Below are 230,686 nucleotides of genomic sequence, written 5' to 3'. Positions count from 1 at the left end.
GGCACTACCCGCATCGACCTGCGTGAGCGCGGCAACAACCAGGGCCAGCTCCTGAGCGGCGGCACGCTGACGCTCAATGCGCCAGGGTTTACCAACGGCGGCTGGGTTCAGGGCTTTGCACTTTGGCTGAATGCTGGCTCGCTGAGCAACAGCGGAACGGTGCTGGCGCAGCAGCAGGGGACGATCGGCGGCAGCTATATCCTGAATAACGGCATGCTGCAGGGGGGCAATTTAACCGTTAACCCAGGGCAGCTGGACAACAACGGCACCGTGTATGCGACGCAGAACCTCGGCATCACGGCCAGCCAGGTTAACAGCGCTGCCGGGGCGCGGCTGCTTAGCCAGGGCAATATGGGGATCAACGCCGGGAATACCAGCCTGCAGGGGCAGGTGGCGGCGCTGGGCAACCTGTCGCTTAACAGCCAGGGCCGCTACAACCAGCTGACCACGCTGGCGGCTGGCAATACGCTGGCGGTCAGCAGCCAGGGCGATATTAACGTCAATGGCCTGATGCAGGGCCAGGGCGTGCAGCTCTCTGCCGCAGGCACGTTAAATAATAACGGGCAGGTGCGTGCGGGCTACGGCGAAAGCCACCTCAGTGCCGGGCAGCTTAATCTGAACGGCGCGGGCAGCGTGCAGGCGGGCGGGACGCTGCGCCTGACCAGCCAGAACGGCATCAACAACGCGGGCTTCGTCGGCACCGCCGGTGATTTGATTGCCAGCGCGGGCGGCACGCTGCTCAACAGCGCCCTGCTGTATGCGGGCAATAATATGAGCCTGTTTGCCAACAGCATCCGCAACTACCGCGGCGATATTCTGGCGGGCAACAGCCTGTGGATGCAGCGTGATGCGGCGGGCAACGCCAACGCGGAAGTGGTGAATACCTCCGGAAGTATTGAGACGCAGAATGGCGATATTTCTATTCGCACCGGACATTTATTTAACGGCTATATAAATTTTGTAGTGAATAAAACATCAACAAACTCTGAGAACAATCGTGATGTTTTTCCTTCGGGGGCAAGTTATGGCACTGACAATAAAGGGCCGTATGTAAAGTTTGGCGTTTTCTTTGATATTCTCCAGGATGAAATTTACCCAGGCGGGAATTTTACAGAATCTTTGACTGTTGATGCCACCGGTGTTGCTGCGAGGATTTCTTCAGGAGCAAATATAGCTTTAATTTCAGGTCAGTTAACAAATCAGGCCAGTAATATTATAGCTAAAAAGAATATCAGATTAAGCGGAACGAGTCTGGATAATCTGAGTTATCAAACGGGGATGTCAAGCCGGGAGGTGATTTATGTGCTTGACAGCTACAGAAGTACATCAGGTGATACGGTTGAAGCGACTTACAGACCTAAAATATCTGAAGCTTCATCAACTAATGGTCAAATTTATCGGGCTAGTATACTAGCAGGTGGAGATATTAATGCCAGTTTTAGTAACCAGTTTGATAATTCATATATCACCTCAAATTCAGCCGGCTACACGCCGGGCCGCAGCGCGCCAGGGCTTAATTTAGCCGGTGGTCCTGGTGTAAGTGGCGGTTCGCAGGCCACCGATCTAAAAACGGGCACAAATAATACGGTGACCGCGCCGCAGGCAACGATCAATTTGCCTGGCAGCGGGATTGGTAACATTGAAAACCCAACCGGAAGCGGTGGATTAGCCGCCGTGGATAACCGGCCGCAGAATAGTGCGGACTATGGTCAGGCCGGCGGTAAGATCGCGGATATAAATCTAAGCCAACAGGGCGGGCCCGGTATTGATTTAGCGGGCAACGCGACGGGCCTGGTGGATTCGAAGGCGAATGGCGGTAATCTCACCCCTGTTAACGGTGAGAGCGTTGAGCTGACCAAACAGCCATCGGGTGAGCAATCTCGCCATAAAAATGATGATATTGCCGCCGCTGCCGCTCAGGTTATAGCGCAATCCAGCGGAGGTAAAACGCTACCGCCGCCGGGATATGATTATCGGCCTATTGAGCTGACGGATATTTCGGCGATTACCTCGAAGCTGACGGCTAGCGGGTCGCCAATTAAGCTCAGCGATTATCCGCTGCCTGCCGGCAATAACGGCTATTTTGTGGTCAATAAAGATCCAAAAAGCCCGTATCTGATCGTCACCAACCCCAAGCTGGATGGCCTTGGAAAGCTGGACAACAGCCTGTTCAACGATATCTACAAGCTTGCCGGGATGGCCGGGCCAAACGCGCCGCAGGAAACGCGTACCACTTATACCGATACCAATAAATTCCTGGGCTCGGATTATTTCCTCGCTCGCCTGAACCTGCGCCCGGAATATGATTACCGTTTCCTCGGGGATGCGGCCTTTGATACCCGCTATGTCAGCAATCAGATCCTGAATCAGACCGGCAACCGCTACGTGAACGGCGTCGGCTCCGATCTGGAACAGATGCAGTACCTGATCGACCATGCCGCTCAGGCTCGGGACAAACTGGGGCTTAAGCTGGGCGTCAGCCTTTCCGCTGACCAGGTCGCCGCGCTGGATTCCAGCATCCTGTGGTGGGAAAACGCGGTAATCGACGGGCAAAATGTCCTCGTGCCTAAACTGTATATCTCTCCGAAGGACGTTGCGGTGAATAACGGCAGCGTAATCGCCGGGAATCTGACGATCCTCAACGCGGGGAATATCACCAACGATGGCAGCACGCTGCAGGGCAAGACTCTGCTGAGCGCCAGCAGCCAGAACGCCATCAGTAATATTAACGGCGGGGCAATTAATTCAGGCGGCAGCCTGCAGCTCAGCGCGCTGGGCGATATTAATAATGTCAGCTCCACTATTTCAGGACAAAAAGTTGCCCTGGAAAGTGTGTCCGGGCAGATTGTTAACAAGACATCGGCAAATATTTGGGATGCCGCAAATGTTGGAAAAGGCTGGGATCGGCGAGGGTTAGAGTTCGTACAAACAGATTTAGGTGCTTTGGCTTCTATTAACGCCACTGATTCTCTCATTCTTAATGCAGGGACGGATATTCTTGTTACCGGTGCTTCTCTTGGCGCTGGCAGCAATATGGCACTTAAAGCGCAAAATAATATAGTCATTGAAAGCAATCAGCTTGTTGAACGAGAAAGGCGTGGTAGTAATCTCAACGAAAATATTACTCAACAGGGAAGTTCAATCACCAGCGGGGGAACGCTTAATCTGCAAGCTGGCCGCGATATCTCTGTTAAAGCCAGCAACCTGTTCGCGCAAGACAGCGTAGGGCTACAGGCCGGACGGGACGTTAACTTAGAGGCAGCGGAATCTACCCACAGCGACAAGTACACCGCGAAGAAAAAAGTTGATATCAACGAATCCGTGCGTCAGCAAGGCACAGAAATCGCCAGCGGCGGGAACACCACAATTATTGCCGGGCGCGATGTTAACACGCAGGCCGCGCAGGTGACGGCTCACGGGGATATCGGGGTAGGTGCAGGGCGGGATATCAACCTTGCCACGGCGACCGACAGTGACTACCACTACGACGAAGAAACCAAAACCAATAAAGGGTTCCTGAGCAGCAAAACAACCCACACCATCAACGAAACCAGCTCGACCCGCGAAGCCGGAACGCTGCTGAGTGGCGATAACGTGACGCTGAAAGCGGACAACGATCTGCTGGTGAAAGGCTCGTCCGTGGTAGGGGACGGCAATGTGGCGCTGAACGCGGGTAATAACGTCGATATCGTGGCCGCGACGGACATGGACACCGCCTGGCACTTTAAGGAGACCAAAAAGAGCGGCCTGATGGGCACCGGCGGCATCGGCTTTACCATCGGCAGCAGCAAAAGTACCCACGATCTGCGTGAGCAAGGCACCACCCAGAGCCAGAGCATTAGCACCGTGGGATCTACAGGCGGAAACGTCAGCGTGAATGCCGGGGGAATGGCGCACATCGGCGGCGCCGATCTGGTCGCAGGCAAGGATCTGTCGGTCACTGGCGATAGCGTTCTCATTGAGCCGGGGCACGACAAGCGTACCCGCGATGAGAAATTTGAGCAGAAGAGCACCGGACTGACCGTGGCGCTTTCCGGGGCGGTGGGCGACGCGGTGAACAGCGCGGTGACCACTGCGCAAGCGACGAAAAATGAAAGCGACGGCAGGCTGGCCGCGTTACAGGCTACCAAAACGGCGCTGGCCGGTGGGCAGGCGTACCTGAACTCTCAGAAAGCAGGGGCAGAGAAAGATCCTGATGACGGTATTCGGGTAAGCGTCTCCCTAACGACACAAAAATCGAAATCAGAGCAGCACGCCGAGTCGGACGCAGTGAAAGGCTCGAGCCTCACGGCCGGGAATAACCTGAGTGTCACCGCGACCGGGAAAGGAAACGGTGCTGAAAGCGGCAATATCCTGATTGGCGGCAGCCAGCTCAAGGCGGGAGGAGATACTTCTCTGGCGGCGAGCAACGACATTGTGCTGAGCGGGGCGGCCAATACGCAGCTGACCACCGGCAAAAACAGCAGCAGCGGCGGAGGCATAGGCATCGGTTTCGGCGTGAACAGCGGTTCGGCGGGGCTCAGCGTCTTTGCCAACGTCAACGCCGCCAACGGTAAGGACAAAGGGAACGGCACCAGCTGGACGGAAACCACGCTCGACAGCGGCGGCACGGTGTCCCTCACCAGCGGCCGCGATGCCATCCTGAACGGCGCCCAGGTCAACGGCGATAAAGTCATCGCCGACATTGGCCGGGACCTGCTGATCGGCAGCCAGCAGGACTCGAATAACTACGACAGCAAGCAAACCAGTGTGGCCGCAGGCGGGAGCTACACCTTCGGAGGCGGGGGTGGTTCTGGCTATATCAGCCTTAGCCAGGACAAGATGAAGAGCACCTACGATTCGGTGCTGGAACAAAGCGGTATTTTTGCCGGCAACGGCGGCTTTGACATTACCGTGGGCAACCACACTCAGTTGAATGGGGCAGCGATCGCCAGCCGGGCTGAAGCGGATAAAAACAGTCTCGATACCGGGACGCTGGGCTTCGCTGATATCGGCAACAAAGCCGACTATAAGGTCAGCCACAGCGGCATCAGCCTGTCCGGTGGCACGAATATATCTGCCGGATCAATGCTGGCCGCTAACGGCCTAGGGAACGTCGGCACGCTGCTGGCCGGGATGAACGGTCAAGGCCACGCCGAAGGTACCACGCAATCCGCTGTGGCGGATGGTAATATCACAATTCGTGACAGGGCGAATCAGCAGCAGGACGTTGCGACGCTGAGCCGCGACACCGTGCATGCCAACGGCAGTATCGGGCAGATCTTTAACAAAGAGGAAGAGCAAAAACGCCTGCAGACGGCGCAGCTTATCTCGGAAATCGGGAACCAGGCGGCGGATATAGCGCGGACGCAGGGTGAGATTGCGGGCCTGAAGGCGAAAAAAGACCCGGCGGCACTGGAGGCGGCGAGAGCGGAACTGATTGCCAAAGGGAATAAAAAGCCCACGGCCGAACAGATAGCGGATAAAGCCTACAACACCGCGATGGCGCCTTACGGCACCGGGAGCGCTATTCAGCAGGGTATCCAGGCGGCGACGGCGGCGGTTCAGGGGCTGGCGGGTGGCGACCTGTCGAAGGCGATAGCCGGCGGCGCGGCGCCGTATCTGGCGGAAATAATCCATAAAAAGACCACTGACCCGATAACGGGCGAGGTGAACACCGAAGCAAACCTGATGGCCCATGCGGTGCTGGGCGCCGTGGTGGCGAAGATACAGGGTAATAATGCGCTGTCAGGCGCGGCGGGGGCGACCACCGCAGAGTTTATCGCGCAGCAGATGTACCCGGGGATAAAGCGGGATGACCTGAGCGAAGAGCAGAAGCAGAACATCAGCGCGCTGAGCACGCTGGCGGGGGGGCTGGTAGGGGGCCTGACTGGCAACAGCACGGCGGACGTGGTGGCAGGTGCGCAGGCCGGGAAGAATGCGGTTGAGAATAATGCGCTGGGTGATGGCTGGAACAATATCCTGCCAGCCGGCGCAATAGATTATGGTCAGTCAGTGACTTCCTATGTGAAGTACGCGCAGGACAATAATCTGCCCCCTGAACAGGTACAGGCGGGGCTGGTGCAGATGGTGAAAGGTGACCTGCCGGAAAGTGCTGATATCATTAAAGCTATTCTGAGCAATAACCCCGGCTCAGACACTGTAATGGCTGTACTTGATGCTAAAGACGCAAAGGATTACGCGCTGGCGTTGCTGACCTCGCTTCCGGCAGAGAAAGTGTTATCGCTGCTGGGCAAAGGCCTTAAGGTTATTGATAACAAAATTCTGATCAGAGCGGCGGAGAAAATATCTACGGCGAAGCCGGGAAAACAATTTATTTCGCCAAGAGATCTGAATGAGCAGGTATTGTGGAATCAGGTGAAAGAAAATCCGTCTAATGGAAAGAAATTTTCTGACATGGGTATGAATTTTAATACAGACCTTCGTTTTCCTTATTCCGCAGGGTTTGAAAAAATGACGGCCTCACATAAGCTACCAAATGGATCTAATATTGAAATTCATTACCAGTATAATTCCATTACTGGGAAGGCCTATGATATGAAAATTGTTACGCCTCAGCGGGTTACGGCTGATCCATCTGATGTAATTGATTCAATTAAAGGAAAAGTCAAATGAAGATTAAAGATGAATGGGGAAATGCTGTTGACATTTTTGGCGTATATTGGGTTTTTTCTATTGATAAAACCTGTACGGAAACAATGTTACTTGGGATGCCAAGGGGGAATGGTGGATTAGGCACTTACAGGATTACAGGTAAACTTGTAGATAATGTTGAAATTATAGATCCAAGCATTCCTGAAGGTTTTGTTTATTATCGTTCAGGTATTTATCACAAGGCATTAATTGAAGAGGGTTTATTAGATGGCCTTCGGGAATACGACGAAATTGCTTATAACCGATTTCTTGAAATCCTGAAAGCAGAAGGTCATATAAAACCGGATTTTTATTGACCATTAAAAATCTCGGCCATTGTACCAGGATTTTACTGTCAATCTTGGACCACCTCCTGGGGAGATAGTGATTGATCCCGTAAGGTTATAGCCTGAAGAATGCCCATGTCGGAATATCTCTATTTACTTACTACAAGTGTTGGCGTGGTGGGTTTTGCTGAATTACAGGCGTGAGCCTCAGCTACGGCAGCCAGTCGTCATTCTCCGAGTGCAAACTTCAGCAGCAGACAGCCTCAAGCGGCAAGCATGAACGTCAGCCGGGACAAAATGCACAGTAACTACGACTCGGTGAAAGAGCAGACCGGGCTGTTTGCGGGCAAGGGCGGGTTTGACGTGACGGTGGGGGAGCACACCCAGCTTAACGGGGCGGTGATTGGCTCCACGGCATCGGCAGACAACAACCGTCTGGATACCGGCACGCAGGGGTGGGGGGATATCCACAACCAGGCCGATTACAAGGTGGAACACCAGAGCGCAGGGTTCAGCACCGGCGGTAACATTGGTGGCCAGTTCGTGGGGAACCTGGCGAACACGCTGCTGACCGGGGTCAACAAAGAGGGGCACGACAGCTCCACGACCCGGTCGGCGGTGTCGGCGGGCACCATCACGGTACGTGATACAGACAAGCAGCAGCAGGATGTGGCTAATCTCAGCCGCGATGCGGAGCACGCGAACCAGACGCTGAGTCCTGTCTTCGACAAAGAGAAAGAGCAGAAGCGGCTGCAGGCAGCGCAGCTTATCTCGGAGATTGGGAACCAGGCGGCGGATATCGCGCGGACGCAGGGTGAGATTGCGGGCCTGAAGGCGAAAAAAGACCTGGCGGCACTGGAGGCGGCGAGAGCGGAACTGATTGCCAAAGGGAATAAAGAGCCAACAGCCAAACAGATAGCCGATAAAGCCTACCACACGGCAATGGCCCCTTACGGCACCGGGAGCGCCATACAGCAGGGCATCCAGGCGGCAACGGCGGCGGTGCAGGGGCTGGCGGGTGGAGACCTGTCGAAGGCGATAGCCGGCGGCGCGGCGCCGTATCTGGCAGAAATTATCCACAAAAAGACCACTGACCCGATAACGGGCGAAGTAAACACAGAAGCGAACCTGATGGCCCATGCGGTGCTGGGCGCAGTGGTGGCGAAGATACAGGGCAATAATGCGCTGTCAGGCGCAGCGGGTGCGACCACTGCGGAATTCATCGCGCAGCAGATGTACCCGGGGATAAAGCGGGATGACCTGAGCGAAGAGCAGAAGCAGAACATCAGCGCGCTGAGCACGCTGGCGGCAGGGCTGGCGGGTGGCCTGGCAGGAACAGCCCGGCGGAGGTGGTAGCGGCTCCTGGGTGGTAAGAACCAGGCAACCGGGCATCACCCGCACCCTGAGCCAGTTGCCCTTCGTGTGAAGGTATGGTGGGTTTTACTGGAGCACAGGCGTGAGCCTCCGCTATGGCAGCCCGTTACAGGCCGGGCACGATACGACGCTGAGTGCCTCGCGTGATGTTCTGCTGTCTTCGGCGTCGAACACCGAAACGGTCAGTGGCAGCAACAGCAGCCAGGGCGGTAGCGTGGGCGTTGGGACAGGCGTTGGCTCTGGTGGATAGGGTATCAATGTATCGGCCAGCGTGAACGCCAGGAAAGGCAAAGAGAACGGCAGCACGGTCGCGCACAGCGAAACCACGGTGGAAAGCGGGAACCGCGTGACCCTGACCAGCGGGCTGGACACTAGCTGCAGGGCGCTCTGGCTGCGCAGCTTTCTGGCGGCAATGCGGCGGCAGGCACGGCGGCGCATTCAGCGGCGAACTGGCGGCGAGGCATATCGCCGCCGAGATGTTCCCCGGTAAAGATCCGGGTAATTTAACCCAGGACCAGAAACAGCTGGTTAGCCTGCTCGGCACCATGGCGGCAGGGATCGCCGGCGGCGTGGTGGGGAATAGCACCGCAGCGGCGACCACGGGCGCACAGGCCGGGAAAAATGCGGTTGAGAATAACTTCCTTGGAGGCACTTCAACCGATAGACTTGACAAAGCTATTGAGAAAATAAAGAACGGAGATAAGACATTAGCTACAGCGAGTGAGCTGATTAAGCTTGAAAATGCAGATAAAATTAGTGATGAACTGGTAGATAAATTTACCCGAGATCCTTCACAAATGAGTAGTACCGAACGGGCTGAATTAGCCGCTTATGTGCGTTTTTATGCCAGTGAAATGGAGAAAGAATACGGCTCAGCGGTTGCACAGGAACTTGTTAAAAGCCTTCTGTCCGGACAAAAGTATCAAAAACGAGACCCTGATTCAGAAGCTATGTCTAAAGCTCAGACGATAATGAATACTTGGGGTTACCACAAATCGAATGCCAGTATCGGTGATGCTCCTGTTATGCTCGGAGGCAGTGTGCTGGGGCTTACTATAAAAGGAATGGCGGCTAACGCGACAATTGGTGTGGGAGTCAACTCTGCCGTCCAGCTTAGCGGAAACGACCCATATAGCTATGTTGATGCCATTATGGCTGGGCTGACTGCAGTAGCGACAAATGGGAAAGGCACCATAGTGTCAATTCCAATTAATATGGCTGGGGCGGCTATTGGGAGCAGTATTAAAGGTGAAGATCCGACTAATTCAGTAATAAGCGCTGGTTTGGCTAGTGGCATGGGGAGCCTTGGGTCGAAAGCTGTTGACAAGTTATCCCCAATCGCCGACCAAACGAAAAAAGATATTATTGGTGCAATTACTGGCTCTACTGCTTCTGAACTTACAGGGAAGGTTGCAAAAGATGAGTTAGATAAGATGGATAAAAAATAATGAAGCGTTTCAGTAAGGTTGGTATGTCTTGGTTTTTTTTCTTAGTGGCTTATTGTGCAGTTTTAATCTCTGCTGTACTTTTTATTTGCCAACTTGCTATGTCAATGATTTCATACATCAATAATGACGTATTTATTTTTTCATGGAGAGAGTCATTATATATTGCCTTGAGAAAAGGAAGTGTTGCGGGAGCTACTTTAGGTGCAGGATTGTGGTTAAAAGATAAGTTGTATGACCTCCGTAAAAGATCATAGTGGTTTAACATTCGAGTAACTCCATACATGATAGTAAGATGGCATCTCTGTTTGGCCCTAATGAAAACCCGGCGCGGCCGGGTTTCTTTTAAGCGTCAATCTATCTGAGGTATCGCGCTAGGCTTGCCTTCTTTGTTTACGGCGATATAGATAAATATTGACGCTGATAAATAATATTTTCCAGGCAGCAACTTAAGGCGTGTGGCCCGCTAGCCGCGGCTGCCTGAGGTATGAGTTCGGCAGTGATGGGCGACAGCCTGGCGATGGCGTTTTACGGCAAAAAAGCCGAAGCGCTGGAGGGCAAAGAGAGGGACTTCATCAGCAACCTTGCTACCGCTATAGGCGCAGTGGCAGGCGGTAGCGTGGGTGGCGATACGTTCTCAGCCGCTAGCGGTGCAAATGCTGCCCGGGTTGAGATTGAGAATAACTCACTGAGCGGTGACAAGACTCGTGAATCTGTTAAGAAAAGTGCAAAAGTCTGGAAAGATCTCGTCAGAGATAAACTAGGTGAAGGCCCGTTGTCAGCAATGGTTAACAGTGTGATTAATGCAGCTGCAGATACTGGTGACACAGCATTGGCGACTACTGACTATGGTCCTGATGCTGCTATGGCGCTTACAGCCTGTGCTGTGAGGGACAACTACTGTGATAAAGCTCTAAGCGATCAGCGAAGAAAATTGATAACCTTGCATCTCAATTTAATAATCCGGCCATACATCCAAAAGATTTTCAGTTAAACATTAATGGGAAAACGATGGTTACGGATCCAGAGCTAAGTTTAGGTGCGCCTGTATTTAAGGGGGCCACTGATGCTGATGTCATGACTTACTTTAAACAGCTTACAGGATCAGAAAATATGCCTTCGGTTAAGGTTGTTCCCGGAAAAGGTAATCTGTACTCAGTAAAAATTACAGAAGGACCTTCTGCTGGTAGTACTGTAACATTGAGAGATTTTTCAACATCAGCGCAACAGACAGGTGCTAAATGGACTATAGATTTGATGACCCCATCGATAAATGGCAGAAGAAGGGTGGAGGTTAAATTTAAATAATGAAAGATATTAATGAAATATGTTCATTGGTTATTAAAAGTTCTTATGGCCTGTCAATGGGAACTATATGGCAGCATATCAGTGTTGAATGTGCTGAGATTTCTGATAATTACGCCTTCAGAAAGAAAGTGTTTTTTTGTATATTGACCAGACTATTAACTGAGAAAAAAATAAAATTAGCGGTGAATGGTGTTTTTTTATCGGGCTCTGTTGAGCAACAAGTATTGATGATACAAGCAGCTTGGCCACCATACCCATGCGAAGAGGAAGATGATGATTTAGATGAGTATGGTATGTGGTTTTTGGTTAAAGCTCCTGCCGGAGTGGTATGGTTATCATCCGATGGTAAAGAGTTATGGACCTAAAATAATGTCTATCCCGCCCACAGCTGGCGGGATTTTTTTTGCCTGTCAGATTACCTACGGAGTTATTGCAATCATTGCCTCGGCAGCTAGTCGTCAATCTCCGAGCGCAAACTTGAACAGCAGACAGCCTCTGTAGCATAGTGATAAAAAAACCGGCATTGCCGTGTTTCTCTTAAGCGCTAGTCCGTCTGAGGTATCGTGCGAGGCTGCCTTCTTTATCCATGGCAACATAGATAAATATCGCCTCGGTGGCTTTATTGCGCTGGCCGATCGGCCCGGAAAAAGCCAACACCTTCTGAGATTGAACGTTTTTTTGATAGGGGGCGTGGTTATGTTCATCAAACTTGAACTTGTCCTAATAGTCTCGGTGATGACCTCATACGCGGTGGTGGTATGGGCGGTGGCACCGCAGGCGGTGCGGCAGATGCGGGCCTTGGGGTTATTATTGGTGAAATGCTTGGTGGTGGTGACAATAAGCAAAGCCAACCAAATGTAGGCAAGGACCTGTCGGATGATGACAAAGCCGAATACGGTGGCGCGGGTTCAGGAACGCCAGGTGGCTGGGGGCCAGAAGATGAGGGGAATGCGCGGAGCCAGCAATCAGCTGAAATAGCGAAGAAAGATGTTGAGAAGTTGGGATATGATACCAAAAAAGTATCCCATATATTTGCAGATAAGCATCAAGTCAGTAGCCTTATAAAAGAGTTTGGTTCTCAGGAAGCAGCTTTAAAAGAAATGCATAATGCAGCTCAACCTTTGGCTAGAAATTCGGGTTCTTATCAAACAGGGAGTTGGGTAACAGTACGTGTTGGTAACAGCAATGTAAGTGTCAAGGACATTGCTGTTAATGGTGAATTCAGAATATCAACAGCGCCTTTGAGGCCGTTCTAATGCAGTTATTGGATGAAGAATATTTCGCGTTGACCTTTGCACTCGGTGAAGAATTGGTTTTTCAATTGGATAGTGCTGAGGTTTTAGAAAGGAATAGAACGGGTGTTGGATTTTTTACCACGGTACAGCTCAACCAGCCTTTCTCTAAAATAAATAAAGAAAAACGCTATTGGGAACGTAATTTTGAGCATAAAAAACTACCATATGGTGGTTGTTTTATGGTTAGTCTGGTTACATCAAATCAGTTGGAAATTGAAGCAGTTGCATTTGAAGGCTCCTGGCCAGAACCTTATGAAAGAGATGAATTTATTGGTTAGATGATAATCCCAACTTCATGCGGTTGGGATATTCACGTTAAGTCTTAGTTCTTACCCCGCTTCAGGCAATCATAGCGGGGCGATTCCCGCCTGATAACCGGGATATCGCCGGTGTCGTTCAACGCCCCAGGGAAGCTTTTTATCCACTGCTGCATCTTCTTCTTGTTGAAATGTGTGACGCTTAACCCCTCAGCACAGCCCCAAAGTTCGCGGCTGTTCTGGGCGGTTATCACAATGCAGTCCGGCATTACCCGGATTTTTATCGGCATCCCCGGCGTAAACCCGGCCAGTGAAATCCACGCACCCTGAAGCGGCAGATAGTCGTACCGCACCCGGTCGTAAAACTCAATGCGGGAAGGTGGGGCCGCTGGCAAGCACTTATCTGGTTTATTGCGTAACGAATCGCAGTATTTAGCCTAACCCTAAGTACTGGCTCCTCTGCAGTCAGTAGCATGCAACTTAACGTTACGCGCGACATAGAGCCAGTTTCCCTTCTGCGTGAAAGCGTGGTGGGTTTCGCTGGATCATAGGCATTAGCCTCAGCTACGGTAGCCTGTCGTCAACCTCTGAGTGTAAAATTGGGCATTAGACTGTCTCAGGCAGTAAGCTGAACGCGGGCGTGATATCCATATCAAATCCACTGGCGGAGATAGTTACAGGCACTCCTGATGCTGATGGTGTATCAATGGGTTATATTTCTGTAAAAGATCCTGCGACAGGACAGTGGATACCAAAAAAGGCTGTAACGACCTTCTTCCTTGAGCAATGGTCAAAACGTCAAGCCGCTCAGGAAATTGAAAGGGCGTTTAAAAACTCGTCGCCATACTCTTTTAACGCAGATAAATGGCAAGGTATCTCTTCTTCTGGCATTAAGATAGAAGGTTACTATGGGAAACCAGATGGAACCGGAGCAACCGCTTGGCCTGTTTACGCTAAAGGGAAGTAGAATGTACAGTAAAAAGCTATATTTAAGATGGAGTGACTTCCATAATCATTTTGTTCCTACTGCACTGGAGGATGATGAAAACATTAGGCATACACCGAGACAAGGATACGGAGTATGTGCAATTGCAGGATGGCTATCCTCAGATCTATCTTGGGGGGTAAATTCACTAGATATATGGGTAAAAAATCTAACTGATCTTGCTTCAGGTAAAGAAAATGATGGTAATTTTGGGATAGGGAATGCCTATTGTGTAATGGTTACTCAAGATAAGGTATTTATTGGATGTGAATATTCTGAACACCTACAGATTCTTTTAACGATTGAACAAACATTATACATGCTGGAACAGTATCGTGCTTTTTTAGAAGGTATTTATACCAAAGAATATCCTCCGGAACCGATAGATGTAGAATATCTATCCGAAGGTAAGTATGCAGTCTTACAATATGAATCTTTAGAAGGTGCTTATTGTTTACCATATTAGCCTCGTTATCCCGAAAACCATCGCTGGGTGGACATGAACTGCTCTAGGATCTCGGGGGCGACGTTAGATTCCTCGTCGGTATTGATGTTGTGAACCCAAGTGACACGATCAATCAAGATACATTTTTGGGACACCATCATAATTGAGAAAAATATCAAATCTATAAACCAAGGGAATGTTTGCTGGGGACTTCCAGGAGTCAGTTGAAGGGGGATAATATTCTGGAGATTCCTTCTTAAGCTAAACCTATATCTCAATGAGTACTTAGTTCAGCTAAAAAAGCTAATGTAATGACCCGTAATACTAACGGGGAAGTATATAAATGAATAAGAATGTTTTTACTATAAATCATGGTTTAGAGCAAAGAAAAAACCAATCGACTTATGGGATGAAAAGAAAGCCCTCAAAAAACACAAGGTAGGTGAGCCTTACACTGTGCTGATTGGTTCTGATACGAATCCATCATGTTTTATTAATGTAACGCAGAATGCTGGATGGGTCAGTGTGAGCTTTCTGGATAAAGAGCTCAGAGAGTATCTTTTGTATAGCTTCAACATATTGAATGATAATGATATTTTCTTATCAACCCTGTCTGATTTACATGGCGGTAGTGCCTGGACGTCGCTGGATAAAAATAGGAACATGTCAAGAAAGTGAGTAAGTTACAAAAAATATTAAATGATATAGATTTTGATGACCAGGGTTCGATGATTGAACTGTTTTTTGAAATTAGTGTCTCTCACTTCACTCATTATTTGTCTGGAGATGAGTATCTTGCGGAAGAAATAGTCAGCTTTGCTGATGTAGGAGACGATCCTGTGAAAGTAAGGCAGTTCATAAATATAGAAAAGAAGTTTTTAGCTTTATACTCTAATTTGTATGAGGAATCTTGTGGTCATGTTTCTTTAATATCAGATGGTGTTGTTCATGAAGAGGTTGAATTTCCAATTTATTCTATGGCAATATCATCAGCCATGAGAGAAAATCCTCTGTGTAATTTTTATTTTCATGACATAGGTTTATATGCCATGGTCGGTTATGATTTAACTCATTCACTTTATTTATTTAAAAGTGAATTTACGCATCTCACTTCAATAAAATCCATGATAAAAAAGTCAGGATTACATATTCTTTAATGGCGATGGTGCGATATCGTTCGTAAATTTTTTTCAGGGTTAATTTTTATATAAATAATAAGCGATGCTCTTCTTTTTTATCTGTATATATCTATGAGTTTTAATTATAGTGTTCATTTATAGATGATTTTTAAGTTTCCTTGTTATATTGATAATGCTCTGAATAATGGAGTTGCTAGGTTTCTCTTAAGTGAAAATCTATCTGAGGTATGGCACGAGCTCTGTATTCTTTGCTCACGGGTACGTAGATAAAAATGGCCTTAGTGGTTTTTTGCAGTTCTGCAAATTATGTCGAATTTTGGTGTAAAAAAATAACAGAACTTTATCCTGAAAGGAGGTTAATTCCTTTTGCTAATTGGCGATACTCAGGTGATATCGTTTGTTTTGATGGTGCGGATACATCTGGAGAACCAACAGTTTATTATGTTCACGCATTTGCCTCAGTTGGCTGGGAAGGCAGAGGATACGCAGATACGTTTGATGAATGGTTGAAAGTGGCTTATTATGAGTCTGCCCTTTATAAAGATGAAGGCAGAGGGCAAGGAGTAATTATTTAATGCTCAAGTTTTATCGCGAGAGTAGAATAGACAAAAAACGAATGAATAAGATTATAAAAAAATGACAAAATCACAATGGAAATTCAGCGATTTGCCAAATACGGCTGTTATTGTTAATAGAAAAATTGTTTATGAGAAAGAGTGGATCGCATATGTATCGCATGATAACGATGATGGAGCATGGCAGTTTCATACTAACCAACCAGGAGTTGCGTTCGAAAAAGATGCTATTTTAGTCAGCCTGAAGGCTATTGTCTGTCTTGACCCAACAATTACTCTCCTTGCAGACCTTCCACTCGGATGGCATGCATGGCGTCATTCTAAAAATGAACCCTGGATAAAGGAAATGATAGCTAAATGATATTTATCACTGACTTATTGTGTAATCAAATAATATAATGAAGTGTCTTCAGTGAATAATGCTGTGGGAAGTAATCTTGCATTACAGATGACAATTATGGTGGTTTTACGCTATGTGCAGCCGGGTAATAAAAAATGAAACAAATTGAACGAGTAAAAGAGTGGCTTAAAAACAGGTGTTCAATTTACTTTTTCTTACCCAATGGCTCTTATGGACGTCCATTCGATAACCAATATTATGTTGACGAAATTAAAGAACTTGAAGACGGGTTTATCATCCAGTTTACGGATGGTTTAGCACTCAGATTCAAAGGTGAGGTGACGGTATTTGAGGTTGAAGATAAATTAATTCTTGAGGATTTTATAACATGCGAATTGGAGTGTGGGGGGGTAATCCAGTCCAGATTCGGTTATGGTCATGTCTCGCTTTGCTAGGTAAGATTTTCACTCTCTGGCTTATGATGTATTACAAGGTTATATAAGAGATATTCCTGGTGGACGAGTTGGAAAACTATCTCCTGGCAGGGCCGTAATTGTGTATAAAAGCAGTGCAGATGGAATACTACTAACGAAAATTCAATTAGTTAGGAACGGAATTAAATTTATACCCGATGGGTAATCTATATGATTGAGAAATTGATGAGGATTGACGGTGGTTTTACACTAAAAAAAGCCGGTTAGAGAACATCAGATATGCATCGGGGGCGCTTGAGATAATTTTTACACTGGAAGGAGCGAGTAAGATTAAAGTTGAGTTTGATTGGATTCACTCATTCAGGCTTCCTGATGAAAGTGACCTATTAAAAATGCAGGTAGAGCATAATGGGGAAATGTTGACGGGTATTTATACCGTAAATGCATCCATGTATTTAAAATGGTTTACAGAACAAAGTGTTGGTGTACATGAGGGTGAGTCAATAACTCACTGCTTAATTGTGACCTCAGGGGATGTTATTGATATTTTGTCCTCTGTCAGTCCTTTGATATCAGATTGTGAGTGAAGCGGGCCCCGGTCAAGTTGTTTTGATTTTTAGCAGACACTCAGCCAGGACGCGGGTCTATTTACAATGGCGCTTCTCGAGTCTGCCCGTTATAAAGCTGAGAAGGCTGAGGTCCATGAATAACTATTCCTGAATAAATTGATATGGGACCGATTCAGTAAGCCAGACGCCATTGTCCGCCTGAAAAAATGTAAAGCCTAGTGCATGCATGCTCAAGGATTTCACTTGAAGAACCACAGGTCTACCATGGCGTTGTCCCACCTGAATTGCAGTTTCTTCATCAGGGGAAAGATGTACATACTGGCGTGACATGGGGGCTAACCCATGTTCTCGTATCTCTGGCATAAAGCGTGTCGCCGTACCATGGTATAACAGGGATGGCGGTATTTTTTCTTTATAATTGATATTTACCTGTGGGGTAGAATGTCCCTGGGCGGCCCGAATGCACAGTCCATTATCTGAAATTGTAAAGCGTTTTTTTTCACTGGTATCTACAATATTTTGAATGATTTCATGATCCAGAAAGAAACCTTCTTTGGCTGAACAAGAAATAATATCGTCTATAGCAGCCCAACCTTCGGTATTCAGCGTTAAGCCAACTGACTCGGGTTTATGACGCAATATATAACTTAAAAATTTACTGATATCTGTGTTTTTAGCGCTCATTATTTTTCTCTTCAACCACCTTCTCTGGTGGAATGTTTGCAGTTCTTCAGAACAAGAATCGTTCCTAAGTTCAACCTCGAGTGATGATGCCTGACTGAGGAATAATAGGGAATAAAAAACCCGGCATTGCCGGGCTTCTCTTAAGCATTAATCTATCTGAGGTATCGCGCGAGGCTTGCCTTCTTTGTCCACGGCGACATAGATAAATATCGCCTCGGTGGCTTTGTAGCGCTGGCCGATAGGCTCGGAAGAGACCTTTTTCACCCAGACTTCCACATTGATGGTGATGGACGTTGTCCCGCGCTTAACGCAGCGGGCGTAGCAGCACACCACGTCGCCTACCGCCACCGGCTTCAGGAAGGTCATGCCGTCCACGCGCACGGTCACGACGCGGCCATGGGCGATTTCTTTGGCCTGAATGGCGCCGCCCATGTCCATCTGCGACATCAGCCAGCCGCCAAAAATATCGCCGTTGGCGTTGGTGTCCGCTGGCATAGCCAGGGTGCGCAGCACTAATTCACCTTGCGGTAATTCGTTCGGCATTACTGCTCTTCCTTTGGCATATGACGGTAGATGTAGACGCCGCTCAGCAGGGTAAAGACCAGCGTGATGGCGGTCAGCCCGAAGACTTTAAAGTTAATCCAGATGCTTTCCGGTAGCCAGAACGCCACGTAAATATTCAATAAACCACAGGCGATAAAGAACAGCGCCCAGGCGATATTCAGGCGGAACCACACTTCGGTTGGCAAGGTGATTTCTTTACCCAGCATGCTTTGAATCAGCAGCTTGTTCATGCCGAACTGCATCACCAGCAGCGCCGCGGCGAACAGGCCGTAAATCAGCGTGACTTTCCACTTAATGAATTCGGCATTGTGGAAGTAAATCGTCAGCCCGCCAAACACGGCAACCATCACGAAGGTCACCAGCGTGGTTTTTTCCAGCTTGCGGTATTTAACCCAGCTGTAAACCAGCGCGAGGGCGGTGGCGATGATCAGCGCCCAGGTGCCGACAAAAATGTCGTACATCTTGTAGAAGGCAAAGAAGACAATCAGGGGCAGGAAGTCGAGAAACTGCTTCATAATCTGTTCCGTAAAGAGGTGACTCCTGACTATAACGCGCGGTCAGGAGTCGGGGAAGGTTATTGACGTATCAACATGTACAGGCGGAATAAGTAGATAAGCAGCACGGCAGAAATCAGGTTGCTTATGGTATTCGCAATCACGGCTCCTGCTTCCGGCGATAGCGCGGCAAAGCTTGAGGCCAGCAGTAGTAACGCCGTTTTGGCCGCCAGCCAGGCGACGACCGCAGGGGCGACAAGGCGCATGTTCGCCCACACCAGGCGCAGGCTGCTGCGCATAGAGCGGAAAATCCCGATTTTATCCTGCACCAGCATCACCGGGGCAAGCGACAGCAGGATAGCCAGCAGCACGCCAGGCACAACCACAAGCATGATGCCGATTTGCACCAACAATGTGGTCAGGAAGATCAGAATGAACATTTTTGGCAGCACCGGCGCGGAGGCACCAATCGCCCGCAGGGCGCTAACGCGCTGACCTGCAGAAACGATTTGCATCAGCACCATCATGCTAGCCGCCAGAATGGCGTTGCCAATCAGGCCCGAAAACGTGGAAGCCGCAGACGCTTTCAGTAACACTTGCTGTTGTTCCAGCGACATATTCTGCACTAAATCAAACAGCCCGACGCTGCCCGCCAGGTTATCTCCCTCACTCAGAATCGCCATTTGTTCTTCGCTGGGCGAGAACGCACGGCCAATAATCACAGAAATTAAGGCGCAAAGTAACGCAATCAGCAATATAGTAACAAACTGATTACGCAAAAAATTCCCCGTGTCACGGTATACGGAACCTGCCGTGATAGACATGCACTCTCCTTGATGTTGCTAGCGGTTATCAATCTGGGGGTAATTGTACCCTGGATGAGCCTGCCGTGGCACCACAAACACTTTCTATAAGCGGTTGAATAGCGTCAGTTCCGTGCAGTGGCACCAGGCCATAGTGGGCGCGCGCCCGGCTGCAGGCATCGTTGGTGATGCCGTCTTCCCCGGACATAGCAAACTCCCTACACGGGGAAGGGCGATTCTCATAAATGCTACAGCTGACCCGCTGGCCAGGCTCACCCTCCAGCGCAACGCAGCGGCTATTACGCTGGTTTGTGCCGCTCATGCAGCGCAGAAAAGGGGTAACCGGTTCGGTTAAGTGCGAAGGAACCAGGCCGCCGGCGTCGTCGGCTTCAGCCCAGTAGAAAGAGACACGAAAGTAAGCACAACAGGCACCACAAGTCATACAAGGGTTATCGCTCATCTTGCACCTGCCACTTCTGATTTCACATTCCAACGGTTGAGAAGAACATCCAAATTAGCCGGGACAGGGCCTTTTGCAAGCGGCGGATGGGGAAGAATTTTCAGGATGTGATTATTCACAAATTTGATCTGGTTTCGGTTTGTTGTTTTTCACAGCGCCACCAAAAATTAATCCAGATCATTGAATGTTAAATTAGAGGGCAAAGTGTGATCGGTGTTAGATCACTTTGTACTTCTTTCTGAGTATATTCAGCCCGCAGTTAAAAACCATAACAAGGGAAGGGCTATGAAAAAACTCACTCTGGCATTACTGGCGATGGGGTGTCTGTCCGGTGCGGCGTCGGCGCATCAGGCGGGTGAATTCTTTATGCGCGCGGGTACCGCGACGGTTCGACCCACCGCGGGTTCGGATGACGTGCTCAAAATGGGTGGCTTTAAAGTTGATAACAATACGCAACTGGGGCTGACCTTCGACTACATGGTCACCGATAACATCGGGATTGAGCTGCTGGCGGCCACGCCGTTCCGTCACAAAGTAGGGCTTGGGCCAACCGGTGACCTGGCAACCGTGCATCAATTACCGCCCACGCTGATGGCGCAGTGGTACTTTGGCGATGCGGGCAGCAAAGTGCGGCCATATGTTGGCGTCGGGGTGAACTACACCACCTTCTTTGACGCAAGTTTCAATGACACCGGCAAAAGCGCGGGCCTGAGCGATCTGAAAGTGAAAGATTCCTGGGGCGCGGCGGGTCAGGTCGGGCTGGACTATCTGGTTAACGACGACTGGCTGCTGAACATGTCCGTCTGGTATATGGACATCGACACCACGGTGAAATTTAAATCCGGGGAAGACCAGCAGAGTATTAAGACGCGTATCGATCCGTGGGTGTTTATGTTCTCCGCAGGTTACCGCTTCTAATATGAAGGGAAAACTGGCCTTTACGGCCAGTTTTCTTGCGTGACTTAAAGAACGTCAGTTATCAAGGAAGTTAACAATGGCATCATTAAACTCTTTAGGCGCCTGAATAAAGGCAAAGTGGCTGCTGTTTGGCAGAATGAGCAGACCAGCCCCCGGAATGGTTTTGGCAATATATTCAAGGTGCTCACGGGCAATCGCTTCGTCATGGTCTCCGTCAACTATCAGGACCGGCGTGTTAATTTTCTGCAGGTCAGCATCACTCCAGTTTGGCTGTGAGGCCCACATGTGGCTTATCTGCTCGACGAAAGCGTCATACTCTGTTGGTGTTTTAGACAATTTTTTATATTCATCTCCCGCCCGTTTGATATAAGCCCCGAAGACAGGATCGTTCTCAACGCCAGGCTTTACACCGCTGGTTTTGGTGTTAGGCGCGAAGGAGAAGACTTTGTTGACGCGGTCCGGATGGCGTATTGCCATGTCAATGCCGATGATCCCGCCGTCGCTCCAGCCGACGATATCCGCTTTTTTCAACTTTAAATGATCCATCAGCGCAACGATGTCATCGGTCATTAAATCGTAGCCGTATTCCTGACTGTTGCGGGTACTGCGTCCGTGTCCCCGGCTGTCGACGATAATAACCTGGTGGTTCCTTGCTAATACGGGGATTTGTTTCCCCCAATAGTCAGAGTTAGCGAGGCCGCCGTGAACAAAAATAACCGGTGAGCCATGGCCAAGGATTCCGTAATAGAGCTTAATGCCATTGACCTCGGCATAGCCCGATTTTATGCCGGCGACAGGCGCAGGTGTCTCAGGTAAGTGCTGCCAGCGCGATTCCCAGCTGATGTGATTTGGTGTTTGTGACGCCTGAACATCTGGCAAGAGGCCACCAGTGAAGGAGAGCAGTCCAGCGAGTAATACGCTTGTTTTCTTCATCTTTTCTACCATCTTAGGTTCTGAGTTGTGGGAGTGACTTCAGTTGCCCCGCGTCTGAGCGCGAATTGCATTTCCGAAGCGGTGAGAGAGTAGAGGTAAATTACTCCATAAATCTTCATCAAAAATTCACATTTTTGTGATTTGCAAAGGCGGGAAATGGCAAAAGGGCCCAGGGATACGCGAAGAGATATAGCGGAATGTTGATGAAACGAAGGGGAAAAGAATGAGGCCGGGTTTCCCCGGCCTTTTACCGATCAACCGCGCGTGGCGGCTTTCATGTTCTGCACGAACTGTTTCAGCTCGCTGAGCATCACCTCAGGCTGCGCCAGGTTCTTTTCGATGATTTTAACCACCGCGGAACCTGATATTGCGCCAGCCGCACCGGCGGCAATTGCATCGCGTACCTGAGACGGTTCGGAGATGCCGAAGCCTTGCAGAGGCGGCGCGGCCTGGTATTCACCCAGTTTCTCAATCAAATGGTGCAGCGGAAGCTGAGCGCGTGTTTCAGTGCCGGTGACACCAGCCCGGGACAGCAGGTAGGTGTAACCCCGGCCATGGGCCGAAATTTCGCGCAGCAGCGTTTCGTCGGCATTTGGCGGGCAGATGAAAATAGGCGCGACGTTGTGGCGCATTGCGGCGTGGCGGAATTCAGCGGACTCTTCCACCGGTACGTCTGCCACCAGTACGGAGTCCACGCCCACCTTGGCGCACAGGGCATAAAACTCGTCGATGCCGCGGTTAAACACCAGGTTGGCATACATCAGCAGGCCAATCGGGATCTCCGGGTACTTTTGGCGGATCGTCGCCAGCATTTCAAAGCACTGGGTTGGCGTCACGTCTGAGGCAAAAGCCCGCAGCGCCGCACCCTGAATGGTTGGCCCGTCCGCCAGCGGATCGGAGAACGGAATACCCAACTCGAGCGCATCCGCGCCGCCTTCAACCAGCGCATCGATAATTTTCAGCGAAAGCTCAGGGTTCGGGTCGCCCAGCGTCACAAAGGGAACGAATGCGCCTTCCTTGCGGGCCTGCAGCTGTTCAAACAGATGATGATAACGTTCCATTACATTTCCCCTCGTGCTTTCAGAATATCGTGGACGGTGAAGATGTCTTTGTCGCCGCGGCCAGAGAGGTTCACTACCAACAGCTGCTCTTTTTCAGGGTTCTCGCGCATCATTTTTAAGGCATGGGCGAGGGCGTGGGAGGACTCCAGGGCAGGAATAATCCCTTCGCTGCGGCACAGCGCCTTAAAGGCATCCAGCGCTTCGTCATCGGTAATGGAGACGTAATCGGCGCGGCCGGTGCTGTTCAGGTAGGCGTGCTGTGGCCCTACGGACGGGAAGTCCAGCCCGGCAGAAATAGAGTAAGACTCTTCAATTTGCCCTTCGTCGGTTTGCATCATCGGGGACTTCATGCCGAAGTAGATGCCCACGCGGCCGTGTTTCAACGGTGCGCCATGCTCACCTGTTTCGATGCCGTGCCCGGCGGGCTCAACGCCAATCAGGCCCACGCTGGTTTCGTCGATAAAGTCGGCAAACATGCCGATGGCGTTGGAGCCGCCACCCACGCAGGCGATCACCGCATCAGGCAGGCGACCTTCTTTCTCCAGAATCTGCGCTTTGGTTTCTTCGCCGATCATGCGCTGGAATTCACGCACAATGGTCGGGAACGGGTGTGGACCCGCGGCGGTGCCGAGCATGTAGTGCGCGGTTTCATAGCTTGCAGACCAGTCGCGCAGCGCCTCGTTACAGGCATCTTTCAGGGTGGATGAGCCGCTATGCACCGGAATGACTTCGGCCCCCATCAGGCGCATACGGAAGACGTTTGGCGACTGGCGCTCAACGTCTTTGGCACCCATATAAATGCGGCATTTCAGGCCGAGCAGGGCGCTGGCGAGGGCAGAGGCTACGCCGTGCTGACCCGCGCCGGTTTCGGCGATGATCTCAGTTTTGCCCATACGCTTGGCGAGCAGCGCCTGGCCCAGTACCTGGTTAGTTTTGTGCGCGCCACCGTGGAGCAGATCTTCACGCTTGAGGTACAGCGTGGTGTTGGTGCCTGCGGTCAGATTTTTGCATTTGGTCAGGGCCGTTGGGCGACCCGCGTAGTTTTTCAGCAGATCGGTAAACTCCGCCTGAAACTCAGCATCGCTTTGCGCTGCCACAAACGCCTCTTCGAGCTGGCGTAAAGCCGGCATCAGGATCTGCGGCACGTACATGCCGCCAAATTCACCAAAATAAGGGTTCAGTAAAGTCATGGTATCTCTTCCTTAGTAAGCCCGCAGAGTCTGAAAGACCGCAGCCAGCTTGTTAGCATCTTTTATTCCCGGCGTGCTTTCCACGCCAGAGTTGAAATCCAGTCCCGCGCAGCCGGCTTTGGCCGCTTCCACGCAGTTATCCGCTCCGAGGCCGCCCGCCAGAATCACGTTTTCCAGCTTTTGTCCGGCTAACAGTCGCCAGTCAAAACTTTGCCCGGTGCCGCCCTGGCCGTTATCGAGCACGTATTTATCGACGTGCTGCAGATTACGCTCCGGCAGCGAGTCAGCCACGCTCAACGCTTTCCAGATTTGCGTGTTCTCCGGCAGCAGCGCTCGCAGCTCGGTAATGTATGCCTGGGTCTCAGCGCCGTGAAGCTGAACTGCGCTCAGTGAGAACGTCTCTACTTTTGCCACAACTTCTGTTACCGGCGTATTTCTGAACACGCCAACGTAGCGAAGCGGGGCGGCGGCAATGACTGCGGCAGCTTTATCATCGGTGACAAAACGCGGTGAAGTCGGCACGAAAATCAGTCCACCATAAATGGCACCGGCTTCCTGAGCCGCGCGAGCATCTTCCCCCCGCGTCAGGCCGCAAACTTTGTTCTCCCCGAGCAGCACGCGGCGTACCGCAGCGTTCAGGTCATCCTCACTCATCAGCGCAGAGCCAATCAGGAACCCGTTGGCGTAGTGGCTAAGCTCGCGAACCTGGGCGTAATTATTAATGCCCGATTCGCTGATAACCGTCACGCCGTGGGTCAGGCGCGGCGCTAACTGACGAGTGCGGTCCAGATCGATAGACAGGTCGCGCAGATCGCGGTTGTTGATGCCGACCACTTTGGCGCCGAGCTCGATGGCACGCTCCAGCTCTTCTTCGTTACTCACCTCGGTCAGCACGCCCATGTTCAGGCTGTGGGCCACGGCGGCCAACTGGCGATACTGTTCATCGTCCAGCACAGAGAGCATCAGCAGGCAGGCATCCGCCTGGTAAAAACGCGCCAGATGAATCTGGTAGGCGTCGATAATAAAGTCTTTGCACAGCACCGGCTGGCTGACAATCCCGCTAACGATTGGCAGAAAATCGAAGCTGCCCTGGAAGTACTTCTCGTCGGTCAGCACCGACACAGCAGAAGCATAATGCTTATAAACACCGGCAATACGTGCCGGATCGAAATCATCGCGGATAACCCCTTTAGACGGGGACGCTTTTTTGCACTCAAGAATGAAGACGGTGCGGGCACCCTGCAGCGCGTGATAGAAGTTCCGCGTGGCTGGCACTATCTCATTCTGGAAGCTCGCCAGCGGCTGTTGCTGTTTGCGGGCTTCAACCCACAGCGCTTTGTCAGCCACGATGCGGTTTAATACGGTCTCCTGCATTGCCTTATCCTCTCCCCGCGAGCGCGGTCACGCGGTCGTATGCTGCCCCGCTGCGTAATACATCCAGCACTTTCTGTGCGTTAGCTTTCAGGTCCTCATGGCCGTGCAGTCGCATCAGCATGGCCACGTTTGCCGCAACGGCAGACTCGTGCGCGGTCTCACCTTTACCTTGTAGCAGGCGGGTCAGAATGTCACGGTTTTCTTCCGGCGTACCGCCCGCCAGCGCTTCCTGGTGGTAGGCAGGCAGGTCAAAATCGGCGGCGGTCAGCTGATAGCTTTTGATTTCGCCGTGGTTCAGTTCGGCAACCAGCGTTGGCGCGTGAAGAGATACTTCATCCATGCCGCCGCTGTGAACTACCGCCGCACGCTTGTAACCGAGGACGCGCAGGGTTTCTGCAATCGGCAGCACCAGTTCCGGGCTGTAAACGCCGATCAGCGCCAGCGGCGGATGAGCCGGGTTAATCAGCGGCCCCAAAACGTTGAACAGGGTGCGCGTTTTCAACTGCTGGCGAACCGGCATCGCGTGACGGAATCCGGTGTGGTACTTAGGCGCAAACAGGAAGCAGACGCCCAGCTCGTCCAGCGCTTTACGGGAAGCGTCGGCGTTCATTTCCAGGTTGATGCCAAACGCCGCCAGCAGATCGGAGGAACCCGAACGGCTGGAAACGCTACGGTTGCCGTGCTTGGCGACCTTTAGCCCGACCGCCGCGGCAACAAAGGCGCTGGCGGTAGAGATGTTAATGCTGTTGCTGCCGTCACCGCCGGTGCCGACGATATCGGCGAACTCGTAGCTTGGGCTTGGGAACGGCGCCGCGTGCTCAAGCAGGGCGGATGCGGCCCCGGCGATTTCGTTCGGGTGTTCACCGCGTACCTTCATGCTCACCAGCGCGGCCGCCAGCTGTTCAGGCTTCAGCTCCCCGCGAACGATGGCGGAAAACAGCTGATGACTCTCTTCGCGGCTCAGGGTTTGCGCCTGATAAAGCTTGTCGAGGATCGGCTGCAGCGTATTGGCCTGCTTCAGCTTCTGCAGCGCCCAGTCCAGGGTCTGCTCCAGCAGGCGAGCGCCGTGGCTGGTGAGGATGGATTCCGGGTGGAACTGGAAGCCCACAACCCGGTCAGCCTCGTGGCGAACGGCCATCACCATGCCGTCGAAATGCGCATTGATGGTCAGCCCGGCAGGAATGTTACTGCCCACCAGGGAGTGATAGCGCGCCACCGGCAGCGGGTTTGGCAGCCCGGCAAACATCGCTTCGCCGTCGTGGGAAATTGAGGAGGCTTTACCGTGCAGGATTTCGCCCGCCTGGCCGACGTAGCCGCCGTAAGCTTCCACAATGGCCTGGTGGCCGAGGCAAATGCCGATAATCGGCAGTTTACCGCGCATCCGCGTCAGTAACTCCGGCATACAGCCCGCTTCGCTAGGTGCGCCCGGCCCCGGAGACAGCATCAGAACCGGGTTGTCCATGGTGGCCAGGCGTTCGATCAGGGTTTGCGCCGGAACGTGGTTACGGTAAATCACCACGTTGTGGCCGTTTGCGCGGAGCTGATCCGCCAGGTTATAGGTGAATGAGTCGATATTATCGAGCAGCAGAATGTCAGCCATTAGAAAATCTCCTGGGCGTGATGCGCGGTAGCAATGGCGCGCAAAACAGCGCGGGCTTTGTTGCGGGTTTCGTCGGCTTCGGACTGCGGGTCTGAATCAAGCACAACGCCAGCGCCAGCCTGGACGGTGGCAATGCCGTCTTCAACGTAGGCCGAGCGGATGACGATGCAGGTATCGAGGTCGCCGTGGGCGGTGAAGTAGCCCACCGCACCGCCGTAGCTGCCGCGCCGGACGCCTTCGGCCCCGGCAATCAACTGCATCGCACGTACTTTCGGTGCGCCGCTCAGGGTGCCCATATTCATACAGGCGCGGTAGGCGTGCAGCACGTCCAGGTCATGGCGCAGTTCGCCAACAACGCGGGATACCAGGTGCATCACAAAGGAGTAACGGTCGACTTTGGTTAAATCAGCCACGTAGCGGCTGCCCGGCGTACAGATACGGGCGAGATCGTTCCGCGCCAGGTCAACCAGCATCAGGTGTTCAGACAGTTCTTTATGGTCGGTGCGCATTTCCAGTTCGATGCGGCTGTCCAGATCGCGATCCAGCGACCCGTCGGCACGGCGACCACGAGGGCGCGTGCCGGCAATCGGGTAGATCTCAATCTGGCGGTTCGTTGCATCGTATTTCAGGGAACTTTCCGGGGAAGCCCCGAACAGCGTGAAATCGTTGTCCTGCATAAAGAACATGTACGGGCTTGGGTTGCTCTTCTTCAGCGTCTGATAAGCCGCCAGCGGTGACGGGCAAGGCAGCGAGAAGCGGCGGGACGGTACAACCTGGAAAATTTCGCCGATGCGAATGGCTTTTTGCATCTGGCGCACAACCGCCCCGAACTCTTCATCGCTCTGGTTCACTTCACAGCTCATGTGCTCAACTTTCTGCACCGGCAGCGCCGCAGGCTCTTCGCTGATTTGCTGGCGCAGTTGTTCGGTGCGTTTCAGCAGACGCTGTTTTTCGCTGTCTGACGGCGTAAAGAGGCTCGCCTGAACGCGGGTTTGCTTTTTCTGGTGATCGATGGTCAATAAGGTTTCGGCCAGATAGAAGCAATAATCGGGGCAGCGGTTGTCCTGTTTCAGCTGCGGCAAATCTTCAAAGCCGGCCACCAGGTCGTAGGCAAACAGGCCACCGAAGAACATCGCATTACGTCCTTCGGCAGGGACGTTCACCAGTTCCTGCATGATGCGAAATGCGTCAAAGACCGACAGCGAGCACAGGCGAGCATCTTCATCTAATAACGTGCTGACCGTCGGGAAGCGCAGGGTGCGGCCATCGGGGAAGTGTTGGTTTTCCACGCCAGCAGGCAGGGCGGCATCCAGAAGCGGCAGCAGGGACGCGCCGTTAGCAGACAACGCCTGCAAGGTGACGGTGTCACCTAATGCCGTGATGCGCATCGCGCTATCCACCAGCAGCAAGCTTTTTAAGTCGTCTTTACTGTCGATGTCAGCGGACTCAAGCAGCAGGGTCGCAGGGCGCGCGCCGCACAGCTGGTGGAAAAGGGCCGTTGGGTTTTCACGGTAGGCAGCTTCGCTGCTCAGGAGTTCAAGTGCCGGTTTTTGTGTTTGCATTTTAGTTCTCAAATTTTGTTCAAAAAAAAGCCCGCATCGTTGGCGGGCCTGGTATCTGCGCTGTTAAACAGCGTACGCGATCGCACCGCCCGAGTTCAGGGAGTACGCCACCAACCGTGCAGGGAATTCATCGCTTTCATTTCAGATACCTCGTTATGTGAACTTGCGTACTAGTAAACTGGTTCGCGGCTATATTGTCAATACTGATTTTTTAAAATAGCCGAATATCGCTATCATGGGCCGCTAAATTTCTGTTTATCCATTCTGGAGCCATTTTGAGCGAGCCCACCCTGGCCACGATCCACGACCTGCACAGCCACACTACCGCCTCGGATGGCCTGTTGTCTCCTGAAGCTTTGGTTAATCGCGCGGTAGATATGCGCGTCACGGTACTGGCTATTACCGACCATGACACCGTTGCGGGTCTGCCTGCCGCAAGGGCTGAAATCCAGCGCCTGAATTTACCGCTACAGTTAATCAGCGGCGTTGAAATTTCCACCGTCTGGGAAAACCATGAAATCCATATTGTCGGCCTGGGCATTGATGAGCAGCACCCGGCGCTGAAGCTTTTCCTTGAACAACAAAGTGAACGCCGCAGTCAACGTGCGGTAATGATTGCCGAACGTCTGGATAAGGCTCGCATTCCCGGGGCGCTAGAAGGGGCGATGCGCCATGCCGGCAGTGGGGCTATTACCCGCGGGCATTTTGCTCGTTTTCTGGTTGAGCAGGGCAAAGCCAGCAATATGGGGGACGTCTTCAAAAAGTACCTGGCGAAAGGGAAAACCGGATACGTTCCGCCTCAGTGGTGTACAATAGAACAAGCTATTGATGTGATTCATCATTCTGGCGGGCAGGCGGTGCTGGCACATCCAGGGCGCTACGGCCTGACCGCAAAATGGCTAAAACGACTGCTGGCGCAGTTTGCCGAACACGGTGGCGATGCCATGGAAGTTGCGCAGTGCCAGCAGGCTCCTAACGAACGTACCCAGCTTGCGAGCTACGCTAAGCAGTTTAATCTGCTGGCGTCGCAGGGCTCAGATTTTCATCTGCCCTGCGCGTGGATTGAGCTGGGCCGTAAGCTGTGGCTACCGGCGGGCGTTGAGCCCGTCTGGCTGCACTGGGAGCAGAGCCACATCGCTAAAGAGAGGGCAGTATGAGTCAGTTTTTTTATATCCACCCGGATAACCCGCAGCCGCGCCTGATTAACCAGGCGGTGGACATTATTCGTAAAGGCGGGGTGATTGTTTACCCGACAGATTCCGGCTATGCGCTGGGCTGCAAAATTGAAGACAAGGGCGCCATGGAGCGCATTTGCCGCATCCGCCAGCTTCCAGATGGCCACAACTTTACCCTGATGTGCCGGGACCTGTCGGAGCTGTCGACCTACGCATTCGTCGACAACGTGGCGTTCCGCCTGATTAAAAACAATACGCCGGGGAATTACACTTTTATCCTGAAAGGCACCAAAGAAGTTCCCCGTCGCCTGCTGCAGGAAAAACGGAAAACCATCGGGCTGCGCGTGCCGTCGAACCCGATTGCGCTGGCGCTGCTGGAAGTGCTGAATGAGCCGATGCTGTCGACCTCGCTGATGCTGCCCGGCAACGAATTTACCGAGTCCGATCCCGAAGAGATCAAAGACCGCCTCGAAAAAGTGGTGGATCTGGTTATTCACGGCGGTTATCTCGGGCAGCAACCCACTACGGTTATCGATCTGACGGAAGACGCTCCGGTGGTAATGCGTGAGGGTGTCGGGGACGTTAAACCTTTCCTGTAAGGAAATCGCTATGGCCCGATTTAACATTGATGTACTGGCTTCTCAATGCGGCGTGACGCCGGCCAATATTCGCAGCTGGCAGCGTTACGGTTTAATTAAACCGCAGGTGGATGAGAACGGGCACCGTTTCTTCAATTTTACTCACTGCGCCCGCGTCGCCGCGATTGTCGGCTGGCTGGAAAAGGGCGCCGCGTTACCGGATATGCTGGCGCTGCTGAACGGGGAGGAAAGCAGTAACCCTCCCGGCTGGCTTGAGGTTCAGGAAGCCCTGCTGGCGCAATGCGAAGCAATGCAGCCCACGAAGCTGCGGGGGCTTATCTGGCGCTACGGCCGCGAAGTTCCTCCGGCAATTTTTATTGATGAAGTTATCCGCCCGCTCAGGCTGTGGCTCAATGCCGATGTGCAGCAGGAAATGGTCATGAGCCGTGCCATGCTGGATACGGCACTGATTGAATATGCCACGTTCGTGCTGGCCAGCGGGCGTAAGCGCCCCGGCGGCAGCCTGTTTATTCTGGCGCTCTCGCTGAAAGATCCCGTTGAGCTGTGGCTGGAGGGCATACGTTTTGCCAGTGACGGCTTCTGCGTGGAGGTGCTGGATCGTGAAATTCCGTTCCCGGATCTCAGCTGCATTAACGCCGAACACATCATGATTTGGGCAGATAAAGCCCTCGATGAGGGGCAGCAGGCTATGTACCAGCGCTGGCTCAGCAGTGGGCTCCCCGTCTTTCTTGCAGGCGGTGAGGCAGCCCGGGCACAAAGAGAGGTGGCAATAAATGATGTCTGTTCATCCGCTGACCGTGCCTCGCTGCAAGACAGCCTGAGTCATTAATATCAGGAAAATCCAGTCGATGGGTTTTAACTCCATTTGAGCTAAAATTCGTGTACTATGTGCGGCCACGAAGCTGCCCGCGTTATTTGACAACGGCTGTGCAGCGGTCCGAATCCGTATTTATACTTCATCAGGCCCATGCCTTTTGATTTCAAAGTATCTGAGACGCCTGTGAAGGCGACACCCGAGGAAGCTCAATGAGCGAAAAGTTACAAAAAGTGCTGGCTCGCGCTGGCCATGGTTCCCGTCGTGAGATTGAAACCATTATCTCTGCTGGTCGCGTAAGCGTTGATGGCAAAATCGCCACGCTGGGCGATCGTGTCGAAGTAAATCAGTCGCTTAAAATTCGCATCGATGGTCACTTGATCTCGATTCGTGAATCTGCGGAACAAATCTGTCGCGTGCTGGCCTATTACAAGCCGGAAGGTGAGCTGTGTACTCGCAGTGACCCGGAAGGGCGCCCAACAGTCTTTGATCGCCTGCCAAAACTGCGCGGTGCGCGCTGGATTGCCGTTGGGCGTCTGGACGTTAACACCTGTGGTTTACTGCTGTTCACCACCGACGGTGAACTGGCTAACCGCCTGATGCACCCAAGTCGTGAAGTGGAGCGTGAATACTCCGTGCGCGTGTTTGGCCAGGTGGATGACGACAAGGTGAGACAATTGTCCCGTGGTGTGCAGCTTGAAGATGGCCCGGCGGCCTTCAAAACTATCAAGTTCACCGGCGGCGAAGGCATTAACCAGTGGTACAACGTGACCCTGACCGAAGGCCGTAACCGTGAGGTTCGTCGCCTGTGGGAAGCGGTCGGGGTACAGGTGAGCCGCCTGATTCGCGTGCGCTACGGCGACATTAAATTGCCGAAAGGCCTGCCGCGCGGAGGCTATACCGAACTTGACCTGGCGCAGACCAACTATCTGCGTACCCTGGTTGAGCTGCCGGAAGAAACCAGCAGCAAAGTGGCGGTGGAAAAAGATCGCCGCCGCATGAAGGCGAACCAGATTCGCCGTGCCGTTAAGCGTCATACTCAGACCACCGGCGGCAACCGTCGTTCCGGCAGCCGCAGCAACGGTTAATCCCTTCATTCCCGGTGAGTTCTCGCCGGGAATGTCTCCCCTGATATTCCCGTTTGAGACAAGTCTCACACTTCCGCATAAAGACAAAAAACAGGAAATAGCTCGACAAATAACGCAAAGTAATGGGTTTTCATCCTCCTTATACTGGCTGAACTTTGTGCAAGTCCGGGGGTTGAGATGAATTCAGTTAAGAAGCTATCGGCAAGTTATGTGGCGATCGGCGTAAAAGAAAAAATAGGTTATGGGTTTGGCGATTTTGCCTCTAATTTATCATTTGGTTTTGTATCGCTATTCTTACTTTTCTTTTATACCAATATATATGGCATTAGCGCCGCACAGGCCAGTGTGATATTTGTTGTGGCACGAATCATTGATGCCATTTTTAATGTGATCATTGGGTTTGCCATTGATAAAACGCACAGCCGCTACGGGAAGCTAAGGCCCTGGATATGCTATGGCGCGATTCCCTTAGGTTTTCTGACCGTACTGTGTTTTTTCCCCTTTGGCGGCGACGCTAAATTTTATTATGCCTTGCTTTCTTACACGCTTTACTGCCTCGCATATACGGCGGTAAATACCCCTTATTCGGCGTTAACGAACCGCATCACGCAGCATGAAGCCTCGCGAGCCTCCCTGTCGGTTTATCGGTTTGTGTTGGCTATCCTGGGTTACCTGATTGTTTCAACCACCGCGGACTGGATTATATCGCCGTTTACCGATAAGCAGTCTGGCTATGTCTTTGCCGTGTCATGCTTTGCGCTGCTGGCCACCTTTATGTTTATGATGTGTTTTGGCATGACGAAGGAGAGGGTCACCGAAGAGAACACACGTTCACCAGGGCTGCGCGAAATGCTCAGGGCCGTCACCGGGAATACACCGCTCATCCACCTGTCACTGTTCACCGTTTTTTTCTACATTGCCTATACGGTGTGGATGGCGATTGCTATCTATTTCATAAAATACATTATTGGTAACGAAGGGTTTACCGCGACTTTCTTCATTATTCAGTCGGCGGCTTATATTGCGGGCACGGTATTGTGCGAAAAGCTGATCGTCTTAATGGGGAAAAAGAAAATGACACTGGCAGCATTGCTGCTGGGGGTGTTGGGTGTGCTCATGCAATATTTTGTTGCCGGAGACAATATTTGGTTAATTATGACCGGCGTCTGCCTCTACAGTATTACGCTGGGTGTCGGCTTTGTTGCCATGTGGTCGATGATAGCCGACACGGTTGAATATGCGGAATGGCATCACGGGGTTCGTACCGAAGGTGCTATATACGGCTTCTATAATTTTATCACGAAAATTGCGATGGCCATCGGCGGCGGTTGTGCTGGCTGGATGCTCGATTATTACCACTATGATGCCGGGAATATAAGTGCCAGGGCTATCAACGGTATTAATATTATGATGACGTTATTTCCGGGGGCGATGTTTGCACTCAGCGCGATATTTGTCGCCTGTTATTCTCTCGATGAAAATAAATACCGCGATATCGTTCATAAACTTAGTCTGCGCAAGCAGGAAACGCTTTAATTTCTGGAGATTAGCAAAATGAATGCTGACTTTCACGCCATGCTTGCGGCAATGACGACCAATGAAAAAGTGACCTTATTGAGCGGCAGCGGTCTGTGGCGAACAGCCGCTCTGCCGCAGCACGGTATCCCTGACATCGTCATGACGGATGGCACCTATGGCGTACGCTACAGCAGCGCTCAAATCGATGGCCAGGAGAAGTGGAGCATGGATGATTTTATCTCCGTGATCACCCAAACGGCCGACCGGGCAGGAGCGGTAGAGGGGGAACAGAAAGGCGGGAGTGAGGGTTTATTCAGCACTTCTTTGCCGGCTACCTGCTTCCCTAACGGCTCAAGCCTGGCCTGCAGCTGGGATATTGAGCTGGTGCAAAAAATGGGGCAGGCGTTAGGACTTGAGTGTCAGCAAATGGGTGTGGGGATTTTGTTGGGGCCGGGTATTAATATTCGGCGTACTCCCCTCGCGGGGCGGGGATATGAGTATTACTCGGAGGATCCGGTTGTCAGCGGCGATATCGCCGCAGCCCTGATTAATGGTCTACAGGCAGAAGGTGTCGGGGCCAGCCTCAAACATTTCGCCGCCAATAATTCAGAGTTTCGCCGTACCGAAATGGACTCGGTAATAGACGAGCGCGCTCTGCGTGAGATTTATCTCGCAGGGTTCCAGCGGGCGATTGCCAAATCGAATCCGTGGACCGTGATGTCCTCCTACAATCGGCTGAATGGGGTTCAAACCTCCCAGGATCCTTTCTTGCTCACTCAAGTCCTTCGCGATGAGTGGGGCTATAGCGGCCTGGTGATGTCGGACTGGTACGGAATTAAAGACCGCCCGGCCTCGCTGATGGCAGGCAATGATTTAGCCATGCCGGAAACGGTACGAGATAAGAAAACATTGCTGGCGGCTATCGAGGCCGGTGAAGTGCCGCTCAGTGTGATTGATAGCGCCTGTCTGAGAATGCTCGAACTCATTGATAAAGTAGAACGCCATCGCCGCAGAGATACCGTTGCAGATTTCCCGGCGCACCACGTCCTGTCGCAGCAGCTGGCGGCAGAGTCGATTGTATTATTGAAAAACGAAGACTGTCTGCTTCCGCTCCGGCCCGATAAAACGCCTCGTATAGCGGTGTTGGGTAAACCCGCGCAGCAGCCTGTTATTCAGGGGTCCGGCTGTGCCACTACGGTGCCTTATTTCCTCGACCGTCCCCTCGATGAGATTTTCGCTTTGGCGGGAGAGGCGTTTACGGTTTCCTGGGCCGAAGGTACGCCGGACGATATACACGCTGATGCTCAGGCGCTTCAGGAGGCGATAACCGTCGCACAAAACGCCGATGTCGCGGTCATCTTTGTCAGTACCGCCGTCGGCGAAGATGGTGAAAACGGCGACCGTCAGGATCTCAATATTCTGGCGGTTCATGAGCAGCTGATTCGGGAGGTTGCGGCGGTTCAGCCTAATGTCGTGGTCGTACTGGCCAATAGCGATGCGGTGGTGATGCCGTGGCTGAGCGAATGCAAAGCATTGTTGGAGACCTTTTTTGCCGGACAGGGAATGGGGGGCGCGGTGGCGGAAATTTTGTTTGGCAAGCGTAATCCCTGCGGCAAGCTCACGGTCACCGTTCCAAACACGGTAGAAGAGACGCCAGCCTGGCTGCATTACCCGGGAGAAAATCTGCAACACCATTATAGTGAGGGATTATTTGTCGGCTATCGCTATTATGACAAACGCCGTCTGACGCCGCTGTTTCCTTTCGGCTTCGGCCTGAGCTACACGCGTTTTGCGTATCACAGGATTAAGCTTTCTGCAGAACGATTAGGTGATAATGAGACCTTAACGGTCAGCGTGGATGTGACAAACTGCGGCAAGTACGCCGGTAAAGAAATTGTGCAGCTATACGTCCGCGCGCCAAAAGGGGAACTGATTCGCGAGGAACAGGCGCTGAAGGCCTTTAGTAAAATCTCGCTGGAACCCGGAGAAACGCGGCGGGTTAGCCTCCAGCTGCCGATTGCCGAGCTGAGTTGCTACCATCCGGGCCTGGCAAAATGGCTCATAACTCCCGGCCGCTGGCAGGTTTATGTTGGCGGGTCGTCACGCGATTTACCGCTCAGCGCCGGGTTTGATGTTGACTGCGAGGAGCAATACATGACGCTCCGCGATGATAACTCGCTGCAGCAGTTGATTCAGCAGCCGGAAGTCTTCGCTCGCGTGGTAGCGTTGGTTGCCGGGAAAAGCGGTGTGCCGCCTGAGATTGTGCGGGAGAAGCTGACCCGGATTGCGCCGGATCTCTTTTGCGGATTATTAATCGCCCTTACCGAATTTCTTGGGCTGGACATTGAGCGAGACGAGTTGAACGCCGTGCTCGCCGGGGAGCAATAATTAATAGCCACAGGGGGCGCCGTGTTTTCTTTTTCAGCCATTCATGCCGGGAAGGCAATTACAGAGGGACGGCAACTGAACGCGAGCGGCTATGAGCTGATTGCTTTCGATGCCGATAAGCTGAATGTTTTTGCCGCAGAGGTGCGTTACTGCGAGCCTCACTGGCACCCGGCGCCTGAACTTGTGACCGTCCTTACGGGGCGGTTTACCCTGTCCGTAGGTATGCAGTCGATTGAACTGACGCGGGGTGGAATGCTCTATATTAATGCCCAGGACGTTCACTCGCTGTGTGCGGAGGAAGAGGGCAGCACGCTGGTCACGGTGCAGTTTTCCTCCGGCCTGTTCGACGAATTACACCCGGCGCCAGACATTGACTGGTGTCGTCCGGGCGGCGTGACGGACAGTGCGGACAGGCTGGTGCATCAACGGCTGAAAACGCTGCTTGAACACCTGATAGACGACCGCGCACCCTTCCAGCGTATTGCCGCAATTTATTTGCTGCTGGATGCGCTTGTCACCGCAGGTAAGCCGGGGGGCCGGGTCGACAGTACGGAGCGTGAAGTGGCGATGATCAAAAAAGGGATTGAGTTTATTAATCAGCGATTCGATCGGCCGCTCAGTCTCACCGAGGTCGCCAGCTACATCGGGGTCAGTTACTCATGGTTTTCGCGGCAGTTTAAGAAAGTGAGCCGCCATAACTTTAAAGAATACCTGACCCTGGTAAGGCTAAATAAAGCCCGCATGCTGCTCAGAGATACGCGGTCACCTATCACCACCATTAGTCACGCCTGCGGTTTTCAGGAGCATAAATACCTGATTGCCGCGTTTAATAAGTATTGCGGTCTGACGCCAACGGAATACCGAAAACGCTTTGTTTCCCGCCTGGCAGCCACCGACAGCAAGCTGGCGCTGGGGGAAGATTGCCTCTGCCTGCCGCTAAATGCGGAGCTGCTTAAGCGCCTGGAATTTCAGTAATCAATGCCGATTTGCGCCTTTACTCCGGCGTCAAATGCATGCTTCACCGGACGGAGTTCGCTGACCGTATCGGCGGCATCCAGAATCTCGCGATGGCACCCGCGTCCGGTGATAATCACCGTCTGGTTCGCAGGGCGGTTGGTGAGCGCGTTTAATACTGCATCTAATGGCAGATAATCATAGGCCACCATATAGGTGAGCTCGTCGAGGATAACCATATCCAGTGTGGCATCCGCCAGCATCCGCTTGCCGTGCTCCCACACCGCAAGGCAGGCGGCGGTATCCGTCTCCCGGTTCTGCGTCTCCCAGGTAAAACCTGTCGCCATCACCTGAAATTCAACCCCGAGTGGCTCCAGCAGATTACGTTCGCCATTCGGCCACTGGCCTTTGATGAATTGAATCACGCCGACTTTTTTGCCGTGGCCTACGGCCCGGGTGGCGGTGCCGAATGCGGCGGTTGTCTTGCCTTTGCCGTTACCGGTGAAGACGATCAAAATCCCGCGTTCCTGCTGGGCTTCTGCAATCCGGGCATCAACCTTTTCTTTCTGGCGCTGCTGCCGCTGCTGATAACGCTCCTCGCTCATTCTGAAATCCCGGGTTTACGGTTGGGCTGGGCATCAAAACTCATGCCGGTTTTACGGCGGCTGTCGTCGCCCATCAGCCAGAGATAAAGCGGCATCAAATCCCGCGGCGTTTTCAGCTTGGCCGGATCTTCGGTAGGGAAGGCGCTGGCGCGCATCGCCGTGCGCGTACCGCCAGGGTTAATACAGTTTACGCGTAGGTTGTGCGGCTTATATTCCTCTGCCAGGACCTGCATCATGCCTTCAGTGGCAAACTTTGATGCGGCGTAAGCGCCCCAGCCGGCACGCCCCTGGCGACCAACGCTTGAGGTGGTGAACACCAGAGAGCCGGATTCGGATTTGAGTAATAAAGGAAGCAGCGCCTGAGTCAGGAAAAAAGTCGCATTGACGTTGACCTGCATAACGGCCTGCCAGGTATCCGGATCCTGCTTATCCATAGGCACGACATCGCCAAGAATACCGGCATTATGCAGCACGCCATCCAGGCGAGGAACCAACGTGGCGAGCTTGTTTGCCAGCGCATGGCACTCTGCCGAGGTGGCGGTAGCCAGATCGAGCGTGAACCAGTGCGCGGGCAACAAACCGTGAGACTGAATTTCGCCGGCAACGGCGCGGAGCTTTTGCTCATTGCGGCCCAGCAAAATCACCGAGGCGCCAAAGCGCGCGTAGGTAAGGGCGGCGACACGGCCGATGCCATCGCTGGCGCCGGTCACTAAAATAATGCGATTTTTCAATAAATTATCTTGCGGCTGATAATGCATGGCTTTGTTCCTCGCGTGATGCAATCTGCTCACGTCTTATTTCTCATTGGGTTACCCGGCTTTATGCCTTAAAGACGGGCGTATTTCAATCAGTCAGCCGGAGACAATGCTGAGGATTAACATTTTGCAAAAATTTCCCGGCACCAATTCTTTTAAGGAAGCGCTCTTGCAGCCTTTATAGTTACTTACAGACGAACGTGTGCCTGCTCGGGTACACTGACAGACATTAACAATGCTTAGTGATAAAGGCGGTAAATGTGGATCTAATTGCTGACTATGGACTTTTTTTAGCTAAAGCGGTAACCATCGTGGTGGCAATTGGTGCCGTTGCCCTCATTCTGGTAAACGTTGCGCAACGCAAGAAACAGGGGCGCGGTGAGCTCAGGCTGACGAATCTGAGCGAGCAGTATCAGGATGTGCAGCAGGAGATGCAGGTCGCTATGCTTGACCCGCATCAGCAGAAGCTGTGGCTTAAAGAAGAAAAGAAAAAACTTAAGCTGGAGGCTAAGCAGGCCAAAGCGCGAGCCAAACGCGGGGAGAAAGCGAGCTCGGGCAAGCCGACGCTGTATGTGCTCGATTTTAAAGGCAGTATGGATGCCCACGAAGTGAGCTCCCTGCGTGAAGAAATTACCGCCGTGTTGTCCGTGGTTAAGCCAAAGGATGAAGTTCTGCTGCGCCTGGAAAGTCCCGGCGGCGTGGTGCATGGCTACGGGCTGGCCGCATCGCAGCTCCAGCGCTTACGGGAAAAAGAAGTACCGTTAACCATTGCGGTAGATAAAGTGGCCGCTAGCGGCGGGTATATGATGGCCTGTGTTGGCCAACGCATTGTGGCTGCACCATTCTCGATTATTGGCTCGATTGGCGTTGTCGCCCAAATCCCGAACTTCCATCGCCTGCTTAAGCGCAATGACATTGACGTTGAGCTGCATACCGCCGGGCAGTACAAACGTACGCTGACCCTGCTGGGCGAAAATACCGAGCAGGGGCGTGAGAAGTTCAGGGAAGACCTGAACGAAACGCACCATCTGTTCAAGCAGTTTGTCAGCAGTATGCGGCCGGCCCTTGATATTGAAGCGGTGGCGACAGGCGAACACTGGTACGGCACTCAGGCGAAGGAAAAAGGGCTGGTGGATGACGTGGCAACCAGCGACGACCTGCTGCTGGGGATGATGAAAGACTTTGACGCGATTAACGTGCGTTATCTGCAGCGTAAAAAAGTGATGGATCGCTTTACCGGTAGCGCGGCAAACAGCCTTGACCGCCTGCTGTTGCGCTGGTGGCAGCGTGGCGAAAAACCGCTGGTTTAAAGCAACTAAAGCGAGGCTGTTTAGCCTCGCTTTTCGTTTAGTCCCGCAGAGAATATTTTTCCGACAAGACGTGAGCCAGGTGTTTAAACATATTGAACACCGCCGTGCTCTTCGCGGTCGGCAAACCTTGTTCGTCCAGGAAGTATTCCCCACTAAAGACCAGCACGCCGTTTTTCTGTTCCACGCCGGTGGCTTCCATCCCGTGCAGGAAATCCTCATGTTCACGAATGATTTTGTTCGCCTCTGCGAGGAGGGATTCGCGGTCAATAGGCTGAGTCGTCTCTTGCATGATGTTCTCCTTAAAAAACTGGCGCTAGTTTACGTCCGCTTTGCGCCAAAGGGCAAATTTTCCCTGTAAACACTGTGGCCTTAAAAAAGTTAACCGTGCTGGCGGGATCGGGTATTGCATGCTAATAAAGTTGCGTAACATATTTTATCAGGTAGAGTGTGACGCTTTCGCAAATCTGGCAACAGAATTGCTTGACATTCGACCAAACTTCCGTCGTGCTATGCCACTTGCTTGAGATTTTGACCCTTCAATACCCGATGAGTGAGCTGAGGGTGTTGCAGGTTATTGAAAAAAAGAGTTGATCTCCTTCTACACTGCCGCAATATAAAAAAGCGCGTCGCCAGTGGAAGGTGAAAATTTGCGACGTATTCCTGGAAGAATTAAATAGGTAAAGGTGAAAATGGGTAAAGCTCTCGTCATCGTTGAGTCCCCGGCAAAAGCCAAAACGATCAACAAATATCTCGGAAATGACTACGTGGTGAAGTCCAGCGTCGGTCATATCCGTGATTTGCCGACCAGTGGATCAACCACCAAGAAGAGCGCTGACTCTGCCGCCGCCAAAGGGACCAAAAAGGTCAAAAAGGATGAACGCGGAGCGCTCGTCAACCGTATGGGTGTCGATCCCTGGCATAACTGGGATGCTCATTACGAAGTGCTGCCGGGCAAGGAGAAAGTGGTCTCCGAGCTGAAATCACTGGCAGAAAAAGCAGACCACATCTATCTCGCAACCGACCTTGACCGCGAAGGGGAAGCCATTGCCTGGCACCTGCGGGAAGTTATCGGTGGCGACGACACTCGCTACAGCCGCGTAGTGTTTAACGAAATTACTAAGAATGCGATTCGCCAGGCGTTTGAAAAGCCGGGTGAACTGAACATTGATCGTGTGAACGCCCAGCAGGCGCGCCGCTTTATGGACCGCGTTGTGGGCTACATGGTGTCTCCGCTGCTGTGGAAAAAGATTGCGCGTGGCCTGTCTGCCGGGCGCGTTCAGTCCGTGGCGGTTCGCCTTGTGGTTGAGCGTGAACGCGAAATTAAAGCTTTTGTCCCGGAAGAGTACTGGGAAATCGACGCCAATCTGTCGACGCCGAAGGGCGATGCGCTGCCGGTGCAGGTGAGTCATCATAAAGACAAGCCTTTCCGTCCGGTTAACCGCGAGCAGACCATGGCGGCCGTTAGCCTGCTTGAAAAAGCACGCTATACCGTTCTGGATCGCGAAGACAAGCCAACCAGCAGCAAGCCTGGCGCGCCGTTCATTACGTCCACGCTGCAGCAAGCCGCCAGTACTCGCCTTGGCTTCGGCGTGAAGAAAACCATGATGATGGCACAGCGTCTGTACGAAGCGGGCTACATTACCTACATGCGTACCGACTCTACTAACCTGAGTCAGGATGCGGTGAGCATGGTTCGCGGCTATATCGAAGAGAACTTCGGTAAGAAATATCTGCCGGCGGACGCTAATCAATACGCCAGTAAGGATAACTCTCAGGAAGCGCACGAAGCGATTCGTCCTTCTGATGTGACCGTGTTGGCGGAAGCGTTAAAAGACATGGAAGCGGATGCCCAGAAGCTTTATCAGCTGATCTGGCGCCAGTTTGTTGCCTGTCAGATGACACCCGCGAAATACGATTCCACCACGCTGACGGTAGAAGCCGGTGAGTACCGCCTGAAGGCGCGAGGCCGCACGCTGCGTTTTGATGGCTGGACGAAAGTGATGCCTGCGCTGCGCAAGGGCGACGAAGATCGTACCTTACCGGCGGTGGATCCAGGCGAGTCTCTGACGCTGGTTGAATTGCTTCCGGCCCAGCACTTTACCAAGCCACCTGCGCGTTTCAGCGAAGCGTCGCTGGTGAAGGAACTGGAAAAACGCGGTATCGGCCGCCCATCCACCTATGCTTCTATCATTTCGACCATTCAGGATCGTGGCTACGTGCGCGTTGAGAACCGCCGTTTCTACGCTGAAAAAATGGGTGAAATTGTTACCGATCGTCTGGAAGAAAACTTCCGCGAACTGATGAATTATGACTTCACGGCGCAGATGGAAGACAGCCTGGACCGGGTGGCAAATAATCAGGCCGAGTGGAAAGGGGTGCTGGACAACTTCTTCACTGATTTTAGCGGCCAGCTTGAGAAAGCTGAGCAGGAGCCGGAAGAAGGCGGCATGCGCCCGAACCAGATGGTTCTGACCAGCATCGACTGCCCAACCTGCGGCCGTAAAATGGGGATTCGTACCGCGAGTACCGGCGTATTCCTCGGCTGTTCTGGCTATGCGTTACCGCCGAAAGAGCGCTGCAAAACCACCATCAACCTGGTGCCTGAGAACGAAGTTCTTAACGTGCTGGAAGGTGATGATGCGGAAACCAACGCTCTGCGCGCCAAGCGCCGCTGCCAGAAGTGCGGCACGGCGATGGACAGCTACCTCATCGATCCGAAGCGTAAGCTGCACGTCTGCGGTAACAACCCGACCTGTGACGGCTACGAAATCGAAGAGGGCGAATTCCGGATCAAGGGTTATGACGGCCCAATCGTTGAGTGCGAGAAGTGTGGCTCAGAAATGCACCTGAGAATGGGGCGTTTTGGCAAGTACATGGCCTGTACCAACGATGAGTGTAAAAACACCCGTAAGATCCTGCGTAACGGCGAAGTCGCGCCACCGAAGGAAGATCCGGTGCCTCTGCCGGAGCTGCCGTGTGAGAAATCGGACGCCTATTTCGTGCTGCGTGATGGTGCCGCCGGCGTCTTCCTGGCCGCGAACACGTTCCCGAAATCTCGTGAAACGCGTGCCCCGCTGGTGGAAGAACTGCACCGCTTCCGCGATCGTCTGCCGGAGAAGCTGCGTTACCTGGCCGACGCCCCTCAGGAAGATCCTGACGGTAACAAAGCGTTTGTCCGCTTTAGTCGTAAAACGAAGCAACAGTATGTTGCTTCCGATAAAGACGGCAAAGCGACCGGCTGGTCAGCCTTCTTCGTTGACGGCAAGTGGGTCGTGGGCAAGAAATAATACGGCCTGAACCTGAGAAAACCGGAGCTTGTCTCCGGTTTTTTTATGGCGCTTTATATAACTCGTTTATTATCTTTTTATCCCATCTATACAAAGTAGCTATAACTGATATAGTGAGTAAAGCAATGTCAATTTTCGTTTTTTCTGCGTCTTAACCCCGCCCATTGCGCCGGGGCCTTTGACCCTGGACGGTAAGCTATGAAATTACAGCAGCTGCGTTATATCGTTGAAGTCGTGAACCACAATCTCAATGTCTCCTCTACGGCAGAAGGGCTTTATACCTCTCAGCCGGGGATCAGTAAGCAAGTTCGTATGCTGGAAGACGAACTCGGGATCCAGATCTTCGCCCGAAGCGGGAAACACCTGACCCAGGTGACGCCCGCCGGACAGGAAATCATCCGCATCGCCCGTGAAGTGCTGTCGAAAGTCGACGCCATTAAATCCGTCGCCGGAGAGCACACCTGGCCTGACAAAGGTTCGCTCTATGTGGCAACCACGCATACCCAGGCCCGCTATGCGCTGCCAGGCGTGATTAAAGGCTTTATTGAGCGTTATCCGCGGGTTTCTTTGCATATGCATCAGGGTTCGCCGACACAGATTGCAGAGGCGGTTTCCAAAGGCAATGCGGACTTTGCTATCGCCACCGAAGCGCTTCATCTCTATGACGACCTGGTGATGCTGCCTTGCTATCACTGGAACCGTTCCATTGTGGTCACGCCGGACCATCCGCTGGCTTCGAAAGAGTCGGTTAGCATCGAAGAGCTGGCGCAGTATCCGCTGGTGACCTACACCTTTGGCTTTACCGGTCGCTCAGAGCTGAATACCGCCTTCAATCGTGCAGGGTTAACGCCGCGGATCGTCTTCACCGCGACCGACGCCGATGTGATTAAAACCTACGTTCGTTTAGGGCTCGGGGTAGGGGTAATTGCGAGCATGGCGGTGGATCCGATTTCAGACCCGGATTTAGTCCGCATCGAAGCCCAGGGCGTATTTAGCCACAGCACCACGAAAATAGGTTTCCGCCGCAGTACTTTCCTGCGCAGTTATATGTATGATTTTATTCAGCGTTTTGCGCCACATTTAACCCGTGACGTGGTCGATACCGCCGTAGCATTGCGCTCGAACGACGATATTGAAGCGATGTTTAAAGATATCAAATTACCGGCCAAATAATTTCCCAGGGTATCTTCGGTGAATCCGGAGATACCCGAGCCATTATTAAACAAGAATTAAACGCATTTCTTTGCCTATTCCCATCCCCGCAAATAAGCCACATCCTGTTAATGGTTATTGTGTCGCAATTAAGAGACACAGCTAGTAAATAATTCGTAGTTGCGCAAATCTGGTGTTTCGATTATTTATTTCAGGTCAAAAGATTAAATCTTTTCTCCTGGTTATTGCGCAATTTTTCTGGCTTTTGAGCTAGAGTTTCTTTAGGATTAATCCCAACTGGCGATTAGTTATACCAATTGTTTGGAATGTTACGATAAGTGGTGTCGATTGTATGAGGCTAGCAATGTCATCAGGAAGTGAGGAACCGCAGCAGGATCCGGCTCTGAAACGCAAAGCATGGATTGCGGTGTTTTTGGTTTCAGCCTTGTTCTGGCTGGTTGTGGCGCTGGTTGCCTGGCATTTTTGGGGGTAGCTATGTCTACTCGGGATAGGGTTCCTGCACCCAAGGTCGTGGTCCGCAATAGCGGTAAACCGCGAAAAGAAGAAAAAAAAGAGGAAAACACACCACCTGAAGGTTGGACGCTGACGAAACAGCAGCAGGCCTTTATTGATTTGTTTTCCGAAGACGACAGTAAAAAACAATAAATTCGTTATTGAATCGTTTATTTTCTCCGCGGCCGAAAAATGCATTTTATTTACCGCAGAGCAACATGTTATTCACTGATAATTACACACAGCAATACATTCTGGTGACTGCTTAATTAAGCAGTCTGTTTGCATACAGTAACATTGAGCTAACCTTATGAATAATCATAGCGCCGTGAAATACTGGTCCTGGCTGGGCGCTTTTACGCTGTCTGCCTTGTTCTGGGTCGAAATACTCCGCGCCTTCGCTAATTAACCTTTTTTGTGCGGTACTCGCTGTTACCGCCTGACTGCGTTAAATAATTTGCCTGGCTTTGCCTCTCGCCCCGACCTCATTGTTGGGGCGTTTGTTTTATTACCTCTTCTCCCATAGCGCCATTTATCAATTTGGGTTGTTATCAAATCGTTACGGCAGGTTTGTGTTATCTTTAATAGCGACCCTGCAGATAATCAGGGCAATCGCTATCCCTGTCATAAAGGAGGAGCTATGTCGTTAACCCTACGCGAAGCCAGTAAGGATACTCTACGGGCGCTAAATAAAACCTGGCACTATTACAGCCTGCCGCTGGCCTCAAAAGAGCTTGGGGATATCAGCCGTTTACCTAAGTCGCTAAAAGTCTTACTGGAGAACCTGCTGCGCTGGCAGGATGAAGACTCCGTCACCCGCGAAGATATTCATGCCCTTGCCGGCTGGCTCAAACAGGCCCATGCCGACCGCGAAATCGCCTACCGACCTGCCCGGGTACTGATGCAGGACTTCACCGGCGTACCGGCAGTGGTTGACCTTGCCGCCATGCGTGAAGCGGTGAAACGTCTCGGCGGAGATGTGGCCAAAGTTAACCCGCTTTCCCCGGTCGATCTGGTGATTGACCACTCGGTGACCGTCGATCATTTTGGCGACAATGATGCCTTCGAGGAAAACGTTCGCCTTGAGATGGAGCGTAACCACGAGCGCTATGTTTTTTTACGCTGGGGGCAGCAGGCGTTCAGCCGCTTCAGCGTCGTCCCGCCGGGGACCGGCATTTGCCACCAGGTAAACCTTGAGTATCTGGGCAAAGCCGTCTGGAGTGAAGAACAGAACGGCGAACTGGTCGCTTACCCTGACACGCTGGTGGGTACCGATTCACATACCACGATGATTAATGGCCTGGGTGTGCTGGGCTGGGGCGTGGGTGGGATCGAAGCGGAAGCGGCGATGCTTGGCCAGCCGGTCTCTATGCTGATTCCGGATGTTGTCGGCTTTAAGCTTGAGGGCAAACTGCGCGAAGGGATCACCGCCACGGACCTGGTACTGACCGTCACCCAAATGCTCCGTAAGCATGGCGTGGTCGGTAAATTCGTGGAATTTTACGGTGACGGTCTTGATTCACTGCCGCTTGCCGACCGGGCAACTATCGCCAACATGTCTCCTGAGTACGGTGCGACCTGTGGTTTCTTCCCGATTGACGGCGTAACCCTGGAATATATGCGTCTTAGCGGCCGTAGCGAAGAGCAGGTGGCTTTGGTTGAAGCCTACGCTAAGGCACAGGGTATGTGGCGCAACACGGGTGATGAACCTGTGTTTACCAGCACGCTCTCTTTAAACATGAACGATGTTGAGGCCAGTCTGGCCGGCCCAAAACGCCCGCAGGACCGCGTCCCGCTGGGCGGAGTGCCAAAAGCATTCGCCGCCAGCAACGAGCTGGAAGTTAACGCTTCCCACAAAGATCGTACCCCTGTCAGCTATACCCTTGCAGGGCAAGAGCATGAACTGCCGGATGGCGCCGTTGTCATCGCCGCGATCACCTCCTGTACCAACACCTCAAACCCTAGCGTGCTGATGGCGGCTGGGCTGCTGGCTAAAAAAGCCGTTAGTCTGGGGCTGAAACCGCAGCCGTGGGTGAAGGCTTCGCTTGCGCCGGGGTCTAAGGTGGTGTCTGATTATCTGGCCAAAGCCAAATTAACCCCATACCTTGATGAACTGGGCTTTAACCTGGTGGGCTACGGCTGTACTACCTGTATCGGTAACTCCGGCCCGCTGCCGGATCCTATCGAGCAGGCGATTAAAAAAGGCGATCTTACGGTGGGGGCAGTGCTTTCCGGCAACCGTAACTTTGAAGGTCGTATCCACCCGCTGGTAAAGACTAACTGGCTGGCTTCGCCTCCGCTGGTTGTCGCCTACGCCCTGGCCGGCAACATGAACATCGACCTGACTAAAGAGCCATTGGGGCAGGATAAGAATGGCGCGCCTGTCTACCTGAAAGACATCTGGCCGGGCAGCCAGGAAATTGCTGCGGCTGTCGCGCAGGTGACTACCGAGATGTTCCGCAAAGAATACGCCGAGGTGTTTGAAGGCACCGAAGAGTGGCGCAGCATTGAAGTGGAGCGGTCGGCAACCTACGGCTGGCAGGCTGACTCAACCTACATCCGGCTGTCGCCGTTCTTTGATGATATGGGCGCTGAGCCAAAACCGGTGGAAGACATTCACGGGGCCAATGTGCTGGCTATGCTGGGGGATTCTGTAACTACCGACCATATTTCCCCGGCGGGGAGCATTAAACCTGACAGCCCGGCGGGACGTTACCTGCAGGGACATGGCGTCGAGCGTAGAGACTTTAACTCCTACGGGTCGCGTCGTGGTAACCATGAAGTGATGATGCGCGGGACGTTTGCCAACATTCGTATTCGTAATGAAATGGTGCCGGGCGTTGAAGGCGGTATGACGCGACTACTGCCAGGCGAAGAAGTCCTGTCTATTTATGATGCCGCAATGCGTTACAAAGAGCGGGGCATACCGCTGGCGGTTATCGCCGGGAAAGAGTATGGATCTGGTTCAAGCCGTGACTGGGCAGCCAAAGGGCCTCGCTTGCTGGGTGTCCGGGTGGTCATCGCCGAATCGTTCGAACGAATTCACCGCTCTAACCTTATCGGCATGGGGATTTTACCGCTGGAGTTTCCGCAGGGTGTTACGCGGAAAACGCTGGGCCTGATGGGGGAGGAAACGCTGGATATCAGTGGATTAAACCAGCTTAAGCCGGGCGCTAACGTCCCTGTCACGCTGACATTTGCGGACGGACGTAAACAGGTGATTGACTGCCGCTGCCGCATTGATACCGGCAACGAGCTGACCTACTTCCGCCACGACGGTATCCTGCATTATGTGATCAGGAATATGCTGAAGTAAGAAACGAAAAAGCCCCGAAAGGGGCTTTTTTTTTACCATATGAGCGTTTGATTACTCAGAAAGCAGATGGCCCATTTTGGCCGCTTTCGTATCCAGGTAGTGCGCGTTTTTCGGGTTACGGCCAACGATCAACGGTACCCGTTCAACAATGTTAATCCCTGCCTCAGTCAAAATTTCGACTTTCTTCGGGTTGTTGGTGAGCAGGCGCACGGCGTCCACGCCCAGCAGTTTGAACATGTCCGCACACAGCGTAAAGTCACGCTCGTCGGCGGCAAAGCCGAGCTGGTGGTTCGCTTCTACCGTATCGTAGCCCTTGTCCTGCAGCGCATAGGCACGGATTTTATTCAGCAGCCCGATATTACGGCCTTCCTGACGATGATAGAGCAGCACGCCGCGGCCTTGTTCGGCAATGTGGGTAAGCGCCGCTTCAAGCTGGAAACCACAGTCGCAGCGCAAGCTGAACAGCGCATCACCGGTTAAACATTCGGAATGAACACGCGCAAGCACAGGTTCTTCACCGCTAATATCACCAAAAACCAGGGCAACATGATCCTGCCCCGTGGCCACTTCTTCAAAACCCACCATCAGGAAATCGCCCCATGGGGTTGGCAGTTTGGCTTCTGCCACACGTTTAAGCTGCATGTGATTCTCCAGGTACTTATTTTGACACCTTGGTGTCTGCCAGAAGTCTGGCCTGTACGTTAATGTCAGATATTTTGCCATAACGCGCGTTCGTTCGCTTCATTGACAGAGTAAAAAGCCATTTTTGCCAATGACCACCGCGCGGTTTAACCTTCTCAGGCATTTTCGGTTATTCTTAAAAGGCTTTCATTATCATGAGGTTTTCATGCAGGCAATAGTAAAACGCATCACCGCAGGAACAATTCTTTTGTTAATCATGCCGTTAATCGTCTGGTTCAGCGGCTGGCAGTGGGCTCCTGGCGGCAATGAAAGCCTGTTAAAAGTACTTTATTGGGTCACTGAAACCGTGACGCAACCCTGGGGAGTCATTACGCATGTTATTCTCTGTGCCTGGTTTCTGTGGTGTCTGCGTTATCGCCTTAAACCTGCACTGATGTTATTTGCTATCCTCGCGGCGGCTATCCTTATAGGTCAGGGTATTAAGTCCGTTATCAAGAATAAAGTGCAGGAACCCCGGCCTTTCGTCGTATGGCTTGAAAAAACTCACCATATCCCTACTGACGAGTTCTACAATTTAAAGCGGACTCAGCGCGCGGAACTGGTTAAAGCACAGCTAGAAGGGCAGGATGATGTTCCCGGCTGGCTTCGCAGCCATTGGCAGTTCGAAACCGGCTTCGCTTTTCCTTCAGGGCATACAATGTTTGCTGCCAGTTGGGCGCTGTTGGGGGTAGGATTGCTTTGGCCACGTAGGCGGACGTTTACGCTGGTGATTTTGTTAGTATGGGCAACCGGCGTAATGGGGAGTCGCTTGCTGCTGGGCATGCATTGGCCTCGCGACCTGGCTGTCGCCACGATTATCTCTGGCGTGTTGGTCATTCTGGCAACCTGGCTGGCGCAGCGCTGGTGTGGGCCGCTCACCCCGCCGGCTGAAGAAGACCAGGAAATAACCGAACGAAGCGAAAAAGGTTGATAATAGTGTTTTAACCCCCATTTCTTATGGATTGATGGGGGTTAATGGATTCCCCGGTTTCGCCTGAAATGGTAGTTTATACCTCCGGGATTCATTTTTGGCATAGCTGAACCAGCTGTGACCACATAACGGGATGTCATGTGAAATATTTATTCATTTTCTTGCTGGTCCTCGCCATCTTTGTGATTTCTATTACGCTGGGGGCGCAAAACGATCAGGTAGTGAACTTTAACTATCTGTTGGCGCAGGGGGAATATCGGGTATCCACTTTGCTGGCGACGCTGTTTGCCGCAGGATTTGTTATTGGATGGCTGATTTGCGGTCTGTTCTGGCTGCGCGTCCGCGTGTCTCTGGCCCGTGCTGAGCGAAAAATTAAACGTCTTGAGCAGCAGGTTACCCCCACCGCTGATGTTCCGGCACCCGCTGTGCCGGCCGTGAAGGAATAATCTTTTATGTTGGAACTGCTGTTTCTGCTATTACCCGTTGCGGCCGCTTATGGCTGGTATATGGGGCGCAGAAGTGCGCTGCAAGACAAACAGCAGGAGGCCAGCCGCCTTTCTCGTGACTACGTGGCGGGGGTTAACTTCCTGCTGGCTAACCAGCAGGACAAAGCGGTGGATTTGTTCCTCGATATGCTGAAAGAGGACACCGGCACCGTTGAGGCCCACCTCACGCTAGGAAACCTCTTCCGCCAGCGCGGCGAAGTTGATCGGGCTATTCGTATCCACCAGTCGCTTATGGAAAGTGCGTCGCTGAACTACGACCAGCGCCTGCTTGCCGTACAACAACTTGGCAAAGACTATATGGCCGCAGGGCTGTATGACCGGGCCGAAGACATGTTCAGCCAGCTCATCGACGAGACCGATTTCCGCATCAGCGCGCTGCAGCAACTGCTGCAAATTTACCAGGCAACAAGCGACTGGCAGAAGGCCATCGACGTGGCTGAGCGGCTGGTCAAACTTGGCAAAGACAAACAGCGGGTGGAAATCGCGCACTTCTACTGTGAGCTTGCGCTGCAAAATATCGGCAATGACGACACGGACAAGGCGATGTCATTGCTGAAAAAAGGGGCGGCAGCAGATAAAAATTGTGCCCGGGTCTCCATCATGATGGGGCGTATTTTCATGGAAAAAGGCGAGTATGCCAAAGCGGTAGACTCGTTAAAGCGCGTGATTGAGCAAGACAGCGAGTTGGTCAGCGAAACGCTGGAGATGCTGCAGGTTTGCTACCAGCAGCTCGGTAAGCCTGAAGAGTGGGAAGCCTTCCTCAGGCGCTGTGTGGAAGAGAACAGCGGGGCGGTGGCTGAGCTTATGCTGGCGAGCATTCTTGAACAGCAAGAGGGCGCCGAAACGGCTCAGCTGTATATCAACCGCCAGCTCCAGCGCCATCCGACTATGCGCGTATTCCACCGACTGATGGATTACCACCTGCATGAGGCAGAGGAAGGGCGCGCGAAAGAGAGCCTGATGGTGCTGAGGGACATGGTTGGCGAACAAATTCGCACCAAACCGCGCTATCGCTGCCAAAAATGCGGCTTTACCGCTTACACCATGTACTGGCATTGCCCGTCTTGCCGCGCGTGGTCCACGGTAAAACCAATTCGTGGGCTGGACGGGCAATAAGCCCTCAACTTTTTTAAAACCCCATGCTTTAGTTACAACATACTCTTTAATATTTCAGTGTTGCCCACTTCAGCATCGTGCAACTTTCGCGTAGCAGGGGGCAATCGCGGCTGTAAATTTACCTGGCTGGCGAGTAGAATGCTGCCGTTTAACTTTTTTGCGCCGCGCTGGTGCCCAACAGTCAGAAGGTTTTGCCATGAACTCAACTGCGTCATCCTCCTCCCGTGTTGTCACTGAATCGCCGATAGTCGTTGCTCTTGATTATGATAATCGCGATAGCGCCCTGGCCTTTGTGGACCGTATCGACCCCCGTGACTGCCGCCTTAAAGTAGGGAAGGAGATGTTCACCCTGTTTGGCCCGCAACTGGTGGGGGATTTGCACCAGCGTGGTTTTGATGTCTTCCTGGATTTGAAATTTCACGATATTCCTAACACCACCGCCCGGGCGGTAGCCGCGGCCGCAGAAATGGGCGTGTGGATGGTAAACGTTCATGCCACGGGTGGGGCACGTATGATGAGTGCCGCCAGAGAAGCGCTGCTCCCGTTTGGCAAAGATGCCCCGCTGCTGATTGCCGTAACCGTTCTGACAAGTATGGAAGCCAGCGATCTGGTTGATTTAGGCATTACCGCCAGCCCGGCAGAGCATGCCGAGCGTCTGGCTACGTTAACCAAAGCGTGTGGCCTGGACGGCGTGGTGTGCTCTGCGCAGGAGGCCGTGCGCTTTAAGGCTGCCTTAGGACGCGAATTCAAGCTTATTACACCGGGGATTCGTCCGGTTGGTAGCGATGCGGGCGATCAACGCCGAATTATGACGCCGCAGCAGGCTCAACAGGCCGGGGTAGACTTTATGGTAATTGGGCGTCCGATCACCCAATCCGCTGACCCGGCGCAGACTCTGCGTGATATCCGCGCCTCTCTGGTGCAGGGGGCGTGATGAAAGACAATAACAGCCGCCTGGTGTATTCCACGGAAACCGGGCGTATAGAAGAACCGAAAGCCGAAGTTCAGCGTCCCAAAGGCGATGGTATTGTGCGCATTCAGAAGCAGACCAGCGGGCGCAAGGGCAAGGGCGTGTGCCTGATCGTCGGTATTGATGCAGATGACGCGACGCTGGCGAGCATAGCCGCCGAGTTGAAAAAGAAATGCGGTTGCGGTGGCGCGGTCAAAGACGGTGTAATTGAAATTCAGGGTGATAAGCGTGATTTGATAAAATCGCTGCTGGAAGCGAAAGGAATGAAAGTAAAACTCGCGGGCGGGTAATCCGCTAAAAATATTAATTATTGGGCCACGGCTAATGCCGTGGCCTTTTATTTTTACTGCTGTAAGTCAGACCTGAAAATTAACACGTAATGAATTCGTCAAAGCGGGTTAGCTTTTGCTGGCGTCCTGCCTTATTTACCCACCTGGTGACCGATAATACCACCTACTGCCGCACCGCCAAGCGTCCCCAGCGTACTACCGTCTGTCAGCACTGCACCACCCAGGGCACCGGCACCTGCACCGATTGCCGTGTTGCGGTCACGCTTAGACCAGTTAGAGCATGCACTCAGGGACATTGCGAGGGTAATAGCCAGCATCGCAGCGGCCACTTTTTTGTTATTTAAGGTCATCATACTTTCTCCAGAATAATTGATTCACCGAAGCCAGTCTCAGGTAAGTATAGTAACAATTCACCACTTTACCGGGCGGTTCGTGAAACGATGTCACGATATAAGCTTAAAAAACAGCAGGTGTGTTTATTACTCCCTGTTATATCGCTAAATTCTATTCTAATTTTCCCGCATGATTAACACAGGTAAAAACTCTTAATTACAGCGTGGGAATATTCTGAGAGAGGGGAAGCCCGTGCAATGCACGGGCGGCAAAACCTTAGACTGCGGCGTAAGGGTCTACAATATCAACCTGCAGCTGGGCGGCTTTCAGGTGCTCCAGCGTCTCCTGGCTAAGTGCTGCGTCGGTGATAACGCGGTTGAAGCGTGAAATTGGGCCCAGAGTATACGGATGCACGTTGCCAAATTTGCTACTGTCCGTGAGTACAATAGCCTCGCTGCCTTTCTCCAGCACAGAATTCACCACGTCGGTACGGAGCATATCCCGCCCGGTAAAGCCGGTTTCAGGCAAGAACCCGTCGATGCCAATAAAAGCCTTACTGAAATGCAGCTGCTGGATAAACTGACGGGTAAGCGGGCCGACCATGCTTTCACTTTTCTTCTGATAGATCCCGCCGACCAGAATCACTTCACAATCGGTGTCTTTCAGCAAATGGGCGATGTAGCTGCTGACGGTTATCAGCGTGACTTTTTTCTGCTCTGCCAGAGTGCGGGCGAGAAGGGCGTTACTGCTGCCGTTTTCGATAAACACGGTTTCACCATCGTTCACCAGCGAGGCGGCATATTGCGCAAGCTGCAGCTTGAGGGTGTAATTGTTCATCATGCGCGTTTCAACGTCATCGCTATCCAGCGGGACGGCAAAGCCATGCGTGCGTCGCAGATAATTATTTTTTTCCAGCAGGTTTAAATCCTGGCGAATGGTCACTTCTGAAACGCCGGTTGTTTTCGCCAGAGCGGCGACGCTTACCCGGCCCTGATCGATGACCATTTGCAGAATAATTTGTTGTCTTGAGTTCATGTCAGCCAGTAGTCAGGCGGTGGGACTAACCACCGCCTGCTCGTCAAAGAGTATGTTCCGTGCGGGCTATAATATCATCCTGCGCGTCAGGAGATAAGGCGGTAAAGAAGGCCGAGTATCCTGCCACCCTAACCACTAAATCACGATATTTATCAGGATTTTGTTTGGCTTCCAGCAGTGTTTCTCGGGAGACAATGTTGTACTGAACGTGCCAGCCCTTATGCGCTTCGAAGAAGGTACGCAGCATAAACATTAATTTTTCACGATCGCGTGGATTATCCAGCGCTGAAGGATTCAATTTTTGGTTCAATAAAACACCGCCGAGGATTTTATTGGTTGGCAGCTTTCCTACGGAACTGATGACCGCCGTTGGGCCAAGATGATCGGTTCCGGACGCGGGGCTGGCTCCCTCCGCCAGAGGGGTATGCGCTTTACGGCCGTCGGGGGTTGCCATCGTGGCCGCGCCAAACGGAACGTTGGCTGAAATAGAAGAGGTTCCCGCATAGTACGTGCCGCCCATTGGGCCGCGGCCAAAGCGCGTGTTGTGGTAGCGCTTTAATTCGTCGATGTAGGTTTGATAGGCGCGAGAGAGCAGCATATCCACTTCATCATCGTCATTGCCGTATTTTGGCGCACCGTTAACTAATCGCTGACGAAGCTGTTCGCCACTTAGCCCGGCAAAGTCGTTGGTCAGGGCTGCCGCTAACTGCTGCTGACCAATAATGCCCTGTTCAAAGACCAGTTTTCGCACGGCGGAAAGGCTGTTCCCGAGGTTAGCAATCCCGACCTGGAGCCCTGAAACCCAGTCATATTTGGCACCACCTTGCTTAATGCTTTTGCCGCGTTCAATGCAGTCATCCACCAGTGCGGAACAGAGAATGTCGTGCGCATTTTCTTCCAGAACCGTGTCGACAACGCATTCGATCTCGATAGACTTTTGCGTGTAGTAGCGAATTTGCCGGTCCCACGCATCCAGCACTTCGTCAAACGAAGTGAAATTGCCTTCGGACAGCGCTTTTTGCTGAGGAAGAAACACTTTACCGCTGGTGGCGTCGCGGCCATGTTCAAGGCTTGCCAGCATGACGCGGGCAAAGTTAATGAAGCTCATACCGGTACAGCGGTAGCCCCATTTCCCGCCCACGGCCGTTTCAATACAGCCGATAGCCGCGTAGTCATAAGCATCTTCCCGGCTGACGCCAATCTTAATGAATTCCTCGATGACAATTTCATCATTATTAAATGCCGGCATCCCGAACCCGCAGCGAATGACCTGGACACAGGCGTCGAGGAAATCGTTGCTCATTCCCGCGTGATAACGAACGCTGAGGTTAGGCTGAGTGGAGCGCAGGCGGCCACAGGACTCAAGGATGGTGTAAGAGAGTGGGTTAACGGCATCCACGGCGACGCCATGCACCAGCGTTTGTCCCCCGATGGTGACGTTCTGGTAAAGCGGGCTGCCTGCCGAGGCTTTTGAATGCGAGCCGGAGCGAATTTTGTTCACCTCAAGCAGTTTCAGCCAGCAGCTTTGTAGAAGCTCAATGGCCTGTTCCCGGCTGGTTGTTTGCTGCAGTTCAACGTCCCGGCGATACCATGGATAAAGGTACTGATCCAGCCGGCCAAAGGAGACGGAGTGCCCGTTAGATTCAATCTGCAGCACAAGCTGAACGAAATAGCTGAGTTGCAAAGCCTGCCAGAAGGTGACCGGCGGGTTGGTGGCAATATGTTTGCAGTTATCGGCTATCGCCAGCAGCTCATCCCGCCGCTCTTCTCGTTTTTCTTCTGAGGCCATTTTCTTCGCCAGCTCTGCGTAACGCAGAATATGGCCACTCAGGGCGACAAAGGTCATATCAATCGCTTTGAGGAATTGTTCTTTATGCAGATCGTCCCAGTCGGTGAGAAGCAGGCGTCCGCGTCGCTCGGCGACTTTCTCACGTAATCCTTGAATACCCAGCTCGAGTAAAAGCGGGAAGTTAACCGCCAGGTGAGCATCGCCGGAAGTCATATTGCCTTCAGCTTTTATGATCCCGGTCGCAAGCAGCGCCTTTTGCTCATCGGTAAACATGCCATAGCAGCGATCCTGCACCGTTTGCCCGCGCCACCAGGGGCAGATTTCATGCATGACGGCTTTGTCCGCGTCTGAAACTGAAAATCCTGCTCCCGGGCGGTCGCCAAGCTCGTCGATTTCGCTCTCAATCCAGCCGACGGTATATTCCGGGAAGAACGGCGCCCCGCGCACATGGCTTGCCTGATTGCCGACGATAAGTTCGTCATGTTTGATCCAAATGGTTCGCTCCGCCAGATGATGAGCCAGCGCCATCGCGCGGCGAACAGGCAGCGGTTTATCCTGATTCTGTTGATAAATGGTTGTGTAGTGGCGGGCACGTTCGGTGCAGACCGGCGGCTTAACGATATGTATCAGCGCCTCTTTGTGTGCTTCTATACGTGGGCTTAGAAAGTTCAGGTTCAGTTCGGTCATGATAATTATCCTCTAATCCAGGCTGTCATGCCTTTTTGGCTGGCGTACTGTTCGGCAAAGTGCAGAAGTTCTGGGGCATCAAGCGGTCTGCTGGCGGCCAGATAGGGCTGACCCAACAGGTGATATTTGTTAATCCCTAAGGTGTGATACGGCAGAAAATGAATGGATTTCGCGCCAATTTCGTCGGCGGCAAAATCACTGATGGCGCGAATGGAACGTTCATCAGCGTTAAAATCAGGAATTAACGGCACGCGGATGGTCATCTCTACGCCTCGAGCGGCCAACTGGCGAAAGTTATCCATCACGCGTTCGGCGTTGCCGTCGGTCCACTGCTGAAAGCGCGCTTTGTCTACGTGCTTAAGATCTGCCAGCAGCAAATCCAAAAAAGGCAATGAGGGTGCAATGTATTTCCATGGCACATGCAGACAGGATTCCACGGCGGTGTGCAGGCCGGCCTCTTTGCTGCGCTGCAGCAGTTCACGCGCCAGTTCTGGCTGCATAAAAGGCTCCCCGCCGGAAAGCGTTATTCCGCCGCCACTCCGGGCATAAAAAGGTTTGTCACGAAGGACTGTCGCCATGATGGCCTCTGCCGTTTTCACTTCGCCGCAGACGGTTAATGCCTGGGTAGGGCAGCACTCTTTCAGCGCATTGATTGTCTCCGCATTCAGTTTGCCTCGAGCGATAACCAGCGCATTGTCAATGCGGGAAACCGCCTCTGGCGCGGCCCGCTGGCAAAGATCGCACCCTGCAAGACACAGCCGGCGATCCAGCAGAACATCATATTCCCGGGCGCGGCTTTCAGGATTCTGACACCAGCGACAGCCGAGGGAGCATCCTTTCAGGAACACAACCGTGCGAATACCTGGGCCATCGTGGGTGGAGTAACGCTGAATATTGAATAGCATGAGATCTTCTCTTTTTGCTTTCTTTCGTAAATTAAATTACTTTCGAATGAAAGTTATATTGATATTGATCAGCTAAACAATCGACAGGCAGGTTATGATGCCGCCAATGAGAGATGACTCTAATTCTGGAGAGCGTAATGGAACTGTATTTAGATACCGCAGATGTTGCCGCCGTTAAGCGTCTGGCCCGTGTTCTGCCGCTGCAGGGCGTAACCACCAACCCTTCCATCGTTGCCAAAGCGGGAATTTCCCTGTGGGAAGTGCTTCCTGCCTTGCAGGATGCGCTGGGCGGTGAAGGCAAGCTGTTTGCCCAGGTAATTGCCGGCCAGGCCGATGACATGGTGAAAGAGGCACAGCTGCTAACCAGTCGCGTACCGGGGCTGGTTGTGAAAGTTCCCACTACGCCTGAAGGCCTGGCGGCACTGAAGCAGCTACAAGTACTGGGTATCCCGACGCTCGGCACGGCGGTTTATGGCGCTGCGCAGGGGTTACTGGCCGCGCTGGCGGGGGCTGAATACGTTGCGCCTTATGTGAACAGGCTGGATGCCCAGGGCGGGGACGGCATTCAAATGGTGCAGGATCTTCAGCAGCTTTTAACGCTGCATGCGCCTGACTCGAAGGTACTGGCAGCCAGCTTCCGTACGCCGCATCAGGCAATGTCGTGCCTTCTGGCCGGCTGTGAAGCTATCACGCTGCCGATTGATGTGGTCGAACAGATGCTGGTCACGCCCGCGGTGACGGCGGCGATCGGCGGGTTTGAAAAAGACTGGCAGGGAGCTTTCGGCTCATTAACGCTCTAGTCATTCACGGCCACCGTTCGCGGTGGCTTTCACGTAAGGCTTATTTAATATAAGAATCCAGCACTTTCAGGATCACATCCAGATCCTCTTCACGCTTCACTTCGTCCGCCTCATGCACGATATGCTCCGTCAGATGTCCTTTAATCACCTCGCGCATTAGTCCGTTCACCGCCCCGCGAATGGCGGCAATTTGCTGCAGGACTGCGGCGCACTCATGCGGTTCATCAAGCATCTTTTTAAGCGCAATCACTTGCCCCTGGATCTTACTGGTCCGGGCTTTAAGCTTTTGTCTGTCGCGAATGGTATGTGACATGTGGGTTACCCTCTGAGAAGAACTTCATAATGATACTATTACAAATCTACTGGGGGGTAGTATTTTGTACTGGGGGGGAGTAGAATTTAGATCCCGCATCTCAGCAAGAGTGATCCAAATGACCGAATTCACTACGCTTCTCCAGCAAGGCAATGCCTGGCTGTTTATCCCCAGCGCGATTCTGCTTGGCGCCCTGCATGGACTTGAGCCCGGGCATTCCAAGACGATGATGGCGGCGTTTATCATCGCCATTAAAGGCACGGCCAGGCAGGCTGCCATGCTTGGCCTTGCGGCGACGTTATCCCACACGGCTATCGTCTGGCTCATTGCGTTTGGCGGAATGTATATCAGCCAGCGTTTTACCGCTGAGTCTGCCGAGCCCTGGCTACAGCTGATTTCTGCCGTCATTGTGTTGGGCACCGCAGTCTGGATGTTCTGGCGCACCTGGAAAGGAGAACAAAACTGGCTGACAGAGTCGCAGGCAAACGATCATCATCACCAGGATGAAACCAAACGGATAGATACTGGCCACGGCCTGGTTGAGCTTTCTATCTTTGAGCAGGGGCAGCCCCCGCGCTGGCGTTTACGCAATCTCAGCCGCAGAAAATGGGGGGCGGGGGAGGTCTCGTTGGTGACGAGGCGCGAGGAGGGGCAGTTTTCCCAGGTCTTCCAGTTTGTGGATTGCGGCGACTACATGGAGTCGACGGCCGTCATCCCGGAGCCTCATAACTTCAACGTCCGTGTTTCGTTTGGCCATCGCGGGCACAGCCATGATTACGATCTGGCATTTCATGAACACGATCATGACCATACGCATGCGGGAGTCGAGGGGCTTGAAGTGGGTTCCCGGGAGTATCAGGATGCGCATGAGCTGGCGCACGCCAATGACATTAAGCGTCGCTTTACCAACAAAGATGTCACCAACGGGCAAATTTTGTTGTTTGGCCTGACGGGAGGGCTGATCCCGTGCCCGGCTGCCATAACGGTGCTGCTGATTTGCCTGCAGCTTAAGGCGCTGGTGCTGGGGGCAACGCTGGTTATCGGTTTCAGCCTGGGTCTGGCATTGACGCTAGTGACCGTTGGCGTAAGCGCGGCGGTTGGGGTTCGTCAGGTGGCCAAACGCTGGAGTGGTTTTAGTACGGTGGCCAGAAGAGCACCTTACTTTTCCAGTGTCCTGATTGCGGCGATGGGAATATATATGGCCATTCAGGGATGGGCCGGCCTGGTTCACTAATCGCTTTCAGTATGATTGTATAAAAGAAAAGCAGCCTTTATTTTGGGCTGCTTTTTCTGACAGAACAGTTAAATTTCCCAGGGCGATTTCTTTTGCTCGCCGTCGTGTTTATTCCCGTTGTTATTTACGCTCAGCAACTCAGCTTTGAGGATCTCCAGGTTGTTTATCGCGGAGGCATAATCTTTGGCAACCAGAATATCCAGCACGGTATCAATACGTTTGGCAAGCTGCTGCGGATCCAGTGTTGGCATGTGTAATCCTGTCTGTATTGGCGAATGAATCATGCGTCCATAATGCAAAAAATAGCCGATAAAGAGAAGGGCAGCCGGCGAATTCTTAGTCTTATTCTTCAATAAATTATCGCACAACATATAAGCATTAATTATTAATCTTGGCTCTGCATTCATCAAACTACGGCAGTGGATTAGTCTGATCCTGCGATTACCGCACATTCATTTAATGAGGATCTGGCTATGACAGTTATCAATCAACCAACCTGCAAACTCTTTACCGATACTGCACGTTTTACTCAACTGTCTGGATATTACGAAGAAGAACGCCGTACCGTCTGGATGATGCTTCGTGCCCGCCCGCGTCCCTGCTTCAATCACGGACTTATCGAGGAAATTATGAACCTGGGATATATCGTCCAGAAAGCCGGATTTAAAGTCGATTTCTGGGTTACCGGCTCGCTGGTCCCCGGGATGTACAATACCGGCGGCGACTTAGGCTTTTTTGTGGAAACTATTCGTAGCGGGCGTCGCGAAGCGTTGCGCGCCTACGCACGGGCCTGCGTTGACTGCGTTCACGCTGCGTCCCGGGGGTTTGATACCGGAGCCATCAGTCTGGCTATGGTTGAGGGCAGTGCGCTTGGCGGTGGATTTGAGGCCGCGTTAGCACACCATTTCCTGCTGGCACAGCGCGATGCCAGACTGGGCTTCCCGGAAATTGCTTTCAACCTGTTTCCCGGTATGGGCGCCTACTCTTTGGTTGCCCGCCGCTCGGGCATGAAGCTTGCAGAAGAGCTGATTTATAAAGGTGAGTCACACACGGCGGAGTGGTATCAGCCGCACGGTCTGGTGGATCAACTGTTTGAGCCGGGACTGGGATACATGGCCACCCGCACTTTCATCGACACCCTGCAGCCTAAGCTTAACGGCGTGAAGGCAATGCTGCGCGCGCGCCAGCGTGTGTTACAACTGCCGCGCTCGGAGCTGATGGACATCACCGAAGATTGGGTGGATGCCGCATTTTGCCTGGAGGCAAAAGATATTGCTTATATGGAACGGCTGGTACAGTTGCAAAACCGCCATACCTCAACGGCGTTGCGTAAAGCGAGCTAACGCTTTGTTCTGGCCTGATAGCGCTTAAACCACCGCTCGAATACGGCTGCGGGCATTGGTTTTGCAAATAAAAATCCCTGCCGTTCGTTGACGCCGTTCTTGGTCAGAAAGGCGTCTTCTTTTTGGTTTTCAACTCCCTCCGCAATCACCTGCAGATTCAGCGCCTGAGCCACGGCCACAATGGCTCTCACCAGCGATTGAGACACCGAATGTTTGTGCACGTCGCGTACGAAAGACTGATCCAACTTGATGGCATCGATAGGGAAGCGGGCCAGCTGCGATAGCGACGAATAGCCGGTACCGAAGTCATCCAGGTGAACCTGTGCTCCCAGCTGGCTGAACTGCTTGATCACCGACAGCGCCAGATCTTCGTTCTCGATAAGACAACTTTCGGTCAGATCAACGTCAATCGGGCAGTATTCAAAATTCAAATCTTTCAGCGCCTGCCTGAGATCGCTAAAAATAGTCTGGTCAGCAAGCTGACGGGCAGAAACGTTGACCGCCACACGCAAATTAATACCTTTGTCCCGCCATTTTGCTACCTGCTGAACAACGCTAACCATTACCCAGCGCCCAAGAGGCACAATCAGGCCGGACTCTTCCGCGTAAGAAATAAACCCCTGGGGAGGAATAAGGCCACGCTCCGGTGACTGCCAGCGCACCAGTGCCTCCAGGCTACGGACTTCACCGCGCCAGGTCATCTTTGGCTGGTAATGAATCACCAATTGATCGTTATCCAGCGCTTTACGTAAATTGGTATCCAGCCAGAGATATTCAAACACCCGCTGGTTCATCTCGGGCGAGAACACGCAAAACTTCCCGCGGCCGCTCTCTTTGGCGGTGTACATTGCCGTGTCGGCATTGCGAATCAGATTCTCTCGCTCATCCCCGTGCTGGGGCGCAAGGGATATGCCTAGAGAACAGCCGCTGTAGACCTCAATAAGGCCAATTCTGAAGGGCTGCTTCAGGCGGGTCAAAATGCGGGAAGACATCGCTTCCAGCGAGCCCTGAGAGGTGTTTGTCGCCAGCACGATGAATTCATCGCCTCCGAGACGCGCCAACACCTGGCCTTCCTCAAGGCAGCTTAAAATCGCCAGTGATACGGCCTGCAGCAGCTGATCGCCGAACATATGACCGTAGGCATCGTTCACTTTTTTAAAGTTATCGAGATCCAGATAAACGATGCCAACCTGTGTGTCGCCACGTTTGGCGATAGCATCGGCGATCAGATCGTAAATAGCGTTGCGGTTAGGCAAGCCGGTGATGGTATCGGTATTGGCCAGCACCCGCAGGCGCTCCTGCGCGCGGCGCTCTTCGGTAATGTCGGTGCCGGAGCAAATCAGGTAGATTTCGTTTTTACCGCTGCCGCTGTGCACAAACTTGTTGCGGAACAAAAATAGCCGCTGGCCTTTACGAGTTTTGACCCAACGCTCAACCTCGTAGGAGCTACCGTTGCGGAAAAATCCGCTGATATTGCGCTTTGAGGCGGCGGCTTCGCTGCGGCTCATAAACAGCCTGAAGACGTTCTGGCCGATGACTTCATGCTCTTTCATCCCGGTGTATTCTTCACTTAGCCGGTTGAAGCGCTGAATATTTCCCTGTTTATCAAGAATGACTATCACCGAATTGGCTTCAGAAACAACCTGTTCGGCAAACGAGAGGCCCTGCACCAGGTCCCGCGCCACCGAATGGGTATCATGCCAGGCCGAAGCGGTGCCTGCCCATTCGCGTTTAGACACTTTTCGGCCCACCATATGTACCGGAACGTCTATGCCGAACAGCGACAGCGTCATGGTCAGGCTGGAGGTGATCACCGTCATTTGGCGAATTTCGTCGGCCTGTTTTGCGTCCAGCGCCACAACCTGGCCGGTGTCTGAATCTTCACTGGCTGCCAGTTGAAGGGCGTTGCTGTCCGCCGGTAAACGCCAGTAGGGGCTGGTCGTACCCAGATAACGATAAAGCAGGTTCTGCTCCAAATCGTCTTTCATTCTTGCTCCTGAGCCTCAGGGGAAAAATATCACCTAAATCTATTATTTATAGTAGCAACAGACGGCCGATGTTAAAGCCCCGGGAAAGAGGAAAAGATCTTGTTTTTGCAGAGGATGTGCAATATATCGGCACATTGAGAGGGCTGAAATAAAAAAGCCGGGCAGAGCGCCCGGCTTAAGAGGGATAAAATCAGGTTCAGGCCGCAGGACGAGCGATAACGCTGCGCGTTTCCATGCGGACTTCCGCGATAGTCACATCGATAACGTCGGTTACTTTATAAACCGGCTCACCCTTGATCTGCACGGTGCCGTTCTCCTGGCTGCAAACCAGTTCATCACGCACCGCGTGGATGAATGGTGCCGGGATAAACGCCACGGCCCCGTTTTCAACCAGGCGAACGCGCATCCCGCCGCGGCTGACATCGATAATTTCTGCTGCAAAGCGAGTATCGGTGCCTGCTTTCGGGCTCAGGAAGCGGGCATACAGCCAGTCGCCCACATCACGTTCGGCCATTCGATTCAGGCGGCGGCGTTCTGCCATCTGGACGGTGGTTTCTTCCGCCGGACGAGCCGCAGTTTCGCCTTTAATGATAGCTTTCAGCAAACGGTGGTTAACCATATCGCCGAATTTACGGATCGGGGAAGTCCAGGTGGCATAGGCTTCCAGGCCAAGACCGAAGTGCGGACCTGGTTCGGTGCCGATCTCGGCAAAGGACTGGTAACGACGGATGCGGCTGTCGAGGAAACCGGTTGGCTGAGCATCCAGTTCGCGGCGCAGCTTGCAGAAGCCCTCCAGCGTCAGCACTTCCTGTGCGTCCACCGCGATGCCGTGGGTTTGCAGCATGGCTGCCAGCTGTTCGGTATTGGCGGGATCAAAGCCGGTATGAACGTTATAAATCCCGAAGCCGAGCTTCTCGCGCAGCACGATGGCCGCACAAACGTTAGCCGCAATCATCGACTCTTCCACGATGCGGTTTGCGATCCGACGCGGCTCGGCTACGATATCCAGCACTTCGCCTTTCTCGCCCAAAATAAAGCGGTAGTCCGGGCGATCTTTAAAGACCAGCGCATGGGTCTGGCGCCATTCGCTCCGGGCCAGGCACACGCGATGCAGCAGCCGAATTTGGCTGGCAATGGCTTCGCTCTGTGGCTGCCAGCCACCTTTCTCTTCCAGCCAGTCAGACACTTCGTCATAAACCAGCTTGGCTTTAGACTCGATATTCGCGGCAAAGAAATGAATGTCGCTGGCGATTGCGCCGTCCTGCTCAATGGTCATACGGCAGGCGAGGACAGGGCGGACAACGTTGGCGCGCAGGGAGCAGAGGTCGTCGGACAGCTCGCGCGGCAGCATTGGAATGTTGAAGCCAGGCAGATAGTTGGTAAAGGCACGAACTTTGGCGATGCCGTCGAGCTTGCTGCCTTCAGCGATCCACGCCGTCGGATCGGCGATAGCTACGGTAAGCTGCAGTTTGCCGTCGGCAAGTTCTTCAACGTACAGCGCATCGTCCATGTCTTCGGTGCTGGCGCTGTCAATGGTAACAAAATCCAGCGCCGTTAAGTCTTCACGCACCAGCCCATCGTCGAGCATCTCGGTGGCCACGCCGTCCGGCGCTTCACGTTCAAGATTGTGACGTGACAGTGTCACCCACCACGGCGCGAGATGATCGTCGCCGAAGGTGATGAATTGAGTTAATTCAGCGTAAAAACCGCGGTCGCCCTTCAGGGGATGACGGCGCATTTCAGCCACCGCCCAGTCACCGTTCTGGAAGTCATGGGTCACGCCACGCGCCGCGCGGCACTGAATCGCGTCTCTCAGCAGCGGGTGATCCGGCACAATCGACAGGCGGTCGTCTTTTTTCTGAACGCGGCCAACAAAACGCGTCAGGAAAGGTTCGATAAGCGTTTCCGGCTCGGCGGACTCACGGTCTTTATCGGTGTGAATGACGGCGCTGATACGGTCGCCGTGCATCACTTTTTTCATCTGCGGCGGCGGAATAAAGTAACTTTTATTCGCGTCGACTTCGAGGAAGCCGAACCCTTTTTCCGTGCCTTTCACCACACCTTCAGCGCGTGGAGTCTGGGAATGCAGTTGCTGTTTTAGCTGCGCGAGCAGCGGGTTATCCTGAAGCATATCGTTTCGTTTTCGTGGCCAAAAGAGCGGCTGACAGTTTTACGCGAAACCGTACCTTGCGGCAAGCGCTGATTGCCGTGAAGGCTTATGGATTCAGCGCTTGAGCGGTATTTCCGAGGGCAATTTTCAGGCGATTTATCCACCCCGCCAGCCCGGCGCCAATCAATAATTTCAGCACCTGATGCTCGCTAAAACCTTGCTCGTACAATGGTTGTAGCTGGGCGGCGCTAAATCTGTCCGGGGCGCGGGTCAACAGCTGCACGGCCTGAATAATCGCTTTTTCACGAGGGTGGTTGTGGCTCCAGGCGTTAAGCGCACGTTCACCGTTGCGCATCGCATCCGGCAACCCCGCATCTCCCTGCCACGCCGCTACGGCATCGCTAAAGCAGGCCGCGCTGCCGTTAATTCGCGACGTCAGCATCACCACCAGCAATGCATCGTCTGGTTGCTGTGGCGTGGTCTGCCAGAACAGGCGTGTGAGCTGGCTGAGGTAAGAAAGCGCCCGCTCATCGTGGGCCAGCAGCCAGGCAATATCACGCAGGGTGCGCAGCGGCTGGCTGATGCTCAGTACTTCCAGCTGTTCCGGGCGGGCATAGCGCATTTCAACGGGCGCCAGCCCCGGAAGCCAGTTGACCGGATACGGCGTAAACAGCGCCGGCTCCGCATCCTGCTGTCCGCTAAGTCCCGGCAGCCAGCGGACGGGCAGGCCCTGCAGAGCTTGCCAGACGGCAATGGCGCGCGCCTGGAAGCCAACGAAACCGATTATCTGGGTGAAGGAGACAATATCGTCCCCAGAGAGGCCACATTCATCCAACTGCGCCAAGGCCGCATCATCGATAAGCGTGGGGTGGCTGGCAAGCTGGCGGGCAAACTGGGTTATCTGGGTCAGGCGGCGATTACTTTCCCGGGATGAGTCGGGGCCGGGTTGCGGCGCCAGACGAGCGGCATAGTGGTTACAAAGGCGCTGGACGCCGTAGACCTGCGCGACGGTCAGCGCCGTGCTCAGGCGATCGTAGCTGCTCAGGGTATGTAAGCGAGTCACGCTAATACTTTCCGGCAGCAGCACCTCGGCAGCGGCTCGGGCGGCATCAAGCCACGGGGCTTCAACAATTAATTGCGCTTCAGAAGGGACTACATCAAGCAAAAAGCGGTCTTCAACCCGCGCCGCTTCGGGAACTAAAGGCAGCACATCCGCCGGGCACAGACTGGACTGGGTTTCATGATACCAGTGGCTTTTACCAGAAAAGCGGCGTTGTTCCATGGTCGTTCCTTGGTCAAAAAGTTTGCAGACCCGGATACAACGTGGATGCCGGGCCTGGTTCGCTGTTTTATCCTGGCGCAAGCACGGGAGGTGACAAAAGAATGATCGGTGATAATAAATATCGGAAAGGTATAACTAATTCGGAGTAAAGCGGGAAATACAGGCTAAAAAAGCGAAACGGGCCGTAGCCCGTTTCACTCTGAAACTGAAATTAGTCTTTCAGTTCCAGCTCGTTCATTGCGGCGATGCTGAAGCCGCCGTCAACGTGAACCACTTCCCCGGAGATACCGGCAGACAGGTCGGAACACAGGAAGGCCGCGGAGTTACCCACGTCTTCGATGGTCACGGTACGGCGAATTGGGGTAACCGCTTCGCAGTGGGCCAGCATTTTACGGAAGTCTTTAATGCCGGAAGCCGCCAGAGTACGGATTGGACCCGCGGAGATGGCGTTAACGCGGACGCCTTCCGGGCCCATAGCGTTAGCCATGTAGCGAACGTTAGCTTCCAGAGATGCTTTTGCCAGGCCCATAACGTTGTAGTTAGGGATAGCACGCTCTGCGCCCAGGTAGGACAGGGTCAGCAGGGCGGAACCTGGGTTCAGCATTTCACGGCAAACTTTAGCCATCGCAACGAAGCTGTATGCGCTGATATCGTGGGCAATTTTAAAGCCTTCGCGGGTAACGGCGTTCACATAGTCGCCATCCAGCTGGTCGCCAGGGGCGAAGCCGATGGAGTGAACGAAACCGTCAAATTTCGGCCAGCTTTTAGCCAGTTCGGTAAACAGCGCTTCGATGCTCTCATCTTCAGCCACATCGCAAGGCAGCACGAGGCTTGAACCCAGCTCGGCAGCAAAACCTTCCACGCGGCCTTTCAGCTTCTCGTTCTGGTAGGTGAATGCCAGCTCGGCGCCTTCGCGGTGCATCGCCTGTGCAATGCCGTAGGCAATGGAGAGTTTACTGGCGACGCCAGTGATCAGAATGCGTTTACCGGTAAGAAAACCCATAGCTTTAATCCTTAATAGTCATTGTTGTTGCGGCCAGCAGGTGAAAAAACAGGCAAGCCGACGTTAAGACCGGGCGATTCTAACATGACTCCCGCGCAAGCGTTAATCCGACCACTTTTCCACGTCATTATTTGAGCCGCAGGGGTATTGCTGCACCCTCATTTCTCAGGCACTTACTTCAGTAAACGCCTGAGAACTGCTCCCTTGCCGCCTGGCTGCAACTCAAGTTATTTAGTGGCAGCCGGGGCAAAATGATCGCGGTGAAGTATTCTAAATTAACGATCCCTACGCCAGGCGTCAGCGGTTAAAGCTTCGCCGAAGTGGCTGTTAATCAGCCGCTTAGTCAATTCATGAAGCGGGGAGGCCAGCACGTCAGCCGTACTGCCGCGTTCCACCACTTCGCCTTCGTGCATCACCATCACCTGGTCGCTGATGTGCTTCATCATGCCAATGTGCTGGGTTACATAAATATATGAAATACCTTGTTTTTCCTGCAACTCAAGCATCAGGTTGATCAGCTGTGAGCGCATGGACATATCCAGCGAGGCCAGCGCTTCGTCGGCAATAATCACCTTCGGCCTGAGGATCAGCGCGCGGGCCAGGCCAAGACGCTGTTTTTGCCCCGGGGCCAGCATATGCGGATAGTAGCTGGCGTGATCCGGCAGCAGCCCAACCATGCGCAGTGTCTCCAGAATGCGTTTTTGACGCAGTTCAGATTCAAGCCCGGTATTGAGCCGCAGCGGGAAATCCAGAATCTGCGAGATACGCTGGCGCGGATTCAGGGACGTACTCGGATCCTGAAATATCATACGGATCCGCTGGCTGCGCCAGGAATAATCCCCGAAGTGGAGAGGGTGATCGTCAATCACCAATTCGCCGGTGGTTGGCTCAATCATCCCCGCCAGCATTTTTGCCAGCGTAGATTTGCCCGAGCCGTTTTCCCCGATAATCGCGAGCGTCTGTTTCTCACGCAGCGTAAAGTTAAGCGGCTTGACCGCTTCGACGTGCTGGCGGTGGAACAAACCGGTACGGTAGCGAAACGTCTTACTTAAATTGCGGACTTCCAGCAGCGTTTCGACCATTACTGACTCTCCATATTCAGCGGGAAGTGACAGGCATACAGGTGGTTTTTGGCCCCTTCAAGCCTCGGGGCTTCAATGCATTTTCGCTGCGCATACGGGCAGCGAGGCCCAAGACGGCAGCCCATCGGTAATTGCTCCAGCAGCGGAATCGCGCCCGGCATGGTGTTTAACCGGCTCTTGTGCGGCATCGGGCTACCAAAATCAGGGATAGCGCGGATCAGCGCCTGGGTATACGGGTGGTGCGGCGTGGCGACCAGCTCCTCGCTCGTTGCGCTCTCCACTGTCTGCCCGCAGTACATGACGTTAATTTTATCTGCCCATTGGCTCAGCATTTGCAGGTCGTGGCTAATCAGTAGAATGGTGGTGTTGTTGTTCTGATTAAGCCGCGTTAACAAACGGAAGATTTGCGACTGGGTGGTCGGCTCCATGGCGTTGGTCGGTTCGTCCGCAATCAGCAGGCGCGGCTGGTTTGCCAGCGCGATGGCAATCATCACTTTCTGGCATTCGCCTTCCGTCAGTTCGTACGGATAGCTGTTCATGGCGTCTTTGTGATCTTTAATTCCCACCCGATGCAGCAGTTCGATGGCCCGGCGTTTGCGCCAGCCAAAGCGTTGCCACCAGCGGCCCTTATACGTCCAGCCCGGAATGTTCTGGGTCAGCTGGCGGCCAATTCTTTCCGACGGGTCAAGACAGGATTGTGGCTCCTGGAAAATCATCGACACGTTGTGACCGACCAGGCGGCGGCGTTCTCGCGGCGAAAGTCTCAGCAGGTCAATATCGTCAAAGCGCATACGGTCGGCTGTAACGCGCCAGTTATCTTTGGTGACGCCACAGATGGCCTTGGCTATCAGGCTCTTCCCCGAGCCGGACTCGCCGACCAGGCCGCGAATTTCCCCTTCGCCAAGCGTCATACTCACGCGATCGACGGCTTTGACCCAGCCTTCGGACGTCATAAATTCGATGGTCAGGTTGCGGATATCAAGTAGCGGCATTATTGCACCCCCGCGTTAATCGCGCGTCGCAGGCCGTCGCCGAGCAAGTTCACCAGCAGGACGCTTATCATGATGGCGGCTCCGGGCAGCATGACCGTCCAGGGCGCAACGTAAATCAGCTCCAGCGCATCGCCAAGCATCGCGCCCCATTCCGGGGAAGGGAGCTGCGCGCCAAGATCGAGAAAACCGAGCGCGGCAATGTCCAGAATAGCCATAGACAGCGCCCGGGTGATTTCTGTTACCAGCGTGGCGGTGATATTTGGCATGACGGCAAACCACAGAATATTCAGCGTGGAAGCGCCGTCCAGACGGGCGGCGACCACATACTCTTTCTCCAGTTCATCGTGCACCGCGCTGTAGACAGAGCGTACCATTCGCGGCAGCAGCGCAAGCCAGACCGCAAACATCGCGTGGCTGAGATGCGGGCCAGCAAAGGCGACCACGATAATCGCCAGCAGCAGAGAAGGAATCGACAGCAGCGTATCCAGAATGTGGTTCAGTACCGCGGAGCGCAGCCCGTGTGTCGACCCGGCAATCACCCCGAGCACGATGCCACAGATTGTCGCTGCAAGCGTGACGACAAACGCCCCGCCCACCGTCGGGGCTGCGCCACTCAACAGGCGGCTCAGCACGTCACGGCCGAGATCGTCGGTTCCGAGGAAGAACGAAACCTCCCCATAGCGCGACCAGGAGGGCGGTAAAAGCTGATAGCCCAGAAACTGCTGGTCAATTTGATAAGGGGCGAAAAGGCCACCGAACAGGCACAGGATAGCCAGGCCGCCGCAGCCATAGAGACCTATCATCGCGGTGGTGTCGCCATAGAATTTTCGCCACGTCAGGCGCAGCGTACTTGGCGGTCGCTTCTCGCGGTAGACGCTATCGTAAGGCATACCATTCCTTATGCTTCAGTGGGTTGGCCATAGCGCCCAAAATATCGGAAATCACATTAACAATAATCACCAGTGAGCCAATCACCATCACCCCGGCGGAAATCGCCATGTAGTCCTGCTGGCGAATGGCGTTAATCAGCCAGCGACCCAGGCCCGGCCAGCTAAAGACCACTTCGGTTATCATCGCCAGGGTTAGCATGGTTGAAAACTGCAGGCCCAGACGAGGGATCACCGGCGGCAGCGCGTTGTGCAGCACATGGCGATGCAAAATAGTGAAACGGGAAAGCCCGCGCGTGGCGGCCGCTTTGACATAATTCTGGTCGAACACTTCAATGGTGCTGATACGCATCAGGCGAATGACTTCGGTGGTCGGGGCGACGGCCAGGGCGGCGACTGGCAGCACCATATGGCGCAGGGCGCTGACGATCATTTCGCTACGGTAAGGGGAGTCAGAGAGCCACGCATCTACCAGCGCAAAGCCGGTGACGGACTTCACTTCATACAGCAGGTCAAAGCGCCCGGACACCGGGAACCAGCCCAGGGTCAGCGAGAAGAACAGCGTCAGCAGCAGCGCCAGCCAGAAGACCGGAATAGAAAAACCTACCAGCGCCAGGGCGCTGATCAGCTTATCCTGCCACTTATTGCGCATGATACCTGCCAGCATCCCGACCGGAATGCCTATCAGCAGCGCCAGGCCAAAGGCCAGAATGCACAGCTCCATGGTCGCCGGGAATACATCGCGTAATTGCTCATTAATCGACTGACCGTTAATGCTGGAAACGCCAAAATCCCAGTGCAGCAGGCTTTCAAACCAGAACACCCAGGCGTTCCACAGCGAGGCGCCCTGCAGCGGGGCATGGGGCGTAAAGTAGTTGAGGCTAAAGCCGACCACCGCCAGGAACAACAGGGTGATCAACAGCAGCAATAATCGCCGTAAAGTGAAGATGATCATTATTTTTTGGCCTCTTCGTTTTCCCTGGACACGCCGGCAAACGAGGCGTTGCCGAATGGGCTGAGCACCAGGCCTTTCATGTCATAGCGGTAGGCCTGCAGCCTTAATGAAGAGGCCAGCGGCAGCACCGGTAGCTCGGCAGATAGAATATCCTGCGCTTCGTTATAGGCTTCAATACGGGCGGAAAGCTGCTGAGAAGAGAGCGCTTTTTGCAGCACGCTGTCAAACTGCGGGTTACACCAGCGGGCATAGTTAGTTTGCGAGCCAATCGCCGCGCAGCTCAGCATCGGGCGGAAGAAGCTGTCCGGATCGTTACTGTCCGTTGCCCAGCCGGCAAGCGTCAGATCGTGGTTCATGTCCATCAGCCTGGCTTCCTGGAAACGTCCCTCCATCGGCACGATTATCACCTTCACGCCAATCTGCGCCATATCCGCCTGAATCAGCTCGGCGGTTTTCAGCGGGCTTGGGTTCCACGCCTGAGAACTTGTGGGAACCCACAGGCGAAGCTCCAGGTTGTCCACGCCTAAGGCCTGCAACTGTTCCCGAGCTTTCGCCGGGTTGTACTCGGTAATTTTCGCGTCGTTATCGTAGGCCCAGGAGGCGCGAGGCAAAATTGATGCGGCGGTTTCTGCCGTCCCGTAATAAATAGACTGCATCAGGCGCTGGTTATTGATGGCAAGCGCCAGCGCATGGCGAACGGCCGGGTTATTCAGCGGCGGCTTGTTGGTGTTAAACGCCAGATACGCGATGTTCATGCCTGGGCGAAGTGTCAGGCGCAGACGCGGGTCATCACGCAGAATAGTTAACTGGCTTGCCGCAGGCCAGGCCAGCACGTCGCATTCCCCGGTGAGCAGTTTGGAAAGACGCCCCGTGCCGCCGGAGCCGAGATCGACCACCACCTGTGGCATCAGCGGTACGCCGCGCCAGAAGCGCTGGTTGCGCGCCAGGCGAATGTACTGCCCGGCGCGGTATTCGCTCAGCAGGAAGGGGCCGGTACCGACCGGCTGCCTGTCCATCAATTCCTGATGATCGGCTTTGGTCAACTGCGCGGCGTATTCGGCGGACATCACTGACGCGTAATGGGTGGCCAGATGCCAAAGGAAAGAGGCATCCGGCTTGTTGAGCCGGAATTCAACGGTATTGTCATCCAGCTTGCGAACGCTTTTCACCGTTTCCGGGAACTGGAGACTGTCGAAATAGGGGTAACTGCCGCCGTTAACGTTATGCCACGGATGGTTGCGGTCGAAAATACGTTCAAAAGTGAAGACCACGTCATCGGCATTTAGCGCCCGGGTGGGCTTAAACCACGCGGTAGTCTGGAACTGGACATTGTGGCGCAGGTGGAAGCGATAGGTGGCGCCGTTATCCAGCACTTCCCAGCTTTCTGCCAGCTCAGGCACCAGGCGATAGGTATAAGGATCGACGTCCAGCAGGCGGTCATACAGCTGCGCCGCCAGCGTGTCGACGGTCAACCCACCGCTGGTCATCTGCGGGTTAAAGGTGTTGACCTGCCCGTTGACGCAATAAACAAAGCCACTGCGGCGAATATCTGCCGGCTTTTCAGCGGGCGTAGCGGCACGCGCCGCGCCGCTCAGGCAGCATAAACCCAGTAACAGGGAGGAGAGCATTCCGCGCATAAGTTTTTGAGTTATCTCAAGTGATAGGCAAAGTGTATCGCACTCTTGCCTTCTCCCCAAAATTACTGGTGACGATCGGCAATTTTCTGCGCAGGACGATGAAAAAAACGCCGCTTAGTCCGACGCCGGGCTGGTTAACTGATGCTTTTTCAGCATCGCCCGCAGCTGATGATAACTCACGCCCAGCAGTTCTGCAGCCCGGCGCTGGTTAAAAGCTGCCTGCCTCAGGCTCTGTTCCAGCAGGCTTTTCTCCTGCTCGTTTTGCCAGCTTCGCAGATCGAGCGGCAGGGGGGGCGCACTCGTCGCAGCCTCTTTTCTGGCCTGAAAGAGCGGGGCGGGTTTATGGGTGAAAGGGTTAAGGATAATGTTATCCAGCGCTTCATCGCTTGAGCCGTGGCGGTACACCGAGCGCTCAACCACGTTTTTTAGCTCGCGAATATTGCCCGGCCAGCCATAGTTAAGCAGCGTCTCGCAGGCCCTCCCGGTAAAGCCTGGAAACAGCGGCAGATTAAGTTCCCGGCACATTTGAATCGCAAAGTGATCGGCCAGCAGCAGAATATCCGAGCGCCGCTCACGCAGGGGCGGGAGCATGACTACGTCAAACGCCAGCCTGTCAAGCAGGTCGGCACGGAATTTTCCTTGTTCGGCCAACTCAGGTAAGTCAGCATTGGTGGCGCAGACCAGACGGGTATTAACCTGCAGCGGCTGGCTACCGCCAACGCGCTCAAGCTCGCCGTATTCCACCACCCGCAACAGTTTCTCCTGTACCAGCATCGGGGCCGTGGCGAGTTCATCGAGAAACAACGTGCCGCCTTCCGCGCGCTCAAAACGCCCCTGATGGCGCTTCTGCGCGCCGGTAAACGCGCCGGCTTCATGGCCAAACAGTTCACTGTCGAGCAGGTTTTCGTTCAGCGCCGCGCAGTTGAGGGAGATAAAAGGCCCCTGCCAGCGCTGCGAGAGGAAATGCAGACGGTTGGCAATCAGCTCTTTACCGGTGCCACGCTCGCCGATGACCAGCACTGGCTTATTCAGCGGTGCCAGGCGGGAAACCTGTTCCATGACCTCCAGGAAGCTATTAGCCTCTCCGATGAGGCTATCCTTATTTTCAGACATGGTTAAATTACCCAACAGTTAGTTAATTTAACCACTATAGCGGCTTTTGTTCGATCGTCAAATTTTCATTAATCCTTATTAATCAATGGAATAAAAAGTTGGCACGGATGCTGCAATATCATATCCGAGCAGAGTGCCTGGCACCTGAGATAATGACTAAGAGGATTGAATTATGGGTATTTTTTCTCGTTTTGCCGACATCGTGAATGCGAACATCAACTCCCTGCTGGAGAAAGCGGAAGATCCGCAGAAGCTGGTGCGCCTGATGATTCAGGAAATGGAAGACACGCTGGTGGAAGTGCGTTCCACTTCAGCCCGCGCGCTGGCCGAGAAGAAGCAGCTGAGCCGTCGCGTTGAACAGGCGACCGCGCAGCAGGCCGAATGGCAGGAAAAAGCCGAACTGGCGCTGCGTAAAGAGAAAGAAGATCTGGCCCGTGCCGCGCTGATTGAAAAACAGAAGCTGACTGACCTGATTGGGACGCTGGAAAATGAAGTCGTTCATGTGGACGAAACCCTGGCGCGAATGAAGAAAGAAATCGGCGAGCTGGAAAACAAGCTGAGCGAAACCCGCGCTCGCCAGCAGGCGCTAACCCTGCGTCACCAGGCGGCATCTTCTTCACGCGACGTTCGCCGTCAGCTGGACAGCGGTAAACTGGATGAGGCGATGGCCCGTTTCGAATCTTTCGAACGCCGCATCGACCAGATGGAGTCCGAGGCGGAAAGCCACGGGTTTGGCAAACAGAAGTCGCTGGACACTCAGTTTGCCGAGCTGAAAGCGGATGATGAAATCAGCGCTCAGATAGCTGCGCTTAAAGCAAAAATGAACCAGGATCGTCAATAATAATCCAGGCCGCGGTGCGCAGGGCGTACCGCGATTCAAGCCTGACCTGTAAGGAGTAGACATGACCGCGCTTTTTCTTGCCATCCCGCTGACCATCTTTGTGCTGTTTGTGGCGCCGATTTGGCTGTGGCTTCACTACAGCAACCGTTCTAACGGGGAGCAGCTTTCACAGAGTGAGCAGCAGCGCCTTGCCCAGTTGACCGATGAAGCGCGACAGATGCGGGAGCGTATTCAGTCTCTGGAACAGATCCTTGATGCCGAACACCCGAACTGGAGAAACAACTAATGGTGAATTCATTTTCCGGTCGTAAGCTGTGGCGCATCCCGGAAAAAGGGATGCTGAAAGGGGTTTGCGCGGGTATTGCGCAATACCTTGATGTGCCGGTCAAGCTGGTCCGCGCCATTGCTATTTTATCGATATTCTTTGGCCTGTCGTTCTTTGTGCTGGTGGCCTACATCGTGATGACCTTTGTTCTGGATCCGATGCCCTACGGTGCAGATGAAAAAAACGCGCAACCGACCAGCCGCGACTTGCTAAACACGGTGGACGCTGAGCTGGCCGCAGGTGAGCAACGTTTACGCTCGATGGAGCGCTACATCACCTCTGACACTTTCACGCTGCGCAGCCGTTTCCGTCAGCTTTAAAAATAACCCTCACCCGACCCCTCTCCTTGAGGGCGAGGGGACAAACAGCTTTTCTCCCTCTCCTGGGGGGGAGAGCCGGGGTGAGGGCGCTCAGGCTCAATGCCAATCACACACCGCCATTAACCGCTTTTGGAGAGACAATGACTACATTCCAATCCGTCAGCCAGAAAGCTAAACCGGGACTGAAACTTGCCGGGAAGCTTGCTTTGCTTGTCGCGCTGCGATTCGGCCCGGCGGGTTTTGCGGCGTGGGCGATAAAATCCGTAGCACGCCGCCCGCTGAAAATGGTGCTGGCCGTGGTGCTGGAGCCGTTACTGACCCGCATCCTGCGTAACGTCTCCGACCGTTACGACCGCCGCATGGCAAAATAACCTCCTTCTAACGGCGGGTTTTCTCGCTGTACGCCAAATAATTCGAGTTGCAGGCAGACGGCAAGGCCGGGAGTTCTCAGGAGCATAGCTAAGGGGCGAGCGGATGCAGCCAACGCACATGCAACTTGAAGTCTGACGGGCATATAACGCTTTGATTCCTGGCAATCACCCCCATTTGATATTATCAATGAAGGTATTTTCTGCAGCGGAAGGCAATCAGGACGCTTATGAACCGAATCAAAAACGAACTTAACGCCCTGGTGAACCGGGGCGTCGATCGTCATTTACGCCTGGCGGTAAATAGCTAAGGGGCGAGCGGATGCAGCCAACGCACATGCAACTTGAAGTCTGACGGGCATATAACGCTTTGATTCCTGGCAATCACCCCCATTTGATATTATCAATGAAGGTATTTTCTGCAGCGGAAGGCAATCAGGACGCTTATGAACCGAATCAAAAACGAACTTAACGCCCTGGTGAACCGGGGCGTCGATCGTCATTTACGCCTGGCGGTAACCGGGCTGAGCCGTAGCGGTAAAACCGCATTTATTACCGCGATGGTTAACCAGCTGCTGGGTATTCATACCGGGGCACGCCTGCCGATGCTGAGTGCCGCCCGTGAAGAGCGTTTGCTTGGGGTTAAGCGCGTGCCGCAGCGGGATCTGGGTATTCAGCGTTTTACCTATGATGAAGGCATGGCGCAGCTTTACGGCACGCCACCGGCCTGGCCGACGCCTACCCGCGGCGTAAGCGAAATGCGTCTGGCGCTGCGTTATCGCTCCAGCGACTCTCTGCTGCGCCACTTCAAAGACACGTCAACGCTTTACCTGGAAATCGTGGATTATCCAGGGGAGTGGCTGCTCGACCTGCCCATGCTGGCTCAGGATTACCTGAGCTGGTCTCGCCAAATGACCGGCCTGCTGCAGGGCCAGCGCGCCGAGTGGTCAGCACAGTGGCGGCGCCTTTGTGAAGGGTTAGATCCCCTTGCGCCCGCCGATGAAAACCGCCTGGCGGCGATTTCCGAGGCGTGGACCGACTATCTAATGCGCTGCAAAAAAGAAGGGCTGCATTTTATTCAGCCGGGGCGTTTTGTGCTGCCCGGAGACATGGCGGGAGCGCCCGCGCTGCAGTTCTTCCCGTGGCCGGATGTGGACGGCTTTGGCGAGTCTAAGCTTGCCCAGGCGGATAAGAGCAGCAACATCGGTATGCTGCGCGCGCGTTTTGACTACTACTGTGAAAAAGTGGTGAAAGGGTTCTATAAGAATCATTTCCTGCGCTTTGACCGGCAGATTGTGCTGGTGGACTGCCTGCAGCCGCTCAACAGCGGCCCCCAGGCGTTCAACGACATGCGGCTGGCGTTAACCCAGCTCATGCAAAGCTTCCATTACGGGCAGCGCACGCTGTTCCGCCGCCTTTTTTCTCCGGTGATCGATAAGCTGCTGTTTGCTGCTACCAAAGCCGATCATGTTACGGTTGACCAGCATGCCAACATGGTTTCTTTGCTGCAACAGCTTGTGCAGGACGCCTGGCAAAATGCGGCCTTCGAAGGCATCAGTATGGACTGCATGGGGCTGGCTTCCGTGCAGGCGACGCAAAGCGGCATCGTGGAAGTACAGGGGGAGCAAATCCCGGCGCTGCGCGGCAACCGTCTGAGCGACGGTGAACCGCTGACGGTTTATCCAGGGGAAGTCCCTTCGCGCCTGCCCGGCAACGCTTTCTGGCAGAACCAGGGCTTTCAGTTTGAACAATTTCGCCCGCAGGTAATGGACGTCGACCGTCCGCTGCCGCACATCAGACTGGACGCGGCGCTGGAATTCTTGATTGGAGATAAATTGCGATGAGCGATCCTATTAAACCGCGCATCGATTTTGCGCAGCCGCTGGAGGCGGAAAAAGAGCAGGACTGGAAAGCGGCCCATGCGTTCAGTGAACCCGACGCGCAAAAGTTTACCCCGGTCACCGCCAGCGTTGAAACGCTGGCCGACGAAGAAGGTCAGGCTGAGGCGGTTATTGAGGCTGCTTTAAGGCCGAAGCGTAGCCTGTGGCGCAAAATGGTTACGGCCGGGCTGGCGCTGTTTGGCGTCAGCGTGGTGGCCCAGGGCGTGCAGTGGACCCACAGCGCTTTTGTGAACCAGGACTGGATCGCGCTCGGCGGCGGCGTTGCCGGGGGGCTTATCGTTGCGGCCGGCGTGGGCTCGATTGCCAGCGAATGGCGGCGACTGTGGCGTTTGCGCCAGCGTGCCGAAGAGCGCGATGAGGCCCGGGAACTGCTTGCCAGTCACGGCACGGGCAGAGGGCGGGCGTTCTGTGAAAAACTTGCCGGCCAGGCCGGGCTGGATAAAGGCCATCCGGCGCTGCAGCGCTGGTATGCCTCCATTCACGAAACCCACAACGACCGGGAAGTCGTGGCGCTTTATGCTCAGTTGGTTCAGCCGGTGCTGGACGCCCAGGCCAGGCGGGAAATCAGCCGCTCGGCCGCGGAATCCACGCTGATGATTGCCGTCAGCCCGCTGGCGCTGGTGGATATGGCCTTTATTGCCTGGCGCAACCTGCGCCTGATTAACCGGATCGCCACGCTATATGGCATCGAACTGGGCTATTTCAGCCGCATTCGCCTGTTCCGTCTGGTGCTGCTGAATATTGCTTTCGCCGGCGCGAGCGAGCTGGTGCGTGAAGTTGGCATGGACTGGATGTCGCAGGATATTGCCGCGAGGCTTTCTGCTCGAGCGGCACAGGGCATAGGGGCCGGGCTGCTGACTGCTCGTCTGGGTATCAAGGCGATGGAACTCTGCCGCCCGCTGCCGTGGCTGGAGGATGACAAGCCCCGGCTGGGCGATTTCCGCAAACAGCTTCTGGTTCAGCTGAAAGAGACGCTGGCCTCAGGGAAAAACAAACCGGCCAACTGACGTTGTTAGCTTGCGCCAAGGGCAGCTTCGGCTGCCCTTGGTTGTTTACAGCACGCGTATAAATATGGCGCTTGTTGACCAGTGGTTTGTCTTTTAGTGTCAACATTTCATGACAGGCATCTTCTTGCCAACGACTAACTGCGTTATCATCCCTGCAACTCTATGAGGTCCTTCAGCCCGGCTGAAGGTCGTATAGGCCGTTTACCGTAACATAAGGTCACCTGCATGCGTCTGGAAGTCTTTTGTCAGGACCGCCTTGGTCTCACTCGTGAACTACTCGATCTGTTAGTGCTGCGCGGTATTGATTTGCGCGGTATCGAAATTGACCCAATTGGGCGTATTTACCTTAATTTTTCCTCCCTTGATTTTGAATCCTTCAGCAGCCTGATGGCTGAAATCCGCCGTATCCCTGACGTTACCGACGTGCGTAAAGTGCCGTGGATGCCTTCCGAGCGTGAGCATCGCGCCCTGAGCGCGCTGCTTGAGGCGCTGCCGGAACCGGTACTGTCGCTGGATATGCGCAGCAAAGTTGAGCTGGCCAACCCGGCAAGCTGTGCGCTGTTCGGGCAGAGCGAAGATCGCCTGCGTAATCACAATGCGGGCACGTTGATTAACGGATTTAACTTCACCCGCTGGCTGGAGAGCGAACCGCACGACTCCCATACCGAACATGTCGTGATCCATGGGCAAAACTTCCTGCTGGAGATCACGCCGGTTCATCTGGATGGCGAAGATAATCAGCCGCTGCTGGTTGGCGCAGTTGTTATGCTGCGCTCTACCGTGCGCATGGGACGCCAGCTGCAAAATCTCTCCAGCAGCGACTTCAGCGCCTTTGATCAGATTGTCGCCGTCAGCCAGAAAATGCGTCATGTGGTTGAGCAGGCCCGCAAACTGTCGCTGCTGAATGCGCCGCTGTTGATTGTGGGCGATACCGGCACCGGGAAAGATCTTCTGGCCAACGCCTGCCACCTGAGCAGCCCGCGAGCGCAAAAACCTTACCTGGCGCTGAACTGCGGCTCCATTCCCGATGATGTGATTGAAAGCGAACTGTTTGGTCACGCGGCCGGAGCCTATGCAAACGCCGTCGAAGGCAAAAAAGGCTTCTTTGAACAGGCCAACGGTGGGTCAGTGCTGCTGGACGAAATCGGTGAAATGTCGCCGCGTATGCAGACCAAGCTGCTGCGCTTCCTGAACGACGGCACTTTCCGTCGCGTAGGCGAAGAGCATGAGGTGCATGTTGATGTCCGTGTGATTTGCGCGACGCAAAAAAACCTGGTGGAACTGGTGCAGAAAGGTGAGTTCCGCGAGGATCTCTATTATCGCCTCAACGTCCTGACCCTGAATCTGCCGCCGCTGCGCGATCGCCCGCAGGACATCATGCCGCTGACGGAGCTGTTCGTGGCGCGCTTTGCCGACGAACAGGGCGTGCCGCGGCCTAAGCTGTCTCACGATTTAAGCAGCGTGCTGACCCGCTACGGCTGGCCGGGCAACGTGCGCCAGCTGAAAAACGCCATCTACCGTGCGTTAACCCAGCTGGAAGGCTACGAGCTGCGTCCGCAGGACATCCTGCTGCCGGACTTTGACTCGGCCAGCCTCGCCGTGGGGGAAGAGGCGATGGAAGGCTCGCTGGACGATATTACCAGCCGCTTTGAACGCTCGGTATTAACGCAGCTTTACCGCAGTTATCCAAGTACGCGTAAGCTGGCTAAACGGTTAGGTGTTTCCCATACCGCGATTGCCAACAAGCTGCGCGAGTACGGGCTGAGCCAGAAGAAGGGCGAAGAGTAAAACAAAAACCCCGGGAGACCGGGGTTTTCTTTTCATACAGGCCTGAGGTTTAAGCCTTCAGCACTTCCAGTGCCGCAGCGTAATCCGGCTCGTTGGTGATTTCATTCACCAGCTCGCTGAACACCACTTCATCATTTTCATTGATAACCACTACCGCACGAGCGGTCAGGCCTTTCAGCGCGCCTTCGGCAATGCTGACGCCGTAAGTCTGCTGGAACTCAGGGTTACGCAGGGTGGACAGGGTGACAACGTTGTTCAGGCCTTCCGCGCCGCAGAAACGGGACTGAGCGAACGGCAGGTCGGCAGAAATACACAGCACAACGGTGTTATCCAGCTCGGTAGCCAGCTGGTTGAATTTGCGCACGGACGCGGCACACACGCCGGTGTCGATGCTTGGGAAAATATTCAGCACTTTACGTTTGCCGGCAAACTGGCTCAGCGCAACGTCAGAAAGATCTTTCGCGACCAGAGAGAAGGCGGCGGCTTTGCTGCCCGTCTGTGGGATCTGACCTGCAACCTTGACCGGGTTGCCCTGGAAATGAACGGTTTGTGACATGTTTAATCTTCCTTTTACATAAAATTAACGCCGGGAACAGTGTATTCCAGGAAATCCGTGATGAACATAAAAAACTGAAAGTACATGCAAAAGCGTGGGCTCGCTATACTCAGGCGATAACCCCAAGGGAGACTGATGATGAGAACAGTGAAAGTTTACCAGGAAGCCTGGCCGCTCCATACGCCATTTGTGATATCGCGTGGAACCCGCAGCGAGGCGGTTGTGGTGGTGGTGGAAATAGAACAGGACGGCATAAAAGGCGTCGGTGAATGCACCCCGTACCCGCGCTATGGCGAAAGCGATGCTTCGGTGCTGGCCCAAATCACCACGGTACTTTCACGGCTTGAGCGCGGTATGACGCGCGCTGAATTACAGGAAGCTCTTCCGCCTGGGGCGGCGCGGAACGCCATTGACAGCGCGCTTTGGGACCTGGAAGCCCGACTGAAACACACGACAATATCCGCCCTGAACGCGGTCGAATTACCTGAAATGTTGACCACGGCGCAAACGGTCACGATTGCCCCCCCGGAACAAATGGCCGCCTCTGCGGCTTTGCTTTGGCAGAAGGGCGCCCGCCTGCTTAAGGTGAAACTGGACGATCGCCTTATCACCGAACGGATGGTGGCCATCAGGGCGGCGGTGCCGGAAGCCATTTTGATTGTAGACGCCAACGAGTCCTGGCGGAGCGATGGCCTGGCCGCCCGCTGCCAGCTACTGGCCGATCTCAACGTGGCGATGCTGGAACAGCCGCTCCCGGCGGGGGATGACGATGCGCTGGCGAATTTTATTCACCCGCTGCCGATTTGTGCCGATGAAAGTTGCCACACCCGCAGCAGCCTGCCGGCGCTGACCGGGCGCTATGACATGGTGAACGTTAAGCTCGATAAAACCGGTGGTTTGACCGAGGCATTATTGCTGGCTCAGGCCGCGCGGGGGCAGGGGTTTGATGTCATGCTCGGCTGTATGCTCTGCACCTCGCGAGCGATTGCCGCCGCGTTGCCGCTGGCGGCTAAGGTACGCTTTGCCGACCTCGATGGCCCCACCTGGCTTGCCGTAGACGTGGAGCCATCGCTGCATTTTGAGACGGGAAAACTTTACCCTTAATGTTTACCTGTGCCAGTGCAAAAGGTCAGTCATCGCACGCAGGTAGCGCTCGCTGGCCTCATCTGCGGAAATCGGCGGGAATTCCGCCGTAATGCAGGGCAGGCCTAAATCAGCGCACCAACTGCCGAACGAACCCGGCGTTTCGTAGCCAACGCTCGTCACCAGCGGCAGCGCGAAGGCTTCTGCCAGCCAGTGTCCCAGCGCGGAGCTGTGCGGATCTTCAATGCAGCCCAGCGGATCGTGAAAAGAGACTATCCATGCGGGCTGAAGTTGGTGAATAAGCTGGCACAGGGCGGTGGTTTCTGGTTCGGAACCCGGCGTTTGCCCGGTGGAGAGCACTACGTCGCGCTTATCCGCGCTGCTGTTCCAGCGGTAAACAGTATCGCCAGCTTTCCAGTTGGCCGCCGGGAAGTTGCGGTTCAGGTCGACGCCGTGCGCATTAGCGCGCAGGCCAAGCTGGCAGCCATCCGGGTTTACCGCCAGTACCACATGGTGCCGCCGAAACTGCGGTTCAAGCGTTCTTAAGGCGCAGGAAAGCGCTACCATCGCGGCGTTTTCATCGCCGTGAGTACCGGCAATGATGAGCCCGCTGTGTTCTTCCGTTTGCGTGGCGGGGAAATAGAGCAGCGGCGCACCTAATACCGATTTGCCGTAACGTTCACAGCCCGGCGGCAGATGGCCACGCTGGGCGCGAGGGCGGGTCGTGGGCATGATATTCCTCTCACTGAATAGCGGCTGTTAACGTCATTAATAGCAATGTTTCAGGGAAAACTCACCTTAATCCGCAGATGTGAGCTTTTTCGTGGAATCAAAAGAATAAATTACGCTACAGTAACTTACACAAATCTCCTGAATGCAAATACACGGAAGGATAGCGATGAAAAAAAGCCTCAGTTTTAGCTGTTGTGCGTTGGCCGTTGCCGCCATGCTGCAAAGCGCCTGGGCGGCGGATGTTCCTGCGGGAACAACGCTGGCGAGCAGTCAGGAGTTGGTCAGACATATTAAAGATGAACCCGCGAGCCTTGATCCTATCAAAGCGGTCGGTCTGCCGGAAATTCAGGTAATTCGCGACCTGTTTGAAGGCCTGGTTAACCAAAACGAAAAGGGTGAACTGGTGCAGGGTGTCGCCACCAAATGGCAAAGCAACGATAACCGCGTCTGGACGTTTACGCTCCGCGACAATGCCCGCTGGTCCGATGGTTCCCCGGTCACCGCGCAGGACTTTGTCTATAGCTGGCAGCGCCTGGTTGACCCCAAAAACACCTCCTCCTTTGCCTGGTTTGCCGCCTTAGCGGGCATTACCAATGCACAGGCTATTATCGACGGGAAACTGCCTGCCGATCGGCTGGGCGTGACGGCCGTGGATGCTAAAACGCTGCGGGTGCAGCTTGATAAACCTGTACCGTTTTTCCCAAGCCTGACGGCGAACTTCTCTTTCTATCCCACGCCTAAAGCCACCGTTGAAAAATTTGGTGGGGAATGGACGAAGCCGGGCAACCTCGTGGGCAACGGCGCATTTACGCTGCAGGACAGGGTGGTGAACGAGAAGCTGGTTGTGGTGCCGAATAAAAACTACTGGGACAACGGAAAAACGGTGCTGACCAAAGTGACCTTTATTCCTATTAACCAGGAGTCTGCGGCAACCAAACGTTACCTGGCCGGGGATATCGACATCACCGAGTCTTTCCCTAAAAACCTTTACCAGAAACTGCTGAAAGACATTCCGGGGCAGGTTTACACGCCGCCGCAGCTTGGCACCTATTATTACGCGTTTAACACGCAAAAAGGGCCCACCGCGGATGCGCGAGTTCGCCTCGCCTTGAGTATGACCATCGACCGTCGCCTTATGGCTGAGAAGGTGCTGGGCACGGGGGAGAAACCAGCCTGGCGCTTTACGCCTGACGTCACCGCGGGCTTTAAGCCAGACAGGTCTCCTTTCGAAGATATGAGCCAGCAGGAGCTTAACGCCCAGGCGAAAATGCTGCTGCGTGCCGCCGGCTATGGCGACGCCAAACCGCTTAAACTGACGTTGCTGTATAACACCTCCGAAAACCACCAGAAGATAGCGATTGCCGTGGCATCAATGTGGAAGAAAAATCTGGGCGTTGACGTGAAGCTGCAAAATCAGGAGTGGAAAACCTACATTGACAGCCGCAACACCGGCAATTTCGACGTTATTCGTGCGTCATGGGTAGGGGATTACAATGAACCATCGACCTTCCTGTCGCTGTTAACCTCCACCCACAGCGGTAATATTTCACGCTTCAATACCCCGGCATACGACAAACTGTTGTCCCAGGCCGCACAGGAAACCACCGACAAAGCGCGGAATGCAGATTACAACGCTGCGGAAAAAATCATTCAGGAAAAAGCGCCCATCGCGCCAATCTACCAGTACACCAACGGCCGCCTGATCAAACCGTGGCTGAAAGGTTACCCGATCAATAACCCGGAAGACGTGGCCTACAGCCGTACCATGTATATTATTCAACACTAAGCATGGCTAAAAATTGGTCAGCAAAAGTGCTATTATGGTCACCTCATGCATAGCGATTGCGGAGGTGACGAGATGGCATCAGGTTGGGCCAGTGACGGCGCCGTTCAGGAGCAAATCGACAGTACCGTGGACGACGCCGTGGCCAGAGCGCGCAGCGAGCTACCGAAGGGCGAAAGTCTCGAATTCTGCGAAGAGTGCGGGGAACGCATTCCAGATGCGAGGCGCCAGGCGATTCAGGGCGTGCGGTTATGTATTCGCTGCCAGCAGGCGGAAGATACACACCGGGCAACATTCTCAGGCTATAACCGACGTGGCTCGAAAGACAGCCAGTTACGCTAGTAAAAACCGGGCCATCGCCCGGTTTTTTTATGTCTGCGGTTAAGCTTTATTTACTCTTTTCTCTGCAAATTCAGCGCGTTTGATAACCTCAGGTGGTTGCCTTCGTATCAGAGATGGCTAGACTGACAGAAAGAACTGACTCAGCTTGAGGATTGCGCAGTGGATGTAATTAAAGGCAGCGAACTGCACGTGCCGGACGCGGTATTTGCCTGGCAACTGGACGGCAAGGGCGGTGTTAAGCCTCTCGACAGCAACGAAATTATCGACAGCGAGCATCCCTGCTGGCTACACCTGAATTATACCAATGCCGACAGCGCGGACTGGCTGGCCAACACGCCGCTGCTGCCGAACTATGTCAGAGAGGCGCTAGCCGGGGAGAGTATGCGCCCCCGCGTTTCTCGCGTAGGAGACGGGACCCTCATCACCCTGCGCTGCATCAACGGCAGCACCGACGAACGGCCGGACCAGCTGGTAGCCGTGCGGCTTTACATTGATGAGCGACTGATTGTATCAACCCGCAGGCGGCAGGTGCTGGCGCTCGATGATGTGGTGAACGATCTTAATGAAGGCACCGGCCCAACCGACTGCGGCAGCTGGCTGGTGGATGCCTGCGATGCGCTCACCGACCACGCCAGCGAATTTATCGAACAAATGCACGATAAAATCATCGACCTCGAGGATAACCTGCTCGATCAACAGGTGCCGCCTCGGGGAGCTTTGGCGCTACTGCGTAAACAGTTGATTGTCATGCGCCGCTATATGTCTCCGCAGCGTGATGTCTACGCGCGCCTTGCCAGCGAGCGGCTTAGCTGGATGAACGACGATCAGCGTCGCCGGATGCAGGACATTGCCGACAGGCTGGGCAGGGGGCTGGACGAAATCGACGCCTGCATCGCCCGCACGGGCGTGATGACCGACGAGATCTCCCAGGTCATGCAGGAATCCTTAAACCGTAGAACCTACACTATGTCTTTGATGGCAATGGTGTTTTTACCCAGCACGTTTTTAACCGGGCTGTTTGGCGTTAACCTCGGGGGCATTCCCGGCGGCGGCTGGGCGTTCGGCTTTGCGCTGTTCTGCATAATGTTGGTGGTTCTGATAGGCGGTGTTGCCTGGTGGTTACATCGCAGTAAATGGCTGTAAAATTGCGTAATTCCGATGGGGTTTACTGGCGAAAACGGCGTTGTTATTGAGCAAAATCAAGAAATCAAAAGCCGCATAGGGGCAAACTCTCTCTCGCAGGTGAATGCAACGTCAAGCGATGGGCGTTGCGCTCCATATTGTCTTACTTCCTTTTTTAGAATTACTGCATAGCACAATTGATTCATACAATGCCGGCTTCGATAGTCGGCTTTTTTTTGCCTGCAATTTGTGGGCTATGCTTTAAAGGGCGATTCACCCACACAGGAGATGACGATGCTGTATCGCAACAGCCTGATGATGAGCGACCCGGCTTTTCCCACCGAACCCGTGCCGGTACCAGACCCGATCCCCAGACCACAGCCCATACCCGATCCGCCGACAGACCCGGATCCGAGGCCGATAATCGACCCACCAGCACACCATTGAGGTTTTCCCTCTCCGGGCGGAGAGGGAATGGAGATTATTTAATTTCTAGAATATCCAGACGCTGAAGCGCGGCATCCGCGCCGTCTTCTTCCGGCTGCCAGCCGACTGGCTGCATAGGGATCTCTTCGCGATCGAACGCCAGGTCGCCCCCGTTCACGACTTCTGAACCGTGGGTAATACCTGCGAAATCAAACAACTCGGTATCACACAGGTGCGACGGCACCACGTTCTGCATAGCGCTGAACATAGTCTCAATGCGGCCCGGGTAGCGTTTGTCCCAGTCGCGCAGCATGTCGGCAATCACCTGGCGCTGCAGGTTTGGCTGCGAGCCGCACAGGTTACACGGAATAATTGGGTATTCGCGGGCGATAGCAAAGCGCTCAATGTCTTTCTCGCGGCAGTAGGCCAGCGGGCGAATAACGATATGCTTGCCGTCGTCGCTCATCAGCTTCGGTGGCATACCCTTCATCTTGCCGCCGTAGAACATGTTCAGGAACAGCGTTTGCAGAATATCGTCGCGGTGGTGGCCCAGCGCAATTTTGGTACAGCCCAGTTCGGTGGCGGTGCGGTAAAGAATGCCGCGACGCAGGCGAGAGCACAGAGAACAGGTGGTTTTACCTTCCGGGATCTTCTCTTTCACGATGCCGTAGGTGTTCTCTTCTACAATCTTGTACTCAACGCCGATGCTGTCCAGGTAGGCCGGCAGCACATGCTCAGGGAAGCCCGGCTGTTTCTGATCGAGGTTTACCGCCACGAGGCTAAAGTTGATTGGCGCGCTTTGCTGCAGGTTACGCAGGATTTCCAGCATGGTGTAGCTGTCTTTGCCGCCGGAAAGGCAAACCATAATGCGGTCGCCGTCTTCAATCATGTTGTAGTCGGCAATCGCTTCACCTACGTTGCGGCGCAGGCGTTTCTGTAACTTGTTCAGGTTGTACTGTTCTTTCTTTGTAGCTTCTTGATTCGATTGCATTATTTACTGTCTCTGAAACCAAAAGGGGCATATAAGGGGCAAACTTTTCAAAGCGCCAGCTTACTGTGAAGCATATTCACCTGGTCGCCGCTCTGTTCTTCAATTCATGCAGCATAGGCTTCATAAACCATTTGCGCGTTTTCATGCCCCATCTGACTTGCAATAAAAGAGGGGTTCGCACCGGCTGGTAACAGCCAACATGCGTAAGTGTGGCGTGTATGGTACGGATTCCGGCGGCGAATTCCAGCACGTTTTACAGCTGCGCCCCAACGGTCACCATGCTTGATACGTTGTAATACGGTTTTTGTTCGCCCTTACACATGCGGGGCATCAAACCGAAGCGTATGCGCTGGGTTTCAGTGCGGCCGTATTCCCGGTGATGAAACGTGACGGTAGTTCTGGGCTGCAGGAGTACATCCAAACGCAGTGTCCCAGGTGAGTTAACGCGTTAAAATGCGTCCCGGAATACTGAGTAAATGGAAATTAAGGATGTTGGATTATTTTCGTACGTTAAAAGACGCCTTCTACTGGCAGAAAAAATTAGGGCTAAAGGCGTGGCTGATGTTTGGCCTAAAGAGCGTTCTCGCTTACATATTTCTGGTCGGCTTGTATCTTGTTGGGTTCAGGATCCTAATGTATACGCCGGTCATAGACTATATGACCGGAGACATTATCTACGGGATCACCGCTAACGTGCTCCTTGCCTTGAGAATCATTTTGTCGATTCCAGTCATTCTGCATGGTATCAAAACGGCGGTCCGAGGCATTACCGCAGGCATTCACTGAGTGCCAGTAATCATTTTTTAATTCAATTGCTTACTCTTCTCCAGCAAAACAAGGGGAATTGAGTGGGCATGAAAGTCTCGGACTCTGAATCCAACACGCACAGCGTGCCATGCTGGCGTGTAGAGGACGGATTGCGGCGGCGAATGCCGGCAGGATTTACGGCCATGCCTCACTCATCGACTATGCTTTACCAGGTTAAACGTAATTCATAGCAGCAAGGAGTGAGGTGTATGACATTCGTAAAGACGAAAGATGGCGTCAATATCTTTTATAAAGACTGGGGGCCGAAAACGGCTCAGCCGATTGTTTTTCATCATGGCTGGCCGCTAAGCGCCGATGACTGGGATAACCAGATGCTGTTTTTCTTAGGCGAAGGCTTCCGGGTTATCGCCTTCGACAGGCGCGGGCATGGCCGCTCTGACCAGGTCAGCGACGGGCACGATATGGATCATTATGCGGCGGATGCCTCGGCGGTGGTGGAGCATCTGGATCTGAAAAATGCGGTGCATGTCGGCCACTCAACCGGCGGCGGGCAGGTGGCTCGCTATGTAGCCAAATACGGTCAGCCTCAGGGGCGCGTTGCGAAAGCCGTTTTAGTCAGTGCCGTTCCGCCGCTGATGGTGAAAACGGCGAGTAACCCGGGCGGGACGCCGCTCGAAGTGTTTGACGGCTTCCGTAAGGCGCTGGCGGCAAATCGCGCGCAGTTTTACCTTGATGTTGCCTCGGGCCCATTCTATGGCTTTAACCGCCAGGGCGCAGATGTTTCAGAGGGGAGTATTCGGAACTGGTGGCGGCAGGGCATGGCCGGTAGCGCGAAAGCGCACTATGAAGGGATTAAAGCGTTTTCAGAAACCGACCAGACTGACGATCTGAAAGCCATCACCGTGCCGATTTTGGTGCTGCAGGGTGATGACGATCAGGTTGTGCCATACAAAAATGCGGCTATCCTGCAGGATAAACTGCTCAGCAACAGTACGCTGCACATTTATCCCGGCTATCCTCACGGGATGCACACCACGCATGCCGATACCATCAATGCGGATATCCTGAAGTTTATCCGGGGCTGAGCCGGCTGTTATCAGGGGAGGCAGAAAGCTTCCCCTGCTTATGTGATTTTCCTCGTTTATGCCTCTGATGCTAAAGATGACAAGGCCGACAGGGCTGACTCAGTATCTTTATGCGCCACAAAAATATGGTCGTGGTAATAGCCCGCGACCACGTTACAGCTGATACCTTTCTTCGCCAGCGCGCGTGAAAACGCGGCGGTAAGGCCGACGGCGGCAAGGGATGAGTGAATCTTCAGGGTGATCCAACTGGCGACGTAGTCATAGTTAACGGCATGTTTATCCGCCAGATCCTGCGGAAGAACCAGCGTGAGGCCTTCAGACTCGCGGACGGTCACAATGGCGGCGTCTTTTAATTCCGCAGAAGGTGCGGGTAAAGTGCAAAAAACATATTTTCCCGGATTTAACTCCGGGGCTGCATTGCTCAGCAGTATTGCAAGGTTATTTTCGCCAGCCATTTATCGGTCTCCTTTAATTGATTGAGGACGAATTAAATAGCGTTTGAGCGATAAATAAAAATTAAAAAATATGCTATTGCATTAGATGTGTTAATGGTGAGGCGGTGTGCCTTTTTACACACCGCCCACGTTTATTTCCCGGTCAGCATTTGCCAGAGAAACTCTTCGATCATTGCCTGATGGGCCGCAATCTGGCTATTCTCCGGCGCGCTGCCGTGGCCGGCCTCCGTTTCCTCATACAGCCAGACGTTCTCGTGTCCTTGTTGCTGCATACGCGCCACCATTCGTCGAGCGTGGGCCGGGCTAACCCTGTCATCCTGGGTACCGGTGGTGAACAACGTGGGTGGATAACCCACGTCGGCGGATACTTTGTCGAAAGGAGAATAGCGCCGCAGCCATTCTCGCTCTTCGGCAATATCCGGATCGCCATACTCGGCAATCCAGGACGCGCCGGCGAGCCAGCGGTGGTAATTGAGCATATCCAGTAGCGGGACTTCACACACCAGCGCGCCAAATAATCCGGGGTAGTCGGTGAGCATATTGCCAATCAGCAGGCCGCCGTTGCTGCCGCCCTGGGCGGCGAGTCTTGTGGCACAGGTAACTTTACGCGCAGCCAGGTCTGTTGCCACAGCGGTAAAATCCTCCCAGGCACGATGACGATGCTGTTTGAGCGCAGCCTGGTGCCAGGCCGGGCCATATTCACCGCCGCCGCGAATATTCGCAACGATGTAAACCCCGCCTTTTTGCAGCCACGTCGCGCCTTTTGAGCCGAGGTAGTGAGGTGTTAAAGAGACCTCAAATCCACCGTAACCGTACAGCAGCGTCGGGTTATCACCGGACAGTGCCAGCGCTTTGGCGGCAACCTGGAAGTAGGGGACGCGGGTACCGTCCAGCGAAAGGGCAAAGTGCTGCGTCACGTTAAATGCCGCCGCGTCAAAGCAGGCAGGATCCTGTTTGATGAGGTTGAGCGTATCGCTGTCCAGATCGCCATAGCTGAGGCTGTTGGGCTGCAGAAACCCGTGGCTGACCAGCCGATAGCGGTTGCTTTCATCGTCGATACCGCTGGCGGAAACGTTGGTGAAGTCGGGCAGCTCAAGCGTTTTTATGCAGTGACGCTGGCCGTGGTCTATTTTCACAAACTCGACTTTCTCGACAGCATCCTGGCTCAGGTTAAGCAGGAGGTAATCGCGGGTTGAGCTGTAACCTTGCAGCGTCGTGCGCGAGTTTGGCGTGAAGAGCGGAATGAAATTGCGCTCGCCCCGCTGGAAAGCAGCTAAATCAATAGCCAGTAAGGCACCTGCGGGCCAGACCGTCTCGGCTATTGGCCAGTCGGAGGTTAGCGTGACCAGCAGCCAGTCTTTGAAAAATCCACATGAAGCGTCTGTCGGGACGTCGATAAGCGTTAGCGTGTTCTGGCCAGTTAAAAGCCAGGTTTGCCCGTGGTAAAAATCTTTGCTGCAGTGCACCACATCTCGCTCGAAACCGGGCGTGTCATCATGCCAGGCTGAAACGGCCATATCCGTTGCTTCACCGGCATAAATCAGCGGCGCATCCTGGGGCGATGTGCCTCGAGCCCAGCGATAGACGCTGCGTGGATAGCCGGAAGTGGTGAGCGTATCGTCCCCCGCGTCCAGCGCCAGCAGCAGGGTGTTTTCATCCAGCCAACTGACTGAGCTTTTGCTTTCAGGCAGGAAGAAGCCCCCGGAGATAAACGTTTTACTCACCAGATCGAATTCACGAATTTCACAGGCATCGCCGCCGCTGGATAAAAAGATCAGCGCCCGCGAATAGTCCGGGTGCAGGAGATCCGCGCCGTGATAGCTCCAGTTTGCGCCTTCTTCTTCGTTCAGGCGATCTACATCCAGCACCGTTTCCCATTCTGGATCGGCGGTAAAATAAGAGCTTTCAGAAGTCCGGCGCCAGATGCCGCGAGGGTGCTCGTCATCCTGTCGGAAGTTATACACCGTGTTGCGGTAGTGGCTCCCCCAGGGAATGTTGGTTTTATCGTCAAGCGACTGCAGGATAGAGCCCCGCATCTGCTGGAAACGTTCTCCCGTGGCAAACCTGTCCGTGGTGCGTTTATTTTGGTTTTCCACCCACCTTAGCGCCGCGGCATCTTCCGGGGTTTCGAGCTGGTTAAGCAAATCCTGAATCACTGGCTGTGTCATCACGCATCCTTTTGTTGGGTAACGGCCTGCTACTGACCATATCACTATGCTCTTTTTCATTACACCTTAAGGCTTTTATGGATTCTGCCAGCGCGATCGAATTTTTTCGCTTGCAAAACAAATGGCTTAGCAAAAGTACGTGTTTTCTGACTTGAAGTGTCTTTTTTACCTGATACTGTATATATAAACAGTATTTGTATTGGCGGTAGCATGAATCTTCTCAAACCAGCGGCATATTGCCCTGACTCTTCCTTGCCTCTCTTTGGTGACCTGGTGCAGTGCGGGTTTCCGTCACCTGCCCAGGACTACGTCGAGCAGCGTATCGATCTCAATAAACTGCTGGTGCGGAACCCCGGCGCGACCTATTTCGTGAAGGCGGCGGGGGATTCGATGGTAGAGGGGGGGATCGGCGAAGGAGACTTACTGATTGTTGACAGCTCAAGAACGGCGTCACAGGGCGATATCGTGATTGCGGCGATTGACGGGGGGTTCACCGTGAAACGCCTGCAGCTTCGCCCAACGGTGATGCTACTGCCGATGAATAGCGCCTGGGCACCGATTCCCGTCACCGATGAGGCGCCACTCGATATCTTCGGCGTTGTCACTTTTATCATCAAAGCGGCGAGCTAAACATGTTTGCGCTGGTGGATGTGAACAGCTTCTATGCCTCGTGTGAAACGGCTTTCCGCCCGGATTTAGCCGGAAAGCCGGTGGTGGTTTTATCCAATAACGACGGCTGCATCATCGCACGCTCTGCGGAAGCCCGGCCCTTTGTCAAAATGGGAGAACCTTTCTTTAAACAGAAAGAGGCGCTCAGGCGGCATGGCGTGCTGACGTTTAGCAGCAACTACGAGCTGTATGCCGATATGAGCCAGCGGGTGATGGGCGTGCTTGAAGAGTTACTGCCCAGGGTCGAGATTTACTCCATTGACGAGGCATTTTGCGACTTAACGGGCGTTAGCAATTGCTACAACCTGAAGGATTTTGGCCAGACGATCCGTTCGACAATCCGCCAGCGCACCCGTCTGACGGTGGGTGTCGGCATTGCGCCGACCAAAACGCTGGCAAAGCTTGCAAACCATGCGGCAAAAACGTGGCAGGATCGAACCGGCGGCGTGGTCGATTTATCGCGCCCGGCGCACCAGCGCTGGCTTATGGCACAGCTGCCCGTGGGCGACGTCTGGGGCGTAGGGCGGAGAATGTCTAAAAAGCTCGACGGTATGGGCATCAAAACGGCTTTACAGCTTGCCGACGCGGACATCCGTTTTATTCGCAGGCATTTCAGCGTAGTGTTGGAAAGAACGGTGCGGGAGCTGCGCGGCGAATCATGCCTTGAAATGGATGAGTTCTCCGCCGCCAAACAGGAGATCATCTGCAGCCGCTCGTTTGGGGAACGCATTACCGAATTTGAGGATATGCGCCAGGCGATCAGCAGCTACGCAAGTCGTGCGGCGGAAAAACTGCGGGCTGAGCATCAATATTGCCGCGTGATATCTGCCTTTGTGAAAAGCAGCCCGTTTGCCGTGAACGAACCTTATTACGGCAACAGTGCCTCGGTTTCATTGCTCATTCCCACGCAGGACAGCCGGGATATTATCCAGGCCGCGATGCAGAGTCTGAACGCTATCTGGCAGCCGGGGCACCGCTACCAGAAAGCCGGCGTTATGCTGGGGGACTTTTTTAGTCAGGGAGTGGCACAATTCGATTTGTTTGACAGCAATGTTCCACGGCCTAACGGCGAAAAGCTGATGACCGTGCTGGACTTTCTGAATAAAAAGCAGGGTAAGGGCACGCTCTATTTTGCCGGGCAGGGAATACAGCAGCCGTGGGCGATGAAGCGTGAAATGCTGTCACCGCGCTATACCACGCGCTATGCCGACCTGCCGCAGGCGCGGGTTTGCTGAGTGTGCTGTCGTTATAAATCCACTTTTTCAGGAAGCGGAACAGAGATAGGCTCCCCACACACCGTGACTTGTGGCCCGCCAAGATCGTTCCAGCGGAATAAATTCAGGTGCCAGCCGTCGGGAATGCTTCGGGAGCGGTCAATAATGCCATCGGCGTTGGATAAGCGAGCCTGGTCGGCATTTTGCCACGAGGGCGGTTCAATATTTTGCTGCAGGGCGCTAAGCCAGCAGTGATTCGACAGCTCGCGGTTGATGCCTAAAGCCTGGCATGAATATTCATCCCGCTGATCCAGCACCAGTGCGCCTTCGACATGCAGTGGGACGAGCATCCGGGATTTGCCGTCCTTTCGCATATGGGCGGCGACCGCGAGCATCGCCCACTCACGCACCGGGCTCATATAAAGAATTGTTTGTCCTGGCCGATGATAGCGTCCTGGGGAATCGGGCCGGCTGCGCGACAGCACGCTGCTGAGGAATTCCGTCGGGACGGCGCGGAAAAAGAAACCGGTGACGTTTTTGAAATGAAGGGGGTTATCGGACACAATGGCACCTGGTTTGCTCAGAAAATTGGCAACCTTAGTTAACCAGAGCGTTGTGACAGAATTGCCATCGCAACGGCCCGAAGCGTCGATGATTACCGGGAGAGGGCCAGAATAGTTGCGCTGCTGAACTTTTTTTCATCGAGCCTGTCAATATCACAGCAAGAGTCATGGGAGAGTATTTCAGAGTGAAAGGATTTTTGACGGCATTAATACTCATTGCCAGTTTTCTGATTGGCTGCGCGATGTACTACAAAGTGGGCTGCTGGTTTGAGGATGACATCATCAATTTTTATGCCGGAGACGAAGGGTGAGGCCGGGGGTAACTGCACGAGGCATAATTACCCGTCAGTTTAACCTTTAAAGACTGAAAACTTCTTGGTCAGCGGTTTGAGTTTTTCAGTTTCGCCATAAAGCGCAATGCCAACAAAATCGAGCTCAGCGAAAGGGGTTTCGCGCGTGTCTTTAATCTGTTGTTCAGATGAGTGCGACAGCATGGTGGTGGTAAAAAAGTTATATAGCACGCCTTCTGCCCCGCATTTCTCCAGCGTTGTCGCCAGCTGGCTGCTGTTTTTAGACTGAAGCACCACCACCGGGTAATGATTCATCCAGGCGCTTAAGCCGCTATCCTGGTTGGGATAGTCATGAAATTCAGGCTTATCCACTTTAAGCATAATACCGCCGCACAGGTGGCCCACGGCGTTCATTTGCACGCTGAGGTCGGCGTTGCGGTTCACGATGACATAAAGCTTGTAGTCATTATCTTCGAACATTCTGGCTCCTTGTCTGTCATTAAGCGTTTTCTACTGATTTAGCTTAGGGCGAAAAGCTCAAGCATAGTAATCATTTTTTTATTCACCTTCCTGTTTACGATCAATCTTTAAGACACATGAAAGTCATTCAAACATCAATCGTTATGTATTATTTTATATAGCGATTGATGAGGAGAACGAATGGAACTTTACGTTTTTTATGTGGGCGGCAATGCCGGCCAATCTAATATTGAAGTGCATGATGTCCAGTTTGTGGCTGCAGAAAAGCCAGAGGATGCCTGGCCTGCGCTGAGAGCCGCCTGGTTTGGGGACAAAGATAAAATTCATATCGACGGTTACGGTAAACTGCGCTGGGCCGACGGCTACCGCATTAGCCTTTCAGATAAACCCGTTGAACAAACGCCAAAACTCTTTTTTGTGAACGTCGGCGGCTACAGTACGAAAACGCTGGCGGAGCTGCATGAGTTTGATTTCTTCGTGGCTGAAAATCCGGGGCAGGCGAAAGAGAAGGCGATTGCCAGCCTGCTGGTCGAAAGCTATCAGCAGCATAAAGACAACCTGAAAGATGTCGACGACTGCCTGCTGTTGGACAGCGTAGGGGGGTATTTTATCCGCCTGGAAAAAGTGGAGCAGGGCGAACGCTTCAGGCCAGAATGGCAGGGTTATTTACCGATTGGCGAATAACGCTATTATTCTCGATGGAAAAACGGGGCCTTAACTAAAGGCGTCGTTTTTACTGTTTCACCCGCTAACGCAGCAAAATTGATAAACTCACGCCTGAACCACGCGAATCTGCTAGCATACGCGCCTGCCCGTTATTATTAAGAGATGACCATTGTGACCGCTTTTTCCGCACTGAACGCTTTACCTGAAGCACAACTCGCCAACCTTAGCGAACTGGGGTATCACGAAATGACGCCCGTTCAGGAAGCGGCCTTGCCCGCCATTCTGGCCGGAAAAGACGTCCGTGCACAGGCAAAAACCGGCAGCGGCAAAACCGCAGCTTTTGGCCTGGGCCTGCTGCAGCACATTGATGCCAGCCAGTTTCTAACCCAGTCGCTGGTGCTGTGCCCAACGCGCGAGCTGGCCGATCAGGTCGCCAAAGAGCTGCGTCGCCTGGCACGCTACATGCCAAATATTAAAATTTTAACCCTGTGCGGCGGCCAGCCGTTTGGCGTGCAGCGCGACTCGCTGCAGCATGCGCCGCACATTATCGTTGCCACGCCAGGCCGCCTGCTGGATCACCTGAAAAAAGAAACGGTGAAGCTGGATGCGCTGCAAACGCTGGTGCTGGACGAAGCCGACCGCATGCTGGACATGGGCTTTGCCGATGCCATCGATGAGGTTATTGCCCATGCACCAGCCAAACGTCAGACGCTGCTTTTCTCCGCCACCTGGCCTGCCGCCATTGCCGCCATCAGCGGGCGAATTCAGCGCGAGCCGCAAACTATCGAGATTGATACCGTTGATGAATTGCCGTCGGTGGAACAGCAGTTCTATGAAGTTTCCCGCGGCGGCAAAATCGGCCTGTTGCTGTCCGTGCTGAGCAAACATCAGCCTGCGTCCTGCGTCGTTTTCTGTAACACCAAAAAAGATTGTCAGGCCGTTTGCGATGCGCTGAACGAACGTAATCAAAGCGCGCTAGCGCTGCACGGTGATATGGAACAGCGTGACCGCGATCAGACGCTGGTGCGCTTCGCCAACGGCAGCAGCCGCGTGCTGGTGGCAACGGATGTTGCCGCTCGTGGGCTGGATATCAAGGCGCTGGAAATGGTCATTAACTACGAGCTGTCGTGGGATCCGGAAGTGCATGTTCACCGCATTGGTCGTACCGCCCGAGCCGGGCAAAGCGGGCTGGCTATCAGTTTCTGCGCCCCGGAAGAGGCGCAGCGCGCCAGCGTGCTGGCAGAAATGCTGAATCTGTCTCTGAAATGGCAGCCGGTGCCGTCCGGTGGGGCCGTGAAGCCGCTGGAAGCGGAAATGGCGACGCTGTGCATTGACGGCGGCAAGAAAGCCAAAATGCGTCCGGGTGATATTCTGGGGGCGTTAACCGGGGATATGGGGCTGGAAGGCGCGGACATCGGCAAAATCGACGTCCACCCAATCCATGTTTATGTTGCGGTACGCCAGTCCGTGGCGCGTCACGCATGGAAACAGCTGCAGCAAGGGAAGATTAAGGGCAAGTCGGTTAAGGTTCGCCTGCTGAAGTAAACGAGCTTTCCCCTGAGCTGACCTTCTCCCAGCGGGGGAGAAGGATGCTAACAACGGGATGTCTGTGTTTTCCCCTCACCCTAACCCTCTCCCCGTGGGGGAGAGGGTATGAAAGAACGCCAATCTACGATTTCCCTCTCTTTCTTCAAGGGAGAGGGGGTAAAAGAACGCCAATCTACGATTTCCACTCTTTCTTCAAGATAGAGGGGATAAAACAACGCCAATCTATGTTTCCCCCTCTCCCTGGCAGGGAGAGGGTCGGGGTGAGGGTAAATCCCCCCGATTACTCGCTAACCTTCTCCGCTTTACCCGCCAACTGCGCCAGGAAGTCATACCGCTTCTGCAAATCTGCCGCGGCGTCTTTCCACAGCTGCTCGGCGACTTCCGGCTGCTGGGCGTTCAGGCGGCGGAAACGCTGCTCCTTCATTAGCGTATCGGCCAGCGCATCGGACGGTGGACGGGAATCCAGCGCCAGCGGCACCTTGCCTTCGTCCGCGCGGCGCGGGTCGAAGCGATAGAGCGGCCAGAAGCCGGTGGCGGTCAACTGGCGCATCTGGTCATGACTCAGCGCCAGATCGTAGCCGTGCTCTTCGCAAGGGCTGTAGGCGATGATCAACGACGGGCCAGGATAAGCCTCGGCTTCCTGAATCGCCTTCATCGTCTGGTTTAGCTGCGCTCCCAGCGAGATTTGAGCGACATACACATGGCCGTACATCATCATGCTAACGCCCAGGTCTTTACGTGCTTTGCGCTTGCCGTGCTCGCCAAACTTAGTGACGGCGCCCAGCGGCGTGGCTTTAGACGCCTGACCGCCGGTGTTGGAATAACACTGCGTATCCAGCACCAGAATGTTGACGTTTTCGGTCAGACTGAGCACATGATCCAGGCCACCAAAGCCGATGTCATAGGCCCAGCCGTCGCCGCCAATCAGCCAGATAGATTTCTCCACCAGCGCGTCGGCATCGGTAACCAACTGACGGGCATCGGCATCGTCAATGCCCGCCAGATGCTTACGCAGCTCGGCAACCTGTTCACGGCGAACTTCCGGGGTGGCCTCGGCGTGAAGCTGCTCATTAAGCTCTGCCGGAAGTTTATCGCCAAACTGGCCCAGTAAACGCATGACGCGGGCGCGGTGCTGATCCACCGTCAGGCGGAAGCCCAGCCCGAACTCGGCGTTATCTTCAAACAGCGAGTTGGCCCATGCCGGCCCGCGGCCGTTGGCGTCGGTGGTGTACGGCGTGGATGGCAGGTTACCGCCGTAAATAGACGAGCAGCCGGTGGCGTTAGCGATCAGCATGCGGTCGCCGAATAGCTGGGTCAGAATTTTAATGTACGGCGTTTCGCCGCAGCCGGAACAGGCACCGGAGTATTCAAACAGCGGCGTTAACAGCTGCGAGGTGCGAATGTCGATACGCTCCAGGCTGGCGCGATCGATTTCCGGCAGGTTGAGGAAGAAGTCATAGTTCTCTTTCTCTTCTGCAACGTGTTCAAGGCGGGACAACATATTAATTGCCTTGATTTCCGGGTTCTGGCGATCTTTTGCCGGGCAGACTTCTACGCAGAGGTTACACCCGGTGCAATCCTCTGGCGCCACCTGCAGCACATATTTCTGACCGCGCATATCCCGGGACTTCACGTCCAGCGACTGCAGGGCTTCCGGCGCGCCTTCCATTGCCTCAGGCTGAACCACTTTGGCACGAATAGCCGAATGTGGGCAGGCCGCGACGCAGTGGTTGCACTGGGTACAGATATCCGGCTTCCAGATAGGAATTTCTTCGGCAATGTTGCGTTTTTCCCAGCGGGTAGTACCCATCGGCCAGGTGCCGTCAGGCGGCAGGGCGGAAACCGGCAGGGCATCGCCAAGCCCGGCGAGCATAGCGGCGGTAACTGTTTTCACAAAATCAGGGGCGGCGTCGGACACCACCGGAGGTCGCATTGCGCTTGTCGGGTTAACTGCCTGCAGCGGTACTTCGGCGAGAGAATCCCGCGCCAGCGCCAGCGCCTGCCAGTTTCGCTCGACGATTTCAGTCCCTTTGCTGCTGTAGCTTTTGGCAATCGCGCCCTGGAGTTCAGCCAGCGCGGTGTCGCCAGGGAGGATCTGCGTCAGGTGGAAGAACGCCATTTGCATCACGGTGTTGATGCGGGCGCCAAGATGGCACTCCCGGGCGATCTTCGCCGCATTAATAACATACAGGCGAGCCTGTTTCTGGTTGAGCACGGCCTGAACTTCCTGCGGCAGGCGGCTCCACACCTCATCGGCGTCGTAAGGCGTATTCAGCAGGAAAATACCGCCGGGCTTCAGGCGCTCGGCCATCTGGTATTTGTCGATAAACTGCAGCTGGTGGCAGCCAACAAAATCGGCTTTCTCAATCAGTTACGTGGAGTTGATCGGCCGCTCGCTCACGCGCAGGTGAGAAACCGTCAGCCCCCCGGCCTTTTTGGAGTCATAAACAAAATAGCCCTGGGTAAACCACGGCGTAGAGTTACCGATGATCTTGATATTGTTTTTGGTCGCAGAAACGCTGCCGTCGCTGCCCAGGCCATAAAACAGCGCCTCGAGCCTGGCCCGGTTCGGCAGGGTGTTTTCCGGCAGCGGCAGCGACAGGTTGGTCACATCGTCGTAAATACCCACGGTGAAGCGTGGGCGGGGTTTGGCTTCGTTAAGCTCGTTAAAGATAGCCAGCACGCATTCCGGGCCAAACTCTTTGGATGACAGCCCATAGCGGCCCCCAATAACGCGAGGCAGCGTTTCGCGGTCGCCCCGGCTCACGGCCTCGGCAAGCGCGGTCATCACGTCGAGATACAGCGGTTCGGCAAGGGCGCCCGGCTCTTTGGTACGGTCAAGCACCGCTACCTGGCGCGCGGTTTGCGGCAAAACTTCCAGCAAATGTTCGGCGGAGAAGGGACGGTAAAGGCGAACTTTCAGGACCCCCACTTTTTCACCGCGGGTCAGAAGTTCATCGACGACTTCTTCGCAGGTGCCGACGGCGGAGCCCATCACGATAATCACGCGTTCAGCTTCAGGGTGGCCGTAATATTCAAACGGCCGGTAGCTGCGACCGGTGGTGGCGGCAAAGTCGTTCATCGCCTGTTCAACGTGAGCGTAAACCGCGTTGTACCAGGGGTTGGTGGCTTCACGGGACTGGAAGTAAGTGTCCGGGTTAGCCGACGTTCCGCGGATCACCGGATGTTCCGGATTCAGGGCGCGGGCGCGGTGCTCATCGATCTCTTTTTGCGGTAGCAGGCTGCGAAGGGTATCGTCCGCCAGTGGCACAATTTTGTTAATTTCGTGCGAGGTGCGGAAGCCGTCAAAGAAATGAATAAACGGTACGCGGCTTTTCAGGGTCGCAATATGCGAAATCAGCGCGAAGTCTTGTGCTTCCTGGACGCTGCTGGCGCACAGCATGGCGCAGCCGGTCTGGCGCACGGCCATCACGTCTGAATGGTCGCCAAAAATAGAGAGCGCGTGGGTGGCCACGGTGCGGGCGGCAACGTGGAGAACAAATGGCGTCAGCTGGCCCGCAAGCTTGTACAGCGTCGGGATCATCAGCAGTAAGCCCTGTGATGACGTAAACGATGTGGAGAGCGCGCCGGTTTGCAGAGCGCCATGCACCGCGCCAATGGCACCTGCTTCAGACTGCATCTCGACTACGCGAGGCACATCTCCCCAGACGTTCTTTCTGCCATCGCCGGACCAGGCATCCGCCTGTTCTGCCATCGTTGAACTGGGAGTAATGGGATAGATGGCAATTACTTCACTGGCACGAAACGCCACGGAGGCGACTGCGCCATTGCCGTCGATAGTGATCATAAGACACCCTTACATTGCGCAAAATAAAGGGACCCGCCTGCCTGCCTTGAGTCCCGTAATAACCCCCAATTATAGTACGTCCATCTATCTGCTTGAAGTTGCTGAGTCTCCGAGTGCACAAATTGATCCAGGCCCGGCGTGAACCGTGGGTGAAATGTGTTACCTGAATATCTTATGGTGATTAAGAATTTGTAACGCAGGACAGATGCGGTATGGATAACGCTTTCTCAGAAGAGGGCGACATGATGTCTACGGGATCGTTAACGGCACTGGCAGGGACTTTATCGGACCCGTGGCGCTCGCGGCTGCTTGGGCAGGTTGGGCGGGCCAATATCAAGCTGATCAAAATGGGCGGCGAGGGGATCCCCAATGAATCCCATGCCGGGTTTGAAGAACTACTGGTGGTGATTGAAGGACAAATGACGCTGGTGGTGAACGAGACGACCTTCTTGCTGGAGGCCGGGGATTATTATCTGGTGCCCAAAGAGGCGGTGCACCGCGTGCTGCCCGGCAGCCACGGTACGCTGTTACTCATTGATGCAGAGCAGCATTGAACGCGGAGGCGACTCAGAAAACTCTGATGTTTTGGTTTAAAAAGTGATCTAAGCCACATAAAGCAACACACTTTATTGCTTTGTGCTCTCGACGCAGCGGGAGCCATGCGCCATTATGCAAAGGTTTTGCATATTCAGACGGGAGAAAGAAGCCATGCGCGCTGCGTTTTTAGCCGGTTGTGCCGCACTGTTATTATCAGCATGCAGTAATGAACCCCCTCAACAGGCCACTGCGGCCCACGTCCCTCCGGGCCTCAGGGCGGCGATGTCCAGCCAGGGCGAAGCGAACTGTGCGATGATCGGCGGAACGATGAGCGTTGCGCGTCAATTGGACGGCAGCGCGATTGGCATGTGTGCCATGCCGAACGGCAAGCGCTGTAACGAAAACTCGCTTGCCGCTGGCACCTGTGGAAGCTACTGATTAATTAACGAGATCGGCCAGTTTGTACGTCAGCGTATGCTGGCCGCTCTTCAGTACCAGCTGCTGGTTAGCCAGAGAAACGTTAGCCCCGCTGGTCAGCATGTCATTGATACGGTGATCCAGGTCGTTCAGCTGCGGCTCGGTGCAAAGCATCATCGTCATGCCCAGGCCTTTCACCTTCAGCGTATTGTTCTCAAGGGTTGCCTGGCCCATAAAGCGGTTACACATCGCGCCAGAAATATGCATATTCTCACCGAAGCTCAGCTCAGGTGCACGCTTGCTGTTTTTAACGTCCAGAGGCTTGCCGTCAACGCTTTCCAGCACAAAACGGTGGTGCTGCAAGTCTTGTGCAGTCACGGAACCTTTATCCGACGGTTGGGCACAGCCCGCCAGCACAACGCTCGCCAGCATCAGTGAAGCAAACTTTTTCATCTCTTCTCCCTAAGGTTTATGTGTCATCAATGAAAGCGCGCCACTTTCGCAGGATGTGGCGCATGAATCAGTAAGGATATTCTTAAAATCAGCCCACAGCCTGCGAGAGGCGCGCGGAAAATCAGTTCAGCTGGTTCGGGCAAGGCTCGCCTTTTTCGAGCTGACGCAGATTTTCAAGCGTCGTTTCGGAAATGCTGATCAGCGCTTCTGCCGTCAAAAATGCCTGGTGGCCGGTAAACAGCACGTTATGGCAGGCGGAGAGGCGGCGGAACACGTCGTCCTGAATCACGTCGTTGGACTTATCCTCGAAGAACAGATCGCGTTCGTTCTCGTACACATCCATGCCCAGCGCGCCAATTTTCTGGTGCTTCAGGGCATCAATGGCGGCCTGGGAATCAATCAGCCCACCGCGACTGGTGTTAATCACCATCACGCCGTCTTTCATTTGATCAAAGGCGGTCTGGTTCAGCAGGTGATAGTTTTCCGGGGTTAGCGGGCAGTGCAGGGAAATAATGTCGGACTGCGCAAACAGCGTTTCAAGATCGACATATTCCACGCCTAAATCCAGCGCCGCTGCGCTCGGATACGGATCAAACGCCAGCAGGCGCAGGCCAAACCCTTTCAAAATACGCAGCGCGGCAACGCCGATTTTACCGGTGCCGATCACACCTGCCGTTTTGCCGTGCATGGTAAAGCCGGTTAAGCCTTCAAGCGAGAAGTTGGCGTCACGGGTGCGCTGATAGGCGCGATGAATGCGGCGATTAAGGCACATCATCATCCCGACCGCGTGTTCAGCCACGGCTTCCGGTGAGTAGGCGGGAACGCGAACCACCGGCATACCAAGCTCTTTCGCCGCGTCTAAATCAACGTTGTTAAAGCCGGCACAGCGCAGCGCGATAAACTTAACGCCATGTTTTTTTAGCTCTTCCAGCACAGGGCGACTACCATCATCATTAACGAAAATACACACGCCGTCGCAGCCGTTGGCGTTCTTGGCCGTTTTTTCGCTTAACAGGAAGTCAAAAAATTCAAGATCAAAGCCATATTCCTGGTTAACCTGCTCCAGATACTTTTTGTCGTACTGTTTTGTGCTATAAACCGCAAGTTTCATAAGACTTATCTCCAGAAAGGGTTGGTTCCAAAACTATCATGCTTAAAATAATCATACAATTTATAAACTGAAATTTTAACGGCAGGTGACTATTTCACTTTCCGGGCCGACTATGATTAATACAGCCGCCGCCTTCACGCCCGGCCTGAATCGTGCCAGAATAATGACATATTTCGGCTTAAATTGTCGCTGAATCAGGATATTAACCACCCATGAAGGGTAAATATAAAGCCGCACTTGCGCTGTTACTTGCGTTGATTCTGCTGCCGCTGTCGCTGCTATTAACGGTGGCCCACTGGCTGCCGACGCTCGCCGGTATCTGGCTCCCGCAGGGCACCCACATCGCGATGGAGGCCAGTCCGCGTCTGCGCAACGGCGCGATTATTATCCCCGATCTTCGCTATTTCGCCGGGGAGTGTGAACTCGCCAGCTTAAAGGATGCGACCCTCAGCCATCCGAGCCGCTGGCGGCTTCACCTCGCCGGGCTGAATCTCAATCCTGACTGTATCAGCAAGATCCCCGCAGATGATGTGGCCCCCGCCGCGCCGCGCACCCTTGAAGAATGGCAGAAAATGCTGCCAAACACATGGCTGACTATCGACCAGCTAAATATCACCCCGTGGCTGCAGTACGCGGGCGCGCTACATCTCTCCCTAACCCCGCAGCAGCAGCAGCTGGATTATCGGGGCAAATTACTCACGCTATCCGCCACGCTTAAAGGACAAAACCTGAGGGTCAGCGAACTGAAAGTGGGGGCATTTGAAGGGCTTCCGCCGCTTGAGCTGGTGGGCGACCTGACGCTCCCGCTGGTGCCGGATGGGCTGCCTACGGACGGGCAGGTTGCCACACAGCTGCAAATCCCGCAGGAGCCGGACATGCTGCAGGTGGCCCTCAACTGGCACACTAACGCCGGCACGCTGACGGTGAAAAAATCGTCAGGGGACGAGGCGCCGCTGCTGAGCATTCCCTGGCGCCTGAGCGAAAACGCCCTTGAAATCAACGCCGGGCAGTGGCGCTGGCCTTATGAAGGCTTCCCGCTGGGCGGCGGGCTGTCGCTGAAAGTGGATAACTGGCAGGCCGGGCTGGATAACGCCGTATTTACCGGGCGGCTGAACGTGTTGACCCAGGGCGAAGCCGGGAAAGGCAACGCCGTGCTTAACATCGGGCCCGGCAAACTCAGCCTGACAGACAGCGCTTTACCGCTGCAGCTCACCGGCGAGGCGAAGCAGGACCAGCTGATTTTCTATGCGGTACTGCCGGGCGAACTGACGGGCGCGGTGACTGACCCGAGGCTGTTGTTCCAACCCGGGGCGTTATTGCGGTCGCGTGGCCGCCTTATCGAAACGCTGAATATCGATGATGTGCGCTGGCCGCTGGCCGGCGTGCGCGTCTCTAGTAAAGGTATAGACGGCAGGCTACAGGCCATCTTGCGTGCCCACGACAATGAAATGGGGGCCGTTGAACTACATCTGGACGGTAAGGCCAATGATTTCCTGCCGGACGCAGGCCTGTGGCAATGGCGCTACTGGGGGAAGGGCAGCTTCACGCCGATGCAGGCGAAATGGGATGTTCGCGGCGTTGGTGAATGGCGTGACAGCGCCATTGAACTGAACTCTCTTTCCACCGGTTTCGACAAGCTTCAGTACGGCTCTATGCTGATGTCGAAGCCTCGCCTGAGCCTGGACAATCCGCTGCGCTGGGAGCGGAACGAACAAAAAGAGATCTTCACCGGCGATTTCTCGCTGGACGCCGGGGCGACGACCTTTAGCGGGGGGAGCACCTTGCCGCCATCGACGCTTAAATTCAGCGTTGACGGGCAAAATCCAACTTCTTTCCTGTTCAAAGGCAATCTACATGCAGGGAAGATTGGCCCGGTGCGCGTGGTAGGCCGTTGGGACGGAGAACGCTTGAGGGGGAACGCGTGGTGGCCGAAACAAACGCTCACCGTGTTCCAGCCGCTTCTGCCCGTCGACTGGAAAATGGATCTCAAAGGAGGGGACCTCTACGCCCAGGTCGCCTTCTCCGCGGCGGCCGGGCAGGGCTTTGAAGCCGGGGGGCACGGCGTGGTCAAAAGCGGTAGCGTGTGGATGCCGGACAACCAGATTAACGGCGTGGATTTTGTGCTGCCGTTCCGCTTTAGCGATTCGACCTGGCGCCTTGGCAGGCGCGGGCCGGTAACGCTGCGCATTGCGGAGATACGAAATCAGATAGCGGCGCAAAACATCACGGCCGATCTGGAAGGCTGGTACCCGTGGAGTGAGCAACAGCCGCTGCTGCTGAGCAACGTCAATGCGGATGTGCTGGGCGGAAAAATTTCTATGCAGCAGTTGCGTATGCCGCAGCATGACGCGGCGCTCTTACGCCTGCAGGGGCTGTCTGCCAGCCAGTTGGTTACCGCTATTAACCCTAAGCAGTTCAGTATGTCCGGGCGCTTCAACGGTGCGCTGCCGCTGTGGCTCAACCACCCGCAGTGGATAATCAAAGACGGCTGGCTGACTAACCCTGGCCCAATGACGTTCCGCATGGATAAAGACATGGCCGATGCCATTGTTGATAACAATATGGCAGCTGGCGCGGCAATCAACTGGCTGCGCTACATGGAGATCTCGCGTTCCTGGACTCAAATCGACCTCGACAACCTCGGGGTGGTCAGGATGCGCTCAAGCGTGACCGGTATTAGCCACGTCGAGGGCAAAACCAACACCGTCAATCTCAACTATACCCATCAGGAAAACCTGTTTACTCTGTGGCGCAGTTTGCGCTTTGGCGATAATTTACAAACCTGGCTGGAAGAGAACGCCGCGCTGCCAACGGCTCGCTGCACCCAAGCCGGCGAAGCCTGTGAGGAATCCAAATGAACTATTTTACCGCTGTGCTGCTGGTATCTACGGCACTGTTGCTGACAGGCTGTACGCCACGCATTGAGGTGGCCGCCCCTAAAGAGCCCATCACCATCAATATGAACGTCAAAATTGAGCATGAAATCCACATCAAAGTGGATAAAGACGTCGAAAGCCTGCTTAAAAACCGTAGCGATCTGTTCTGAGAAGGGGAACGGCGATGAATTCTGTGATTAAAGGCATACTGCTGGCCGGCCTGTTCTTCAGCACATCGGTGATGGCATTAACCCTAAGCGAAGCGCGCGAGCAGGGGCGCGTGGGTGAAACATTAAGCGGCTACATTGCCCCCATCAAGCAGGATCCGGAGACGCTGGCGCTGGTGAAAAGCATCAACGAAGGCCGCGCCCAACACTATCAGCAGCTGGCGGACACGAATAATGTCTCGCTCAATGAAGTTGCTCGTCTGGCAGGCCAGAAGCTGGTGGAGAGAGCGCCCGCCGGGGAATACGTGCGCGGGCTGAACGGGCAATGGATGAAAAAATAGCTATGCGTTTATTCCCCGTCAGTCGTTTTCTCCCTCTCCCTCAGGGAGAGGGCCGGCGGGAGGGTTGAATTATGGATAATAGCCAGAGGATTGGCGTTTCAGGCAGACTGAAAGCGTTTGCGATACTCCCGCGGCGACACGCCAAACCTGCCCTTAAACGCCGTTGAAAAATGGCTGTGATCGGCAAACCCCCAACTGTAGCCAATGCCCGCCAGCTTTTCGCTGTCATTGGCGGTGCGCAGCGCCTGAGCGCAGAGATCCAGCCGGCGGTTCTTAATGTATTGCGCGACAACCAGCCCTTTATCGGCAAACAGTCGGTAAAGGCTTCTCACCGACATGCCTGACTCTGCGGCTATCCACTCCGGGCGCAGCGTTTCGGACTGAATATGCTCATCAATCAGCGACATGACCTTCTGCAGGTGACGGTCGCGCTTTGAGTTCGGCAGGCTGTGTTGAATCAGCGCCGGCGCAAGCAGGCAGGCAATCGCCTCCAGCGTGGCTTCACTTTCTCCGCCGCTGAGGCCGTCGCTACCCATGCTTTCGCGCAGTAAACCGTGGCTGAGGCGCACAACGGGCATCTCTGCAGGAAGGCGTTGCGCGCAGGGCACCTCGCCCTGGCGCAGGTGCTGCTCCAGCAGATGGCGCGGCAGCAAGAGCGAAACCTGCTTCGCCCCGTCGGTATAGGTAAAACAGCTGGGGCGGGCGGCGTCAATCAGCGTGATATCGCCCCGGGCAAGCACGGCCTGGCGATCGCCTTGCTCCATCACCGCTTCCCCCTCCAGTTGAAAAACGGTATAGAACCAGGCGTCATTGCTTTGGCTGACTTCACGCTTTGTACGCAGCAAACACGCCTGGTTAATTTCCACCACGCTAAGCTTGATGGCATGGGCCAGATGCTCGCTCAGACTGCCGTGAAACCCGCTCTCCAGCGCTGCACCCGAAAAACGACCACATGCGCGATTCACCTGGTCAAGCCATTTTTCGAATCGCTCGTTGTACTGCTTTTCTGCCATACATCCTCACTTTTCGCCGCCAGAAGCCAATAACTATAGGTAAACGTGATTCGAAAAAAGAGTCATTATCTACATTTGTGTAGCGTGTCACAGGCAGCAAAGCGAATGTCAGCCACAGAAAACCCTAACCTCAACATAGCGCCTAGAATGAAGGTGAGCTACACGATAATGACCTTAATAAGGAGATGCTATGACCGAGCCAGAAACGGTAAGCGTGCTGGGCAGTGTGCGCCAGTTTCTTCAGCGTTCACACGGGCTGTACATTGATGGCCGCTGGCAGACGTCAGACAGCGAAACGCGCCTGCCGGTGTTTAACCCGGCGGACGGGCAGCAAATTTCCAGCAGCGCCGATGCCAGCGCTTCGGATGTTGACCGGGCGGTAACGTCCGCATGGCGTGCATTTAGCAGCGGCGTATGGGCAAACATGCTGCCTGCCGGTCGGGAGCGCATTCTGCTGCGGTTTGCCGACTTGCTTGAGCAGAATACGGAAGAGCTGGCGCAGCTTGAGACGCTGGAGCAGGGCAAGTCCATCAACATCTCCCGCGCGTTTGAAGTGGGCTGCACGCTGAACTGGATGCGCTATACCGCAGGCCTGACGACAAAAATCAGCGGCCAGACCCTCGACGTGTCGATCCCGATGCCGGAAGGCGCGCGCTATCAGGCGTGGACGCGTAAAGAGCCGGTTGGCGTCGTCGCCGGGATAGTACCGTGGAACTTCCCGCTGCTGATTGGCATGTGGAAAGTGATGCCGGCCCTGGCCGCAGGCTGTTCTATTGTCGTTAAGCCTTCGGAAACCACGCCGCTGACGCTGCTGCGCGTGGCGGAACTGGCAACCGAGGCTGGCGTACCGGATGGCGTATTCAACGTGGTTACCGGCAGCGGTGCGGGCTGTGGCAAAGCCCTGACCGAGCATCCGCTGATTGCCAAAGTCAGCTTCACCGGTTCGACGGCGACAGGAAAGGGCATAGCCAGAGCGGCGGCGGACAGGTTAACGCGCGTGACGCTGGAGCTGGGGGGGAAAAACCCGGCTATCGTGCTGAAAGATGCCGACCCGGCGATGGTCATTGAAGGCTTAATGGCGGGCAGCTTCCTCAACCAGGGGCAGGTGTGTGCCGCCAGTTCACGAGTCTATATCGAAGCGCCGCTGTTCGACACGCTGGTGAGCGGTTTTGAGCAGGCGGTGAAATCCCTGCAGGTGGGGGCGGGCATGGATCCGGCGGCCCATATCAACCCGTTAGTCTCGAAGGTTCAGCAGCAAAAGGTCGCCGGTTATCTGGCCCAGGCAGAAGAGCAGCGGGCTGAACTTATCTCCGGCAATCAGGGCCCGCAGGGCAGCGGCTACTATATTGCACCGACGCTGGTGGTGAACCCTTCCGCCTCGCTGCGTCTCGCCAGAGAAGAAGTCTTTGGCCCGGTGGTTAACCTCGTGCGGGTGGCGGATGCGGAAGAAGCCTTGCGGCAGGCCAATGACAGCGACTACGGTCTGACGGCAAGCCTGTGGACCAACAACTTACAGGCGGCAATGCAGTACACCGGGCGCATAGAGGCAGGGACGGTTTGGGTGAATAGCCATACGCTGATCGATGCCAACATGCCGTTTGGCGGGATGAAACAGTCGGGGACTGGGCGTGATTTTGGCCCGGACTGGCTGGATGCTTTTACCGAAACCAAAACGGTCTGCGTGCGTTACTGAATGTGGGCACATTTCGGCGCTTATCACGGCCCGGAATTATCTGCCGCTGGTACTCTGGTGGTCCCCTCCCGCGAGGGGAGATCGTTTGTCCGATCTTGACCATTAAGCTTGATAATAAATGTTGCTACCTTCAGACCGGGTTTTCCCGGTCTTTTTTTTTGCATTTTTTTGTCAAGAACACGCTATTTTAGTCATGAAACGCTTACGTTAAGTGACTATTCCATGAGGAAAATATCCGTCTATACGGCCTTATTTTGCGCAAAACTTACGGCAATGTAACATTTATGGAAAAGCAACCAAAAATGAGCAGCCCATATTTATCGGCATATTTACCCGAAATGTAAAATTGATTTACATCAAAATCCATTCTATAACCTTATGAATTATAACTGTTAGCTATTTGTGTATATGTATTCATTCTTGGGGGTTATTGATTGCCATACCCCATTTCTTTTCTTTTGAGCAACATATCATTAACAACAAATGATTGGTGAGGTTAAATTTTCTTTGGTAGGATTTTTCTTACAAACATTTCGGGAAAAGGATGTGACTGGTTTGATCCCCCGGTTTAAATAAGTCATATTGCGTGTCGCCTTTATATTAAGAGGTGGCGGAATTATGACTTTCATTTTTAAGAAGAAACGAAAGCGACGGATAGTTTTCTATCTCTTTTTAGTCAGAACGCATTGTTCCATGAAATTAATGGAAATCCATGCTGTGGGTATTTTAATTTAAATATTACAGCCATTTAAAAGAAATAACTTACCGCGCCGTGCCTGTTTATTTCCAATACAGGACGGCACAACATCATCCGGATTATTACCCTGGCTAAGGATATCGTTGTTTATGCTTGAGTCTTATTTCCTGCCAGCCATGATACTTGCCGTTATTTGCCTCGGCAGCGGCATGCAGGTGAAGGCCGCACCGGCGCCGGGCTGGGCCGCGGCACCCGGTATCGCGCAGACGTCAACCCTGACGCTGGGTGAAAGTATTCTGTTCGCGCTCGACCGCGACCCGTCCGTCTCTCAGCAGGCGGCACAGTTCGGCATTGGTCAGGCGCAGATTGATCAAGCCCGAAGTGCCTGGATGCCGCAAATTTCCCTCAACGGGAGTACCGGTCATTCACGTACCACGGACTCCAGCGGCTCGCTCAAGAACTCGGCGGCCTACGGGCTGAGTTTGACTCAACTGGTGTACGACTTTGGTAAAACCAACAGCAACATCAGTCAGCAGCAAAGCCAGCGCGAAAGTTACCGCTATCAGCTGATGGCGACGCTAACCGGCGTGGCGGAAAAAACCGCCCAGGCGTATGTCGACCTGAAGCGTAATGAAGCGCTGGTCGAGGCGACGGAGGAGAGCATTGCGGCGCTGCAAAACGTTAACGCCATGGCAAAGCTGCGCGCTGATGCCGGGTTGAATTCAAGTTCTGACGTGCTGCAAACCCAGACGCGCATCGCCGGGATGCGATCGACGCTGGAGCAGTACCGGGCCGCGCGGCAGAGTGCAAAGGCCAGGCTGGCGGTGTTAACCGGCGTAAGCGCCGCGAACTATCAGGCTATGCCCGTCCGCCTGGCGCTAGAGCAGGAGCCGCTCGACAACATTGACTACTCGCTGATCCCCAGCGTGCTGGCTGCTGAAGCTATGCGTGAATCCTCGGGGTATGCCGTAGACAAAGCAAAATCAGGCCACTGGCCGACGCTAAGCCTGCGGGGCGGGCGTACGCGCTACCAGTCCAACAACAGCGCGTACTGGGACGACCAGATTCAGCTTAACGTGGACGCGCCTATCTATCAGGGCGGCGCGGTTTCCGCCCAGGTCGAGCAGGCTCAGGGCGCAAGGCGTATTGCGGCCTCTCAGGTTGAACAGGCCAAATTCGACGTGCTACAGAAGGCATCGGTGGCGATGGCCGACTGGAACGGGGCCAGGGGGCGTGAAACGGCAGGGGCGCTGCAGCTAGAGAATGCCCGGCGCGCGCGCGAAGTTTATAAAAATGAATATAAGCTCAGCAAGCGTAGCCTGAATGATTTATTAAGCATAGAGCAGGATGTTTTTCAGGCCGCCTATGCACAAATTAATGCTGATTTTGACGGCTGGCAGGCCGCGGTAATTTACGCTGCTGCCGTGGATAATTTATTACCCCTGACAGGAGTAGAAAAAAATGCCGCGTCGAAATTACCCGATCTGAAATAAAGAGAGCCAGGGCAGTGGGTTAACCACATTCGCCTGAAAATAAGCTGATGTGAAATGAGAACTGGATTTCTCAGGGATGTCCACATCAAAAGAATTAAGAACATATGCCTCGTTCCGGCATATTTAAGGAGAAGTGCTATGAATAAGATTCTGGAAGTTATTTCCCGTAAAGATGCAGAGAAAACCCTGGTAACCGGCGACGGGAATCTCTCTGTGGCGCTCTCTTCCCCTTCCGTTATTCAGATTCACGGCAGCGCCAAAGACGTGGCGCATTACGTGCGTCAGGGCAACGATCTGCTGGTGTACATGAAAGACGGCAGCGTTATTCGCTGCAACGGTTATTTCATGGAGGAAGAAGGGCGGCCGGGACACCACTCTGAGCTGGTGTTTGATGACGGTAAAGCACTTACTCATATCACTTTTGACGAAGCGGGCGCGGCCGTCGGGACACAGGGCACTGAATTAACCGCTATCGCGGTGCCGATTGAGTCCATTGAACCGTTCATGGATGGCTCCCTGCTCGGCGACATGCCGTGGGGCTGGGTTGCCGGTGCCGTAGCGGGCGGGGTGGGCATTGGCGCGCTGCTGGCACACGGCGGCGACAAGTCACACACTGAAGTCATCGACAACACCAAACCGGTGGAAAGCGCCCGCCCGACCTTTATGGTCACCGACAACAAAGGTGACAGCCAAGGTCTGCTGAGCAGCAACGCGGTTACCGATGATTCAACGCCAACCTTCAGCGGCTCCGGGCAGCCGGGCGCCACTATCCAGGTTAAAGACGCCAACGGCAATACCATTGCCAGCACGATGGTCGACAGCAACGGCAACTGGAAGGTTCTGCTGAGCGAGCAGCCGGACGGGACGCACACCTACAGCGTGGTGCAAATTGACGGCAATAAAATCACCTCTGCCGGGGAGATAACCCTCAATGTCGTCACCGCTCAGGCTTCACTGACCGCCGCGACGACGGCGGGCGACAATACGCTCAACGCGGCGGAGCAGGCGAATGATTTTGTCATCAGCGGCAGCGCCACGGAGCTGGCGAGCGGCACCGCGCTGACCGTTACCCTGAACGGCAAAACCTATGCGACTACCGTGGGCAGCGACGGTAGCTGGAGCGTAACCGTGCCGGCGGCCGATGCTAAAAGCCTGGCCGACGGCAGCTGGACGGTAACCGTCAGCGGGAAAGACGCGGCGGGCAACAATATTTCTGCCAGTGAAACGCTGGTGGTGGACACCCAGGCCCCGAGTCTGACCCTGGATATCCTCGCCGGGGACAACATTATTAACGCCGCGGAACATAACGCGGCGGTCACCGTCAGCGGCAAAACCGATGCTGAAGCCGGGCAGGTGGTGACCCTCAAGCTGAACGGCAAAACCTATACCGCGACCGTCGGTGCCGACGGGGGCTGGAGCATGGAGGTGCCGGCGGCCGACGTGCAGGCGATGGCGGACAACAGCTATACGTTGAACCTCAGCGTCAGCGACAAGGCGGGCAATACTACGACGACAAACGCTTCCCTGCTGGTGGACACCACGCCGCCGGAAGCCAGCGTCAACACCGTGGCCGGGGATGATATTCTCAGCGTCAGTGAGCAGGGGCAGGCGCAGATTATTTCCGGCACCAGCCAGGGTGCTGCTCCGGGCGACAAAGTCACCGTTTCTATTGGCAGCGAAACCTACCAAACCACCGTGCAGGCGGACGGGAGCTGGAGCGTCGGCGTGCCTAAAGAGGTTATCTCTTCGCTGCCTGAAGGCCCGAACACCATTACCGTGGCCATTACCGATGTGGCCGGAAACACGGGCACCACCACGCACGACATTACCGTTAGCTCCACGCCGCCGAACGTGGCATTCAACGCCATTAGCCAGGACAACGTGCTGAACGCTATTGAAGCGACTCAGCCCTTAATCCTGAGCGGCACCAGTAATTTGCCGGACGGCAGCCACGTCACAGTAACGCTGAATAACGTAAATTATACCGCGCAAGTTCAGGGCGGCGTCTGGCAGGTGCAGGTCCCGGTCAGCGACGTGGTTAAGTTAGGCGACACGACCTACACGCTTAGCGTGAGCGGTACGGATACCACGGGCAACACGGGGACGGCCACGGCCACTCTGCAGGTAGACACGGCGCTGCCCACCGTCATTGTGTCCACTTTTGCGGGCGATAACCGCGTTAATAACAGTGAAATTGCCAACGATCAGATGCTGAGCGGGCGCGTCACCGGGGCGCATCAGGGCGATACTGTCACCATTAACATTGGCGGTAAAAACTATACCGCCACCGTACAAAGCGATTTGACCTGGAGCACCACGGTGCCTGCGGCTGACCTGCGGGCGCTGGGCGATGGCGATGTCTCAATCGTCGCCTCCGTGACCAACGCCCACGGCAATACCGGCTCCGGCAGTCGCGACATAAACATCAACGCTCAGCTTCCAGGGCTACGCATCAATACCGTCTCCGGGGATGACGTGATTAACGCCATCGAGCAGCATCAGGATCTAACCGTGACGGGGACCAGCACGCACCTCAGCGCCGGGACGATTATCACCGTGCGCATTAATGGCGTGGACTATCAGGCGGCAGTGAGCGCCACGGGAAGCTGGCAAATAGGTATTCCGGCGGCCGATGTGGCGGGCTGGCCGAACGGCAAGCTGGAGATGGTTGCCAGCTCCGCCGACGAGTCGGGGAACCCGGTTGCGGCCACCCGCCCGGTGGACGTTGACCTGAACGCCGTCGCTATTTCAATCAACAGCGTGACCAGCGACGGCGTGCTGAATGCGGTCGAGAAGGCCGCAGATCTGACCCTGAGCGGGAAGACCCTTGGCGTGGAAGCCGGGCAAACGGTAGTCATTAAGTTTGCCGGACACACCTACACCACAACCGTTAACCAGAGCGGGGACTGGACTTTTACCGTGCCGGCGGCGGATATGCGCGACATGATTGACGGCCGCGCCGACGTCTCCGTCAGCGTCACCAACGTCAGCGGTAATGGCGCCAGCGGCGCGCGTGAAGTGCTGGTCGATACCCAGCCCCCGTCAATCACGCTGAACAGCATCACGGCCGACAATATTCTTAACCATGCCGAAGCGGCACAGGAACTGGTGATAACCGGGACCAGCACCGCCCAGCCAGGGCAAACGGTCACCGTTAGCCTCAACAATCAAAGCTATACCGGACTGGTACTGGCCGACGGTACCTGGAGCGTTACCGTGCCGGTTGCCGATCTGGCTAACCTGACTGACGGTAGCTGGTCGGTTAGCGCCAGCGTGAGCGATGTAGCGGGCAACCCGGCCAGCACAAGCCACGGGATGCTGGTCGATACCACCGCGCCGGTGGTGACCATCAATACCTTCGCCGGCGACAACATCGTGAACCGCTCCGAACACGCTCAGGCGCAGGTATTGTCCGGGAAAGCCACCGGCGCCGCCGTGGGCGACAGCGTGAAAATCACCGTCAACGGAGTGGAATACTCTACGGTGCTGGACGCCAGCGGGAACTGGAGCCTTGGCCTGCCCGCAGAGGTGATAAGCGGCCTGGCGGATGGCAAATACACCGCAACGGTCGTGGTGACAGACAAAGCGGGCAACGTCGGCGGCAGCTCGCTGGCATTTGACGTTGCCACCGGGCTGCCGCAAATCACCATCAATGCCATCGCGCAGGATGACGTGATTAACGCGGCAGAAAAGAGCGCGGAAGTCACCGTGAGCGGCACCAGCAATCAGCCAGACGGGACGCAAATCACCGTCAATCTGAACGGCGTGGACTACGCGGCCGTCGTCAACGGCAATGCGTGGAGCGTGAAGATCCCGGCGCCGGACGTCGCCAAACTGGGTGAAGCCAGCTATACCGTGAGCGCTTCGGTCACGGACGCCAGCGGCAACGCCAACTCTGCCAGCCACAGCGTGCTGGTGGACAGCTCTCTGCCGATCATCACCATTAACGCCGTCGCGGGCGATAACATCATCAACCTCGCGGAGGTTAACGCCGGGCAAGTGCTTACCGGGAGCGTGATCAACGCGGCGGCTGGCGATGAAGTTACGGTCATTCTTGGCGGTAAAAGCTATACGGTTATCGTTCAGAGCGACCTGAGCTGGAATTTGCCGTTGAGCAAAGAGATGCTCACCGCGCTGGGGGATGGCGACCTTACCGTCCATGCCTCCGTCACCAACGGGCGGGGCAACACCGGCAGCACGGACCATGACATCACCATTGATGCCCAACTGCCGGGCCTGCGCCTCGATACCATCTCGGGCGATGACATTATCAACCTGGCGGAGCATAACCAGGATCTGGTCGTCAGCGGAACCTGCAGCGGCCTGAACGCAGGCAGCGTGGTTACCGTGACGTTGAACGGCAAAGACTACCTGGCAACGGTTAACGCCGATGGAAGCTGGAGCGCAGCCGTGCCGGCGGCCGACGTAAGCACCTGGCCTGATGGCGTGCTGACGGTAACCGCCAAAGCACAAGATGGGGCCCAAAACCCGATCGGCATCGACGGTATTGTAGACGTCGATTTAGCGCCGGTGTCTATCAGCGTGAACAGCGTGACGGCCGATAACGTGCTGAACGCGGCAGAAAAAGGCGTCGACCTGGTGCTTTCCGGCCTGACCACCAACGTTGAGCCGGGCCAGACCGTTACCATTACGTTTGCGGGGCATCGCTATACCACTTCCGTCAATAATGACGGGAGCTGGAGCTACACCGTGCCTGCCGCCGATATGGCCAGGCTGAAGGACGGTGATGCCCAGGTGACCGTCAGCGTCAGCAATGCCAACGGCAATCCGGCGACGTCCACTCAGGAATACAGCGTGGACGCCAGCGCGCCTACGTTAATTATCGATCCGCTGAGCGGGGATAACCTGCTTAACGCCGCAGAGGCGAAACAGCCTTTGATTGTCAGCGGCAGCAGCAGCGCGGAGCCGGGGCAGGAAGTGACGGTGACGCTGAATAACGTCAACTATACCGCGACGGTCGGCGCTGACGGCCGCTGGAGCGTCAGCGTGCCGGCTAGCGATCTGGCCGCACTCAAGGACGGCACGCTCACCGTTAGCGCCTCTGTCGCGGACAAAGCCGGTAACCCGGCAAACGCTGACCGGGGCATGCGGGTGGATATCACCGAGCCGAAACTGAGCATCGACCCCGTCGCCGGGGATGACATCATCAACGCCAGCGAACATAGCCAGGCTCATACCGTGGGCGGCACCAGCACCGGGGCTGCCGCAGGGGATGTGGTTACCGTCGTGGTGACCAACGGGCAGGGAACGTCGTTCACCTTCACCACTACGCTGGACGGTAACGGCAACTGGAATGTCGGTATTCCGGCGTCGGTCATTAACGGCCTGGCGGACGGCAGCTACACCATCACCGCCAGCGTCACCGATGCGGCAGGCAACAGCGGCAGCGCCGATCGCGCTCTGACCGTCAACACCGCGCTGCCGGTTATCTCGCTTGCCACTATCGCGGGTGATGATGTCATTAACGCGACGGAAAAGGGCCAGGACCTGGTGCTCTCGGGCACCAGCAACCAGCCAGCGGGCACCCTCATCACCGTCACCCTGAACGGGATTAATTATCAGGCCGTGGCCGGCACAGACGGCAGCTGGAGCACAACGGTTCCGGCTTCCGCCGTCAGCAAGCTGGGAGAAGCTAACTATACGGTGACCGCGGCGGTGACCGACGCCCACGGTAATAGCAGTAGCGACAGCCACAATGTGCAGGTCGACAGCGCCTTGCCGACCGTCATCGTCAATAGCGTGACCAGCGACAATATCCTCAACATCACGGAAATTGCCGGCGGCCAGACGCTCAGCGGCACCGTCACCGGGGCAGTTAAAGGTGACGTTGTCACGATTAATCTCGGCGGCAAGCTGTATCAGGCGACCGTCCAGGATGATTTGAGCTGGAGCCTGCCGGTTTCCAAAGAAATCCTCACCGCGCTGGGTAACGGCGAACTGACCATCACGGCCTCCGTGACCAACGGCCACGGCAACACCGGGAGCGGCAGTCGGGATATCGTTATCGACGCGAATCTGCCGGGTCTGCGCGTGGACACCGTCGCGGGCGATGACGTGATTAACGCCATCGAACATACCCAGAACCTGATTATCAACGGGACCAGCAGCGGGCTCGGCGCGGGCAGCGCGGTGACCGTGACGATTAACGGTAAAGACTATGCGGCAACCGTCCGCGCGGACGGCAGCTGGCAGGCCGCTGTACCGGGGGAAGATGTCGCTCGTTGGGCAGAAGGTGCCGTCACCATTGAGGTGAAAGGCAGCAGCGGCGCGGGGAACGATGTGGCTATCCAGCACCAGGTTACCGTCGACCTTACCGAAGTGGTCATCAGCATTAATGCGGTTACCGGCGATAACGTGCTGAACGCCGCCGAAAAGGGCGCCAACCTCGAACTCTCCGGCATGACGCAAAACGTAGAGCCGGGCCAGACCGTCAACATTACCTTTGCCGGGCATACCTACACCGCCACTGTTCAGGCGGACGGTAGCTGGAAATACACCGTTCCGGCGGCGGATATGGTGAACCTGAAAGAGGGTGATACCGCCGTTCAGGTGAGCGTCACCAACAAAAATGGCAACAGCACCGATGCGGCACAAAACGTCAGCGTCGACACTCTTGCCCCGGCGTTAACCGTCGATCCGGTCAGCCAGGATAACCTGCTGAATGCCGCAGAGGCGAAGCAGGATCTGGTCATCAGCGGGACCAGTACCGCTGAGGCGGGACAGACCGTGACCGTGCGTCTGAACGGTGAAAGCTATCAGGCAACGGTAAAAGCAGACGGCAGCTGGAGCCTGACCGTACCTGCCGCGGACGTCGGCAAGCTGACCGACGGCAACATCACCGTTACCGCAAGCGTAGAAGACCAGGCGGGTAACCCCGGCAGCGCCAGTCGCGACGTGCTGGTGGACGTTACCGTGCCTAAAGTGACCATCGGGACGATGGCAACCGACGATGTGATTAACCAGACCGAACACGGTCAGGCGTTAGTGATTTCCGGCACCAGCACCGGCGCCCAGGCCGGTGATATCGTGACCGTCACGCTGGGTAATAAGCAGTATACCGGCGTGGTGGATACGAACGGCAACTGGAGCGTGGGCGTACCGCGAGCGGATGTTAGCGCGCTGGGGGACAACACCTACACGGTGACCGCCTCCATCACCGACAAAGCGGGAAATACCGGCGATACCTCGCATACCGTGACGGTAGATACCGTCGCGCCAACCCTGAGCATCGACACCATTGCGGGGGACAACATTCTCAACGCCGATGAGAAAACGGGTGATGTAGTCATTAGCGGCACGTCTACCGGCCTTGCGGCGGGGACTTCGGTGACCGTGAATCTGAACGGTAAAAATTATGCGGCCACCGTTGGGGCTGACGGGAAATGGACCACCACCGTACCAGCAGGTGATGTCGGCAAGCTTGGCGAGGCCTTCTATGAAGTTTCCGTCAGCGCCAGCAACGGCGTGGGCAACGCTGGCAGCCAGAGCAGCACCCTGGAGGTCGCCTCTACGCTGCCGGGGGTTATCATCAATGCCGTGGCGATCGACGACATTATCAATGCCGCAGAGCTGGCAACCGGCCAGACGATCTCCGGGCGTGTGACCGGCGTGCAGGCCGGGGCGGACGTGACCATTAACATCGGCGGGGTGAACTATACCGCGAAGGTGCAGAGCGATCTTACCTGGAGCCTGACCCTTGGCCAGGATGTGCTGACCGCACTCGGCGACGGCTCGCTTAAAATTAACGCCTCCGTGACGGACGGGGCGGGTAACACCGGCACAGGTTCGCGCGATGTCACCATCGACGCGGCACTGCCGGGCATCAGGGTTAATACCATTGCGGGCGATGATGTTATCAACGCCATTGAGCATGGCCTGAACCTGGTAATCAACGGTACCAGCAGCGGGCTGAGCGAAGGCAGCACGGTAACCGTGACCATCAACGGTAAAGACTATGCCGCAACGGTGCGTGCCGACGGTAGCTGGCAGACCGTGGTGCCAGGAAACGAAGTCAGCCAGTGGCAGGCCGGAGATATTACCGTGTCGGCGGGGGGGACCAGCAGCTCAGGTAACCCGGTCACCATCGATCACACCGTCAATGTGGATCTCAGTGCGGTGGCGATAACCATCGGCCAGATTGCCGGGGACGACGTGTTGAACGCCGCCGAGAAAGGCGCTGATTTATTGCTCTCCGGGATGACGCAGAATGTGGAAGCCGGGCAGACCATCAGCATTACCTTTGCCGGGCACACCTACACCACTCAGGTAGCAAGCGACGGCAGCTGGAAATTCACCGTCCCGGCTAATGATATGAAAGGCCTGAAAGACGGTGATACTTCCGTGGAAGTCAGCGTCGTTAACGTGACCGGCAACGGGGCTTCGGCCGGGCGTGAAATCAGCGTGGATACCGCAGCCCCGACTCTGCAAATCAACACCATCGCCGGGGATGACGTGCTCAATGCCGCCGAGGCCGGGCAGCCGCTGGTCATTACCGGCACCAGCAATGCGGAGCCGGGGCAGACCGTGACCGTCACGCTGAACAATGAAACTTATACCGGTATCGTGCAGGCCAACGGCACCTGGAGCATAACTGTCCCTGCTGACAAAGCCTCAGCGCTGGGTGACGGCGTGTATACCGTTGACGCCAGCGTCAGCGATGCCGCGGGCAACGGATCCTCCGCGAGCCATAACCTCAGCGTGGACGTCACCGTGCCGTCCATCTCGTTTGGTGTGGTGGCGGGCGATGACGTAATTAACCTTGCCGAACACGGCCAGGCGCAGATTATCTCCGGCTCCAGCAGCGGCGCTGCGGCAGGGGATAAAATCACCGTGACTATCGGCGCAAACAGCTGGACCACCACCGTGGATGCGGCGGGCAACTGGAGCATCGGCGTCCCGGCCAGCGTGGTTAGTCAACTGGCGGACGGCAAGGTCACCATCAACGCCAGCCTGACGGACAGCGCGGGCAATACCGGCAGCGGCAGCCATGAAGTGACGGTCAATACCGGGTTGCCGTCAGTGAACTTTAATGCCATCAGCGGCGATAATGTGCTGAACGCCATTGAAAAGGGCGAAGTGCTGACGCTGAGCGGCACCAGCGCTAATCTGGCGCCGGGCACCGCCGTTATCGTGACGCTGAACGGCAAAAACTATACCGCCACCACCGATGCCAGCGGCAACTGGCGCGTGGACGTTCAGCCGGGCGACCTGGCCGGACTGGGGGAAGCCAACTACACGCTGACCGCGACCGCAACCAGTTCCATCGGCAACAGTGCCGGCGCCAGCGCCAGTCTGCTGGTGGACACCGCCGCACCGGGCATCACGATTAACCCGGTTACCGCAGACAACGTTCTCAATGCTGCCGAAATTGCGGCAGGTCAGACCCTTAGCGGTAAAGTCAGCAATGCCGCCGCAGGTGACGCTGTCACTATTAATCTGGGCGGAAAAACCTATACCGCGACGGTGCAGAGTGATTTGAGCTGGAGCCTCGACCTGCCAGCCGACGTGCTGACCGCCCTGGGTAACGGCAAATTAACCGTCACGGCTTCGGTCACCAACGGCCACGGCAACAGCGGCACGGCAGATCGCGAGTTTACGGTTGACGCCAGCCTGCCGGGTATCCGCATCAACACCGTGGCGGGCGACGACGTCGTCAACGCCATCGAACACAATCAGAATCTGATTATCAGCGGCAGCGCCAGCGGCATGAGCGAAGGCAGCACCGTCACCGTCACCATTAACGGCAAGAGCTATCTGGCTACCGTTAGCGCCAGCGGAACCTGGTCGGCAGCCGTTCCGGCGGGAGATGTCAGCCTGTGGGCGGCAGGTAATCTCACCGTGACGGCCGCGGGCAGCAGCAGCGCGGGCAACCCTATCTCTATCGATCGCTCGGTGAATGTTGATCTGAGCCCGGTCGCGGTCAGCGTTGAAAATATCACGGCGGATAACGTGCTTAACGCCGCCGAGAAAGGGGCGGACCTGGTGCTGTCAGGTAAAACCCAGAACGTTGAGGCAGGGCAAACCGTCACTATTACCTTCGGCGGCCGCACCTACACGGCTCAGGTTGAGTCCGACGGTAGCTGGCACTATACCGTGCCAGCGAGTGACATCGCCGGGCTGAAGGACGGCGATGCGTCGGTAAAAGTTAGCGTCACTAACGTGAACGGGAACGGCGCCAGCGCGGAGCGTGAGTTCAGCGTTGACGCCACGGCACCTGGGCTGACTATCAACCCGATTGCCACGGACAACGTGATTAACGCCGCGGAAGCAGGCGCGGGCGTGACCGTCACCGGGACGTCAAATGCGCAAGCCGGGCAGACGGTCACGCTCACCCTGGACGGAAAAACCTACACCGGCGTGGTGAAAGCGGACGGTACCTGGAGTATTACGCTTGATTCAACCGCCCTGGGGGCGCTGGCGGATAACCAGTATGTGATAAAAGTTGACGTCAGCGACGCGGCAGGTAACAAAACCACCGGCAGCCAGAACATGACGCTGGATACCACCGCGCCAACCGTTAGCTTTAACGCCGTGGCGGGTGACGACATCATCAACCTTGAAGAGCACGCTCAGGCGCAGATTATCTCTGGCTCAAGCACGGGCGCGGCGGCCGGGAACAAAATCATCATCACCCTCGACGGGGTTCAGTACGTTACTCAGGTGGATGCCAAAGGCAACTGGAGCGTCGGCGTGCCGGCCTCGGCGGTATCAGCGCTGAAAAACGGCACGGCGACGATTACCGCCACGCTGACCGACAGTGCCGGAAACGAGGGAGCGAACTCCCACACGGTTGAGGTTAACGCCGCCCGCATTGGGCTGACTATCGACACCATCAGCCATGATGACGTCATTAACGCCGCGGAAGCCCGGCAGGATCTGACGATCGGCGGCAGCAGCACCGAACTGGCCGTAGGCACTCAGGTGACGGTCACCCTGAACGGCATTCAGTACACCACCACTATTCAGCCGGGCGGCGGCTGGAGCGTAACCGTCCCGGCAAACCAGGTACAGAATCTGGCGCACGGCAGCGGCTACACGGTAATGGCGTCGGCGACCGACAGCGCGAACAACGCGACGTCGGCGACCCATAACATCAGCGTCGATACCGTGGCGCCGATAGTCACCATCGCCGACATCTCCGGCGACAACGCGATCAACGCGGCCGAACAGCAGCAGCCCTTAACCATTCGCGGCACCAGCAGCGCAGAAGCCGGGCAGAAAGTGACCGTGAAGCTGGGCAGCGAGAGCTATGAAGCCACGGTTCAGGCCGATGGTAGCTGGAGCATTACCGTGGCGGCCGAAGATTTGGCGAAGCTCGCTGACGGCGAGTTCAGCGTCCATGCCGCAGTGAATGACAAAGCCGGGAACCCGGGCAGCGCGGATCGTACTTTGACGGTGGACACCACCGCGCCGACCATCACCTTCGACAAGGTGGCCGGGGACGACATCATCAACAGCGCCGAACAGCAGGCAGGCCAGGCTATCAGCGGGACAACCAACGCCCAGCCTGGGCAGACGATTACCGTGACCTTCAATAATCACACTTACCAGGCGGTGGTGAGCGATACCGGCACCTGGTCGGTGACCGTTCCCGCTCAGGATTTCCTGGGCGCGGCGGACGGCAGCTATCAAATCTCTGCCAGCGTAAGCGATAAAGCGGGCAACAGCAGCAGCGCGGACAAGCAGGTCACCCTGAGCGGCGAAGTGCCAACTATCAGCATCAACACCTTTGCCGGGGACGATATCGTCAGCGCGGCGGAGCACGGCACGCCGCTGGTGCTAAGCGGAGTCACCAATGCGCCTGCGGGGCAAACCGTGACCATTACGCTGAACGGGCAAAAATACACCACTACGGTGAACGGCGACGGGACCTGGAGCTACACCCTGGGCAGCAGCGCGGTATCCGCCCTGGCGGACGGCGACGCCTATGTTATTCACGCCAGCGTCAGCAACAGCATCGGCAACAGTGCGGGTGTCGACCGTACCATCACGGTGGATACCACGCCCCCGCAGATGACCATTACCATTGACTCGCTGCAAAACGATACCGGGCTGAGCGCCAGCGACTTTATTACCGCCGACAACAAGGTCGTCGTAAAAGGCTCCCTGAGCGGAGCGCTGGGCAATAATGAGAAAGCGCAAATCAGCCTCGACGGCGGTAAAACCTGGACGGATCTGGTGGTCACGGGGACGTCATGGGCCTACGCGGACGGCCCGCTGCCGGACGGCACGGTCACCTACCACGTTCGCGTGGTGGACAACGCAGGTAACGTCGGCTCGACGGCAACGAAAAATGTCACCGTCGACACCGTGGCACCGGATGCGGGGACAACGATAACCGTCGAGGCTATCTCCCGCGACACGGGGCTGGACGCACACGATTTTATTACCAGCGACAATACCCTGACCCTCAGCGGCAAGCTCGGTGCCCCGCTGGCGGCGGGTGAGCACGCCCAAATCAGCATTGACGGCGGTAAAACATGGGTTGATGTCAGCGTTAGCGGCACCAGCTGGAGCTACGTTGACGGGCGTCAGCTTGCGGATGGCGACCACCTCTATCAGCTACGCGTTGTCGACGACGCGGGCAATATCGGTTCGACGGCCAGCCAACTGGTAACGGTAGATACCGTGGCGCCGGACGCGAGTAAAACCGTCACGATTGACAGCATCAGCACCGATACGGGTCTGAGTAACACTGACTTCGTTACCAGCGATACCTCGCTGACTGTTCACGGTTCGCTGGGCGCCCCGCTGCTGGCGGGGGAATACGTTCAGATAAGCCTGGACGGGGGCACGGTCTGGCAGACGGTAGTAACGATTGGCTCAACCTGGTACTTCAACGACGGACGAACCCTCAGCGATGGCACTTATCAGTACCTGGTTCGGGTGGTTGACGATGCCGGTAACGTTGGGCAGAGCGCATCTAAGAACGTAACGGTAGATACCACGCCGCCGGACGCGTCTGTCACCGTGACCGTCGACAGCATCACCACCGACAGCGGCTTCAGCAACAGTGATTTTATCACCAACGATAATACGCTGACGTTGAACGGTTCTCTGGGCGCGCCGCTGGGCAGCAACGAATTCGTTCAAATCAGCATCGACGGCGGAGCCAGCTGGTTTTACGCCACCTCGGTGAACGGCACCCGCTGGAGCTATACCGACGGACGCCAGCTTGCGGACGGGGACCATACCTGGCAGGTTCGCGTCGTCGACCTGGCCGGAAACGTGGGGGCAACCACCAGCCAGACCGTCACGGTAGACACCGTCGCGCCTGCCTATGGCATCACCATCGACGGTATTTCTGATGATACCGGCCAGAGCGCCAGCGACTTTATCACCATGGATACCACGCTGACGCTGAACGGCACGCTGGGCCATGCCCTGGCGAGCGATGAGCGCGTGCAAATCAGCCTCGACGGCGGGCGGAACTGGGTCGATGCGGTGGTGAACGGAACCGCCTGGCACTACGTTGATGGCCGTACCCTGGCCGATGGCGACTATGTTTACCAGGTTCGCATCATCGATCAGGCCGGAAACGTCGGGTCAACCGCCAACCAGGTGGTAACCGTTGATACCGTGGCCCCGGATACCGTGGGGAGTATCGTCAGCTATACCGATAACAACGGCGAACGTACCGGTAATTTCGACAGCAGCTATTCCACCGACGACACCTCGCCGGTGCTGAACGGCACGCTGAACCAGGCGCTGGCGGACGGCGAAATCGCGCAGATCTTCCGGGACGGCGTGCTGGTGGGCAACGTAACCATCACCGGCGGCACCCGGTGGACGTTCGCTGACTCAGGCCTGCTGGACGGAAGCTACCATTACGTCCTGCGCGTCACGGACAAAGCGGGGAACTACACCGAATCGAACGACTTTGGCCTGACGGTCGACACCTCGGTGCCAACCACCAAAGCGCTGGTCAATGGGCTGAACACCACGGATACCACACCAATTATCACCGGGAGCGTGGATGCAAACCTGGTGCACGGCGAGTTCGTGGTAGTGACGGTGAATGGCAAGACCTACACCTCCGATCGCGGCGGCGCGGTGGTGGTCGATCCTGCCTCTAACACCTGGTACCTGCAGATCCCGGACGCCGATGTGCTTTCGTTAAAGAGCTATGACGTTACGGCGCAGGTGAAAAGCAGCGCGGGCAACGGCAACAGCGTCGATGTCACCCATGGCACGGTAGTGGTGGGCGCGGAGGCGTCCATGACGCCAGCCTGGGCCTTTACCAGCGCGACCAACGCCATTGCCGCCAGCTTTATGCTGGACGCCAACGGGATGTGGACTTTTGCCAGCAACCAGCAGTTTGCTACCGCCAACGATCGCAACAGCTACAGCGTGAGCGGGAACTTCTCAATGACCGGGAGCTACACTACCGGCGCCTATGCGGACATCAACCGTGATGGTCACGCCGATATGCTGGTGGAAAGCACCAACTACAGCTACATCACCCAACTGATGAACAATGGGGATGGAACCTACACCTCAACCAGCCCCGGTAGCAGCGCCACGGTCGGCGCGCTGCTGTGGTACGGCGCGGTCGTATCCATTGACTTCCAGGGGGACGGCTACGTTGACTTTGTGATGGGAGACGCCGGCGGGCCGGACTCCAGCACCTTTGTGAACAACAACGCAGGCAAGCTGACAGGAACATCCGGGGGCGGGACCTATACCAACTTTGTCTCAGGCTCAAAAGTCGGCAACTACAACAGCGTGATTGAAACGTCCGGGGTGGATTTGAACAACGACGGCATGGTGGATATTGCCCAGCACACGACCAACGGCGGCAACATCTATGCGCTGTCCACGATGTTTAACAAAGGGGACGGCACCTTTACCTGGAGCCAGAACTTCATCAACACCATGTACAGCGCGACGGGGTCTGCCGCGGCGAACAATGCGGTGAGCATGACCTGGGCCGACTTTGACGGCGACGGCTACATGGATCTCTATATGGGGATGTCGCGCGCCGGTACGGGCGGCCTGCTGATGATGAACGACGGTAAAGGCAATCTGCTTACCGGCACGGCGGTTGGCAGCGAGAAATATAACGGCACGGTCAGCGTGGCGGTGGACTGGAATATGGACGGCCGGATGGACATCATCAAGCTGGCCAACACCGGACAGTCGTATATGTACACCAACGACGGGCTGAAGGGCGTGGCGAGCTTCACCTCGTCGAAGTTCGGCTCGGCGACCACCAGCCAGGTCTCCGGCGCGGCGCTGGTCGACTACGACTGGGACGGCGCGCAGGACCTGCTGATTTTCCGCCAAAACGGCAGCGTAACGCTGGAGCGGAACACCAACGCCGTGGCGCCGGGCACGGCGATTCACCTGAAAATTGTCGACAGCCAGGGCATTAACGTGTTCTTCGGCAATACGGTGAAGCTCTATAACGCAGCGGGCGAGCTGGTGGCAAGCCAGGTGATTAACGCCCAGTCGGGGATCGGCATCAATGACGCTTCGGCGCTGGTGAGTTTCTACGGCCTCAACCCGAACGAAACCTATCATGCCGAGCTGGTAAGGGCGATCAACGGCGTCTCCAGCAACACGACGTGGAACGGGCTCACCGCAGGCGATGGCAGAGAAAGCTATGCCCTGACCGCAGATGCCGCGACCGGCGTTCACGCGGGCACGCTTACCGGGACCGGCTACAACGATACGTTTATCGCCGAGCAGGGAACCTATGTCTACAACGGCGGCGGTGGGTGGGAAACCTCTTCCGATCACCAGACCTGGAGCGCGACGGGCGGTATGGATGTGGTTGATTTCCGTAACTCGACCGTTGGCGTCACCGTCGATCTGGGCAAAACCGGGGCGCAGAATACCGGGTTTAATACCGCCACCTTCAGCAATATCGAAGGGATCGTTGGCTCCAGCCATGACGATGTGATCACCGGCAATAGCGGGAATAACACCTTCGAAGGCGGCGGCGGCAACGACACCTTCAACATCGGCAGCGGCGGGCACGATACGCTGCTCTACAAGCTGCTGAACGGGTCTGATGCCACCGGCGGAAACGGCCATGACGTGGTCAATGGCTTCAGCGTCGGGACCTGGGAAGGCACCGCAGACAGCGACCGCATAGACCTGCGCGAGCTATTGCAGGGCAGCGGTTACGCCGGAGATGCTTCCGCACACTACGTCAATGGCGTAGCGCAGCTGGGGGCCGGGGCTGGCAACATCGGGGACTACATCAAAGTGGTGCAAAACGGCAGCAGCACCGAGATTCAGATTGACCGTGACGGTAAAGGCGGAGCCTTCGACCCAACGACCGTGATAACGCTGAACGGGGTGCAGACCGACCTCGCCACGCTGCTGGCGAACCACCAACTGGTGGTGATTTAACGTTAGTGCCGCCGGGCTTTAAGTCCGGCGGCATTCCAGCCGCTTATTTTTATTACCCGGTATAAAACATGTTTATGAAACAAGCCGCGGAAAGGACGACACAGGCGCTTTATGCCACTTTCGCAGGATGTGAAACACGATGACTTCAACCCATACCCGCTATGAACCCTGGCTGCAGGCCATGCTGGCCGTAGCCCGCCACTACCGGCTGGACTTCTCGGAAGAACACGTACGGGTGGTGATTAACCAGGAAAGCCAAAGCCCCCATCATCTGGTGCTGGAAGACATGGCTCGTCAGCTTGGATTAGCCCTGCGCAGCGTCCCGGCGGATGTCTCGCTTATCGATCCGTGGCGTTTGCCGCTGGTGGTGGAGCTTAATGACGGCCAGATGGCGGTGTTGACCCATATGGACAAGCACGGGCAGCTCAGCATACAGCTTAGCGGCGACAGCGGACTGGAAACCGTGGTCAGCCGTGAGGCACTGTCGCAAAGGCTGAAAGGCCTGTTTCTGCTGCGCCCGTTGAATTCTATCCCCGACGCGCGGGTGGATGACTACGTTAAGCCGTATCAAAAAAACTGGTTCTGGACGCTGGCGCTGAAAGACTGGAAACGCTACGGCGATATCATGCTGGTGGCGATGGCGGCAAACGTGCTGGCGCTTGCCGGGATGATCTTCTCCATGCAGGTGTACGACCGGGTGGTACCTTCACAGTCGGTCCCCACGCTGTGGGTACTGTTTGGCGGCGTGATGCTGGCGATTCTCTTTGAATTCACCATGCGTATGCTGCGCGTCCACATAGCCGACGTTGTCGGGAAGCGGGCCGATTTACGCATTTCTGACCGGGTGTTTGCCCGGGCATTGCGCATTAAAAACAGCGCCCGACCTAAATCTACCGGCTCGTTTATCTCACAGATTCGTGAACTGGAGTCGGTGCGGGAGCTTATCACCTCTACCACCATTGGCACGGTGTCGGACATTCCGTTCTTCCTGCTGTTTGTCTTTATTCTCTGGCTGATTGGCGGCCCGCTGGTGTTTGTGGTGCTGCTGGCGATTCCTCTGCTGCTGATCCCAGGCCTGCTGGTGCAGCGTCCGTTGGCGCACCTCTCGAACGAGGGCATGCGCGAGTCGGCTATCCGCAATGCCACGCTGGTGGAGGCCGTTCAGTCCATCGAAGACATCAAACTGCTGCGCGCAGAGCAGCGGTTCCAGAACCAGTGGAATAACACCAACGACGTAGCGGCCGGGGTGGGCATGAAGCAGCGCTGGCTGACCAGCCTGCTGATGACCTGGACGCAGGAAGTGCAGTCTATTGTCTACGCCGTAGTGCTGCTGGTCGGTTGCTACCTGGTGATTAACGGTGATATGACCACCGGCGCGCTGGTCGGAACTTCCATTCTGGCTTCCCGCACCATTGCTCCGCTGGCGCAGATATCCGGGGTGCTGTCGCGCTGGCAGCAGGCGAAGGTGGCGCGTAAAGGGCTGGATGACTTAATGCAACGTCCGCTGGACGACCCCGAGGAGGGCAAAAAAGTGCACAAAGCCCATTTGCAGGGAAACTACCAGCTTAACTACGCGGCGTTTTACTACGACGAAGAAGAGAAGGTCAACGACCTGGACATTGCGCGGTTGACCATTACTGCCGGGGAAAAAATCGCGGTACTTGGGCGGAACGGCTCCGGAAAAAGCACGCTCTTACAGCTGCTGGCGGGGATGCAAACGCCGCAGCACGGGCAGATCCTGCTGGATGGTATCAGTCTCGGCCAGCTCGACACCGCCGATCTTCGCCGTGATATGACCCTGCTTAGCCAGCAGGCTCGCCTGTTCTTCGGCTCAATCCGCGATAACCTGACCATGGGCCGCCCGCTGGCAAGCGACGAAGAGATCCACCGCGCCCTGGCGCTTAGCGGCGCGCTGGGCTTTGTTCAGAAGCAAAAAAATGGCCTCAACTACCTGATTACCGAAGGTGGCGCAGGCCTTTCCGGGGGGCAGCGACAGGCGTTGCTGCTGGCGCGAACCCTCATCCTGCAGCCGCAGATCCTGCTGTTGGATGAACCCACGGCCTGGCTGGATGAAATCAGCGAGCAGCAGCTCGTCGCCAACCTTGCTTCGTGGCTGGGCAACCGCACGCTGGTGGTCGCCACGCACCGGATACCCATCCTGCAGCTGGTAGACCGCATCATCGTGCTGGATAACGGCCGTATCGTCATGGATGGCCCACGAGACAAAATCCTGCAGCAGCACGGGATGATGGAAAATAAAGCCGCCCCGCGGCGGACTGCGACGCTCAAGCCAAATATCACGTCGGAGGTGCAGGTATGAACGACATCACTCGCTACAATAGCCGCCTGAAAGAGCCGGCGCTGCCGCGATCGAGCCTGGTCGCCTGGGCGTTGGGGCTGATGCTGCTGGCTTTTGTGCTCTGGGCGAATTTTTTCAGCCTGGATGAGGTCACGACCGGCTCAGGAAAAGTTGTCCCGTCGTCGCGCGAGCAGGTTATTCAGTCCCTGGAGGGCGGGCTTCTCTACAAGCTGTGCGTCCACGAGGGGGACATTGTTGAGCAGGGCCAGGTGCTGGCACAGCTTGACCGAACAAAAACCGAGTCCGGGGTACAGGAAAGTGAATCTCACCTCCACGCGGCGATGGCGAAAGCTGCCCGCCTGAAGGCCGAAGTTGGCGCCACACCGCTTGTCTTCCCGGACATACTGGCCAGCGATAGCGAGCTGGTACGCCAGGAGACAGCGCTCTACGAATCACGCCGCAGCAGCCTTGAAAAAGGGGTTTCCGGGCTGCGTGAGGCCATCTCGCTGGTGCAGCGCGAGCTGGCGATGACCGAGCCGCTGGTCAAGCAGGGCGCGGCCAGCAGCGTCGAGGTTCTGCGCCTGCAGCGGCAAAAAAACGAGCTGGAAAATAAAATCACCGAAATGCAAAACCAGTACTACGTCCGCGCTCGTGAAGAGCTGGCCGAAGCCAATGAGGAAATTAAAACTCAGCGCTCGGTGATGCGAGGCAGGGAAGACTCGTTGACGCGCCTGACATTTACCTCACCGGTGCGGGCGATTGTGAAAGGCATTGAGGTGACGACCGTGGGCGGCGTTATTCCCCCTAACGGCAAGCTGATGACGCTGGTACCGCTTGACGACCAAATGCTGATTGAGGCGAAAATCTCGCCGCGGGACGTCGCCTTCATTCACCCGGGGCAAAATGCGCTGGTGAAAATTACCGCCTACGACTACTCCATCTATGGCGGGCTGAAAGGGGTGGTCACCACCATTTCGCCGGATACGCTGCAGGATGAGGTGAAGCGTGACCTTTACTACTATCGGGTCTACATCCGCACCGATGCCAGCCAGCTGGAGAATCGGGAAGGAAAATCGTTCCCCATCTTCCCCGGCATGATTGCCACCGTAGACATTAAAACCGGCGGTAAGTCAGTTCTCGATTACCTGCTCAAACCGTTGAATAAAGCCAGCGAGGCGCTGCGAGAAAGATAAAAAAAGCCGGCGAAAGCCGGCATTTTTATACGTTAGTTGGATCGATATTAAGGCCGTACAGAATGAAAGAGAAATAAAAGCCAAAGTAGGACTCAGCCATTTCAATAAAACCGTTGTGTACTTCTAATACGCCGTCACTATCTTCGCTAAATAATCCCGCCATGATCCCGCAGTTAACGATGCGTCTCAGGTGCATTCTCGACACTGAAAGGTCTTTCGCTGTTTTATTGTAATTGGGGCGCAGCCACCATTTGCCATCTTCACTCTGTTCAGCCATCAGGTATATTCTGAGGATGATAATATGCCCGGCGTCTTTATCCACAAACATCGCGCTATTAGGCACCAGTCGGCTCAATATGACTTCATCAAATAACAGGTTGGCACTGCGGCGAAAAAATTGTTCAAAGATCCTGTTATCATCAAGGATATGAATCGAAAAAGAACTCTCCGGGAGCAGCATTTTCAGTGAGGGAGTAGAAATCTGCATATAGCTGCGGGTTTCATTGAGGCCTTTTACGCTGGGGTTATACAGCAGCACCCGGCGGTCATCTTCACTTTTTTCCAGCGTCATTCTGCCGGTAATGCGCAGCAGAGTGACCAGAGAATTCACCGTGTTGAGGCTGGTTAGCTCCATTTTTACGCAAAACTCTTTGATATCCGCCAGCACGGCCTTGCGCTCGCTGTAGTGAAAACATAGCAGTGCAAGGACCACATGAAAGCGTGAGCTTTGCAGAATCGTTTTATAAAAGAGAGGCTGTTTTTTATAGGTTACCAGCAGGGAGTCATAATGATGCCGGATGGCTTCCCGAAAGCAGGGATGCTTTTTTAATTGCTGACTGTAGCGGGCGATAGTGTCCTGGAGTTGGTGTTGCGTCATATTATTTTTCTCGGTGTTCAGCTACGGGGTTATTTCCCGTGAAATGAGTGCCTGAGGTTAGTGATAAGAGGCACATGTTACGTTGTTTTATTTATTTAAATTCAGAGTAAGTCCGCGGCGATTATATCATTGTTCAGTTATAATGAAACGGGATCCTCGTGACTTTATCGATCTTTACCTTTTTCTTAACCAAAGATGCTTGTTGTTACCCGCTGTCATATTCTGTTTCATTTATGGGAAGTAAAGCTTCCTTTATTGGAAACATTATTTCCTGTATATCCTTTCGAGTAAAAATATCACCTACAAAACAATTCAAGATTACTTATAAATAAAATTCGAATTAACAAGCGCGAAGCGTACAAAAAGAAAACAATTTTTAAAGCCTCATATCATGTGCTATCGTAAGTTACATGAGTTTATTGGGTGTTTATTACCCTGTTTTACGCCGAAAATCCATCAGAGGCGATGTGATGAACGATACGAACGACATTTTTAATACAGAATTTTCGCGCCAGTACGATGCCAGCGGCGAACGGTTGAAAGACATTTCAAACAACCTGCACGCATTGATATCCCTGTTGTTCCGAAACCTTGCTGCAGAGGCGCAGGTTCTCTGCGTTGGCGTCGGTACCGGGACAGAAATTGTTCGGCTGGCCAATCTGCACCCGGGGTGGCGTTTTACCGGGGTAGATCCTTCCCCGGATATGCTTGCTGTCTGTGCGGAAAAGCTTGCCCGGGAAGGGCTGAGTGGTCGCTGCACGCTGATTGAAGGCCACGTCATTGACGTTCCTGCACGGGAAAAATACGACGCCGCTTTGTGTTTGCTGGTGGCCCATTTTATCCAACATCCACAGCGGGGCGGTATTTACCAACACATTGCCGACAGGTTAAAACCCGCCGGGCAGCTTATCGCCGCGGAAATTGCGGGAGACATGGCGAGTCCCGATTTTGACGGGCAATTAAGAAATTGGGTTGCGCTGCAGCAGGCTTATACCCAACGCGAGCGGGACATTTCTGAGGTGAAGGCCGAGCTCAGCCGACGTTTACTTTTGTTGCCGCCGCGTCAAACTGAAGCATTGCTTCTTGCCGGGGGATTTGCCAGCGCGCAGTCGTTCTTCCAGTCGCTGCTTATTCACGGCTGGCAGGCTATCAAGCCCTGAATTAAAGATGCGGCGCGCTGTTCAGGCGCGCCGCAAACCCCACTATTGACTCTCTTTATCGTCTGACTTCACAAGCGTTGGCGTTTCATTAAAGAAGTTCCACGGCTTCAACAGGGCATGCACCCACTCGGTCGGCATGATTGGCCACTCTTCGGCACGGGCAATATGCGTGGTGCCGGTGGTTAACCAGACGACGTTGTCCGTGTTTTCCAGCGACTGATTGTCTTTACTGTAAGCGCCTAAACCGGTGTCGTGCGCGGAGCGGTTAGGGTATTTCCCTTCGGAATAGCGTTCATCCGGGTTATAGCGAGTCACCCACAGCTGCTTATCCATAAAGCTCAGGCGATGATAAATCCACTCGTCCGGCGCAAATTTCGCGCCGGTAGCTACCGGGTGAGTCCCCCCGGCGTAAGGAATTAACTGGTAGGAAACCGGGTTGCCCATACGGTTTTCTTTATTCGGATTGCTCAACAGGCGGACAGTGCCTGGGTCAAATTTCTGCGCCGCATCCTGTTCGTTTTTAATCGCATATTCATTGGTTTGCATCGTACTCGTGCGCGGGCCGCCGCTGGTGTTCGGCTTCACAACCGGATCGATAGCGGTCAGGCTGTTATTTTCGCCGTCGACGTCCAAATCCAGGCGGAAGTTATAAATATGCTGATGCGTTGTGCCGACAATATTGTGGTCTATCAGCGTGCCGTAGCGGGTATCTTCTTTCGCGGTGGCGTCATGCATAGTTTTAGCCTTCACGCCTTTCACCGCCTCGATCCCGGTCGCCCCGGCATCAATGCCGATGGTGCCGTTCTGGTGGAAGACCCAGTCAAAGATATAGTCGTAGTTACCCACGGTGCTTATCCAGCGGATCACCAGCTCGCGACGTTCGCTGCTGACGTTCGGCTGGCCCATTTCCTGGTGCTTATACTCCGGCCCGGCATAACGTTCGAAAACCGCAATAGCGCGTGGAATAGTGGTTGGCTTCCCGGTGTAATCGGCCAGGGTCTCGTCCAGCAGAACTGCATTACCCGGCGCATCTTTGCCGCGCACGATAGGGGAAGTCAGCGTGCCCATGCCGTAGTCACCGGCATCCAGATAGGCCTTAAAATACCAGCCGATATCCGGGTCACCATACGGCACAATCATCCCGCCAAGGGATCCTTCATACATAATCTTTCGTTTGGTGCCGTTGTCGTTGTAGGTCACGGTAGAGATTATCGGGCCTACGCGTGAGTTCAGGCGCAGATGCAAATCCCAGTTTTGCCAGCGAATCGTATCCCCGGTAATGGTGTAATTTTTCCCTTCAGGCTCAATGATATTCAGCGGCTTCAGGTTCGCAGCTTCGCGATCGCGGCCATCATAGGGACGGGGCGTCATCGGCACAGGAATGACCGGGCCCGTCTCAATCTTGATGATTTTTTTCTGTTCAAGATCCACCACCGCCACCAGGTTTTCAATCGGGTGCGCCCAGTAGTTGCCGTCGCCAACGTCAAGATAGCTCACCACTTTCAGCAGGCGCTGATCCTGCTTCAGGCCGTCCTTGCCGTCGAAATAGCCGACGGTAAGCGGGGTGGTGACCACTTTTGAAGGATCGCTGATGCCACGCTTTTTCACCGCGTCGGCAAATTCTTTGCTGTTATTGATTATCGACTGCACGCTGGCGAAATCGTCCAGCAGCACCATGCCCTGAGCGCCTTCAATCGGTTTCCAGCTGTTGACCTTTCCGGCGGCTAAATCCACCGTGGCTTCAATAATATGGCGGCCGTCCAGCATGATGACGTCCGCCTCACGCGGCTGGCTGACGCTGGTGCCGTCCATCACAAACTTCCAGACTTGCTCCTTGGGCGGCTCGCGCAGAGAAATCTCGGTAAAGCGAATATTCGGCTTGTAGTCCGCCGCGGCTTTGATTATCTCCACCGTCTTATTAATTTCGTCGGCGCTCAGGGAGTTGAGCGGGTGTGGCTTTTTCTCGACGGCAAAGGTTTGATCCAGCCCGGACTGAAACACTTCATTGATAAACCCTTCGGAGATAAACGCCGTTTTGTCTTTAAAGATAACCGGCACTTCGAGCTTGAGCGTTTTGCCGTTCACGATGGCGGAGGTGGCATTGGGCTTCACCTTCACGTAGGCACCGTCTTTGACGAGGGTAAACATCTGTGCGTAATCGTCCCACTGGACGTCGGCGCCAAAATCCGCGAGCGTTTTTTGCATTGGCACCATATGTGCCTCGCCGCCGTGGGCAAAAGCCGGGGCGTGAATCCCCGCCGAGGTCAGGAGCGCAATAGCCAGCGCCAGCGCTTTTTTTCCAGTTTTCATTGTCATCGCTTTCTCACCTTAAAAGTGTGTTGTGTTGTTATGTGCGTGCTGGATAAAGACTGTCGGATTCAACATAACAACTTTCGCCGGGGGGTCCCTTGTATTCCCTGCCAAGCGTTTTGCTGTGGTTGCCAGAATGTGGAATGGGAGAGATTTGTTACTTCGGGCCGATGAGCGTCGGGTTAAATTCAGCCCTCTCCCGGAAGGGAAAACCGGCAATGGGAAAGTGGTTTGTTCCCTCTCCCTGGAAGGGAGAGGGTTAGGGTGAGGGTAAAAAACCAGAAGCGATATCAAGGGTGAAAGACTTGCCGAACCATCAAGAGGCAAAATCGCCGTTCAGGCGGGCAACGAGGGTGAGGATCGAGTAGCGGGCAACGGTCTGTTGATGCTGATTGGTGATATCCACCGCCCATTCGACGACGCCAACCGGCTTATCTTCCGCCGTTTTCTGCGGCTTGGCGGTTTTACGTTTGCAGGTCAGGCGCACCTGAATCGTATCGTCGATTTTTACCGGCTCAATAAAGCGCAGGTTTTCCATGCCGTAGTTGGCAATCACCGGCCCGACGCCCGGATCGACAAACAGCCCGGCGGCGGCTGAAACCACAAAGTAGCCGTGCGCCACGCGCTCGCCAAAGAACGACTCCGCCGCCCCAATTTTATCGGTATGGGCATAGAAACGGTCGCCGCTCAGGTTGGCGAAGTTGGCGATGTCGGCTTCGGTCACGGTACGGCGGGCGGTCAGAATGCTTTCCCCGATGCGCAATTCCTCAAAATGTTTGCGGAACGGATGAACGGTATCTTCCTGAATCCGCGCGCCGTAGTTCCACTGTCCGCTGACGGCGGCAAGCATCGTCGGGCTGCCCTGAATGGCGGTGCGCTGCATATAGTGTTTCACCGCACGCAGACCGCCCAGTTCTTCACCGCCGCCCGCGCGGCCCGGGCCGCCGTGCACCAGCATCGGAAGCGGTGAGCCGTGCCCGGTCGACTCCACCGAGGACTCCTCGTTCAACACCTGAATACGGCCGTGAGCCCGGGCGGCACCCAGAATAAACTCACGGGCAATTTGCTCATCGGCGGTGACTAAGGTTCCGGCCAGACTGCCCTGACCGGCGCGCGCCAGTTCCATCGCGTGGTCAGCATCCCGATAAGGCATCACGGTTGCTACCGGGCCGAAGGCCTCAAGCTCGTGCACCGCAGGCGTTTCGTCCGGCTGCTGGCAAAGCAAAAGAGTAGGCGGGAAGAACGCGCCCGGCTGAGTGAAATCGGCTTTGCCGCCAAGCACGGCTTCACATCCGGCGGCAATCAGTTGGTCAACCTTACGCTGCACGTCATCCCGTTGCTCAAGGCTGACCAGCGCCCCCATACGCACGCCTTCTGTCGCCGGGTCGCCTGGCCGTATTTTTTCAAGTTTTGCCTTCAGCGCTTCAAGCACCGCCCCCAGCCGGTTTTGCGGCACGATAATGCGGCGAATCGCGGTACATTTCTGCCCGGCTTTGGCGGTCATTTCGCGCACCACTTCACGGACGAACAGCGTGAATTCTGGTTGCTCAGGAGAGACGTCTGCCGCCAGCACGCAGCAGTTAAGCGAGTCAGCTTCCATGGTGAACGGAATAGCGCGGGCGATAATATTTGAGTGACAACGTAACTTTTGGCCGGTGCTGGCCGAGCCGGTAAATGTCACCACATCCTGCTCATCCAGGTGATCGAACAGATCGCCCACGCCGCCGCAGATCAGGCTTATCGCGCCGTCCGGCACCAGGCCTGACTCAACAATCGCTTTGACCATTGCCTGGGTTAACTGAGCGCTGGCCGTGCCGGGTTTGATAATCGCCGGCATACCGGCCAGCCAGGTCGGCGCCAGCTTCTCCAGCATTCCCCAGCAGGGGAAGTTAAAGGCGTTGATGTGCAGCGCCACGCCGGACTTAGAGGTGAGTACGTGGCGAGCCGCGAATCCTCCCTGTTTTGACAGCGGCATCAATTCATCTTCCGGCCACAGCGTATCGTCCGGGAGCTCGCGGTTACCCATCCCGGCGTAGGCAAACAGCGTGCTGATCCCGCCCTCAATGTCTACCCAGCTGTCGGCGCGGGTGGCCCCGGTCTGGGAAGAAATTTCATAAAACGCTTCTTTCTGCGCCAGCAGATGCTTTGCCACCGCTTTTAACATCGCGGCGCGCTGAATAAAGGTCATGGCCTGCAGCGCCTTGCCGCCTTGTGCGAGGGCAAAACGTTTTGCCGCCGCCATATCCGCCCCTTCGCTGGTCACCTGCCACAGTGGTTCGCCGCTAACGGCATGAAAAATAGTTCTTTCTTTCCCCTGGCCGCTAAACCACGTCCCGGACAGATAGCTGGTTAACTGTTGCATCTCACTCTCCATTACATGCTGCATTCATTGTTTATAGTGTTTGTTTTATGAATCATAAAAATCAAGGTGTAATTTAATAAATTGTTAACATAGTTCTGAGGCGTGTTTTTTGTTATTGATTTATCTCAATGATAAGTCAGGTATTTGAGATATTTTACGTGATAAGCCTCACAAACATACGGTGTAATCTTTGCGATCTTCGTTAACTTATCTGTAACTTTTAATCATGATGTGATTCGCAATATCGCAATGTGTTGGTTTAAATTGAATCATAAGGTGATGCCGTGACAGAACAAGAACGCTTCGATGAGCGCATCCAGCAGGAGACCGCCATAGAGCCACAGGACTGGATGCCGGAGGCTTACCGCAAAACGCTGATCCGCCAGATAGGCCAGCATGCGCACTCGGAAATTGTCGGCATGCTGCCGGAAGGTAACTGGATAACGCGCGCCCCCAGCCTGCGCCGCAAAGCCATTTTGCTGGCCAAAGTGCAGGATGAAGCCGGGCACGGTCTGTATCTCTACAGCGCGGCGGAGACTCTGGGCTGTGCCCGGGAAGATATCTACCAGAAGATGCTCGACGGCAAGATGAAGTACTCCTCCATCTTTAACTACCCGACGCTCAACTGGGCCGACATCGGCGTGATTGGCTGGCTGGTGGACGGCGCCGCCATCGTCAACCAGGTGGCGCTGTGCCGCACGTCTTACGGGCCATACGCTCGGGCGATGGTGAAAATCTGCAAGGAAGAAAGTTTCCATCAGCGGCAGGGGTTCGAAGCCTGCGCGGTGCTGGCAAACGGCAGCCCGGCGCAGCGGCAGATGCTGCAGGATGCCATTAATCGCTTCTGGTGGCCGGCGCTGATGATGTTCGGGCCTAACGACGACAACTCGCCTAACAGCGCCCAAAGTCTCGCCTGGAAAATTAAACGCTTCGGTAATGACGAGCTTCGTCAGCGCTTTGTGGACAACACGGTGCCGCAGGTTGAGCTGCTGGGTATGACCGTGCCGGACCCCGATCTGCATCTGGATGAGGCCACGGGCCATTACCGCTTTGGCGAAATTGACTGGCAGGAATTTAACGACGTGGTTGCCGGGCGCGGGTTATGCAACGAAGAGCGCCTCGCCGCCAAGCGTAAAGCCTGGGAAGAGGGGGCATGGGTGCGCGAAGCCGCCCTTGCGTATGCCGAAAAACAACAGGCCCGCACCGCCGCCTGAAGGAGTAAAAGATGAGCAAAATTTACTGGCCGCTGTACGAAGTATTTATCCGCACTAAAAAAGGGCTGTCCCATCGCCATGTTGGCAGCCTCCACGCGGCCGACGACCAGATGGCGTTGGAAAACGCCCGTGACGCCTACACCCGCCGTAGCGAAGGCTGCTCTATTTGGGTGGTGAGAGCGAGTGAAATCGTGGCCTCGCAGCCGGAGGAGCGCCCGGAATTCTTCGACCCGGCAGACAGCAAGGTCTACCGCCACCCGACGTTTTACACGCTGCCTGACGGCATCGAGCACATGTGAGGCCGCCGATGACACTCGATCCTGTAGCGACCTACAGCCTGCGCCTCGGCGATACCTGCCTTGTGCTGGCCCAGCGCCTGAGCGCCTGGTGCGGTCACGCCCCGGAGCTGGAGATTGACCTGGCGCTGGCCAATATTGGCCTCGACCTGCTCGGCCAGGCCCGCAACTTCCTGACCTATGCCGCCGAGCGTGAAGGTGAACACCTCGACGAAGACAAACTGGCCTTTGGCCGGGACGAACGTGAATACCGCAATCTGTTGCTGGCGGAACAGCCCAACGGCGACTTTGCCGAAACGCTGGTGCGTCAATACCTGCTGGACGCCTGGCACGTCTCGTTGTTCAGCCGCCTGGTGGCAAGCAAAGACCCGCAGCTGGCGGCCATTGCGGCCAAAGCGATTAAAGAAGTGCGCTACCACCTGCGGTTTAGCCGCGGCTGGCTGGTTCGCCTGGGCAACGGCACCGAACTTTCGCAGGCAAAAACGCAAAGCGCGCTGAACAAACTGTGGCGCTTTAGCGGGGAAATGTTTGTTGCCGACGAGCTGGAAACGACGCTGGCAGAGCAGGGGATCGCGGTCGACCCGCGCGGCCTCAGGGAAGAATGGCTGCTTGAGATCGCCGCCGGAATAAACGATGCCTCATTACAGGTACCGGAAGAAGCGCCTTACCGCACCGGCGGTAAACAGGGGCTACATACCGAACATCTTGGCCCGCTGCTGGCTGAAATGCAGTACCTGCAGCGCGCTTACCCAAACCAGCAGTGGTAAGGAGAAGAGGATGCAAACCGCCACGCTTCAGCCCGCTGCCGTTCGCGACGTCTGGCAACTGCTCGGTAAGATCAGCGACCCGGAAATTCCGGTCCTGACCATTACCGACCTCGGCATGGTACGCAGTGTAGAACATCGGGAGGATGGCTGGCATATCGGCTTCACGCCGACGTATTCAGGCTGCCCTGCCACCGAGTTCTTGCTAACCGCCATCCGGGAAACGCTTGAAGACGCCGGGCTAACCCCGGTGCATCTCAAGCTGGTTTTGCATCCTGCCTGGACGACGGACTGGATGTCACCGGAGGCCAAAACCCGGCTGCGGGAATACGGTATCAGCCCGCCGCAGGGACATGCCTGTCACGCGACGGTCGCCGCCCAGGTGACATGCCCGCGCTGCGGGAGTGAACACACCTCGCTCATCAGTGAATTCGGCTCCACGGCCTGTAAAGCGCTTTATCGCTGCAACAGCTGCCGGGAACCCTTTGATTACTTTAAATGTATTTGAGGATGTTATGCCTTCATTTCATTCCCTGAAAGTGGCCCGTATCGAGCCCGAAACCGCCGAGGCGGTGGCAATCACGTTTGCGGTGCCGGACGCGCTGCAGGGGCAATATCGCTTTCGCCCTGGGCAGCATCTCACGCTGAAAGCCAGACTGGGCGGGGAAGAGCTGCGCCGCTGCTATTCCATTTGCCGATCGGAAAATCCGGGCGAGATTTGCGTCGCGGTCAAAGCTATCGACGGGGGCCGCTTCTCGCAGTATGCGATCAGCGACTTAGCCGCCGGCATGTCGCTGGAAGTTATGGTCCCGCAGGGAAACTTTGGCTACCAGCCGGAGGCGGAGACTCGCGGGAATTATCTGGCGCTGGCGGTTGGCTCAGGCATAACGCCGATGCTGGCCATTATCGGCGCAACGCTTGCTACCGAGCCACAAAGCAGCGTGACCCTGGTTTACGGCAACCGCAGCAGCGCCAGCATGATGTTCCGTCAGGCGTTAGCTGACCTGAAAGACCGCTACCCGCAGCGCCTGCAGCTTATTTATCTGTTCAGCCAGGAGAAATCGGACAGCGAATTGCTCAGCGGCCGGCTCGACGGCGCGAAGCTAAAACAGCTCGGCGACCATCTGCTGGACGTCAAAGGTTTTGACCGCACCTTTATCTGCGGCCCGCAAAGCATGATGCAGACGGCCGAAGCCACGCTGAAAGAGATGGGTGTGGCGCCGCAGGATATCTACCTCGAACATTTCAACACGCCGGGCGTTACGCCCAGCGCGCGTTCTCGCGCTCAGGCGGCGGGTAAAACCGTCACCCTGCGCCAGGACGGGGTCGATCGCCAGATTACCCTGACCGCCGGAGACGAAAGCATTCTCGACGCGGCGCTGCGCCAGGGGGCGGATCTGCCGTATGCCTGTAAAGGCGGCGTCTGCGCCACCTGCCGCTGCAAGGTACTTCAAGGCGAAGTGGAAATGGGCGTCAACTACAGCCTGGAGCCGGATCAGCTGGCGGCAGGTTACGTACTCAGTTGCCAGGCGCTGCCGAAGGGCGACGACGTGGTGCTCGATTTCGATGCGCAGGGGCTGTGATGAGCGAACTTCTAAGCCAACAGTGCGGCCGGGTGCTGACCCTGACCCTAAACCGCCCGCAGGCGCGTAACGCACTCAACAACGAACAGCTGACGCTGATTGCCGGGGCACTGGAAAGGGCGCAGCAGGACGAAACCATCGGTGCCGTGGTGATTGCCGGCAACGAGCGTTTTTTTGCCGCCGGAGCGGACTTAAAAGAGATGGCGAGCCGGGACATGCCCGCCACGCTAAACGATCCTCGTCCCCAGCTATGGGCGCGCATTGAACGCTTTCCCAAACCGCTGATTACCGCCGTTAACGGCTATGCGCTCGGCGCAGGCTGTGAGCTGGCGCTGTTGAGCGACATTATCGTTGCCGGGGACAACGCCCGCTTTGGCCTGCCGGAAATCACGCTGGGGATTATGCCCGGCGCGGGCGGCACACAGCGGCTTATCCGCAGCGTTGGCAAAGCGCTGGCTTACCGCATGGTGCTGAGCGGCGAGGCTATTGACGCGCAGCAGGCCTTACGTGCCGGGCTGGTGGCCGAAGTGCATCCCGCCGCGCTAGCGCTCGAATACGCGCAGAAGCTGGCGGCCAGTATCGCCCGCCATGCACCGCTTGCGCTACAGGCCGCGAAAAGCGCGCTTCAACAGGCGCAGAACACGGGCCTGAGCCAGGGGCTGCTGCAGGAGCGCCAGTTGTTTACGCTGCTCGCCGGCACCGAAGATCGCCAGGAAGGCATCGCCGCCTTTCTGGAAAAACGACCTGCCGACTTTAAAGGACGTTAATCATGAGTTTTATTGTTAGCGATGTGCAAAGCGGGGTGATGACCCTGACCCTGAACCGCCCGGAGCGGCTGAACAGCTTTAACGATGAGATGCATCATCAACTTGCGGAAGTTCTCACCCAGGCTGAGCGGGATGAAACCATACGCTGCCTGCTGATCACCGGTGCCGGACGTGGTTTCTGTGCGGGACAGGATCTGAATGACCGCAATGTTGACCCAAGCGGTGACGCGCCGGATCTCGGATATTCGGTTGAAACATTTTACAACCCGCTCTTGCGCCGCCTGGCGAAGCTCCCTAAGCCGGTAATTGCTGCGGTTAACGGCGTTGCGGCAGGAGCCGGTGCCACGCTGGCGCTGGGCTGCGACATGGTTATTGCCGCACGCTCGGCAAAATTTATTATTTCTTTCAGTAAGTTGGGTTTGGTGCCCGACTGTGGCGGGACCTGGTTCTTGCTCCGCCTGACCGGACGCGCTCGTGCCATGGGGCTGGCGCTGCTGGGCGACACGCTAAGCGCCGAGCAGGCACACGACTGGGGCATGATCTGGCAGGTAGTGGACGACGAACAGCTAAGCGATACCGCCCGCAAGCTGGCTCAACACTTGGCTACCCAGCCGACTTTTGGTCTGGGGCTTATCAAGCAGGCGCTTTACGCTTCCGAAACCAACACCCTGGACGCCCAGCTGGACCTGGAGCGGGACTATCAGCGCCTGGCCGGCCGCAGCGAAGATTACCGCGAAGGCGTGTCGGCCTTCCTGGCGAAGCGCCCGGCCACCTTTAAGGGGAAATAAGATGTTAACTCCTGAAGCTGTTATCGCGGTGATTGGCAGCGGCACTATGGGCGCCGGAATTGCGCAGGTGGCCGCCAGCGCGGGCCATACCGTCTGGCTGTATGACATACAGCCGGGAGCGGCAAAGCGTGCGATCGACGGGATTGATTCCACCCTCAGCGCCCGCGTGGCCAAAGGCAAGCTGGATGATGCCCACCGCCAGTCAACGCTTGGCCGACTGCATCCGGCACAGACGCTGGCTGATTTGGCTCAGGCCGCGCTGGTGATTGAGGCCGCCGCCGAGCAAATTGATGTCAAGCAGGCTATCTTCCGCGATTTAGCGGCGGTTTGCGCCGCTGATACCGTCTTTGCCAGCAATACCTCATCCATTTCCATCACGGCTATCGCCAGCGGCATCAGCCACCCGGCGCGCATCGTCGGGCTGCATTTCTTTAACCCTGCGCCGGTGATGAAACTGGTCGAAGTGGTCAGCGGCCTGGAAACGTCCCCGGAGATTGCCGAGCGGCTTTGTGAGCTGGCGCTGCGCTGGGGGAAACAGCCGGTGCGCTGCCATTCCACGCCCGGCTTTATCGTCAACCGCGTGGCGCGGCCTTTTTACGCCGAAGCCTGGCGCGCGCTGGAGGAGCAGGTGGCTCCTGCGGCGGCTATCGATGCCGCATTGCGCGACGGCGCGGGCTTCCCGATGGGGCCGCTGGCGTTAACCGACCTGATAGGCCAGGACGTCAACTTCGCCGTCACCTGCTCGGTGTTTAACGCCTTCTGGCAGGAGCGCCGTTTCCTGCCGTCTCTGGCGCAGCAGGAACTGGTGCTGGGCAAACGCCTGGGCAAGAAAACCGGGCAGGGCGTTTATCGCTGGCCGCTTGAGGCGAAGCCGGAATATCAGCCTCAGGTCTCTGCCGAACTCGCGGCCAACCAGGTGACGCAGTCCGGCAAGGCACTTGAAATTGACGGCATCGTTGTCGCCGTGACCAGCGGCCTCACCGCCGCTGCCATGTCGGCCGAGCTAAAGCGCCCCGTGGTGCTGCGGGACAAGCTCGTCGAGTCTTCTCTGGAAGTGTTAGCGCCTTCGGCTTCGGTGACGCCACAGCAGTTGGCGAAGGTTACCCATTACTTCCAGCAGCAGGGCAAACAGGTGTTGGTGATTAACGACTACCCCGGCATGTTGGCCTGGCGCACCGTGGCGATGCTCGCCAACGAAGCGCTGGACGCGCTGCAGAAAGGGGTGGCTGTCGAAGCAGATATCGATACCGCGATGCAGCTCGGCGTTAATTACCCGCACGGGCCGCTGGCCTGGGGAGCCCGGCTGGGCTGGCAAAACATCCTGACGCTGCTGGAAAACCTTCAGCGCCACTACGGCGAAGAGCGCTACCGCCCAACATCTTTGCTGCGCCAGCGCGCGCTGCTGGAGAACCAACATGAGCACTAACGCCTGGGACAACGCCCGCCTGATGTACGCGAGGGACAACTGCGCCAAACAGATGGGAATCGAAGTGATTGAGATGGGGGACGGCTTTGCGCTGCTTACCATGACCATCACCGAGGCCATGCTCAACGGCCACCAGACCTGCCACGGCGGGCAGCTGTTCACGCTCGCCGACACCGCCTTTGCCTACGCCTGCAACAGTCAGGGACTGGCGGCAGTGGCTTCCGGCTGCAGCATTGAATTTTTACGTCCCGGTAAGGCCGGAGATCGGCTTAAGGCGATGGCCCGGGTGCGTCAGCAGGGGCGACAGACCGGGGTCTACGACATCGAAATAATCAACCAGGACGAGAAGACGCTGGCGCTGTTTCGCGGCCGCGCCCATCGCATCGGGACGACGGTTTCAGGAGAAAAATTATGAGTCAGGCTTTTATTTGCGATGGCGTGCGCACCCCGATTGGCCGCTACGGCGGCGCGCTTTCGAGCGTGCGGGCGGATGATCTTGCCGCACTGCCGTTAAAGGCGCTGCTGGCACGCTACCCGAATCTCGACTGGAGTGCGGTGGATGATGTGATTTTTGGCTGCGCAAATCAGGCCGGGGAGGACAACCGTGACGTGGCGCGTATGGCGACGCTGCTGGCCGGTTTACCGCAGAGCGTGCCCGGCACCACGATCAACCGCCTGTGTGGTTCGGGGCTGGATGCAGTGGGTTTCGCCGCCCGTGCCATAAAAGCAGGTGATGCCCAACTGATGCTGGCGGGCGGCGTGGAATCCATGTCCCGTGCGCCGTTTGTAATGGGCAAAGCCAGCTCGCCGTTTCAGCGTCAGGCGGAGATGTTTGATACCACCATCGGCTGGCGTTTTGTGAACCCGCTCATGGCGGCGCAATTTGGTACTGACAGCATGCCGGAAACGGCAGAGAATGTAGCGGAATTGTTAAAAATAAGCCGCGAAGACCAGGACCAGTTTGCGCTTCGCAGCCAGCAGCGCACCGCCCGGGCACAGCAGAAGGGCATTCTGGCCGAAGAGATAGTGCCGGTCATGCTCAGCGGCCGCAAAGGCACGGGGACGGAAGTCCGGGAAGACGAGCATCCGCGCGCAGAAACCACGCTTGAGCAACTGGCGGCGCTAAAAACGCCGTTCCGCGCCAACGGCGTCGTGACGGCGGGCAATGCCTCCGGCGTGAACGACGGCGCAGCGGCGCTGATTATCGCCAGCGAAGCCGCCGCGCTGGGGCACGGCCTGACGCCAAAGGCGCGCATTGTCGCTATGGCGACGGCGGGCGTTGAGCCGCGTCTGATGGGACTGGGGCCGGTGCCCGCAGTACGTAAAGTGCTGGAAATTGCCGGGCTAAGCATCCACGACATGGACTTAATTGAACTAAACGAAGCCTTCGCCGCGCAGGCGCTCGGCGTGCTTCGCCAACTGGGGCTCCCGGATGATGCCCCGCATGTGAATCCTAACGGCGGCGCGATTGCCTTAGGACACCCGCTGGGGATGAGCGGAGCCAGACTGGCGTTAACGGCCAGCCTGGAGCTGCACCGGCGCGGCGGGCGGTATGCCCTTTGCACCATGTGTATCGGTGTGGGTCAGGGCATTGCCCTGATCCTTGAGCGTGTGAGCTAGTCAAACCTGCGAGTACCCTAATAATGATAACCTCTGCCACTAAGCTGGAAACGATTGAAACCGCATCGCGGGATGAGCTTCAGGCCCTGCAAACCCAGCGCCTGAAATGGACGCTGAACCATGCCTATAACAACGTCCCGATGTATAAGCGTAAATTTGACGCCGTGGGCGTACACCCTGATGATTTTAAAGAGCTGAAAGATATTCGCCTGTTCCCTTGCACCACTAAGCAGGATCTGCGCGATAACTATCCTTTTGACACGTTCGCCGTGCCGATGGAGCAGGTTGTTCGTATTCACGCTTCTTCTGGTACGACGGGCAAACCTACTGTCGTGGGCTACACCCAAAACGACATTGATAACTGGGCGAACCTGGTGGCGCGTTCTCTGCGTGCGGCGGGGGGAACGCCAAAAGACAAAATTCACGTCTCCTACGGCTATGGCCTGTTTACCGGCGGGCTGGGGGCGCACTACGGCGCGGAGCGCCTCGGGGCGACAGTTATCCCGATGTCCGGCGGCCAGACGGAAAAACAGGCGCAGCTGATACGCGATTTTCAGCCGGACATGATCATGGTCACGCCGTCCTGGTGCCTGAACCTGATTGAAGAGCTGGAACGCCAGATGGGCGGCGACGCCAGCGGATGTTCGCTCCGCGTCGGCGTCTTTGGCGCGGAGCCGTGGACTAAAGCCATGCGGGGAGAGATTGAACGCCGCTTAGGTATTACCGCGCTCGACATTTACGGGCTGTCAGAAGTGATGGGGCCGGGCGTGGCGATGGAGTGTCTGGAGTCGCGCGATGGCCCGACGATTTGGGAAGACCATTTCTACCCGGAAATCGTTGATCCCCAGAGTGGCGTCCCGCTGGACGACGGGGAACACGGCGAACTGCTGTTCACCACGCTGACCAAAGAGGCACTGCCGGTGATCCGCTACCGCACCCGCGATTTAACGCGCCTGCTGCCGGGCAGCGCTCGTACCATGCGCCGCATGGACCAGATTACCGGCCGTTCAGACGACATGCTGATTATCCGCGGGGTGAATGTGTTCCCGTCCCAGCTGGAAGAGGAGATCCTGAAGTTCCCGCATCTGGCGCCGCATTATCAGCTGGAGGTGCATCGTCGTGGCCATCTGGATACCCTGGCCATCAAGGTGGAGCTGAAGGAAAGTAGCCTGTATCTGAGCCACGAACAGCGCTGTGCGGTTTGCCACGAACTGCGCCACCGTATTAAGTCGATGGTGGGGATTTCAACGGATATTACCATCGTGAACTGCGGCAGCCTGCCGCGCTCAGAAGGGAAGGCTATCCGGGTGTGTGACCTACGCCAGGCGGCAAATCACTAGTTATTTGTGACGTTGTCACTAAAGGCGGGCCGGAGGATCATTCCCTCGAGGCCCGCCGTGACTCACCTGTTCACGGTCAGTTAAACGGCTCGCCCAGGGTCAGCATCAGACGGTTTGCCCAGGCGAAAAAGGCCGTGGACTGCACCAAATCCAGCAATTCAAGCTCGCTTAATCCCAGATCCCTCAGCGCCTGTATTTGCTGAACGTTGGCGCTCGCCGGCGTGGCGGATAGCGCGGCAGAAAAGTTAATTTCCGCCTGCCAGCGAGGTGACTGCCCATCGCTCAGCGTTTCGCCCGGTTCTATGGCAAGCAAACGCTCGACGGCTTCGTTATGTTTTGAAAGCTGGCTGGCCTTGCGGGCGTGAACGGAGGCGCAGTAAATGCAGCCGTTTACCTTGCTGGCAACCGTGGCGGCAAGTTCGCGCTCGGCGCGGGGCAACCCCCCCGGCGTGTAGAAAATACCCTTATCGGTGAGCGTGCGCTGTTCCAGCACCGGCAGATTGCGGCCCAGCAGGCGGAAATAATCCGAGTCCTGATGCCCGAAGCGCTTCAGGGTTTCCTGCTGAGCCGGATCGTATTCCGCATAAGGCAGGGCGGCAATCCAGGGTTCCCAGTTAAGCTCGGCCTGGGTAAATGCCACCGGGGCAGACTGGCCGCTGGCGGTTAACGGCTGGCGGTGCCACTCTCCGGCGGCCGGAATGCGCACCTGCTCACCGTCTACCGGCTGGCCTCCAATCAGGCGCAGGCCGCGCAGCAGGCGGCTCTGGAAGGCCACGAATCCGATAATTTGTGATGATGTCACCACTTCTTCTTCGCTAAAGCCCGCCAGAATCAGGGCCTTGACGTCCTGCGGGCCAGCCTGAACCGGCTGGAAACTCAGCCTCTCGGCATGATCCAGCCAGCGGCTAAAGCGTTCGCTGGCGGATTTGCCTGCCAGACGGCGGGTGTAGTGCTCTGTGAGCTGCGCATCGTCGTGCCACTCCGCTACTCGCCTGGCGAGATGCAGTCTGTCCTCTAACGTCAGGCCACTTGAGCCTGCCTCGCCGAAAAGCGCCTCATAGCTGCCCTGGGCGTGAACAGTGGCGGCCTCGCGGATTTCCCGCGCTTCTGCAAGCGCCGTTCCGGGGATGATATCTGCCAGGTGATGGAGCAGATCCGAATGACTCATAATGACTCCTTAGACAATGACGATGTAGACGTTGGGCGGGCGCTGCTGCGAACCCAGCCGAGCGCCGGGGCAACCTGCTGGGCCAGAAGTTCGATAGAACGCAAAATGTAAGCGTGCGGCGGATCGATGGAATGCACCTGGAATGAAAGATCAGTCACCCGCTGGAGCGTACTGTCCCGTGCCAGCGAGGCAATGACCTGCTGCGGCGTGCCGAGGTGAACGTCAAACGAGGCAATATGGTTTTCCAGCGTGTCGCCCAACACCGGGTGCCCCTGCGCCCGGTGCTGTTCTGCCTGTTGACGCAGCCCTTTGGCCGCGAGCTGCCTTGCCAGTTCGCCGTCGTCGGTAACAAAGCCAGTTCTGGATCCCAGGATGCGAGGCTCCACGCCTTCGGGCAAGGCATCCAGATAGGCATCGATGATCGGGTTTTGTATCTCATCCAGCGGCGTATCCAGCGCATCAACGGGACGAGGTTGAGTGCGGGAAAGCATCAACCCGTCGCCCGCTTTTCCTGCCCGCGCGCCGCCGTCAACGGAAAATGTCGCCTGCCAGATACGGTTTTTTAGCTGTGGTGAAGCCGGGTAAAGGTGGTTATCCGTGCCGGCAAGCGGCTCATCGCTCAGGGCCGATCGCAGCCGCGTGAGGTTATCAGCGTATATTTTGCCTCTGTCCGCGCTTTGCAGGCCAAAAGCTGGAAAAGAACCCGGGGTGCCGCCTGAGCCGACGCCAAGCTCAAAGCGTCCGCCGCTCAGCAGATCCAATACAACCGCGTCCTCAGCAACGCGAAGCGCAGACTCCATTGGCAGAGTAATAATCCCTGTGCCAAGGCGTATGCGTCGGGTATGCGCCGCGACATGGCTCAGAAAGACCAGCGGGGCGGGCAGGCCACCTTCTGCCTCGTGGAAATGGTGCTGTGCCACCCAGGCGGCGTCAAAACCGTGCCATTCGGCATGAATAATTTGCTCCGTTGCCAGCCGGTAGCGCTCGGCGGGCGGGGCGTGGTCAAGAAGGCGGGTAAAAAAGCCCAGTCGTTTGATAGTCATGCAACGTCCTTATGGCCGGAGCCAATGTCGGGAATAGCGTTCAGCAACTGCCAGGTGTAATCGCTGGCCGGGGCGTTAAATACGTCGGCAATCGGGCCGGTATCCACCAACTCACCGGCGCGCAGTACTGAAACGCTGTGCGCCAGCCGGCGGACTGTTGCCAGGTCGTGGGAGATAAACAGGTAAGTCAGGCTGAGTTGCCGCTGTAAGTCGTCAAGCAGGCGCAGAATTTGTGCCTGCACGGTGACATCCAGCGCAGAGGTGGCTTCATCCAGCACCAGAATTTGCGGTTCCAGAATCAGCGCCCGGGCAATAGCCACGCGCTGCCTCTGCCCGCCGGAAAGCTCCCGGGGCTTACGGGTTAATGTTTCGAGCGGGAGCGCCACGCGTTCGGCAATGGCTTCTACCCTGGCACGTCGTTCGGCTTTTGGCAGCCTGTGGAAGTTAAGCAGTGGCTCTTCAATGATGCGGAACAGCGTCTGGCTCGGGTCAAGCGACGCGAATGGGTTCTGGTACACCAGCTGAATTTTTTGCCTAAGCTGACGCCGGGCTTGTGGACTGAGATCGGTGGTGTCGATACCGTCGATCAGCACCTGCCCGCTATCCGGCTTCTGGAAGCCAAGCAAAATGCGGGCAAGCGTGGATTTACCCGATCCGGACTCGCCCACCAGCGCGTGGGTTGTGCCTTTGGCCACGGTAAATGACACCTTGTCCAGCGCCCGGAGCGTCTGGTCACTGCCTTTCCCAAGGGAAAAGTGCTGACTAAGGTTGCGGATTTCGATGGCCGCCGTTTGTGGTGCCCGTACAGGCCAGGCTCGCAGCGTGCGTGACAGCCCCGGCGCATCGGCAAACAGCTGGCGGGTATAGGGGTTTTTAGGCTGCTTAACGACCTCAGCCGTTGGGCCAGCCTCCTGAATTCGCCCGTCGCGAAACACCAGAATACGGTCGGAACGCTGGGCGGCCAGCGCCAGGTCGTGTGTCACAAACAGCACCGCCGTGCCGGACTCACGGCGCAGGGTATCCAGCAAATCGAGAATGCGTTTCTGCACCGTGACGTCCAGCGCGCTGGTCGGCTCATCGGCGATAATTAACGCCGGTTTAAGGGCGATAGCCATGGCGATCAGCACCCGCTGCTTCATCCCGCCGGAAAGCTGATGCGGATATTGCCCTGCGCGCTGCAGGGGATGGCTCAGGCCCACTTTTTCAAGCAGGGCTACAACCTGGCTCTCCCGCTCGGCTTTTGGCAAACGGGTATGGAGTTTCAGCACTTCGGCCACCTGCTGGCCGATGGTCTTCACTGGGTTAAGCGAACTGCCTGGGTCCTGGGGGATCAGGCTGATACTGGCCCCGCGCAGGGCGTCGAGCTGACGGTCTGACCAGCGGCTAATAGCTTCCCCGTTGAGCAGTATTTCACCGGATTCAATAACTCCGTTTTCCCCCAGGAGCCCAATTATCGACTGGGCGAGGGTGGTTTTCCCTGAGCCAGACTCGCCGACTATCGCCAGCACCTCTCCGGCGTTAAGACTAAAGGATGCGTTATGCACCACGCGTTTGTTAGCGCCGCGCTGGCGCCAGGCGATACTCAGATCGGTGATTTTTAGCAGTGGCGTATTCATGACGTGCTCCGGGCAAAATGGTGGCTAATGCGGTTGACGGCCAACACGACGGCCACGACAACAACGCCCGGAAACGTAGAAAGCCACCAGGCCGTTGCCAGGTAGTTCCGGCCTTCAGCAATCAGCAGGCCCCATTCCGGCGTCGGGGGCGGCGTGCCGTAACCCAGAAAACTCAGCGTAGACAACGCCAGAATGGCGGAGCCGAACTGCAGCGCGGCAAACGCGAGGACGGTAGTCAAAGCGTTCGGCAAAATATGACGCCACAGCACCTGCAGAAAGGTGCCACCGCTGCCGACGGCCGCCTCGACATAATCGCTGTGGCGAATACGGACCACTTCTGCCCGAGCCAGACGGGTAAAGTTAGCGATGGACGTCACGCCCACCGCGATGGCCGCGTTTACCGTGCCGAAACCAAGCAGAATAATGACGCTGAGCGACAGCAGTAGACCGGGGATCGCCAGCAGGACATCCACGCCGCGCATCAGCGCGTGTTCCGTTTTACCGCCGGTGGCTCCCGCCAGGATGCCCAGCGCGGTGCCGACCCCCAGACCGAGTGCCACGGCCACCAACGCGCCTGAAAGCGAGTGAGATGCTCCCCAAACGATGCGGGCGTAGAGATCGCGGCCAAGCTGGTCGGTGCCTAGCCAGTGCCCGGCCTGGGGCGCAAGACGCTGAGCACCCGGCACGCCTTCGGTTGGACTCCAGTGTGTGAATAGCGTCGGAAAGAGCGCCCAGAGCGCAATAATAATCAGCGTTAACCAGGCCAGCCAAAGGCCAGGCTGAAGGTTAGCGCGCAGGCCGGAAAAGCGACGTACTGCACGGCGCGGCAGCTGAGTATTGATATCAACGGTCGTCATGCGGTTACTCCCCGAATAGATTTAAGGCGCGGATCGAGCAGGGGATAAATCACATCCACCAGCAGATTAATGACCACGAAGCTCAGCGCGGAGATCATGACCACCGCCTGCAGCACGGCGACGTCCTGATTATTAACCGCCCGCTGGGTCAACTGACCCAGGCCGTTAAGGCCAAAGACGGTTTCGGTGATAAGCGCCCCGGCAATCAGTTCGCCCAGCAATAAGCCGGCCACGGTCAGCACCGGCAACAGGGCGTTGCGGGCAACGTGTCGCCACAGCACCCCGGCGCGGCTGCCGCCTTTTGCCCGGGCAACGGCGACATACGGCTGAGTCAGCACCTGGTCGATATTTCGCATCAACAGTTGGGCAAGGGGGGCGCTAATGGGTAGTGCAAGGGTGGCGACCGGCAAAATCAGCCCCTGCCAGAAACCGGGGTTAATTACCGGGATCAGCCGCCACTGGAAGGAAAACAGCTGGATCAGCGCAATGCCGAGCCAAAACGTAGGCACGGCAATGAACAGCGCCGGTAGGTTGGCACCCAGCGTTCTCAGCCAGCGAAGCGGTGCGAGCGTCGAGGCTGCCGAAATTGCCACGGCGAGAACAATCGCGGCGGCAAACCCCAGCCCGGCCAGGCGCAGCGTGGCGGGGAGGTTAGCGGCAATCAGCTGACTGACCGAAACGCCAGCTTCAATGGAGTAACCGAATTGGCCGCGCAGCATATGGCCGAGCGTTGTTAAATATTGCTGCCAGAGCGGCGTGCTTTCGCCGTAGAAAGCCCGCATCTCCTGAATCTGCTCCGGGCTAAGCCCGAGATCCGGGTTCTGGAATTTGATCAGAACGGCATCGCCAGGTAAGAGCTGTAGAAGAATGAACGACACGCTATAGGCCGCCCACAGTACCAGCAACGCCTGGGCCACGCGCCCGGCCAGATAACGTGTCATGGCTGCCCCTTAGTGTTTTTCAAGCCAGGCGGCGTAGAACGACGGGCGCCCGACCGCTTCAAAAGCCACGCCTTTCAGCCACGGCGCCCCGGCAAAAACCTGCGGCTCTTCAAAGATAGGGATGACGTAGGCCTGGTCGATGAGATAGCGCTGGGCATCCCCCGCCAGCGCCAGGCGCTTCTGCGGATCAACTTCGGAAGAGATCCCTACCAGCAGAGCATTCAGCTTGTCGTCGGTAAACTGCGAGGTGGCGCTGAGGCCGCCTTTTTGCAGCAGGGCGTCGCGGTTGGCCGGATGGAACTGACTTTTGATCACATCCGGGTCGGCGCGGCCCACTTCGATGACGTTCACGCCGGTTTTCTGCGGATTGTTGGTATCCAGCACCCGGCTGCCGGCATCACCGGCGCGCACGCTGAGCCCGACGCCGATTTGTTTCCACTGCTGGGCAACCAGCTGGAGAACCTCTTTGTTCTGCGGCTGCGGCAGGGATTCGTAAATGGTCAGCGCCAGCGGCTTGCCGTCTTTCTGGCGAATACCGTTGCTGCCTTTTTGCCAGCCGGCTTCGTCGAGCAGCTTATTTGCCAGCGCCGGGTCATATTTCAGCTTATCGCGCAGGTCAACATAGCCTGCTGCGGTGCTGGCAATTACCGACCTGGCAACCGGGTAGTTAGCGGAGAACAGGGTGTCGACCACCTGCTGAGCGTTGGTGCCGTGCAGCAGGGCCTGGCGAACTTTGACGTCGGCTACCAGGGGGTTATCCGGGCGCAGCGCAATGCCGTCGTTCACGCCCCGGGTAGGGGCGGCGTAAATGGGGAATTTCTGGTCGGTGGCCTGCTTCTCGTCATAAGCCTGCACCTGGCGAATGAAGTCGGCCTGGCCTGCCAGCAGAGCGCCGATGCGCACGCTGTCCTCCGGCGTGACCAGAATCTTAATGCCGTTGAGGTTGGCGGGGCCCTGCTGCGGGCTATTTTTAGGCCCCCACTGGTAGTCTTTGCGCGCAACCAGATCCACTTCACGCCCCAGAGTTTCGTTCTGTACCACGAACGGGCCGGAGCCGATGATATTCCGGGCATCACCTAGCTCATCAAAGGTGCGGGACAGCGTTTTCAGGGAAACCAGGCCAGAGCCGATGGTCGCGGTGCCCTGTAAAAAGCCCGGAGAGGGTTTTTTAAAGAAGAATTTCACGGTCAGCGGGTCCACAACCTCACTATGATCGTAGTTGTTGATCACCTCAGATACCGGCAGGCGCAGGGCTTTGTTGCCGAGGCCGTAGGTGTCAAAGTTTTTGGCCACGGCGTTGGCGTCCAGCGGAGTGCCGTCGGAGAAGGTCACCCCCGGGTGCAGCTTGAAGGTGTATTCGGTTTTGTCGGCATTGCTGGTCCAGGATTCGGCAATCCACGGCTCCACTTCCAGCGTTTTGGGGTTTTGCCAGGTCAGTTTGTCGGTGATTTGGTTCAGGATCCCGCCGTTCGGGTAAAAACCCCCGGCCGGAGGATAAAGGTTGGTGTGAGCCTGTTGTTCCAGGTAGACCAATTCCCCGCCCTTTACCGGGGCGGCGCTGGCGCTGAAAGCAGCAAAGGCTGCCGCTAATGCCAGACCGCGAGCGATCGTAGTCTGGCGAGGCGATGATGGCATGGTGTTATCCTTTATTGTCTGATTGTTAGCGGCGTCAACAGCGCCTTGAAACTCATAACAACTCAGGCAATAAAGGATGAGAACGAAGAAAATTTACTAACGATTGTTGAAAATCAACTTAACGCAAATAGGTGGCTGGCCGTCTGTGGGTGACCGCATGATGGTGTTCGCGGAAATCATCGGCGGAATCTTCTGCCGCCTGGCGAAGTTCATCGCTGTCTGCCTGATGACTAAGCTGAATATCCATATCTTTCACCACAAAGTATTCATGCCCCTGGCGTTCAGCCATGGTCTGGCCGGAAAAGAGTGCGGTAACAATTAATAACAGGATAATGTTGAGTGGTTTTTTTATTGCCATCTTGCCACGCCTCGTGTGTGTTTCTTCCTCGCGCTTTTGGGGAGAAAGCCTGATCTTTGCCGCTGCATGCTATACCGATGAAGTTCCGTTCACTTACAGCTATCTCTTTAACCACAACGTCGCTCATTGTTTACTGCCTCACCCCTTTGGGGAGAGCGCCGGGGTGAGGGGCTGCATTAGCACGGGACCTGGTTACTCTAGCGATAATCCCAGAATGAAACTATTCGGCGAATCAAAAGTGATTTAAAGGTTTGTCAGCAAGGTAAAAACGGGCAAGGAAGGCGTTTTGTTGCGCTGTGGTTAAAGCGGGATATGCGAGGGGCCGCACAAAGGCGGCAGCCCATCAGTGAATGCCGGCCACACGCAGAAGTGCGGTAACCAGCGCGGCGGCGATAATCACGAAGATCAGAGGCACTTTGCGCCAGGCAAGAATTACGGCCACGGCAACGCCAGCAAACCGGGCGTATCCGGCGAAATGCGCGCCTTCAAAAAATGTGGTCGCCAGCGCCACCGAAAACAGCAGGGTCGTTGCCCCGTCGTTAAGCAGCTTTTGCGAGCGTTCGGAAAGCGCCAGCTTGCTGCCGAGCTTTGCGCCGCTAAAGCGCATCAGCCAGGTTCCCGCTGAAAGTACGGCCAGTCCGGCAAGCACGGTAAATGTGTTGGTCATTATTTTTTCCTCGCCAGCAGGCCGAGCATGGAAAGCAGTACCGGCAGCCCAACGGGTGCGAAAGGCGTGGCGGCAAGTGAAATGGCTGCCCCGGTTGAGGCTCTAATCAGGGTGGTGCGGCTTTTAAACGCCGGGATCACCAGCGCCAGCAGAATCGCCGGGAAAACGGCATCCAGGCCGATAACCTCAGGGGATGGCAGCAGGCTGCCCACGCCCGCGCCGAGCAGGGTTCCTGCGGGCCAGAAGAGCGCGACGCCAGCCCCGCAGAGCCAGTAGGCGGCCTTACGTTTTTCAGGCGTGGCTTGAGACAGACCGAAAACCACGCTTTCGTCGTTCATGATATGGCAGCCCAGGAGACTCAGCAGGCGCGTGCCCACGAGTTCCCGCACCGCGACGCCAAACGGAATATGCCTGGCGTTCACCAGCAGGCCAGCCATCGCGGCAGCAAAAGGATTGCCGCCGCTGGCGATGATGCCGATAAACATAAATTCTGATGCCCCCGCCAGCACCACAAAGGATGCCAGAACCGGCAGCCAGAGCGGGAATCCGTAGGCCATGGCGAGTGAACCGTAGGAGACGCCCACGACGCCAACGGCGAGACAGACGAGGAAAATAGCTTTTTTTGTGTCTCCGGGCAGGGTACGGAGGTGTTCACGCATCATCTAATGTTTTCCATATCGAACGAAATCGCCATTATAATGACCGCAATCTGCTACCATATCAAGCGAACGAATCGTTCACTTTACCGAACAGTGGGGGAGTTATATGACCCAGCCAATAGACACCATCGCCAAAAGCCTGGTCCGGGAACGCGGGCGCGCAGGGCTGTCGCTGGCGGAAGTGGCCCGCAGAGCCGGGATTGCAAAATCCACGCTCTCGCAGCTGGAGGCCGGGAACGGCAATCCTAGCCTGGAAACGCTTTGGGCGCTGTGCGTGGCGTTGAATATTCCGTTTGCCACGCTGCTGGAGCCGCAAAGTGCCAGAACGCAGATTATTCGCCGGGGAGAGGGCAGCCGCATTGCCGCCGAACAGGCTAATTATGTCGCTATTTTGCTGGCAACCTGCCCGCCGGGCGTGCGGCGGGATATCTACCTGGTAGAGGCGCAGCCGGGCACGCCGCGGCTGTCAGAGCCACATCCACCGGGGTCGGTGGAACATATGATTGTCACCCAGGGGCGGGCGCTGGTCGGCCTGACGGAGTCTGCCGCAGAACTGGGCGTGGGGGACTATATTTGTTACCCGGCGGATCAGCCGCATATTTTCCGCGCGTTGGAAGCGGATACCATGGCCATTATGGTGGCGGAGCAGAATTAATCGACGCGGGCTGTCTTTTTAAGACAGCCCGTTTTCATTAGTGGGCCACGGATTTGGAGAAGAGGTTAATCACCAGCACGCCAAGAATAATCAGCGCCATGCCCGCCAGCGCCGGCCAGTCGAGCTTCTGCCCGAGGAAAAGCCAGCCAATCATACCTATCAATACGATCCCGGCACCTGACCAGATGGCATAAATAATCCCGGTCGGAATTGTGCGCATGGTTATCGACAGCGCGTAAAACGCAACGCCATAGAACAGAATCGTCACCACGCTTGGCCACAGGCGGCTGAAACCATCGGAAAGTTTTAACGCGGTGGTGGCAATCACTTCGGCAACGATTGCGAGAATAAGCCAGCTGTAGGTCATGTCGGGGTATCCAGTGAGAGACGGCGGTTGCGGAGCGCTATTTTGACCTGGCGGCGTAGTTTTCGAAAGACGGCAAATCAAAAAGGCTTACTCATTCCGCACGATGTTTATGGGTTGTTTAATTTGTTAAATCAAGAGTCTTTCACTGGTTTGAAAGTTAATTGCCAGTTTGTTTGTGGTTTAAATTGAAAATAAATGAAGCATTGTGCTTTATCAGAATATTCTGTTCCCCTATGATACCGGTAACATTGTGGGGGCGATGAAACAATCGCGGCCAGATAAACAATAACTAACCTCTGGGGTGAGGCATGGACGGGTGGGTGGATTACTTTTCGAGCTATCTTTATGGTGTCAAAGTAATCGCAATGGGTTTGGCTATTTTGATATTTATCAATGGAATAGACGACCTTTTTATTGACGTTGTGTATTGGTTCCGTCGCGCGTGGCGCGCCTGTACCCTGCATCGTCAACCCCCGCATGTCAGCCGCCAGGCGCTGTACCAGCTGCAGGAAAAACCATTAGCAATATTGGTGCCAGCATGGCATGAAACGGGCGTTGTGGGCAAAATGGCCCGCCTGGCAGCGACATCAATTGACTACGAAAATTACCATATTTTTATTGGTATCTACCCGAACGACGCCACAACCCAACGCGACGTTGAGGACGTATGCGCTCGTTTTCCTAACGTGCATAAAGTCGTCTGCGCCCGGCCAGGCCCAACGAACAAAGCCGACTGCCTGAACAACATCCTGGATGCCGTTTTTCAGTTTGAACGTGACGCCTGTTTTAGCTTCTCCGGTTTTGTTCTTCACGATGCGGAGGACGTTATCTCCCCGCTCGAACTGCGCCTGTTTAACGCCCTGGTCGACCGCAACGATCTGATTCAGCTCCCGGTTTATCCGCTTGAACGAAGCTGGAAGCACTTCACTAGCCTGAGCTATCTGGATGAGTTTTCCGAACTCCAGGGTAAAGATGTGCCCGTCCGTGAGGCTTTATCCGGGCAAGTGCCCAGCGCGGGCGTAGGAACCTGCTTTAGCCGCCGGGCCGTACTTGCGCTGCTGGCGGACGGTGACGGTCGGGCTTTCGACGCCCAAAGCCTGAGCGAGGAGTACGACATCAGTTTCCGCTTGCGGAAAAAAGGCATGACGGAGACTTTTTGCCGTTTTCAGGTGCGGGACGATGCCGATGAGCCGCAGAGATTGTTTGGGGCGCGGCGGCGAACGCCTAACGTGGTTTGCGTCCGTGAATATTTCCCGGATACCTTTCGCGCGGCGGTGCGGCAGAAATCACGCTGGATAATCGGCACTGTTTTTCAGGGGTTCAAAACCCATCGCTGGACATCAAGCTGGACGCTCAATTATTTCCTGTGGCGAGACAGAAAGGGCGGCCTGATTAATTTTCTGGGTTTTGGCGCCATGCTGATAGCTATCCAATTGGCGGCGCTTTGGATTTATCAGCACACCGTGGATAACGCCTGGCAATTTATGTCGATATTTTGCTGTGATGAATGGTTCGTCATCCTGCTGTGGATTAATCTCGGCCTGATGGCCAACCGCCTTGTGCAGCGTATTATTTTCGTCACCGGCTTTTACGGATTCTGGCAGGGGGTGATGAGCATTCCACGGCTGTTCTGGGGCACTCTGATCAATTTTATGGCTAATTGCCGCGCTCTCCGGCAGGTGATTTTGCACGGCGATCCGCACCGAGTGGCCTGGGATAAAACCCTGCATGACTTCCCCCGCGGGCAGGCCCGGAATCCGGCCCTGCGCCCGTTGGGTGAAATACTGATGGCACACGGCATGATTAGCCAGCATCAGTTGGATGAGGCCATACAACAGCGCGTTCCAGGCCTGAAACTTGGCGGGCGCCTGCTGAAAAGCGGCGTTATCAATGGGCTGCAACTTGCCCAGGCGCTGGCAGAACAGGCTGGTGTACCTATGGAGCGCATGGATTGCCGCTGCCTCGATAAACGACTCATCGCCGCGCTACCTTCAGGGGTGGCGCGTCATTACGCCGTATTACCGCTGCGAGAAGAGCCTGACCGGTTGGTTCTTGCCAGTGAAAGCCGGCTGGATCCCGTTTCACTGGCGGCGCTGTCACGCAAGATTGGCCGCCCTGTGCGCTATGTTATCGTGCCTCGCGGTGAGGTTGTGGTTGGGCTAAGACAGGGGTACGGCGACGCACAAAATACCGAGCAATTCGCGTTGCTTTCCAGGGCTGCGGCCGCGGGGATGCTGAGTCCACAGCGGGCTGAAGCGCTATGGCACGAGTATGTGTCCGGTCAAATCCTGTTTGCAGAAGTGTTAATCACTGAAAGCTATCTGGATGCGGCCGTGCTGAAAGCAGTTCTGTTGCGCTATGAACGCAGCGACATGCAATTTGGCGATTTTCTGGTGCAGGAAGGTGTCGTCGGGCAGGCTGCGGTCGACCACGCCCTGGAACAGCAGAAAAAACTGCAGCCTTCGTTGAGCGGGCTGATGCACAGCGCCGGGTTGAGCAGCCTGCAAATCTCCAGCCTGATCGGAGAATTAGCATGAGCAAGTATCTGAAATGGTTAATGGCGCTGGCCTGCAGCCTGACGATCGCTGGTTACGCGCTGGCGACTTCAGAAGGGTCGAGGGACGATCTCGGGTTGAGCGACTACCGCTACTTTAAGGTCTACCCACATATCACCAGGGCGCACCAAGCGCTTCTGTCCAATAATGAGTCGCGGGCGTTAGACAGTTTTCAGCACGCCCATATGCTGGCCCCGGAAAGTATCCGGCTGACGCTCTGGCTGGCTGAAGCCTATCTCCATTTCAACCACCACGATAAAGCGATCGCGCTATTAAACGAGCAGCTACGTAAAACGCCGGGCAATGCGCAGCTCCGATAGGCGCTGGATGCCATTCCAAAGCCGGAGAAAAAAATAACGACCCGTGAACAGCTTCTGGCGCTTGATGACGCCTGTGCAGATTCTCCGTCGGTCGTCTGCCGGGCCGAGGTTGGTCACTATGCCGTCAGGCTTGGAGAACTGGATATCGCCATGCAGCAGCTTAATGACGAAGCGCTCCGCGCATCGCCCAGGGGCCAGGCGTTGATTAACAATTTGACCCAGCGGGCTATCGATTTGCAAAAATGGCACATCGCTGACCGGGGATTTGCGCTGCACGATCGCCTGGTCACGCTGAATGAAGCGCAGTATCAGCAATGGTTCGCTATTTTGCTCCACCTTGGGCGCGATCGCCGTATTCTCGATCTTCAACAGCAGGGCGTGATGAATTCCCCGGGCATGCAGTTGGCCTATGCGCAGTCCCTGGCCGAAAGAAAAGCTTACCCGGCACTGAGAGCTTACCTTGCGAGCCATCATCCCCGGTTTACCTCCGGGAGTGAAAAGCGCAATTGGCGAGATTTGAAGATGAAATGGGGCGGTATAAAAACGACAGATCGCTATTCTGCGGAGACGCTAATAAAATAAAAAGGCCCTTTATTAAGGGCCGTCCGGTTATTTATTTCTTGAAGACTTCGATATTAATGTTTTTATGATTAGATTCGTCGCCCGTGGCGGCAACAATCACATAAAAGCAGTCGGCAGGCTTCACACTGGACTCTTCACATTTTTGGTTTACTTCTTTAGACAAATCCTTATGCCCGACGGTCGGCGTACCATCTTGCGTCAGAGAAAGGTCGCCAATTTTGGTGTAACCAGGTGATTCTTCATGAGTTATTTGTTTTGCCGCAAAAACAGGTGACGAAACTAACAGCGTTAAAGCCAGGGCAGGTAGCAGATATTTCATCTTTGTCATCCTCTGAATGTTTCATTGAGACGGTTAACTGTTTTTCCTCATTAACGCATTAAAGAATTAGCACAGTTTGAAAGAAAATCAATTTCACCCCTGTGGGCTTATGACGCATTAATGGGGAAGGGCTGAATATATTCCCTTCCCCGACGTACAGCTCAGGTAATTAAGATTTAAAGCCAGCGGCGGTCATCAGCAGGCGAAATCCCATTCCTACTGCGGCCAGTGCCAATACGCTGGCGCTCCATAAAATAACCATCCACATAACGCGTTTGGCGGTCTCTTTCATCAGTGGTAACCCTCGCCATGCTGCACTTTTCCCCGGAACACGTAATAGCTCCAGAAGGTGTAGACCAGAATGATCGGAATAATAAACAGCGCGCCAACCAGCATAAAGCCCTGACTTTGGGGCGGAGCGGCAGCCTGCCAAAGCGTAATGCCGGGAGGAATGATGTTTGGCCAGATGCTGATGCCCAGCCCGCTAAAGCCGAGGAAAATCAGCCCCAGCGTCAGCCCAAACGGCGTGGCGTGCAGGCTGTTAGTCGACCGAACGCTACGCCAAAGCCACAGGCTGAACAGCACCACAAGCAGCGGTACCGGCAGCAGGAATAGCAGGTTTGGCAGACTGAACCAGCGTTCTGCAATGTTAGGGTGGCGAAGCGGGGTCCAGACGCTTATCACCGCGAGGGTAACCAATAGCGCCAGCAGCAGGCCAGGGGTGAGGCTCCGCATTCTTTTTTGCAGCGGATCTTCACTTTTCATTACCAGCCAGGTGGCACCCAGCAGAGCGTAGGCAATAACCAGGCCCAGCCCGCAGAACAGGTTAAACGGCGTCAGCCAGTCAAGCTGCCCGCCGGCAAAATGCCTCCCGCTGACCGGAAAACCGGAGATAACGGCCCCGACGGCGATACCCTGGCAAAAGGTGGCCAGAATCGATCCGCCCAGAAAAGCCTCATCCCAGAAGGGGCGATGCGCCGGCGTGGCCTTAAAGCGGAACTCGAAGGCGACGCCGCGAAAAATCAGCCCCACCAGCATCAGCGTAAGGGGGATAGTCAAGGCATCGACGATCACCGCATACGCCAGTGGGAAAGCGCCAAACAGGGCGGCACCGCCCAGCACCAGCCAGGTTTCGTTCCCATCCCAGACCGGTGCCACGCTGTTGACCATCACATCGCGGTCTTCTGCCCCGCGAATAAACGGAAACAGAATGCCAATGCCCAGATCGAAGCCATCCATCACGATGTACATCAGGGTGGCGAAGACGATGATCACAAACCAAATAACGGATAAATCGATGCCCATTAGCGTGGCTCCTCAAGTGATTCAGCGACAGCAGAAAGCGGGCGGGACGGGGTGCCCTGGGCAGGATGATCGTCCAACGGCTGCGGGCCTTTCTTGATAAGCCTGATCATGTAGCCGTAGCCGATGCCAAACACCGACATGTACACCACAAAGAAAGCGGCCAGGCTGAGGCTCATTTGCAGCGTACCGTGCGCAGACACGGCGTCTTTGGTACGCAGCAGGCCGTAGACCACCCACGGCTGGCGGCCAACTTCCGTCGTTATCCATCCGGCAAGGATAGCAATCAGCCCCGAAGGCCCCATCCACAGCGCAAAGCGCAGGAACGGGCGACTGTCGAACAACCGGTCACGGTAGCGAAGCCACAGGCTGGCGACGCCGAGCAGGATCATCAACATGCCCAGGCCGGCCATGATGCGGAACGACCAAAAGACAATCGGTGAATTGGGGCGGTCCTCTTTCGGGAACTCTTTTAGCGCAGGTACCTGTTTTTCCAGACTGTGGGTCAGGATAAGGCTGCCGAGTGCCGGGATTTCCAGGCCAAAGCGGGTGCGCTCCTGGTCCATATCCGGCAGGCCGAACAGCAGTAGCGGCGTTGGCTCGCCGGGACGGTTTTCCCAGTGCCCTTCAATGGCGGCGATTTTGGCCGGCTGATGCTGGAGCGTATTCAGGCCGTGCATATCCCCTATCATTGCCTGAATCGGGGCGACGATCACCGCCATCCACAGGGCCATTGAAAACATAGTGCGAATGGCCGGCGTACTGTTCCCCCGCAGCAGATGCCAGGCGGCGGAAGCCCCGACGAAGAAGGCGCTGCTCAGGAACGCCGCCACCGACATGTGCAGCAGGCGATAAGGGAAAGAGGGGTTAAACACCACCGCCAGCCAGTCCACCGGGACGACCTGGCCGCTGTGGATCTCAAAGCCCTGCGGGGTTTGCATCCAACTGTTTGAGGCGAGGATCCAGAACGTGGAAATAATTGTCCCGAGCGCCACCATGCAGGTAGCAAAGAAGTGCAGGCCCGGGCCAACGCGGTTCCAGCCAAACAGCATCACGCCGAGAAAACCGGCTTCAAGGAAGAAGGCGGTCAGCACTTCGTAAGTCAGCAGCGGGCCGGTTATGCTGCCGGCAAACTGCGAAAACCCACTCCAGTTGGTGCCAAACTGATAGGCCATCACCAGCCCGGACACCACGCCCATGCCAAAGTTAACGGCAAAAATCTTCGACCAGAAGTGGTACAGCGAGCGATAAACCGGATTTTTAGACTTTAGCCAGAGTCCCTCGAGTACCGCGAGGTAGCTGGCAAGCCCGATGGTAATAGCCGGGAAAATAATGTGGAAGGAGACCGTAAAAGCAAACTGAATCCTCGCCAGGTGAAAAGCGTCTAAACCGAACATGCAGAACTCCGCATAGCAAATTATTCGGCTCGATTGTAGGCCGCGCCACGTCCGGGGTGTAGAAACAGAGGGGCAGGGAAAAGGGATAACAGTTCTACTCAGAACCAATCTGAAACTCGTCGGTCTATATCGCGAACGGTCTTTCAGGAGAACATGATGCTGCCACCGAAGCTGGGCGTATTTTTACTGGTTGGGTTCTGTCTCACTGCTCAGGTATCTGCGGAGGATCTGCTGTCTCCGGCCAAAAGAGAGATTGCCATGCAGCTCGTGTCCAGCGCGGAAAACGCCTCGCTGGACTGGCGAAAACAGTATGCCTATATAGAAGATATCGACGATGACCGCGGCTATACCGCTGGGCTTATCGGCTTTACATCCGCCAATGGCGATATGCTTGATGTTGTGGGGCGTTACACCGCTCAGCAGGGGGGAAATCCGCTAGAGAAATATCTGCCAGCCTTGAAAACGCATGCGGAAGAAGAAAGCAGCGCCCATACCGGGCTCGACCCTGATTTTGTCAGCGCCTGGAAGCAGGCGGCAAAAGATCCCGCCTTCAGGGCTGCGCAGGATCAAATTCTCACAGAGCAGTATCTTGAGCCCGCCGTTAAGCAAGCGAAAGAAGATGGACTGAGCACGCTCGGGCAGTTTATCTATTATGATGCGTTGGTCATGCACGGGCCGGGTAACCAGCGAGAAGCGTTTGGTGGCATTCGCGCGGCGGCAAATAAAGTCGCCAAAATCCCCGCGCAGGGCGGCAGCGAGAAGGCCTGGCTGAACGCGTTTTTAGATGCCCGGGTGAAAATTATGCGGGAAGAAAAAGCCCACGAAGAGACGTCCCGCGTTGAGCTTGAGCAGCGCCGTTTTCTCAGAGAGGGGAATTACAGTCTGTCGCCGCCGCTGCGCTGGCGAACCAACGACGAAGACTTTGTCATCGACCGCTAAAGGATAAAAAAGACCCGCGAAGTGAACCGCGGGTTTTTATTGTTTACGCCTCCAGCAGCGCCATTAACCTTTCCTGCACGCTGGTGCAGCCGGCCAGCACCAGGTTGCCTTTCAACAGGCCACCGTTGGCGAGAAACGCATTACTGCTGCCGCCGGCTTCGGTGATCAGCAGCAGCCCGGCCAGGGCGTCCCAGCTGTTCATATGCTCTTCGTAATAGGCGTGAACCTGACCTGCGGCAACGTGCGCCAGCATCAGGGCGCCTGCGCCAAAACGCCGGTACTCCATGCCGTCGTTCAGGACATCTTCTATGGTGCGCGCATAAAGCGGCACCGGCGCCCGGCTCGAACGGCCCAGGCCGATGACCACGCTTTCCGGGGACGGATCGTGCAGCTTGAGCGGCTTGCCGTTCAGGAACGCGCCCGCGCCGTGGCGGGCAAAGAAGAACTCGTCGCGGTCGGGCGCGTAGATAATCCCCAACTGAATCACGTTCTGGCTGACGTAGGCGAGGGAGATACACCAGTAGTCCATGCCCAGAATAAAGTTAGTCGTCCCGTCTACGGGGTCGAGCACCCAGACGCCTTGCTCGCCTTCCACCAGGCCGCTTTCTTCACCCAGAAAGCCGTCCTGCGGGCAATGTAGCGTTAGCCAGCTTTCAATCTCCTGTTCAACCAGAATATCCGCCTGTGAGACGAAATCCTGGCGGCCCTTTTTCTCAACGCTTAAGCCTGCATCGCGCAGCGCTTGGGCGCGGGCGCCCGCTTCGCGGATTAACGTGCATAACGCCTGATGCTGTTGTTCGGTCATGTTTTGCTCTTAGGTAAGGGAAATTGAGGTGTGTCGGTGGATCATGCTGACCTTCACCCAACTGGTGCGTGAAGGCTGTGCTGGCGTACGAGCGCGCTCCAGCAGGTGTCCCAGCGCCAGCCGCGAGATTTCAGCCACATCCTGATGGAGGGTGGTGAGCCGGTAGCTGTACTGCGCCGTTTGCGGCGTATTGTCAAAACCGATCAGCTGAAAATCCTGCGGAGCATGTTTGCCGCGCTGGCGCATTCCGTCGAGAAAACCACAGGCTAGCTGGGCGTTAGCGCAGAAAATCCCGTCCGGGAGCTGTGCCACCGCCGCTGCGGCCTGACAGCCGCCTTCGTAACCTTCGGCCGCGCAAAGTAGTGACACCAGGTTGGTATCGACCTCCACGCCGCGATCGCTCAGGGCCTGGCGGAACGCTTCGCCGCGCATTCTGCCGGCCCAGGTAGAGGCATGGTTGTTGAGCCAGCCAAAATGTTTGCACCCGCTGTTGACCAGTTGCTCAGCGGCGAGCACCGCCCCGGCAACGTTATCGGAGCAGACATAATCCACGCCGGGAATATCTGGCTGGCGGTTGATGCCCACCACCGGAATATGCTGCTGCACGCACTCATTCACCAGCGCCTCGGGCGGTTTACCGGATGTGACAATCACCCCGGAGACGCGAAACTGAGTGAAATGGCGCAGCGTTTCCGCCAGCTCCTGCTCAGAGCGGATCTCCGTCACCAGCGCCTGAAAGCCGTTGCGCTGAATTTCGCTGAGAAGGCCGTCAAGCAGGCTACTGCGAAACGGATCGTTGATGCGCGATACAATGACGCCAATCAGGTGGCTGCGTCGGCGGTTAAGCCCCTGGGCAAGAAAATTGACCTGATAGCCAAGCTCTTCGGCTACCTGCAACACGCGTTCCCGCGTGGCGGGGGAAATACTGCCGTTGTTGCTCAGCGCGCGGGAAACCACGGCGCGGGAAACGCCCGCCCGCCGGGCCACGTCCTCTGCGGTCACGCTTTGTTTATGCATCGACGAACTCAAGGCAAATAATCCTCAGTATAAAACCGCTGCTGATGGAAGTCGTACTGCAGGCCATCATGGCTGACGAACAGCCCCGCGTGAGGGCGGCAGGCCAGCTTCAGCGCCGGCAAAATGGCATCGTTACAGTGGTACAACCCGAGCGACGGCAGCCCCAGCGAAGTAAACAGCTTCAGGCAGCCCGGGAAGTCACCGTGGGAAGCGTCCTCAGCCAGTTCAGACAGCGAGGCGCACTCCTGAAACGCCAGATCCACCCCGGCCATCAGCGCGATAGAATGTTCGGTTGGCCGTCCGTCACCGCTATAGAACAGGCCATATTCCCGGATATCAACGCGCACCGCCAGATTCGCCATTTCATGGCGGGTTGGGGCCGTGCGAATGCGCCAGTGATGCCAGTGAAAATCAGCTTCGCTATCGCGCCATTCGATGGGGAAGCAGAGCGAGGATTCCGGCCAGTTGGCGAGCGACGCCAGCTGCATCAAGACCTGTCGCTGTTCCGGCTGGCTGTATATCACCAGCGGCTTTTGGCGGGAAAAACTCTTCCAGTGATTTAGCAAAGCCGTTAAGCCGGTGCAGTGATCGGGGTGCACATGGGTGAAAAACAGCACGTCAATGTCGTTGATGCCGCCGCCGCGTTGCCACAGCGCCCGAGGCACGGTAGGGCCGCAGTCGATAAGCCACTGTCGGTTTTCGTCATCAATGATCCGCAGCGCGGAAGTATTTTGCCAGCGGGAGAAAGCGCTGCCGCAGCCAAGTACGTCGATTTTCATTGCCCCTCGCTAAAAATTTATCGCGGTTAATTAAAGTGTCACAAAGACACGCCACAGTAGGCTCACATCATCTCTGAGCGGCGTTTCATTTTTTTTACAGCGAAATGAACACGTGTTCATTCAGAGCAAAAAAGACGTAAACAGACATCCCGGATACCGTTATGAGCTACCTGGAAATGGCGCACCTGCAAATTAGCTACGGCGAGAAGGTGGTGCTAAAAGAGATTAATCTTGCCGTGAAGAAAGGCGAGATGATTGCATTGCTTGGCCCGTCCGGTTGCGGGAAAACAACGTTATTAAACGCGTTGTGTGGATTTATTCCGGTTAAGCAGGGCTACATTACCGTAGCCGGAAATAACATTACCCAAAGCCCGCCGGAACAGCGAAATATCACTATGGTGTTTCAAAGCTATGCGCTGTGGCCGCATTTAACGGTGGAACAAAATATTGGCTACGGCCTGAAGCTACGTAAATGGCGGCGGGACGCTATCCAGGCCAGAGTGCTTGAACTATTGCAAATGGTGAACCTTAACGGCCTTGCCGGGGCGAAAATCACCGAGCTTTCCGGCGGGCAGCGGCAGCGTGTGGCCCTGGCGCGGGCGCTGGCCATTGAGCCGGATGTGCTGGTTCTGGACGAGCCACTGTCGAACCTGGATGCCAAAGTCCGGCTGAACGTGCGTCACGAAATCAAGCAGCTACAGAAGAAACTGGGCTTCACCTCGGTGATCGTCACCCACGATCAGCAGGAAGCGCTGGTGATGGCCGACCGTATTGTCGTGCTGAATAACGGCCAAATCGAGCAAACGGGTTCCCCGGAAGAGATTTACCAAAAACCTGCCACACCTTTCGTGGCTGATTTTATGGGGGCCGATAACCGAATTACGGCGCAAGAGATATCTACCCTCGGGTTGGCCTCGCTAAATAATAGCGGCGAACAGGAGATTTATTTCAGAAGCTCGGACGCCGTGCTTTCATCATTAAATAAAGCTGTCCCGGAACGCGGATTAACGCTCGAAGGTGTTGTTGAGCAAAACGCCTTTATTGGCCACAACTATCGCTACGCCATTCGCTGCCGGGATCGTCTTTTCCATGCCGATTCTGTTGATAATTTGCCGCTGAATACAAACGTCAGGCTGCATGTGCCTGAGTCAGCCCTGCATATTTTTAGTTCGTCCCACACAGCTTGAACCATTCTATTTCTCTGAGGGGTAATTATGTTTACTAAAACCAGGCTTGCCGCCGTCACGGCGCTGTTTTTAAGTTATGGCGCGCAGGCGGAAACCGTTTTAAATGTGGCCACCGCCGGTGACCAGAATATGGTGGATTACGTCAAAACCTGGCTGGGGCCAAAATTTGAGGCCGCGCATCCGGGGGTAAAAGTGCGCGTGGTCGGCACCGGCCCCGGGGACGCAGGCTCGAATAAAATCATCGAAAAACTGAGTGCACAGCAGCAGAGCGGGGCTAAAACCTGGGATATCGACGTGGCGGTGGTTCACCAGAAGGCGGGCGGGGAACTGGTGGAAAAAGGGCTGCTGGAAAAGTACCGCCAGCAAATCAAAACGGGCAGCATGGTCACTGCGGATAACGCCAAAAATGCCCTGGGTGTGAACGTTGACGGCTATGTGATGCCGATGTTCCTGAGCCAGACGGCCATCGCCTGGAACAGCGAAACCATGAAAGCGCCACCGGCCTCTTATGACGAGCTGGTTGAGTGGACGACGAAGCACCCGCAGGCGTTTGGCTACAACGGCATTAAAAACGGTATGTCAGGCGTCAGTTTTGTCGTCGGCTGGATCTACGCGTACGGTACCGATGCGCAGCGTTTATCCGCCTTGCCTTACGATAAGAGCGTAGAAAAAAACTGGTCGCAGGCCTTCGAGAAACTGAAAGCGTTCAACAAGAACGTGACCTTTACGCCGGGCAACGCCGGCACATTAGACATGCTGACTCGTGGGGAAATTGCCATGGGGCCGGTCTGGGTGGATATGTTCTACACCTGGAAAGATCAGGGCAAACTGCCGCCGTCCATCAAGCTGGCCTTACTTTCACCGGGAATGCCGGGGCAGCCGATGTATTACGTCACGCCGGCCAAAGCGGCACAGCCTGAACTGGCGCGCGAGTTTATTGCGTTAGCAACCAGCCCGGAAGTACAGGCCGACGGGATCGTGAAGCAGTTTAACTGGTATCCAGGCATTGACGCGAAGTACGTTCAGCCGAAGCTGGACGACGCGACCTGGAGCAAACTGTTTGCCGAGATCTCCCCGAAAGCGCTCGCCGACTACGGGAAAAGCTTCCCGATAGCGCCTTACTTTGACGACATCAAAGAAGGGTACGAAAGCCAGGTGTCCAACTAATCCTTTCCCGGCGCCCGGCACAGGTCGGGCGCCACGCTCAAGCTCAAAGGTTTGCTATGCGCGTTTCGCTAAACTATCTGCTGCTGGTGAGCCCCGCCGCGCTGATGATTGGGGGGCTGTTTCTTTATCCGCTGGGCTTTTCTCTGGTGGCGGCTTTTACTTCTGATGGCGGGGCGCTGACATTACAGCACTTTGCCAAAGTCCTGACGCTGTATTCAAACGATATTCTGTTCACGGTGTTTATCGTACTGGTGTCGGTGCTGCTGCTGGCGGTGCTGTCGATTACTCTCTCGGCGGTGATTACGCTCTCTCCCTGCCGGCTTGTTGTTCGACTGCTGGGCGTGCTTTACCGCCTGCCGCTGTTTATTCCGTTTATCGTCGCCGCGCAAATGATGCGCACATTCCTCGCCAAAAATGGCCTGATGAATAACATGCTGGTTGCCGGCGATCTGGTGCAGCCGCTGGACACCATCTCCTGGCTTGGCTGGAAAGGGATCATCATTACCTTCGTCTGGAAGCAACTGGCGTTTGCCACTTTGCTTATCTGCGGGGCGATGGCGGCGCTGGAACCTTCACAGGTGCTGGCGGCCCGCAATTTGGGCGCTTCGCGCGTTCGCATTCTGTTCGACATTATTTTGCCGCAGGTGTTACCGGCTATTGGCGTCGCGCTGGTGCTTTCCACGGTTATCATGATGTCCGTTCTGTCCGTGCCGCTGATGATTGGCACGGGGACGCCAACGATGCTGACCGTGGACATGGCGTTCCGCGTTAACTCCTACAGCGATTATGCGGTCGCTAACGCGCTGGGCGTAATTTCCCTGCTAATTTGCGGGGCGCTGTCCTGGTTTTATCTGCGCCATAGCCTGCGCCAGAAAGGAGGAGAGGCATGAACCTGGTGAAAGGCCGACTCGGTCTACTGCTGCAGGCGCTGCTGCTGGCCTTTATGCTGTTTGCGATGTTCGGCCCGCTGCTGAATCTGCTGATCTGGACGGTGGCAGAAAGCTGGTTTTATCCACATACTTTGCCGAGCCAGTGGGGATTAAAGTACTGGTATCAGGTGTTTAGCCCGTACAGCGATGTTTCAGGTTCGCTGCTGACCAGCGTATTTATTGCCGTGCTGTCGGTGCTGGTTTGCCTGCTAATTTCGGTTCCCGCAGGGTACGCGCTTTCGCGCCGGGCGATGCCGTTCCGGGTGATGTTTATGCTGCTGTTTTTGATCCCGCAGGCGTTTCCAAACCTGACGGTGTATATGAATATCGCCCGGCTTTTTTATCAATGGGGGCTGAACGGCACCGTGGCTGGCGTGGTATTGGTACACAGCGTGCATGGCCTGATGTACTCGGTTTGGATCTGCGTGGCCGCCTTTTCGGCTATCGACCCGCTGCAGGCCCGGGCATCCCGTAATTTAGGGGCCGGGGCGCTGTTCACCTTCTGGCACATCGTGCTGCCGCAGGCTTTACCGGGGATTATGGCCGCCGGGATCTTTGTGTTCCTTGAATCGCTGGATGAGTTTACCGGCACCTTTTTCGTCGGTGCCCCGGATATCACCACGCTGCCGCTGCTGCTATACAACGCCAGCATGTCCGGGAATTACCAGGTGTCGTCTATCACCGCGCTGATTTTACTGGTGCCGTCGCTGTTGTTTATGCTGATCATCCATAAGTTTATGCGGCCAGAAATGCTGTCGAAGCTGGGTAAGTGAACCTCAGCCTCAACAACAATACAGATAATTCCGGGCTGATAATGTTTTAGATTATCAGCCTGAGGGTTGTGAACACCCGTTATCCGTTTGTTTTCGAGGTCACCATGAAAAAACGATATGCTCTCGCCACAATCCCGGTATTACTCACGACCTTTAGCAGCCTGGCTTCTTCGGAAGCGGCCTGGCAGCAGTTGGACAAAGACGTGCAAAAAAGCTGCCTCGCCATCAGCGCCCTGCAGGAAAAAAAGATTGAAGGGAAGCGCACTGACTTTAGCGACGATGTCGGTTACTCGGCGGTGGTGATTTCAGGCAACTACAAATTTAAGAACAGCAACCCGGTGCCGGGCAAAGAGCTGTGCCTTTATAACCGCAAAAGTAAAAAGGCCAGCCTGGAACAGATGCAGTAGCATTTTTGCGCGGTTAAAGAATATATCCCTGCAAAGACAATCTCTTTGAACGACAGGCAGTTACCCCTCAGCCGGGAAGCTGCCTGTTTTACCTACCGCCAAACTGCCATTTCCCCGTAACGTTTCTGCCATAAATCCCTCCCATACTGACTGACTTCTGACCCCTGACAGGTTTGCAGACAATGGCAAAACGCCCCTGGCTTCCGTGGCTGATCCTCACGCCATCTTTGATCTTTTTACTGCTCTTTACCTGGTTCCCGCTGATCCGCTCGGTGTACGACAGCCTGTTTGATACACGTCTGGCGGGTGAGGCCGGGGCATATGTGGGCGCAGGTAACTATGTTCGCCTTTTCGCCGACCCGGTTTTCTGGAAATCGCTGGTGAACAATCTGTTTTACATCGTGCTGACCGTGATTCCGGGCGTGGCGCTCGCGCTGCTGCTGGCGGTTGCCCTTTGGGAAAACCACCGCATTAACCGCTGGCTGCGGACGGCGTTTTTCTTCCCGATGATCATCCCAATGGTTAGCGCGGCGGCGCTGTGGCTGTTCATCTTTATGCCGGGCATGGGCATGCTGGATTACTACCTGGCGAAGCTCTTCGGGCCGATGAATAACAACTGGCTGGGACGCAGCAACAGTGCGCTGTACGCCCTGGCGCTGATTGGCGTCTGGAAGTTTGCGGGCTACTACATGCTGTTCTTCCTCGCCGGGTTACAAAGCCTGCCAGCCTCGGCGCGTGAAGCGGCGATCATGGAAGGAGCGACCTCAACGCAGGTGTTTTTCAAAGTCACTTTACCGCTGCTGCGCCCGACGCTGAGCTTTGTGATAACCACCGCGCTTATCTACTCCATAACCCAGATAGACCACGTCGCGGTAATGACGCGCGGCGGGCCGGATAATGCCACGACCGTGCTGCTGTATTACATCCAGAGTCTCGCCTGGGATACCCATGATTTAGGCAAAGCTTCAGCCGCCACCTTCCTGACGCTGGCCGGCCTGTTTGTCTTCTCGTTCGTTAACCTTAAGCTGCTGGAAAGGGGCGCCCACCATGAGCGTTGAGTTTTCTGGGTCCGTTGTCAACGCGCGTAGCGTGCCGCAGCCGCTGTGGTTGCGCCTGCGCAAATCAAAGGGCATCACGCTGAGCGTGCTGATGTGTTGCCTGGCCTTGCTGTGGGTTAGCCCGTTTATCTGGATGCTTTCCTCGGCCTTTAGCGCCAGTACGTTTGGCGAAGGCATGGCCTCTGTTTTGCCGCGCTTTCCGCTCACGCTGGATAACTTCCGCGATGCGTGGCAGAGCGCCGACTGGCTCAGTTTGTACGCCAATACGCTGATTTTCAGCTTCGGTACTTTCTTCGTGCAGCTCATCACCATCACCACCGCCGGATATGTTTTTGCCTGCCATGAATTTCGCGGCAAGCAGACGCTGTTCCTGCTGTTTCTGGTGCAGTTAATGATCATGCCGGTGGTGATGATGGTGCCGAACATGATGACGCTGAAAACCCTCGGGCTGCTCAATACGCTAACCGGCGTGATGATGCCGTATTTCACCTCCGCGTTTGGCGTGTTCCTGATGCGCCAGGCATTCCTCGCGATCCCAAAAGAGCTGGAGGAGGCCGCACTGATGGAGGGCTGCCGCTGGTGGCAGGTGCTTTACCGCGTACTGCTGCCGATGTGCTGGCCGTCAGTGCTGGCCTTCGCCACCGTGAGTATTACCTACCACTGGAACGAGTACCTGTGGCCGCTAATGATGCTCAATGACCCGGACAAACAGGTGCTGACGGTGGGATTAGTTTCGTTTGCTATGGGCGCCGAGTCCGGCGGCCAGTGGGGCACCATCAGCGCGGGCACCATTATGGTTTGCCTGCCGCTGATGCTCGCCTTCATCGCCTTCCAGAAGCAGTTTCTGCGAAGTTTTGGTTTCTCAGGTATCAAGTAAGGAGTTGAGTGATGTTATTGGCCCATATTTCCGACACCCATTTCCGCAGTCAGAACCAGAAACTGTACGGCTTTATCGATATCAACGCGGGCAATGCCGATGTGGCCTCGCAGCTGAACGCGCTGCGTGAGCGCCCGGACGCGGTAATCGTCAGTGGGGATATCGTTAACTGCGGCCGCCCGGCGGAGTACCTGGTGGCGAGCCAGGTGCTGGGTACTATCAAGTCGCCGCTTTATTTGATCCCCGGCAACCACGACGACAAGGCGCATTTTCTGGAGTACCTGCGCCCGCTTTGCCCGCAGTTGGGGGACGACCCGGAAAACATTCGTTATGCAGTGGACGACTTTGCTACCCGGCTGCTGTTTATTGACTCAAGCCTGGCCGGCCACTCCAAAGGCTGGCTGACCGACAACACCCTGGCCTGGCTTGAAGCGCAGTTAACGGCGAGCGGCGACAAACCCACGGCGGTCTTTATGCATCATCCGCCTCTGCCGCTGGGCAATGCGCAAATGGACAAAATTGCCTGTGAAAACGGCCATCTGTTGCTGGAATTGGTCAGGCGTTTTCCGTCATTGGTGCGTATTTTCTGCGGCCATAACCACAGCCTGACGATGACCCAATATCGGCAGGCAACGATCGCCACTATTCCCGGCACCGTTCACCAGGTGCCGTATCACTTTGAGGACAGCCGCCCGTATTACGATCTGTCGCCGCCGTCCTGCCTGATGCATCGCCAGGTGGGCGACCAGTGGGTGAGCTATCAGCATTCGCTGGCGCATTATGCAGGCCCGTGGCTGTATGACGCGGCGATCAGTTGCCCGACGGATGAGTACCGATAGCCATGTTAAGACTGAATCAGGTAAGCAAGCAGTTTGACGGTAAAGCGGCGCTGAACGCGCTGTCGCTCAGCATCGAAGAAGGCGAATTTGTGGTGCTGGTCGGGCCTTCAGGCTGCGGCAAAAGTACGCTGCTGCGGATGCTTGCGGGGCTGGAAGAGGTTAGCAGCGGTGAGATTTGGCTCAGTGACCAGAACATTACGGCGATGTCGCCGCGTGAGCGCAATTTCGCGATGATCTTCCAAAACTATGCGCTGTTTCCGCACCTCACCGTGCGCGACAACATCACCTTTGGCATGAAGATCCGCAAAGAGGACAAAGCCAGCTGGCAGCCGCGGCTGGAGCAGGTTGCCGCGATGCTGCAGCTTGGTGAAATGCTCGACCGCAAACCGGCCAAACTGTCCGGCGGCCAGCGCCAGCGTGTGGCGATGGCGAGAGCAATTGTGCGTAACCCGCGCCTGTTCCTGATGGATGAACCGCTCTCCAACCTGGATGCGCGTCTTCGTACCGAGGTGCGCGACAGCATCATGGCGCTGCACCATCAGCTCAAAACCACCACCATTTACGTCACCCACGATCAGACGGAGGCCATGTCGATGGCGGACCGTATAGTGGTGATGAACGGGGGCGTGGTGCAGCAGGTGGGCAAGCCGGAGCTCCTTTATGCCCGGCCAGCCAACCTGTTTGTCGCCGGTTTTATTGGCTCTCCGGCCATGAATTTGGTTTCTCTGCCTTGTGAAAATGGGCGCGTTTTGCCCGCCGGGCTGAATCTGCCTCTGCCGCCGGCCGCGGAGAAAGAGCAAAGCGTCTGGGTCGGGATACGTCCGGAACACCTCACCGACAGGCCAGAGAACGGGCACCTGACGCTTTCGGCGACGGTGCTGCAACGAGAACTGATGGGCGCAGATTATCTGCTCCATGTCAGCACCCCCCTGGGAACGTTACGCTACACCCGCCGCCACCGCGGTGAGGTACCAGAAAAAGGCGATACGCTTACCCTCGGTTTTTCCTCATCGGATATACATCTTTTCCACACAGATCTTCACCACAACTTACACCAGGAGATTGACCATGTTTAACCCCCTGATGCATAAATGGCGGGCGCTTGCCGTTTGCTGTTCGCTGGCCGTGAGCGGCGCAGCGCTGGCAAAAGAGAAAATTGATTTTATGTTCCCCGCGCCGGTCGACGGCAAGCTGACGATGGAAATGACCCGCGTCATCAAGGCGTTTAACGATTCTCAGCAGGACGTAGAAGTTCGCGGTATTTTTACCGGCGGCTACGACACCACCAAAATTAAAGCGGAATCCGCGCAGAAAGCCGGGCAGCCACCTGCGCTGGTCATTATGTCGGCCAACTTCACCACCGACCTTGCGCTAAAAGACGAAATTCTGCCGATGGATGAGCTGTTTAAATACGGCAACCGCAAGGCCAGCGATGTCCTGATGAACGATTATTGGCCGGCAATGCACAAGAATGCCCAGGTGATGGGCGTGACTTACGCGATTCCGTTCCATAACTCCACGCCAATTCTGTACTACAACAAAACGATGTTCGACCAGGCGGGCATCAAGCAGCCGCCGCAGACCTGGGCCGAAATGCTGGCCGATGCGAAGAAGCTGACCGACGCCAGCAAAGGGCAGTGGGGTATCATGCTGCCGTCCACCAACGACGATTACGGCGGCTGGATCTTCTCCTCGCTGGTTCGCGCCAACGGCGGCAACTACTTTAACGAAAACTATCCGGGCGAAGTGTATTACGACTCGCCGACCACCATCGGCGCGCTGCGCTTCTGGCAGAACATGGTTTACCGCGACAAAGTGATGCCGTCGGGCGTGCTCAATTCCAAGCAGATCAGCGCCGCCTTCTTCAGCGGCAAACTGGGCATGGCGATGCTGAGCACCGGTGCGCTGGGCTTTATGCGCGAAAACAGCAAAGATTTTGATATGGAAGTGGCGATGATGCCGGCCAATGAGCAGCGGGCGGTGCCTATCGGTGGGGCGAGTCTGGTGAGCTTCAAAGGCATCTCCGATGCGCAGAAAAAGGCGGCTTATCAGTTCCTGACCTATCTGACTAGTCCGCAGGTTAACGGCGCCTGGAGTCGTTTCACCGGCTATTTCTCCCCGCTGAAGGCCTCCTACGACACGCCGGAAATGAAGGAATACCTGCAGAAAGATCCGCGGGCGCAAATCGCGCTCGATCAGCTGCAATATGCCCATCCCTGGTATTCAACTTATGAAACGGTGGCCGTTCGTCAGGCGATGGAAAACCAGCTGGCGGCGGTGGTGAACGATCAAAAGGTGACGCCGGAAGCCGCCGCGAAATCCGCTCAGCAAACGGCGGACAGCCTGATGAAACCTTACGTTGAGAAAACTGCGCTGGCCGATGTGAAGTAAAACCCCCGCGTTTAGCTCCTGACGGGCGACTTTGTCGCCCGTTTTTTCATGTTAAAAAATCACTTTCTGACTATAACAGTTGTACAAAACAGCGTATTTTTAGCGTTGTGATATAGACAGGGAGCAGCGCATGAAAAAGTACCAGCAGCTGGCACAGCAGATCCTCGACCAGATTGCCCTTGGCGTCTGGCAGCCGGGGGATCGTTTACCGTCGCTGCGCGAGCAGGTTGGCCACAGCGGGATGAGTTTTATGACCGTCGGGCACGCCTATCAGATGCTTGAAAGCCAGGGGGCGATTGTGGCCAGGCCGCAGTCCGGCTACTACGTTGCACCCCGGCCGGTGGCACGCACTGCGCCACCGGCGGTGCAGGTCACCCGCGCGGAAACCGTCGATATCAATACTTATATTTTCGATGTGCTGCAGGCGAGCACGGATGCCTCCGTGGTGCCGTTTGGCTCTGCGTTTCCCGACCCACGCCTGTTTCCGCTCCAGGCTCTCCACCGTTCGATGGCGGCGGTCAGCAAAACGGCCACCGCCATCAGCGTGATTGAAAGCCTCCCGCCGGGTAACGAAGCCCTGCGCCACGCCATTGCCCAGCGCTACGCCCAGCAGGGGATGCACGTTTCACCGGACGAAATTGTGATCACCGCCGGTGCGCTGGAGGCGCTCAATCTCAGTCTGCAGGCGGTCACCGAACCGGGTGACTGGGTAATCGTTGAAAACCCGTGTTTCTACGGCGCGCTGCAGGCGCTGGAGCGTTTGAGGCTTAAAGCGTTATCGGTCGCAACTGACCCGGTCAGCGGGATCGATCTCGACGCGCTGGCGCAGGCTTTGGCGGAATACCCGGTTAAAGCCTGCTGGTTAATGACCAACAGTCAGAACCCGCTGGGCGTGACGCTGCCACCGGAGAAAAAAGCGCAGCTGGTGCAGCTGTTGCAGGCGCATGACGTCACGCTGATTGAGGATGATGTTTACAGCGAGCTGTATTACGGCCGGGAAAGGCCGCTGCCCGCCCGGGCGTACGACACCCACGACATGACCCTGCATTGCTCTTCGTTTTCAAAATGCCTGGTGGCGGGGTTTCGAATCGGCTGGGTGGCCGCCGGGAAACACGCCCGCCGCATCCAGCAATTGCAGTTGATGAGTACCTTGTCCACCAGTTCTCCAATGCAGCTGGCGCTGGTCGATTTTTTGGCTACCCGCCGCTACGACACACACCTGCGTCGCCTGCGCCGGCAGCTGGCAGAACGCAAACAGTTGGCCTGGCAAACGCTAAGCGAGCTTCTCCCCCCAGAGGTAAAAATCCACCGCAGCGAAAGCGGTTATTTCCTTTGGCTTGAGCTGCCAGCAGGGCTTGATGCCAGCCTGCTTAACGAGCGGGCGCTGGCGCATAAGATAAGCATCGCCCCGGGGAAAATGTTCACAACCGGCAGGGCCTGGGACAACTATTTCCGCTTTAACGCCTCATGGGCCTGGGGGGACAGAGAACGCCAGGCGGCTGTGACGTTGTCACGTTTAATCAAGGAATTGATCGAGGAGTCTCCCGATGTACCTCACTGAAAGACTGCTGCTCAGGCCGTGGCGCGACGAGGATTTGCTGCCGTTTGCCGCAATGAACGCCGACCCGGAAGTGATGCGCTATTTCTTACAGCCCCTGACGCCGCAGGAAAGCCAGAGTTACCTGGAGGCGTTTCGCCAGCGTATGGCGGAAAACGGGTTTGGTTTCTGGGCGGTAGAAGAACAGCAGAGCGGCGAGCTGGCAGGGTTTGTTGGCCTGAATCGGCCTGCCTACTCGCTGCCGTTTAGCCCCTGTGTAGAGATAGGCTGGCGGCTTCGAAAAGCATTCTGGGGCAAAGGCTATGCCCCAGAGGCCGCGAGGGAAGCGCTGCGCGTAGGTTTTGATGAGTATGACCTGGACAGCATCGTGGCTTTTACCGCGCTGCCAAACTTGCCGTCTCAGCGGGTGATGGAGAAATTAGGCATGCGCCAAAGCGGCGAGTTTGACCATCCGATGGTGCCGGATAATCACCCGCTACAGCGGCATGTCTGGTATCAGATTCACCGGCAAAACCTTTAAAAGCCGGCGAACCGGCTTATGTCACGGCTACTCTGTCGGCTGGAAAACGTAATGGTCGCCCTTCGCCACAATGTGGCCGACGCCCGGGAACGGGAAGTGTGGGGCAAAAATCAGTTCGCGATCGGCGGCCAGTTTGGCCAGTAGCGCTTTGCGGTTGGCTATTCCTTCCTGGCGGTCGTTGTCATAGGCAATCGCCCATTCGGGTTTCGTCAGCGACACAATTGCGCTGTGCGCCGAGTCGCCGATGTCTAAAAGTCGCTGCTTGCCGGAGACAATCTGGTAGCCAACGTGTCCCGGCGTATGGCCCGGCAGCGGTACAGATGTGATCCCCGGCAGCACCTGGTCGCCAGGCTTAAAGGTTTTGACCTGCGGCTGGATGGCCTCGGCCAGCGCCTTCATCTTCGGCAGCGTTTGCAGCCATGCCCAGTCCGGGGCGGAGATTTGCACCGTGGCGTTGGGGAACGCCTGTTTGCCGTCCGCCGTCAGCAGCCCGCCAACATGGTCACCGTGAACGTGGGTGATCAGCACATCGGTAATCTGTGCTGGCCTATAGCCCGCCTTTGCGAGGCTCTCAATCAGCTGGCCCTGAGCGTTGGGGCCAAGCCCGGTATCCAGCAGAATGACTTTGCTGCCATCTTTGACCAGCAGGGCATTGACGCTGAGTTTTATGTTATCCGTCGCGGCACCCGCGGCGGATAGCACTTCGGCTACCGCTTTCTCTCCCACGTCGACGCCAATCACTTTGCCATCGTTGGGCAGGGCGTTGTTTTTATCGTGCAGGGCGGTTAGCTCAAGCTTGCCGAGCGGAAAAGTTTTAAACGCCGCGCCCGCGTTATCCGCCAGCGCGAAGGCGGAGTAGCTGGCCGCAAACAGGACTGAAACGAGCAGTTTTTTGATCATTACTGTTCCCTTTATGCATCAGGTTAATTACCGGAAACCCATTGTTACTACTGACATGTCACAGCAACAGATTTTAAGTAAAGCATCTACGCTGATTAATGGTTAGCTGATCGGGCGGGTTTACATTTTGCATTGGGGTTAAAGATGAAGCGTAAAACAGTAAGTTACGGGCTGCCGGTGAGCCTGTTTTTGGCGGCGCTGAGCGGTAGCGCATGGGCGGAAAGCGGCCAAAATATGCCGGGTGAAAATTATCCGGTACTGACGAAAGATTATTTGCTGCAGTCCTTCGACAGCAGCGAAAAACCCAATGAGGTAAAAATAACCTCCGGGCTGCATAACCGCTATTTCTACAGCAACTGCGGCGGCTCAAAAAGCTGTGATTCAGCAATCCCGGCCGGGGCAATGATATTTAAAACGCCATCAGGCTTTGGCTCAACGGCGCACAGCGAATTTCCTCGCGTCGAGCTAAGAGCCACGCACAATTTTGTCAACGGCAGCGAGTTTGATAATGAGCAGCGCGGAGCGGTTTATATCGTCAAAAACCCGTCCACGCGCTCGATAATTTTTGCTCAAATTCACGGCGATAAGCCCGGCGGCTCAGAGATGCTAAAACTGCGCTGGGAAGATGGCGCGATAGTCGCGGGCACGAAACAAAACTACGGCGACCCGGAGAAACGCACCACGCTGCTTTCGGACGTCGGGCTGAACGAAAAAATTGATTACAGCATTAAAGCCAAAGGCACGGCGAGCGGTATGAAGGTGACGGTTGAAGCCAGCGCCGGAGGAAAAAAGGTGAGTCAAACCTTTGACTATCCGAAACAGGGCTGGGAGGGGATCCAGCTTTACTTCAAGGCGGGCAACTACAACCAGGACAAAAACAAGGATGGTTCAGAAGCGGTGGTGGCCTACAGTAAGCTTGAGGTGCGCTACAAGTAAGCCAGTTAAAACCGGCAGCCTTCGTTGCTGCCGGATGTCCAGACCCTATTTTTTCACCGCGATCAGTACGGAAGAGGCCTTCACCAGCGCGAGCAGGCGAGAACCAGCCTTAAGCGCCATTTCATCAGCGGCTTCGTTAGTCACCACGGCGGTTAATTCAAACCCCGCGTCGGTCTGAATATGTACGGTGGTGTTCACCGCGCCTTCCGCGATGGCTTTCACCACGCCGGGAAACTGGTTCCGGGCGGAGAAGTGATACCCGCAGTCTTCACTGGCCAGTACAACCCATGGGGCTTTGATTAAGGCAAGCGCAGCTTTGCCGTTGACCAGGCCTAACGCTTCCTTGCTGCTGCGGGTGACCACGGCGACCAGTTTTCCGCCCCCGTTAAGGGTTAATTCGATTTCGTCGTTAACGGCGCCGTCTGTGACGTGGCTGATAATGCCGGTTAACTGGTTTCGGGCTGAAATACTCATAGTGCCTCCTGGCGGTGAAGTGAGAAAAAGACTGCCTAAAGCATAGGGGCATACCGCCTTCTTTTCATATTAATTTTCAATAGATACCTCATTTGCTCTGCGGCCTGTTATACCAAAGGGGAGCGTCTGGACAGGCTTACTGCGCAGTGCATCACAACCTGGTGAAAATCACCGCCCGGTGCCGCTGCCGCCGTCAGGCCGGAACTATGCTTTTTACTCAGTCCTTTTAAGCCAGAACGCCTCTGGGAACTGATCATCAGAACGGGAAAGGAGATTGGGATGCAAAGCCAGTTATTGATTAACGGCCAGCTTGTGGATGGCCTTGGAGAAAAGCAGCCGGTCTACAACCCGGCCACGGGTCAGGTGCTGCTGGAGGTGGCCGAAGCCACTGTTGAGCAAGTCGAGGCTGCGGTTTTGGCGGCGGATAAAGCGTTTCCCACATGGGGGCAGACGACGCCGAAAGAACGTGCCGAACATCTTCTGGCGCTCGCTGACGCCATCGAGCGGCACGGGGAAGCCTTCGCCCGGCTTGAGTCGCAGAACTGCGGCAAACCTTTCCACTGCGTACTCAACGATGAGATCCCGGCGGTAGTCGATGTCTTTCGCTTTTTCGCCGGGGCGAGCCGCTGCCTGAGCGGCCTGGCCGCCGGAGAATATCTGAGTGGGCACACCTCGATGATCCGTCGCGATCCGGTCGGCGTGGTGGCCTCTATTGCCCCCTGGAACTATCCGCTGATGATGGCGGCCTGGAAACTGGCTCCGGCGCTGGCCGCCGGGAACTGCGTGGTGATCAAACCTTCCGAAATTACGCCGTTGACCGCTTTTAAGCTGGCCGAACTGGCGAAGGATATCTTCCCCGCAGGGGTGATTAACGTGCTGTTTGGGCGCGGGCAAACCGTCGGTGATGCGCTGACCGGGCATGAAAAAGTGCGCATGGTGTCGCTCACCGGCTCCATTGCCACCGGGGAGCACATTATTAGCCATACTGCCCCGTCAATTAAGCGCACGCATATGGAGCTGGGCGGCAAAGCGCCGGTTATCGTGTTCGACGATGCGGATTTAGAGGCGGTAGTCGACGGCGTGCGAACCTTTGGCTATTACAACGCCGGGCAGGACTGCACCGCGGCGTGCCGGATTTACGCCCAAAGCGGAATTTACGACAGGCTGGTTGAGCAGCTTGGGAAAGCCGTGGCCAGCCTCAAATATGGGCCGCCCGAGGATGAAAGCACCGAGCTGGGGCCGCTGAGTTCAAAGGCACACCTTGAGCGAGTCAGCAACGCCGTGGAGGAAGCCAAAGCCCTGCCGCATATCAAAGTGATTACCGGCGGGAGTAAAGTGGCAGGGGCTGGCTATTACTACCAGCCAACGCTGCTGGCCGGGGCAAAGCAGGCCGATGCCATTGTGCAAAAAGAAGTGTTCGGCCCGGTTGTCAGCGTCACAAAATTTGACGATGAGCAGCAGGTGCTTGAGTGGGCCAATGACTCCAGCTACGGCCTTGCATCCTCTGTGTGGACGCAGGATGTGGGCCGGGCGCATCGCCTGAGCGCGAGGCTGCAGTACGGCTGTGCCTGGGTGAACACGCACTTTATGCTGGTCAGCGAGATGCCGCACGGTGGGCAAAAGCTCTCAGGCTACGGAAAAGATATGTCGCTGTACGGGCTGGAGGATTACACCGTTATTCGGCATGTGATGATCAAGCACTGAGGAAGGTTTAATCTGCTGTAAAACAAGATTATTGTTTTACAGCCAATTTCTTGTAGGGCAGTGAAGTCAAAATGACTATTGACGTTGGGAATCCGATCTCCATTTTGATCTGCCATCCATTCACCGTACACATTGAAAATCATCTGTGCATTTGTAAGTCCCATTCGACTGGCAATAAAGCTCGGATTAGCTCCAGCGCTTAACGTCCAGCATGCAAATGTATGGCGCGACTCATAAGCGTTCCGGTGACGAATTTCAGCTCTCTTCAATAGGTGGTTCCATGATGCTGCGATTGAGCCAAGAATGTAGCAGATCGCGTGTGATGTTCACCTTCTCTCTTCATGCCTCAGTCTGGCCGCGGCGAATTGTCGGAAGCTGATGAATAAAAGCCCCGAAACTACGGGAAAGAATATTTGAAATAATTAGTGGGTTAAATCCAGTATCTGCCGATATGTTAAGAGAGATTTTTTAGAGAAGAACATAGATGAAAATAAAGCATTTACTGGTGTTTGTGCTCTTAGCTTTGGCCCAATGCACTCATGCTCAAGAACAATACAATTTTGAAGATGTAAAACCTGCAGTGATTGAATTCTTTAAGCGCGGTGCAGGTAACCCTGAAAGTTGCGAGGTGCTCAAAGAGCTGCTTGCAAAAAATCCAAAGAATGAACAAACAAGGAAAATGATGATTGGTATCTGTGACAGTGATTTAGATACCACCAGGACAGTTTCTTTTACGGAAATGTCAGTTCATCATTTTGAAGAGCATCCATAAGTATGCGGTATCCTGTCTGGTCAGACTCAGCTAGGACGAAAAATAGGTGCACGTTTTATTGCTGCCGAACCGTATCATTTGGTTCTTGGCTTCAAGTATTCACGACGTCCGATAGCTTACACGACGGGAGATGTTTTTTTGGTCGATGAATATCGTTCTCAGGTGAAAAACTTCAATGAACTTTATGCAAAAGCATGTAACTGAATTAAAGCCCTCTCTGCTTATTCTTCAGTTCGATAGCCCTGGCAAAACGACGCGATGGTGGCATGCTGCTGAACACGGAGAGCTGAAAACAACTGATTGGGTAAGGGCTTTCTACTCTAGTGATGGCAACAAATATCACTGCTATTGCAGCCAAATTCCGGTGCTGCTCTAAAGCGCACTCTGCAAACCCACCAACTCGATGGTTTTTTGCTTTTTGAAAGCAGGGCGGAAATGACGAAATACCATGAAGGGTTGGGATATGACAACGTGGGGGTTGGGCGCATTAATTGCAGGATTTATATGGTCTCTGGTGGCTTACAATATGTCCACTTGTGCGATGATTGAACAGCGATGCGTAGAAAATATCTTTCTGATCGCCGCAAGAGAAAGTCACCTGCGTTATGGTTACCTCTTAATGCTTCCTGGGATTGTATTTACAGCGTTAGGAATAATCAGAAGCGTCTATAAAAGAAGAACCACCAAGTTAGCATAACCCACCGCTTGGTGGGTTTTTGCTTTTTGTGTCACTGTAACTTACTGTAATTACTCTGAAGAAAGCCCTACCTCCCGTCGATATCATCTTTGCCATGAGTCGTATGCGAGGTAACAACATGATTACGCGAGAGCGGTTGTGCGGCAAAGGCATTGATGCCAGGAAAGGCACTATCGAATTTGCTGTGGAGCAGTACAAAACATTAGCGTAAAACAACTCAAAACCAGTGAAGGTGTCGATTCGTCATGCTCTAAAGTATTGCTTTAACCTGCTTTTAGCTTGCTTCATCTCACATCATAAAAAATAACCCGTGCATGATGATAAATACCGAGCTGGCGGTTTTGGCTTCTTTTGCCAGGCTTACAGGGACCAGTAAACAGGAGAAAAGACCATGGGATTATTTGATTTTGTCAAAGACGCAGGTGCGAAACTGTGGGATTCGCTGAAAGGGAATGAAGGCGAGCAGGGCAGCAAGCTTGAGGAGCATTTGAAAAACAGCGGCATTCCCGGTGCCGATAAAGTAAATGTCACCGTAGAAAACGGCAAAGCGGTTATCACCGGGGGAGATGGGTTGACCCAGGCGCTGAAAGAAAAAATTCAGGTCGCGGTGGGTAACGTGGCCGGGATCAGCAGCGTTGAAAATAATATTCAGGTAACGGATGCGGCGCAGGAGGCGACTTATTACACGGTGAAATCCGGCGACACGCTGAGCGCCATCTCTAAACATGTCTACGGGGATGCCAACAAGTACAACACCATCTTTGAAGCGAATAAACCGATGCTCAGCCATCCGGACAAAATTTACCCCGGACAGGTGCTGATCATTCCTAAGCTGTAAGTGCCCTGAAAACCCACTTCGGTGGGTTTTGTCAGGCAGATCGCGTAGAGTGTCGCGTTAAACCCCAGGATTAATCTTTTTATTTTCTGCTGCTTGCCGGCACATTGTTGTGCCTGCTTTCAAGGATGATGTATGACGTTAACAAGAACCACATTGTTGGTAATGCCACTCCTTTTCTGTTCCTTCTCTTATGCCCAGCCGACAAGAAATCCGGTGATAGCCAACCTGGCGACGATGTTTGATTTCAATGCGCCGGCGGGAAATGTGCGCGAAATGCATACCGTAATGAAGCACCCGTCAGGGGAAATAAATTATGAGAACCGGCTGAAGGTAGATAGCGCCGGGTGCGTGACCAGCCTCGATATCAGGGACTCGGCGCAAAAAATGGTGCTGCAGCTTCACCGCGAAGGTAACGCGCTGACAGGGACTCAAAACGGTAAACCCTTATCCCTCAAGCTTGATGAAAAGTGCCTGGTGAAAAAGAGAAAAGATGAGCTGGGAGAAGTGAAGTATGCCTACTGGCCGAACGGACTGCTGAAGGATATTTTTTTCATGCCGGGCGGCCAGCGTATCGCTCACCACGAGTACGATGCCAACGGGCTTCCCCGTCAGGTTGACTTTTACATGAGTGACAAAGTGGCCTCGCAAACTAAAGTGAGCTACGAGGATCCGGCGCACCGTCCGTTCGACTACAAGCTGGTGACTGAAACAATGAGAACGCCGTTTCTGACGGCGGAAAGCCACTGCCGCTATGACGAGCAGTTATCGCCTATTGCCTGCGACATAACGCTGGTGACCGGTATCGGAAAAACGCAGCAAACCCAGCGCCAGCAGGTGACGACGGAAGTCAGTTATTACTGAGTAAATAAAGTTTCTAAACTTGATCTGCGTCATAAAAAAGAGCATATTCTGCAAAATTTTTTAACAAGTAGTAATGTCTTGTATGACGCTTTATCAACACATGCTGGTTTTTTACGCCGTAATGGCGTTGATCTGCGCCGGGATCACCTGGCTGCTCGCCAAAGACTCCAAACGTATTAAGCTGCTTTGTTCGGTGCTGATTGGCGCCACCTGGCCGATGAGTTTCCCGGTCGCGCTGTTGTTCTCGCTGTTCTAATCGATTCCGCGCTAGCAGCCCGCCGCGATGAAGTCGCCGTTGGCGCTAACGGGAATAGTAGTGGTAAACAGCACCACGGCAAAAAGTACGATCAGCAAGCCGCCAATCACTTTCAGCCCGGTGGTTATCAGGCGAACCTGAGCCGGCGTTCGCGAAAGCCAGAGTTTGCCCACCGAGTCGCGGGTACGGGTGACCAGCACCGACAGCCCAAGGATCGACAGGGCGGTGCCGAGCGCCATGGTCATTACGGCGGCAATGCCCCAGCTAATAAACCCCAACGCATTCGAAAACACCAAAATCATGATGGCCCCGCTACAGGGGCGTGCGCCAATTGCCAGAATGACACCCAGGTGCGTGAGCCAGTTACCGTTCCGGGCATCGTAGCCGACGCCGTGGTTATGCCCACAGCCACAATGTGCATCCTGTGAATGATGGTCCACTGTTTTGGCATTACCGCTTAGCGGCGTGAAGGAATGCATCCGCAGCGGGGCCTGCTGTCGCAGCGCCTTCAGCACAATAAAAACCCCGAATCCGCCAATCAACACTGCGCTTATCTTTTCCACATACCAGCGGCTTTCGCTGAGATCGCCGCTGGACAAATTAAGCGCAATCGCCAGTACAAACACAAAAATGATGGCGCTCACGCCCTGCATCAGGCTGCCGAGAAACGGCACCATTCGCCCGGCGAGAGGCGTTTCCTGATTGGTGCTAAGCCAGGTTGTGACAATAAATTTGCCGTGCCCGGGGCCAATGGCGTGCAGCACGCCGTAAAAAAAGCTGCCAATCAGCAGCCAAACGCCGCCGCTGTACTGGTGATTATTGATTTGCAGTAAATAGAAGACCAGATAGCGGTGCAGACTTATCTGCACACTCAGGCACCACTGAATAAAAGCGCTCCAGTGATGGCTGATAAACACCAGCGCCAGTACGCTTAACAACAGGGCCAGCAGGCCGGCGGGCAGCGCCCAGCGGCGGGGAAGAATTTGGGTCGTCATGGCGCCAGTCACATCAGGTTTGTATGACTGAAGTATAAATAACGCCGGAGAGTAAGACCAAATGAATAAGCTATCAGCAAATCATCTTGTCGCATCGGGGCAGATATTATAGTCTCAAAAATCACGATGTTAGCGCTCATCTGGAACCCGTATGGCCGATCAAAACCCGCTGTTAACCGTAAATTCACTCTGCATCAATACGCTGGAAGGCAAACCCCTGGTGAAGGATGCGTCATTCAGCGTTTCACGCCGGGAGATTGTTGCCCTGGTCGGTGAATCTGGCTCAGGGAAAACCCTAACCTCGCTGGCGGTCATGGGGCTACTTCCGGCCGGCGTCCGGCAAACGGGCGGCGACGTGACGTTTAACGGGCAGGTTGTCTCGGCGGTTGGGCAAACCTATCCGCGCGAGCTTCGCGGGCAGCAAATTGCCACAATTTTTCAGGAACCGATGAGCAGCATGAACCCGGTGCTGAAAGTGGGGGAGCAAATCGCGGAAGTGTTGGTGCGCCACCATAAACTCAGCTGGAGGCAGGCACACCGTGAGGCGGTCGCTCTGCTGGACAGGGTGGGCATTGTTAATCCCGAACAGCGTGCGAGGCAGTACATTCACCAGCTTTCCGGCGGGATGCGCCAGCGCGTGATGATTGCCAGCGCCATTAGCTGCAAGCCCGCGCTGCTGATTGCCGACGAGCCAACCACCGCGCTGGACGTCACCATTCAGGCACAAATTCTGGCCCTGCTCCAGGAGCTGCAGCAGGAAATGGCGATGGGCATTTTGTTTATCACCCATGATTTGAGCGTGGTGGCACGCTACGCGGACCGTGCCTGCGTGCTGTATCAGGGCAACATTGTTGAGCAGGGGGAGGTGCCCACGCTGCTCACCGCGCCACAGGCTGACTATACCCGCCGACTGATTGCCGCTTCTCAGCCAGAGCCTCAGGCCGCCAGACGCAAAGACGTCACCCGTTCGCCGCTGGTGCAGCTGTCGCAGCTCACCAAAAGCTACCCGCAGGCGCATGCGCTGCCGTTTTTCCCTGCCGGTCGCCAGACCGTGCTGAAACCCACCAGCCTCGAAATCGAGCGGGGCGAAATTGTCGGGCTGATCGGTGAGTCAGGTTCGGGTAAAACGACGCTCGGCAGGGCTGCAATAGGCTTAATTCCGGCAGACAGCGGCACCATTATTTTTGACGGGCTGGACGTGCGCCGCGCCAGCCGAGAGCAACAGCAGGGGATGCGCCGCCGGGCTCAGATTATTTTCCAGGATCCCTACGCGAGCCTCGATCCCAAAATGTCGGTGGGAGAGCAGATAGCTGAACCGCTGCGCGTGCATAAATTAAGGCCAGCGGGGGAAGTTCAAGGTCGCGTTCGCGAATTGCTGGCGCTCGTCGGGCTGGATACCGCTGCGGCAGGCCGTCTGCCGTCGGCTTTTTCCGGCGGGCAGCGCCAGCGTATTGCCATTGCCCGCGCGCTGGCGCTTGAACCCGAGCTGCTGGTAGCCGACGAAGCGGTTTCGGCGCTGGATCTCTCCGTGCGAGGCCAGATCCTCGCATTACTCGCCGATCTGCGTGACCGTTTGGGGCTAACCGTGCTGTTTATCAGCCACGATCTTGGCGCCGTGCGCCAGGCGTGTGACAGAGTTGTGGTGCTGTATCGCGGTGAAATCGTGGAAACCGGCGCCACAAAGCAGGTACTCGACCGGCCACAGCATGAATACACGAAGCAGCTGATCGCCGCCGCGCCGGATATTCAGCAGGCGCTGAAGCTGCGTAATGCAGTGTGATTATTTGCCGCAGAGCAGCGGTAATTCCGGGTGGCTGGCCCATTCGTGCCAGGAGCCGACATAAACGGCCACATCCTGGTAACCTGCCAGTTTTAGCGCCACCAGAACCGTGGCGGCGCGAGCGCCCCTGTGGCACCAGATGATAACTCTTTTTGACGGCGTAAATCCGGCTTCAGCGGCAAGGCTCGCCAGTGCTTCGGCGGATTTGAACCGACCATGCTCGACCACATCTTCCCAGAACATCAGCGTTGATCCTGGAATGCGTCCCGCTCGCGCACAGCACTCGTGTACAAAACTGCCGTCATATTCCGCCGGCCTGCGGGCATCCAGCCGCAGAGTTGTGCCCGGATCGGCATCGATCGTTTCGGCGCGGGTGGCGGCCAGCTGAGGCAGGGCTGGCTGGCGTTCAGGTGCGCCAGCCTCAGAAACAATCGCCGCCAGGCCTTGGCCGGGCGCTAGTTTGCCCCCGATTGCGACCCAGGCCTCCAGGCCGCCGTCCAGGATCAATCCTTCTTTGCCCAGCGCAAACCACAAAAACCACAGGCCACGCGGAGAACGCATGCCCAGGGTTTGCTCGAAGAACACCGGCGTGGCCCCGTTTGCGATTTGGAGCTGTTGCCAGGCATGAACAAAGGCCCCGGCCATCGCGGCGTAACCTTTCGGGGTAGAGTCCGCGACAAAATAGTCGTAGACGTTCAGACTGACCGCGCCGGGTAGGGAGGCCGACTCCCAGGCTTCTTGCTCCCGGACATCTATCAGCGCAAATGCCTCGCCGCCCGCGAGACGCTTTTTCAGCTCGTTGGCGTTAATCAGCATCGGCAGCCTCCCAGCCAAAGGGCAGGTTGCTGCCTTTGCCCTGTTCGGCGGCAGCACGCAGCACGCGAGCGGCAAGGGCGATATCAAACACGTTGAGGCCGAAAGAGGAAAAATAAACTTTGTCCGTTTCGGCAGGACGCCAGCCATCCACCAGCAAGTTTGTTACATCCGCCGCCACGTTTTGCTCATCAAAAAGCCCGGCGCGGTACATCTGGAACAGGCTTTTGGCGCTGGTCAGCTTGAAGTCTCCCCAGCTGTCGACCACCACTTTGTCGGCGGCGGCAATTGTCTCAAAGGCCACTTCGTGGTAGCCAATTTGCAGCACCATCGTTCCGGCACGCCAGATGCCCGGCCGCAAAAACGGCTCGCTGGCGCTGGTACAGGTAATGAGCGCATCCCAGTGCTGGCGAAGCGCATCGCTTAATGTTTCAAACTGGGTCACGGGCCAGGGGAGTTCGTCGGCATGGCTGAGCATATCGGCGACGGGTTCCGGCGTTTTATTCCAGCAATAGACCATCTCCAGATCGGGAAAATGCGCGGCGAGCATCTCGAGATGAGCCCGGGCCTGCACGCCAGCGCCAAGTAATAAAATACGTGCAGGGCGGCGAGGTGCCGCCAGTTTTAAGGCGAGGGCCGACACGGCGGCCGTTCGAGTCGCGGTCAGGCTGCCGCTTTCCACAAGGCCAATGGGTAAGCCGTTGTCCGCGCGATTGAGCAAGGTAGTGGCCATAGCCTGCGGATAGCCGTCGTTTGCGCGAGGCCGGTGCGCCGTCCACTTTACGCCTGTGGCATTGAACCGCCCGCCAACCCTTGCCGGCAGGGCATAGACTTTTCCCAGCGGCGTGTCGAGGTTGACGTGGGTTTCGGCAGGCATCACCGCCTCGCCGCGCCTGAGCAACCGCACGGTGTCCTCAATGTCCTGCAACGCCTGTACCGGGTCATTGCCTCCCAGACAGGCAACCTGCTGACGGTTCAATATCTGCATGATCAGTGCTCCAGGATTTTTTGGGCGAACGGATAAAGCGCCGGAGAGCCCCCGCAGTGCATGAAAATAACGCTGCTGTCGGCGGCAATGCGGCCTGCTTTGGCGAGGGTGATTAAACCGTGCATCGCTTTACCAGTGTAAACCGGATCCAGCAGCACGCCTTCCTGCTGGGCGACCTGATAAATTGCCTCAATGCCGCCTTCAGAAGGCACTCCGTAGGCGCTGCCGACAAAGCCGTCTTCAATCAGGATATCCTGCGGTTCCCAGCTTTGATCCCAGTCAAGCAGGCGAGCACAATCGTCGGCCATGGCGGAAATTCGGGTCTGGAACCAGTCGGCTTTGGCGCTGACGCTGACGCCAATAATTTGCGTTTTCGGCCAGTAGCGGCGGGCGCCGACATACAGTCCGGCCAGCGTTCCGCCGGAGCCTGTTGGGGCGATAATAACGTCCGGGGCAGGCTCGCCTGCGGCGCGAAGCTGGGCATCCATCTCTTCAACGGCGCGAACGTAGCCCAGCGCGCCCAGGGCCGTGGCGCCCCCGAGCGGAATGATCATCGGCTTTTCTCCGCGCGCGGCTGCGGCATCGGCATGGGCTTGCATCGCGCCTTCGATTTGGGTGAAGTAGCCTTCCGGATCGAGGAACTGCAGCTCTGCCCCAAACAGTTTGTCCAGCAGGAGGTTGCCCTGATAAGTCTGTGGCTCATCGCCGCGTAGAACCAGCACCGGCTTCATGCCAAATTTACGGGCTGCCGCAGCGACCATTCGCGCATGGTTAGACTGGTGGCCGCCGGTGGTGATCACCACTTTTACCCCTTCGCGGCAGGCTTCGGCCATCAGGTATTCCAGTTTGCGGACTTTGTTCCCGCCGCCGCCAAACCCGCTGTAGTCGTCACGCTTAATTTTTACTCTTAGGCCCAGCGTTTCGCTCAGGCGCGGCAAAGCTTCAAGCGGCGTGGGGAAGAACCCTAGCGTAATACGTTCAAAATCATTCACGTTTTTCATGCATTATCCTGTCTGGTTCCCGGGGGGCTGGCTGTGATTAAAAGGCGAGTAGCCAGTCATTAATCGATTGTTGGTAACGCTGTAAGCCCCTGAGCGTGACGAATTCGTTCACGCCGTGGGCGTTGCCGCCGTAGCCCAGGCCACCTATCAGGAAGGCCGGGGCTACAGGGGCGAAGGCGTAGGCCGGCGCGCAGCCGGGCGCCCAGGGCCAGATTTGTGGTTTTGCCTGCTGCTGGTGATAGCTCGCCATCAGCTCAAGCACGCCGGCGTCATCAATGCTGAAACGGTAGCCGGGATAGCTGTCCCCTGGCTCCAGCACCGCCCCGGCGAGCGCCGGGCTGGCAAGCTGTTCTTTTATGCGCCGCATCAGGCGTTCGCCATCCACCACAGGCGGAGTTCTTAGCACCAAATCGGCGAAGGCTTCCGGGGGGATAACGCCCTGAGCGCCGCGGGGCAGGCTGGCTATCTCAGAAACGCTCAGCACCGCGCTGCCCAGCAGGTAAGCCAGATTGCTGAAGCTGTCGCCGCTGATAGCGTATTTTTCGCTGCGGCGGAAGGTCAGCTCGTCCGCCAGATTAAATTCCAGCGCGAGATTATCCAGAATTGAACTGGCTTCTTCATCCAGTTCGCCCGTTTCGAGTACGCCATTGGCGTGAGGTGGGGCAAGAGTGCTTAATGCCTGCACCAGCCGCCAGACAGGGTTATCAATCCATGCGGCGTTGCTGGCGTGAATTGCCGCTTTCGGGCCTCCCCAACTGCCGCCTTTCACCACCAGGCGGCCGCCGCTGCGGCCGGTGAAACCCAGGTAAATTCGCGGCGCACCGCCGCCGTATTCGCACAGGGAAGGAAAGAGTACCGCCTCGGCGGGAGAAACCGGGCACGGCCGCCGGGCGAGATAGCGGCGTAGGTTTCCGCTGCCAATCTCTTCTTCGCCTTCAAGCAGGATCTCAATGTTGGTGTGCAGGCGGCCAGAGTGATAGAGGTCGCGCACCACCATCAGCATGCCCGCCAGCGGACCTTTGTTGTTTTCCGCGCCGCGAGAGATAAAAACATCGCCTTTATCCGACCAGTGTCTGAGGCCGCCTGTGAACGGGTCGACCTCCCAGCCGTCTTCTTCGGCGGGCATCACGTCGTACATGTTGTACAGCACAAGGGTACGCGGCGAGCCGATATCAATCCGCACATGCACCAGCGGGGGGGCGCTGTCCTGAAGCTGCTGGCTTACCGGATACAGTACTTCGGCGTCGGTTTCTTCAATCAGCCAATGCTCAAGCCACTGCGCCAGGTAGCGCTGCTGGTCGATGTTGCCCGCCACGCTGCGAAAAGGCGTCAACTGGTGCAGGAGATCCAACGTTGCATCGAGAGACTTCATAGCCGGATCCTCGGGTTCAGTACCACGTACAGCAAATCAATGACTAAATTCACCACCACAAACACCAGCGCGGCCAGCAGGACAATCGCCTGCACCAGCGGGAAGTCACGGTTCTGGATGGCCTGCACCGCAAGGCGACCAATGCCGGGCCAGGCAAAAATAATTTCGGTCACCAGGGCGCCGCCCAGCAGGGACGCGAAATACATCCCCTGAACGGTGACCACCGGGATCAGCGCATTGCGCAGGCCGTGGCGAATCAGGATCCGCCATGAGCTCAGCCCCTTGGCCTGTGCCGTGCGGATGTAATCCTGAGCCAGCACATCAATCAGGCTGGCACGCACCAGGCGAGCAATCGCGCTCATGTAATAGGCACCAAGACTGATGGCCGGCATGATCAGATGGCTGAAGGTGCCGTAACCGCTGGAAGGCAGCCAGCGAAGATGCAGGCTGAACCAGATAATCATCAGTAAACCCAGCCAGAATACCGGCACGGCCTGGCCGCTGAAGGCAAAGAGGCGGGAGAGTAAATCCCAAATGCTGTTGCGCCAGACCGCGCTCACGAGGCCGAGCAGCAGGCCAACCACGGTGCTCCATGCCAGGGCGGAAACGGCCAGCAGGAGCGTGGCAGGCACGCGCTGAGCGATAAGTTCTGTCACCGGCTGCTCATAACGCAGCGACAGGCCAAGATCGCCGTGCAGCAGCCCATGAAGATAATGGCCGTATTGCCAAAGTAGCGGGCGGTCAAAGCCCATCGCGTGGCGGAAGTTGTCTATTTCTTGCTGGGAAGAACCTGGCGGCATCATCACTGCGGCAGGGTCGCCGGTCAGGTGCAGGCTGTAAAAAATCAGCAGCGAGACGCCAAACATCACCAGCACGGCCTGAGCGAAGCGGGAAAGAATGTAGCGCAGCATCAGTCAAGCCTCGTGTGGGTTTTGCGCAGCAGGCTGTCACCGAGCAGATTACAGCCGATCACCAGGGCCGCAATAATCAGCCCCGGCCATAGCACTAACCATTCCGCCAGCAGCATGTATGAACGTCCTTCCCCAATCAGGTTGCCGAGGGTCGGTGTTGGCGGCTGGATCCCCATCCCGAGAAAGCCGATGGAGGCTTCAAGCACAATCAGTCTTGGAATATCCAGCGTCAGCAGTACAACCAGCGGCGTGGCAAGATTCGGCAAAATATGTCGCAGTAAAATACGCGGCGTGGAAAAGCCCATGGCGCGAACGGCTTCGATGTATTCCAGTTCACGGAGTTCAAGCGTTTTGGCACGCGCCACGCGGGCGTAGATGGCCCAGCTTGTCACGCCCATAATTAAAATGATGTTTTCCAGCGAGGTGCCGAACAGCGCCATCACCAGTAAAATCAGCAGAATAAATGGCACCGCCAGTTGGATATCCATCAGACGCATGATAACGGCATCCAGCCAGCCGCCAATGTAGCCTGCCAGCATACCCAACAGGGTGCCGATAACGGCGGCAATTGCCGCCGCCAATAACACCACCATCAAGGAAAGGCGGGTTCCCGCCAGGATCCTTGACAGCAAATCGCGCCCGAGCTGATCGGTACCCAGCCAGTGCATGCCGCTTGCCGTTTCGCTGCCTGGCGGCAGGAAGGTATCCGCCAGGTTGTTGGTTAACGGGTCAGGCAAGGGCAGCCACGGGGCCACCAGTGCCAGCAGAATCACTATGCCAAGCAATAAGCCCCCCAGCGCACCGTCCCCAGAGAAAAGGCGACGGGGGCGACGGGTCAGGGCGCGTCCGGGATAAATCATTTCAGCCTCAAATCATACAGCGGGATACGCGCGTCAGCGCGGCCGGTAAAGGTCAGATTATCGCTGTTGGCATACAGAGAATCCTCACGGTAAAGCGGGATAAGCGGTTGCTCTTTGGCGACAACTTTCTGGATATCCTGCAGGATAACTTCGCGCTTCTTCGCATCTACCGTTGAACGGCTGGCGTTCAGCAGTTTATCCAGCTCAGGGTTGCTGACCGTGGAGTACGGTTCGCCGGAGTGCAGGATAGGGTACAGCGCAGCATCGGCATCCAGCGTTTGGGTTGAGCCCCATGCCAGCATGTACATCTCTGCCTGCTTACCGGAAGCCACCTGTTGCGTATAAACGGACCACTCAGGCACTTCGAGCTGCGCTTTCACGCCGATGGCGGCCAGATCCTGGACAATCGCCTGAGCCACTTCGGCGCTGGCGATGTAGCGACGCGGTGCCTGGAATTTCAGCGTGAAGCCGTCCGGGTAACCTGCTTCCTTAAGCAACGCTTTAGCTTTGGCGACATCCTGCTCAGGGGCCGGGACATTGAGGTAGCCAAAGTCTTTCGCGCCAGCCATGGTGCCGGTTGGCGTACCAAAACCATGCAGCAACTGGGTGGTATAGGCTTGACGATTCAGCGCCAGCGACAGCGCCTGGCGAACGCGCGCATCACTTAAAGGTTTCTCACCATTTTTCAGGCCGAGATAAATCGTCAGTCCGCCGCCTTTCACCTGTTCAAGGTGTATGCCAGGCTTGTTCTTAAGCGTTGCAACGAGGTCGGCAGGCACGCTGTCAACAAGCTGTACTTCGCCTGTTAACAAGGCTGTAATCCGCGCAGTTGCTTCCGGGATTGGGCGCCAGGTAACCTGGTCAATTGTTGGTTTTCCACGCCAATAATGTGGGTTAGCCTGCATAACGACGCGTTCATCTGGTATAAATTCTTTTAATGTATATGCTCCACTACCAATAGGTTTTCGTGCAAATTCCGCAGCACCGACTTTACTTACATAAGCAGGCGGCACGATATAGGTTGGATAGCGGCTCATACGGGTTGGCAGAAGCGGGTCCGGGCCATCAGTGTGAATGCGAACCTGATAGTCACCGGTAACCTCTACTGACTTAATTGTGCGGATGTAAGAAATGGTCGGGGCGTGGTTGGCCGGGTCAAGAATACGGTCAATGGAGAATTTCACTGCCGCCGCGTTAACCGGTTCACCGTTAGTAAAAGTGACGCCAGGACGCAGGTCGAATTGCCAGGTCGTGTCATCCAGCGCTTTCCAGGATGTCGCGAGCCCGGGCTGAAGCTGCATGTTTTTATCACGCAGGACCAGCGTATCGAAAATATTGTCCACCAAAGTGGCGGCTTCTTTAAGAAAACCTGGGTCCATCGCGGTGGCGGAAGCAGGTTGGGCTATAACTAATTCACTTGCGTAGCTAAAGGGGGTTACCAGGCTAATTAATACAGCCAGAGTTGCGAGTTTACGGCCAGATGCTTTCATTGTAGTCAATCCCTATACGTTACCGTCTAAATTATTGACGGATATCGAATGTTTCGTCAGGTTAATTCGCATGGTGGTGTAAATTTGTGGTAAGAGTACATGATATATCCTATATACTCCATTGATGACAAGCCAGTTATTAAACTGCAAATACAAAGTAGTTATTTTGCTATAGGAAATAAACATGCTTGACTTAGAAAAAGCGCAAAGAATGAGTTTAACCATGCAAGTTGAGGCAAGGTTAAAGAGCGCGTTGATCGTTGGAACCTTAAAACCCGGCGCAAGATTAGTGACCAAAGAGATAGCAGAGCAGCTTGGCACCAGCATTACGCCAGTGCGTGAAGCGCTTTTACGTCTTGTTTCTTCTGGCGCACTTGACGCTACGCCGGCGCAGGCCTTTTTGGTGCCTGAAATTTCTCTTGGGCGCTATCACGAAATTACAACCATCCGTAAGAATCTGGAGGGTATGGCGGTTGAGCAGGCGGCTCGTTACATGGATAAAACCAAACTCGCTCGACTGCAGCAGCTTGCGATGCGTTTCTCGAAGCGAAGCACGTCAGCGTTGAGGCGGCGCTGCAGGCCAATCGGGAGTTTCGTTTCCAGCTGTTTGAGTACGCAGAGATGCCAACACTCACCGTGTTAATTGAGCAGCTTTGGGTGCGTATTGGGCCGTGCTTTAATTATCTTTACCCGCAGTCGGAAGAAATGTCCCAGGGTCATCATAATTACGACGATTTGTTGGAAGCATTGTCCGAAAAAGATGAAAAGCGCAGCGTGAAAGCAATTCATAAAGCGATTGATGACGGGGCTGATATTTTACGTCGGCAGTACTTTGGTTAAAGAATAAACAGCTTTAATTTATTAACGCACAGCAAATAAATGGCCTTTTGTATTCCATGGAAGCGTTCAGGAGTTGCAAACAAAAGGCCATTATTTATATTAATCGCAGTTTTTTACCGCGCTTCTGCACAATATTCGTTAACTCAGCGCCTGGGCCAGATCCGCCTGCAAATCTCCGGCATCTTCAATCCCGACCGATAAACGAATCAGCTGCGGCACAATACCGTTACTCAAACGCTGTTCAAGCGGAATAGAGGCGTGTGTCATGCTGTACGGCTGGCTGACCAGGCTTTCAACGCCGCCAAGGCTTTCGGCCAGAGTAAACAGCTTCAGCTTGCGGATCACTTCTTCGGCGCGTTTTTCATCCCCTTTGATGACAACAGAAATCATGCCGCCAGGCTGCGACATTTGCTGGCGGGCAAGATGATATTGCGGGTGAGTTTCCAGCCACGGGAAATAGACTTTTTCTACTTCAGGATGCGACTGTAGCCACTGTGCCAGATGGAGTGCGTTGCTGCTGTGGCGTTCCATACGCAATGCCAGGGTACGAATGCCGCGCAGGGTCAGGAAGCTGCTGAACGGGTCGAGCACGCCGCCAACCGCGTTTTGCAGATAACCGAGTTGCTGCGCCAGTTCGTCGTTGGCGCCGACAACCGCCAGGCCGGCAACGACATCAGAATGGCCGTTCAGGTACTTGGTGGCCGAGTGCACCACAATATCGAACCCGGTTTCCAGCGGACGCTGAAGCGCTGGCGAAGCGAAGGTGTTGTCGGCCACGCTTATCAGGCTGTGGCGTTTCGCGATATCCGCAATAGCCGCCAGGTCCGCCAGCTTGAGAAGCGGGTTGGTTGGCGTTTCCACCCAAATCATTCGTGTTTCAGGCCGAATGGCGGCCTGAAGTGCGTCCAGGTCGTCAGGCTTAACCCAGCTTACCTGGAGCGCGGCGCTGCGTTTACGCACGTTTTCAATCAGTCGCCAGGTGCCGCCGTACACGTCGTCAACGGCGATAATATGGCTGCCGCTGTCCAGGAGTTCGAGCACGGTTGAGATAGCCGCCAGACCGGAGGCAAAGGCGTAGCCCCGCTGGCCGCCTTCCAGTTCGGCAATCGCCGTTTCCAGTGCCTGGCGGGTTGGGTTGCCGCTGCGTGAATATTCAAAACCGGTATGCTGGCCCGGTGCCGGTTGGGCAAAGGTCGAGGTGGCATAAATCGGCGGCATCACCGCGCCGTGTGCATCATCAAAAGTGCCGCTGTGCACGCTCTGGGTAGCAAATTTATTCATGAATTCTCCTTAATAGTTACGCCAGGTTCTGCTGGCTGAGCCATTGATCGTTAAACATTTTCGACAAATATTTGTTGCCGCTGTCGCAGGCAAAAGTGACCACGCGTTTTGGCGTGCTTTGTGCCTGGCAGTAGCGTAAAGCCGCGGCAAGCAGGGTGCCGGTAGACGATCCCGCGAGTATGCCTTCGTGGGTTAACAGTTCGCGGGCCGTAGCGAATGCCTCGCGATCGCCGATCCGGTATGCGTGCCGGACGCGCTTAAAATTGGCGAGGGCAGGCACAAAGTCTTCACCAATACCTTCCACCAGCCAGCTACCCACTTCGCCGTGATGGCCGTGCTCGACCACGTCGGCAAGAATGGATCCGCGGGGGTCGGCCAGCACAAACTCAGTCTGTGGAGAATGCTGGTGGAAAAATTGCTGCAGGCCGCCAAGCGTGCCGCCGGAACCAACCCCTACGACAATGGCGTCAATGTGGCCCCCGGTTTGTTCCCAAAGCTCAACCGCAGTGCCGGTGGTATGTGCCAGCGGGTTTGCCGGGTTGGAGAATTGATCGATGTAGTAGCTGCCGGGAATATCGGCTGCCAGCCGCAGGGCGTAATCCTGGTAATATTCAGGGTGGCCTTGGGTGACATCCGATCGGGTCAGGCGCACGTCCACGCCCAGCGCACGGAGGTGGAAAATCTTTTCCTGACTCATTTTGTCCGGCACCACCAGAATCAGCGGGTAGCCTTTTTGCGTGGCAATCAGCGCCAGCCCCAGCCCGGTGTTGCCCGCCGTGGCTTCAATAATCGTTCCTCCCGGCTGCAGCTTCCCGCTACGCTCGGCGTGTTCGATCATCGACAGGGCAACGCGATCCTTGATCGAGCCGCCGGGGTTTTGGTTTTCCAGCTTAAGCAGCAGCTCGCAGCAGCCGGTATCAAGGTGATTGAGCCGCAGCAGCGGGGTGTGGCCTATCAGGTCCAGGACGGAATCGGTAATCATCATTCTCTCAACATGAAAAGTGTTCATGTATGGAATGATAGGGCGGTGATTTGGCGCTTCTAAAGAACATAAACCCGGCGTTTAGAACGGAAAGTAATATAATGTGCTGTTTTGGCGGTAGGGAAGGAAAGCCGTTCGGATGTCCGGAATTGGGGATGGCTAAACAAGTAGATCTTTGCCCATTTAAGCCTATTTTTTAAACAAAAAAGCCAGCGACTTATGCGCTGGCTGACTTTGAATCTGCGAAATTGTACTAAGCGGAAAGTTAGCTGCTGCGCCGGTCGCGTATCCAGGCCTGCACCTCGATCACAAATTCATCCGGTGCCTTGCGGTACATGCGGCGGGCCAGATCCAGCACGGTGTGCTGGGCCAGCGCTTCTTCCATGCGCTGCTGGGCAATGTTCATCACCGCGCGAACCCCGCAAATGCCTTCACAGGCCCATTCGGGGGGTGTTTCCTCAAAAACGGCTAACCGCTGGCGAATTTCTTTGCAGTCGAAAATGCTTTTCTCGCCGTCGATGGCTTCCACAATGTCCAGCACGCTGATTTGGTCCGGGGGGCGGGAAAGGATAAAACCCCCGCCTTTACCTTCGCTGCTAATGACGAGTCCCGCTCTGGAAAGTTTGGTGAAAATTTTACCGAGGTAGTCGTAGGGCACGCCCTGCAGTTCGGCGATTTCGCGCACGTTCATTTCCCGGCCTTCGCCTTTGCCATCCACCATGCATATCAGGCTATGAATGCCGTACTCCACGCCCGAACTGTAAAACGCCATACTGCCTCCGACTCATTTAATCCAGGTAATGTAGGGATTTTATTCACGCGATGCAATCCATAGTCCCGAAAATAGGGGAGCAAAAATAAACTCCGAAAGATCTTGTCGTAGTTAACTGCGACAAGTATAGTCGCAGTTGTTGGCCACTGAGGGCCTTTACCGGAGTAGAACCATGCAACAGAAGATCCTTATCCTTGGCGCCGGCTTTGCCGGTATGTGGGCGGCCCTGAGCGCGGCCAGACTTGCGGCAATGCACGATGCGGATGACATTGAGATCGCCGTGCTGGCACCACAGCCTGAACTGCGCGTTCGCCCGCGTTTTTACGAAACCGAGGTGGCTTCGCTGGTTGCTCCGCTTCAGCCGCTGTTCGACGTCACCGGCGTGACCTTTGTGAAAGGCGAAGCACAGCGGATCGACACCGTCAATCAGTGCGTCTGGTACCGGGACGAACAGGGCAACAGCACGCCACGTCAGTACGACCGTCTGGTACTGGCCACGGGAAGCAACCTGAAACGTGACCTTATCGACGGCGCGGCAGAGCATGCTTTCGACCTCGACCAGCTCGAGAGCGCCCTGCGTCTGGAACAGCATATTTCCTCCCTGGCGCAGCAGCCGGAAAGCGAAGCTCGTAACACGGTCATCGTTTGCGGCGGCGGTTTTACCGGCATTGAAATGGCCACTGAACTGCCCGGCAGGCTACGCGCGGTTTTGGGCGAAGAAACAAAAGCGCGAGTTATTGTGGTCGAGAGGGGCGATAAAATCGGCGGCCGCTACAGCCGGGAACTGCGGGACGTGATTGCCGCCGCCAGCGAAGAACTGGGCGTGGAGTGGCGGCTGAATACCGATGTTCGCGAAATTGATGAAACCGGCATTGTGCTGGCCGACGGCGAACGCATTGCCTCCAGGACGGTGATTCTGACCGCAGGCGTACAGGCCAGTCCACTGACGGAGCAGATCAATGCCCCGCGAGATAAACAGGGCCGTCTGCATGTTGATGCTTTTTTGAGAGTAGAAGGGCAGCATGCCATTTTTGCGACAGGTGATGTGGCGCGTGCCGAAACAGATGAGCAGGGCAACCTCGCGCTAATGACCTGCCAGCACGCCATCATGCTGGGCCGCTTTGTGGGCTATAACGTGGCGGCCAGTTTGCTGGACGTGGCGCCATTGCCATACCGCCAGATTAACTACGTCACCTGCCTTGATCTCGGCAACTGGGGCGCGGTGTTTACCGAAGGCTGGGAACAAAAGGTGACGCATGTGCGTGAGGAAGCCAAGAAAATTAAGTTGTCGATTACCCAGGCGCTGATTTACCCGCCGGCGGCGGACAGAAAAATCGCTTTTGAAACGGCAGATCCGTTAGCGCCTTTCGTCTAAGGGATTTATCATGCTGCCGAATGTTTATCAGGAGGCAGCATGGCTAACAACATCACCTTTTTCCGCCGCTTTGAGCACGACATTACCGCCGGGCTCAAAACCATTACCTTGCGCGACAGCAGCGAATCCCATTTCCAGTCGGGCCAGCGTTTGCGTGTGGGCCGTTACGAAGATGACGTTTATTTCTGCACTATCGAGGTCATCAGCGTGACGCCGGTATTGCTTGACGATTTGGACGATGAACACGCCCGCCAGGAAAACATGACGCTCGCCGAGCTTAAACAGGTGATCGGGGACATCTACCCTGGGCTGAATGCGCTGTATGAAATTTCATTCCGCCTGGTGAGCGTGGCCTGATAATCCCTTCCGGGGGATTATTGGCAGAGCTTAGCTGCCTGAAAGGGAGGTCATCGTGCGTTTGCCGATATTGGCAGAGATGAAACAGACGCATCGCAATTATTGTGCCGACCTTGAAGGGGCGCATTCGCGTTCTATCGACTTCTCAGAACATCCCGCCTTTGGGCGAAGATTTCCGGGACGGTGACCACCTGAATTATTTGGGCGCCGGAAAAATGATTGGCATTCTGCGGGCGATGAAGGTGGCGCTCTAGCCGCTGGAGACATTACTTTCGGGCGGGTAACCACAAAAAGGGAAAACCACGTTTTGCCCTCTTTGCCAGCCACAACAAGGGAAGGGTAAACCCTTCCCCGGTTTCAATGCTATCAGGCCGGCTGGCTGGCCTGTTTCAACATCTGGTAAAGCTCTTGTTTTACCATCAGTTTTTCTTTCTTCATCTGCACAACTTCATCGTTATATCCCGTCCCTTGCGGCCCCTCCTTGCGCATAATCTCGCTATCAAGACGGTTGTGCTTATTAAACAGGCTGAGAAAGCGGGGGTTTTCGGACTTCAGGTGGGTAATCAATTCACGGTACTCAGGAAACATGTCAGGCCTCCCTGGTCAGTAGGTAGGTGAGTGGATTAACAACTGGCTGATGCCAACCTCAGTGTAGAACCGGATTTGCAATAAGGGAAAGTACAAAAAAGCATCGTTTTGTCAATTTGCGATCCCGGCAGCACCTTGCCGGAATGGATGTCATTCTCATTGCTTAGCTATAAGGATAACGCCGCAAAATGATAAAGACAGCGGTAACGCCCTGCACTAAGATATGTCTATGATATATCTTACACACCTAAAAGGTACGCTATGACAACGCAAAAAAACGCTAAAAAAGTGCCGGTTCGGGTTCGGAACGAACTCAAGTTTCGTGAATTAACGGTCAAAACGAAAACGCTGATTGCCAGTACATTTTATCGCCTGGTTCTCACCAGCCCGCAGCTGGCGGATTTCTCTTCCCAAGGGTTTGACGACCACATCAAAGTCTTCTTCCCGGCCGAAAATGGCGAATTCACTCCGCCGCAGGTCACCAGCGAAGGCATTGTCTGGGGGGACGGGGCCCGCCCACAGTCGCGCGACTATACGCCGCTGGATTTCGACGCCGAGCGCTGTGAATTAACCCTGGATTTCTACCTGCACGATGGCGGCGTCGCCAGCAGCTGGGCGAAAGAGGCACAGCCTGGGGATACACTGTTCATCGGCGGCCCGCGTGGGTCTCTGGTCACCCCGACGGATTATCACTGGCAGCTGTACGTGACGGATGAAAGCGGGCTGCCTGCCGTGCGCCGCCGTCTTCAGTCGCTGAGCCAGGAGGTACAGGTCGAAGTTCTGGTCAATTGCCGCCATACCGACAGCCTGGAGTATCTGAGCGAGTTTCCCGCGGTAAAAGTGCGGGCGTTAACCCACGGGGAGATTGCAGAATACCTGCGGCACGCGGAGATCCCTGCCGACGACTATTACATCTGGGTTGTCGGGGAAGGCAAGCAGGCTAAAGCGCTCGGGGATTACCTGCTCGAGGCGCGCGGCCTGGACGCCGACCTGGTGCGAGCCGTCGCCTACTGGCATGACAAGTAAGGTCAAAAACTATGCGTATTCATCATCTGAGACAGCACAAATGTGAGCGCCACGAACACCATCGCGGCAGAGGCGGTCATGGCCGCCATGAGCAAAGCCACCCGGAAAGCCGCGCCCGTCATCGCCGTGAACGCCTGTTTGACGCCAACGACATCCGCCTGCTGATCCTGCATCTGCTGGCAAACGGCCCGGCCCATGGCTATGAGCTGATCAAATCCATCGAAGGGTTGGCTAAGGGGGAATACGTGCCGAGTCCCGGTATTATTTACCCGAACCTGACGCTGATGGAGGAGATGGGCTTTATCACGGTGGGCGAAGGGCAAAGCGGGAAAAAATCCTTCACGCTGACGACGGAAGGAAAAGCCTCGCTTGAGCAGCAACAATCCGACCTGGAAGCGGTGACCAGCAGGCTCGCCACCCTCGGCGTCCTCGGTGACAACCGCCGTTTACCGGAAGTGCAGCGGGCTATTCATAATTTTAAAACAGCGCTGCATGCGAAGCTGGGCAGCACCGAGCTGTCGCGAGAGACGCTGTATAAGATTATCGACACGCTCGATCAGGCGGCGAAAGACATCGAACGCAGCTAAATGTTTCATTCAGGGCATCAATACCGAGATGAGTGATGCCCTAAAATTTAAACTTCGGATACACGACGGTCTTGTTGATTAACTTACTGGCTGCAAGCTAAAAGATAAATCACCCGTTGATAACCTGAGACCCATTAATGAGAGACAGGGTGGCCAAATTCAACGCGAACAGAGTAGGTTTCATCTTCTTCATTCTGAATGCTTAATGCTGCACTGGCTGAACCACTGAACAAATTTGCACCGATCCCGATTTTGCCCTCATTGGTTGAGGAGAATATCGTTTTCTTTTTTAACTCCAATTCTGCAGAGAGACAGCCACCGATCTCCCGTGCAAATACGACAGCTTCCCATGATGGCTCAAAAGGTAACCAGTTGAATTTTGACTTATCCAACGTTGTGTCGGTTTTCCATTCTCGACCACTGAGGGTGATGAGACGTTTATCGTAGCCTGTTCCTGCGTATTCATCGTCACTTTTTGCTTCAATCTGACCTGAAGCAGTGGGTGATTGCACGCTTACTCCCGCCGTGATGGATTGCTTCGTCTGTGATTTTTTTTCTTTACGGAATTCAATCTTTGTTGCACCTAGCGTGACAAATATTTTGACCATTTCAGATTCACGTTCCTGCAACAGAATGTTATCAATACTGTCGCTTGGTATATAAAGATCGGCTTTCTCTGCATGATAATCAGACAGAGGGTGCTTAATATAAGCCACATTGATCTGCGGATGGCCTGGTTGAAAACGATAATTCCTTTTAAATGCCATCTCAGGCGTCAAACTGATACGTTTAAGATATTTATCAAAAGTGCTGGCAGATTGTTTTATGTCCTCCACCGATAAGTCCTCTTCTCCTTTTTTAGTCATTACCTGATATAACGAATATGCCATAGGTGCTGCTTCAATCAGCACAGCAGCAGGAAGAGGCAGTAGTTTGGCACCAATAGCCAGGCCCATTTTTGCATACTCATTATCAAAAATACTTTCCTCTTTACTCTCAGTTTCTTTTTTCTTGCTCAGAGGGGAAACTGTCATGCCTTTTCTTAGATGTTTATCAAGTACGACTTCTTGATCGTTAGTAATAAGGGTGGTGATAATTTCCGAAGTTGATTGTTCATCTAAAGTATCTTGATCAACAATGAAAATCAAATTACGCATAACTGCTCCATGTATATGTATTTTATTTTAGACTCTTCGGGGGGATATCGTTTTTCTGGTTAATGCATACGCTAATGAAAGTTAGTATTTTTAATGCATCTAGCATAAAAACAGACTTATCATGCATTAAGTTTGGATAATATACAAAGATTGGATGTCAAAAATTTGACGCGCAGAGTAGGTATTATTAAATTTATTCCTGATAAAAATATTAGGCAGATAATTCGTTGTTTAAGGTGCTTTGCAATTAATTATGCTGAAACGAAGTAAGACTAAACGCGCAACGCCCTGACTTGCTATTTGATCCCTGCGGCGTACCATACCCCTTCCTAAGTCAGCCCAGATCTTCCGCAGTGAATAATCCTGATAGCGTTTTTCAACGCCTGACGCGCTCCCCGTTTCGTCAGCGCTTCCAGCTTGGGGCCAAAGAGCGCCAGTACTGCCTCGACAAAGGCCCGGAAACCATCACCCGCCACGCCGAAGAGTTTATTGCCCTCCGCCTGGCACCTGCCGAACCAAAAAACGACGGCAAACAGACGCCCATGCGCGGGCACCCGGTATTTATCGCCCAGCACGCCACAGCGACCTGTTGCAGAGGCTGCCTGGCGAAATGGCACGCGATACCGGCGGGAAGAGCGCTGACCGATGAGGAACAGCGCTACGTGGTGGGTATTTTATACCGCTGGCTGACGGCGCAAATGACGGGCCAAAAGCCTTAAATCGCGCCCGGGCTGAGCGCGCGTACCGATGGGTGAGGGCGTTGTTATTTCGTCGCCACGGGGCGTGATTTTTCGAAGCGGATATCTTCGCCGTCTTGCTCCCCCACAGGCTGCCAGCCGTGGCGTCGATAAAACACCGCGGCGCGGCTGCTTGCCGCTGTTTCAAGCCAGATAGTGGGGTGTCGGGCAAACAAGAACGCCTCGGCTTTTTCCAGCAGCAATTTCCCGACGCCCTGGCCTTCAAACTGCGGCAGCACGAACATGGCAAACAGGCAGGCCTCTTCGGCAATGGCCATCGCAAAACCAGCGGGCTCAGCCTCAACGTCGGCGAGCCATATGCACGGAGATTCGGCAATAATCTCTGCAATAGCCTGCGGGGTGATGCCCATTTCGGCCATTTCTTCGCGCGAAAGATGGTTCTCTTTGACGCCGGTTCGGATGGTAAAAATTGTCTCGATGTCTGCCAGGGTGGCATCCCGAAGGGTCAGGTTGGGTAACATAAAATTCCTTTTTAATGCCCCTCCGACAGTCGCCGGAGGGGCAAAGCTTACTGGAAGCTGTAGCTTACGTTGACGCCCACGCCATAGTTACGTCCGGGCGCTGGCTCGAAATAGCGGCCATTGCCTTCATTGACAATCACCGAGCCGACATAATCGCGGTCGAACAGATTATCAACTCGTCCCCAGATGTCCAGCAGCCAGTTTTGCCGGACGTGGAGCTTGTAGCCGGTATTCAATCCGACCGTAGTGTAGGTCGGGGCTTTGGCGCTGTTCTGGTCATTCGCCTGGATATCACTCATGTAGCGAATATCTGAGCCGGCATACCAGCCCTCCTCAGGCACGTAGCCCAGCGACGCGTACCCCATATTACGGGCGATGCCGGGCATTCGGTTGCCGTTGCAGTCGTTTGTCCCGCATGCGTTGGTACGGTAGGTGGCATCCAGATAAGTCCAGGCCATCTTCAACCGCCAGTCGGCGGCAAACTGCTGATCGAGGGAAAGTTCCAGCCCACGACGGCGAGTTTCACCGGCATTTTTGTAGGTAGTACGCCCGCCGCTGCTTTGATCAACCACTATCTCGTTATCGGTGTCGGTCTGGAACAGGGCGGCGGTAAACAGCCCGTTGCCAATACGGTTTTTGCTACCAATCTCTACCGTGGTGTTGGTGGCCGGCTGCAGGGCAAAGTTAAGCCCGGATGCGCCGTTGTCGCGATAAGAAAGCTCGTTGATGGTGGGCGTCTCAAAGCCGCGCCCTGCGGAGGTGTAGATATTCCACCCGTCGGTGACGGCATATTTCAGCGAGGCGGCAGGCAGCCACTTGTGATAGCTGGCGTTGCCGCTGTCATCGCCGTTTGTTCCCACAATGTAATAGTCGTTGGAGTCAAAATAGACCGAGCTGAAGCGCACGCCCGCATCCAGGCTGAGTTTATCAGTCAGTTGCCATGTAGTTTGCAGGTACGGGTCGAGGTTCCACATCAGATTGCGTTCATTCCGACGCAGGTTGCCTTGCTCACCCAACACCGTCCCGCCATTGACCGTCACAAAGTTCTCATAGCCTTTGCGATTCTCGGTCATCGTCTCGTAGTCCAGCCCGGTGGTGAAGCTAACCGGCACGCCGCCGAGGTCGCCGTTGTGCGTCCAGCGGGTATCAATCCCCTGGTAATGCCTTGCCAGTTGGATCACGCCGCCGGGATGATTTGCATTTTTTTGCGCCGACACGGGAATGGACTGGTACTGCGTGGTTTCCCGCACGCCCGCGTACATCATCACGCTTAAATCATCGTGCTCGCTAAGCTGCCGGTCATAGCGGAGCCCGCCCTGGGTTTGTTTGGTTGTTTTTCGCGTATTGTACTGGTCGGCCCGGGGGGCCTGTCTCGGGTTGTCGCGCCACTCCTGTTCGGTCAGGCCGCCGGGATCGTTGGCATCAATATCCACGCTGTTGAACAGCAATGTCAGCTTGCTGACGTCGTTCAGACGGACGCCAAGCTTCGCGTTACCGAGATTTTTCTGCGCGCTGCTGTGGTCGCGGTAGCCGTGGGTGGTAAAGCGCGAGGCGGAAATGGCATAGTCCACATCTCCTGCCTGCGTACCGTCGCCGGTTGAGCCGGTGGCCTTCACGCTGTTGCGCCAACTGCCAAAGCTGCCGAAGTAGCTGCTGGCTTCGAGCGTCGTCGGCTGGCGGCCGGTTTCCGTTTTGACGTTAACCACACCGCCGGACGAGTTACCGTAGATCGCTGAAAACGGCCCGCGAAGTACTTCCACACTGTCCACGCTGTTTAAATCGATATTGGACGTTTGCCCCTGGCCATCGGGCATCGTGGCCGGGATACCGTCCACATACATGCGCACGCCGCGCACGCCGTACATCGAGCGTGAGCCAAAACCGCGCACCGAAAGCTGCAAATCCTGAGCATAATTTTGGCGGTTCTGAATTTGCAGCCCGGGTACGCCGCCGAGGTTTTCCGACAGGTTTATCCGTGGGGCTGCCTGGCGCAGATCATCGCCATAAACCACGCTGACCGCGGCCGGGGTATCGAGTTCAGATACGGTTGTTGGCTTAGCGGTGACCAGCAGCGTGGATTCATCTTTGGCCTGTGTTTCAGCGGCTTGCGTAAAGCCCGGGGTTAAGGCCGGGATCAGGAGAAGGGAAAGGGCGGTTTTATGTGTATGTAGCGTCTTTTTCTGGGGTGTCTTCATCAGGGGGTATTTTACGGCATGCGCATTTGTCAGGATCGTGAACTGTATATGTTAGTGCTTGTGTTTAAATTTTGAAAATTATTAACGCACGTAACGTTAACAATGGGTTATGAGTGATGAAAGAAACGGCGAAATATTTTTAATTTTTTCTGCATCCAACGGCACAGCCTCAACCGTATATCAAACTGTGAGCAACTCTCTTGCTCCCTACAATTGAGGAATTCAACATGAACAAGTATTTTGCCTCCGCCGTGTGCGCCTCTGCTTTTTTCAGTACGCTGAGCATTGCCTCAATGACCAATGATTCCGTGATGGTGGGCGGTGCAGCGATGTATCCGTCAAAAAATATTGTTGAGAACGCCGTTAACTCCAAAGATCACACCACGCTGGTCGCGGCGGTGAAAGCCGCCGGCTTAGTCGATACATTGCAGGGCAAAGGGCCATTTACCGTCTTTGCCCCAACCGATGCCGCGTTTGCCAAACTGCCGGCCGGCACGGTCAGCAATCTGGTTAAACCGGAAAACAAAGCCACGCTGACCAGCATCCTGACGTATCACGTAGTCGCAGGGAAATACGACATGAAGGCGCTGGAGAAAAAAATCCAGCAGGGCGGCGGCAGTGCAGAATTAAAAACCGTCAACGGCCAGCCGCTGTGGATCATGAACAACGGCCCGCACAATATTCAGATCAAAGACGGGAAAGGCAACATCGCCAATATCAGCACCTATGACGTGAACCAGAAAAATGGCGTGATAGACGTGATTGATACCGTACTGATGCCGAAGTGAGTGTCTATACTCGATCCAGGCCCGTCGCCTGGTCGAGAAAATTATGGATAAAACTCTGGTAGAACAGCAGGTAAAACTGATGCAGGCGGTTGCTGAAGGCGACCGCCGCGCATTTGAACAACTCTATCGCCTGACGTCCCCCCATTTGTTTGCCGTGGCGCTGCGTACCGTTCAGCGCCGGGCGTGGGCCGAAGAGATTTTGCATGATGCTTTCCTCACGGTGTGGAATAAAGCTTCAGGCTACGATCCGGCATTAAGCGCCCCCGTGACCTGGCTGACCCACATTGTCCGCAATCGCTGTATTGACTGGCTGCGCAGCGGGCAATCCCGCGCGGCAAGCCAGGAAGATGAACTCAGCGACAACGCCGCGGGTATAGAAAGTGAAGAGGACAACGGCTGGTGTGACGAACTGCAGGCAGGGCGCCTGCGTGGCTGCCTGGACGGACTCAGCAGCGAACAGCGGCAGAGCGTGGTGCTGGCCTACTATCAGGGGATGTCCCACGGTGATATCGCCGACTGGCTGCAGCAGCCGCTCGGCACGGTAAAAAGTTGGATCCGCCGGGCGCTGGATCACCTTAAGGATTGCGTCGGACTATGAACAGCAGCCAACCAAGAGATAACGCACTGGCCTCTGAATACGCGCTGGGTACGCTGCGCGGCAGTGCGCGCCTGCGTTTCGAAAAACGTTTACGGAATGAGCCAAATCTGGCCGCCCTGGTTGGCCGCTGGCAAACCCTGCTTGGCGGGCTGGACAGTCAGCTCCAGCCGCAACATCCCCCGGGATCCGTCTGGAAGAAAATTCAGCTTAGCCTGCCGCCGGAACGTCACACGCCCGTGCATTCTCGCTGGCGCTGGAGTTACCTTGGCTGGGCGCTCGCCGCCGGACTTGCCGCCGTGACACTGGTGCCATATTTCAGCCCTAAAGCGCCGGACCTGGCCCCGCTGATGGTACTTAACGGCAGTAGCCAGCAGGGGCAGTGGCTGGTTAGCGCCGACAGCGCCAGGAAAACACTGCGCCTGACGCCGCTGCAGCTCGCCTCCATTTCCGCCAGCAATAGTCTGCAGCTGTGGGCGATACCGGTAGGCGCGAAGCCTGTATCCCTGGGGCTCTTGGACAGTAAAGCGGTGACTCAGGTTAGCAACGGAAACGTGACGTTGTCACGAGGCGTGACGATCGCCATCAGCCTGGAGCCGCAGGGTGGTTCGCCTACCGGCCAGCCGACCGGGCCAGTGGTGTATAGCGGGGTACTGTGAGTTTACTGCGTATGTGATGCCGATGAAGTTCGGTTTACCGACAGCGGGGAACACCTCTTCCCCTCACCCCAGCCCTCTCCCCAAAGGGGCGAGGGAGAAAACAAAAGCTATGGGAAACTTTGTCTATTCCCTCTCCTTTCCAGGGAGAGGGTCAGGGTGAGGGTAAAAATAAGAAGCGAGGCTCGGTTCCGGCTTAAATCGCCTCCGTTTTCTCTCCGACTGGCCAGGGTCCGGACGTCGGGAACGGCCGGAGGCTGAGAGCGTCGGGAACACATCTCAGCCGACCCAGGACTGGGAGATAAAACGGAGGTCTGCCGCTTTAGCGGTCGATTTATTTGGCCGGGAGTCCGGGGTCTCGGGGGAAAGACGGTGATTCTCCCGAGACGTTCACCTGTTCAGTGGTGACATATAAAACAGGACTGGAGGTGAACGGAATGTTTGCCGTCCCTTCATAATCGTTGGAATTTGTGACTAAGGGATGCCAAAGAGTGAAGTCTGAGACTTGATTCCCTCTCCCCGGCGGGGAGAGGGTCAGGGTGAGGGGCACTACTCGTGGTGATCGTGAACCTGCTGGGCAACTTCATGCACTCGCTTGCGAGCGCCAAACCAGCCCAGGGTCAGCAGAATCGCCAGTACCGGAATAGAAGCAATCGTAAACGTCCCGTTCGGATAGTCCATCGCCATCAATACCAGCACGCCAAGCAAAAACAGCAGCGTCAGCCAGGAGGTAAACGGCGCACCTGGCAGCTTGAAACTTACCTCGTCCGCTTTCCCTTCTTTGATAGCCTTGCGCAGACGAATCTGGCACAGCACGATAAACGCCCAGGAGGTGATGATGCCCAGTGACGCCATATTCAGCACAATCTCAAACACCTGAGAAGGCACCAGATAGTTCAGGAACACGCCAAGCACATACACGCCGCTGGTAACCAGAATGCCGGCATACGGCACCTGATTCTTGCTCATTTTCGACATGAATTGAGGCGCGGAGCCGCCCATCGACATCGAACGCAGAATACGCCCGGTGCAGTACAGGCCGGAGTTCAGGCTGGAGAGCGCCGCGGTTAATACCACGATGTTCATTACGTCGCCGATGTAAGGCACGCCGAGCTTCGAGAAGAAGGTCACGAACGGGCTCTGGCCCGCCTGATAGGCGTTCCACGGCAGCAGCAGGACCAGCAGCACGACGGAGCCGACATAAAACAGGCCGATACGCCAGATCACGCTGTTAATGGCCTTTGGCACCATGGTTTTCGGGTCTTTACATTCCCCGGCGGCGGTGCCCACTAATTCGATAGAGGCGAAGGCAAAAACCACGCCCTGAATCAGCACCAGCGCGGGCAGTAGCCCGTGAGGGAAGAGGCCGCCGTTGTCGGTTATCAGGTGGAAGCCGGTGCTGTTACCGTCAATCGGTTTCCCGGTGCCGAGGAAAATGGTCCCGACTATCAGGAAGGCAACGATGGCCAACACTTTGATCAGCGCAAACCAGAACTCCATCTCGGCGAACCATTTCACGCCAATCATGTTCATCGCCGCGACCACGGCCAACGCGCCGAGGGCGAAGACCCACTGCGGCACATCACCAAATGCGCCCCAGTAGTGCATGTAGAGCGCGACGGCAGTGATGTCCACGATGCCGGTCATCGCCCAGTTGACGAAATACATCCAGCCGCAAACGTAGGCGGCTTTCTCACCGAGGAATTCACGGGTGTAGGAGACGAAGCTGCCGCTGGAAGGGCGATGGATAACCAGCTCGCCCAACGCGCGGAGGATGAAGAAAGAGAAAATACCGCAAACCAGATAAATTAACGCCAGCGCAGGCCCTGCCGCCTGCAGGCGTGCACCTGCGCCGAGAAACAGGCCGGTACCGATGGCGCCGCCGATGGCAATCATCTGTACGTGGCGATTACCCATCGCCTGGTGATATCCCGAGTCCTGAGAATTCAACCAGCGCCGTTTGGCGGCGCGGTGTTCCGCTTCAGTCTTTGTTTTCATTGAGATTCCTGTCTGCCTTTGAGTTAAAAAGCGCCGTCCTTTTCCGCCCGTTAATTCTGGCTGCGGAGGCCGTGAAAAAGAGGGCGAGGAATCCTGGCAGAAAATTGAATGAGAAGCAAAATTACAAACTTGTCATTTTAGTGGCGGCGTTCTGTTGGTGTGACGGGCGTAACATTCCTGATATACCCGGACTCAGAGAAGCGCTGCATCATGAACATAAAATGGTCAAAAAAAGGGCTGGCAATGGCCTGCGTGCTGGCGGGGGCGGCGGGACTTTGGCTGTATTCCCAGAACTCATCTCCGGCAACGCAAAAGAAAACGGCGGCGCCGAAAGTTAGCCTGGTAGCCGCGGTCAGCAAAACGCTGCCGCTGACGTTCTCCACTCAGGGCCACCTGGTGTCGCTCAATGAGGTGGACATTCGCGCGCAAATTACCAGCCCGGTCAGCCAGGTTGCGTTCCATGAAGGGGATTTTGTTAAGCAAGGGCAACTGCTGTTCGTGCTGGATGATGCCGAAGAGCAGGCCGCGCTGGGGCATGCTCAGGCTCAACTGGGGGTGATTAAGGCCGAGCTGGACAAAGCCAATCGCGACCTCAGCCGTGGGCAGCCGCTGCTTAAAACCCACTACATTTCTTCTTCAGACTGGGACGCCCTCGTCAGTGCGCAACAGCAGGCGGCAGCGCAGTACAAATCTGCCCAGGATGATATTCACACCGCGCAGGCCCAGTTGGCTTATACACGTATTTATGCCCCGGTAAGCGGCAAAACCGGCGCATTGAACGTGCATATCGGTAGTCTTGCGCAACCGAGCAGCACGTTACCCATGGTCAGCATTAATCAGTTTGACCCGATTGGCGCAGAATTTACGCTGCCGGAGCAGGATCTCAACGCGGTGGTCGCCGCGCAGCATCAGGGCCCGGTAGATGTGCAGGTGACAGACGCCGGCGGAAAACCGGTTACCGGCACGCTGAGCTTTATTGATAACACCGTTAGCCAGGATAGCGGCACGGTGAACTTTAAGGCCCATTTCGCGAATGGTGAAAACCAGCTCTGGCCTGGGGCTTACCTGAATATTACGGTCAGCGCTGGCAGCACGCCGAATGTCGTTGTTTTACCTCCGCAGGCCGTGCAGGACGGCCCTGATGGGCATTTCGTCTACGTGATTGACGCTCAAATGCACGCCGCAACGCAACCGGTCACTCTGTTGCGCATCCAGCAGCAAATGGCGGTGGTGAGCGGTATTCAGCCCGGGATGAAAGTCGTGCTGGAAGGTGCCAACGCCCTGCGTCCGGGGATGCTCGTGAAGGTGGTTAATGCGCCAGCGGGATCCGCATCATGACATTTGCCGAACAATGCCTGAAACGCCCGATTGCCGTGATGCTGCTGTGGCTGGCGGTGATGGTCGCCGGCGCGGTGTGCTGGTTTAAACTGCCCATTGCAGCACTGCCCAACTATGACACGCCGACCATTCAGGTCAGCGCTTCGCTTTCTGGTGCCAGCCCTGAAACCATGGCCTCGTCGGTGGCCACGCCGCTGGAGAAAAAACTCTCGACCATTCCCGGCGTAGTGAACATGACCTCCAACAGCCTCGAGGGTGCCACGACTATCGTCATCGAGTTCGATCCATCGCGGGATATCGATTCGGCGGCCGTGGACGTGCAGTCCGCGCTGTACCAGGCGTTAAAACAGCTGCCGTCGCAGATGACCACGCCGCCGTCATTCCGCAAAATTAACCCGGCGGATGCGCCGATCATTCAAATCGGCATCGACTCACCGTCGATGGCGCTTTCCGACCTTAACCGCTTTTCAGATGACCTGATCTCACCCGCGCTTTCCACCCTCAACGGCGTGGCGCAGGTGACGGTGCTGGGGCAAAAGCGTTACGCGGTGCGCGTGGAGGTGAACCCGGACAAGCTGGCGGCCACAAATCTGACGCTGGAAGACGTGCATACCGCGCTGGCAAACGCCAATAACAACTCGCCGATTGGTGAACTGGACGGTAAGCGCCAGATGGTGATGCTGCAAACCAGCGGCGATTTGCGCAACGCGGCGGACTTCGCCAACGTTATTGTCGCCACGCGTAACGGCCAGCCGGTCAGACTTTCGGATGTGGCCACCGTGCAGGACAGTATCGAAAATACGCTGAGCTACAGCGCCGTTAATGGCAACCGGGCCATTGTACTCAGCGTGCAGCGCCAGCCCGGCGCCAATATTGTTTCCACCATCGACGCGATTCGCCAACTGATGCCCAAACTGCAGGCGCAGATGCCGTCGTCGGTTAGCGTGAAGTTTCTTAACGACCGCTCGCTGTCGATCCGCGCGGCAATTCATGACGTTACGCTCACGCTGCTGTTGACTATCGCCCTGGTGGTGATGGTGATCCTGATGTTCCTGCGCCATATTCGGGCGACGATCATTCCGGCGCTAAGCCTGCCGATTTCTTTGCTCGGCGCGTTCGGCCTGATGTATGCCTTCGGGCTGAGTCTCGACAATATCTCCCTGATGGGGCTGACCATCGCCGTCGGCCTGGTGGTGGACGATGCGATTGTGGTGCTGGAGAACATCATGCGCTACATGGAAGAGGGGGAGACGCCGTATCGCGCCGCGCTAAAAGGAGTGAAAGAGGTGGCGTTCGCCGTTATCTCTATTTCCCTGTCACTGGTGGCGGTGTTTATTCCGATCTTCTTTATGCCGGGTACGATAGGCCTGCTGTTCCACGAGTTTGCCTATGTCGTGTCGCTGACGATTTTGGTTTCCGCCGCGGCGTCGCTCACCATTATTCCGCTGCTGGTGCCTAAGCTTATCCGCGAGCACACCCCGGAAGACAAACCCGAGCCGCGCTGGAGTCAGGTCTTTGAGCGTGGGTTTGAAGCCCTGCGCCGCCAGTACGGAAACGGGCTGGAATGGGCGGTTTCTCACCGGGTGATTATGATAGGCGTCGCACTCAGCACGATTGCGCTGACCATCGGCCTGTACTGGTTTTCACCCAAGGGGTTCTTCCCGCAGGAAGATATCGGGCAGGTAACCGCCAGCATTGATGCGCCTCAGGATATGTCCTACCTCGGGCGGCTGGGCGTGGCGCAGCAGTTGGGTAAAACGTTGATGAAAGATCCGAGCGTCAGCGATGTGTTAACCCGCGTCGATCACGACACCACGCAGTTGAGCCTGACGTTAAAAGATCAAAGCCAGCGCCCGCCGCTGGACGCGGTGCTCAAGCAACTGCGGTCGGAAACCGGCTATTTACCGGGCATTAAAGTTTACTTTAGCCCGGTGCAAAACCTGCGCGTGGGTGGCCGCAGTGCGAAAAGCAGCTACCAGTACACGCTCCAGGCGGTCAGCAGCGGCGATACCAGCCTTAACGACTGGACCAACAGGTTGATGGCGGAGCTGCAAAAAAGCGGGGTGTTTGTCGGCCTGAATACCGATGCTCAGCTTAACGGACTGCAGGCGCAATTAGTTATCGACAGAAACAAAGCCTCGCTGATGGGCGTTGATATCCAGCAGATTCGCGACACGCTGTATGACGCTTTTGGGACTTACCAGGTTTCCACGATTTATGCCCCTGAAGATAGCTATGAAGTGATCATGGAGGTTCAGGCGCCATTCCGGCAGGACGAAAGTGACCTGTCGAAAATCTATGTCCGGTCATCAAGTGGGGCGCTGCTGCCGATCACCACCTTCACCACGATTACCCGTACTCAGGGGGTGACGGCGGTCAACCATCAGGGGCAGCTGCCGGCGATTACGCTCTCGTTCGACCTGGCGCCGGGAAAATCGCTGTCCGACGCCACGGCGGCCATTGCCCAGGCCCAGCAGGCGATTCATCTGCCGTCCTCGGTGTTCGGTACCTACGCCGGGCAGGCGGCGCTGTTCCAGCAGTCCCAGAGCAGCCAGATCTGGCTGATTGTGCTGGCGCTGGCGGTGATTTACGTGATTCTTGGCGTGCTGTATGAAAGTTGGATCCACCCGCTGACCATTCTGCTTGGCCTGCCGTCGGCGGCGGTCGGGGCGCTGCTGGCGCTCAGGTTATTTAATCTCGACCTTACGTTTATCGCGATGATTGGTATCCTGCTGTTGATAGGGATTGTCAAAAAGAACGCTATCATGATGATAGATTTCGCCTTAGTGGCGCAGCGCGAGCACGGCATGACGCCGCATGATGCCATTATGCAGGCCTGCTTGCAGCGGTTCCGCCCGATAATGATGACCACGCTGTGTGCAATTATGGGGGCGATTCCTATTGCCCTTGGCCTCGGCGCCGGGGCCGAACTGCGCCAGCCGATGGGCGTGGCGATTGTCGGTGGGCTGCTGTTCTCGCAGTTAATTACCTTGTTTATTACGCCGGTGCTGTTCCTGCTGTTTGACGGCAACCCACAAGGGACGAAGGAGTGATGATGAAAATTCTGCTGGTTGAAGATCAGAAAATGGCTTCTGAGTACATTGCCAAAGGGCTGCGCGAGAACGATTTTGTTGTCGACGTCGCCGGCAACGGTATCGACGGCCTGCATTATCTCCTGACGACGGATTACGATCTGGCGATACTCGATGTGATGCTGCCGGGAATTGATGGCTGGAAAATCATCGAAATGGCGCGCCAGGCCGGAAAGCAGACGCCTATTATGTTTCTTACCGCGCGGGATGACGTGGAGGACAGAGTTCACGGGCTCGAGCTGGGCGCGGAAGATTATTTGATTAAACCCTTTTCCTTTAGCGAGCTGCTGGCGCGGGCGCGGGTGATACTGCGCCGCTCGGCGCCGCCAACCGCGATTCTTGAGGAGAATTTGCTGCAGGTGGGCGATTTGAAGCTCGATTTTCTGCGTCACAAAGTGTCCCGCTCCGGGGTGCGAATAGAGCTGACGCAAAAAGAGTTTCTGCTGCTAAGCCTGCTGATGCGCCGCTCGGGCGAAGTGCTTTCCCGCACGGTGATTGCCGAGCAGGTGTGGGACATGAATTTTGACCCGGAAACTAACGTCATAGACGTTGCCATTCGCCGTCTGCGCAACAAAATCGACGACGGCTTTGACGATAAATTACTCCATACTCTGCGCGGAGCGGGGTACGTGCTGGAATTACGTGGATGATAAAATTGTCGCATTTGTCGATCACCGCGCGCCTGACGCTCTATTTCTCCGTCACGATGGCTATCGTGCTTTACAGCGTGTCCGGCGTGCTTTATTCGACCATGCGCCAGCAGCTCAATCATAAAGATGAACTGGAGCTACAAAGTTCTATCCAGTTCCAGCAGGAAATTGCCTCGGCCATAGGTGAGCGGCAGGACAATGGGGAAGAGTGGCAAACCGAGCTTCTGGAGTCCGTGGTACGGCAGGAGAGGCTGTCGCTGCGTATCTTCAGTCCGGAAGGAAAAGTGTACGCGCAATCCAACAACATGGTTATTCCGGTGCAGGATTTTCCACTGCCTGGCCCCGCTTTTAGCTACCGCGAGTGGCATTACCGCGCCGGGGATATTCGGCAAAAATACTTAATTACTTCCACGCTATTCACCCTTAAAAACAACCAAAAATGGCTGGTGCAGGCGGCACTCAACGTCTCCGGTAACAATGAAATTATCAACACCTATTACAAGCGAATGCAGTTTTTTGCCGCGCTGGCGATCCTGCTGTTTGCGGCCTTTGGCTGGTGGCTTGCCCGGCGAGGTTTAGCCCCGCTGCGCACGATCACCACCGAGATTGAGAAAATTCATGCCAACGATCTGCATACCCGTATTCTGGGTAAACGCTGGCCGCCGGAACTGAACGCGCTGGCGGCTTCCTTTGACCGTATGATGATGCGCCTGGAGGCTTCATTCCATCAGCTAAATCGCTTTTCCTCGGACATTGCCCACGAGCTGCGCGGGCCGATAAACAACCTGATTTCAGCCGCCAGCGTCATTCAAACCAAAGATCGCAGTGCGGAAGAGTATCAGGAAACGCTGGCCGCTATCGTTGAAGAGGGGGAGCGGCTTTCGCGCATGATCTCCTCGATGCTGTTTCTTGCCAGGGCGGATAACAGCCGCGAGGTACTGAACGCGGAGTGGCTCAGCAGCACGCATGAATTCGAAAAACTGATTGGTTTCTACGACATTCTGGCGGAAGAAAAAGAGATTATCCTCGAAAGCCGGGGGGACGTTTCATTCTATGCCGATCAGCAGCTTATCCAACGGGCGCTGTCTAATTTGCTCTCTAATGCCCTGCGCCACACGCCTGAAAAGGGACATATTACGCTCAGCGCAAAGATTACGGATGAACAGGTGGTATTGAGCGTGAGTGACGACGGGGAAGGTATCAGGCCGGAACATTTACCCCTTATTTTTGATCGTTTCTTCCGCGGAGAAGCCTCCCGAAGCGCGACGGAAAACACCGGGCTGGGGCTGGCGATTGTGAAAACCATTGCGGAACTGCACGGCGGGAAAATCAGCGTAACCAGCAAGCCGGGGCGAGGCAGTACCTTCACATTATCTTTGCCGCGGCATGAAACGGTTTAAATACCGCAGAATAATCTCTGCTCGCAGGAACAATACTAAGCGGAATGAGTCTCAGTGACTTAAATAGGTAGCCCTTTGCTCTGGGCTGGATAAAATCTACACATATGCACCGCGTATAGCTCCGGTAGAGACAGGAGCGTTCACTATGAGTCTCTGAGATCACCGCTTTTATTGTTATGGAAAACCTGCTCAATGCTAACGAAACACCTCTCTCGCCGCGTCATCGCCCTGGCCGTGGCGCTGCTCATCGGTCTTACCCTCGCACTGTTCTTCTTTCTCAGAAGCACGGATGTACCAGACTATGTCACGGCCCCCGTACGTAAAGGTGATATAGAAAACTCCGTCCTGGCGACCGGCCGTATTGATGCTATCGAACGCGTAAACGTAGGGGCGCAGGTTTCAGGCCAGGTCAAGTCGCTCAAAGTGAAGCTGGGCGATCGCGTGACCAAAGGGCAGTCGATAGCCGACATTGATGATGTACCGCAGCGTAACGACCTGCGTAATGCCGAAGCCGCGCTCAATGTGGTAAAAGCTGACCTGCAGGCTAAACAAGCGCTACTGAAACAGTCTGAATTGCGCTTCAAACGTCAGCGGCAAATGCTGAGCGAAGACGCCAGTTCGCGCGAAGATTTTGAGTCTGCGGAGGCAACGCTCGCCACTACACGGGCGGAATTACTCTCTCTGAATGCCAAGCTTGTCCAGGCGCAAATCGAAGTAGATAAGAAAACAGTCGATCTGGGCTATACCCGAGTCGTTGCGCCAATGGACGGCGTTGTTATTGCCGTGGTCACGCAGCAGGGGCAGACGGTTAACTCCAGCCAGAGTGCGCCGACGATTATCAAGCTGGCGCGTCTCGATGTGATGACCATCAAAGCACAGATCTCTGAGGCGGATATCACCCGTATTTCCCCGGGGCAAAAGGCCCGTTTCACGATTTTCTCTGAGCCGGACAAACACTATGACGCGACGCTGCGCACCGTTGAGCTGGCGCCGGAGTCGGTAATGAAAGATGACTCTCTGGCCGGGAGCAGTTCGGCATCAGGGTCTGGCACCTCAAATGCTTCCGTTTACTACAACGCGCTGCTCGACGTTCCTAATCCAGAAAATCGCCTGCGCATTGCCATGACGGCACAGGTCACGCTGTTGGCAGGTGAGGCCAGGGACACGCTGCTGGTACCGATTCAGGCGGTACGTAAAGGCGAAAACAACAAGCAGGAGGTTCAGGTGCTGACCGCTGACGGCAAGCTGGAAGCCCGGGAGGTAAAAACCGGGATCACCAACAGCGTGGATATTCAGATCCTCGAAGGGCTAAACGTCGGGGAAAATGTCGTGCTGTCACAGCCGGGTGAGAAAGCACCCGGGGAAGGGTTTGTGCTGTGAGCCACATCATTGATCTAAAGGGTATCAGCCGGACCTACGGTAACGGCGGCCAGGCGCTGACCGTCCTGAAAAATATCAATCTGACCATCGCGGCCGGAGAAATGGTCGCGATCATCGGCGCTTCGGGGTCGGGCAAGTCGACCCTGATGAATATCATGGGCTGCCTCGACGTGCCCGACAGCGGCGATTACTACATTGGCGGGCAAAACGCCGCCCAGCTTTCACCGGATGCGCTGGCCCGGGTGCGCCGGGAACATATCGGCTTTATCTTCCAGCGCTACCACCTGATGCCTGATCTTAGCGCGCTGGGTAACGTTGAGATCCCAGCTATTTACGCCAACAGCGAGCGTGACAAGCGTCGGCTGCGCGCCGCCGCACTGCTTGGCAGACTAGGCCTGGAAGGGCGTGAGCACCATAAGCCCGGCGAGCTTTCTGGCGGCCAGCAGCAGCGCGTCAGTATTGCTCGGTCGTTGATCAACGGCGGGGAGATCATTTTGGCCGACGAGCCGACCGGCGCGCTGGACTCTCAGTCAGGGCAGGAGGTGTTAGCCATCCTGAGTGAACTTAACCAGCGCGGCCATACGGTGGTGATGGTGACCCACGACATGAAGGTGGCTCAGCACGCTCAGCGCATTATCGAACTGCGGGACGGCGAAATTATCGCCGATAGCGGCAGTCGGGTAACCGCCACACAAACGCTGCCGCCGCCTAACCGCACCCGGCAAAGCCGCTGGCAAAGTTTGCTCGATCGTACGCGGGAATCGCTGCAAATGGCGCTCAAAGCGATGAATGCGCACCGTTTACGCACTACGCTCACCATGACCGGGATCGTTTTCGGTATTGCCGCCGTTGTGACCGTCGTGGCATTGGGTGAGGGCGCGAAGCAAAAGACCCTGGAGAATATTAAAGATCTGGGAACCAACGTGGTGAGTATCTATCCCGGACGAGATTTCTTTGATGACAGCATTGAGGGCATTCGTACTCTGGTGCCGGCTGACGCGGAGGCGCTGGCAAAGCAGGGATTTGTCGACAGCGTAAGCCCGGAGGTTAGCGCCTCAGACAACATTCGTTTTCTGGGTAAGTCCGCACCTGCGTCTATCAACGGCGTCGGGCGGGACCATTTCCGCGTGAATGGGATTCAACTTTTACAGGGAACCACCTTCAGGGACGACCGTACCGCCCTGCAGGAGGTCATTATTGATGAGAATGCCCGCAAAGCGCTGTTCGACGCCGCCGGACTCGAGGCGCTGGGGCAAATTGTTTTTCTTGGTTCCGTGCCGGCACGGGTGGTGGGCATCGCCCAAAGCAATAACCGGAGCTACGCGCCAAACCGCATTACCGTGTGGATGCCCTACAGCACGGTGATGTACCGCATGGTAGGCAAACCGGTGCTGACCAGCATCAGCGTCAGGCTAAAAGACAATGTGGCTAACGAAGCGGCGGTGAGCGCTATCTCCCAGCTACTTACTCAGCGCCACGGCGTAAAAGATTTCCAGCTCTATAACTTCGAACAGATCAGAAAATCTATCGAGCGTACCTCGATGACCTTCAGCATTTTAATTCTGATGGTGGCCTGCATCTCGCTGATGATCGGCAGTATCGGCGTGATGAACATCATGCTGGTGTCGGTAACCGAACGAACCCATGAAATCGGCGTACGTATGGCGGTAGGCGCGCGGCGGAGCGACATCATGCAGCAGTTTATGATTGAGGCCGTATTGGTCTGCCTGATTGGCGGCGCGTTAGGTATTGCGCTGTCGTATGCCGCTGGTGCGCTATTTACCGCCCTGGCAGGCGGGATGTTCACGGCTATTTATTCATGGCAGGCCGCCGCCGCCGCGTTTTTCTGTTCAACATTAATCGGCATGATCTTCGGTTATCTCCCCGCCCGCAAGGCGGCAAGGATGGACCCGGTCGTTTCACTGGCCAGCGAGTAACCTATGAAATTTTTATCACCTTTAGCTCTATGCCTTGCCGCCGCGCTCAGCGCTGGCTGCGCAAACACGCTGCAAAGCGACTATCACGCGCCCAGGGTGGACTATCCCGCGAGCTGGAACAAGAGTGATGCTGGCGGAGAGTTTGCCCCGTTTGACTGGCACGCGTTTAACGATCCCCAGTTGGATAACTGGCTTCGTCAGGTGATGGCAAGCAACAACGATGTGGCACTCGCCGTGCTGCGCCTGTACCGGGCGCGACTTGACGCGGAACGAGTCGGCATCATCAACGATCCTGGGCTAAAAGGCTCGCTGGGCGTGGACGGAAAAAATCAGCTGAGCAACGCATCCGGCTGGACAAAAAGCAGTTCCGCCAGTCTTAGCACCAGCTACGAGCTGGATCTCTGGGGCAAAATTGCTCGCCAGCGCGATGCGGCGGAGTGGGCAAGCCGCGCCAGCGCAGAGGATTTGCGCTCGGCAAAACTGACGCTGCTTTCCGAAGCCAGTAATAATTACTGGCGTATTGGGTTTGTGAACCAGCAGATTGCCGTCCTCCGGCAGAGCATCGGCTATGCGACAGAGACGCTCCGCCTGGCCAACGCACGCTATCAGGCAGGCGGAGCCTCTTCCCTGGATGTGGTTGATGCTCAACAAAGCCTGCTGGCACAGGAAAACCGACTCACCGCCCTGCAGCGCGATCGCCTACAGGTTCTGAATCAGCAGGCGGTGTTGCTGGGCACCGCGCCGGGCAGTCCGAGAGTTGAACCCACTAGGTTACCCACAGGCAGGATGCCGCAGGTTAATGCGAATATCCCTGCCAGCGTGCTGATGCATCGGCCCGATATCAGCGCTAAAGAGTGGCGGGTTCGTGAAGCTCTGGCCACCGTTGATATCCGGCGCACCGAATACTATCCCGCCTTTAGCCTGACAGGCTCTCTCGGCACCGGCAGCAGCTCGCTACTCACGGTGCTGCATAATCCCATCGCTTCCGTTGGGGCTAGCCTGACGCTGCCGTTCCTGGACTGGCGGCAGCGGGGCGTGGAGGTAAAAATTGCCCGCAACGATTACGAGCAGCGCGTGCTGGAGTTTAAACAGTCGCTTTATAAGGCGATGAGCAGCCTTGAGGACGAACTCTCCCTGCGCGATCAGCTCCTGGCTCAGGAGAAAAGACTGCGGGAGGGGCTGGAGCTTGCGCGTAAGTCTGAGCGGTTGAATGAGGTGCGTTACCGCCAGGGCGCCGCGCGTATCTCATTCTGGCTAGATGCCCAGGAGAAACGCCGCCAGGCCGAGCTATTGCTGGATGAAAATCGCTTCAATCAGTTCCAGAATCTGGCAAAAATTTATCTCGAGTTTGGGGGATCGTCCAAATTCCCTTAAATCTAACTAACTCATTTTTATCTCCCGCCCCTGATGGAGCCTTTACCCGTCGTTCCGGCGGGCTGAAGGCTCCTGACTGGGCTGAAATCCATATGACGCGGGGTAAGAAAGGCATTACCCGCCGCCGTCTGTGGGAGGAAAACGTCCTGTGGATGCCAGTCCGGGCGAAACGACTCTTAGCTTTGCTGCCGCTGCCTTCCCGAGGCCACTGCGCGGTTCGACACCGAGATGTTTATGTGGAATACAAAATCAAAAATTAACGGCTCCGAAGAGCCGTTAAAGGTGTGAGTTATGTCCAGTCCTCATGGCCATTTTCATGTATCCAGACTATACCTCCTGGGCATTCTTCCTCGTAAAACCAGATATCTTCGATTTTTGCTTTCCATTCATTTTCGGTCTTTGGAAATGCAGTTTTGAAGAGGGCTATCTGATCTTCGATAGAACCCTGGAGAAATTCACCATGTTTTCCAAACTTTATTTTTCCCTCTTCCATAAGTCGTTTTAATAATTCAAAGAAATAGGCCGATTTTTCATCGTGGTTCATTGTTTCCATATTGAAGTTATCAGCCCTCATGGCAGACCAGACAGTTCCAATCGAACAACCCTCTAACTCTTCACTGAATAATTTATATTCTTCATCGTTATAAAGCATATGTTCTCCTTATCGAAATTTAATCTCTGTTCTCTTTTTGACCTTTCCTTTCCCTTTGAGGTCATCTAATTGCTTATTACCAACTATATCTATCAGGGATTTTTGCTGTTGTTCAATGAGGGATTGATCGGCAGGGCTTGTCATCGGTTGTGCAGCTAATATGTGTGAAGCCCACGCTATCAGCGGGCAGATTGCATAGATGAGTAATTTCTTTTTAATCACAAATGCGTCTCATTATCATAAAATAATTTAGAGTGTAAGTTATTGCCATTTTGAACGTCCAGTGCTTTTTTTAGTCAACTTTGTGGCGTGTGATGGGTAACAGGTCTCTGGTCACAAGGATAAGGCGCGATAAAATTTCATCTTTTACTGACCTGCAGTTTTTTTAGAAAAACATAGGGTTGGATCATATATCCATCAATAGTCAACTTTTCAGCTGGCATGAAAGACACTTCCTCTGGATACCACCGGGATTAAAGCCGTCGGGTTACTTCAGTGGCTTGCCGACAGATATCGAGTGGGGCCACATATTGGCGTTCAAAGATAAACCTGAGGCAGTGCCTGACCCGGTGCCGTCGTCATTGAGGGGATCGTCCAAATTCCCTTAAATCTTGCTAACTAATTCTCCCCAAACAGAAAACGGTTTTTCTTTCTCTGATGCTCGTTTAAAGTCTTGCTGGCTGAACGGGTTTCAGCGAGCAAAATGATAAACAAGCGTTTATTTTATGGGGAAGGGTGAAGGCATGCGTGTGTCAGATTATATCCGGCTGTTATTTCTTGCCGCGGTGTGGGGAGCCAGCTTCCTTTTTATGAAAATAGCGGCGCCAGAGTTCGGGGCGGTAAATACGGCCTTTTTAAGGGTGTTTTTTGGCTTTATAGGGCTGGCGGTGATTCTTTTCACCCTGAGATCATCTTTTCACTTTGAGGGAAAATTCCGTTCGGCGCTTATTCTGGGCGCAATTAACTCCGGGCTGCCCTTTTTTATGTATTGTCTCGCCGCAAAATGGTTACCTGCCGGATACTCCGCCATTTTAAACGCGACCACGCCGCTAATGGGCGCCATTATCGGATTCTCCTTCTTTAGTGAGAAATTAACGGCGCGAAAATGGCTGGGCGTAGTGCTGGGCCTGGCAGGGATAATGGTGATTACTTCGGTCGGTGATGCACACTCCAGCGAGGAGAAGATCGCCGGAATTATTGCCTGCCTGGTCGCCACGAGTTGCTACGGTGTGGCAGGCTTTTTAACCCGCCGCTGGATCTCCAATAAAGGCGGTCTTGACCCTAAAATCGTCGCCTTCGGCAGCCAAATAGGGGCCACGCTTTTCCTGTTACCGTTCTTTGCCTGGAGCGTGGCGACCGGCCCGTCAATCAACTGGCTGCAGGGCAATGTCTGGCTCAGCGTGCTGGGTCTGGGGATCCTGTGTACCGCCGTGGCCTATATTTTCTACTTCCGCTTAATTGCCGATATCGGGCCATTACGCAGCCTCACGGTGACTTTTCTCATTCCACCGTTTGGTGTGTTGTGGGGCTACCTCATTTTGCACGAAACCATTAGCGAAGCGTTTATCATCGGGGCAGTCATTGTGTGTTTCTCCGTCTGGCTGGTGATAAGCCCGGACAAGAAAATGCTCACCGTAAAAAGTTAACCCAGGCACCGGCTGCGAATGATTGTGGTTATACTAGCCGCAAGCCCGGATAAGGTTTCCGGGCTACGCAGTAAAGGAAAAACGATGCAACGAGAAGCGCTGTTCACCGCGGTGTTTGACAGATATCAGGTCGAGCCCGACTATCCGTGGGATAAGTTTAAGGACTATGCCGTGCTGCGCCATCGTTATAAGCGCAAGTGGTTTGGCGTGGTACTGAGCATTTCTGCCGCAAAGCTGGGGCTGGAAAGCGATGAGGTGGTCGATATTCTCAACGTGAAGGTGATGCCCGGTGCCGTCGGCTCGCTGCGAATGCAGCCCGGTATTTTACCGGCGTATCACATGAATAAAGAGCATTGGGTCACCGTGCTTATTGCCCAGGTACCCGATGAACTCATTTTAGGGCTTATCGATGAAAGTTTTGGCCTAACGCGTTAATTTAAATCTTCCCGAATACCATTCTGAAACGAGGTATTCGGGAAGGCGGTTATAAATAAACTTTCACTGGTTTAATCGCGGCTTGTTCAATTATCGTTTCTTCCAGCTGATGGCGTAGTGATAATGCGACCCGGAGAGCAAGAACTCCGGCGAAACGCTCGGACTCCACGAATCGTCCCCGCCCACGCCCATATGATAACCGTCGATATTCAGCCAGCTTCCTGCCTCTTCTTGCAATAAATGCCGATGCGTGGCTTCCCGCAGCTGTTTCTGGCTGTAGCGACTGATATTGAAGTGAAACGCACCGCGCAAACAATGGCTGCCGTACTCCAGCGATGAGGTGTCGCAGCGCAGGCCATTTTCACTCGGAAAAACGTAAGGCGTGTACATATCCGCCAGCGGCAGCGTCCATCGGTTAAACAGCGCCGAGCTTTTACGGTCGGGGTAGTTCTCGTGCGGGCCGCGCCCAAACCAGGTTACTTCCGGGGCGAGATCCGCAAGCTGGCAACAGAGACCAATACGCGCGGGCGCCGGCGTGCCGAACGCAACCTCTACATCCACCGTAATGTGCAGTTCACCCTCGCTGTCGATAAGGTAATTTTTGCGGCTGATAAACAGCGTGTTACCGTTGCCCTGCCAGCTGTGGGCGGTGCGAACCAGCACCGCGTTGCTCAAGGCGTCCACATTAAAACTCAGTAGTTCAGGCTTCAGGTCGTACATGCCTGCGGCCCGCCAGCGCTCCACCCAGGCATTAGGGTCGATATGCGCGGCTTCGCTAATCCCGATGTCATTATCGAGCGGGGCCCGGGAAAAATTATCCTGCAGCGGCGTGAGCAGCGCAGGGCGTTGATGGCTAAACCACTGGCCGAGCAGACCGCTGCGGCGCTCAAAACGCCAGTGCTGATCGCCGTGGAATACATCAACATGCCTGTCATCCGTTTGCAGCAATGGGGCGGAGCCGGCGGGGAGGATATTCGGCCGGGCTAACGCGGATGGCAATTGCCACTGCGCCTGAGCACAACAATGCCCGGCCTCACTCCATGAGGTGGCCTCTGCTTGCCGTACTTCGACATTGAGCCAGATGGCACCGGGCTGGGTTATCTCCGGCAGCGAAAGCTGAAGCACTCGGGTTTCCTGCGGCGCCAGAAGTAAAGTCTGTTCGCCGCGGGCCAGCACTTCACCCTCCCTTTGGAGCGTCCAGATCAGCCGCTCGTTATCGCTGGAGCGGAAGAGGTATTCACTGGTGGCTTCCAGTTGGTTTCCGGGCAACAGGCGGAACTGGAAGAACTGCTGCGCCTGTTTAGCCTCTTGCAGAGCAGGATGCGGCGTGCGGTCGGCGAAAACCAGGCCGTTCATGCAAAACTGACGATCGTTCGGCGTGTCGCCAAAATCACCGCCATACGCGGCCCAGGCCAGGCCGTTTGCATCATGCCTGACCAGGGACTGATCGACCCAGTCCCAGACAAAACCTCCCTGTAGCCTTGGGTGCTGGCGAAATGCCTCCCAGTATTTACTGAAGCCGCCCAGACTGTTGCCCATCGCGTGGGCGTATTCGCACAAAATGAGCGGGCGGCTTTCTTCGGGCAGTCCCGGCCATTTCTTAATAGACCACTTTGGCACCTGCGGGAAGGGCTGATCCCGATCGACCCGGGCATACATCGGGCAAATAATGTCGGTGGCCGCCGTGTCTGCGCCGCCGCCTTCGTACTGTACGGGGCGCGTAGGATCGTTAGATTTTATCCAGCGGTAGAGCGCATCGTGATTGCAGCCGTGCCCGGACTCGTTGCCGAGCGACCAGATGATAATGGCCGGGTGGTTGCGATCGCGCTGTACCATACGCGTCACGCGTTCGGCCATCGCGGGCAGCCAGCCGGGATCGTCGCTCAGGCGGTTCATCGGCACCATGCCGTGGGTTTCTATGTTGGCCTCATCGACAACGTACAGGCCGTAAAAATCACACAGCCTGTACCACAGCGGATGGTTGGGATAATGAGAGCAGCGTACGGCGTTGAAGTTGTTCTGCTTCATCAGCAGGATATCGAGCCGCATCGTGTCTTCATCCATCACCTGGCCGTTTACCGGGTGATGCTCATGCCGGTTGGTGCCCCGCAGCAGCAGCGGTTTGCCGTTGAGCTTCAGCAGCCCCCCGGTGATTTCCACCTTGCGGAAGCCAACGTCATAGCCTTCAGCCTCGAGAACATCGTCATCTTGCATCAGGACAACCACGGCCCGATACAGGTTTGGTTCTTCGGCGCTCCACAGCAGCGGTTGTTCAACCGGCAGGTGCAGGGTGGTGCGGTCGTGATAAGCGCCGCGTTCATCAATAATCGGGCTGCCAATACTCTGCTGCTTTGCCGCCAGCAGAGTCTC

189 protein-coding genes and 6 pseudogenes (2 of these 195 cut by a window edge) are annotated in these 230,686 nt (G+C 55.5%); 111 read left to right on the top strand and 84 right to left on the bottom strand.

The window, feature by feature from the left end; genetic code table 11:
- From VW41_12365 to VW41_12355, 3 genes and pseudogenes are all read left to right on the top strand, one after another.
- A protein-coding gene (locus VW41_12365) for a hypothetical protein (protein AJZ89771.1) crosses the window boundary here: on the top strand, positions 1 to 6,615 show its 3' end. Its footprint begins 7,143 nt before the window's first position; 6,615 of the gene's 13,758 nt are visible here — the last part of the coding sequence; its start codon lies off the left edge, out of view; the stop codon is at positions 6,613 to 6,615.
- Positions 6,612 to 6,950, top strand: a complete 339-nt coding sequence (locus VW41_12360; protein ID AJZ89770.1) for a hypothetical protein — start codon at positions 6,612 to 6,614, stop codon at positions 6,948 to 6,950. The genes VW41_12365 and VW41_12360 overlap by 4 nt, the downstream gene beginning before the upstream one ends.
- 240 nt (positions 6,951 to 7,190) lie before the next feature.
- A pseudogene (locus tag VW41_12355) lies at positions 7,191 to 8,261 on the top strand (hypothetical protein).
- 126 nt (positions 8,262 to 8,387) lie between these two features.
- On the opposite strand, the gene VW41_12350 reads toward VW41_12355, so the two are convergent.
- Positions 8,388 to 8,732, bottom strand: coding sequence for a hypothetical protein (locus VW41_12350; protein ID AJZ89769.1), 345 nt, complete (start codon positions 8,730 to 8,732; stop codon positions 8,388 to 8,390).
- Between the two features lie 239 nt (positions 8,733 to 8,971).
- Here VW41_12350 and VW41_12345 point away from each other — a divergent pair, with 239 nt between their 5' ends.
- From VW41_12345 to VW41_12325, 5 genes are all read left to right on the top strand, one after another.
- Entirely contained in the window at positions 8,972 to 9,742 is a 771-nt protein-coding gene (locus VW41_12345; GenBank protein ID AJZ91951.1) for a hypothetical protein, read from the top strand.
- 484 nt (positions 9,743 to 10,226) lie between these two features.
- Positions 10,227 to 10,733 (top strand): hypothetical protein, encoded by a 507-nt coding sequence (locus VW41_12340; protein AJZ89768.1) that lies wholly within the window; start codon positions 10,227 to 10,229, stop codon positions 10,731 to 10,733.
- A 310-nt stretch (positions 10,734 to 11,043) separates the two neighbouring features.
- On the top strand, positions 11,044 to 11,412 hold the full coding sequence (locus VW41_12335; GenBank protein AJZ89767.1) for a hypothetical protein: 369 nt from the start codon (positions 11,044 to 11,046) through the stop codon (positions 11,410 to 11,412).
- A gap of 393 nt (positions 11,413 to 11,805) precedes the next feature.
- Positions 11,806 to 12,303, top strand: coding sequence for a hypothetical protein (locus VW41_12330; protein AJZ89766.1), 498 nt, complete (start codon positions 11,806 to 11,808; stop codon positions 12,301 to 12,303).
- Positions 12,303 to 12,620: a hypothetical protein gene (locus tag VW41_12325; GenBank protein AJZ89765.1), complete on the top strand. Its 318-nt coding sequence runs from the start codon at positions 12,303 to 12,305 to the stop codon at positions 12,618 to 12,620. The genes VW41_12330 and VW41_12325 overlap by 1 nt, the downstream gene beginning before the upstream one ends.
- A gap of 44 nt (positions 12,621 to 12,664) precedes the next feature.
- On the opposite strand, the gene VW41_12320 is transcribed toward VW41_12325, so the two are convergent.
- A complete protein-coding gene (locus VW41_12320) occupies positions 12,665 to 12,889 on the bottom strand; it encodes a hypothetical protein (protein AJZ91950.1) in 225 nt (74 codons plus the stop codon).
- A gap of 416 nt (positions 12,890 to 13,305) precedes the next feature.
- On the opposite strand from VW41_12320, the gene VW41_12315 reads away from it, so the two are divergent.
- The 4 genes from VW41_12315 (at position 13,306) to VW41_12300 (ending at position 16,538) form a co-directional block, all read left to right on the top strand.
- Positions 13,306 to 13,566: a hypothetical protein gene (locus VW41_12315; GenBank protein AJZ89764.1), complete on the top strand. Its 261-nt coding sequence runs from the start codon at positions 13,306 to 13,308 to the stop codon at positions 13,564 to 13,566.
- A 1,137-nt stretch (positions 13,567 to 14,703) separates the two neighbouring features.
- Positions 14,704 to 15,186, top strand: a complete 483-nt coding sequence (locus VW41_12310; GenBank protein AJZ89763.1) for a hypothetical protein — start codon at positions 14,704 to 14,706, stop codon at positions 15,184 to 15,186.
- Positions 15,187 to 15,804: 618 nt separating this feature from the next.
- Positions 15,805 to 16,104 carry a hypothetical protein gene (locus VW41_12305; GenBank protein ID AJZ89762.1) on the top strand — a complete coding sequence of 100 codons (300 nt, stop codon included), beginning with the start codon at positions 15,805 to 15,807 and terminating at the stop codon, positions 16,102 to 16,104.
- A gap of 134 nt (positions 16,105 to 16,238) precedes the next feature.
- Positions 16,239 to 16,538 (top strand): hypothetical protein, encoded by a 300-nt coding sequence (locus VW41_12300; protein AJZ89761.1) that lies wholly within the window; start codon positions 16,239 to 16,241, stop codon positions 16,536 to 16,538.
- Between the two features lie 689 nt (positions 16,539 to 17,227).
- Here VW41_12300 and VW41_12295 read toward each other — a convergent pair.
- The 5 genes from VW41_12295 to VW41_12275 all read right to left on the bottom strand — a co-directional run bounded on the left by VW41_12295 (position 17,228) and on the right by VW41_12275 (position 20,091).
- Positions 17,228 to 17,770, bottom strand: coding sequence for an RNA 2'-phosphotransferase (locus VW41_12295; protein AJZ89760.1), 543 nt, complete (start codon positions 17,768 to 17,770; stop codon positions 17,228 to 17,230).
- Positions 17,771 to 17,917: 147 nt separating this feature from the next.
- Positions 17,918 to 18,313 carry an acyl-CoA esterase gene (locus VW41_12290; protein ID AJZ89759.1) on the bottom strand — a complete coding sequence of 132 codons (396 nt, stop codon included), beginning with the start codon at positions 18,311 to 18,313 and terminating at the stop codon, positions 17,918 to 17,920.
- Positions 18,313 to 18,849 (bottom strand): intracellular septation protein A, encoded by a 537-nt coding sequence (locus tag VW41_12285; GenBank protein AJZ89758.1) that lies wholly within the window; start codon positions 18,847 to 18,849, stop codon positions 18,313 to 18,315. The genes VW41_12290 and VW41_12285 overlap by 1 nt, the downstream gene beginning before the upstream one ends.
- A gap of 59 nt (positions 18,850 to 18,908) precedes the next feature.
- Complete coding sequence (locus tag VW41_12280) at positions 18,909 to 19,652, bottom strand: hypothetical protein (protein AJZ89757.1); 744 nt, start codon at positions 19,650 to 19,652, stop codon at positions 18,909 to 18,911.
- Positions 19,653 to 19,680: 28 nt separating this feature from the next.
- The gene (locus VW41_12275; protein ID AJZ89756.1) at positions 19,681 to 20,091 is read right to left on the bottom strand and encodes a ferredoxin; all 411 of its coding nucleotides are present in this window, start codon (positions 20,089 to 20,091) and stop codon (positions 19,681 to 19,683) included.
- A 285-nt stretch (positions 20,092 to 20,376) separates the two neighbouring features.
- On the opposite strand from VW41_12275, the gene VW41_12270 reads away from it, so the two are divergent.
- Positions 20,377 to 21,009 (top strand): membrane protein, encoded by a 633-nt coding sequence (locus VW41_12270; GenBank protein AJZ89755.1) that lies wholly within the window; start codon positions 20,377 to 20,379, stop codon positions 21,007 to 21,009.
- A gap of 54 nt (positions 21,010 to 21,063) precedes the next feature.
- On the opposite strand, the gene VW41_12265 is transcribed toward VW41_12270, so the two are convergent.
- The 6 genes from VW41_12265 to VW41_12240 form a co-directional block, all read right to left on the bottom strand.
- A complete protein-coding gene (locus VW41_12265) occupies positions 21,064 to 21,888 on the bottom strand; it encodes an alpha/beta hydrolase (protein AJZ91949.1) in 825 nt (274 codons plus the stop codon).
- A 308-nt stretch (positions 21,889 to 22,196) separates the two neighbouring features.
- Positions 22,197 to 23,003, bottom strand: a complete 807-nt coding sequence (locus VW41_12260) for a tryptophan synthase subunit alpha (GenBank protein ID AJZ89754.1) — start codon at positions 23,001 to 23,003, stop codon at positions 22,197 to 22,199.
- Positions 23,003 to 24,193 (bottom strand): tryptophan synthase subunit beta, encoded by a 1,191-nt coding sequence (locus VW41_12255; protein ID AJZ89753.1) that lies wholly within the window; start codon positions 24,191 to 24,193, stop codon positions 23,003 to 23,005. Before VW41_12255 ends, VW41_12260 begins: the two co-directional genes overlap by 1 nt.
- A gap of 12 nt (positions 24,194 to 24,205) precedes the next feature.
- Complete coding sequence (locus VW41_12250; protein ID AJZ89752.1) at positions 24,206 to 25,567, bottom strand: indole-3-glycerol phosphate synthase; 1,362 nt, start codon at positions 25,565 to 25,567, stop codon at positions 24,206 to 24,208.
- A 4-nt stretch (positions 25,568 to 25,571) separates the two neighbouring features.
- Positions 25,572 to 27,167, bottom strand: coding sequence for a glutamine amidotransferase (locus VW41_12245; GenBank protein AJZ89751.1), 1,596 nt, complete (start codon positions 27,165 to 27,167; stop codon positions 25,572 to 25,574).
- Positions 27,167 to 28,729: an anthranilate synthase component I gene (locus VW41_12240; protein ID AJZ89750.1), complete on the bottom strand. Its 1,563-nt coding sequence runs from the start codon at positions 28,727 to 28,729 to the stop codon at positions 27,167 to 27,169. The genes VW41_12245 and VW41_12240 overlap by 1 nt, the downstream gene beginning before the upstream one ends.
- Before the next feature lie 275 nt (positions 28,730 to 29,004).
- Here VW41_12240 and VW41_12235 point away from each other — a divergent pair, with 275 nt between their 5' ends.
- The 7 genes from VW41_12235 to VW41_12205 all read left to right on the top strand — a co-directional run bounded on the left by VW41_12235 (position 29,005) and on the right by VW41_12205 (position 37,286).
- Complete coding sequence (locus VW41_12235; protein ID AJZ89749.1) at positions 29,005 to 29,886, top strand: S-adenosylmethionine tRNA ribosyltransferase; 882 nt, start codon at positions 29,005 to 29,007, stop codon at positions 29,884 to 29,886.
- On the top strand, positions 29,883 to 30,503 hold the full coding sequence (locus VW41_12230; protein ID AJZ89748.1) for a hypothetical protein: 621 nt from the start codon (positions 29,883 to 29,885) through the stop codon (positions 30,501 to 30,503). The genes VW41_12235 and VW41_12230 overlap by 4 nt, the downstream gene beginning before the upstream one ends.
- A 10-nt stretch (positions 30,504 to 30,513) precedes the next feature.
- The gene (locus tag VW41_12225) at positions 30,514 to 31,332 is read left to right on the top strand and encodes a transcriptional regulator (protein AJZ89747.1); all 819 of its coding nucleotides are present in this window, start codon (positions 30,514 to 30,516) and stop codon (positions 31,330 to 31,332) included.
- A gap of 197 nt (positions 31,333 to 31,529) precedes the next feature.
- Positions 31,530 to 32,405 (top strand): 23S rRNA pseudouridylate synthase, encoded by an 876-nt coding sequence (locus VW41_12220; protein ID AJZ89746.1) that lies wholly within the window; start codon positions 31,530 to 31,532, stop codon positions 32,403 to 32,405.
- 177 nt (positions 32,406 to 32,582) lie between these two features.
- A complete protein-coding gene (locus VW41_12215) occupies positions 32,583 to 33,941 on the top strand; it encodes a sugar transporter (GenBank protein AJZ89745.1) in 1,359 nt (452 codons plus the stop codon).
- A gap of 18 nt (positions 33,942 to 33,959) precedes the next feature.
- Positions 33,960 to 36,311 (top strand): beta-glucosidase, encoded by a 2,352-nt coding sequence (locus VW41_12210; protein ID AJZ89744.1) that lies wholly within the window; start codon positions 33,960 to 33,962, stop codon positions 36,309 to 36,311.
- 21 nt (positions 36,312 to 36,332) lie between these two features.
- Positions 36,333 to 37,286 (top strand): AraC family transcriptional regulator, encoded by a 954-nt coding sequence (locus tag VW41_12205; GenBank protein ID AJZ89743.1) that lies wholly within the window; start codon positions 36,333 to 36,335, stop codon positions 37,284 to 37,286.
- Here the strand turns inward: VW41_12205 and VW41_12200 are convergent.
- Both VW41_12200 and VW41_12195 read right to left on the bottom strand, forming a co-directional pair.
- Positions 37,280 to 37,870: a cob(I)alamin adenolsyltransferase/cobinamide ATP-dependent adenolsyltransferase gene (locus VW41_12200; protein AJZ89742.1), complete on the bottom strand. Its 591-nt coding sequence runs from the start codon at positions 37,868 to 37,870 to the stop codon at positions 37,280 to 37,282. The two genes, VW41_12205 and VW41_12200, sit on opposite strands and share 7 nt — an antisense overlap.
- Complete coding sequence (locus VW41_12195; protein ID AJZ89741.1) at positions 37,867 to 38,628, bottom strand: 3-oxoacyl-ACP reductase; 762 nt, start codon at positions 38,626 to 38,628, stop codon at positions 37,867 to 37,869. Before VW41_12195 ends, VW41_12200 begins: the two co-directional genes overlap by 4 nt.
- 257 nt (positions 38,629 to 38,885) lie before the next feature.
- Here VW41_12195 and VW41_12190 point away from each other — a divergent pair, with 257 nt between their 5' ends.
- The gene (locus tag VW41_12190; GenBank protein ID AJZ89740.1) at positions 38,886 to 39,935 is read left to right on the top strand and encodes a peptidase; all 1,050 of its coding nucleotides are present in this window, start codon (positions 38,886 to 38,888) and stop codon (positions 39,933 to 39,935) included.
- Positions 39,936 to 39,972: 37 nt separating this feature from the next.
- Here the strand turns inward: VW41_12190 and VW41_12185 are convergent, their stop codons facing one another.
- Positions 39,973 to 40,224, bottom strand: coding sequence for a hypothetical protein (locus VW41_12185; protein AJZ89739.1), 252 nt, complete (start codon positions 40,222 to 40,224; stop codon positions 39,973 to 39,975).
- Between the two features lie 400 nt (positions 40,225 to 40,624).
- On the opposite strand from VW41_12185, the gene VW41_12180 reads away from it, so the two are divergent.
- From VW41_12180 to VW41_12170, 3 genes are all read left to right on the top strand, one after another.
- Positions 40,625 to 43,222, top strand: a complete 2,598-nt coding sequence (locus VW41_12180) for a DNA topoisomerase I (GenBank protein ID AJZ89738.1) — start codon at positions 40,625 to 40,627, stop codon at positions 43,220 to 43,222.
- A 198-nt stretch (positions 43,223 to 43,420) separates the two neighbouring features.
- Positions 43,421 to 44,395, top strand: coding sequence for a CysB family transcriptional regulator (cysB, locus tag VW41_12175; protein AJZ89737.1), 975 nt, complete (start codon positions 43,421 to 43,423; stop codon positions 44,393 to 44,395).
- A 1,132-nt stretch (positions 44,396 to 45,527) separates the two neighbouring features.
- Entirely contained in the window at positions 45,528 to 48,203 is a 2,676-nt protein-coding gene (locus VW41_12170) for an aconitate hydratase (protein ID AJZ89736.1), read from the top strand.
- Between the two features lie 51 nt (positions 48,204 to 48,254).
- On the opposite strand, the gene ribA is transcribed toward VW41_12170, so the two are convergent.
- Positions 48,255 to 48,845 (bottom strand): GTP cyclohydrolase, encoded by a 591-nt coding sequence (gene ribA / locus VW41_12165; GenBank protein ID AJZ89735.1) that lies wholly within the window; start codon positions 48,843 to 48,845, stop codon positions 48,255 to 48,257.
- Between the two features lie 205 nt (positions 48,846 to 49,050).
- On the opposite strand from ribA, the gene VW41_12160 reads away from it, so the two are divergent.
- The 5 genes from VW41_12160 (at position 49,051) to VW41_12140 (ending at position 52,697) form a co-directional block, all read left to right on the top strand.
- Positions 49,051 to 49,815: a phosphatidylglycerophosphatase gene (locus VW41_12160; protein AJZ89734.1), complete on the top strand. Its 765-nt coding sequence runs from the start codon at positions 49,051 to 49,053 to the stop codon at positions 49,813 to 49,815.
- Positions 49,816 to 49,955: 140 nt separating this feature from the next.
- On the top strand, positions 49,956 to 50,261 hold the full coding sequence (locus VW41_12155; protein AJZ89733.1) for a membrane protein: 306 nt from the start codon (positions 49,956 to 49,958) through the stop codon (positions 50,259 to 50,261).
- Between the two features lie 6 nt (positions 50,262 to 50,267).
- Positions 50,268 to 51,437 (top strand): tetratricopeptide repeat protein, encoded by a 1,170-nt coding sequence (locus tag VW41_12150; protein AJZ89732.1) that lies wholly within the window; start codon positions 50,268 to 50,270, stop codon positions 51,435 to 51,437.
- A 196-nt stretch (positions 51,438 to 51,633) separates the two neighbouring features.
- Positions 51,634 to 52,371, top strand: a complete 738-nt coding sequence (locus tag VW41_12145) for an orotidine 5'-phosphate decarboxylase (GenBank protein ID AJZ89731.1) — start codon at positions 51,634 to 51,636, stop codon at positions 52,369 to 52,371.
- Positions 52,371 to 52,697 (top strand): translation initiation factor Sui1, encoded by a 327-nt coding sequence (locus VW41_12140; GenBank protein AJZ89730.1) that lies wholly within the window; start codon positions 52,371 to 52,373, stop codon positions 52,695 to 52,697. The genes VW41_12145 and VW41_12140 overlap by 1 nt, the downstream gene beginning before the upstream one ends.
- A 131-nt stretch (positions 52,698 to 52,828) precedes the next feature.
- On the opposite strand, the gene VW41_12135 is transcribed toward VW41_12140, so the two are convergent.
- The 4 genes from VW41_12135 to VW41_12120 form a co-directional block, all read right to left on the bottom strand.
- Positions 52,829 to 53,047: a lipoprotein gene (locus VW41_12135; protein AJZ91948.1), complete on the bottom strand. Its 219-nt coding sequence runs from the start codon at positions 53,045 to 53,047 to the stop codon at positions 52,829 to 52,831.
- Between the two features lie 259 nt (positions 53,048 to 53,306).
- A complete protein-coding gene (locus VW41_12130; protein AJZ89729.1) occupies positions 53,307 to 54,065 on the bottom strand; it encodes a DeoR faimly transcriptional regulator in 759 nt (252 codons plus the stop codon).
- Between the two features lie 43 nt (positions 54,066 to 54,108).
- Positions 54,109 to 56,541, bottom strand: coding sequence for a formate acetyltransferase (locus tag VW41_12125; protein ID AJZ89728.1), 2,433 nt, complete (start codon positions 56,539 to 56,541; stop codon positions 54,109 to 54,111).
- A 5-nt stretch (positions 56,542 to 56,546) separates the two neighbouring features.
- Entirely contained in the window at positions 56,547 to 57,446 is a 900-nt protein-coding gene (locus tag VW41_12120; protein ID AJZ89727.1) for a pyruvate formate lyase-activating protein, read from the bottom strand.
- 137 nt (positions 57,447 to 57,583) lie between these two features.
- Between VW41_12120 and VW41_12115 the strand changes: the two genes are divergently transcribed.
- Positions 57,584 to 58,246 carry a fructose-6-phosphate aldolase gene (locus VW41_12115; protein AJZ89726.1) on the top strand — a complete coding sequence of 221 codons (663 nt, stop codon included), beginning with the start codon at positions 57,584 to 57,586 and terminating at the stop codon, positions 58,244 to 58,246.
- Positions 58,247 to 58,286: 40 nt separating this feature from the next.
- On the opposite strand, the gene VW41_12110 is transcribed toward VW41_12115, so the two are convergent.
- The gene (locus tag VW41_12110; GenBank protein ID AJZ89725.1) at positions 58,287 to 58,559 is read right to left on the bottom strand and encodes a transcriptional repressor RcnR to maintain nickel and cobalt homeostasis; all 273 of its coding nucleotides are present in this window, start codon (positions 58,557 to 58,559) and stop codon (positions 58,287 to 58,289) included.
- Positions 58,560 to 58,677: 118 nt separating this feature from the next.
- Between VW41_12110 and VW41_12105 the strand changes: the two genes are divergently transcribed.
- On the top strand, positions 58,678 to 59,793 hold the full coding sequence (locus VW41_12105) for a nickel transporter (protein AJZ89724.1): 1,116 nt from the start codon (positions 58,678 to 58,680) through the stop codon (positions 59,791 to 59,793).
- Positions 59,794 to 59,861: 68 nt separating this feature from the next.
- On the opposite strand, the gene VW41_12100 is transcribed toward VW41_12105, so the two are convergent.
- Entirely contained in the window at positions 59,862 to 60,044 is a 183-nt protein-coding gene (locus tag VW41_12100) for a hypothetical protein (protein ID AJZ89723.1), read from the bottom strand.
- A 222-nt stretch (positions 60,045 to 60,266) separates the two neighbouring features.
- Between VW41_12100 and VW41_12095 the strand changes: the two genes are divergently transcribed.
- The gene (locus tag VW41_12095; GenBank protein ID AJZ89722.1) at positions 60,267 to 61,136 is read left to right on the top strand and encodes an enoyl-CoA hydratase; all 870 of its coding nucleotides are present in this window, start codon (positions 60,267 to 60,269) and stop codon (positions 61,134 to 61,136) included.
- On the opposite strand, the gene VW41_12090 is transcribed toward VW41_12095, so the two are convergent.
- The 10 genes from VW41_12090 to pspF form a co-directional block, all read right to left on the bottom strand.
- Positions 61,133 to 63,124 carry an RNase II stability modulator gene (locus VW41_12090; GenBank protein ID AJZ89721.1) on the bottom strand — a complete coding sequence of 664 codons (1,992 nt, stop codon included), beginning with the start codon at positions 63,122 to 63,124 and terminating at the stop codon, positions 61,133 to 61,135. The two genes, VW41_12095 and VW41_12090, sit on opposite strands and share 4 nt — an antisense overlap.
- Before the next feature lie 196 nt (positions 63,125 to 63,320).
- Positions 63,321 to 65,255: an exoribonuclease II gene (locus VW41_12085; protein ID AJZ89720.1), complete on the bottom strand. Its 1,935-nt coding sequence runs from the start codon at positions 65,253 to 65,255 to the stop codon at positions 63,321 to 63,323.
- A gap of 85 nt (positions 65,256 to 65,340) precedes the next feature.
- Positions 65,341 to 66,516, bottom strand: a complete 1,176-nt coding sequence (locus VW41_12080) for a hypothetical protein (protein AJZ89719.1) — start codon at positions 66,514 to 66,516, stop codon at positions 65,341 to 65,343.
- A 211-nt stretch (positions 66,517 to 66,727) separates the two neighbouring features.
- Entirely contained in the window at positions 66,728 to 67,519 is a 792-nt protein-coding gene (locus VW41_12075; protein ID AJZ89718.1) for an enoyl-ACP reductase, read from the bottom strand.
- Between the two features lie 275 nt (positions 67,520 to 67,794).
- Positions 67,795 to 68,601, bottom strand: coding sequence for a peptide ABC transporter ATP-binding protein (locus VW41_12070; GenBank protein AJZ89717.1), 807 nt, complete (start codon positions 68,599 to 68,601; stop codon positions 67,795 to 67,797).
- Complete coding sequence (locus VW41_12065) at positions 68,601 to 69,593, bottom strand: peptide ABC transporter ATP-binding protein (GenBank protein ID AJZ89716.1); 993 nt, start codon at positions 69,591 to 69,593, stop codon at positions 68,601 to 68,603. Before VW41_12065 ends, VW41_12070 begins: the two co-directional genes overlap by 1 nt.
- The gene (locus VW41_12060; protein AJZ89715.1) at positions 69,593 to 70,483 is read right to left on the bottom strand and encodes a peptide ABC transporter permease; all 891 of its coding nucleotides are present in this window, start codon (positions 70,481 to 70,483) and stop codon (positions 69,593 to 69,595) included. Before VW41_12060 ends, VW41_12065 begins: the two co-directional genes overlap by 1 nt.
- Positions 70,470 to 71,435, bottom strand: a complete 966-nt coding sequence (locus VW41_12055; protein ID AJZ89714.1) for a peptide ABC transporter permease — start codon at positions 71,433 to 71,435, stop codon at positions 70,470 to 70,472. The genes VW41_12060 and VW41_12055 overlap by 14 nt, the downstream gene beginning before the upstream one ends.
- Positions 71,435 to 73,072 carry a peptide ABC transporter substrate-binding protein gene (locus VW41_12050; protein ID AJZ89713.1) on the bottom strand — a complete coding sequence of 546 codons (1,638 nt, stop codon included), beginning with the start codon at positions 73,070 to 73,072 and terminating at the stop codon, positions 71,435 to 71,437. Before VW41_12050 ends, VW41_12055 begins: the two co-directional genes overlap by 1 nt.
- Before the next feature lie 114 nt (positions 73,073 to 73,186).
- The gene (gene pspF / locus VW41_12045; protein ID AJZ89712.1) at positions 73,187 to 74,185 is read right to left on the bottom strand and encodes a phage shock protein; all 999 of its coding nucleotides are present in this window, start codon (positions 74,183 to 74,185) and stop codon (positions 73,187 to 73,189) included.
- A 172-nt stretch (positions 74,186 to 74,357) separates the two neighbouring features.
- Here pspF and VW41_12040 point away from each other — a divergent pair, with 172 nt between their 5' ends.
- The 7 genes from VW41_12040 (at position 74,358) to VW41_12010 (ending at position 80,735) form a co-directional block, all read left to right on the top strand.
- A complete protein-coding gene (locus VW41_12040) occupies positions 74,358 to 75,026 on the top strand; it encodes a phage shock protein (protein AJZ89711.1) in 669 nt (222 codons plus the stop codon).
- A gap of 61 nt (positions 75,027 to 75,087) precedes the next feature.
- Positions 75,088 to 75,312 (top strand): phage shock protein, encoded by a 225-nt coding sequence (gene pspB / locus VW41_12035; GenBank protein AJZ89710.1) that lies wholly within the window; start codon positions 75,088 to 75,090, stop codon positions 75,310 to 75,312.
- Positions 75,312 to 75,671 (top strand): transcriptional regulator, encoded by a 360-nt coding sequence (locus VW41_12030; GenBank protein ID AJZ89709.1) that lies wholly within the window; start codon positions 75,312 to 75,314, stop codon positions 75,669 to 75,671. The genes pspB and VW41_12030 overlap by 1 nt, the downstream gene beginning before the upstream one ends.
- Positions 75,672 to 75,811: 140 nt before the next feature.
- Positions 75,812 to 76,042, top strand: coding sequence for a phage-shock protein (locus tag VW41_12025; GenBank protein ID AJZ89708.1), 231 nt, complete (start codon positions 75,812 to 75,814; stop codon positions 76,040 to 76,042).
- Positions 76,043 to 76,485: 443 nt separating this feature from the next.
- A complete protein-coding gene (locus VW41_12020; protein AJZ89707.1) occupies positions 76,486 to 77,883 on the top strand; it encodes a hypothetical protein in 1,398 nt (465 codons plus the stop codon).
- Positions 77,880 to 78,947: a hypothetical protein gene (locus VW41_12015; protein ID AJZ89706.1), complete on the top strand. Its 1,068-nt coding sequence runs from the start codon at positions 77,880 to 77,882 to the stop codon at positions 78,945 to 78,947. The genes VW41_12020 and VW41_12015 overlap by 4 nt, the downstream gene beginning before the upstream one ends.
- 225 nt (positions 78,948 to 79,172) lie before the next feature.
- Positions 79,173 to 80,735: a transcriptional regulator gene (locus VW41_12010; GenBank protein AJZ89705.1), complete on the top strand. Its 1,563-nt coding sequence runs from the start codon at positions 79,173 to 79,175 to the stop codon at positions 80,733 to 80,735.
- A 49-nt stretch (positions 80,736 to 80,784) separates the two neighbouring features.
- Here the strand turns inward: VW41_12010 and tpx are convergent, their stop codons facing one another.
- The gene (tpx, locus tag VW41_12005; protein AJZ89704.1) at positions 80,785 to 81,291 is read right to left on the bottom strand and encodes a peroxidase; all 507 of its coding nucleotides are present in this window, start codon (positions 81,289 to 81,291) and stop codon (positions 80,785 to 80,787) included.
- Positions 81,292 to 81,429: 138 nt separating this feature from the next.
- On the opposite strand from tpx, the gene VW41_12000 reads away from it, so the two are divergent.
- Entirely contained in the window at positions 81,430 to 82,395 is a 966-nt protein-coding gene (locus VW41_12000; protein AJZ91947.1) for an L-alanine-DL-glutamate epimerase, read from the top strand.
- Between the two features lie 3 nt (positions 82,396 to 82,398).
- On the opposite strand, the gene VW41_11995 is transcribed toward VW41_12000, so the two are convergent.
- Positions 82,399 to 83,106, bottom strand: coding sequence for a murein peptide amidase A (locus VW41_11995; GenBank protein AJZ89703.1), 708 nt, complete (start codon positions 83,104 to 83,106; stop codon positions 82,399 to 82,401).
- A gap of 166 nt (positions 83,107 to 83,272) precedes the next feature.
- Here VW41_11995 and VW41_11990 point away from each other — a divergent pair, with 166 nt between their 5' ends.
- The 3 genes from VW41_11990 (at position 83,273) to zntB (ending at position 86,374) form a co-directional block, all read left to right on the top strand.
- Positions 83,273 to 84,892: a peptide ABC transporter substrate-binding protein gene (locus VW41_11990; GenBank protein AJZ89702.1), complete on the top strand. Its 1,620-nt coding sequence runs from the start codon at positions 83,273 to 83,275 to the stop codon at positions 84,890 to 84,892.
- A 72-nt stretch (positions 84,893 to 84,964) separates the two neighbouring features.
- Positions 84,965 to 85,231, top strand: coding sequence for a hypothetical protein (locus VW41_11985; GenBank protein AJZ89701.1), 267 nt, complete (start codon positions 84,965 to 84,967; stop codon positions 85,229 to 85,231).
- A gap of 159 nt (positions 85,232 to 85,390) precedes the next feature.
- A complete protein-coding gene (gene zntB / locus VW41_11980) occupies positions 85,391 to 86,374 on the top strand; it encodes a zinc transporter (protein ID AJZ89700.1) in 984 nt (327 codons plus the stop codon).
- Positions 86,375 to 86,834: 460 nt separating this feature from the next.
- Here zntB and VW41_11975 read toward each other — a convergent pair whose 3' ends face one another.
- A complete protein-coding gene (locus tag VW41_11975; GenBank protein ID AJZ89699.1) occupies positions 86,835 to 87,770 on the bottom strand; it encodes a tRNA 2-thiocytidine biosynthesis protein TtcA in 936 nt (311 codons plus the stop codon).
- A gap of 489 nt (positions 87,771 to 88,259) precedes the next feature.
- On the opposite strand from VW41_11975, the pseudogene VW41_11970 reads away from it, so the two are divergent.
- Positions 88,260 to 88,529 (top strand): annotated as a pseudogene (locus VW41_11970) (hypothetical protein).
- A 257-nt stretch (positions 88,530 to 88,786) separates the two neighbouring features.
- Positions 88,787 to 89,623: an alpha/beta hydrolase gene (locus VW41_11965; GenBank protein AJZ89698.1), complete on the top strand. Its 837-nt coding sequence runs from the start codon at positions 88,787 to 88,789 to the stop codon at positions 89,621 to 89,623.
- Positions 89,624 to 89,679: 56 nt separating this feature from the next.
- On the opposite strand, the gene VW41_11960 is transcribed toward VW41_11965, so the two are convergent.
- Together VW41_11960 and VW41_11955 are read right to left on the bottom strand one after the other, a co-directional pair.
- Positions 89,680 to 90,078, bottom strand: a complete 399-nt coding sequence (locus VW41_11960) for an acetyltransferase (protein ID AJZ89697.1) — start codon at positions 90,076 to 90,078, stop codon at positions 89,680 to 89,682.
- Positions 90,079 to 90,209: 131 nt separating this feature from the next.
- Positions 90,210 to 92,246 (bottom strand): prolyl oligopeptidase, encoded by a 2,037-nt coding sequence (locus tag VW41_11955; GenBank protein ID AJZ89696.1) that lies wholly within the window; start codon positions 92,244 to 92,246, stop codon positions 90,210 to 90,212.
- Between the two features lie 210 nt (positions 92,247 to 92,456).
- On the opposite strand from VW41_11955, the gene VW41_11950 reads away from it, so the two are divergent.
- Complete coding sequence (locus VW41_11950) at positions 92,457 to 92,876, top strand: DNA polymerase V subunit UmuD (GenBank protein ID AJZ89695.1); 420 nt, start codon at positions 92,457 to 92,459, stop codon at positions 92,874 to 92,876.
- Positions 92,877 to 92,878: 2 nt separating this feature from the next.
- Positions 92,879 to 94,150 (top strand): DNA polymerase V subunit UmuC, encoded by a 1,272-nt coding sequence (locus tag VW41_11945; protein AJZ89694.1) that lies wholly within the window; start codon positions 92,879 to 92,881, stop codon positions 94,148 to 94,150.
- 11 nt (positions 94,151 to 94,161) lie between these two features.
- On the opposite strand, the gene VW41_11940 is transcribed toward VW41_11945, so the two are convergent.
- Together VW41_11940 and VW41_11935 are read right to left on the bottom strand one after the other, a co-directional pair.
- Positions 94,162 to 94,695: a hypothetical protein gene (locus VW41_11940; protein AJZ89693.1), complete on the bottom strand. Its 534-nt coding sequence runs from the start codon at positions 94,693 to 94,695 to the stop codon at positions 94,162 to 94,164.
- A gap of 347 nt (positions 94,696 to 95,042) precedes the next feature.
- Positions 95,043 to 95,462 (bottom strand): hypothetical protein, encoded by a 420-nt coding sequence (locus VW41_11935; GenBank protein ID AJZ89692.1) that lies wholly within the window; start codon positions 95,460 to 95,462, stop codon positions 95,043 to 95,045.
- Between the two features lie 180 nt (positions 95,463 to 95,642).
- Between VW41_11935 and VW41_11930 the strand changes: the two genes are divergently transcribed.
- Together VW41_11930 and VW41_11925 are read left to right on the top strand one after the other, a co-directional pair.
- Entirely contained in the window at positions 95,643 to 96,146 is a 504-nt protein-coding gene (locus tag VW41_11930) for a hypothetical protein (GenBank protein ID AJZ89691.1), read from the top strand.
- Positions 96,147 to 96,299: 153 nt separating this feature from the next.
- Positions 96,300 to 97,673, top strand: a complete 1,374-nt coding sequence (locus VW41_11925) for an ATP-dependent RNA helicase DbpA (protein AJZ91946.1) — start codon at positions 96,300 to 96,302, stop codon at positions 97,671 to 97,673.
- A 283-nt stretch (positions 97,674 to 97,956) separates the two neighbouring features.
- On the opposite strand, the pseudogene VW41_11920 reads toward VW41_11925, so the two are convergent.
- Positions 97,957 to 101,484 (bottom strand): annotated as a pseudogene (locus tag VW41_11920) (pyruvate-flavodoxin oxidoreductase).
- A gap of 212 nt (positions 101,485 to 101,696) precedes the next feature.
- On the opposite strand from VW41_11920, the gene VW41_11915 reads away from it, so the two are divergent.
- A complete protein-coding gene (locus VW41_11915; protein ID AJZ89690.1) occupies positions 101,697 to 102,038 on the top strand; it encodes a cupin in 342 nt (113 codons plus the stop codon).
- 154 nt (positions 102,039 to 102,192) lie between these two features.
- Entirely contained in the window at positions 102,193 to 102,459 is a 267-nt protein-coding gene (locus VW41_11910; protein ID AJZ89689.1) for a hypothetical protein, read from the top strand.
- Here VW41_11910 and VW41_11905 read toward each other — a convergent pair whose 3' ends face one another.
- Together VW41_11905 and VW41_11900 are read right to left on the bottom strand one after the other, a co-directional pair.
- On the bottom strand, positions 102,460 to 102,891 hold the full coding sequence (locus VW41_11905) for a heat-inducible protein (GenBank protein AJZ89688.1): 432 nt from the start codon (positions 102,889 to 102,891) through the stop codon (positions 102,460 to 102,462). It lies immediately after the preceding gene.
- A gap of 121 nt (positions 102,892 to 103,012) precedes the next feature.
- Complete coding sequence (locus VW41_11900; protein AJZ89687.1) at positions 103,013 to 104,002, bottom strand: lactate dehydrogenase; 990 nt, start codon at positions 104,000 to 104,002, stop codon at positions 103,013 to 103,015.
- A 212-nt stretch (positions 104,003 to 104,214) separates the two neighbouring features.
- On the opposite strand from VW41_11900, the gene VW41_11895 reads away from it, so the two are divergent.
- The 3 genes from VW41_11895 to VW41_11885 are packed head-to-tail and all read left to right on the top strand — an operon-like array spanning position 104,215 to position 107,386.
- The gene (locus VW41_11895; protein AJZ89686.1) at positions 104,215 to 106,860 is read left to right on the top strand and encodes a hypothetical protein; all 2,646 of its coding nucleotides are present in this window, start codon (positions 104,215 to 104,217) and stop codon (positions 106,858 to 106,860) included.
- Positions 106,857 to 107,048, top strand: a complete 192-nt coding sequence (locus VW41_11890) for a lipoprotein (protein AJZ89685.1) — start codon at positions 106,857 to 106,859, stop codon at positions 107,046 to 107,048. The genes VW41_11895 and VW41_11890 overlap by 4 nt, the downstream gene beginning before the upstream one ends.
- 14 nt (positions 107,049 to 107,062) lie before the next feature.
- On the top strand, positions 107,063 to 107,386 hold the full coding sequence (locus VW41_11885; GenBank protein ID AJZ89684.1) for a hypothetical protein: 324 nt from the start codon (positions 107,063 to 107,065) through the stop codon (positions 107,384 to 107,386).
- 98 nt (positions 107,387 to 107,484) lie between these two features.
- On the opposite strand, the gene VW41_11880 is transcribed toward VW41_11885, so the two are convergent.
- Entirely contained in the window at positions 107,485 to 108,399 is a 915-nt protein-coding gene (locus tag VW41_11880; protein ID AJZ89683.1) for a transcriptional regulator, read from the bottom strand.
- Positions 108,400 to 108,589: 190 nt separating this feature from the next.
- Between VW41_11880 and VW41_11875 the strand changes: the two genes are divergently transcribed.
- The 5 genes from VW41_11875 (at position 108,590) to VW41_11855 (ending at position 132,154) form a co-directional block, all read left to right on the top strand.
- The gene (locus VW41_11875) at positions 108,590 to 110,092 is read left to right on the top strand and encodes an aldehyde dehydrogenase (protein ID AJZ89682.1); all 1,503 of its coding nucleotides are present in this window, start codon (positions 108,590 to 108,592) and stop codon (positions 110,090 to 110,092) included.
- Positions 110,093 to 110,932: 840 nt separating this feature from the next.
- Positions 110,933 to 112,282, top strand: coding sequence for a CyaE (locus tag VW41_11870; protein ID AJZ89681.1), 1,350 nt, complete (start codon positions 110,933 to 110,935; stop codon positions 112,280 to 112,282).
- A gap of 138 nt (positions 112,283 to 112,420) precedes the next feature.
- The gene (locus VW41_11865; protein AJZ89680.1) at positions 112,421 to 128,662 is read left to right on the top strand and encodes a type 1 secretion target domain-containng protein; all 16,242 of its coding nucleotides are present in this window, start codon (positions 112,421 to 112,423) and stop codon (positions 128,660 to 128,662) included.
- A 139-nt stretch (positions 128,663 to 128,801) separates the two neighbouring features.
- Complete coding sequence (locus tag VW41_11860; GenBank protein AJZ89679.1) at positions 128,802 to 130,982, top strand: ATP-binding protein; 2,181 nt, start codon at positions 128,802 to 128,804, stop codon at positions 130,980 to 130,982.
- Positions 130,979 to 132,154, top strand: a complete 1,176-nt coding sequence (locus VW41_11855; GenBank protein ID AJZ89678.1) for a secretion protein HlyD — start codon at positions 130,979 to 130,981, stop codon at positions 132,152 to 132,154. The genes VW41_11860 and VW41_11855 overlap by 4 nt, the downstream gene beginning before the upstream one ends.
- A gap of 25 nt (positions 132,155 to 132,179) precedes the next feature.
- Here VW41_11855 and VW41_11850 read toward each other — a convergent pair whose 3' ends face one another.
- Positions 132,180 to 133,031: a hypothetical protein gene (locus VW41_11850; protein AJZ89677.1), complete on the bottom strand. Its 852-nt coding sequence runs from the start codon at positions 133,029 to 133,031 to the stop codon at positions 132,180 to 132,182.
- A 470-nt stretch (positions 133,032 to 133,501) separates the two neighbouring features.
- Between VW41_11850 and VW41_11845 the strand changes: the two genes are divergently transcribed.
- On the top strand, positions 133,502 to 134,191 hold the full coding sequence (locus VW41_11845) for a methyltransferase (GenBank protein AJZ89676.1): 690 nt from the start codon (positions 133,502 to 133,504) through the stop codon (positions 134,189 to 134,191).
- 42 nt (positions 134,192 to 134,233) lie between these two features.
- On the opposite strand, the gene tynA is transcribed toward VW41_11845, so the two are convergent.
- Together tynA and VW41_11835 are read right to left on the bottom strand one after the other, a co-directional pair.
- The gene (gene tynA / locus VW41_11840) at positions 134,234 to 136,507 is read right to left on the bottom strand and encodes a tyramine oxidase (protein AJZ89675.1); all 2,274 of its coding nucleotides are present in this window, start codon (positions 136,505 to 136,507) and stop codon (positions 134,234 to 134,236) included.
- A 310-nt stretch (positions 136,508 to 136,817) separates the two neighbouring features.
- Complete coding sequence (locus tag VW41_11835; GenBank protein AJZ89674.1) at positions 136,818 to 138,863, bottom strand: enoyl-CoA hydratase; 2,046 nt, start codon at positions 138,861 to 138,863, stop codon at positions 136,818 to 136,820.
- 284 nt (positions 138,864 to 139,147) lie between these two features.
- Between VW41_11835 and paaA the strand changes: the two genes are divergently transcribed.
- Genes paaA through VW41_11780 form a run of 11 tightly spaced genes read left to right on the top strand, consistent with a single transcriptional unit; the run spans position 139,148 to position 148,661 of the window.
- On the top strand, positions 139,148 to 140,077 hold the full coding sequence (gene paaA / locus VW41_11830; protein ID AJZ89673.1) for an ATPase AAA: 930 nt from the start codon (positions 139,148 to 139,150) through the stop codon (positions 140,075 to 140,077).
- Between the two features lie 11 nt (positions 140,078 to 140,088).
- Positions 140,089 to 140,376: a phenylacetate-CoA oxygenase gene (gene paaB, locus VW41_11825; GenBank protein ID AJZ89672.1), complete on the top strand. Its 288-nt coding sequence runs from the start codon at positions 140,089 to 140,091 to the stop codon at positions 140,374 to 140,376.
- A gap of 8 nt (positions 140,377 to 140,384) precedes the next feature.
- On the top strand, positions 140,385 to 141,140 hold the full coding sequence (locus VW41_11820; protein AJZ89671.1) for a phenylacetic acid degradation protein: 756 nt from the start codon (positions 140,385 to 140,387) through the stop codon (positions 141,138 to 141,140).
- A gap of 10 nt (positions 141,141 to 141,150) precedes the next feature.
- Positions 141,151 to 141,645 (top strand): phenylacetic acid degradation protein, encoded by a 495-nt coding sequence (locus tag VW41_11815; GenBank protein AJZ89670.1) that lies wholly within the window; start codon positions 141,151 to 141,153, stop codon positions 141,643 to 141,645.
- A 7-nt stretch (positions 141,646 to 141,652) separates the two neighbouring features.
- Positions 141,653 to 142,720, top strand: a complete 1,068-nt coding sequence (locus VW41_11810) for a phenylacetic acid degradation protein (protein AJZ89669.1) — start codon at positions 141,653 to 141,655, stop codon at positions 142,718 to 142,720.
- Complete coding sequence (locus tag VW41_11805; protein AJZ89668.1) at positions 142,720 to 143,487, top strand: 2,3-dehydroadipyl-CoA hydratase; 768 nt, start codon at positions 142,720 to 142,722, stop codon at positions 143,485 to 143,487. The genes VW41_11810 and VW41_11805 overlap by 1 nt, the downstream gene beginning before the upstream one ends.
- Before the next feature lie 2 nt (positions 143,488 to 143,489).
- Positions 143,490 to 144,275, top strand: a complete 786-nt coding sequence (locus tag VW41_11800; GenBank protein AJZ89667.1) for an enoyl-CoA hydratase — start codon at positions 143,490 to 143,492, stop codon at positions 144,273 to 144,275.
- Between the two features lies 1 nt (position 144,276).
- Positions 144,277 to 145,701 carry a 3-hydroxyacyl-CoA dehydrogenase gene (locus VW41_11795; protein ID AJZ89666.1) on the top strand — a complete coding sequence of 475 codons (1,425 nt, stop codon included), beginning with the start codon at positions 144,277 to 144,279 and terminating at the stop codon, positions 145,699 to 145,701.
- The gene (locus tag VW41_11790) at positions 145,691 to 146,116 is read left to right on the top strand and encodes an acyl-CoA thioesterase (protein ID AJZ89665.1); all 426 of its coding nucleotides are present in this window, start codon (positions 145,691 to 145,693) and stop codon (positions 146,114 to 146,116) included. Before VW41_11795 ends, VW41_11790 begins: the two co-directional genes overlap by 11 nt.
- Positions 146,113 to 147,321 carry a beta-ketoadipyl CoA thiolase gene (locus VW41_11785; GenBank protein ID AJZ89664.1) on the top strand — a complete coding sequence of 403 codons (1,209 nt, stop codon included), beginning with the start codon at positions 146,113 to 146,115 and terminating at the stop codon, positions 147,319 to 147,321. Before VW41_11790 ends, VW41_11785 begins: the two co-directional genes overlap by 4 nt.
- A 23-nt stretch (positions 147,322 to 147,344) precedes the next feature.
- Positions 147,345 to 148,661 (top strand): phenylacetate--CoA ligase, encoded by a 1,317-nt coding sequence (locus VW41_11780; GenBank protein ID AJZ89663.1) that lies wholly within the window; start codon positions 147,345 to 147,347, stop codon positions 148,659 to 148,661.
- 76 nt (positions 148,662 to 148,737) lie between these two features.
- On the opposite strand, the gene VW41_11775 is transcribed toward VW41_11780, so the two are convergent.
- The 9 genes from VW41_11775 to VW41_11735 form a co-directional block, all read right to left on the bottom strand.
- Positions 148,738 to 149,829 (bottom strand): alkylhydroperoxidase, encoded by a 1,092-nt coding sequence (locus tag VW41_11775; protein AJZ89662.1) that lies wholly within the window; start codon positions 149,827 to 149,829, stop codon positions 148,738 to 148,740.
- Positions 149,826 to 150,872, bottom strand: a complete 1,047-nt coding sequence (locus VW41_11770) for a luciferase (protein AJZ89661.1) — start codon at positions 150,870 to 150,872, stop codon at positions 149,826 to 149,828. Before VW41_11770 ends, VW41_11775 begins: the two co-directional genes overlap by 4 nt.
- On the bottom strand, positions 150,869 to 152,488 hold the full coding sequence (locus VW41_11765) for an ABC transporter ATP-binding protein (GenBank protein AJZ89660.1): 1,620 nt from the start codon (positions 152,486 to 152,488) through the stop codon (positions 150,869 to 150,871). The genes VW41_11770 and VW41_11765 overlap by 4 nt, the downstream gene beginning before the upstream one ends.
- Positions 152,485 to 153,345 carry an ABC transporter permease gene (locus VW41_11760; GenBank protein ID AJZ89659.1) on the bottom strand — a complete coding sequence of 287 codons (861 nt, stop codon included), beginning with the start codon at positions 153,343 to 153,345 and terminating at the stop codon, positions 152,485 to 152,487. The genes VW41_11765 and VW41_11760 overlap by 4 nt, the downstream gene beginning before the upstream one ends.
- Positions 153,342 to 154,286 carry a peptide ABC transporter permease gene (locus VW41_11755; GenBank protein AJZ89658.1) on the bottom strand — a complete coding sequence of 315 codons (945 nt, stop codon included), beginning with the start codon at positions 154,284 to 154,286 and terminating at the stop codon, positions 153,342 to 153,344. Before VW41_11755 ends, VW41_11760 begins: the two co-directional genes overlap by 4 nt.
- A 9-nt stretch (positions 154,287 to 154,295) precedes the next feature.
- Positions 154,296 to 155,921, bottom strand: a complete 1,626-nt coding sequence (locus tag VW41_11750; protein AJZ89657.1) for an ABC transporter substrate-binding protein — start codon at positions 155,919 to 155,921, stop codon at positions 154,296 to 154,298.
- Positions 155,922 to 156,039: 118 nt separating this feature from the next.
- Positions 156,040 to 156,279, bottom strand: a complete 240-nt coding sequence (locus VW41_11745; GenBank protein ID AJZ89656.1) for a hypothetical protein — start codon at positions 156,277 to 156,279, stop codon at positions 156,040 to 156,042.
- 343 nt (positions 156,280 to 156,622) lie between these two features.
- The gene (locus VW41_11740) at positions 156,623 to 156,946 is read right to left on the bottom strand and encodes a branched-chain amino acid transport (GenBank protein ID AJZ89655.1); all 324 of its coding nucleotides are present in this window, start codon (positions 156,944 to 156,946) and stop codon (positions 156,623 to 156,625) included.
- On the bottom strand, positions 156,946 to 157,605 hold the full coding sequence (locus VW41_11735; GenBank protein AJZ91945.1) for a branched-chain amino acid ABC transporter permease: 660 nt from the start codon (positions 157,603 to 157,605) through the stop codon (positions 156,946 to 156,948). The genes VW41_11740 and VW41_11735 overlap by 1 nt, the downstream gene beginning before the upstream one ends.
- A gap of 106 nt (positions 157,606 to 157,711) precedes the next feature.
- Here VW41_11735 and VW41_11730 point away from each other — a divergent pair, with 106 nt between their 5' ends.
- On the top strand, positions 157,712 to 158,260 hold the full coding sequence (locus tag VW41_11730; protein ID AJZ89654.1) for a DNA-binding protein: 549 nt from the start codon (positions 157,712 to 157,714) through the stop codon (positions 158,258 to 158,260).
- Positions 158,261 to 158,297: 37 nt separating this feature from the next.
- On the opposite strand, the gene VW41_11725 is transcribed toward VW41_11730, so the two are convergent.
- Entirely contained in the window at positions 158,298 to 158,627 is a 330-nt protein-coding gene (locus VW41_11725) for a multidrug transporter (GenBank protein ID AJZ89653.1), read from the bottom strand.
- 308 nt (positions 158,628 to 158,935) lie between these two features.
- Between VW41_11725 and nfrB the strand changes: the two genes are divergently transcribed.
- Together nfrB and VW41_11715 are read left to right on the top strand one after the other, a co-directional pair.
- On the top strand, positions 158,936 to 161,164 hold the full coding sequence (gene nfrB, locus VW41_11720; GenBank protein ID AJZ89652.1) for a bacteriophage N4 adsorption protein B: 2,229 nt from the start codon (positions 158,936 to 158,938) through the stop codon (positions 161,162 to 161,164).
- Positions 161,165 to 161,202: 38 nt separating this feature from the next.
- Positions 161,203 to 161,988 (top strand): annotated as a pseudogene (locus VW41_11715) (tetratricopeptide repeat protein).
- 127 nt (positions 161,989 to 162,115) lie between these two features.
- On the opposite strand, the gene VW41_11710 reads toward VW41_11715, so the two are convergent.
- The 3 genes from VW41_11710 to VW41_11700 form a co-directional block, all read right to left on the bottom strand.
- On the bottom strand, positions 162,116 to 162,403 hold the full coding sequence (locus tag VW41_11710) for a hypothetical protein (GenBank protein ID AJZ89651.1): 288 nt from the start codon (positions 162,401 to 162,403) through the stop codon (positions 162,116 to 162,118).
- Positions 162,404 to 162,694: 291 nt separating this feature from the next.
- Positions 162,695 to 163,708, bottom strand: coding sequence for a ubiquinol oxidase subunit II (locus VW41_11705; GenBank protein ID AJZ89650.1), 1,014 nt, complete (start codon positions 163,706 to 163,708; stop codon positions 162,695 to 162,697).
- Positions 163,708 to 165,102, bottom strand: coding sequence for a cytochrome D ubiquinol oxidase subunit I (locus tag VW41_11700; GenBank protein AJZ89649.1), 1,395 nt, complete (start codon positions 165,100 to 165,102; stop codon positions 163,708 to 163,710). Before VW41_11700 ends, VW41_11705 begins: the two co-directional genes overlap by 1 nt.
- Before the next feature lie 156 nt (positions 165,103 to 165,258).
- Here VW41_11700 and VW41_11695 point away from each other — a divergent pair, with 156 nt between their 5' ends.
- Positions 165,259 to 166,041: a chitosanase gene (locus VW41_11695; GenBank protein AJZ89648.1), complete on the top strand. Its 783-nt coding sequence runs from the start codon at positions 165,259 to 165,261 to the stop codon at positions 166,039 to 166,041.
- A 43-nt stretch (positions 166,042 to 166,084) separates the two neighbouring features.
- Here VW41_11695 and VW41_11690 read toward each other — a convergent pair whose 3' ends face one another.
- Genes VW41_11690 through VW41_11680 form a run of 3 tightly spaced genes read right to left on the bottom strand, consistent with a single transcriptional unit; the run spans position 166,085 to position 168,642 of the window.
- On the bottom strand, positions 166,085 to 166,846 hold the full coding sequence (locus VW41_11690) for an inositol monophosphatase (GenBank protein ID AJZ89647.1): 762 nt from the start codon (positions 166,844 to 166,846) through the stop codon (positions 166,085 to 166,087).
- Positions 166,847 to 166,855: 9 nt separating this feature from the next.
- The gene (locus VW41_11685; GenBank protein AJZ89646.1) at positions 166,856 to 167,863 is read right to left on the bottom strand and encodes a LacI family transcriptional regulator; all 1,008 of its coding nucleotides are present in this window, start codon (positions 167,861 to 167,863) and stop codon (positions 166,856 to 166,858) included.
- An 8-nt stretch (positions 167,864 to 167,871) separates the two neighbouring features.
- Positions 167,872 to 168,642, bottom strand: coding sequence for a ribonuclease Z (locus tag VW41_11680; protein AJZ89645.1), 771 nt, complete (start codon positions 168,640 to 168,642; stop codon positions 167,872 to 167,874).
- A gap of 161 nt (positions 168,643 to 168,803) precedes the next feature.
- Here VW41_11680 and VW41_11675 point away from each other — a divergent pair, with 161 nt between their 5' ends.
- The 12 genes from VW41_11675 (at position 168,804) to VW41_11620 (ending at position 180,348) form a co-directional block, all read left to right on the top strand.
- Positions 168,804 to 169,829: a putrescine/spermidine ABC transporter ATPase gene (locus tag VW41_11675; GenBank protein AJZ89644.1), complete on the top strand. Its 1,026-nt coding sequence runs from the start codon at positions 168,804 to 168,806 to the stop codon at positions 169,827 to 169,829.
- 27 nt (positions 169,830 to 169,856) lie between these two features.
- The gene (locus tag VW41_11670; GenBank protein AJZ89643.1) at positions 169,857 to 170,996 is read left to right on the top strand and encodes an ABC transporter substrate-binding protein; all 1,140 of its coding nucleotides are present in this window, start codon (positions 169,857 to 169,859) and stop codon (positions 170,994 to 170,996) included.
- 56 nt (positions 170,997 to 171,052) lie between these two features.
- A complete protein-coding gene (locus VW41_11665; protein AJZ89642.1) occupies positions 171,053 to 171,886 on the top strand; it encodes an ABC transporter permease in 834 nt (277 codons plus the stop codon).
- Entirely contained in the window at positions 171,883 to 172,698 is an 816-nt protein-coding gene (locus tag VW41_11660; protein AJZ89641.1) for a spermidine/putrescine ABC transporter permease, read from the top strand. Before VW41_11665 ends, VW41_11660 begins: the two co-directional genes overlap by 4 nt.
- Positions 172,699 to 172,802: 104 nt before the next feature.
- Positions 172,803 to 173,105, top strand: a complete 303-nt coding sequence (locus VW41_11655) for a hypothetical protein (GenBank protein ID AJZ91944.1) — start codon at positions 172,803 to 172,805, stop codon at positions 173,103 to 173,105.
- Between the two features lie 182 nt (positions 173,106 to 173,287).
- On the top strand, positions 173,288 to 174,163 hold the full coding sequence (locus VW41_11650) for a sugar ABC transporter permease (protein AJZ89640.1): 876 nt from the start codon (positions 173,288 to 173,290) through the stop codon (positions 174,161 to 174,163).
- Entirely contained in the window at positions 174,153 to 175,040 is an 888-nt protein-coding gene (locus VW41_11645) for an ABC transporter permease (protein AJZ89639.1), read from the top strand. The genes VW41_11650 and VW41_11645 overlap by 11 nt, the downstream gene beginning before the upstream one ends.
- 11 nt (positions 175,041 to 175,051) lie before the next feature.
- Positions 175,052 to 175,879, top strand: coding sequence for a 3',5'-cyclic-nucleotide phosphodiesterase (locus VW41_11640; GenBank protein AJZ89638.1), 828 nt, complete (start codon positions 175,052 to 175,054; stop codon positions 175,877 to 175,879).
- 2 nt (positions 175,880 to 175,881) lie between these two features.
- Positions 175,882 to 176,955: an ABC transporter gene (locus tag VW41_11635; GenBank protein AJZ89637.1), complete on the top strand. Its 1,074-nt coding sequence runs from the start codon at positions 175,882 to 175,884 to the stop codon at positions 176,953 to 176,955.
- Positions 176,948 to 178,270: an ABC transporter substrate-binding protein gene (locus VW41_11630; GenBank protein AJZ89636.1), complete on the top strand. Its 1,323-nt coding sequence runs from the start codon at positions 176,948 to 176,950 to the stop codon at positions 178,268 to 178,270. The genes VW41_11635 and VW41_11630 overlap by 8 nt, the downstream gene beginning before the upstream one ends.
- Positions 178,271 to 178,400: 130 nt before the next feature.
- Entirely contained in the window at positions 178,401 to 179,831 is a 1,431-nt protein-coding gene (locus VW41_11625; protein AJZ89635.1) for a GntR family transcriptional regulator, read from the top strand.
- Positions 179,818 to 180,348 carry a GCN5 family acetyltransferase gene (locus VW41_11620; GenBank protein AJZ89634.1) on the top strand — a complete coding sequence of 177 codons (531 nt, stop codon included), beginning with the start codon at positions 179,818 to 179,820 and terminating at the stop codon, positions 180,346 to 180,348. Before VW41_11625 ends, VW41_11620 begins: the two co-directional genes overlap by 14 nt.
- 27 nt (positions 180,349 to 180,375) lie before the next feature.
- Here the strand turns inward: VW41_11620 and VW41_11615 are convergent, their stop codons facing one another.
- A complete protein-coding gene (locus tag VW41_11615; protein AJZ89633.1) occupies positions 180,376 to 181,248 on the bottom strand; it encodes a beta-lactamase in 873 nt (290 codons plus the stop codon).
- Between the two features lie 144 nt (positions 181,249 to 181,392).
- Here VW41_11615 and VW41_11610 point away from each other — a divergent pair, with 144 nt between their 5' ends.
- Positions 181,393 to 182,184, top strand: a complete 792-nt coding sequence (locus VW41_11610) for an alginate lyase (protein AJZ89632.1) — start codon at positions 181,393 to 181,395, stop codon at positions 182,182 to 182,184.
- A gap of 45 nt (positions 182,185 to 182,229) precedes the next feature.
- Here VW41_11610 and VW41_11605 read toward each other — a convergent pair whose 3' ends face one another.
- Positions 182,230 to 182,658, bottom strand: coding sequence for a transporter (locus VW41_11605; GenBank protein AJZ89631.1), 429 nt, complete (start codon positions 182,656 to 182,658; stop codon positions 182,230 to 182,232).
- Between the two features lie 279 nt (positions 182,659 to 182,937).
- Between VW41_11605 and VW41_11600 the strand changes: the two genes are divergently transcribed.
- The 4 genes from VW41_11600 (at position 182,938) to VW41_11585 (ending at position 187,530) form a co-directional block, all read left to right on the top strand.
- Positions 182,938 to 184,362 (top strand): gamma-aminobutyraldehyde dehydrogenase, encoded by a 1,425-nt coding sequence (locus VW41_11600; GenBank protein ID AJZ89630.1) that lies wholly within the window; start codon positions 182,938 to 182,940, stop codon positions 184,360 to 184,362.
- A 484-nt stretch (positions 184,363 to 184,846) separates the two neighbouring features.
- A complete protein-coding gene (locus tag VW41_11595) occupies positions 184,847 to 185,134 on the top strand; it encodes a hypothetical protein (GenBank protein ID AJZ89629.1) in 288 nt (95 codons plus the stop codon).
- A gap of 1,088 nt (positions 185,135 to 186,222) precedes the next feature.
- On the top strand, positions 186,223 to 186,669 hold the full coding sequence (locus VW41_11590; GenBank protein ID AJZ89628.1) for a peptidoglycan-binding protein: 447 nt from the start codon (positions 186,223 to 186,225) through the stop codon (positions 186,667 to 186,669).
- A gap of 234 nt (positions 186,670 to 186,903) precedes the next feature.
- Complete coding sequence (locus VW41_11585) at positions 186,904 to 187,530, top strand: hypothetical protein (GenBank protein AJZ89627.1); 627 nt, start codon at positions 186,904 to 186,906, stop codon at positions 187,528 to 187,530.
- A gap of 267 nt (positions 187,531 to 187,797) precedes the next feature.
- On the opposite strand, the gene VW41_11580 is transcribed toward VW41_11585, so the two are convergent.
- Complete coding sequence (locus VW41_11580; GenBank protein AJZ89626.1) at positions 187,798 to 188,781, bottom strand: nickel transporter; 984 nt, start codon at positions 188,779 to 188,781, stop codon at positions 187,798 to 187,800.
- A 151-nt stretch (positions 188,782 to 188,932) separates the two neighbouring features.
- Between VW41_11580 and VW41_11575 the strand changes: the two genes are divergently transcribed.
- Positions 188,933 to 190,561, top strand: a complete 1,629-nt coding sequence (locus tag VW41_11575) for a hypothetical protein (GenBank protein AJZ89625.1) — start codon at positions 188,933 to 188,935, stop codon at positions 190,559 to 190,561.
- Here VW41_11575 and VW41_11570 read toward each other — a convergent pair whose 3' ends face one another.
- From VW41_11570 to VW41_11540, 7 genes are read right to left on the bottom strand one after another with little or no spacing between them, the layout of a single operon-like run.
- The gene (locus tag VW41_11570) at positions 190,562 to 191,377 is read right to left on the bottom strand and encodes a sulfurtransferase (GenBank protein ID AJZ89624.1); all 816 of its coding nucleotides are present in this window, start codon (positions 191,375 to 191,377) and stop codon (positions 190,562 to 190,564) included.
- On the bottom strand, positions 191,367 to 192,362 hold the full coding sequence (locus tag VW41_11565) for an ornithine cyclodeaminase (protein AJZ89623.1): 996 nt from the start codon (positions 192,360 to 192,362) through the stop codon (positions 191,367 to 191,369). Before VW41_11565 ends, VW41_11570 begins: the two co-directional genes overlap by 11 nt.
- 2 nt (positions 192,363 to 192,364) lie before the next feature.
- Positions 192,365 to 193,363, bottom strand: coding sequence for a pyridoxal-5'-phosphate-dependent protein (locus VW41_11560; protein AJZ89622.1), 999 nt, complete (start codon positions 193,361 to 193,363; stop codon positions 192,365 to 192,367).
- A gap of 37 nt (positions 193,364 to 193,400) precedes the next feature.
- Positions 193,401 to 194,735 (bottom strand): peptidase M20, encoded by a 1,335-nt coding sequence (locus VW41_11555; GenBank protein ID AJZ89621.1) that lies wholly within the window; start codon positions 194,733 to 194,735, stop codon positions 193,401 to 193,403.
- On the bottom strand, positions 194,732 to 195,646 hold the full coding sequence (locus VW41_11550; protein ID AJZ89620.1) for an ABC transporter permease: 915 nt from the start codon (positions 195,644 to 195,646) through the stop codon (positions 194,732 to 194,734). The genes VW41_11555 and VW41_11550 overlap by 4 nt, the downstream gene beginning before the upstream one ends.
- Positions 195,646 to 196,506, bottom strand: a complete 861-nt coding sequence (locus tag VW41_11545) for a peptide ABC transporter permease (GenBank protein AJZ89619.1) — start codon at positions 196,504 to 196,506, stop codon at positions 195,646 to 195,648. Before VW41_11545 ends, VW41_11550 begins: the two co-directional genes overlap by 1 nt.
- On the bottom strand, positions 196,503 to 197,996 hold the full coding sequence (locus VW41_11540) for an ABC transporter substrate-binding protein (protein ID AJZ89618.1): 1,494 nt from the start codon (positions 197,994 to 197,996) through the stop codon (positions 196,503 to 196,505). Before VW41_11540 ends, VW41_11545 begins: the two co-directional genes overlap by 4 nt.
- A 184-nt stretch (positions 197,997 to 198,180) precedes the next feature.
- On the opposite strand from VW41_11540, the pseudogene VW41_11535 reads away from it, so the two are divergent.
- A pseudogene (locus VW41_11535) lies at positions 198,181 to 198,836 on the top strand (GntR family transcriptional regulator).
- A 138-nt stretch (positions 198,837 to 198,974) separates the two neighbouring features.
- Here the strand turns inward: VW41_11535 and VW41_11530 are convergent.
- The 3 genes from VW41_11530 to VW41_11520 all read right to left on the bottom strand — a co-directional run bounded on the left by VW41_11530 (position 198,975) and on the right by VW41_11520 (position 201,871).
- Positions 198,975 to 200,117: a cystathionine beta-lyase gene (locus VW41_11530; protein AJZ89617.1), complete on the bottom strand. Its 1,143-nt coding sequence runs from the start codon at positions 200,115 to 200,117 to the stop codon at positions 198,975 to 198,977.
- A 16-nt stretch (positions 200,118 to 200,133) separates the two neighbouring features.
- On the bottom strand, positions 200,134 to 201,099 hold the full coding sequence (locus VW41_11525; GenBank protein AJZ91943.1) for a cystathionine beta-lyase: 966 nt from the start codon (positions 201,097 to 201,099) through the stop codon (positions 200,134 to 200,136).
- A 265-nt stretch (positions 201,100 to 201,364) separates the two neighbouring features.
- Positions 201,365 to 201,871 (bottom strand): transcriptional regulator, encoded by a 507-nt coding sequence (locus tag VW41_11520; GenBank protein AJZ89616.1) that lies wholly within the window; start codon positions 201,869 to 201,871, stop codon positions 201,365 to 201,367.
- A 172-nt stretch (positions 201,872 to 202,043) separates the two neighbouring features.
- On the opposite strand from VW41_11520, the gene VW41_11515 reads away from it, so the two are divergent.
- Positions 202,044 to 203,246: a pyridine nucleotide-disulfide oxidoreductase gene (locus VW41_11515; GenBank protein ID AJZ89615.1), complete on the top strand. Its 1,203-nt coding sequence runs from the start codon at positions 202,044 to 202,046 to the stop codon at positions 203,244 to 203,246.
- Positions 203,247 to 203,285: 39 nt separating this feature from the next.
- Complete coding sequence (locus tag VW41_11510) at positions 203,286 to 203,603, top strand: valyl-tRNA synthetase (GenBank protein ID AJZ89614.1); 318 nt, start codon at positions 203,286 to 203,288, stop codon at positions 203,601 to 203,603.
- Positions 203,604 to 203,969: 366 nt separating this feature from the next.
- Here the strand turns inward: VW41_11510 and VW41_11505 are convergent, their stop codons facing one another.
- The gene (locus tag VW41_11505) at positions 203,970 to 204,191 is read right to left on the bottom strand and encodes a hypothetical protein (protein AJZ89613.1); all 222 of its coding nucleotides are present in this window, start codon (positions 204,189 to 204,191) and stop codon (positions 203,970 to 203,972) included.
- A 261-nt stretch (positions 204,192 to 204,452) separates the two neighbouring features.
- Between VW41_11505 and VW41_11500 the strand changes: the two genes are divergently transcribed.
- The gene (locus VW41_11500; GenBank protein AJZ89612.1) at positions 204,453 to 205,217 is read left to right on the top strand and encodes an FMN reductase; all 765 of its coding nucleotides are present in this window, start codon (positions 204,453 to 204,455) and stop codon (positions 205,215 to 205,217) included.
- A 26-nt stretch (positions 205,218 to 205,243) separates the two neighbouring features.
- Positions 205,244 to 205,804: a transcriptional regulator gene (locus tag VW41_11495; GenBank protein ID AJZ91942.1), complete on the top strand. Its 561-nt coding sequence runs from the start codon at positions 205,244 to 205,246 to the stop codon at positions 205,802 to 205,804.
- A 134-nt stretch (positions 205,805 to 205,938) separates the two neighbouring features.
- Here the strand turns inward: VW41_11495 and VW41_11490 are convergent.
- Positions 205,939 to 206,601 (bottom strand): annotated as a pseudogene (locus VW41_11490) (hypothetical protein).
- 713 nt (positions 206,602 to 207,314) lie between these two features.
- On the opposite strand from VW41_11490, the gene VW41_11485 reads away from it, so the two are divergent.
- Positions 207,315 to 207,680, top strand: a complete 366-nt coding sequence (locus VW41_11485; protein AJZ89611.1) for a cytoplasmic protein — start codon at positions 207,315 to 207,317, stop codon at positions 207,678 to 207,680.
- Between the two features lie 44 nt (positions 207,681 to 207,724).
- On the opposite strand, the gene VW41_11480 is transcribed toward VW41_11485, so the two are convergent.
- Positions 207,725 to 208,180: a GCN5 family acetyltransferase gene (locus VW41_11480; GenBank protein AJZ89610.1), complete on the bottom strand. Its 456-nt coding sequence runs from the start codon at positions 208,178 to 208,180 to the stop codon at positions 207,725 to 207,727.
- Positions 208,181 to 208,227: 47 nt separating this feature from the next.
- A complete protein-coding gene (locus VW41_11475; GenBank protein AJZ89609.1) occupies positions 208,228 to 210,375 on the bottom strand; it encodes a TonB-dependent receptor in 2,148 nt (715 codons plus the stop codon).
- Positions 210,376 to 210,602: 227 nt separating this feature from the next.
- Between VW41_11475 and VW41_11470 the strand changes: the two genes are divergently transcribed.
- Genes VW41_11470 through VW41_11460 form a run of 3 tightly spaced genes read left to right on the top strand, consistent with a single transcriptional unit; the run spans position 210,603 to position 212,417 of the window.
- The gene (locus VW41_11470) at positions 210,603 to 211,163 is read left to right on the top strand and encodes a fasciclin (GenBank protein ID AJZ89608.1); all 561 of its coding nucleotides are present in this window, start codon (positions 210,603 to 210,605) and stop codon (positions 211,161 to 211,163) included.
- Between the two features lie 43 nt (positions 211,164 to 211,206).
- Positions 211,207 to 211,761 carry an RNA polymerase sigma factor gene (locus VW41_11465; GenBank protein ID AJZ89607.1) on the top strand — a complete coding sequence of 185 codons (555 nt, stop codon included), beginning with the start codon at positions 211,207 to 211,209 and terminating at the stop codon, positions 211,759 to 211,761.
- On the top strand, positions 211,758 to 212,417 hold the full coding sequence (locus VW41_11460; protein AJZ89606.1) for a hypothetical protein: 660 nt from the start codon (positions 211,758 to 211,760) through the stop codon (positions 212,415 to 212,417). Before VW41_11465 ends, VW41_11460 begins: the two co-directional genes overlap by 4 nt.
- 546 nt (positions 212,418 to 212,963) lie before the next feature.
- On the opposite strand, the gene VW41_11455 is transcribed toward VW41_11460, so the two are convergent.
- Positions 212,964 to 214,412, bottom strand: coding sequence for an L-asparagine permease (locus VW41_11455; GenBank protein ID AJZ89605.1), 1,449 nt, complete (start codon positions 214,410 to 214,412; stop codon positions 212,964 to 212,966).
- A 210-nt stretch (positions 214,413 to 214,622) separates the two neighbouring features.
- Here VW41_11455 and VW41_11450 point away from each other — a divergent pair, with 210 nt between their 5' ends.
- The 7 genes from VW41_11450 (at position 214,623) to VW41_11420 (ending at position 225,583) form a co-directional block, all read left to right on the top strand.
- Complete coding sequence (locus VW41_11450; protein AJZ89604.1) at positions 214,623 to 215,750, top strand: cobalt transporter; 1,128 nt, start codon at positions 214,623 to 214,625, stop codon at positions 215,748 to 215,750.
- Entirely contained in the window at positions 215,747 to 218,803 is a 3,057-nt protein-coding gene (locus VW41_11445; GenBank protein ID AJZ89603.1) for an acriflavine resistance protein B, read from the top strand. The genes VW41_11450 and VW41_11445 overlap by 4 nt, the downstream gene beginning before the upstream one ends.
- 2 nt (positions 218,804 to 218,805) lie before the next feature.
- Positions 218,806 to 219,492, top strand: coding sequence for a transcriptional regulator (locus tag VW41_11440; GenBank protein ID AJZ89602.1), 687 nt, complete (start codon positions 218,806 to 218,808; stop codon positions 219,490 to 219,492).
- The gene (locus VW41_11435) at positions 219,489 to 220,892 is read left to right on the top strand and encodes a histidine kinase (protein ID AJZ89601.1); all 1,404 of its coding nucleotides are present in this window, start codon (positions 219,489 to 219,491) and stop codon (positions 220,890 to 220,892) included. The genes VW41_11440 and VW41_11435 overlap by 4 nt, the downstream gene beginning before the upstream one ends.
- Before the next feature lie 192 nt (positions 220,893 to 221,084).
- Positions 221,085 to 222,272: a hemolysin secretion protein D gene (locus VW41_11430; GenBank protein ID AJZ89600.1), complete on the top strand. Its 1,188-nt coding sequence runs from the start codon at positions 221,085 to 221,087 to the stop codon at positions 222,270 to 222,272.
- Positions 222,269 to 224,209, top strand: a complete 1,941-nt coding sequence (locus tag VW41_11425) for a macrolide transporter (protein AJZ89599.1) — start codon at positions 222,269 to 222,271, stop codon at positions 224,207 to 224,209. The genes VW41_11430 and VW41_11425 overlap by 4 nt, the downstream gene beginning before the upstream one ends.
- A gap of 3 nt (positions 224,210 to 224,212) precedes the next feature.
- Entirely contained in the window at positions 224,213 to 225,583 is a 1,371-nt protein-coding gene (locus VW41_11420; protein ID AJZ89598.1) for an RND transporter, read from the top strand.
- A 289-nt stretch (positions 225,584 to 225,872) separates the two neighbouring features.
- Here VW41_11420 and VW41_11415 read toward each other — a convergent pair whose 3' ends face one another.
- A complete protein-coding gene (locus VW41_11415) occupies positions 225,873 to 226,235 on the bottom strand; it encodes a hypothetical protein (GenBank protein AJZ89597.1) in 363 nt (120 codons plus the stop codon).
- Positions 226,236 to 226,244: 9 nt separating this feature from the next.
- Complete coding sequence (locus tag VW41_11410) at positions 226,245 to 226,457, bottom strand: hypothetical protein (protein ID AJZ89596.1); 213 nt, start codon at positions 226,455 to 226,457, stop codon at positions 226,245 to 226,247.
- Positions 226,458 to 226,978: 521 nt separating this feature from the next.
- Here VW41_11410 and VW41_11405 point away from each other — a divergent pair.
- Together VW41_11405 and VW41_11400 are read left to right on the top strand one after the other, a co-directional pair.
- Positions 226,979 to 227,881, top strand: coding sequence for a multidrug DMT transporter permease (locus VW41_11405; GenBank protein ID AJZ89595.1), 903 nt, complete (start codon positions 226,979 to 226,981; stop codon positions 227,879 to 227,881).
- 84 nt (positions 227,882 to 227,965) lie between these two features.
- A complete protein-coding gene (locus VW41_11400; protein AJZ89594.1) occupies positions 227,966 to 228,316 on the top strand; it encodes an MmcQ protein in 351 nt (116 codons plus the stop codon).
- Positions 228,317 to 228,406: 90 nt separating this feature from the next.
- Here VW41_11400 and lacZ read toward each other — a convergent pair whose 3' ends face one another.
- Positions 228,407 to 230,686, bottom strand: partial view of a beta-D-galactosidase gene (gene lacZ, locus VW41_11395; GenBank protein ID AJZ89593.1) — the 3' portion only. 792 nt of this gene lie beyond the right edge of the window; the window shows 2,280 of its 3,072 coding nt (coding positions 793-3,072); its start codon lies beyond the right edge, outside the window — the gene reads right to left on this strand; the stop codon is at positions 228,407 to 228,409.

Origin of the sequence: Klebsiella michiganensis (assembly GCA_000963575.1) — a bacterium.
Lineage (GTDB): Bacteria > Pseudomonadota > Gammaproteobacteria > Enterobacterales > Enterobacteriaceae > Cedecea > Cedecea michiganensis_A.
Note: the sequence above shows the minus strand (reverse complement) of the source record. Positions and strands in the feature narration are given on the sequence as shown.

Excerpts from the sequence above, each read along its gene's own strand:
- VW41_12360 (AJZ89770.1), top strand. The coding sequence starts at position 6,612 with ATGAAGATTAAAGATGAATGGGGAAATGCTGTTGACATTTTTGGCGTA.
- VW41_12350 (AJZ89769.1), bottom strand. The coding sequence starts at position 8,732 with ATGCGCCGCCGTGCCTGCCGCCGCATTGCCGCCAGAAAGCTGCGCAGC.
- VW41_12340 (AJZ89768.1), top strand. The coding sequence starts at position 10,227 with ATGAGTTCGGCAGTGATGGGCGACAGCCTGGCGATGGCGTTTTACGGC.
- VW41_12330 (AJZ89766.1), top strand. The coding sequence starts at position 11,806 with ATGGGCGGTGGCACCGCAGGCGGTGCGGCAGATGCGGGCCTTGGGGTT.
- VW41_12325 (AJZ89765.1), top strand. The coding sequence starts at position 12,303 with ATGCAGTTATTGGATGAAGAATATTTCGCGTTGACCTTTGCACTCGGT.
- VW41_12320 (AJZ91950.1), bottom strand. The coding sequence starts at position 12,889 with ATGCCGATAAAAATCCGGGTAATGCCGGACTGCATTGTGATAACCGCC.
- VW41_12315 (AJZ89764.1), top strand. The coding sequence starts at position 13,306 with ATGGGTTATATTTCTGTAAAAGATCCTGCGACAGGACAGTGGATACCA.
- VW41_12305 (AJZ89762.1), top strand. The coding sequence starts at position 15,805 with ATGACAAAATCACAATGGAAATTCAGCGATTTGCCAAATACGGCTGTT.
- VW41_12300 (AJZ89761.1), top strand. The coding sequence starts at position 16,239 with ATGAAACAAATTGAACGAGTAAAAGAGTGGCTTAAAAACAGGTGTTCA.
- VW41_12295 (AJZ89760.1), bottom strand. The coding sequence starts at position 17,770 with ATGAGCGCTAAAAACACAGATATCAGTAAATTTTTAAGTTATATATTG.
- VW41_12290 (AJZ89759.1), bottom strand. The coding sequence starts at position 18,313 with ATGCCGAACGAATTACCGCAAGGTGAATTAGTGCTGCGCACCCTGGCT.
- VW41_12285 (AJZ89758.1), bottom strand. The coding sequence starts at position 18,849 with ATGAAGCAGTTTCTCGACTTCCTGCCCCTGATTGTCTTCTTTGCCTTC.
- VW41_12280 (AJZ89757.1), bottom strand. The coding sequence starts at position 19,652 with ATGTCTATCACGGCAGGTTCCGTATACCGTGACACGGGGAATTTTTTG.
- VW41_12275 (AJZ89756.1), bottom strand. The coding sequence starts at position 20,091 with ATGAGCGATAACCCTTGTATGACTTGTGGTGCCTGTTGTGCTTACTTT.
- VW41_12270 (AJZ89755.1), top strand. The coding sequence starts at position 20,377 with ATGAAAAAACTCACTCTGGCATTACTGGCGATGGGGTGTCTGTCCGGT.
- VW41_12260 (AJZ89754.1), bottom strand. The coding sequence starts at position 23,003 with ATGGAACGTTATCATCATCTGTTTGAACAGCTGCAGGCCCGCAAGGAA.
- VW41_12255 (AJZ89753.1), bottom strand. The coding sequence starts at position 24,193 with ATGACTTTACTGAACCCTTATTTTGGTGAATTTGGCGGCATGTACGTG.
- VW41_12250 (AJZ89752.1), bottom strand. The coding sequence starts at position 25,567 with ATGCAGGAGACCGTATTAAACCGCATCGTGGCTGACAAAGCGCTGTGG.
- VW41_12245 (AJZ89751.1), bottom strand. The coding sequence starts at position 27,167 with ATGGCTGACATTCTGCTGCTCGATAATATCGACTCATTCACCTATAAC.
- VW41_12240 (AJZ89750.1), bottom strand. The coding sequence starts at position 28,729 with ATGCAAACACAAAAACCGGCACTTGAACTCCTGAGCAGCGAAGCTGCC.
- VW41_12230 (AJZ89748.1), top strand. The coding sequence starts at position 29,883 with ATGAGTCAGTTTTTTTATATCCACCCGGATAACCCGCAGCCGCGCCTG.
- VW41_12225 (AJZ89747.1), top strand. The coding sequence starts at position 30,514 with ATGGCCCGATTTAACATTGATGTACTGGCTTCTCAATGCGGCGTGACG.
- VW41_12220 (AJZ89746.1), top strand. The coding sequence starts at position 31,530 with ATGAGCGAAAAGTTACAAAAAGTGCTGGCTCGCGCTGGCCATGGTTCC.
- VW41_12215 (AJZ89745.1), top strand. The coding sequence starts at position 32,583 with ATGAATTCAGTTAAGAAGCTATCGGCAAGTTATGTGGCGATCGGCGTA.
- VW41_12210 (AJZ89744.1), top strand. The coding sequence starts at position 33,960 with ATGAATGCTGACTTTCACGCCATGCTTGCGGCAATGACGACCAATGAA.
- VW41_12200 (AJZ89742.1), bottom strand. The coding sequence starts at position 37,870 with ATGAGCGAGGAGCGTTATCAGCAGCGGCAGCAGCGCCAGAAAGAAAAG.
- VW41_12195 (AJZ89741.1), bottom strand. The coding sequence starts at position 38,628 with ATGCATTATCAGCCGCAAGATAATTTATTGAAAAATCGCATTATTTTA.
- VW41_12185 (AJZ89739.1), bottom strand. The coding sequence starts at position 40,224 with ATGCAAGAGACGACTCAGCCTATTGACCGCGAATCCCTCCTCGCAGAG.
- VW41_12180 (AJZ89738.1), top strand. The coding sequence starts at position 40,625 with ATGGGTAAAGCTCTCGTCATCGTTGAGTCCCCGGCAAAAGCCAAAACG.
- cysB (AJZ89737.1), top strand. The coding sequence starts at position 43,421 with ATGAAATTACAGCAGCTGCGTTATATCGTTGAAGTCGTGAACCACAAT.
- VW41_12170 (AJZ89736.1), top strand. The coding sequence starts at position 45,528 with ATGTCGTTAACCCTACGCGAAGCCAGTAAGGATACTCTACGGGCGCTA.
- ribA (AJZ89735.1), bottom strand. The coding sequence starts at position 48,845 with ATGCAGCTTAAACGTGTGGCAGAAGCCAAACTGCCAACCCCATGGGGC.
- VW41_12160 (AJZ89734.1), top strand. The coding sequence starts at position 49,051 with ATGCAGGCAATAGTAAAACGCATCACCGCAGGAACAATTCTTTTGTTA.
- VW41_12150 (AJZ89732.1), top strand. The coding sequence starts at position 50,268 with ATGTTGGAACTGCTGTTTCTGCTATTACCCGTTGCGGCCGCTTATGGC.
- VW41_12145 (AJZ89731.1), top strand. The coding sequence starts at position 51,634 with ATGAACTCAACTGCGTCATCCTCCTCCCGTGTTGTCACTGAATCGCCG.
- VW41_12140 (AJZ89730.1), top strand. The coding sequence starts at position 52,371 with ATGAAAGACAATAACAGCCGCCTGGTGTATTCCACGGAAACCGGGCGT.
- VW41_12135 (AJZ91948.1), bottom strand. The coding sequence starts at position 53,047 with ATGACCTTAAATAACAAAAAAGTGGCCGCTGCGATGCTGGCTATTACC.
- VW41_12130 (AJZ89729.1), bottom strand. The coding sequence starts at position 54,065 with ATGAACTCAAGACAACAAATTATTCTGCAAATGGTCATCGATCAGGGC.
- VW41_12125 (AJZ89728.1), bottom strand. The coding sequence starts at position 56,541 with ATGACCGAACTGAACCTGAACTTTCTAAGCCCACGTATAGAAGCACAC.
- VW41_12120 (AJZ89727.1), bottom strand. The coding sequence starts at position 57,446 with ATGCTATTCAATATTCAGCGTTACTCCACCCACGATGGCCCAGGTATT.
- VW41_12115 (AJZ89726.1), top strand. The coding sequence starts at position 57,584 with ATGGAACTGTATTTAGATACCGCAGATGTTGCCGCCGTTAAGCGTCTG.
- VW41_12110 (AJZ89725.1), bottom strand. The coding sequence starts at position 58,559 with ATGTCACATACCATTCGCGACAGACAAAAGCTTAAAGCCCGGACCAGT.
- VW41_12105 (AJZ89724.1), top strand. The coding sequence starts at position 58,678 with ATGACCGAATTCACTACGCTTCTCCAGCAAGGCAATGCCTGGCTGTTT.
- VW41_12100 (AJZ89723.1), bottom strand. The coding sequence starts at position 60,044 with ATGCCAACACTGGATCCGCAGCAGCTTGCCAAACGTATTGATACCGTG.
- VW41_12095 (AJZ89722.1), top strand. The coding sequence starts at position 60,267 with ATGACAGTTATCAATCAACCAACCTGCAAACTCTTTACCGATACTGCA.
- VW41_12090 (AJZ89721.1), bottom strand. The coding sequence starts at position 63,124 with ATGAAAGACGATTTGGAGCAGAACCTGCTTTATCGTTATCTGGGTACG.
- VW41_12085 (AJZ89720.1), bottom strand. The coding sequence starts at position 65,255 with ATGCTTCAGGATAACCCGCTGCTCGCGCAGCTAAAACAGCAACTGCAT.
- VW41_12080 (AJZ89719.1), bottom strand. The coding sequence starts at position 66,516 with ATGGAACAACGCCGCTTTTCTGGTAAAAGCCACTGGTATCATGAAACC.
- VW41_12075 (AJZ89718.1), bottom strand. The coding sequence starts at position 67,519 with ATGGGTTTTCTTACCGGTAAACGCATTCTGATCACTGGCGTCGCCAGT.
- VW41_12070 (AJZ89717.1), bottom strand. The coding sequence starts at position 68,601 with ATGGTCGAAACGCTGCTGGAAGTCCGCAATTTAAGTAAGACGTTTCGC.
- VW41_12065 (AJZ89716.1), bottom strand. The coding sequence starts at position 69,593 with ATGCCGCTACTTGATATCCGCAACCTGACCATCGAATTTATGACGTCC.
- VW41_12060 (AJZ89715.1), bottom strand. The coding sequence starts at position 70,483 with ATGCCTTACGATAGCGTCTACCGCGAGAAGCGACCGCCAAGTACGCTG.
- VW41_12055 (AJZ89714.1), bottom strand. The coding sequence starts at position 71,435 with ATGATCATCTTCACTTTACGGCGATTATTGCTGCTGTTGATCACCCTG.
- VW41_12050 (AJZ89713.1), bottom strand. The coding sequence starts at position 73,072 with ATGCGCGGAATGCTCTCCTCCCTGTTACTGGGTTTATGCTGCCTGAGC.
- pspF (AJZ89712.1), bottom strand. The coding sequence starts at position 74,185 with ATGTCTGAAAATAAGGATAGCCTCATCGGAGAGGCTAATAGCTTCCTG.
- VW41_12040 (AJZ89711.1), top strand. The coding sequence starts at position 74,358 with ATGGGTATTTTTTCTCGTTTTGCCGACATCGTGAATGCGAACATCAAC.
- pspB (AJZ89710.1), top strand. The coding sequence starts at position 75,088 with ATGACCGCGCTTTTTCTTGCCATCCCGCTGACCATCTTTGTGCTGTTT.
- VW41_12030 (AJZ89709.1), top strand. The coding sequence starts at position 75,312 with ATGGTGAATTCATTTTCCGGTCGTAAGCTGTGGCGCATCCCGGAAAAA.
- VW41_12025 (AJZ89708.1), top strand. The coding sequence starts at position 75,812 with ATGACTACATTCCAATCCGTCAGCCAGAAAGCTAAACCGGGACTGAAA.
- VW41_12020 (AJZ89707.1), top strand. The coding sequence starts at position 76,486 with ATGAACCGAATCAAAAACGAACTTAACGCCCTGGTGAACCGGGGCGTC.
- VW41_12015 (AJZ89706.1), top strand. The coding sequence starts at position 77,880 with ATGAGCGATCCTATTAAACCGCGCATCGATTTTGCGCAGCCGCTGGAG.
- VW41_12010 (AJZ89705.1), top strand. The coding sequence starts at position 79,173 with ATGCGTCTGGAAGTCTTTTGTCAGGACCGCCTTGGTCTCACTCGTGAA.
- tpx (AJZ89704.1), bottom strand. The coding sequence starts at position 81,291 with ATGTCACAAACCGTTCATTTCCAGGGCAACCCGGTCAAGGTTGCAGGT.
- VW41_12000 (AJZ91947.1), top strand. The coding sequence starts at position 81,430 with ATGAGAACAGTGAAAGTTTACCAGGAAGCCTGGCCGCTCCATACGCCA.
- VW41_11995 (AJZ89703.1), bottom strand. The coding sequence starts at position 83,106 with ATGCCCACGACCCGCCCTCGCGCCCAGCGTGGCCATCTGCCGCCGGGC.
- VW41_11990 (AJZ89702.1), top strand. The coding sequence starts at position 83,273 with ATGAAAAAAAGCCTCAGTTTTAGCTGTTGTGCGTTGGCCGTTGCCGCC.
- VW41_11985 (AJZ89701.1), top strand. The coding sequence starts at position 84,965 with ATGGCATCAGGTTGGGCCAGTGACGGCGCCGTTCAGGAGCAAATCGAC.
- VW41_11975 (AJZ89699.1), bottom strand. The coding sequence starts at position 87,770 with ATGCAATCGAATCAAGAAGCTACAAAGAAAGAACAGTACAACCTGAAC.
- VW41_11965 (AJZ89698.1), top strand. The coding sequence starts at position 88,787 with ATGACATTCGTAAAGACGAAAGATGGCGTCAATATCTTTTATAAAGAC.
- VW41_11960 (AJZ89697.1), bottom strand. The coding sequence starts at position 90,078 with ATGGCTGGCGAAAATAACCTTGCAATACTGCTGAGCAATGCAGCCCCG.
- VW41_11955 (AJZ89696.1), bottom strand. The coding sequence starts at position 92,246 with ATGACACAGCCAGTGATTCAGGATTTGCTTAACCAGCTCGAAACCCCG.
- VW41_11950 (AJZ89695.1), top strand. The coding sequence starts at position 92,457 with ATGAATCTTCTCAAACCAGCGGCATATTGCCCTGACTCTTCCTTGCCT.
- VW41_11945 (AJZ89694.1), top strand. The coding sequence starts at position 92,879 with ATGTTTGCGCTGGTGGATGTGAACAGCTTCTATGCCTCGTGTGAAACG.
- VW41_11935 (AJZ89692.1), bottom strand. The coding sequence starts at position 95,462 with ATGTTCGAAGATAATGACTACAAGCTTTATGTCATCGTGAACCGCAAC.
- VW41_11930 (AJZ89691.1), top strand. The coding sequence starts at position 95,643 with ATGGAACTTTACGTTTTTTATGTGGGCGGCAATGCCGGCCAATCTAAT.
- VW41_11915 (AJZ89690.1), top strand. The coding sequence starts at position 101,697 with ATGGATAACGCTTTCTCAGAAGAGGGCGACATGATGTCTACGGGATCG.
- VW41_11910 (AJZ89689.1), top strand. The coding sequence starts at position 102,193 with ATGCGCGCTGCGTTTTTAGCCGGTTGTGCCGCACTGTTATTATCAGCA.
- VW41_11905 (AJZ89688.1), bottom strand. The coding sequence starts at position 102,891 with ATGAAAAAGTTTGCTTCACTGATGCTGGCGAGCGTTGTGCTGGCGGGC.
- VW41_11900 (AJZ89687.1), bottom strand. The coding sequence starts at position 104,002 with ATGAAACTTGCGGTTTATAGCACAAAACAGTACGACAAAAAGTATCTG.
- VW41_11895 (AJZ89686.1), top strand. The coding sequence starts at position 104,215 with ATGAAGGGTAAATATAAAGCCGCACTTGCGCTGTTACTTGCGTTGATT.
- VW41_11890 (AJZ89685.1), top strand. The coding sequence starts at position 106,857 with ATGAACTATTTTACCGCTGTGCTGCTGGTATCTACGGCACTGTTGCTG.
- VW41_11885 (AJZ89684.1), top strand. The coding sequence starts at position 107,063 with ATGAATTCTGTGATTAAAGGCATACTGCTGGCCGGCCTGTTCTTCAGC.
- VW41_11880 (AJZ89683.1), bottom strand. The coding sequence starts at position 108,399 with ATGGCAGAAAAGCAGTACAACGAGCGATTCGAAAAATGGCTTGACCAG.
- VW41_11875 (AJZ89682.1), top strand. The coding sequence starts at position 108,590 with ATGACCGAGCCAGAAACGGTAAGCGTGCTGGGCAGTGTGCGCCAGTTT.
- VW41_11865 (AJZ89680.1), top strand. The coding sequence starts at position 112,421 with ATGAATAAGATTCTGGAAGTTATTTCCCGTAAAGATGCAGAGAAAACC.
- VW41_11860 (AJZ89679.1), top strand. The coding sequence starts at position 128,802 with ATGACTTCAACCCATACCCGCTATGAACCCTGGCTGCAGGCCATGCTG.
- VW41_11855 (AJZ89678.1), top strand. The coding sequence starts at position 130,979 with ATGAACGACATCACTCGCTACAATAGCCGCCTGAAAGAGCCGGCGCTG.
- VW41_11850 (AJZ89677.1), bottom strand. The coding sequence starts at position 133,031 with ATGACGCAACACCAACTCCAGGACACTATCGCCCGCTACAGTCAGCAA.
- VW41_11845 (AJZ89676.1), top strand. The coding sequence starts at position 133,502 with ATGAACGATACGAACGACATTTTTAATACAGAATTTTCGCGCCAGTAC.
- tynA (AJZ89675.1), bottom strand. The coding sequence starts at position 136,507 with ATGACAATGAAAACTGGAAAAAAAGCGCTGGCGCTGGCTATTGCGCTC.
- VW41_11835 (AJZ89674.1), bottom strand. The coding sequence starts at position 138,863 with ATGCAACAGTTAACCAGCTATCTGTCCGGGACGTGGTTTAGCGGCCAG.
- paaB (AJZ89672.1), top strand. The coding sequence starts at position 140,089 with ATGAGCAAAATTTACTGGCCGCTGTACGAAGTATTTATCCGCACTAAA.
- VW41_11820 (AJZ89671.1), top strand. The coding sequence starts at position 140,385 with ATGACACTCGATCCTGTAGCGACCTACAGCCTGCGCCTCGGCGATACC.
- VW41_11815 (AJZ89670.1), top strand. The coding sequence starts at position 141,151 with ATGCAAACCGCCACGCTTCAGCCCGCTGCCGTTCGCGACGTCTGGCAA.
- VW41_11810 (AJZ89669.1), top strand. The coding sequence starts at position 141,653 with ATGCCTTCATTTCATTCCCTGAAAGTGGCCCGTATCGAGCCCGAAACC.
- VW41_11805 (AJZ89668.1), top strand. The coding sequence starts at position 142,720 with ATGAGCGAACTTCTAAGCCAACAGTGCGGCCGGGTGCTGACCCTGACC.
- VW41_11800 (AJZ89667.1), top strand. The coding sequence starts at position 143,490 with ATGAGTTTTATTGTTAGCGATGTGCAAAGCGGGGTGATGACCCTGACC.
- VW41_11795 (AJZ89666.1), top strand. The coding sequence starts at position 144,277 with ATGTTAACTCCTGAAGCTGTTATCGCGGTGATTGGCAGCGGCACTATG.
- VW41_11790 (AJZ89665.1), top strand. The coding sequence starts at position 145,691 with ATGAGCACTAACGCCTGGGACAACGCCCGCCTGATGTACGCGAGGGAC.
- VW41_11785 (AJZ89664.1), top strand. The coding sequence starts at position 146,113 with ATGAGTCAGGCTTTTATTTGCGATGGCGTGCGCACCCCGATTGGCCGC.
- VW41_11780 (AJZ89663.1), top strand. The coding sequence starts at position 147,345 with ATGATAACCTCTGCCACTAAGCTGGAAACGATTGAAACCGCATCGCGG.
- VW41_11775 (AJZ89662.1), bottom strand. The coding sequence starts at position 149,829 with ATGAGTCATTCGGATCTGCTCCATCACCTGGCAGATATCATCCCCGGA.
- VW41_11770 (AJZ89661.1), bottom strand. The coding sequence starts at position 150,872 with ATGACTATCAAACGACTGGGCTTTTTTACCCGCCTTCTTGACCACGCC.
- VW41_11765 (AJZ89660.1), bottom strand. The coding sequence starts at position 152,488 with ATGAATACGCCACTGCTAAAAATCACCGATCTGAGTATCGCCTGGCGC.
- VW41_11760 (AJZ89659.1), bottom strand. The coding sequence starts at position 153,345 with ATGACGACCGTTGATATCAATACTCAGCTGCCGCGCCGTGCAGTACGT.
- VW41_11755 (AJZ89658.1), bottom strand. The coding sequence starts at position 154,286 with ATGACACGTTATCTGGCCGGGCGCGTGGCCCAGGCGTTGCTGGTACTG.
- VW41_11750 (AJZ89657.1), bottom strand. The coding sequence starts at position 155,921 with ATGCCATCATCGCCTCGCCAGACTACGATCGCTCGCGGTCTGGCATTA.
- VW41_11745 (AJZ89656.1), bottom strand. The coding sequence starts at position 156,279 with ATGGCAATAAAAAAACCACTCAACATTATCCTGTTATTAATTGTTACC.
- VW41_11740 (AJZ89655.1), bottom strand. The coding sequence starts at position 156,946 with ATGACCAACACATTTACCGTGCTTGCCGGACTGGCCGTACTTTCAGCG.
- VW41_11735 (AJZ91945.1), bottom strand. The coding sequence starts at position 157,605 with ATGCGTGAACACCTCCGTACCCTGCCCGGAGACACAAAAAAAGCTATT.
- VW41_11730 (AJZ89654.1), top strand. The coding sequence starts at position 157,712 with ATGACCCAGCCAATAGACACCATCGCCAAAAGCCTGGTCCGGGAACGC.
- VW41_11725 (AJZ89653.1), bottom strand. The coding sequence starts at position 158,627 with ATGACCTACAGCTGGCTTATTCTCGCAATCGTTGCCGAAGTGATTGCC.
- nfrB (AJZ89652.1), top strand. The coding sequence starts at position 158,936 with ATGGACGGGTGGGTGGATTACTTTTCGAGCTATCTTTATGGTGTCAAA.
- VW41_11710 (AJZ89651.1), bottom strand. The coding sequence starts at position 162,403 with ATGAAATATCTGCTACCTGCCCTGGCTTTAACGCTGTTAGTTTCGTCA.
- VW41_11705 (AJZ89650.1), bottom strand. The coding sequence starts at position 163,708 with ATGGGCATCGATTTATCCGTTATTTGGTTTGTGATCATCGTCTTCGCC.
- VW41_11700 (AJZ89649.1), bottom strand. The coding sequence starts at position 165,102 with ATGTTCGGTTTAGACGCTTTTCACCTGGCGAGGATTCAGTTTGCTTTT.
- VW41_11695 (AJZ89648.1), top strand. The coding sequence starts at position 165,259 with ATGCTGCCACCGAAGCTGGGCGTATTTTTACTGGTTGGGTTCTGTCTC.
- VW41_11690 (AJZ89647.1), bottom strand. The coding sequence starts at position 166,846 with ATGACCGAACAACAGCATCAGGCGTTATGCACGTTAATCCGCGAAGCG.
- VW41_11685 (AJZ89646.1), bottom strand. The coding sequence starts at position 167,863 with ATGCATAAACAAAGCGTGACCGCAGAGGACGTGGCCCGGCGGGCGGGC.
- VW41_11680 (AJZ89645.1), bottom strand. The coding sequence starts at position 168,642 with ATGAAAATCGACGTACTTGGCTGCGGCAGCGCTTTCTCCCGCTGGCAA.
- VW41_11675 (AJZ89644.1), top strand. The coding sequence starts at position 168,804 with ATGAGCTACCTGGAAATGGCGCACCTGCAAATTAGCTACGGCGAGAAG.
- VW41_11670 (AJZ89643.1), top strand. The coding sequence starts at position 169,857 with ATGTTTACTAAAACCAGGCTTGCCGCCGTCACGGCGCTGTTTTTAAGT.
- VW41_11665 (AJZ89642.1), top strand. The coding sequence starts at position 171,053 with ATGCGCGTTTCGCTAAACTATCTGCTGCTGGTGAGCCCCGCCGCGCTG.
- VW41_11660 (AJZ89641.1), top strand. The coding sequence starts at position 171,883 with ATGAACCTGGTGAAAGGCCGACTCGGTCTACTGCTGCAGGCGCTGCTG.
- VW41_11655 (AJZ91944.1), top strand. The coding sequence starts at position 172,803 with ATGAAAAAACGATATGCTCTCGCCACAATCCCGGTATTACTCACGACC.
- VW41_11650 (AJZ89640.1), top strand. The coding sequence starts at position 173,288 with ATGGCAAAACGCCCCTGGCTTCCGTGGCTGATCCTCACGCCATCTTTG.
- VW41_11645 (AJZ89639.1), top strand. The coding sequence starts at position 174,153 with ATGAGCGTTGAGTTTTCTGGGTCCGTTGTCAACGCGCGTAGCGTGCCG.
- VW41_11640 (AJZ89638.1), top strand. The coding sequence starts at position 175,052 with ATGTTATTGGCCCATATTTCCGACACCCATTTCCGCAGTCAGAACCAG.
- VW41_11635 (AJZ89637.1), top strand. The coding sequence starts at position 175,882 with ATGTTAAGACTGAATCAGGTAAGCAAGCAGTTTGACGGTAAAGCGGCG.
- VW41_11630 (AJZ89636.1), top strand. The coding sequence starts at position 176,948 with ATGTTTAACCCCCTGATGCATAAATGGCGGGCGCTTGCCGTTTGCTGT.
- VW41_11625 (AJZ89635.1), top strand. The coding sequence starts at position 178,401 with ATGAAAAAGTACCAGCAGCTGGCACAGCAGATCCTCGACCAGATTGCC.
- VW41_11620 (AJZ89634.1), top strand. The coding sequence starts at position 179,818 with ATGTACCTCACTGAAAGACTGCTGCTCAGGCCGTGGCGCGACGAGGAT.
- VW41_11615 (AJZ89633.1), bottom strand. The coding sequence starts at position 181,248 with ATGATCAAAAAACTGCTCGTTTCAGTCCTGTTTGCGGCCAGCTACTCC.
- VW41_11610 (AJZ89632.1), top strand. The coding sequence starts at position 181,393 with ATGAAGCGTAAAACAGTAAGTTACGGGCTGCCGGTGAGCCTGTTTTTG.
- VW41_11605 (AJZ89631.1), bottom strand. The coding sequence starts at position 182,658 with ATGAGTATTTCAGCCCGAAACCAGTTAACCGGCATTATCAGCCACGTC.
- VW41_11600 (AJZ89630.1), top strand. The coding sequence starts at position 182,938 with ATGCAAAGCCAGTTATTGATTAACGGCCAGCTTGTGGATGGCCTTGGA.
- VW41_11595 (AJZ89629.1), top strand. The coding sequence starts at position 184,847 with ATGAAAATAAAGCATTTACTGGTGTTTGTGCTCTTAGCTTTGGCCCAA.
- VW41_11590 (AJZ89628.1), top strand. The coding sequence starts at position 186,223 with ATGGGATTATTTGATTTTGTCAAAGACGCAGGTGCGAAACTGTGGGAT.
- VW41_11585 (AJZ89627.1), top strand. The coding sequence starts at position 186,904 with ATGTTTGATTTCAATGCGCCGGCGGGAAATGTGCGCGAAATGCATACC.
- VW41_11580 (AJZ89626.1), bottom strand. The coding sequence starts at position 188,781 with ATGACGACCCAAATTCTTCCCCGCCGCTGGGCGCTGCCCGCCGGCCTG.
- VW41_11575 (AJZ89625.1), top strand. The coding sequence starts at position 188,933 with ATGGCCGATCAAAACCCGCTGTTAACCGTAAATTCACTCTGCATCAAT.
- VW41_11570 (AJZ89624.1), bottom strand. The coding sequence starts at position 191,377 with ATGCTGATTAACGCCAACGAGCTGAAAAAGCGTCTCGCGGGCGGCGAG.
- VW41_11565 (AJZ89623.1), bottom strand. The coding sequence starts at position 192,362 with ATGCAGATATTGAACCGTCAGCAGGTTGCCTGTCTGGGAGGCAATGAC.
- VW41_11560 (AJZ89622.1), bottom strand. The coding sequence starts at position 193,363 with ATGAAAAACGTGAATGATTTTGAACGTATTACGCTAGGGTTCTTCCCC.
- VW41_11555 (AJZ89621.1), bottom strand. The coding sequence starts at position 194,735 with ATGAAGTCTCTCGATGCAACGTTGGATCTCCTGCACCAGTTGACGCCT.
- VW41_11550 (AJZ89620.1), bottom strand. The coding sequence starts at position 195,646 with ATGCTGCGCTACATTCTTTCCCGCTTCGCTCAGGCCGTGCTGGTGATG.
- VW41_11545 (AJZ89619.1), bottom strand. The coding sequence starts at position 196,506 with ATGATTTATCCCGGACGCGCCCTGACCCGTCGCCCCCGTCGCCTTTTC.
- VW41_11540 (AJZ89618.1), bottom strand. The coding sequence starts at position 197,996 with ATGAAAGCATCTGGCCGTAAACTCGCAACTCTGGCTGTATTAATTAGC.
- VW41_11530 (AJZ89617.1), bottom strand. The coding sequence starts at position 200,117 with ATGAATAAATTTGCTACCCAGAGCGTGCACAGCGGCACTTTTGATGAT.
- VW41_11525 (AJZ91943.1), bottom strand. The coding sequence starts at position 201,099 with ATGATTACCGATTCCGTCCTGGACCTGATAGGCCACACCCCGCTGCTG.
- VW41_11520 (AJZ89616.1), bottom strand. The coding sequence starts at position 201,871 with ATGGCGTTTTACAGTTCGGGCGTGGAGTACGGCATTCATAGCCTGATA.
- VW41_11515 (AJZ89615.1), top strand. The coding sequence starts at position 202,044 with ATGCAACAGAAGATCCTTATCCTTGGCGCCGGCTTTGCCGGTATGTGG.
- VW41_11510 (AJZ89614.1), top strand. The coding sequence starts at position 203,286 with ATGGCTAACAACATCACCTTTTTCCGCCGCTTTGAGCACGACATTACC.
- VW41_11505 (AJZ89613.1), bottom strand. The coding sequence starts at position 204,191 with ATGTTTCCTGAGTACCGTGAATTGATTACCCACCTGAAGTCCGAAAAC.
- VW41_11500 (AJZ89612.1), top strand. The coding sequence starts at position 204,453 with ATGACAACGCAAAAAAACGCTAAAAAAGTGCCGGTTCGGGTTCGGAAC.
- VW41_11480 (AJZ89610.1), bottom strand. The coding sequence starts at position 208,180 with ATGTTACCCAACCTGACCCTTCGGGATGCCACCCTGGCAGACATCGAG.
- VW41_11475 (AJZ89609.1), bottom strand. The coding sequence starts at position 210,375 with ATGAAGACACCCCAGAAAAAGACGCTACATACACATAAAACCGCCCTT.
- VW41_11470 (AJZ89608.1), top strand. The coding sequence starts at position 210,603 with ATGAACAAGTATTTTGCCTCCGCCGTGTGCGCCTCTGCTTTTTTCAGT.
- VW41_11465 (AJZ89607.1), top strand. The coding sequence starts at position 211,207 with ATGGATAAAACTCTGGTAGAACAGCAGGTAAAACTGATGCAGGCGGTT.
- VW41_11460 (AJZ89606.1), top strand. The coding sequence starts at position 211,758 with ATGAACAGCAGCCAACCAAGAGATAACGCACTGGCCTCTGAATACGCG.
- VW41_11455 (AJZ89605.1), bottom strand. The coding sequence starts at position 214,412 with ATGAAAACAAAGACTGAAGCGGAACACCGCGCCGCCAAACGGCGCTGG.
- VW41_11450 (AJZ89604.1), top strand. The coding sequence starts at position 214,623 with ATGAACATAAAATGGTCAAAAAAAGGGCTGGCAATGGCCTGCGTGCTG.
- VW41_11445 (AJZ89603.1), top strand. The coding sequence starts at position 215,747 with ATGACATTTGCCGAACAATGCCTGAAACGCCCGATTGCCGTGATGCTG.
- VW41_11440 (AJZ89602.1), top strand. The coding sequence starts at position 218,806 with ATGAAAATTCTGCTGGTTGAAGATCAGAAAATGGCTTCTGAGTACATT.
- VW41_11435 (AJZ89601.1), top strand. The coding sequence starts at position 219,489 with ATGATAAAATTGTCGCATTTGTCGATCACCGCGCGCCTGACGCTCTAT.
- VW41_11430 (AJZ89600.1), top strand. The coding sequence starts at position 221,085 with ATGCTAACGAAACACCTCTCTCGCCGCGTCATCGCCCTGGCCGTGGCG.
- VW41_11420 (AJZ89598.1), top strand. The coding sequence starts at position 224,213 with ATGAAATTTTTATCACCTTTAGCTCTATGCCTTGCCGCCGCGCTCAGC.
- VW41_11415 (AJZ89597.1), bottom strand. The coding sequence starts at position 226,235 with ATGCTTTATAACGATGAAGAATATAAATTATTCAGTGAAGAGTTAGAG.
- VW41_11405 (AJZ89595.1), top strand. The coding sequence starts at position 226,979 with ATGCGTGTGTCAGATTATATCCGGCTGTTATTTCTTGCCGCGGTGTGG.
- VW41_11400 (AJZ89594.1), top strand. The coding sequence starts at position 227,966 with ATGCAACGAGAAGCGCTGTTCACCGCGGTGTTTGACAGATATCAGGTC.